This window comes from Alcaligenes nematophilus, assembly GCF_026344155.1.
Lineage (GTDB): Bacteria > Pseudomonadota > Gammaproteobacteria > Burkholderiales > Burkholderiaceae_B > Alcaligenes > Alcaligenes phenolicus.
Genome location: NZ_JAPKMZ010000008.1, coordinates 1 through 188,544 on the forward strand (window position 1 = coordinate 1; position 188,544 = coordinate 188,544).

Annotated in this window: 168 protein-coding genes, 4 tRNA genes, 1 rRNA gene and 1 riboswitch; of the genes, 89 read left to right on the forward strand and 84 right to left on the reverse strand. The window is 57.2% G+C overall.

Going from position 1 to position 188,544, the window contains the following annotated elements:
• The first annotated feature begins 160 nt into the window (after positions 1-160).
• The 3 genes from rrf to OSH04_RS18145 all read left to right on the forward strand — a co-directional run bounded on the left by rrf (position 161) and on the right by OSH04_RS18145 (position 2,645).
• Positions 161-273, forward strand: a 5S ribosomal RNA gene (gene rrf, locus OSH04_RS18135).
• 308 nt (positions 274-581) lie between these two features.
• Positions 582-782: a hypothetical protein gene (locus tag OSH04_RS18140; protein ID WP_266109000.1), complete on the forward strand. Its 201-nt coding sequence runs from the start codon at positions 582-584 to the stop codon at positions 780-782.
• A 282-nt stretch (positions 783-1,064) separates the two neighbouring features.
• A complete protein-coding gene (locus OSH04_RS18145) occupies positions 1,065-2,645 on the forward strand; it encodes a phytoene desaturase family protein (RefSeq protein ID WP_266109001.1) in 1,581 nt (526 codons plus the stop codon).
• 9 nt (positions 2,646-2,654) lie between these two features.
• Here the strand turns inward: OSH04_RS18145 and glcC are convergent, their stop codons facing one another.
• Entirely contained in the window at positions 2,655-3,419 is a 765-nt protein-coding gene (glcC, locus tag OSH04_RS18150; RefSeq protein ID WP_051316371.1) for a transcriptional regulator GlcC, read from the reverse strand.
• Positions 3,420-3,614: 195 nt separating this feature from the next.
• On the opposite strand from glcC, the gene glcD reads away from it, so the two are divergent.
• From glcD to glcF, 3 genes are read left to right on the forward strand one after another with little or no spacing between them, the layout of a single operon-like run.
• Positions 3,615-5,114, forward strand: a complete 1,500-nt coding sequence (gene glcD, locus OSH04_RS18155) for a glycolate oxidase subunit GlcD (RefSeq protein ID WP_266109002.1) — start codon at positions 3,615-3,617, stop codon at positions 5,112-5,114.
• Complete coding sequence (glcE, locus tag OSH04_RS18160) at positions 5,114-6,199, forward strand: glycolate oxidase subunit GlcE (RefSeq protein WP_266109003.1); 1,086 nt, start codon at positions 5,114-5,116, stop codon at positions 6,197-6,199. Before glcD ends, glcE begins: the two co-directional genes overlap by 1 nt.
• Positions 6,184-7,404, forward strand: coding sequence for a glycolate oxidase subunit GlcF (glcF, locus tag OSH04_RS18165; protein WP_266109004.1), 1,221 nt, complete (start codon positions 6,184-6,186; stop codon positions 7,402-7,404). Before glcE ends, glcF begins: the two co-directional genes overlap by 16 nt.
• A gap of 317 nt (positions 7,405-7,721) precedes the next feature.
• Here glcF and OSH04_RS18170 read toward each other — a convergent pair whose 3' ends face one another.
• Positions 7,722-8,156: a hypothetical protein gene (locus OSH04_RS18170; RefSeq protein ID WP_083053902.1), complete on the reverse strand. Its 435-nt coding sequence runs from the start codon at positions 8,154-8,156 to the stop codon at positions 7,722-7,724.
• A 305-nt stretch (positions 8,157-8,461) separates the two neighbouring features.
• Between OSH04_RS18170 and OSH04_RS18175 the strand changes: the two genes are divergently transcribed.
• The 3 genes from OSH04_RS18175 (at position 8,462) to OSH04_RS18185 (ending at position 11,953) form a co-directional block, all read left to right on the forward strand.
• Entirely contained in the window at positions 8,462-9,520 is a 1,059-nt protein-coding gene (locus OSH04_RS18175) for a DUF1176 domain-containing protein (RefSeq protein ID WP_266109005.1), read from the forward strand.
• A 541-nt stretch (positions 9,521-10,061) separates the two neighbouring features.
• Complete coding sequence (locus tag OSH04_RS18180; RefSeq protein WP_266109006.1) at positions 10,062-11,315, forward strand: integrase family protein; 1,254 nt, start codon at positions 10,062-10,064, stop codon at positions 11,313-11,315.
• 116 nt (positions 11,316-11,431) lie between these two features.
• On the forward strand, positions 11,432-11,953 hold the full coding sequence (locus OSH04_RS18185; protein ID WP_266109007.1) for a hypothetical protein: 522 nt from the start codon (positions 11,432-11,434) through the stop codon (positions 11,951-11,953).
• Between the two features lie 92 nt (positions 11,954-12,045).
• Here the strand turns inward: OSH04_RS18185 and OSH04_RS18190 are convergent, their stop codons facing one another.
• The 11 genes from OSH04_RS18190 to OSH04_RS18240 all read right to left on the reverse strand — a co-directional run bounded on the left by OSH04_RS18190 (position 12,046) and on the right by OSH04_RS18240 (position 21,101).
• On the reverse strand, positions 12,046-12,567 hold the full coding sequence (locus OSH04_RS18190; RefSeq protein WP_266109008.1) for a hypothetical protein: 522 nt from the start codon (positions 12,565-12,567) through the stop codon (positions 12,046-12,048).
• A 181-nt stretch (positions 12,568-12,748) separates the two neighbouring features.
• Positions 12,749-13,051, reverse strand: a complete 303-nt coding sequence (locus OSH04_RS18195; protein WP_266109009.1) for a hypothetical protein — start codon at positions 13,049-13,051, stop codon at positions 12,749-12,751.
• Positions 13,017-13,745, reverse strand: coding sequence for a hypothetical protein (locus OSH04_RS18200; RefSeq protein ID WP_266109010.1), 729 nt, complete (start codon positions 13,743-13,745; stop codon positions 13,017-13,019). Before OSH04_RS18200 ends, OSH04_RS18195 begins: the two co-directional genes overlap by 35 nt.
• A 219-nt stretch (positions 13,746-13,964) precedes the next feature.
• Positions 13,965-14,381 (reverse strand): hypothetical protein, encoded by a 417-nt coding sequence (locus OSH04_RS18205; protein WP_266109011.1) that lies wholly within the window; start codon positions 14,379-14,381, stop codon positions 13,965-13,967.
• The gene (locus OSH04_RS18210; protein ID WP_266109012.1) at positions 14,378-14,638 is read right to left on the reverse strand and encodes a hypothetical protein; all 261 of its coding nucleotides are present in this window, start codon (positions 14,636-14,638) and stop codon (positions 14,378-14,380) included. Before OSH04_RS18210 ends, OSH04_RS18205 begins: the two co-directional genes overlap by 4 nt.
• The gene (locus OSH04_RS18215; RefSeq protein WP_266109013.1) at positions 14,625-15,134 is read right to left on the reverse strand and encodes a hypothetical protein; all 510 of its coding nucleotides are present in this window, start codon (positions 15,132-15,134) and stop codon (positions 14,625-14,627) included. Before OSH04_RS18215 ends, OSH04_RS18210 begins: the two co-directional genes overlap by 14 nt.
• A gap of 493 nt (positions 15,135-15,627) precedes the next feature.
• Positions 15,628-16,959: an AAA family ATPase gene (locus OSH04_RS18220; RefSeq protein WP_266109071.1), complete on the reverse strand. Its 1,332-nt coding sequence runs from the start codon at positions 16,957-16,959 to the stop codon at positions 15,628-15,630.
• A gap of 32 nt (positions 16,960-16,991) precedes the next feature.
• Complete coding sequence (locus OSH04_RS18225; protein WP_266109014.1) at positions 16,992-17,660, reverse strand: bifunctional DNA primase/polymerase; 669 nt, start codon at positions 17,658-17,660, stop codon at positions 16,992-16,994.
• Between the two features lie 3 nt (positions 17,661-17,663).
• On the reverse strand, positions 17,664-17,963 hold the full coding sequence (locus OSH04_RS18230) for a helix-turn-helix domain-containing protein (protein WP_266109015.1): 300 nt from the start codon (positions 17,961-17,963) through the stop codon (positions 17,664-17,666).
• A 346-nt stretch (positions 17,964-18,309) separates the two neighbouring features.
• Positions 18,310-20,862 (reverse strand): HsdM family class I SAM-dependent methyltransferase, encoded by a 2,553-nt coding sequence (locus OSH04_RS18235; RefSeq protein ID WP_266109016.1) that lies wholly within the window; start codon positions 20,860-20,862, stop codon positions 18,310-18,312.
• Positions 20,863-21,025: 163 nt separating this feature from the next.
• Positions 21,026-21,101 (reverse strand) — tRNA-Thr (locus tag OSH04_RS18240).
• 265 nt (positions 21,102-21,366) lie between these two features.
• Here OSH04_RS18240 and OSH04_RS18245 point away from each other — a divergent pair.
• Positions 21,367-21,750 (forward strand): MAPEG family protein, encoded by a 384-nt coding sequence (locus OSH04_RS18245; protein ID WP_021446846.1) that lies wholly within the window; start codon positions 21,367-21,369, stop codon positions 21,748-21,750.
• A 104-nt stretch (positions 21,751-21,854) separates the two neighbouring features.
• Here OSH04_RS18245 and OSH04_RS18250 read toward each other — a convergent pair whose 3' ends face one another.
• Positions 21,855-22,943 carry an AI-2E family transporter gene (locus OSH04_RS18250; protein WP_035268966.1) on the reverse strand — a complete coding sequence of 363 codons (1,089 nt, stop codon included), beginning with the start codon at positions 22,941-22,943 and terminating at the stop codon, positions 21,855-21,857.
• A gap of 238 nt (positions 22,944-23,181) precedes the next feature.
• Positions 23,182-24,759 (reverse strand): Na/Pi cotransporter family protein, encoded by a 1,578-nt coding sequence (locus OSH04_RS18255; RefSeq protein ID WP_266109017.1) that lies wholly within the window; start codon positions 24,757-24,759, stop codon positions 23,182-23,184.
• A 217-nt stretch (positions 24,760-24,976) separates the two neighbouring features.
• On the opposite strand from OSH04_RS18255, the gene OSH04_RS18260 reads away from it, so the two are divergent.
• Positions 24,977-25,423, forward strand: coding sequence for an IrmA family protein (locus OSH04_RS18260; RefSeq protein WP_035268971.1), 447 nt, complete (start codon positions 24,977-24,979; stop codon positions 25,421-25,423).
• Between the two features lie 114 nt (positions 25,424-25,537).
• Here the strand turns inward: OSH04_RS18260 and OSH04_RS18265 are convergent.
• Positions 25,538-25,613: transfer RNA gene (locus OSH04_RS18265), tRNA-Asn, on the reverse strand.
• A 546-nt stretch (positions 25,614-26,159) separates the two neighbouring features.
• On the opposite strand from OSH04_RS18265, the gene OSH04_RS18270 reads away from it, so the two are divergent.
• The gene (locus tag OSH04_RS18270) at positions 26,160-27,302 is read left to right on the forward strand and encodes a porin (RefSeq protein ID WP_266109018.1); all 1,143 of its coding nucleotides are present in this window, start codon (positions 26,160-26,162) and stop codon (positions 27,300-27,302) included.
• Between the two features lie 262 nt (positions 27,303-27,564).
• On the opposite strand, the gene OSH04_RS18275 is transcribed toward OSH04_RS18270, so the two are convergent.
• Positions 27,565-27,640: transfer RNA gene (locus OSH04_RS18275), tRNA-Asn, on the reverse strand.
• Positions 27,641-27,972: 332 nt separating this feature from the next.
• Between OSH04_RS18275 and OSH04_RS18280 the strand changes: the two genes are divergently transcribed.
• Positions 27,973-28,893 carry a DMT family transporter gene (locus tag OSH04_RS18280; protein WP_266109019.1) on the forward strand — a complete coding sequence of 307 codons (921 nt, stop codon included), beginning with the start codon at positions 27,973-27,975 and terminating at the stop codon, positions 28,891-28,893.
• 18 nt (positions 28,894-28,911) lie between these two features.
• Here OSH04_RS18280 and OSH04_RS18285 read toward each other — a convergent pair whose 3' ends face one another.
• Entirely contained in the window at positions 28,912-30,135 is a 1,224-nt protein-coding gene (locus OSH04_RS18285; RefSeq protein WP_266109020.1) for a patatin-like phospholipase family protein, read from the reverse strand.
• A 122-nt stretch (positions 30,136-30,257) separates the two neighbouring features.
• On the reverse strand, positions 30,258-31,163 hold the full coding sequence (locus OSH04_RS18290) for a LysR family transcriptional regulator (protein ID WP_266109021.1): 906 nt from the start codon (positions 31,161-31,163) through the stop codon (positions 30,258-30,260).
• A gap of 100 nt (positions 31,164-31,263) precedes the next feature.
• Here OSH04_RS18290 and OSH04_RS18295 point away from each other — a divergent pair, with 100 nt between their 5' ends.
• Positions 31,264-32,319: a YeiH family protein gene (locus OSH04_RS18295; protein WP_026484582.1), complete on the forward strand. Its 1,056-nt coding sequence runs from the start codon at positions 31,264-31,266 to the stop codon at positions 32,317-32,319.
• Between the two features lie 232 nt (positions 32,320-32,551).
• Here OSH04_RS18295 and OSH04_RS18300 read toward each other — a convergent pair whose 3' ends face one another.
• Together OSH04_RS18300 and OSH04_RS18305 are read right to left on the reverse strand one after the other, a co-directional pair.
• A complete protein-coding gene (locus OSH04_RS18300; RefSeq protein WP_060186835.1) occupies positions 32,552-32,932 on the reverse strand; it encodes a SirB2 family protein in 381 nt (126 codons plus the stop codon).
• 117 nt (positions 32,933-33,049) lie between these two features.
• A complete protein-coding gene (locus OSH04_RS18305; protein ID WP_266109022.1) occupies positions 33,050-33,916 on the reverse strand; it encodes an MBL fold metallo-hydrolase in 867 nt (288 codons plus the stop codon).
• 74 nt (positions 33,917-33,990) lie between these two features.
• On the opposite strand from OSH04_RS18305, the gene OSH04_RS18310 reads away from it, so the two are divergent.
• The 3 genes from OSH04_RS18310 to OSH04_RS18320 are packed head-to-tail and all read left to right on the forward strand — an operon-like array spanning position 33,991 to position 35,156.
• Positions 33,991-34,317 carry an ArsR/SmtB family transcription factor gene (locus OSH04_RS18310; RefSeq protein ID WP_009456065.1) on the forward strand — a complete coding sequence of 109 codons (327 nt, stop codon included), beginning with the start codon at positions 33,991-33,993 and terminating at the stop codon, positions 34,315-34,317.
• The gene (locus OSH04_RS18315; RefSeq protein WP_083053963.1) at positions 34,307-34,735 is read left to right on the forward strand and encodes a YeeE/YedE family protein; all 429 of its coding nucleotides are present in this window, start codon (positions 34,307-34,309) and stop codon (positions 34,733-34,735) included. Before OSH04_RS18310 ends, OSH04_RS18315 begins: the two co-directional genes overlap by 11 nt.
• Before the next feature lie 10 nt (positions 34,736-34,745).
• On the forward strand, positions 34,746-35,156 hold the full coding sequence (locus OSH04_RS18320; RefSeq protein ID WP_009455401.1) for a DUF6691 family protein: 411 nt from the start codon (positions 34,746-34,748) through the stop codon (positions 35,154-35,156).
• A gap of 18 nt (positions 35,157-35,174) precedes the next feature.
• Here the strand turns inward: OSH04_RS18320 and cadR are convergent, their stop codons facing one another.
• Positions 35,175-35,606 carry a Cd(II)/Pb(II)-responsive transcriptional regulator gene (cadR, locus tag OSH04_RS18325; RefSeq protein WP_021446839.1) on the reverse strand — a complete coding sequence of 144 codons (432 nt, stop codon included), beginning with the start codon at positions 35,604-35,606 and terminating at the stop codon, positions 35,175-35,177.
• 78 nt (positions 35,607-35,684) lie between these two features.
• Here cadR and OSH04_RS18330 point away from each other — a divergent pair, with 78 nt between their 5' ends.
• Both OSH04_RS18330 and OSH04_RS18335 read left to right on the forward strand, forming a co-directional pair.
• Complete coding sequence (locus tag OSH04_RS18330; RefSeq protein WP_266109023.1) at positions 35,685-38,006, forward strand: heavy metal translocating P-type ATPase; 2,322 nt, start codon at positions 35,685-35,687, stop codon at positions 38,004-38,006.
• A gap of 355 nt (positions 38,007-38,361) precedes the next feature.
• A complete protein-coding gene (locus tag OSH04_RS18335; RefSeq protein ID WP_266109024.1) occupies positions 38,362-40,062 on the forward strand; it encodes a SulP family inorganic anion transporter in 1,701 nt (566 codons plus the stop codon).
• Between the two features lie 118 nt (positions 40,063-40,180).
• Here the strand turns inward: OSH04_RS18335 and OSH04_RS18340 are convergent, their stop codons facing one another.
• From OSH04_RS18340 to glpK, 4 genes are all read right to left on the reverse strand, one after another.
• Positions 40,181-41,290 (reverse strand): formylglycine-generating enzyme family protein, encoded by a 1,110-nt coding sequence (locus tag OSH04_RS18340; RefSeq protein WP_266109025.1) that lies wholly within the window; start codon positions 41,288-41,290, stop codon positions 40,181-40,183.
• Positions 41,277-42,998, reverse strand: coding sequence for an arylsulfatase (locus tag OSH04_RS18345; protein ID WP_266109026.1), 1,722 nt, complete (start codon positions 42,996-42,998; stop codon positions 41,277-41,279). The genes OSH04_RS18340 and OSH04_RS18345 overlap by 14 nt, the downstream gene beginning before the upstream one ends.
• Positions 42,999-43,503: 505 nt before the next feature.
• Positions 43,504-43,956, reverse strand: coding sequence for a TM2 domain-containing protein (locus OSH04_RS18350; protein WP_035269009.1), 453 nt, complete (start codon positions 43,954-43,956; stop codon positions 43,504-43,506).
• Between the two features lie 27 nt (positions 43,957-43,983).
• Positions 43,984-45,477 carry a glycerol kinase GlpK gene (gene glpK / locus OSH04_RS18355; RefSeq protein WP_266109027.1) on the reverse strand — a complete coding sequence of 498 codons (1,494 nt, stop codon included), beginning with the start codon at positions 45,475-45,477 and terminating at the stop codon, positions 43,984-43,986.
• Between the two features lie 200 nt (positions 45,478-45,677).
• Between glpK and OSH04_RS18360 the strand changes: the two genes are divergently transcribed.
• Positions 45,678-47,276, forward strand: a complete 1,599-nt coding sequence (locus OSH04_RS18360) for a glycerol-3-phosphate dehydrogenase/oxidase (RefSeq protein WP_060186842.1) — start codon at positions 45,678-45,680, stop codon at positions 47,274-47,276.
• Positions 47,277-47,400: 124 nt separating this feature from the next.
• Here OSH04_RS18360 and OSH04_RS18365 read toward each other — a convergent pair whose 3' ends face one another.
• Entirely contained in the window at positions 47,401-47,898 is a 498-nt protein-coding gene (locus OSH04_RS18365; RefSeq protein ID WP_009455189.1) for a C40 family peptidase, read from the reverse strand.
• A 437-nt stretch (positions 47,899-48,335) separates the two neighbouring features.
• Here OSH04_RS18365 and flhD point away from each other — a divergent pair, with 437 nt between their 5' ends.
• From flhD to flhF, 14 genes are all read left to right on the forward strand, one after another.
• Positions 48,336-48,662 carry a flagellar transcriptional regulator FlhD gene (gene flhD, locus OSH04_RS18370; RefSeq protein WP_009455187.1) on the forward strand — a complete coding sequence of 109 codons (327 nt, stop codon included), beginning with the start codon at positions 48,336-48,338 and terminating at the stop codon, positions 48,660-48,662.
• Between the two features lie 30 nt (positions 48,663-48,692).
• On the forward strand, positions 48,693-49,343 hold the full coding sequence (flhC, locus tag OSH04_RS18375) for a flagellar transcriptional regulator FlhC (RefSeq protein WP_035269018.1): 651 nt from the start codon (positions 48,693-48,695) through the stop codon (positions 49,341-49,343).
• 191 nt (positions 49,344-49,534) lie between these two features.
• Complete coding sequence (motA, locus tag OSH04_RS18380) at positions 49,535-50,410, forward strand: flagellar motor stator protein MotA (RefSeq protein WP_026484570.1); 876 nt, start codon at positions 49,535-49,537, stop codon at positions 50,408-50,410.
• Positions 50,411-50,422: 12 nt separating this feature from the next.
• Entirely contained in the window at positions 50,423-51,361 is a 939-nt protein-coding gene (gene motB, locus OSH04_RS18385) for a flagellar motor protein MotB (RefSeq protein ID WP_009455181.1), read from the forward strand.
• Between the two features lie 86 nt (positions 51,362-51,447).
• The gene (gene cheA, locus OSH04_RS18390) at positions 51,448-53,529 is read left to right on the forward strand and encodes a chemotaxis protein CheA (protein ID WP_266109028.1); all 2,082 of its coding nucleotides are present in this window, start codon (positions 51,448-51,450) and stop codon (positions 53,527-53,529) included.
• A 16-nt stretch (positions 53,530-53,545) separates the two neighbouring features.
• Positions 53,546-54,046 (forward strand): chemotaxis protein CheW, encoded by a 501-nt coding sequence (locus OSH04_RS18395; RefSeq protein WP_009455177.1) that lies wholly within the window; start codon positions 53,546-53,548, stop codon positions 54,044-54,046.
• Positions 54,047-54,173: 127 nt separating this feature from the next.
• Entirely contained in the window at positions 54,174-55,910 is a 1,737-nt protein-coding gene (locus OSH04_RS18400) for a methyl-accepting chemotaxis protein (RefSeq protein ID WP_035269028.1), read from the forward strand.
• A 4-nt stretch (positions 55,911-55,914) separates the two neighbouring features.
• On the forward strand, positions 55,915-56,757 hold the full coding sequence (locus tag OSH04_RS18405) for a CheR family methyltransferase (protein WP_026484567.1): 843 nt from the start codon (positions 55,915-55,917) through the stop codon (positions 56,755-56,757).
• Between the two features lie 62 nt (positions 56,758-56,819).
• Entirely contained in the window at positions 56,820-57,878 is a 1,059-nt protein-coding gene (locus OSH04_RS18410; protein WP_021446831.1) for a protein-glutamate methylesterase/protein-glutamine glutaminase, read from the forward strand.
• A 44-nt stretch (positions 57,879-57,922) separates the two neighbouring features.
• On the forward strand, positions 57,923-58,312 hold the full coding sequence (cheY, locus tag OSH04_RS18415; RefSeq protein ID WP_009458133.1) for a chemotaxis response regulator CheY: 390 nt from the start codon (positions 57,923-57,925) through the stop codon (positions 58,310-58,312).
• Positions 58,313-58,325: 13 nt separating this feature from the next.
• Complete coding sequence (cheZ, locus tag OSH04_RS18420; RefSeq protein ID WP_021446830.1) at positions 58,326-58,967, forward strand: protein phosphatase CheZ; 642 nt, start codon at positions 58,326-58,328, stop codon at positions 58,965-58,967.
• A 215-nt stretch (positions 58,968-59,182) separates the two neighbouring features.
• On the forward strand, positions 59,183-60,334 hold the full coding sequence (flhB, locus tag OSH04_RS18425) for a flagellar biosynthesis protein FlhB (protein ID WP_021446829.1): 1,152 nt from the start codon (positions 59,183-59,185) through the stop codon (positions 60,332-60,334).
• Between the two features lie 5 nt (positions 60,335-60,339).
• Complete coding sequence (flhA, locus tag OSH04_RS18430; RefSeq protein ID WP_266109029.1) at positions 60,340-62,451, forward strand: flagellar biosynthesis protein FlhA; 2,112 nt, start codon at positions 60,340-60,342, stop codon at positions 62,449-62,451.
• The gene (flhF, locus tag OSH04_RS18435) at positions 62,448-64,796 is read left to right on the forward strand and encodes a flagellar biosynthesis protein FlhF (protein ID WP_266109030.1); all 2,349 of its coding nucleotides are present in this window, start codon (positions 62,448-62,450) and stop codon (positions 64,794-64,796) included. The genes flhA and flhF overlap by 4 nt, the downstream gene beginning before the upstream one ends.
• Positions 64,797-65,099: 303 nt before the next feature.
• On the opposite strand, the gene flgN is transcribed toward flhF, so the two are convergent.
• The 3 genes from flgN to flgA all read right to left on the reverse strand — a co-directional run bounded on the left by flgN (position 65,100) and on the right by flgA (position 66,645).
• The gene (gene flgN / locus OSH04_RS18440; protein WP_060186847.1) at positions 65,100-65,549 is read right to left on the reverse strand and encodes a flagellar export chaperone FlgN; all 450 of its coding nucleotides are present in this window, start codon (positions 65,547-65,549) and stop codon (positions 65,100-65,102) included.
• A 16-nt stretch (positions 65,550-65,565) separates the two neighbouring features.
• Entirely contained in the window at positions 65,566-65,856 is a 291-nt protein-coding gene (flgM, locus tag OSH04_RS18445) for a flagellar biosynthesis anti-sigma factor FlgM (protein WP_035269036.1), read from the reverse strand.
• A gap of 84 nt (positions 65,857-65,940) precedes the next feature.
• Complete coding sequence (gene flgA / locus OSH04_RS18450; protein ID WP_266109031.1) at positions 65,941-66,645, reverse strand: flagellar basal body P-ring formation chaperone FlgA; 705 nt, start codon at positions 66,643-66,645, stop codon at positions 65,941-65,943.
• Between the two features lie 175 nt (positions 66,646-66,820).
• Between flgA and flgB the strand changes: the two genes are divergently transcribed.
• From flgB to OSH04_RS18530, 16 genes are all read left to right on the forward strand, one after another.
• Positions 66,821-67,237, forward strand: a complete 417-nt coding sequence (gene flgB, locus OSH04_RS18455; protein ID WP_115634908.1) for a flagellar basal body rod protein FlgB — start codon at positions 66,821-66,823, stop codon at positions 67,235-67,237.
• 12 nt (positions 67,238-67,249) lie between these two features.
• The gene (gene flgC / locus OSH04_RS18460; protein ID WP_009458120.1) at positions 67,250-67,654 is read left to right on the forward strand and encodes a flagellar basal body rod protein FlgC; all 405 of its coding nucleotides are present in this window, start codon (positions 67,250-67,252) and stop codon (positions 67,652-67,654) included.
• A 22-nt stretch (positions 67,655-67,676) separates the two neighbouring features.
• Positions 67,677-68,369 (forward strand): flagellar hook capping FlgD N-terminal domain-containing protein, encoded by a 693-nt coding sequence (locus OSH04_RS18465; RefSeq protein ID WP_035269042.1) that lies wholly within the window; start codon positions 67,677-67,679, stop codon positions 68,367-68,369.
• Positions 68,370-68,423: 54 nt separating this feature from the next.
• On the forward strand, positions 68,424-69,812 hold the full coding sequence (locus tag OSH04_RS18470; protein WP_083053889.1) for a flagellar hook protein FlgE: 1,389 nt from the start codon (positions 68,424-68,426) through the stop codon (positions 69,810-69,812).
• An 8-nt stretch (positions 69,813-69,820) separates the two neighbouring features.
• A complete protein-coding gene (gene flgF, locus OSH04_RS18475; RefSeq protein WP_009458114.1) occupies positions 69,821-70,570 on the forward strand; it encodes a flagellar basal-body rod protein FlgF in 750 nt (249 codons plus the stop codon).
• Between the two features lie 44 nt (positions 70,571-70,614).
• Positions 70,615-71,400 (forward strand): flagellar basal-body rod protein FlgG, encoded by a 786-nt coding sequence (gene flgG, locus OSH04_RS18480; RefSeq protein WP_035269048.1) that lies wholly within the window; start codon positions 70,615-70,617, stop codon positions 71,398-71,400.
• Positions 71,401-71,419: 19 nt separating this feature from the next.
• Positions 71,420-72,106: a flagellar basal body L-ring protein FlgH gene (locus OSH04_RS18485; protein ID WP_009458110.1), complete on the forward strand. Its 687-nt coding sequence runs from the start codon at positions 71,420-71,422 to the stop codon at positions 72,104-72,106.
• Positions 72,107-72,132: 26 nt separating this feature from the next.
• Positions 72,133-73,263, forward strand: coding sequence for a flagellar basal body P-ring protein FlgI (locus OSH04_RS18490; protein WP_026484556.1), 1,131 nt, complete (start codon positions 72,133-72,135; stop codon positions 73,261-73,263).
• Positions 73,263-74,228 (forward strand): flagellar assembly peptidoglycan hydrolase FlgJ, encoded by a 966-nt coding sequence (gene flgJ, locus OSH04_RS18495; protein WP_266109032.1) that lies wholly within the window; start codon positions 73,263-73,265, stop codon positions 74,226-74,228. The genes OSH04_RS18490 and flgJ overlap by 1 nt, the downstream gene beginning before the upstream one ends.
• Before the next feature lie 105 nt (positions 74,229-74,333).
• Entirely contained in the window at positions 74,334-76,049 is a 1,716-nt protein-coding gene (gene flgK / locus OSH04_RS18500; protein WP_009458104.1) for a flagellar hook-associated protein FlgK, read from the forward strand.
• Positions 76,050-76,084: 35 nt separating this feature from the next.
• Positions 76,085-77,302: a flagellar hook-associated protein FlgL gene (gene flgL / locus OSH04_RS18505; RefSeq protein ID WP_266109033.1), complete on the forward strand. Its 1,218-nt coding sequence runs from the start codon at positions 76,085-76,087 to the stop codon at positions 77,300-77,302.
• Between the two features lie 125 nt (positions 77,303-77,427).
• Positions 77,428-78,795, forward strand: a complete 1,368-nt coding sequence (locus OSH04_RS18510; RefSeq protein WP_338150074.1) for a methyl-accepting chemotaxis protein — start codon at positions 77,428-77,430, stop codon at positions 78,793-78,795.
• A complete protein-coding gene (locus OSH04_RS18515; protein ID WP_266109034.1) occupies positions 78,795-79,232 on the forward strand; it encodes a hypothetical protein in 438 nt (145 codons plus the stop codon). The genes OSH04_RS18510 and OSH04_RS18515 overlap by 1 nt, the downstream gene beginning before the upstream one ends.
• Before the next feature lie 21 nt (positions 79,233-79,253).
• A complete protein-coding gene (locus OSH04_RS18520) occupies positions 79,254-80,960 on the forward strand; it encodes a methyl-accepting chemotaxis protein (RefSeq protein ID WP_266109035.1) in 1,707 nt (568 codons plus the stop codon).
• Between the two features lie 119 nt (positions 80,961-81,079).
• Positions 81,080-82,990 (forward strand): DUF294 nucleotidyltransferase-like domain-containing protein, encoded by a 1,911-nt coding sequence (locus OSH04_RS18525; RefSeq protein WP_137431359.1) that lies wholly within the window; start codon positions 81,080-81,082, stop codon positions 82,988-82,990.
• On the forward strand, positions 82,987-83,676 hold the full coding sequence (locus OSH04_RS18530; RefSeq protein ID WP_266109036.1) for a 3'-5' exonuclease: 690 nt from the start codon (positions 82,987-82,989) through the stop codon (positions 83,674-83,676). The genes OSH04_RS18525 and OSH04_RS18530 overlap by 4 nt, the downstream gene beginning before the upstream one ends.
• Here OSH04_RS18530 and fliR read toward each other — a convergent pair.
• The 20 genes from fliR to OSH04_RS18630 form a co-directional block, all read right to left on the reverse strand.
• The gene (gene fliR / locus OSH04_RS18535) at positions 83,673-84,458 is read right to left on the reverse strand and encodes a flagellar biosynthetic protein FliR (protein WP_088452383.1); all 786 of its coding nucleotides are present in this window, start codon (positions 84,456-84,458) and stop codon (positions 83,673-83,675) included. The genes OSH04_RS18530 and fliR overlap by 4 nt on opposite strands.
• A gap of 95 nt (positions 84,459-84,553) precedes the next feature.
• Positions 84,554-84,823, reverse strand: coding sequence for a flagellar biosynthesis protein FliQ (fliQ, locus tag OSH04_RS18540; protein ID WP_003804652.1), 270 nt, complete (start codon positions 84,821-84,823; stop codon positions 84,554-84,556).
• A gap of 9 nt (positions 84,824-84,832) precedes the next feature.
• Complete coding sequence (gene fliP / locus OSH04_RS18545; protein WP_266109037.1) at positions 84,833-85,600, reverse strand: flagellar type III secretion system pore protein FliP; 768 nt, start codon at positions 85,598-85,600, stop codon at positions 84,833-84,835.
• Between the two features lie 7 nt (positions 85,601-85,607).
• The gene (gene fliO, locus OSH04_RS18550) at positions 85,608-85,910 is read right to left on the reverse strand and encodes a flagellar biosynthetic protein FliO (RefSeq protein ID WP_226349335.1); all 303 of its coding nucleotides are present in this window, start codon (positions 85,908-85,910) and stop codon (positions 85,608-85,610) included.
• 3 nt (positions 85,911-85,913) lie between these two features.
• On the reverse strand, positions 85,914-86,417 hold the full coding sequence (gene fliN / locus OSH04_RS18555; RefSeq protein ID WP_035269079.1) for a flagellar motor switch protein FliN: 504 nt from the start codon (positions 86,415-86,417) through the stop codon (positions 85,914-85,916).
• Positions 86,414-87,421: a flagellar motor switch protein FliM gene (fliM, locus tag OSH04_RS18560; protein ID WP_009458081.1), complete on the reverse strand. Its 1,008-nt coding sequence runs from the start codon at positions 87,419-87,421 to the stop codon at positions 86,414-86,416. Before fliM ends, fliN begins: the two co-directional genes overlap by 4 nt.
• Positions 87,422-87,907 (reverse strand): flagellar basal body-associated FliL family protein, encoded by a 486-nt coding sequence (locus OSH04_RS18565; RefSeq protein WP_226349333.1) that lies wholly within the window; start codon positions 87,905-87,907, stop codon positions 87,422-87,424.
• A gap of 212 nt (positions 87,908-88,119) precedes the next feature.
• Positions 88,120-89,466, reverse strand: coding sequence for a flagellar hook-length control protein FliK (locus OSH04_RS18570; RefSeq protein ID WP_266109038.1), 1,347 nt, complete (start codon positions 89,464-89,466; stop codon positions 88,120-88,122).
• A 12-nt stretch (positions 89,467-89,478) separates the two neighbouring features.
• On the reverse strand, positions 89,479-89,928 hold the full coding sequence (gene fliJ, locus OSH04_RS18575; protein ID WP_137431356.1) for a flagellar export protein FliJ: 450 nt from the start codon (positions 89,926-89,928) through the stop codon (positions 89,479-89,481).
• Positions 89,929-89,930: 2 nt separating this feature from the next.
• Positions 89,931-91,373 carry a flagellar protein export ATPase FliI gene (gene fliI / locus OSH04_RS18580; protein WP_021446820.1) on the reverse strand — a complete coding sequence of 481 codons (1,443 nt, stop codon included), beginning with the start codon at positions 91,371-91,373 and terminating at the stop codon, positions 89,931-89,933.
• On the reverse strand, positions 91,373-92,113 hold the full coding sequence (gene fliH / locus OSH04_RS18585; protein ID WP_021446819.1) for a flagellar assembly protein FliH: 741 nt from the start codon (positions 92,111-92,113) through the stop codon (positions 91,373-91,375). Before fliH ends, fliI begins: the two co-directional genes overlap by 1 nt.
• 85 nt (positions 92,114-92,198) lie before the next feature.
• Positions 92,199-93,209, reverse strand: a complete 1,011-nt coding sequence (fliG, locus tag OSH04_RS18590) for a flagellar motor switch protein FliG (RefSeq protein ID WP_026484542.1) — start codon at positions 93,207-93,209, stop codon at positions 92,199-92,201.
• On the reverse strand, positions 93,196-94,929 hold the full coding sequence (gene fliF / locus OSH04_RS18595) for a flagellar basal-body MS-ring/collar protein FliF (protein WP_137431355.1): 1,734 nt from the start codon (positions 94,927-94,929) through the stop codon (positions 93,196-93,198). Before fliF ends, fliG begins: the two co-directional genes overlap by 14 nt.
• Positions 94,930-95,033: 104 nt before the next feature.
• On the reverse strand, positions 95,034-95,369 hold the full coding sequence (gene fliE / locus OSH04_RS18600; protein ID WP_009458068.1) for a flagellar hook-basal body complex protein FliE: 336 nt from the start codon (positions 95,367-95,369) through the stop codon (positions 95,034-95,036).
• Between the two features lie 142 nt (positions 95,370-95,511).
• Positions 95,512-95,832 (reverse strand): EscU/YscU/HrcU family type III secretion system export apparatus switch protein, encoded by a 321-nt coding sequence (locus OSH04_RS18605; RefSeq protein WP_035269091.1) that lies wholly within the window; start codon positions 95,830-95,832, stop codon positions 95,512-95,514.
• A complete protein-coding gene (locus tag OSH04_RS18610) occupies positions 95,822-97,111 on the reverse strand; it encodes a flagellar hook-length control protein FliK (RefSeq protein ID WP_266109039.1) in 1,290 nt (429 codons plus the stop codon). Before OSH04_RS18610 ends, OSH04_RS18605 begins: the two co-directional genes overlap by 11 nt.
• A complete protein-coding gene (locus OSH04_RS18615) occupies positions 97,108-97,443 on the reverse strand; it encodes a flagellar protein FliT (protein ID WP_026484538.1) in 336 nt (111 codons plus the stop codon). The genes OSH04_RS18610 and OSH04_RS18615 overlap by 4 nt, the downstream gene beginning before the upstream one ends.
• A gap of 78 nt (positions 97,444-97,521) precedes the next feature.
• Positions 97,522-97,953 carry a flagellar export chaperone FliS gene (gene fliS / locus OSH04_RS18620; protein WP_266109040.1) on the reverse strand — a complete coding sequence of 144 codons (432 nt, stop codon included), beginning with the start codon at positions 97,951-97,953 and terminating at the stop codon, positions 97,522-97,524.
• A 6-nt stretch (positions 97,954-97,959) separates the two neighbouring features.
• Positions 97,960-99,348: a flagellar filament capping protein FliD gene (gene fliD / locus OSH04_RS18625; RefSeq protein ID WP_247965757.1), complete on the reverse strand. Its 1,389-nt coding sequence runs from the start codon at positions 99,346-99,348 to the stop codon at positions 97,960-97,962.
• Positions 99,349-99,437: 89 nt separating this feature from the next.
• The gene (locus OSH04_RS18630; protein WP_170978593.1) at positions 99,438-99,839 is read right to left on the reverse strand and encodes a flagellar protein FlaG; all 402 of its coding nucleotides are present in this window, start codon (positions 99,837-99,839) and stop codon (positions 99,438-99,440) included.
• Positions 99,840-100,074: 235 nt separating this feature from the next.
• On the opposite strand from OSH04_RS18630, the gene OSH04_RS18635 reads away from it, so the two are divergent.
• Positions 100,075-100,836, forward strand: a complete 762-nt coding sequence (locus OSH04_RS18635; RefSeq protein WP_083053875.1) for an RNA polymerase sigma factor FliA — start codon at positions 100,075-100,077, stop codon at positions 100,834-100,836.
• 121 nt (positions 100,837-100,957) lie between these two features.
• On the opposite strand, the gene OSH04_RS18640 is transcribed toward OSH04_RS18635, so the two are convergent.
• The 3 genes from OSH04_RS18640 to OSH04_RS18650 form a co-directional block, all read right to left on the reverse strand.
• Complete coding sequence (locus OSH04_RS18640) at positions 100,958-104,743, reverse strand: sulfotransferase (protein ID WP_266109041.1); 3,786 nt, start codon at positions 104,741-104,743, stop codon at positions 100,958-100,960.
• Between the two features lie 127 nt (positions 104,744-104,870).
• A complete protein-coding gene (locus tag OSH04_RS18645) occupies positions 104,871-105,971 on the reverse strand; it encodes a FliC/FljB family flagellin (RefSeq protein ID WP_266109042.1) in 1,101 nt (366 codons plus the stop codon).
• A gap of 460 nt (positions 105,972-106,431) precedes the next feature.
• Positions 106,432-108,525, reverse strand: coding sequence for a PhoX family protein (locus OSH04_RS18650; RefSeq protein WP_266109043.1), 2,094 nt, complete (start codon positions 108,523-108,525; stop codon positions 106,432-106,434).
• A 499-nt stretch (positions 108,526-109,024) separates the two neighbouring features.
• Here OSH04_RS18650 and OSH04_RS18655 point away from each other — a divergent pair, with 499 nt between their 5' ends.
• The 12 genes from OSH04_RS18655 to OSH04_RS18710 all read left to right on the forward strand — a co-directional run bounded on the left by OSH04_RS18655 (position 109,025) and on the right by OSH04_RS18710 (position 127,297).
• Positions 109,025-110,506 carry an SrfA family protein gene (locus OSH04_RS18655; RefSeq protein ID WP_266109044.1) on the forward strand — a complete coding sequence of 494 codons (1,482 nt, stop codon included), beginning with the start codon at positions 109,025-109,027 and terminating at the stop codon, positions 110,504-110,506.
• Positions 110,507-110,522: 16 nt separating this feature from the next.
• Positions 110,523-113,741, forward strand: coding sequence for a virulence factor SrfB (locus OSH04_RS18660; protein WP_035269121.1), 3,219 nt, complete (start codon positions 110,523-110,525; stop codon positions 113,739-113,741).
• Positions 113,742-113,746: 5 nt separating this feature from the next.
• Positions 113,747-116,317: a virulence factor SrfC family protein gene (locus OSH04_RS18665; protein ID WP_266109045.1), complete on the forward strand. Its 2,571-nt coding sequence runs from the start codon at positions 113,747-113,749 to the stop codon at positions 116,315-116,317.
• On the forward strand, positions 116,314-117,360 hold the full coding sequence (locus OSH04_RS18670; RefSeq protein WP_266109046.1) for a hypothetical protein: 1,047 nt from the start codon (positions 116,314-116,316) through the stop codon (positions 117,358-117,360). Before OSH04_RS18665 ends, OSH04_RS18670 begins: the two co-directional genes overlap by 4 nt.
• A complete protein-coding gene (locus tag OSH04_RS18675; protein WP_143241190.1) occupies positions 117,357-119,351 on the forward strand; it encodes a vWA domain-containing protein in 1,995 nt (664 codons plus the stop codon). Before OSH04_RS18670 ends, OSH04_RS18675 begins: the two co-directional genes overlap by 4 nt.
• Position 119,352: 1 nt before the next feature.
• The gene (locus OSH04_RS18680) at positions 119,353-120,066 is read left to right on the forward strand and encodes an ABC transporter ATP-binding protein (protein WP_083053868.1); all 714 of its coding nucleotides are present in this window, start codon (positions 119,353-119,355) and stop codon (positions 120,064-120,066) included.
• The gene (locus OSH04_RS18685) at positions 120,057-121,265 is read left to right on the forward strand and encodes an ABC transporter permease (protein WP_266109047.1); all 1,209 of its coding nucleotides are present in this window, start codon (positions 120,057-120,059) and stop codon (positions 121,263-121,265) included. The genes OSH04_RS18680 and OSH04_RS18685 overlap by 10 nt, the downstream gene beginning before the upstream one ends.
• Positions 121,255-122,811 carry a formylglycine-generating enzyme family protein gene (locus tag OSH04_RS18690; protein WP_083053866.1) on the forward strand — a complete coding sequence of 519 codons (1,557 nt, stop codon included), beginning with the start codon at positions 121,255-121,257 and terminating at the stop codon, positions 122,809-122,811. The genes OSH04_RS18685 and OSH04_RS18690 overlap by 11 nt, the downstream gene beginning before the upstream one ends.
• A 47-nt stretch (positions 122,812-122,858) precedes the next feature.
• Positions 122,859-123,590: a hypothetical protein gene (locus OSH04_RS18695; RefSeq protein WP_035269133.1), complete on the forward strand. Its 732-nt coding sequence runs from the start codon at positions 122,859-122,861 to the stop codon at positions 123,588-123,590.
• Between the two features lie 5 nt (positions 123,591-123,595).
• The gene (locus OSH04_RS18700; RefSeq protein WP_035269134.1) at positions 123,596-124,102 is read left to right on the forward strand and encodes a hypothetical protein; all 507 of its coding nucleotides are present in this window, start codon (positions 123,596-123,598) and stop codon (positions 124,100-124,102) included.
• A 6-nt stretch (positions 124,103-124,108) separates the two neighbouring features.
• Positions 124,109-125,695, forward strand: a complete 1,587-nt coding sequence (locus OSH04_RS18705; RefSeq protein ID WP_266109048.1) for a vWA domain-containing protein — start codon at positions 124,109-124,111, stop codon at positions 125,693-125,695.
• Between the two features lie 285 nt (positions 125,696-125,980).
• Positions 125,981-127,297, forward strand: coding sequence for a DUF445 domain-containing protein (locus OSH04_RS18710; protein ID WP_083053864.1), 1,317 nt, complete (start codon positions 125,981-125,983; stop codon positions 127,295-127,297).
• Positions 127,298-127,461: 164 nt separating this feature from the next.
• Here the strand turns inward: OSH04_RS18710 and OSH04_RS18715 are convergent, their stop codons facing one another.
• Positions 127,462-129,117: a methyl-accepting chemotaxis protein gene (locus OSH04_RS18715; protein ID WP_021446811.1), complete on the reverse strand. Its 1,656-nt coding sequence runs from the start codon at positions 129,115-129,117 to the stop codon at positions 127,462-127,464.
• Positions 129,118-129,403: 286 nt separating this feature from the next.
• Positions 129,404-131,134, reverse strand: coding sequence for a methyl-accepting chemotaxis protein (locus tag OSH04_RS18720; RefSeq protein ID WP_266109049.1), 1,731 nt, complete (start codon positions 131,132-131,134; stop codon positions 129,404-129,406).
• A 405-nt stretch (positions 131,135-131,539) separates the two neighbouring features.
• Between OSH04_RS18720 and OSH04_RS18725 the strand changes: the two genes are divergently transcribed.
• From OSH04_RS18725 to OSH04_RS18735, 3 genes are all read left to right on the forward strand, one after another.
• A complete protein-coding gene (locus tag OSH04_RS18725; protein WP_035269142.1) occupies positions 131,540-132,484 on the forward strand; it encodes an NUDIX hydrolase in 945 nt (314 codons plus the stop codon).
• 94 nt (positions 132,485-132,578) lie between these two features.
• A complete protein-coding gene (nadC, locus tag OSH04_RS18730) occupies positions 132,579-133,478 on the forward strand; it encodes a carboxylating nicotinate-nucleotide diphosphorylase (protein ID WP_088452421.1) in 900 nt (299 codons plus the stop codon).
• Between the two features lie 22 nt (positions 133,479-133,500).
• A complete protein-coding gene (locus OSH04_RS18735) occupies positions 133,501-134,520 on the forward strand; it encodes a tripartite tricarboxylate transporter substrate binding protein (protein ID WP_203145897.1) in 1,020 nt (339 codons plus the stop codon).
• 280 nt (positions 134,521-134,800) lie between these two features.
• Here OSH04_RS18735 and OSH04_RS18740 read toward each other — a convergent pair whose 3' ends face one another.
• The 4 genes from OSH04_RS18740 to OSH04_RS18755 all read right to left on the reverse strand — a co-directional run bounded on the left by OSH04_RS18740 (position 134,801) and on the right by OSH04_RS18755 (position 140,624).
• Positions 134,801-135,073: a hypothetical protein gene (locus tag OSH04_RS18740; protein WP_009458345.1), complete on the reverse strand. Its 273-nt coding sequence runs from the start codon at positions 135,071-135,073 to the stop codon at positions 134,801-134,803.
• A 272-nt stretch (positions 135,074-135,345) separates the two neighbouring features.
• Positions 135,346-135,888, reverse strand: coding sequence for a (2Fe-2S)-binding protein (locus OSH04_RS18745; RefSeq protein WP_009458347.1), 543 nt, complete (start codon positions 135,886-135,888; stop codon positions 135,346-135,348).
• A complete protein-coding gene (locus OSH04_RS18750; protein WP_407066166.1) occupies positions 135,885-138,704 on the reverse strand; it encodes a xanthine dehydrogenase family protein molybdopterin-binding subunit in 2,820 nt (939 codons plus the stop codon). The genes OSH04_RS18745 and OSH04_RS18750 overlap by 4 nt, the downstream gene beginning before the upstream one ends.
• A 516-nt stretch (positions 138,705-139,220) precedes the next feature.
• Positions 139,221-140,624 (reverse strand): GntP family permease, encoded by a 1,404-nt coding sequence (locus OSH04_RS18755; protein ID WP_035269147.1) that lies wholly within the window; start codon positions 140,622-140,624, stop codon positions 139,221-139,223.
• Positions 140,625-140,940: 316 nt separating this feature from the next.
• On the opposite strand from OSH04_RS18755, the gene OSH04_RS18760 reads away from it, so the two are divergent.
• From OSH04_RS18760 to tauC, 6 genes are all read left to right on the forward strand, one after another.
• Positions 140,941-141,017: transfer RNA gene (locus OSH04_RS18760), tRNA-Met, on the forward strand.
• Between the two features lie 91 nt (positions 141,018-141,108).
• Positions 141,109-141,618 carry a GNAT family N-acetyltransferase gene (locus tag OSH04_RS18765; protein ID WP_266109051.1) on the forward strand — a complete coding sequence of 170 codons (510 nt, stop codon included), beginning with the start codon at positions 141,109-141,111 and terminating at the stop codon, positions 141,616-141,618.
• 106 nt (positions 141,619-141,724) lie between these two features.
• Complete coding sequence (locus OSH04_RS18770) at positions 141,725-142,072, forward strand: hypothetical protein (protein ID WP_009458382.1); 348 nt, start codon at positions 141,725-141,727, stop codon at positions 142,070-142,072.
• A 233-nt stretch (positions 142,073-142,305) separates the two neighbouring features.
• A complete protein-coding gene (gene tauA / locus OSH04_RS18775; RefSeq protein WP_266109052.1) occupies positions 142,306-143,304 on the forward strand; it encodes a taurine ABC transporter substrate-binding protein in 999 nt (332 codons plus the stop codon).
• A gap of 5 nt (positions 143,305-143,309) precedes the next feature.
• Positions 143,310-144,095, forward strand: coding sequence for a taurine ABC transporter ATP-binding subunit (gene tauB, locus OSH04_RS18780; RefSeq protein WP_266109053.1), 786 nt, complete (start codon positions 143,310-143,312; stop codon positions 144,093-144,095).
• A gap of 16 nt (positions 144,096-144,111) precedes the next feature.
• Positions 144,112-145,002 (forward strand): taurine ABC transporter permease TauC, encoded by an 891-nt coding sequence (tauC, locus tag OSH04_RS18785; protein ID WP_266109054.1) that lies wholly within the window; start codon positions 144,112-144,114, stop codon positions 145,000-145,002.
• 258 nt (positions 145,003-145,260) lie between these two features.
• On the opposite strand, the gene OSH04_RS18790 is transcribed toward tauC, so the two are convergent.
• A complete protein-coding gene (locus OSH04_RS18790; protein ID WP_266109055.1) occupies positions 145,261-145,965 on the reverse strand; it encodes an SDR family oxidoreductase in 705 nt (234 codons plus the stop codon).
• A 104-nt stretch (positions 145,966-146,069) separates the two neighbouring features.
• Here OSH04_RS18790 and OSH04_RS18795 point away from each other — a divergent pair, with 104 nt between their 5' ends.
• Positions 146,070-146,966 (forward strand): LysR substrate-binding domain-containing protein, encoded by an 897-nt coding sequence (locus tag OSH04_RS18795; protein WP_266109056.1) that lies wholly within the window; start codon positions 146,070-146,072, stop codon positions 146,964-146,966.
• 171 nt (positions 146,967-147,137) lie between these two features.
• On the opposite strand, the gene OSH04_RS18800 is transcribed toward OSH04_RS18795, so the two are convergent.
• On the reverse strand, positions 147,138-147,842 hold the full coding sequence (locus OSH04_RS18800) for an IclR family transcriptional regulator (RefSeq protein ID WP_266109057.1): 705 nt from the start codon (positions 147,840-147,842) through the stop codon (positions 147,138-147,140).
• Between the two features lie 90 nt (positions 147,843-147,932).
• Between OSH04_RS18800 and OSH04_RS18805 the strand changes: the two genes are divergently transcribed.
• The 9 genes from OSH04_RS18805 to OSH04_RS18845 all read left to right on the forward strand — a co-directional run bounded on the left by OSH04_RS18805 (position 147,933) and on the right by OSH04_RS18845 (position 158,481).
• Positions 147,933-149,435 carry an amidase gene (locus OSH04_RS18805; RefSeq protein ID WP_257113212.1) on the forward strand — a complete coding sequence of 501 codons (1,503 nt, stop codon included), beginning with the start codon at positions 147,933-147,935 and terminating at the stop codon, positions 149,433-149,435.
• Between the two features lie 44 nt (positions 149,436-149,479).
• Positions 149,480-150,511 (forward strand): TRAP transporter substrate-binding protein DctP, encoded by a 1,032-nt coding sequence (dctP, locus tag OSH04_RS18810; RefSeq protein ID WP_266109058.1) that lies wholly within the window; start codon positions 149,480-149,482, stop codon positions 150,509-150,511.
• Between the two features lie 18 nt (positions 150,512-150,529).
• Entirely contained in the window at positions 150,530-151,069 is a 540-nt protein-coding gene (locus OSH04_RS18815; RefSeq protein ID WP_060186940.1) for a TRAP transporter small permease, read from the forward strand.
• A complete protein-coding gene (locus OSH04_RS18820; RefSeq protein WP_060186941.1) occupies positions 151,066-152,346 on the forward strand; it encodes a TRAP transporter large permease in 1,281 nt (426 codons plus the stop codon). The genes OSH04_RS18815 and OSH04_RS18820 overlap by 4 nt, the downstream gene beginning before the upstream one ends.
• A 125-nt stretch (positions 152,347-152,471) precedes the next feature.
• Positions 152,472-152,816, forward strand: a complete 345-nt coding sequence (locus OSH04_RS18825; RefSeq protein ID WP_009458410.1) for a zinc ribbon domain-containing protein YjdM — start codon at positions 152,472-152,474, stop codon at positions 152,814-152,816.
• A 196-nt stretch (positions 152,817-153,012) separates the two neighbouring features.
• Entirely contained in the window at positions 153,013-153,507 is a 495-nt protein-coding gene (locus tag OSH04_RS18830; protein ID WP_009458412.1) for an RNA polymerase sigma factor, read from the forward strand.
• On the forward strand, positions 153,504-154,448 hold the full coding sequence (locus tag OSH04_RS18835; RefSeq protein WP_266109059.1) for a FecR family protein: 945 nt from the start codon (positions 153,504-153,506) through the stop codon (positions 154,446-154,448). Before OSH04_RS18830 ends, OSH04_RS18835 begins: the two co-directional genes overlap by 4 nt.
• Positions 154,449-154,549: 101 nt before the next feature.
• Complete coding sequence (locus OSH04_RS18840; protein ID WP_266109060.1) at positions 154,550-157,267, forward strand: TonB-dependent receptor; 2,718 nt, start codon at positions 154,550-154,552, stop codon at positions 157,265-157,267.
• Between the two features lie 191 nt (positions 157,268-157,458).
• On the forward strand, positions 157,459-158,481 hold the full coding sequence (locus OSH04_RS18845; RefSeq protein ID WP_266109061.1) for a cytochrome-c peroxidase: 1,023 nt from the start codon (positions 157,459-157,461) through the stop codon (positions 158,479-158,481).
• A 95-nt stretch (positions 158,482-158,576) separates the two neighbouring features.
• On the opposite strand, the gene dctP (OSH04_RS18850) is transcribed toward OSH04_RS18845, so the two are convergent.
• From dctP (OSH04_RS18850) to OSH04_RS18865, 4 genes are all read right to left on the reverse strand, one after another.
• Complete coding sequence (dctP, locus tag OSH04_RS18850) at positions 158,577-159,674, reverse strand: TRAP transporter substrate-binding protein DctP (RefSeq protein ID WP_266109062.1); 1,098 nt, start codon at positions 159,672-159,674, stop codon at positions 158,577-158,579.
• A gap of 18 nt (positions 159,675-159,692) precedes the next feature.
• Entirely contained in the window at positions 159,693-161,015 is a 1,323-nt protein-coding gene (locus OSH04_RS18855) for a TRAP transporter large permease (RefSeq protein ID WP_266109063.1), read from the reverse strand.
• Positions 161,005-161,505 (reverse strand): TRAP transporter small permease subunit, encoded by a 501-nt coding sequence (locus OSH04_RS18860; RefSeq protein ID WP_266109064.1) that lies wholly within the window; start codon positions 161,503-161,505, stop codon positions 161,005-161,007. Before OSH04_RS18860 ends, OSH04_RS18855 begins: the two co-directional genes overlap by 11 nt.
• Positions 161,506-161,890: 385 nt before the next feature.
• On the reverse strand, positions 161,891-163,297 hold the full coding sequence (locus OSH04_RS18865) for an amino acid permease (RefSeq protein WP_031232286.1): 1,407 nt from the start codon (positions 163,295-163,297) through the stop codon (positions 161,891-161,893).
• A gap of 378 nt (positions 163,298-163,675) precedes the next feature.
• Positions 163,676-163,765, reverse strand: a riboswitch (glycine riboswitch).
• Positions 163,766-164,055: 290 nt separating this feature from the next.
• On the opposite strand from OSH04_RS18865, the gene OSH04_RS18870 reads away from it, so the two are divergent.
• On the forward strand, positions 164,056-165,000 hold the full coding sequence (locus tag OSH04_RS18870) for a rhodanese-like domain-containing protein (RefSeq protein ID WP_266109065.1): 945 nt from the start codon (positions 164,056-164,058) through the stop codon (positions 164,998-165,000).
• Positions 165,001-165,063: 63 nt separating this feature from the next.
• Here OSH04_RS18870 and OSH04_RS18875 read toward each other — a convergent pair whose 3' ends face one another.
• From OSH04_RS18875 to aqpZ, 5 genes are all read right to left on the reverse strand, one after another.
• A complete protein-coding gene (locus OSH04_RS18875; protein WP_035269171.1) occupies positions 165,064-165,480 on the reverse strand; it encodes a DoxX family protein in 417 nt (138 codons plus the stop codon).
• A gap of 25 nt (positions 165,481-165,505) precedes the next feature.
• On the reverse strand, positions 165,506-166,381 hold the full coding sequence (locus tag OSH04_RS18880; RefSeq protein WP_080747965.1) for a DMT family transporter: 876 nt from the start codon (positions 166,379-166,381) through the stop codon (positions 165,506-165,508).
• Between the two features lie 145 nt (positions 166,382-166,526).
• Complete coding sequence (locus OSH04_RS18885; protein WP_035269174.1) at positions 166,527-167,465, reverse strand: LysR substrate-binding domain-containing protein; 939 nt, start codon at positions 167,463-167,465, stop codon at positions 166,527-166,529.
• 4 nt (positions 167,466-167,469) lie between these two features.
• Positions 167,470-167,889, reverse strand: coding sequence for a lysozyme inhibitor LprI family protein (locus OSH04_RS18890; protein WP_257113220.1), 420 nt, complete (start codon positions 167,887-167,889; stop codon positions 167,470-167,472).
• 246 nt (positions 167,890-168,135) lie between these two features.
• A complete protein-coding gene (aqpZ, locus tag OSH04_RS18895; RefSeq protein ID WP_060186952.1) occupies positions 168,136-168,834 on the reverse strand; it encodes an aquaporin Z in 699 nt (232 codons plus the stop codon).
• Between the two features lie 243 nt (positions 168,835-169,077).
• Between aqpZ and OSH04_RS18900 the strand changes: the two genes are divergently transcribed.
• The gene (locus OSH04_RS18900) at positions 169,078-169,443 is read left to right on the forward strand and encodes a nuclear transport factor 2 family protein (RefSeq protein ID WP_266109066.1); all 366 of its coding nucleotides are present in this window, start codon (positions 169,078-169,080) and stop codon (positions 169,441-169,443) included.
• A gap of 95 nt (positions 169,444-169,538) precedes the next feature.
• Here OSH04_RS18900 and OSH04_RS18905 read toward each other — a convergent pair whose 3' ends face one another.
• The 11 genes from OSH04_RS18905 to OSH04_RS18955 all read right to left on the reverse strand — a co-directional run bounded on the left by OSH04_RS18905 (position 169,539) and on the right by OSH04_RS18955 (position 180,280).
• Positions 169,539-170,504: a DUF3325 domain-containing protein gene (locus OSH04_RS18905; protein ID WP_083053838.1), complete on the reverse strand. Its 966-nt coding sequence runs from the start codon at positions 170,502-170,504 to the stop codon at positions 169,539-169,541.
• A complete protein-coding gene (locus OSH04_RS18910) occupies positions 170,501-170,797 on the reverse strand; it encodes a DUF3649 domain-containing protein (RefSeq protein ID WP_060186954.1) in 297 nt (98 codons plus the stop codon). Before OSH04_RS18910 ends, OSH04_RS18905 begins: the two co-directional genes overlap by 4 nt.
• Entirely contained in the window at positions 170,794-172,455 is a 1,662-nt protein-coding gene (locus OSH04_RS18915; RefSeq protein WP_266109067.1) for a PepSY-associated TM helix domain-containing protein, read from the reverse strand. The genes OSH04_RS18910 and OSH04_RS18915 overlap by 4 nt, the downstream gene beginning before the upstream one ends.
• Before the next feature lie 581 nt (positions 172,456-173,036).
• Positions 173,037-174,398 (reverse strand): SLC13 family permease, encoded by a 1,362-nt coding sequence (locus tag OSH04_RS18920; RefSeq protein ID WP_266109068.1) that lies wholly within the window; start codon positions 174,396-174,398, stop codon positions 173,037-173,039.
• Between the two features lie 285 nt (positions 174,399-174,683).
• Entirely contained in the window at positions 174,684-175,166 is a 483-nt protein-coding gene (locus OSH04_RS18925; RefSeq protein ID WP_035269181.1) for an isochorismatase family protein, read from the reverse strand.
• Positions 175,167-175,263: 97 nt separating this feature from the next.
• A complete protein-coding gene (locus tag OSH04_RS18930; protein WP_266109069.1) occupies positions 175,264-176,271 on the reverse strand; it encodes a YeeE/YedE family protein in 1,008 nt (335 codons plus the stop codon).
• Between the two features lie 33 nt (positions 176,272-176,304).
• Positions 176,305-177,600 carry an NAD(P)/FAD-dependent oxidoreductase gene (locus OSH04_RS18935; RefSeq protein WP_026484494.1) on the reverse strand — a complete coding sequence of 432 codons (1,296 nt, stop codon included), beginning with the start codon at positions 177,598-177,600 and terminating at the stop codon, positions 176,305-176,307.
• Between the two features lie 2 nt (positions 177,601-177,602).
• Positions 177,603-177,956, reverse strand: coding sequence for a c-type cytochrome (locus OSH04_RS18940; RefSeq protein ID WP_052159242.1), 354 nt, complete (start codon positions 177,954-177,956; stop codon positions 177,603-177,605).
• Between the two features lie 165 nt (positions 177,957-178,121).
• A complete protein-coding gene (gene soxZ, locus OSH04_RS18945; RefSeq protein ID WP_009461038.1) occupies positions 178,122-178,448 on the reverse strand; it encodes a thiosulfate oxidation carrier complex protein SoxZ in 327 nt (108 codons plus the stop codon).
• Between the two features lie 13 nt (positions 178,449-178,461).
• On the reverse strand, positions 178,462-178,965 hold the full coding sequence (locus OSH04_RS18950) for a thiosulfate oxidation carrier protein SoxY (protein WP_009461036.1): 504 nt from the start codon (positions 178,963-178,965) through the stop codon (positions 178,462-178,464).
• The gene (locus OSH04_RS18955; protein WP_035269189.1) at positions 178,952-180,280 is read right to left on the reverse strand and encodes an FAD-dependent oxidoreductase; all 1,329 of its coding nucleotides are present in this window, start codon (positions 180,278-180,280) and stop codon (positions 178,952-178,954) included. The genes OSH04_RS18950 and OSH04_RS18955 overlap by 14 nt, the downstream gene beginning before the upstream one ends.
• 404 nt (positions 180,281-180,684) lie before the next feature.
• Here OSH04_RS18955 and OSH04_RS18960 point away from each other — a divergent pair, with 404 nt between their 5' ends.
• Positions 180,685-180,894, forward strand: coding sequence for a cold-shock protein (locus OSH04_RS18960; RefSeq protein WP_009461028.1), 210 nt, complete (start codon positions 180,685-180,687; stop codon positions 180,892-180,894).
• A 92-nt stretch (positions 180,895-180,986) separates the two neighbouring features.
• Here the strand turns inward: OSH04_RS18960 and OSH04_RS18965 are convergent, their stop codons facing one another.
• Positions 180,987-182,339 (reverse strand): ATP-binding protein, encoded by a 1,353-nt coding sequence (locus OSH04_RS18965; protein WP_060186959.1) that lies wholly within the window; start codon positions 182,337-182,339, stop codon positions 180,987-180,989.
• 12 nt (positions 182,340-182,351) lie between these two features.
• Positions 182,352-183,014: a response regulator gene (locus OSH04_RS18970; protein WP_021446792.1), complete on the reverse strand. Its 663-nt coding sequence runs from the start codon at positions 183,012-183,014 to the stop codon at positions 182,352-182,354.
• Between the two features lie 252 nt (positions 183,015-183,266).
• Between OSH04_RS18970 and OSH04_RS18975 the strand changes: the two genes are divergently transcribed.
• The 4 genes from OSH04_RS18975 to OSH04_RS18990 are packed head-to-tail and all read left to right on the forward strand — an operon-like array spanning position 183,267 to position 187,443.
• Positions 183,267-184,862, forward strand: coding sequence for a cbb3-type cytochrome c oxidase subunit I (locus tag OSH04_RS18975; RefSeq protein ID WP_031232271.1), 1,596 nt, complete (start codon positions 183,267-183,269; stop codon positions 184,860-184,862).
• Positions 184,859-185,509 carry a cbb3-type cytochrome c oxidase subunit II gene (locus OSH04_RS18980; protein WP_009461016.1) on the forward strand — a complete coding sequence of 217 codons (651 nt, stop codon included), beginning with the start codon at positions 184,859-184,861 and terminating at the stop codon, positions 185,507-185,509. Before OSH04_RS18975 ends, OSH04_RS18980 begins: the two co-directional genes overlap by 4 nt.
• 8 nt (positions 185,510-185,517) lie before the next feature.
• Positions 185,518-186,333, forward strand: coding sequence for a c-type cytochrome (locus OSH04_RS18985; RefSeq protein WP_035269192.1), 816 nt, complete (start codon positions 185,518-185,520; stop codon positions 186,331-186,333).
• Between the two features lie 21 nt (positions 186,334-186,354).
• Positions 186,355-187,443 (forward strand): c-type cytochrome, encoded by a 1,089-nt coding sequence (locus OSH04_RS18990; protein ID WP_247965659.1) that lies wholly within the window; start codon positions 186,355-186,357, stop codon positions 187,441-187,443.
• Between the two features lie 41 nt (positions 187,444-187,484).
• Here the strand turns inward: OSH04_RS18990 and OSH04_RS18995 are convergent, their stop codons facing one another.
• A complete protein-coding gene (locus OSH04_RS18995) occupies positions 187,485-187,658 on the reverse strand; it encodes a hypothetical protein (protein ID WP_266109070.1) in 174 nt (57 codons plus the stop codon).
• Positions 187,659-188,544: the final 886 nt, after the last annotated feature.

Consider the following 188,544-nt stretch of genomic DNA (forward strand, 5'->3'; position numbering starts at 1 on the left):
GAGTTAAGTTGTTGACCACAGAACGTAATATTGAAGTGCAGCGCAACCCGCGCTCGACACCTTCGTAACCGCTGCTAGTTGATCCGTACTGATCGCTAGTGGTGTGCTTCTTCCAATTGGCTGGGGCGTCCCTTGAAAGACGACTCGGCAACCAGTTACGCTTGACGACCATAGCAAGGTGGTCCCACACCTTCCCATCCCGAACAGGACTGTGAAACGCCTTTGCGCCGATGATAGTGGACGGACGTCTGTGAAAGTAGGTCATCGTCAAGCTCTTATTCCTCAAAACCCCCGCAAGCATCCCTTGCGGGGGTTTTGTTTTAGGCGGCGACAAAAACGCAGGCTACCGGCCTGTCTCGGATTGCTCGAAGGCCTGACCCTGGACCGCCCGGTTCAGGTGTGCCGCCACCCCTCCTGGCCCGTTCCGGGCTGCGTGTATTCCTTATTCTTACCGACGCCGTTTGGCCTAAGCCTAGTAGGTCGGCCATGGCATTCTGTCCCGGCACCAGAGGGTTGACGGACAATGCGTCGCTGCTTACCTGTAGGCTGGTCGGTCGTTCTACTCTTGCTGTGCCGATTGTTTGTTGTTGAGACGCGGCGACAGACCACTTCTTCTTCTTCTTCTTCTTCTTCTTCTTCTTCTTCTGCTGCTGCTGCTGCTGCTGCTGCTGCTGCTGCTGCTGCTGCTGCTGCTGCTGCTGCTGCTGTTTATGCTGCCGATTGCCAGGGGTAGTGACTCTAATCGGCGTGCGCGGTGCCTGCTCTATGATTGGTGCGCATAGCGTTTAATGCTTTAGTTGCAGACAGCGTGGCTGGATCATCGCTGCAGAGTGGTTGCTCTACTCTTCGCGCTCGTAGCATTAGCAGCTGAGCTTTTCGCACCAATCAGCTTTGATGACCAAGATGGCGGCTGCAACTGCCGGCATCTGTCTCCTTAGCTTAGGGCTGTAGCGTACTTAGTCACTGCCTGTATTCGTCCTCCCTGATCCTCCTGAAATTCCTACTCAGTTTTCTCTTTGCGCCGTAGAATACGGGTAAATACTTTAGAGCTAAAGGAGTTGCCCGTGGGTGCAGAGACAGTAGTAGACGCGATTGTGGTTGGGGCAGGGCACAACGGCTTGGCAGCAGCAGTTGAACTGGCCAGTAAGGGTTGGAAAGTTCAGGTTGTGGAAGCCAAAAGCTCGGCCGGTGGTGCGGTCAGCACTCAGGAGTTGACCGTGCCAGGCTTCAAGCATGATGTGTGCGCCATGAACCTGTCCTCCTTCGCAGGCTCTGCGTTCTTCCAGCGCCATAAAGAAGCTTTGGCTCGCCATGGCTTGGCATTCGTCCCCGCAGAGCATTGCTTTGTCAGCGTGTTCCGGGATCAAAGTTATTTGGGCGTCAGTATAGACCTGGAAACGACCTTAAAGCGTATTCGAGCTGTTTCTGAGAAGGACGCTCAGGCTTGGCAAGTCATGCTAGATGACTTCCAGAGCAAGGCTCCCCATCTGTTTGCTGTGCTCGGTAGCCCTATGCCTTCTTGGGGCCTGATGAAAAGCGCCTGGAAGAGCTGGCGGGAGCTGGGCAAGGATGGCGTTGCAGAGCTGATGCAATTGCTGCTGGCGACGCCTCGTGACTTTCTGGACCGCCATTTCGAGAGCGACTCAGTGAAAGCCATGATGGCAGCCTGGGGGCTGCATGTGGATTTCACACCAGACACAGCCGGCGGTGCCTTGTTTCCTTATCTGGAGTCCATGGCCAATCAAGCCTTCGGTATGGTGATCGGGCAGGGCGGTGCTGACACGATTATCCGTGCCATGACGAGCTTGCTGCAGGAGCTGGGCGGTGAACTGCTGTTGAATGCTCCCGTGCAGACAATTGAACAAGAGAATGGTCGCGCCAGTGGTGTTGTTTTGGCCGACGGTCGCCGCTTGAAGGCACGCAAGGCGGTCATCGCGAATCTGAATCCTCAGCTCGTCTTTGGGCGCCTGGTGCAGTCTGCTACCGTCCCCAAGGATTATCAGAAGAAAGTCGATGCCTTCCGCCCCGGATTGGGCACCATGATGATCCATTTGGCTCTGGATGGTTTGCCTGATTGGACAGCTGGCACCGAGCTGCAGCGTTTCTCCTACGTCCATCTGGCACCCGATATGGCCATGATGAGCCGCGTCTATGCCGAAGCAGCTGCAGGTTTATTGCCTGCCGAGCCAGTTCTTGTGGTTGGACAAGGTACAGCACTGGATCCTTCGCGCGCCCCGGAGGGGAAACATACTTTGTGGATTCAAGTGCGTGTGCTGCCCGCCCAAGTCAAAGGCGACGCTTCTGGCAAGATTGCCGCTGGCGATTGGTCGCAGCTTAAGGATGCATATGCAGAGCGCGTCCTGGATCTGCTTGAAAGTTATGCGCCGGGCCTGCGTAGCAAGATCCTGGCCCGCCATATCATGTCGCCCCAGGATCTGGAGCAGTTCAATGCGAACTTGATTGGCGGTGATAACCTCTCGGGCAGCCACCATCTGGATCAGAACTTCTTCTTCCGTCCAGTGGCCGGTTACTCCAAATACAAAACGCCGATCAAGGATCTGTATTTGTGCGGCGCCTCGACCTGGCCCGGTGCAGGGACGGGGGCCGGATCAGGTTATATGCTGGCCAATCTGTTGGCGAAGTAAGTCAAAGAACTAAAGGCCATTCAGACGTTGCCGGGCATGTTCCAGGCGCAGCTGTTTGGCCTCCATCTCCTGTAGTTGTCGTCGTATCCCATCGATATGTTCTTTGGCGGCGCGTCGGGCCAAGTCAGCTTGGCCTTGCGTGACGGCATTGCATAAACGCGCATGTTGTCTGTCCAGCCTGCGTTTGGAGTCATGGTCGGGATACAGGTGCTGCACGGACACACGCACCGTAGATAACATCAAATCGTTGAACAGGCTGATCATATGTACCAGCACCGGGTTGTGCGAGGCCTCACAGATTGCCGCATGAAAAGCATGATCTGCCCGCGCAACCTGTTCAGGCGCTGCATCCTGCATTTGCAGATCCTCCAGTTCCTGAAAGCGTCGTCGTATCATGATGTGATCGGCTTCCGTCCCCCTGGAGGCGGCTAGTTGAGCCGCCTCGCTTTCCAGCAGTTCACGCACTTCCAGCAAGTCATATAGAGTGCGCCCTTGCGCTTGAAGCAGGTGCTCCAGCGGCTTGCTGACGGCTGAATCAATCAGGTTGGCGACGAAGGAGCCTTTGCCATGCCGGGTTTCAATCAAGCCGCGCACGCGCAGGATTTGTAGCCCTTCGCGCAGGGCAGATCGGGACACCGCCAGTCTTTGCGTCAGTTGCCGCTCGGAGGGCAGGACTTGTCCCGGTTTCAGGACGCCATCCATAATAAAAGTTTCGATGCGTTGGGCGACCAGTTCGGCGGTGACTTCCAAACGCTTGGGTTCCTGCATTTTCATTCGTGGTCAGACCAGTTGTATACCTGTGGAAATGATAACAAGCTGATTATCTATCTGTCTGATTTATAAGTATAAAGATAAACCCTAATACACTCTTAGGGTAAAAACTGGTCGGACCAGTAGCCTGACGGCTGGACAAGCCAGCCCGCATCAAAGACCATCCGTTTCAGGAGACTTTAAAAGACAGGAGGCGTCATGAGCTTGCGCTACGACGAAAAACTGGACGGTGTGCTGCCCCGCGTGGACAGGATGCAGCTGCTTAGCCGTTTGCGTGATGATATTCCCGGCCTGGATGTGCTGCACACTGATGAGCAACTGCATCCTTACGAGTGCGATGGACTGAGTGTTTATCGCGCCAAACCCTTGCTGGTCGTTTTGCCCCGTAATGTGGAGCAGGTACAGGCCGTGATGCGCTTGGCTCACGAAGTCGGCGTGCCGGTGGTGGCCCGTGGTGCGGGTACCGGCTTGTCGGGCGGTGCCATGCCTTTGGAGCAGGGTATTTTGCTGGTGATGGCGCGCTTGAACCAGATTCTGGATCTGGACCCCGTAGCCGGGATTGCTCGCGTTCAGCCCGGCGTGCGTAATATCGCGATCTCTCAGGCGGCCCAACCCTTTGGCTTGTATTACGCACCGGACCCGTCTTCGCAGATTGCCTGTTCAATTGGTGGCAACGTAGCGGAAAACGCGGGTGGTGTGCACTGCCTGAAATATGGTCTGACCGTACACAATATCCTGCGCCTGGAAGTGATTACCGTCACAGGCGAACGATTGATTTTGGGCTCCGAAGCTCTGGATACGCCCGGCTTTGATTTGATGGCGCTGTTTACGGGTTCCGAAGGAATGCTGGGGGTAGTCACGGAAATTACCGTCAAGTTGCTGGCACGTCCCCCCTGTACGGTAGTGCTGCTGGCCAGCTTTGACGAAGTGGAAAAAGCAGCTGATGCCGTGGCGCAGATTATTGCCCAAGGCATTGTGCCGGCAGGGCTGGAAATGATGGATCAAATGTCCATCCGCGCAGCCGAGGACTTTATCCACGCTGGCTATCCCGTTGATGCACAAGCGATCTTGCTCTGCGAGATTGATGGCGCTTTGGAAGACGTGCAGGACGATGTGGCTCGTGTTGAGCAGGTTCTTTTCAAGGCCGGCGCGCAAGAAGTGCGGGTTGCGCGGGACGAGCAGGAGCGACAACGCTTCTGGGCCGGTCGTAAAAACGCCTTTCCCGCTGTAGGCCGGATTTCTCCCGACTATTACTGCATGGACGGCACCATTCCGCGTCGTCAGTTGGCTTATGTGCTGAAGAAAACCGCCGAGCTTTCCGAAGAGTACGGCCTGCGCGTCGCCAACGTGTTTCATGCGGGCGATGGCAATATGCACCCGCTGATTCTGTTCGATGCCAATCAACCTGGCGAGCTGGAGCGAGCCGAAGTCTTGGGCGGCAAAATTCTGGAATTGTGTGTGGAAGTCGGCGGCACAATTACCGGCGAGCACGGTGTAGGCCGAGAGAAAATCAATCAGATGTGTGTGCAGTTCAATGAAGATGAGCTGCAGTTTTTCCATGCGATCAAAGCTGCCTTTGATCCCAAAACCATGCTGAATCCCGGCAAGAACATTCCCACTTTGCATCGCTGTGCAGAAATGGGCGGCATGCACATCCATCACGGGCAATTGCCTTTCCCAGAGTTGGAGCGTTTCTGATGAGTACCGTAGAACACAAAAATCAGGATCGCAGCGCTGAATTGCTGGAGCAGGTCCAGCAAGCCCTGGCCACTAAAACCCCCTTGCGTTTGCAAGGCGGCAATACCAAAGCTTTTTTAGGCAAAGCCGTGCAGGGGCAAGAGCTGAGCCTGGCAGGCCATGAAGGGGTGGTCGATTACGATCCGGCGGAACTGGTCGTCACGGTGCGTGCCGGGACTTCCGTGCAGGCGCTGGAAACGATCTTGAACGAGCAAGGTCAATGCCTGCCTTTTGAGCCACCTCTGTTTGATAGCCGCGCCACTGTTGGTGGAGCCACCGCCTGTGGTCTGTCGGGACCGCGTCGTCCTTGGGTAGGCTCATTACGAGATTATGTACTGGGCTGCCGTTTGATCAGTGGCATGGGCACACATATGCGTTTTGGTGGCCAGGTCATGAAGAACGTCGCCGGTTATGACGTGTCGCGCTTGATGGTCGGTGCACAGGGTTCTTTGGGAGTGATTACCGAGGTGTCCTTCAAAGTCTTGCCTCGCCCACGTAGTCGCGCCAGCCTGGTTCTGGAGGTAGCCCAGCAGGAAATCGCTGGTTTATTGCGTAGCTGGCGCGATCAAAGCCGTCCCATTACGGGCGCAGCTTGGCAGGACGGACGTTTGCATTTGCGTCTGGAAGGTGGTGATAGCTCGGTGCAATTGGCTCAAGAGCAAATCGGTGGAGAAGCCTTGGACTTGTCCTATTGGGATGATTTGTGCGAGCAGCGTCTGGAGTTTTTCAAGCAGCCCGGCACCTTGTGGCGAATCGCCTTGCCAGTCGATGCTCCCGTGCAAACATGGCCCGGCCAGATTCTGGTCGATTGGGGCGGGACACAGCTGTGGCTGAAATCCGATGCCGCTGCCGAGCAGATTCACGCGCAGGCTCAAGCCTTGAAAGGGCATGCCCGTTGCTGGTCCGGATCAGGTGCAGGGCAGGATGTCTTGCCTGAGTCCTTGTTGATATGGCATCAGCGTTTGAAACAGCAGCTGGACCCTGCCGCCATTTTTAATCCAGGTCGTCTCTTTCCTTCGGCGGAGTCCACATGCAAACACAACTGACACCATGGGCTCAGCAACTACCACAAGCCGAGCAAGCTGAAGCTATTTTGCGCTCCTGCGTGCATTGTGGGTTTTGCAATGCCACCTGTCCGACTTATCTGGACCAGGGTAACGAGCTGGACGGCCCCCGTGGCCGGATATACCTGATCAAGATGTTCCTGGAAGGCAAAGCGACTTCGGAGCTGACCCAGCATCACCTGGATCGCTGCCTGAGCTGCCGCAATTGTGAAACGACCTGCCCATCGGGCGTGAAGTATCACAACTTGCTGGATATAGGCCGGGCTGCGTTGGAGCCCAAAGTAAAGCGTCCCTTGAAGGACCGTGCCATGCGAGTCGCACTGACGCAGATTTTGCCAGAGCCCGGTCGAGTCAGCGCCTTGCTGGGGGTAGCGCGAACCATGCGTCCCTTGCTGCCATCTTCTTTACAGGAAAAAATCCCGCCCAAGCAAAATGCGGATTTGACACGACCTGCACAGCGGCACAGCAAGCGTGTCCTGATGCTGGAAGGCTGTGTTCAGCCAGCCATGGCGCCTTCCATTAATGCTGCGACGGCCCGGGTCCTGGACCGCTTGGGCATCAGCGTGACGCCCATCGCTCAGGCAGGCTGCTGTGGCGCTTCGTCTTTTCACTTGGGTGCGCAAGAACAGGGCCTGGAGCAGGCGCGTCGCAATATCGACGCCTGGTGGCCTCAGATTGAACAGGGAGCTGTGGCGATTGTGCAGACCTCCAGCGGTTGCGGAGCTTTTGTGAAAGAGTACGTGGACCTGTTCAGGAACGATCCGGCCTATGCCGAGCGCGCTCGCCGCGTCAGTGAACTGGCCAAGGATCTGGTCGAAGTGTTGGAAGAGCAGCCTTTGGAGGAGTGCCTGAACACGCAAACTCGCCCACGCCTGGCTTTCCATTGTCCGTGTACTTTGCAGCATGCGCAAAAACTGGGAGGGCGGGTTGAGGCCGTTCTGACTCGCCTGGGTTTTGATCTGGGCGCTGTGCCGGATAGCCATTTGTGCTGCGGTTCGGCGGGCACCTATTCCTTGACTCAACCCGAGATCGCAGGACGCCTGCGGGATCGCAAGATGGACGCGCTGGAAAGCAGCAAGCCTGACCTGATTGTCACGGCCAATATGGCTTGCGGGAATCATTTGAATGGAGCGGGTCGGACTGCGGTCAAGCATTGGATTGAGTTGGTGGATGAGTTTTTGAACTGAGTTCGTTGATCCGTCAGTGCTTATGTTCGTACGGGCTTCCAGTCAGACCAAACAGCATAGAGGGGGCGAATGCCCCCTCTGTTCGTTTGAATCCAAGATTCAGGAAAACCATGGCATAGACACGCTGTTCTGACCTGTAATGGTCTTCAGCTCTACGTGCTTATATTCGGCACGAGCGCGATAGCGGATGAGCTTGTTGTCACTGCTCTGGATGCGTATCTAGGCTTATACCTCTGGCTAGTCTATCAACCATGACAAGCAATCAAGGCTTGCCCCTGAAAGTAGCGCGTGAATTACAGGCTTGGACTGGGGGGGGGCTACTTCAGCTCACGTACCTTGCAACGAGTCTTTCCTAGCTCGTCCTCTCGGCAAGAGGTAGCTGCGGTGCCGTCGGCATCAAAATAAATCCCCATATTTTCTTTCTTGTTATTGGGCGGGCCGAAGCGATTTGCCGGGTTTCTGTTCTGTTCAAGCTGGGGCAGGCGGTTGCGCTCCAGTTGCTGTTCTCGTGCCGCTTGGCGTGCCTTTTCCTCATTGTTCATCGCCTTCTGGAAGTTTCTGCTGAACTCCGAGTCCTTGGCCGGATCTTTGGGTGTGGCTGCCGAGGGACTCGCTTCGCGTGGCATGACGGAGGTCGAGCGCAGCTTTTTAAGATCTTCAGTCGTGACGGAAAAGTCCGGAGAAGCCGCATGGCTGGTAACGGCGAGGAAACTGAGCAAGCCAACTGCAATAGGGTTCAGATATTTGCGCATCAGAATTTACTCGACGTGGATGAGGTTTGATTATCTATCGTTTAATGGACATTGCATGTTTTTTCGTCTGCATTCTATACAACGGATTTGCACGAGCACAAACGGAAACAGGCGGAGCCAGGTGCCTGTGGCTTAGCCAGATAGCACCAAGCCTTGCAAGAGGCGATTGAACAGAATAATGTCACGAACGCACGTGGTCAGTCGTTTAATGTGGTTTTCTGGCATGGGTTTGGGAGAGCGCATTTAGTGTTGCCGCGACGTAATATGTGCTGTGTATTTAGATAACAGCTTAGGGAGGAGAGAAAATGAGCGGGCAAAAGCAAGATCACAGTGCGTTTTTTTCAGTACGAACAGCCGCCATATCGCTAGTGTTTTGTATGGGAGGTGCAGCGGCTAATGCGGCGCCAGTGACGTTTTCTCATAAAGACTGGGATCTACGTTGCGATAACACGCTAACCTGCCGCGCCGCCGGTTATGCGGCTGATGGTGAGGAGCTGGGTTCAACGGTGTTATTGACGCGTAAAGCGGGCAGTGGAGAGCCGGTGGCAAATAGAGTCATGCTTGCACACTACGACGATCCCGAGTGGCCAAAAGACTCATTACCAGAACTTGTTATTGCGGGCCGTAAAGCCGGTTCACTGAGTGTTGCGGGTGACGAGTCTTGGCAAATGAGTGAGGCGCAGTTAGCCCAGTTTTTGGCAGCCTTGAAAAAAGACGCCGCAATTTCCTTTCGTGGGAATGGCAGCACTTATGCATTCTCGGGGGCAGGCTCAAGTGCCGTCTTGTTGAAAATGGATGACGTTCAAGGACGTGTCAATACGCTAGGGGCTATTCTGCGTAAAGGGAAGGGCAGCGAGGCTACGGTCAAGGCACCTATTGCTGCGCCAGTTATCAACCGTGCCCCGGTAGTGGATAAAAGCCTGCGCCCCATGACAGCGCAAGAGGACGCCTTGATAAGGCCTGTGCTGTTGAAGGTACTTGCCGCTGATGAAGAGCAATCCTGTAGTGCTGACATGCTGTCCGAGCCATGGGAAATCGCACGATTGAATCAGCAGTTCTCCCTGGTTGGCGCGCCTTGCTGGTTAGCCGCTTATAACGGTGGGGCAGCCTATTTTGTGATCAATAACAATATGCAGTCTGCTCCGGTGTTAGTGAGTACCAGCGCCACTGATTACGATAATGGAATGATCTCGTCCAGCATGAAGGGGCGGGGTTTGGGCGATTGCTGGAGTTACGAGGCATCGGTCTGGGATGGAACCGACTTTGTTGAAAGTGAACGCGGCGACACCGGGCGCTGTGCTCTGATTCGCGCTGGGGGTGCCTGGAATATTCCGGAGCATGTCAGCCAAGTGGTCGGGCCGTGAAGTTATAAAAACGTCACCGATGTGGCCTTGGAGTACTGATCCCCCCAGCTTTCGAGCCTGGGGGTTTGTTTTTTTGGTTCTCAGCTCGGCAATGGTGTGTGGGTGAGCGGAGAAACCTAACGGTTTCTGGGCTGGCTTGCTATGGCCGCTGCATGTTTGGCATTGCTTGCTATATGCCCATTTTCATGAGGCCAGTCGTGGGGCTTTTTGGGGCCGTCTATGTGGAATAGCTGAAAGCGGGCGATTAATTGCTTCGGATGTCAGGAAGCTAAACCATTGATTCGATTAAATTATTGATTATTTTATTTCAATGGTTTTAGATTAGCTGGTGCCGATGAAAGGAATCGAACCCTCGACCTTCTCATTACGAATCGGCAAGCGCGCATCTTGCCATGATTTGGAATCAGACGCTACGGGGCCGCTTACAACAAGGGAAATACACGACTTAATGGCTCTTACCGGGTCTGCACGGCACGACTGAACACAGCACCTTGTGGTGCGAAAGCGTGTTCGCGCCGTGGCCCACCAACAAGGAGCCAGCATGAAGTCGAAGATCACCCAGGCGCTCGTCGAGCGCAGCCCCACGCCCGACAAGGGCAAGTCCACCCTGTACGCCGACACCGAGATGCGCGGGTTCTACCTGATCGTCACCCCGACGAAGCGCAGCTTCTACGTACAGTCCCTCGTCAACGGCAAGCAGGTCCGCACGAAGCTCGGCGACCACCCGGCGCTCGACGCCAAGCAGGCCCGCGACCTCGCCCGCTCCGTCCTCGTCGGGATGCGCGGCGGCACCAACCCGAATGAGGAGCGGCGCAAGGCCAGGGCTCGGGGCATCACCCTGCGCGACGCCCTCGACCTGCACCTCGCCGCCAAGCCGCTGTCCGAGAGGACCAAGGAGGACTACCGCTACAACTGCGAGCAGTACCTCGCCGACTGGCTCGACCGGACGCTGGACGAGCTCGGCTCGGACCGTTCGGCGGTGCGCGAGCGCCACCGCCGGATCACCGAGAAGCACGGCGCCCCGTCGGCGGACAACGTCTTCCGCATCTTCCGCGCCGTCTACAACCGGGGCCGCCGGGAGCACCCGGACCTGCCGCCCAACCCGTGCGAGAACGTGGACTACCACGGGCTGCGCAGGCGCAAGGTGGATGCCAACGCCGAGCGGCTGCGGGCGTGGGGTGAGGCGGTGCTCAAGCTGCACCCCGTCAGGCGCGATCTGCACCTGTTCATGGTGCTGACGGGGATGCGCCGCACGTCTACCTGCGAGGCACGGGCCGTCGAGCTTCACCTCGACGCGAGGAAGCTGCACGTCCCCAAGCCCAAGGGCGGTTCCGCCCGCGCATTCGACCTGCCGCTGTCGGGGCCGCTCGCGGACCTGCTCGGCCACCGCCTGAAGGAGAACCCCAAGGTGCAGCGCAAGACGCAGTGGCTATTTCCGGCCGACAGCGAGAGCGGGCACATCGCCGAGGTCGCGCAGCACGAGCTGGGCGGCCTCACCGGCCACGCCCTGCGGCACACCTTCGCCACCCTCGCCGTGCAGTCCGGCGTGCCGCTGCTGGAGCTGAAGTATCTGCTCAACCACGCGGCGAGCAACGTCACGATGGGCTACATCCACGTCGGGCATGAGCACCTGCTCAAGCACCAGGAGACGGCATCGCGGTACATCCTCGCCGCGCTCGGGCTGGAGTGGACCGAGGGCCAGTGGCCGCCGCGCCCCGCAGGCTCGGCAGCCGACGAGGCACCCGAGTCAATAAACGAATTGCCCCTGATGCAGGAAGCCCACACCTGCATTTGATGATATTTTTTGATGGACACCGCGTCCAAACTTCTCTCCAGCGCGCTACCCATCCGAGCGCCTGACGAGGTAGGCCACCTCGTTCGGGCGTCTCACCAACTTTTAGAGAGAGAAGTATGAACACCCCCAACACCATCACCGAAGCCATCCGCAATCACATCGTCACCGTCGGTAATGAACTCGAGTTCGCCACCGGCATCCGTGCCATTGCCGCCGAGCGGCTCATGGCTGAGAGCGGTATCGCCGACCCGGATATGCTGTTCCAGGCTTGCGAGGAGCTGATCGGTACGGTCAACCTGTTCGAGTCCTACGATGACCCGCTCAACAGTGAGCCCGGGGAGCTCGTGCTCGGCGAAGGCTTGCCGTTCCGCTCGCTGGAGGCGTACATCGCCCTGTGTGAGCACTTCGGCCCGCAGTGGCTCGGGTGGTCGATGGCGTTTTACGCCCAGCACCACGCGAGCCTTAAGCTCGGCAAGGACGCAAAGAGCAGCGCACGCAAGCTGCTGGACCGCGCCCGCTGCTGCTTCAGTTTTGACTACGCGTGGCACCAGCCCAAGGTGGCGTCCGACGGCCTCGGGCGCTACCAGCGGGCCGAGCGGATCGCCAACATGAACGCCTACCTCGCGTCGGCCGCCTGATCCATCATCGGGGCGTCACGGCGTCCAAGGGCATGAAACGAAAGGGCCACCGCGACGGTGGCCCTTTTCCATGCACGGCAGGAAAACACCCATCAATCATCGGCGGCAGGTTCGACCACCCGCACGGTCTTCATCGCTTCGATCGATTGTTCTTCGTCCATGTCGGCGGGATGAGCCTTCTGCCGTGGCGGAACCTCAATGCCCTTCTTGCGCATATCGTTGGCGTACCACCGTACCGATTTATCGGTGGCCTGCGCGCCGTCGAGTTGGGCATTGACCATCGCGGCAATCAGCCGATGGGGATAGCCTGCGGGGTCCATGAGGAGCTGCCATGCAAGCGCGCCGATGCCCTTGCCACGCGGCGGCGTCACTGTCTCCGGTTGAGCGTCAGGGCTCTCGGTGGCCTCGGCCTGCGGCTGTGCGCTCGGCACAGCCGCCTCGGGCGTCTGCGGCCGCCCGAACGAGGCGAGGTCGAGGTTCTTGTCGGCCGCGATCGACTCGATCCGCGCGACCAGCTTGCCTCGGGTTGCGAAGGTCTTGGGTCCCGCCGGTTTGTCGGCGATCTTGTTGTGAAGGACCATCAGGTCCTTCATGCTCATTTCGTCCAGCTTCATGGCGCGCTCCTATGTGTTGGGTACGTAGGAGCTATTAGGTCGCGTTCGTGGGGTTTCGGGAGCCGGGCCCCCTCGAAAACTTGCCCTCTAACTGCCAGTCAGCGCACCGGAGTCCATAAGCCCTAGAAACGCAAAGGGGCGACCCATCACGGATCGCCCCTCGGACACGGCGGGGACAGCTTCAGTGCGTCAGCGCCATGTGGGCAAGGTGGAACGGCAGGGAGTCAGCCTCACGCTGGGTCTGCCGGTCGAGATAGAGGTCGAGGGAGCGGCTGTACGGGATGCCCGCCATCGCGGCGGCCTCATCGAAGTGCTCCGAGCCGAAGGGAACGCCCACGCGCTCGGCGGTGTCGGCCAGGGCGTCGATCAGTTCGCGGTCGCTGGTCACGGCGCTGCATATCGCATGCAGTGCCATCACCATCGGGTGGTCTGCCGGATAGACGGGGAGCTTATGCGCCGCCATCGTCGTCACCGATGAGGGCATGGTCGATTTCCTGCTCGCGCATGGCCAGCGACACAGTGTTGAGCGGGTTGGAGCGACCCGACTGCCAGGTGCGGACGGCGACCAGGATGCCCTGGAGGCGAGCATCGCCCAGCTTGATGTACTCGCGGACCTTCTCGTAGTCCTCCAGCTTCATTGCGACCGCGAGTTCGGCAGGGCCGACCGGACGGTCCTTGCTGGGCATCTTGTCCAGCAGCGACAGGACGGCGGATGCAAGCTGGACGTTCTTGGTGCCGGCCGCGACCTGGGCCATGTGGCCGAGTTCGGCGGGTCCGGCGTGCTGGAGCTGCTGGAGGTACTCGGTGCGCTTCGGGTCGCCGAGGGCGGCGCGGGACAGAACCTTGGCGGGGCTGTCGTAGAACGGGCGCTGCGCTACGAGCTGGGCGTGCGGTGCCCCCGCCTGCTTAAGCAGGCCGTCGAGCTCGGCGCGGCTGTTGTCCTTGATCTGCCCGATGGCTGCCAGGGTCTCGGTCTGCTCGAAGCGTGCCACGTCGGCGCCGGAAAAGCCGGAAGAATTCTTCCAGCGGGAAGCAATCTCGGCCTTCTTGGCGGCCACGTCCTTGTTCAGGCGCTCGATGGCCGTGATGACGCGGGTGTGGAGGGCATCCAGGCTGGACGCCAGTTCGCCGATCTGCTGGGTGTTCAGCAGGGGCGTGTCGGTGAGGGTAATCTTCATGCTGCGGCTCCTGGGAGTTTGGGGTCTCCGGCCGCATGTGCGATCACCCCGAGCCATTCGGGAAGGCCGCACGCCAGTGCGCGGCCGGAATGCTCTCAATGTGTCGTGGCGCGCTGGTCGGCGATACCAACGTTTGTCAGGCCGTGTTCCGTCGGAGCGCTACTGCGCGGACTGGCAAGCGGATCAATGGCTTGGATGGGCTGACCGACTGATACCCAATCAGGGGGTCTCGTCGTCGAAGTCCGAGATGCGCCCGATGGGGACGCTGCCGCCCCCTCCACACTCAAAGCAGATACGGATGCCGACGACATCCTCCGAGAAGTGGGGACGGCTGCACAGCATGCAGCGAAGCCAGCCGACACGACGCACGAGACGGGGTGGTGTGATGTTGGGATCGAAGACAGGCGCACGGCGTGACAGGTCGCCATCGAACGGCCAGCGCTCAGGTTCGACAACCAAGCGACCGACGAGGTTGTCGCCTGCGGGGCGCCGAATGACAGGCAGGCGCTTGTGGTCGGGGTAGGCATCAGAGTCGATACGCCACTCCATCCCATGCTGACTGATGCCGTGGGCACGCGCTGCCGCGCTGATGCTGGAATAGACGACGCACGCCACTTCGACGGGTTGGCCGCTCATGAATGGCCTCCAGACTCACCACGCGCCTCCCACTCGCGGCGCTCCTGGAACTCCCTGGACATGCTCGCCCAGGTAGCAACGTCGAGACGAGGCATAGGACCGATGCACGTCATCTCCGAGCACGCAGCGAGTGCATCACGGCCGCCCAGGGCCTCGACAGCCTCAGGCGCTGTCTGCTCGAATCGGTCGAGCGTGCCTTCGATCAGCTCGGCTTGCGCCAATGCTTCGGCCACGCTCAGTTTCTTAGCTTCCGCCATCTTCGCGCTCCTTGTTGGCTTCGTACTTCGCCAGCAGTTCGGTCAGAGCCTTGCGGTCCTCGCTTGGCATCTTCAGCAGGGCTGCCGCATCCAGGCCGCTGCTTTCCTCGACCTTGACGCGCAGACGGTCCGCTATCTGATCGCCATAGCGGAACTTGAGCAGGACCTCCAGCAAGCGGTCGCTGTGCTTGCGCACCGTCAGTGGCTTCTGTTCGCCGGTCTCCTCGTCGGTGACGGTGGAGAGTTGCCCGCCGTGGATGACGGGCTCCTCGTAGCCGATGGCTGCACGGCGGTATGCTTCATCGAGTAGGGCGTCGAGCGCGACCTCAATGGCCTTCTCCCAGCGGGCGCGGAACTCGGGGTCATTGGCCTTGTGATAGAAGGCGGTCGCCCTGCTGACGCCCGCCGCTGCGGCCGCCTGCTTCGGCGAGCAGGTGTCCTCCAGAACCTGGAAGAACACCTCGCGCCGCTCTGGCGTGAAGGTGTTGGGATACATGCGTGCGCTCCTCAAAACTGGTGTACGACGTGATCCTGTCGTGTTTACCGCGCGCGAGGAGCCAGCGTTATTCCATGTGGATCAAAGACTTGGGATGAGGTGGCGTGCTGCCTGTTGATTGGAGGGCGCAGTGACCGAGGATTCGGCCTCGCGCGCGAGGGCCAGGATGGACGAGGTTTGGCGCCGACATCGCAGTGGCCCAGCAATGATGACCACGCTCGACCACCCGCTATCGGTGCAGGGCTGATCTCGATTTTTCGATAGTCAGTCCGATTGTCACGGTCGTCGTCTATAGACTGACGACCGCCGTGACAATCAAATCCTCCAGTGATTTTCGCAATGACAATCGGGTGGCCGAAATTGGCCTAAGTCCTTGATCTGGTTAGATTGTCGCGCTGACAATTGAAACTGACTTTCGGTGACTTTCTGATTGTCAGGGGCGGTGACAATCGAAGTTCGAAAATCGCGCCCCTTGACAATCGAAATTCGGCTGTCACCCCTCCGTCCTGACCAAGATTCCAAGCTTCGGATTGCGCGTGTCCATGGGTTCAAGCCATACTAGGATCCCATCAACCGACACCCTGGCGTTGCCGCGTCCGTCGGGGATTGCGCTCTTGATCTTCCGCCGTGCCGTCGCATCGGCCCCACCGTCACGCTTGCAGACGATCTCTGCAAGCTCCTTCAACGCAATGCTGCCACCGCGCTCTTGTGCAGCCTGGCGTGCCAGCTCCAAGATCGGGTCCATCACTCCATCAAAGTCACCCGGCGCGTCAATCATTACGGTGGGACGCAGCACCAGAGAGTCGGCCATCTTTTCCATGTTGAAGCGTAGCGGGGGATCGCGCTCGGTGTCCTTCTGCTTCTTCACGGTGACGACCAGTGAGCGCCCATCGGTTGCCCGCTCCACTTCGACCGTGGTGTCCATCGCACCCAGCAGCGCAGTGCTGCCGCGCATCCCCTTGCTCAGGTCCTTGCCTGAGTGGTGAACAACGACCACGGCGGCGCCTGTCGCATCACGCAACCGCTTCATGCTCGCGATGTACCGCCCCATGTCCTTCGCCGAGTTCTCGTCAGCACCTGCGGCCGTCTGGTTCAGGGTGTCGATGACGATCAGGCGAAGCGGCCCCAATTCGTCGGTCACGGCTTGGACGAAGTTGCGCACGCCGCCATCCTTCTCCGCCGCGAGGTTCAGGTCGTCGCGCATCAGGTGGAACGCGAACTCACGCCCCTGCGCGCAGTGTTCGACCTTCCAGGCACGGACGCGCTTGCCAAGACCTGGTGCACCTTCGGCCGCGATGTAAAGAACGGCTCCACGCTCCACAGGGCGGCCGTGCCAGTCCAGGCCACTGGCGACGGCCATCGACATATCCACCGCGAGGAACGACTTGCCGGACTCCGGCGCGCCGTAGATGGCCGCGAGGCTGCCCTCGACCAGAACGCCGGGCACAAGCCACCGAGGCGGCGGCAAGGCTTCCAGTTCGTCAATACTCAGGAAACGCCACCGCTGCGTCGGCTGGGCAGGTTCTTCCACCTCGTCCCACACCTCGAAGTCGTCTTCGGGTTCAGGTGGCGCGATACCACCGCCAACGTCGTTCAGAAACATCTGCAGGGTGGCGGTCGTGATTTCCTCGCCCCGGTCGCTGTGGAGCGAGTCCCAGCGGCGGCCGACGACCCACTCCATGTCGTCGTAGGTGGGGTCGCCCATGCACCAGTCGATGAACTCCTGCCGCCCCTCGCCGTCGGTGGCGAAGTGGCAGGCCATCATCAAGTCCTTCCAGCGGTCGTGCTCGCCCTTGCCGAAGTCGCACGGGTCGAGCTGCTCCAGGGTCTTGGCGAGCTGGTCGGGCGTGAGCTCTCCTACACCTGCCGCACTTCCCTTGGGACGGTCGGGGCGACATGCCTGACCAGCCGCACGGGCAGGTCAGGCATGTCGTGCAGCGGCGGCGAGTCGGGAGCCCACCGGTACATGCCGCCTGTCGGGTGCACCGATCCGGCCGCGACCACCTGACGGCCTGCGGATTTGAGTTCGACGCCCTCGAATCCTTCCACGCTCTCCAACAGCACGACGCCCGCAGGCTTGCGGAAATAGTAGTGGTGGCCGGGGTGCTCCAGATTGCCGGTGAGCACATGCGGGGCGGAGCGCAGATCAAGGCCCGACGCCTGGGCGAGTTCGGCGAGGCTGTCGCGGTCGGCGGGGAAGTTGCGCGGATCGACGTCCACCACGACCACATCGGGTGGCAGGCGAACGCCGAGGTTCAGGCCATCGCGCTTCGCGCGAGCCAGGGTCTCGCCGTGGTCGTAGGCGCGATCCTGCCAGCGGCGGTCGGCTGGCATCTTCTCGCGGCGGCGCAAGGGGATCAGTTCCAGACGCACACGGCGGTAGTCATCGGCGGATTCGAACGATGGCGTATTGCGGAGGGTCGCGGCGGCAAGATTGACCTGCTGTTCATACTTGCGCCCACTCTCCAGGGGCAACTCCTTGCGCCCACGGTCTTGTCCGCCGTGGGCGTTTTCTTTTGCGGACATGGTTCAGCCCTCCGCGTTAGCGGTGCGGGTGGCAAGCATCGCGGCGCCAGCCTTGCGGACGCCTTCGCCCATCGGCTGGCCCTTGGCGTACTCGCGCAGGTCGCCCATGCGGTAGCGGATCAGCTTCGGGCCGATGCGGGTGAACTTCGGGCCGCCGCCCTGGCAGCGATACCAAGCAAGCGTGCCGTACTTCAGACGGAGGAACGCTGCGGCCTCTTGGGCGGTGGCAAGCGCATCATCGGGAAGGGCGTGCAACTCGGCGAGCTGCTCGGGGGAGAGTTGGGGGGATTCGTAGGCTGGCATCTCTGCGCTCCAGGTCAGTCGTTCCCGCCGCAGCGAATGCCGCGAGGGGACTGCCTGCTGTGCGTCGCAGAGATGGACCCGTTATCCCGTCAGTCAGTCGGGGCGGGCCTCGGCTGTTTGGGCCGCCGAAAGCCGAGCGTCGGTGGCTGGTGGCGCCGACAGATCAAATATTGCCTGAGATTACCGCGCGCAGATACCAACGAATCTGCGTTCGTTTAGGTGAGTCCCGGAGGTCGTTCTCGGCCCTGGTGCTCAGCATCAGGGCCGACGTACCCTAACGCGGCACGGGCCGCCTGGTGAGATCGTGCGGCCTATCTCGGGTCAGAGTGGGATACTCAGCCAGCCGTCAAACTTGGACTACGTGGGCTGACCTAGGCTGAATGCTAGCTGCCGGCATATGGGCTTCTAGTTCGTTCTTAACAACTCGAGCAAGAACCATTTGTCCAGCCATAACCTCTTTGATGCGTTCTTCAATCGCAGTTCTGACGCCAGCTGTACTGATTTTCGGTAGCACAATTTTCCCAATATCTTCAGTCGCAACAGATGACAGTCCATCTGATCCGGTAGCACGAGCACGCATTTGAACTCTGAAAGCCTCGGAAGATAGGCCAAAAATCAAGTCAGGCAGCAACGCTTCTTGTCCAGGGATAACCTCGAAATGCGTGCACCCTGTTGTAACAAGCAACTTGCCGTCTTTCGCCTCATCCCCAGCCATCATCCATTTTCCGGCGCTTGACCAGATGTTTGCAATGAAAACATCACCTGGAGCTGCTGCCAATTTGGCACGATCGGGCAATGCCCAGCCATAGTAGTTCTCCGATATATAGGCCCCGAAGTTTTCGTAAATCTTCTCAATCTCTACATACCTATATACGGTGCTGGAGGATCGTTTCGGACGCCGATTCACTGGTCGTAAGACATTTTCTATCTTGAAGTGCGCTCCGCCAAGAATGGCATCGCACACAGCTACGTGCTTAGGACTCCAGAACTTTGGGTCAAGGCAGAGATCTTCTCGCGCTAGAACCTCTGACGCTTGCACTGTCCAGCCACCAGAGGAGTTAGCCTCGGGAACCCCAGCGGCCAGCCATGGGAACGCATCAACAACTGTTGAGGAATACAAATCGTTTAGAACCCGATTGAAGTCAGCATCCAGAACGGGCTGATTGGATTCGTCCAATATGACTGACCCATCATTTGGATCGCGCTTATATATGCGACCAGATCGCTTGCTTTGTAGATCCCAGCCGACTTTCTCAACCAAGTTAAAGTGAATTGGAAAATCAGCACTAGCCTTGGCATCGGTCAACGGGGTTTCTCGTTTCTCCAAAACGACAACTGATGCAGAAACGTCGGCACCAGATTTTTTGAACGTAAATCGAGGAAACCCTATCACTGCTGCAATGCGAGCGTGGCGCAGGAGCCATTTCCGAAACTCTGTATAGCGCGGGCTTCGATTTCCTAGATAGCCATTGGGCAAAATGATGCCAACACGGCCTCCTGGGGCAATCGACTTCAGACAAACTTCGACGAACAGAACACCGGTTTCTTGGGAGGCGAGAGGAATGCGTTTTCCACCACTATCCTCCGTGCCCATCTCGTACAGTGCTAGAACGTCCTTTCTTTTCTCAACAATTCGGGTTCCAAAGGGAGGGTTGCAAAGTGCAACCGTGTAGTTACCTTCGTGCTTTCTCACCTCTTTCAGACTATCACCGGTCGTGATATTGGATCGGCCATCTCCGTTGAGAATCATGTTAAAGACAGAGAGGTTGACTGCCATATCTGCAATGTCAACACCATACAGTTGGGCCGACACATCTGCCTTATGTCGTTCTGCTGCAATTCTCTTTGCACCCACCAGGAAGTCAGAAGTACCACAAGCAGGGTCTTTAATCAGATCTCCAAATTTTGGATTGACTATACGCACAACCAAGTCGATCACTTCGTATGGAGTGAAATATTGACCTAGATCGACCTTGTAGAGGAATCGGCCAAAGTACATGAAAAAATCTTGCAGTACTTGGGGAGACGAACCGAGGATATTGATTGGGCACAGGATTTTGGCTACATCCTTCAATGTTGAGCCTGTGCTTGCAATTTTTTTCGATGGCTTTTTGGGCAGCAGAGGACCATAAATCGCCAGAGATTGGGAGAGCCCGGACTCAAAAATACCTACCACGTCTGTGTCCGAGTGCTTTTGCATGCTGAAGTCTTGCAGAAGCATTCGCCCATTTGCTGCCTTGCTGCTTTGCTCGTCAAAAATCTTGACGAGCAGTACTTGAAAAAGAATCTGGTAACGATCATCTTTGGTATGCCCCGCTTGATGCAGAACGTCATCAAGTTTGGCAAACCTCGTGACTAGATCGAAAGCAGGCTTCAGATCGTTGTAGTGAATATCTTTCGCACCAAACGCCGAACCGAAGGCCGGCAGCATGGCAATGGAAACTTCTTTGATTTCTTGATGGGTCCCTTTGTCTTCTTTGAAAAAAACAGATTGCTCGACGTCATCCCAATACATGCCGAGAGCATCTTTGGAGACAGCAAGTTCTAGGGCTGGCTTGAGCTGATTGGTTTTGGCGGACTCGGCGTCAGCAGAGTCGCGTTTGATTTCGGCCACCACTTTCATATATTCCCGGCGCTTTCCTTCTGGCTGCAGTTTCACGGCAGCCACAGGCCTGTCGTAGACCACGACATCAGCGCGCAAAGAGTTCTTTCCTTTGTGCCCGAACCTGAGAACCACCGTCTCGGATTCAATCCGCTCTTTCGGGTATCCCTTTGACAATAAAAAGTTGATGCAATCAATGCGCCGCTTTTCTTCCGTGAACGTCAAACCGTCCTTGGCTTTCAGCTTGGCCTTGAGAGCACCCCGAATCGGGCAAAAGAGTTGAGGATTGGTGGTCATTATTTTACCTTACACTGTGGTGTAATGGAATTCTCGCACACCTCCGCAGGGACAGCAAGAGAAACCCTACACCGTAGTGTAGGGCTGTACTTTCCTGGATTTGAGTGTTGGTGACGGGGAAGTAAAAAGGCCACCCGGTGAGGGGTGGCCTTTTTACTTCAAGTGGTGCCGGCAAGAGGAGTCGAACCCCCGACCTTCGCATTACGAATGCGCTGCTCTACCAACTGAGCTATGCCGGCTGAAACCGAAACTTGTTTAAATCGTGTCTGAACTACCGAGGCGGTAACCTGGCGGCAGTCCTAAGTCTTTGCCGTATATAGCTTTTTCCTCATAAGTCAAAGCAGCCGCGTCGCGATTACGAATGAGCTGCTCTACCGACTGAGCTACATCGGCTAACCTAAGACGATAAGTATATCCTGTTTTTTTCGGGTTTGTAAATTCTGCGCACGCATTTGGGCTGCGGCGTGCTATGTTGGGCGTTTTCAGCCTGTGAAGGGGACGACGATGCTGGGGATCAAGATCAGTTTGGTGGTAGCGGCTTTCTTGCCTTGGTTGGCGGCGATTTGTGCCAAAGCCGGTGGGGCGGGCTTTACGAATCATGAGCCTCGTCCGTGGCTGGCCAGCCTGTCGGGCTGGCGTGGTCGGGCCAATGCGGCGCAGGCCAATGCATTTGAGGCTTTACCGTTCTTTTACGCGGCTGTCTTGTTGGCCTTGTGGTCGGGGGCGGACGCCTTGCGCGTGCAAAACCTGATGATTTCCTGGATTGTGCTGCGCGTGCTGTATTTGCTGATGTACATAATGGACAAGGCCACCTTGCGTTCGCTGGTGTGGTTCCTGGCCTTGGCCGTCAATATCTGGATTGTGTTCCTGCCCGTGCTGCGGACTTGATGAAATGAAGAAGGGCCTGTTCTGTGCTTTTGATCAAGCATGGAACAGGCCCTGGGATTGTTTGCTTGGACTATTGGCAGGCCAGCCGCAAAGCTGGCCTGTTTTTATTTGCCGTTGCTTTCTTGCTCTTCCGCTTCCACGCGGGCGCTGACGGCTGAAGGGAACAGGTCCCAGCAGGCAATGAACATGGCGGCGATCAGCGGGCCAATCACAAAGCCGTTCAGGCCGAAAATCGACAAGCCGCCCAGGGTGGAGATCAGGATCACGTAGTCCGGGATCTTGGTGTCTTTACCCACCAGCAGGGGGCGCAGCAGGTTGTCTACCAGGCCGATTACCAAAATACCAAAGGCGGTCAGGATGATGCCGGGAACGTAGTGGCCCGAGACAAAGAAGTAGATGGCAACCGGAGCCCAGATCAGCGAGGCGCCCACGGCAGGCAGTAAGGACAGCACGGCCATCAGCACACCCCAGAACAGTGCGCCTTGAATGTCCAGGAACCAGAACATGACCCCGCCCAGCGCACCTTGGGTGGCTGCCACAGCGATATTGCCTTTGACGGTAGCGCGTACCACAGTGGTGAATTTGCGGAACAGATGAGTTTTCTGGCCCTCGCTCAGAGGGATCAACTGGCGGTAATGACGACCCAGCTCCACGCCATCGCGCAGCAGGAAGAACAGCATGTACAGCATGATGCCCAGGCTGACCAGGAACTGGAAGGTGTTCTGGCCAACGTTCAGGGCTTGTTTCGTCAGGAACTGGCCGCCTTGCACGGCAAACTCAGAGAACTTCTCTTGCAGGGATGCAAAGTCATGCAGACCAAAACGAGCGGCAAAATCCGTCACGCTAGGGGGCAGGGCATTCAGTATTTTTTGCAGGTAGGCGCCCGGATTGAGCTGACCGCTATTCATCAAATCGTACAAAGAGGCGATTTGTTGAACCAGGGAAATGGAAATCAGGATGACCGGAATAATGACGATCAAAATGATGACCAGCAAACTGATCAGGGCAGATAGAGACCGCCGGCCTTTGGTTTTAGCCAGCAGTTTGCGTTGTAAAGGGGTAAACAAGATAGCCAGAACGGCACCCCAGAATACGGCTCCATAAAAGGGAAGAAGTATCCAGACAAAGGCAGCGGATACAGCGGCCAGCAAAAGCAAAAAGGTATGGAATTGTAGATTTGGCCGGGTGGACATGGAGTTTTTCCATTAGCGTGAATTTGAGCCGATTGTAAGGGGGAATCCTTACTATGAGCGCTTGGTATCTGTTTATTGGGTTTCTGTGGGCTTTAAAACACGCTTGTTTTGCATATTCTTGTCATATGAGTTTTGCGCGGCAGGAGAGCCCCAAAAGCTGCTTTAAGTATGAAGGGTAAGCTGGGGGCGCCTGCTTGCGGGTAGCGGCGCCAGCCGGGTTGATGCATGGGCTTGGGGCTTATTGCTCCGGTTGGCGAGCCCGCTGCAAGTAATAGCTGCTGCGCCAGACATGCTGGCTGCTGCGTTCGAACCAGCGATGGGTGTCTGTGATGCGCAAGGTGCGTGAGACATCATCATGGCTTTGTGGCGCGGCTAGAAGCTGACTGCGAACGGCGCTTAACAAATCAGCCAGGGCCTGGGCTCTGGCTTGTACTTGCTCTAGCCAATCACCAGGAGCTTGTCCGTGCAGGCCCTGCTGCGCCAGGGTATTTAGCGCTGTGGCCAGGGTTTGGGCTTGCTGGTAACGATTGTCCTGCAGGTCCGTGCTGGGCGGATGTTGCAGCCGGCTGCGCAGGCGCTGCATATGGTCAATGGTGTGCAAGAGCGCGCTGATACGGGCGGCAACGGCGGGATCATCGGCAGCGCTGGGGATGCGCAATACAAATTCGTAGGCTTGATCCAGGACTGTCTCGATTTGCTGCAGGTCGGCAGTGGCGGTGCTGGGGCGGCTCATGTTCAGACTGTGCTGATACAGGTTCAGCAGGCGCTGGGCCAACTCTTCCAGGGTGCGTTGTGTGGTTTCCAGGGCCAGGGCCGGTACTTGCAGCAAGCTGTCGTCCAGATGGTGCTGGGGGCGGGCAGCCCGATCGGGTACCAGGCCTTGTACCCAGCGAGCAAACTGCTGGGTAAAGGGCAGGCACAAGGCGGCCCCCAGGCCAATGAACAGGCTATGGAAGGCCGCCAGTCCCAATGCACCGGGAGGAACGTTGATGTAGGAGCCTGTGGCGTACATGGCTTTCAGGAACAAGGGCAGGATCAGCAGCCCCAATAGACCGGCAATAACGTTGAACAGAATGTAGGCGATGGCCGTGCGTTTGGCGTAAATGGTGCCACCGATCGCAACCAGTACGCCGGTCAGGGTGGTGCCTATGGAGGCACCCACGACAATGGCGGCGGCCTGGTCAAAGCTGACGGCACCGGCATCCAATGCGGTCAAGGTCATGGCGATTGCGGCGGTCGAGGATTGCAGCACGGCGGTTAGAGCCAGGCCAGTCAGCATGATCAACAGGTGTGCGCCATAGCCTCCTGTCGGCATATGGGCCAGGCTGAAGCTGGCTGCCAGCCCTTGCATGCCGTCTTGCAGCATGCCCAATCCTAGAAATAGAGTGCCAAAGCCCGCCAGTGCCCGACCCAGCTCCTTATAGCGACCGGGGGCCAGTAGTTTGAGCAGGGCACCCAAGCCGATCAACGGCAGGGTGTAAAAGCCCAGATTCACTTTCAGGCCCAGACCGGAGATGATCCAGCCGGTGGCGGTATTGCCCAGACTGGCACCGATGACTACGCCTATGGCTTGTGTAAAGGAGATCAGGCCCGCACTGACAAAACCAATCAGTGTGACGGTGGTGGCGGTAGAGGATTGGGCCAGTGCGGTAATCAGGGCACCGGAAGCAAAGGCCTTGATGGGCCTGCCGGTAAACGCCAGCAGGATCTGCTTGAGAGAGCCACCCGCAAAAGCCACCAGTCCTTCGGACAGCAGCATCATGCCAATCAGGAAAAGGCCAAGCCCCCCTAAAAAGGGGAAAAGAGTATCAAGCATAAAAGAGTGCAAGCAGCGAAATAATCGGCAGGTTCCGGCGCGACAGACCGGGATAGGAATCAGGATGCTGCATTATCGCCAGTTACGCAGCCTATGGAGTGAAATACTTCAGTGTTGCAAACTGGACGTTTCTGGAAGCGTATGTTGCAAACACAGCGGTCATTCTCTTTTTTGTGTATAAGAGCGCTTGGGCTTCTATTGCAAAAGAGAGGGCAATGTGGATTTTCGTAAAAGTGTGAAGCTGGCTGCAGGGGCCATGCTGCTGGGTAGTTTGATGGCTGGCCAGGCACAGGCGGTGCAGATGTGGCATTCCGATACGGTCTTTGCGAATCAGGGAATGTGCGCTGCGAACTTTACTTTTGATTCCCAAATGGAGCCGGTGCAGCAGCTGAGGGTTCATATTCAGGTGCTAAGCAAGAAGAACAATAAGCTGGTGGCCGAGGATGTGATCGAGGTGGACGATTTTGGAAGTTCCAGTGCCGATCGCTATGCCACTGGTTATTGGTATAACGAAATCGCTTGCGATCAGAATTTGCGGGTGGTGGTGACGGGAGCGACTGCAGTGATGAATGGCGAGCGTGTTGATTTGTTGGCCAAGGATCTGCTGGAGGTGGAGAACTTCGTGCCGTATGAGATCAGCATCACACCCGCAGGAGCCAAGTAAGCGATTCTGGATAGTGATCTTGCAGACAAGGCCTCTTGAGCAATCAAGAGGCTTTTTTCATGAGGCCAGACGTAGAAAAGCCCAGCTACTTACGTAGCTGGGCTTTTGTATTTTTGGCTCCCCGACCAGGGCTCGAACCTGGGACCTGCGGATTAACAGTCCGTCGCTCTACCGACTGAGCTATCGGGGACCAGCAAAGAAAATAATTATAGGGTAAAGCTATCGAGATTGTAAAGAGGTATTTTATGGGAAATGTATTTTCATATACGCAAAACTGGATGTGGCCTTGGCAATAGGCGTAAATCCTGATTTTTCCGTTGGGAACATACCGTCTGGTCAATAAGGCTTATAAGCCCGCTTTGTAGCAAATGGTTGCAAGCCTTTTGTTTATTGGCTTTGCGCCTGTTTAGCCCATTTTTTGCTGAATTCTCTGTAGGTGAAAAACTAGGGAAAATGCGTATGAAACCCAGTAACCACGCTGGATTCAGTTTATTGACATCAATATTGTTTATGTCTGAAATATAAATACTTGCAGTATATGTGTCTCAACTATCAAGCCCCTTTCATCCCTGCTTCAGGGCTGATCTGTTGAGCAGTTTTGCTTCAAGAAATAGGAGGTGGTGCAGGGGTTTGGCGTCGAAAAATCAGCTTTTCAGGCGGCAGTGCCCAGCACTTGATCAAGAGTCGGACAACGATAAGAAATCCGGCATTCAGACGTTTACAGAGAACAGAGAACATGAAAAAAACTATCTTGGCAGCCTTGTTGATGCCTGTATTGGCGGTTCCCGCCTACGCCGCATCGAACGTGACCTTGTACGGCGTGGTGGATACAGGCCTGGGCTACGAGCAGTGGAAGGGGAGCGACCTGAAAGGCGGCGCAGAAAAACAAAGCCGTTTTGGTCTGTACGATCAGGGTTGGATGGGTAACCGCTGGGGCCTGATGGGCAGCGAAGATCTGGGTGGCGGTCTGAAAGCCAACTTCATGCTGGAAAGTGGCTTTGATCTGAGCGATGGCAATATGCGCCAGAACCGCTTGTTTGGTCGTCAAGCCACCTTGGGCCTGAGCGGCGAATCCTGGGGCCGTGTGGATCTGGGCCGTCAAACTACCGTGACTTCCCTGTACGTTGCCGGTGTAGCCAGTCCCTTTGGTGGCAACGGCTACCAGTACGGCGTGGGTGCTGCATTTGATGCGGCCAACACGGTTCGTTACGACAATATGGTCGCCTACCAGAGCCCCGAGTTCTCCGGCTTCCAGTTCGGTGCTGGCTACTCTTTCAACACCAACGGCGCACAAAAGTGGGATCGTAGCGGTTTGACTGGCAATGCCATCAACAGCGACGACGCTAACGTGAAAGCCTTTAGCGTGGCCATGCGTTACACCAATGGTCCTTTGAAAGCGGCCTTGAGCTTTGACCAGGCCCGTTATGGTTCGGCTCGTGAGCAAGGCGGTAATCTGGTCGCGGCTCAAAGCGGTAATGTCAGCTCCTGGAACCTGGCTGCCAGCTACAAATTCAGCTTTGCCACGCTGCATGCTGCCTTTGGCCAAAGCCGCAATGGTTACATCGGTGGCTCGCTGCAAACCGAACAGTTTGGTCCTGGCCTGCATAAAGACCTGAAGGTCAACTCCTACGCGTTGGGCGTGACAGTTCCTACAGGCAAGGCCGGCTCGGTTCTGGCTTCCTGGACCATGGCTGATCCACGCTCGACTCCACGCAGTACCGATGATGCCAAGACCCAGCACGTATTTAGCGCTGGCTACCTGCACAACCTGTCCAAGCGCACCAATCTGTACGCGATTGGCTCTTACGCTCGCAACATCGGCTACTACAGCGATCTGAAGAGCACGGTTGCCACGGTCGGTATTACGCACCGTTTCTGATCTTTCTGACTGATTCTGCCAGTTCCGGGTCGACGTAGTGCGTTAGCAGCGGCGGCATCGTCCCGGGCAGGGGCTAGGTCAGGGGAAAAGAGCCACAGCGGGGCTGCATCAACATGCAGTCCCGCTGTCTTTTTTGGGCTGAGGGATTTTGTTTGTCCAAATGTTAATGGCGCCGTTGCTTCGTGATGGGATAGACGCGTTTTGCAGGGACAAAAAAAATCAGCCCAAAGCAAATGCTATGGGCTGATTTCAATGGTTTTCTTGGCTCCCCGACCAGGGCTCGAACCTGGGACCTGCGGATTAACAGTCCGTCGCTCTACCGACTGAGCTATCGGGGACCAGAGAAAAAGAATATAGCATGTATTTTGCGAAGTGTGCAAGTTTTCATAGAGGGACAGCACAAAAGTTTTGGCATGTTGGCGCTGCTTTCAGGGGTGGGCAGGCTAAGTCTTTGTCTTTATTGAGGTAGTCGGCTCGCTGTCGTTTTATTCGCGATATTTCGGTTTTGGAGGCTTGCACGCTCTAGTGTGCCATTGGCTGCAATATTGGCAGGGTCAACGTGGCCGCTGCCAGAAGCAAAGAGTAGAATCGACGGCTTGTTGACTCTTTTTTTCGCTGGGGCCAGCAGCTCTTGTGCTGACAGTGTCGCCCTGCAAAGTGATGAATTCCCATGCAAGCTAGTCAAAGCCCCAGTGCGCAGCGCAGTTCCTTTTTAATTGGACTGGCCCTGTCGGGGGGCGGCTCTATTCTTTTCTCCGCCAAAGCGGTGGTTGCCAAGCTGACCTACCAATACGATGTCAACGCCTTGACTGTGATTGGCTTTCGAATGCTTTTGTCGCTGCCTTTCTTTCTGGCTATTGCCCTCTGGCAGGTGAAGAAAGTACGGCAGGGCAAGCTGGCCGCACTGACTGGCCGCCAGAAGCTGGAGCTGGTGGTGCTGGGCTTTCTGGGCTATTACCTGGCCAGTTTGCTGGACTTTATCGGCCTTGAATATATTTCGGCAGGACTGGAGCGGCTGATTCTGTTTTTGTCGCCCACCTTTGTGCTGATGTTCTCCGCCATCTTTCTGAAACGACGGATTCTGCCTAAACAATGGCTGGCTCTGGCGCTGGCCTATCTAGGGGTAGGCTTGGTCTTTGTGCAGGACTTGAGCCTGACCGGCGATGATGTGCTGCTGGGCGCGCTCTGCGTGTTGGGTTCGGCCATTTCCTATGCCATTTACCTGATTGGCTCGGGCGAGCTGCTCAAGGCCATTGGTTCTACACGGCTGGTGGCTTATGCCATGTCTTTCTCGGCGGTCTACACCCTGATTCACTTTTTCGCTGTGCTGGGGTGGCAGGGGCTGGTGCAGCCTGCACCGGTCTATGGCTTGTCCATGATTCACGCCGTTTGCAATACGGTTCTGCCGACCTTTATGACTATGTGGGCGGTGGAGCGGATAGGCGCGCCCATGAGTGCTCAAATGGGGCTGATTGGCCCAGTCTCGGTTCTATTTCTGGCGAACTGGTTCCTGGGGGAACCGATTACGCTCATGCAATTGCTGGGTACGGCCTTTGTACTTAGCGGCGCGATGGTCTTGAGCCGCCGCTAAGTCCCGGCACAGGCTGGCTTACTTGCCGTTGTTGGCCAGCCGTTTTTCGATTTCGTCGCGGTGCACGTCGTAGGTAGTGAAGCCGGCCAGGTTCTCTGGCATATTCAGCTTGTCCCTGTGTATCAGCGTCTGGCGAATATCATCCAGACCGCTACGCCAGTGCTCGCGCATGGTCATGCGACCAAACTGATAGTCCTTGTAGTGTTGCTCGTAGGGCTGGTTGCGATAAATCAGGTGCACCACGTTGTAGCGCTTGTTACTGGCCAGTTCTTCGGCCAGACGGCAAGGCAGCAGGTCTTTGCGTTGATCTTCGGGGATCAGCGCTAGCAGCTCTGACAGGATATGGCGCATGTACTGCGAATGGCGCATGTCCTCGGTCACCATACGGGTACGACTGGAGTAGCGGATCTCGTTCAAGCGGTCGCTGACTTCGCCCATATTGTTGGGCACCGGACCACGCGCACTCCACAAGTCCACTTGAAAGACCAGAGTGTCCCGGCGGGGCGACTGGTCCAGTACATAAGACAGTGGTGTATTGGAAACCAGACCACCGTCCCAGTAATACTGACCATCAATTTCCACGGGGGCGAAAGCCGGGGGCAGGGCACCCGAGGCCATGAAGTGCTCGGCTCGCAAGGTGGTGCGATGATTGTCAAAATAAACAAAGTTGCCCGTGCCCACGTTGACCGCACCTACCGAAATGCGCTGACGCTTGTCATTGATACGATCAAAGTCACATAAACGCTCCAGCGTGTCTTTCAGGGCGCTGGTGTCGTAATAGCTGGCTCCTTCGGGCACGCCCGGTGTGGCTTGCATCGGAGGGGGGAAGCGGGGGCGGAAAAAGCCGCGCTGTCCCAAGACCAGGGCGTTGCTGGCATTGAAGGCGCTGATGGCCTCGCGCATCACATCGTTGATACCAAAGAGCGCACGTTCCAGGCAGGCCGGGCTGGACCAGCCATAGTAGGGCTCGCAAATGGTATTCCAGAATTCCCGCAGGCGTTCTACCTGCCGCTCGGGGGGATTACCCGCAATAATCGCGGTGTTCAAGGCCCCGATCGAGATGCCGGATAAACAGTCTGGCTCGATTCCTGCTTCCAGCAAGCCTTCATACACACCGGCTTGATAGGCCCCCAAAGCACCGCCACCTTGCAACACCAGGGCTACCGTTTCGTAGGGGGGCAAATAAGAGGGGCGGGCAAAAGCGGGGACATCTTGCGCTTGTGGCGTAGGAACAGTGTTCATGGCATCACTCGGTTCAAGAGGTGGGCAGGAGAGCGGGACTTATGGTCCCTTCTATTTGTGCTGCACTGCAGCAAGAATAACATTGCTGCGGGTGTCAACCATCATCAGAATGCAAACTTGCGTCAATTTTCAGGCCTGGGTGAACCGGACTCCGGGCTGTGTAAATGCTCCGCAAAGGCGCTTAACACCTGGCTGCGGTAGCGTTCCTTGTGCAGGACCAGGGATAGACGACGTTTTAAATCCAAAAAGGGAGTATCCAGGATACGTAGTCGCTGATTGGCAACAGCATCCAGGGTGGCCGCCTGTGGCAGACAGGCCAGACCCAGCCCGGCGATGACGGCCTGTTTGATGGCTTCCACCTGGCCCAGCTCCATCAGCACATGTCCACCGGGCAGCACATTCAAGGCTTGTTCGGTCAGCGCTCGGGAGGCCGAACCACGTTCGCGCATGATCCAGCTCATGCCCGCAAAGTCCTGTTTTTCCAAAATGGCCTTGGTGGCGAGCGGGTGATCGGGGGCGGCGCAGACGACCAGCGCATCTTCGCGCCAGATCCAGGTTTCCAACTGAGGGTGATTGACCGGACCTTCCACGCAGGCAATGTCGCAGCTGTGTTCCAGCAACTGATTGATGATGTTGGCTGTGTTGTCCACCGACACGTGCAGGGACACGCGCGGGTGCTGGCGCACAAACTGCCCCACCAGATCCCCGATCAGATAGTTGCCGACGGTATTGCTGGCTCCGATGCGGATTTCACCACGCAACTCGCTTTCTTCCTGCTGGCTTTGCATCTCCCGCAGGCGCTCCAGAATTTCGCGAGCGTGCGGCAGCAATTGCTTGCCGCGGCTGGTCAGCTGCATGCGCCCCGGCGTGCGCTCAAACAGGGGGCAATCCAGCTGCTTTTCCAATTCGGCCAAAGCCATGCTGGCGGCGGGTTGGGACAAGTGAATCTGGGCTGCGCAAGCGCGCACGGTGCCCAAGGTGGCAATGCCTACAAACACTTCCAGTTGTCTGATGCTGATCGCATTCATGATAAATAAAATTGATACTTACGATAAGTAATAATGAATTTTTTAATACTCCGGGTCAACCTAAAATTACTTTTACTTATTACATATCTGGAATGACGAGATGAGCAGTGTGACCGATTTACCAGCAGGAAGCACGACCCTGAAGGCACAGGGCAAATCGGGTTTCTCTCTGAAGCCGTCGCGTTGGTGGGGCTTTTTACTGGCGGTGGCCGTAGGTGTGGCCGCTATGGGCCTGGGCAAAGTGTGGCCTTTGATTGGCGGTCCGGTTTTTGCGATTGTCTTGGGCATGGTACTGCGTAACAGCATGGGCGTGGCTACGGTGTTTCAGCCCGGTTTGCGCTTTTCGTCCAAGGTGTTGTTGCAGTGGTCAATTATTGGTCTGGGCTTTGGTTTGAGCCTGCCACAAGTAATGCGTACCGGCATGGATTCGCTGGCGGTGACCCTGGTGACCTTGACGGTGGCGTTTGTGACGGCGCTGGTGCTGGGCCGAGCCTTGGGGATTCCTTCCAAGCTGCGTACCTTGATTGGAGTGGGGACAGCGATTTGTGGTGGCTCGGCCATTGCAGCGGTCACGCCTATTCTGAAGCCTGAGGAACATGAGACTGCACTGGCGATTTCCACCATCTTTATCTTCAATATCGTGGCCGTGCTGATTTTCCCCTTGGCCGGTCACATGATGAATATGTCGGACGCAGGTTTTGGGGTGTGGGCGGGAACCGCCATCAACGATACGTCTTCGGTAGTGGCAGCCGGCTATAGCTATAGCCGTCAGGCTGGTGACCACGCCACTATCGTCAAGCTGACTCGGGCAACCTTGATTATCCCCATTTGCCTGATTCTGGCGGGTCTGGAAGTGTGGCGTTCGCGTCAGGCTGGCCGGGACTTTGACTTGATGCGAGTGTTCCCCTGGTTCATCGTCTGGTTCATGGTGGCCTCGGCTCTGCGCTCGCTGGGTTGGGTGCCGGTGGAGTGGCTGGAACCCCTGCGTTTTCTGGCTGAGTTCCTGATGGTGTTGGCCCTGGCAGCTATTGGTTTGTGTTCGGACTTGCGTGTGATGGCCCGAGCCGGTGTGCGGCCTGCCTTGCTGGGGCTGGGAGTCTGGATCGCGGTGGCGGTCAGCAGTTTGCTGGTACAGCGCTGGATAGGTGTCTGGTAAGACAGGCATGTAAAAAGCCCCTGTCAGTGGAAGATAACTTTCACTGACAGGGGCTTTTTTGTCGCCGGGCCGTCCCAAGACAAAAAACTCCTCCTTTGGGGAGGCAGCAAGCCGAAGGCGTAGCGTGGGGGCTTTTTTTGTCGCCGGGCCGTCCCATGACAAAAACTCCCCCTCGGGGGGCAGCAAGCCGAAGGCGTAGCGTCGGGGCTTTTTTTGTATGTGGGCTACTGGTTTAGACGAACCAGGACGCTGGGCTGCGGTTCAGTGCCACGCCTACGATATAGGCAAAGATGGCAATCGCAATCAGCGCCGCCACGCCGCGGCTAAAGGCGGTTTTACCGCGCTTGATGGCATAGCTGCCCACCACAATGTAGACCACCAGCAACACAATCTTGGTCAGCAGCCAGGGCTGGTTGGCGGCTGCGCCCAACATGCCGGCCAGCGCCAGACCACAGACCAGCAAGACGGTATCGATGACATGCGGAGCAATGCGCACAAAGCGATTCTGCAAACAGGATGATCCGCTGACTGACCAGAAGGCCCGAATAATGAAAAACAAAATGCTCAGCCCGGCGGCTGTCATGTGCAAGTGTTTGATGGCCACGTAAGTCATGCCTGTTATTTCCTTCTGAAGTTCAGGGTGCAGAAAAGGGCAGTATACGCAGGCTGAGCCTTAAAAGTTTTTCTACGTCCGAGCCAGTGTCTGTTCGGACGCAAAAAACAGTTGTATTTAAAGTTGATTGACGGGCAGTTTCAGATAGACCTGACCATTGCTTTCAGGCTCGGGAAAGTGTCCGGCGCGGATATTGACTTGAATGGAGGGCAGGATCAGGCGTGGCATGCTCAGGGTTTTATCGCGTGCGTGGCGGCGCTCGCAAAACTGTTTCTGGCTGATGCCGTCGTGTACGTGGATGTTGCTGTCCTTCTGCTCCTGAACCGTGCAGTGGAACTGGGGCTCCCGTCCTTCAGGCGGATAGTCGTGGCACATGAACAAGACCGTATCTGCGGGCAGGGCCAGCAGGCGCTGGATGGATTCATAAAGCTGGCTGGCGCTGCCGCCCGGAAAGTCGCAACGGGCGGTACCGACATCGGGCAGGAACAAGGTGTCGCCCACAAATACGCCCAGACCTTGAACGTGATAGGCCATATCTGCCGGTGTATGACCGGGCACGTGCAGAGCCTGCACCTGAATGGCGCCGATCTGGAACGGTTCCTGATCCTTGAACAGCGTATCGAAGGGTGTGCCGTTGGCCTGAATTTCGGCCTCTATATTAAAGATGCGGCTGAACGTGGACTGCACTTGCTTGATGTGTTCGCCAATGGCTATTTTCCCGCCCACCTGTTCTTGCAGCCAGACCGCAGCGGACAGGTGGTCGGCATGGGCATGGGTTTCCAGAATCCATTGCACCTCCAGCTGATGCTGGCGCACAAAGTCCACGACCTTCTGGGCAGACACGGTGCTGCTGCGGCCGGAGGCGGCGTCGTAGTCCAGCACCGAGTCAATGATGGCGCATTCGCGTTGATCTTCGGCATAAACCACGTAGGTGAACGTGGACGTGTCCGTATGAAAGAAGCTGGCGACCTGGGCTTGGAGCATGGCAGACCTCTTGTTGCTTATAAAATATGAAAAGATATTATATAATAATATATATTGTATTTTTGTAGAACGTTATGAATCAAACCGAACTGGAAGCCCTGCGACAGGTAGCGGGCCGAGCCAGCAGCTTGCTGGGCAGCTTGGCCAACCCCGACCGCCTGATGATTCTGTGCACGTTGGTGCAGGGCGAATGCAATGTGGGGGAGCTGGCGCAGCGCAGTGGAATTTCACAACCTACTTTATCCCAGCAATTGACGGTTTTGCGGCGCGAAGAGCTGATTGCCAGCCGCAAAGAGGGCAAGTACGTCTATTACCGCCTGGAAAACCCGGCGGTGTTGGCTGTCATGCAAACTTTATATGGAATTTTTTGTGCCCCAGGAGGCATTGATGATCGCAATTGACTGGAGTTCCTTTACCCCGTGGAGCGCCTTGTTTGGCGGCGCCTTGATTGGTTTGGCGGCCGCTGTGCTGGTGCTGTTCAATGGTCGGGTGTTTGGCATATCCGGCCTGCTGTCGGGCACCTGGAGCGGGGAGGCGGGTGACAAGGGCTGGCGCTGGATGGCCTTGTTGGGCCTGGCGGCGGCACCCTGGCTGTACCGCCTGGCCGGGGAAACCGTACCTGTCGTGCAGCCGCAGCCCTGGATGTGGGTGGTGGTAGCCGGTTTGCTGGTGGGGTTCGGAACCCGTTTGGGTTCGGGGTGCACCAGTGGTCATGGTGTGTGTGGTCTGTCGCGTTTGTCGCCCCGTTCTTTGGTGGCAACGCTGACGTTTATGGCCAGCGGCTTTCTGACCGTGTTTGTCTTGCGTCATTTGGTCTAAGGAGCCCGCCATGCACTATTTCATCGCTTTAGTTTCCGGCCTGATTTTTGGCTTGGGTTTATTGATTTCCGGCTTGGCCAACCCCAGCAAGGTGCTGGCGTTTCTGGATCTGGCCGGAGCCTGGGACCCGTCTTTGGCCTTGGTAATGGCCGCGGCAATTGCGGTGGCGATTGTGCCGTTCAGTCTGGCACGCCGTCGTCCTTGTGCTTTTGTGACTGGCCAGCCCATGAATCTGCCCAAGCAGCGTCAAATAGACCGTCCTTTGGTGTTGGGTGCTTTGATTTTCGGCGCTGGTTGGGGTGTGGCAGGTTTCTGCCCTGGACCGGCCATTGTGCTGGCTGCGTCGGGCGCACCGTTGGCTATTTTGTTTCTGGTCGCGATGCTGATCGGAATGTGGGCGGCAGGGCGGGTGCGTGGCTAAGGACCACGTCACACCGCCTTAGCCCAAATGGGTTGTGGGAGCCGGGACTTGATCCGGCTCCATATTCACCAATCCCTGCAAAATGCCGCAATGCTCCAGGCCGCCGGCCTGTCCGCAGCGGTGACGCAGTTCAATCAGTTGTTTTTGCAGGTGTTCCAGCTCGGCAATGCGTACGGCCACATGCTCGATGTGTTCATCCAGCAAATCGTTGACCGGGGCGCAGTCTTGCGCTGGGCCGTCCATGAATGCCAGCAGGCCGCGAATTTCTTCGTGCGTCATATCCAGGCTGCGGCAGTTGCGAATAAAACGTAGCCGTTCCAGGTGGATACTGCGGTACAGGCGGTAGTTGCCCTCGCTGCGCTCCGGCTCGGGCAGCAGCCCAACTTTCTCGTAATAGCGGATGGTTTCCGTGTTGCAGTGGCTTTTTTCCGCCAACTCACCAATTTTCATTGCTTGGCCTCCAAAGGGCTTGACCTTGTAGTTACTTTAGGCTTTCTACTGGTCCCATGCAAGAAGCGAGGAACTGCTATGACATCAGCTAACAACACATCAAAGTTCGGCGTGGGGCAGTGCACAACATCAGCCTGCCAGACCGAGCACGTACATGACCATAGTCATGATCACGACCATGCGGCGGGCGATCACAGCCACGAGCATAGCCATGATCACGATCACAGCCATGCAGAACAAGCGTCGCACTCCCACGAGGGGGCGTGCTGCTCGGCACCCGCATTTGGCCCATCGGTGACCTTGGCGGCCAGTACCTCCACTCGTCTGGTTGTGCATATTGCTGATATGGACTGCCCGGCGGAAGAGAACATGATTCGCTCCGGCCTGAAAAAGCTGGATCAGGTGCAGAACCTGGGTTTTGACCTGATGCAGCGTGTTTTGACCGTGGACCACGTGGATGGTGCCCGTGACAAGGTGCTGGGCGCGTTGCGCGGCCTGGGCTTTGAACCCCGCATGGCTGATGAAGAGCCTGTGAAGCAGGTATCGCCCAAGCAAGGCCTGATTCGCATTGCTGGTGCCGTGGTGCTGGCTTTGGCCGCCGAGATCAGCCACTGGCTGGCGGCCCCCGAGTGGCTGGTGATTGTTCTGGCTCTGGCCGCGATTCTGTCTGGCGGCGTGCAGGTCTACAAGAAGGGCTGGATTGCGCTGCGTAATGGTCAGCTCAATATCAATGCCTTGATGAGTATTGCCGTTACCGGCGCGGTGCTACTGGCCCAATGGCCTGAAGCCGCCATGGTGATGTCCTTGTTCAGCCTGGCTGAGTGGATTGAGGCTCGTTCCCTGGACCGCGCCCGGAATGCGGTGGACAGCCTGCTCAAGCTGGTTCCGGATGAAGTGCTGGTCAGTGCCGATGGCAAGGATTGGCGGCGTGTACCGGCCAATCAGGTGCAGGCAGGCTGGCAAGTACGGGTGGCCCCCGGCGAGCGTTTTGGCCTGGATGGCAAAGTTCTGCAAGGGCTAAGCACGGTTAACCAGGCTCCTATCACGGGTGAAAGTGCCCCCGTGGACAAAGCGCCCGGTGACGAGGTTTTTGCAGGCACCATCAATGGCATGGGCGAACTGGTGTATCAGGTCCAGGCCGCGCATGATGAAACCTTGCTGGCCCGTATCACACGTTCGGTTCAGGAGGCCCAAGCCAACAAGGCTCCGATTCAGCGCTTTGTCGACCAGTTCTCCCGCATCTACACCCCGCTGGTTGTGGTGGCAGCGGCCTTGATGGCTGTGGCCTTGCCCTTGATCTGGGGTGTGAGCTGGTCGGAGTCCGTGTACCGTGCTCTGGTTCTGCTGGTGATTGCTTGCCCTTGCGCCCTGGTGATTTCCACGCCTGTGGCCGTAGTCAGTGCCCTGGCCAGTGCCGCACGTGCCGGTATTTTGATTAAAGGTGGCGTGTATCTGGAGCGGGCTCGTCAGTTGCGGTACTTGGCCGTGGACAAGACCGGCACCCTGACCTTGGGCGAGCCTTCCTTGAGCGAATATGGCAGCCTGCGTCCAAGCCTGTCGGATAGTGAAGTGCTGGACATGGCCGTTGCTCTGGCCGAGCGTTCGGATCATCCTGCCTCGCAAGCGATTGCCCGTGGCCGTGTGGCATCGGGTCTGGTGCGCCTGGATCAATTCGAAGCTTTGGCGGGTAATGGTGTGCAGGCACAAGGCACGACTGGCCAATTGCGTCTGGGCAAGCGTAGCTGGGTGCTGGGGCAGAACAAGGCTGAGTCCAGCCAGGCCGAGCAGCAAGCGGTAGAGAGCGGTGCCACCATGGTGTATCTGGGTGACGAGCACGGTCTGCTGGCCTGGTTCGCCATGATGGATACGCTGCGTCCCACCACCAGCCAGGCGATTCGCGATCTGCAAGCGCAGGGTGTTCAGGTGGAAGTGCTTTCGGGCGACCACGAGCAAGCCGTGCGTCATGTCGCCCAGCAAGCCGGAATCAAGGATTTCCGAGGTGGTTTGCTACCACAGGACAAGCTGGACCGTATCGAGGAAAAACTGGGTAACGGTTTGGTGGCGATGGTGGGTGATGGCATCAATGATGCACCCGCCCTGGCTCGTGCCGATGTGGGTATCGCGATGGGAGCTTTGGGTTCGGACATTGCGATCGAGACCGCTGACGTGGCCTTGATGGACGATGATCTGGGCAAGATTGCCTTGCTGATGCGTCAGTCCCGAGCCTTGCATGCCGTGTTGTGGCAGAACATCAGCCTGGCTTTGGGTATCAAGGCCGTGTTCCTGGTGATGGCCCTGACTGGCCAGGCTACCATGTGGATGGCCGTGTTTGCCGACGTGGGTGCAAGCTTGCTGGTGGTGCTGAACAGTTTGCGTTTGCTGCGCGCCCGCAACCCTTGAATTCCGTGTTCGTTGTCACTGAGCCCCACCTCTTTGAGGTGGGGCTTTTTTTATCGCTGGGCCGTCCCAAGGCTCGGCGCCCCCGGTAAAAAGCGCCCCCTCGGGGATGAGCCTGGACACACAGTAGTCCATTGCGGACTGCTGTGTGCCTGGCGAATCCGAGCGGCATGCAGGCCGCGAGGTGGAGCGCAAGCCGCAGGCGCAGCGTGGGGGCCTTTTTATGCCGCATCAAATAAGCCCATCACTAACGTGAAGTTTTTTTGACACGCAGTAGTATCATTAAGGCTTCATTTGGGTTGAGGCCCTGCTTGTTTCTCATCTGTGTCGAGCAGGCTGGGCATGACAAGGACGCGCGATGATTGCACTGCTGGAAGCGGGTCGAGCCGGACTCCTGGGGCGAAAACACTGGCTGAATAACCTGTTGGCTGGTTTGGTGGTGGGGGTGGTGGCCTTGCCGTTGGCCATGGCCTTCGCCATTGCCTCCGGGGTCAAGCCCGAGCAGGGTTTGTATACCGCCATTATTGCTGGTTTGGCGGTGTCTTTATTTGGCGGCAGCCGGGTGCAGATTGCCGGGCCGACGGGGGCCTTCATTGTCATCCTGTCCGGGGTGGTGGCCCAACATGGGGTGGCGGGCCTGCAAATTGCCACGCTGATGGCCGGGGTGATCTTGCTGCTGCTGGGCCTACTGCGCCTGGGAGCCGTGATCCGCTTTATTCCCGATCCGGTCATCGTGGGTTTTACCGCCGGTATCGGGGTGATCATCTGGGTGGGTCAATGGCGGGACTTTTTTGGCCTTCCCGCCGTCGAGGGCCAGCACTTTCACGAGAAACTCTGGTTCTTGCTGCAGAACCTGCCGTCCCTGGATTGGGCAACCACACTGCTGGGGATTTTGTCTCTGGCGATTCTGATTGTCGTGCCCAAGATCCCAAGTCTGGCGCGTTTGCCCGGACCGCTGGTGGCCCTGGTGGTCATTACGCTTATCCAGGCGATTTTCCGTTTTGAGTCGGTGGCCACTATCGGCTCCAGCTTCGGTGCCTTGCCCAGCGGCTTGCCGTCGTTTCAATGGCCGGAAATTACGCTGACTCGCGTGGTGGAGCTGATCGGGCCTGCGTTTGCAATTGCCATGCTGGGTGCGATCGAGTCCTTGCTGTCCGCTGTCGTGGCCGACTCCATGACAGGGACCCGTCACGACTCCAATCAGGAATTGGTGGGCCAAGGGATTGCCAACGTGCTCTCGCCCTTGTTTGGCGGGATTGCGGCTACCGGGGCCATTGCCCGTACCGCTACCAATATCCGTAATGGCGGTGACAGCCCCATTGCCGGCGTGGTGCATGTCATTTTCCTGGTACTGGTTCTGCTGTTGCTGGCCCCGCTGGCGGCTTATATCCCGCTGACGGTGTTGGCGGCCATTCTGTTCATGGTGGCCTGGAATATGAGTCAGGCCAAGCTGGTCCTTCGCCTGCAGCGCCGTATGCCTACCGCTGACTTGTTCATTCTGTGGGTGACTTTCGCCCTGACGGTATTTGCGGATCTGGTCGTGGCCGTCAATATTGGGGTGATTCTGGCCATGCTGTATGTGCTCAAACGCACCTCGGATGGGGTGCAAGTGCGGGCCTTGGAAGGCCGCCGTTTACAGCGGGCACTGGATTTGTCCTTCAGCCAGGAGTTGCGGCAGGATATTTCGGTGCTGACTCTGGAAGGACCGTACTTCTTTGCCAGTGTGGAAGCGGTAAATCGTTCCTTGCTGACGGTGCCGGAGCAGGTTCGGGCCGTGGTCTTGCGCCTGAATTACGTGCCTTTTGTGGATGCGACGGCCATGCAGGCTTTGGAGACTGCCTTGGCGGAGCTGGAACAGCGCAATGTCATGGTGGCGCTGTGCGAGGCGAACGAGAAAGTGGGTCGCAAGCTGATTCGCATGGGTCTGTTCAAGCAGATTCACGCGCATCGCGTTTTTGATAGCTTGCAGAATGCGTGGGAAAGCGTCAGCGAGACCCTGGACCATCAGGCCGTCAAGCAAAAAGAAACGGCCACGCCTGAAACGGGAATGGCATCGTAGGCCTTGATGCCTTGCTTGTCTGCCCTGAAAGAACTTGATAGTGAACAATCCCCTCGTCAAAAGCGAGGGGATTGTTGTTTGGTGCCGGGCTTGGCAAGGGTGAGCCCGGCTTTTGAGCTTAGTTTTTTATTTCATTAAGCACCGTACGAAAGCCCACATGCTGGGTAGACATGGTGGTTTCCTGGGGTTGCCGTGAAGCTGGGCGATAGCGTACGCAGAAGTTCGCCGCACACAGAAACGAGCCGCCCTTGATGACGCCTGTTGCCGGATTTCCTTTGGCATCCTTTATTGCCGCGAGAAGGGGTTTGGGCACCAGGGGGCGATGCTGGGGCTGCCATGCACTGCGTGTCCATTCCCAGACATTGCCGACCGAATCCCACAGGCCATAGTTATTGGCCGGGAAGCAACCTACGGGGGCGGTGCCTTCGTAGCCATCGCGCAGCAGGTTCTGGGCGGGGAAATTACCTTGCCAGGTGTTGGCCATCAAGCGGCCGCGCACTTCAGGCGTATTGCCCCAAGGGTAGGTAGCGCCTTCCAGTCCGCCGCGCGCAGCAAACTCCCATTGCTCTTCGGTGGGCAGATCGCGTCCCAACCAGCGGGCGTAAGCCAGCGCATCCTCGTAGGCGATATGGACGACGGGATGATTGTCACGGCCGTTCAGATTGGTATCGGGACCACCGGGATGCCGCCAGTTGGCACCCGGCACCCATACCCACCAGTTGTAATTGCTGGGAGGGGCATGTTGATCGTGCCCATCGTGGTGATCGTGATCATGCGTTGCTGCCGGTGGCGTGAAGACGGCGGATCCGGGCTGACGATACTGCTCGGGAACCTGAACATGCGGCGGAAATTCCGGCACCCGTTCCGCCTGGGTGACATAGCCTGTGGCCGCCACAAATTGTGCGAATTGGGCATTGGTGACTTCGTGCTGGTCTATCTGAAAAGCCTGGACCTCCACGGGATGTACCGGCTTTTCTTCCGGATAGCCTTCGTCGGACCCCATCAGAAAGCGCCCCCCCGGAATGGTGACCAAACCAGCCTGATTGGCGGCTCCTTGCCTGGCCGGGCCGAAGCCTGTTGGTATGCCGTTATAGGCTTGGCAATCGTGGGCCGGAACCGGAGGAGGGAGGGTATCGGAGCCGTCTGCCGCTGCAGGCAGCGGGGCTGCTGTCAGCAGCCCGCATACCGTCAGCAGTGCCTTGGCTCGGGAGAGCTTAAAGGACTTCATCCAGATCCTTGTAGTAGTTCAGGCTGTTGCTGTAGCCAGGGCGCGAAGCCAGACCTTCAAAATCCTCCACCCCGTTGCGCTTGGCATATTGCTCGTACTCGGCAATCAGCTCTTTCAGCTTTTCAGGATGTTTTTCGGACAGGTCATTCAGCTCGGAGCGGTCTTCGACCACATTGAACAGTTCCCAGCGGTCTTTGCCCCACGGTGCATTGGCGTACACGATTTTCCAGTCACCCACGCGCATGGCGCGGCGGCCATTCAGCTCCCAGCCTTGGCGGAAGGTTTCATGGACCTGATCGCTGCGACCGGTCAGCACATCGACCATGGAGTTGCCTTGCATGGGGATGACTTGGCGGCCACGGTATTCGCCCTTGGGCTGTTCGATCTGGGCCAAGGCCAGAATGGTGGGGGCGATGTCGGTTACATGGGCCGGAGCGCGCACAAATTCGCCCTGACGCTTGCCACCGGGTACGCGCATGATGCTGGGTACCGAGATACCGCCTTCATACATGAAGGCTTTGTACAGATTGAAGGGCGTGGAGCCAACTTGCGCCCAGCCTGGGCCGTATTCCACAAAGGAGCCGGGACGGCCCGTGTTTTCATAGCTGTTATCGCGATGCTTGTGGGCCCAGGCGCGGGTTTCACCTTCATCGAGCACGGTATTGCCGTCGGCACCGTTATCGGACATGAAGATGACGACGGTGTTGTCGTACTGGCCGGTTTGTTTCAGGTGCTCGATGACACGGCCAATCTGTGCATCCATGGCTTCCACCATCGCGGCGTAGACCGCCATACGTTTGCTTTCAACACGTTGCTGTTCAGGACTCAGGTCTTTCCAGCGTGGCCAGGCCGGATTGCCCACATAGCCTTGCATATCCTGGGGCACCAGACCCAGCTTCTTCATGCGCTCCAGACGCTCCTCACGCAGCACGTCATAGCCTGCGTCATAGCGGCCTTCATATTTGCGTATGTATTCCTCGGGTGCGTGCAAGGGCCAATGGGGAGCCGTAAAGGCCAGGTAGGCGAAGAAAGGCTGATCCTTGCGCGTGTCTGCGTCTATGTAGGACATCAGGCGCGAGGCAAAAAACTCGCTGGAGTAGAAGTCTTTGGGCAGTTGCACTTCCTTGCCGTTCTCGCGGTACAGGGCGACTGGTGCTTTATTGGCGTCAAAGGTGATGATGCCGCTTTGGTCAAAGTGGCTGGCGCCACCGTGCATCAAGGCGTAAGACTGGTCGAAGCCCCTATTGGGCGGGGCGACTTCCTCTTTCACACCCAAATGCCACTTGCCAGCCATATAAGTACGGTAGCCATGGTCTTGCAGGACCAAGGGAAAGGGCAGGGCCTGGTCGCTCAGAAAGCCTTCGTAGCCCGGCAGGGCGCGCTGCTGGGGCGTCATCAGTTCGGCCATGCCACCAAAGCCCACCTGATGGTTGTCCGCGCCGGACATCAGCATGGCGCGGGTCGGGGAACAGAAAGGGGAAGCGTAAAAGTCAGTCAGGGCTACGCCGTCTTTGACCAGGGCATCCAGGTTAGGGGTGGAAATTTCCCCGCCAAATGCGCCAATGTCTGAATACCCCAGATCATCGGCCACGATCAGCAAAATATTGGGGCGTTGTGTCTCTGTGGCTGCGTGGCTGCTTAGCGTGCAGGCGGCCAAAGCCAGGCCCAGCAAGCTGCGCAGTAAATAGCTATTTTTAGTGCGTCGCATTTTCTTGTGTCTCAATCTAGTTATGTTTGTAGTGACCCTCGTCGTCTGCAGGCCTCCGATGCAAGTCGGAGATGTGTCTCTACATAAAGCCGTGGACGCGAGTGCCATAGGGCGTATTAATGGGTTTTTATACGTAAAACCATCGGGTAACGGATGTGTAGACAGAGCCAGCAACAATGGCCTCACACTTTTGATCTGAGCCGCCGCTGCCAGTCTTTTAGAGGCTGGCGTGTCTCCCCCAATTCGATTGAACACGAAGCCGCTTGGGGATTTCCAAGACTAAAAAGGTTTGCTTGCATACCTGGAAGGTATGGTGGCTAATATAAGCATTGGAAATCAAGGAACTAGGCTTGCAAGCGGCATGGGCTGTGGTTTTCCCTGATAAGTCCACAAAACGCCCTGAGTGGAGCCTGTTTATTTGACGTAGCCAGGCTTCTGGCATGCGTGAAGGCGGCAGCCATAAAAAAAGCCCCAGCAAGTGGGGCTTGGGTGAGCAGTCTGGAAATTAACGGGCCAGCTTGAACTCGTCGTCGCCCATGAAGGCGTAACGCAAGGCGTCGATCAAGGCCAGGAAGTAGGCCAGCGGCGACCAGATGGCAAACAGCACCAGGAATAACAAGCCCATGCCGATCTGGCCCAGGTAAAAGCGGTGCACGCCCAGCCAGCCCAGGAATATCGCCAGCACAATCGCGATCTTGCGGTGGCTGTTGGGCTTGGACATTTCGTCTTTCTTGTTCTTGGAAATCCAGATCACCAGCGGGATGGTAATGATCAAGGCGATCAGTGCCTTGCCCCAATGCACGGTCAGGTAGCGCTGAACTTGCTGCATCAATTCGATGAAGTCATGGAACAGGAATCCCAGGTACGAGGAAATGTAGTGGAAAATGGCCTCGCCAAAGGTCAGGCCCAACATCACGATCAGGAAGATGGCAATGCCCAGAATGATTTTTTGCAGCATGGTGTTTCCGTCAAAAAAACAGCAAGTTCAATAAGTGCGTGCCTGACGCACGGCTTGTTCCCAACTGAGCATCAGGTTTTGGGCTTCATCGCGCGACATGATGGGCTCGAAAACCCGGTCGCATTGCCATAGCGCCGCAATCTCAGGCAGACCTGAATACAGACCGCTGCCCAGGCCCGCCAGATAGGCGGCGCCCAGCGCGGTCGTCTCAATAGTAACGGGACGCACGACAGGCAGGCCCAACAAGTCTGCTTGAAATTGCATCAGAAGATTATTGGCGCAGGCCCCACCGTCCACACGCAGCCCGTGCAAGGCCGGGCCGCCGTTGGCCTGTACATCCCGATTCATGGCTTGCAGCACGGCGGCGCTTTGGTAGGCAATGCTGTCCAGAGCAGCGCGGGCGATGTGGGCCATGGTGGAGGCGCGTGTCAGGCCGGTAATGGTGCCGCGGGCTTGGGCATCCCAATAGGGGGCGCCCAGGCCGGTGAAGGCAGGGACCAGTCGTACGCCTTGTGCATCCGGCACGCTACGAGCCAGCTCTTCGACTTGCGCGCTATGTTCCAGTGCGCCCAGACCATCGCGCAGCCATTGGACCACCGCCCCCCCAATAAAGACGCTGCCTTCCAGCGCATAGGCGGGGGCATCGCCATGATGGGCGGCGCTGGTTGCGATCAGGCCGTTATGGGATTGGGGGACTTGCGAGCCACAGTGCATCAACAGGAAGCAGCCTGTGCCATAGGTATTCTTGGCCATGCCGGGTGTTGTGCAAGCCTGGCCGAACAGGGCGCTCTGTTGGTCGCCCGCCACACCACAAATGGGAATGGGGCTACCCAGAATTTCGGGGCTGCAATGGCCAAACTCGGAGGCGGAGCTCTGTACCTGGGGCAAGACGCTGGCCGGGATGTTGAACAGGGTCAGCAATTCATCGTCCCATTGCTGGCTATGAATGTTGTAGAGCAGAGTGCGCGAGGCATTGCTGACATCGGTGGCATGGACTTTGCCGCCACTTAAATGCCAGATCAGCCAGCTATCAATGGTGCCGAAAGCCAGTTCACCACGCGCTGCACGTTCACGGGCGCCGGGTACGGAGTCCAGCAGCCAACGCAGCTTGGAGGCCGAAAAATAGGCATCAATAGGCAGGCCGGTCTTGCCGGTAATGGTGGCTTCGTGCCCTTGTTCGCGCAACTGGGCGCAGAAGTCCTCGGCGCGTCTGTCTTGCCAGACGATGGCCTTGTGCAGAGCCTGCCCGGTTTGCCGATCCCATAGCACTGTGGTTTCACGCTGATTGGTAATGCCAATGGCGTGTATGTCCTGAGGGCGTAGCCCTGCCTGCTCAATCGCTTGCCGGGCAGTCCGGAACTGGGTGTCCAGGATTTCCTGGGGATCATGCTCTACCCAGTCTGTACGCGGGTAGTATTGCTGAGTTTCCTGCTGCGCCTTGGCCAGAATGCGGCCGTCTGCCGCTACCACAAGGCTGCGCGAGCTGGAGGTTCCCTGATCAAGAGCAAGTATGAATGTCATGCGAATGAGGCAGTAAAAGCGGAGCAGACCACAGTGTACTGGCTCTGTGTGCTCTGTGTCCGGTCGCAGAAGGGGACTTGATACGCGAGCAAACAAGTTTCACTGGACGGTAAAAGTTCAGGGGCTAAAATCAGGGTAAATCCCGAGCCAGTCAGTGTTTTTTTCGGGTGTCTGCTAATTTCAGGTCCAAAGCTCATCTTATGACTACATTAAGTTCCCCCTTATTGACCGACAGAGCCCAGATGCTGGGCGCCTTGGCGCGCACCACGCAGGTGGATATGGTCGTGGTGGGTGGTGGCGCTACCGGCTTGGGCGTGGCTCTGGACGCGGCCTTGCGGGGCTTGAGTGTGGTTGTGCTGGAAGCCTGGGACTTTGCCAAAGGCACGTCCTCGCGGGCGACCAAGCTGGTACACGGCGGGGTGCGATACCTGGCCCAGGGCAATGTCAGTCTGGTGCGTGAAGCCTTGCGCGAGCGTATGCATTTGCTTAGCAATGCGCCTCATCTGGCGCAGCGCCTGCCTTTTGTCATGCCCAGCTACAAGTGCTGGGAGACTCCGTTTTACGGGGTGGGCCTGATGGCCTATGACGGTTTGGCGGGGCGCGAGGGGTTGGGTCATACCCAATTTTTGAGTGCTTCCAAGATCCGGCAGCTTCTGCCCGGTGCGCGGCAAAGTGGCCTGAAAGGTGGTGTGAAATATTGGGACGGCCAGTTTGATGATGCCCGTCTGGCCTTGGCCCTGGCCCGTACGGCGGCTCTGAATGGGGCCTTGCTCATCAATTACTGTCCGGTTGTGGATGTGATGCACAGCGAGGGCAAGGTCTGCGGGGTGCGCTGCCAGGACAAGGAAAGCGGTCAGACCTACGAGATCCAGAGCACATGCGTGGTCAATGCCACGGGCGTGTGGGTGGATCAGGTGCGACAACTGGATGCGCAGGAAGCCGGGCGTGAGCTGCGCCCTATGGTTTCGCCCAGCCAGGGTGTGCACTTGGTGGTTGATCAGGAATTCCTGCCCGGTGAACACGCCTTGCTTGTGCCACGGACCAAGGATGGCCGGGTCTTGTTTGCCGTGCCTTGGTTGGGCAAGCTGATTTTGGGCACGACGGATACTCCCCGAGACGATATTCCGCTGGAGCCGCGCCCCTTGGCCCAGGAAGTGGATTTCATTCTGAAAGAGTCCGCGAATTATCTGCAAAAAGCGCCCACGGTGCAGGATGTGCGCAGTATCTGGGTGGGGCTGCGACCGCTGGTGCGCCCTGCAGCCGAGTCGGCCGCGGGGCAGACGCAATCCATCAGCCGGGAACATAGCATTACGGTTAGTGCGAATGGTTTGCTGACAGTCACTGGCGGCAAATGGACGACGTATCGTGCCATGGCCGAGGATGTGCTGGAACGCTGCCAGCAGTCCGGCTTGCTGAGGCCTTTGCCAGCCTGTCGGACTCAGGAGCAACGTTTGGTCGGTGCTTCTTATGTAGGTGACCGGCGTTCTTTGGGGCGTACAGCCGGCCTGGATGCGTATGGCAGCGAGGCCGATTGGGTGCAGACCTTGCCGGGAGCGGATCAGGAATTGGCGCCGGGCTTGAGTGTGGCTATGGTGCGCTTTGCTTGCCGCTTTGAATATGCCCGTACCGTTGAAGACATGCTGGCCCGTCGTTCGCGCCTTTTGTTCCTTGATGCGCGTCTGGCGCAATCGCTTGCCCCAGCGGTGGCGGCAATTATGGAAGAAGAAACCGGGCGCTCGCCCGAGCTGGAGGCCTTTCTGGAACTGGCCGAGCAATACGCCACCGTGCCTACGCGTTAAACGTATGGCAATAAGAAAGGGCCCGTTCATTACGGGCCCTTTTGCTTTCTGCGCCCAATGAAATTGGGCCTGGTGAAAGATCAGGCCTGCTTTCTTTCAATGCCCGCGCTGGCTTGCCGATGAGTCAATCAAAGAAAGTGCGAGCTGTTTCAAAGCGTTTGGCGAAATAGGGATTGTCCAGTGAATCAATCCGCACGCGTCCACCACTGGAGGGAGCGTTGATGAATTGTTGCTTGCCTATATAGATGCCCACATGCGAGTTCGGGGTACCCAGCGTATTGAAAAACACCAGATCACCCGGGCGCAGCTGTGAACGACTGACACGCCGGGCCGCGCTGGCCTGGTCGCCGGTGCGGCGTGGAATGGGGGAACTGGATTCCTGGCTGAATACATAGTGCACCAGGCCGCTGCAATCAAAGCCGGTAGACGGTTCGCGTCCGCCGTAGCGGTAAGGCGTATCCAGCAAGGTCAGGGCAGACAGGACTACGGCTGAACGGCGTTGTTCATCCACACCAATGGGTTTGCCGGCGGGTAGGCGGGAGGAGGGCGTGTGCGCACAAGCCGCCAGGATCAGTGTCAGGCACAAGGCAAACAGACGTTGCGTAAAAGCAGCAGGAACCATGGGCTGTTACAAAACGGATGTGGGGGCGGCGGGGAAAGCTGTCACCAGAAGATTATCCGATATTTCGACGCTTTTTAGGCAGCGCGTGAGATGGATCGTCGAAATATGCATTAATTAATGGCTAATGTATGCAACAAAACATAATTTTGATACAGACGCTTTGATCTTTGTCATGTTACATCTCGTTTATAACTACAACATTAAGTGAGCATCTGATAATATTCTGCTGTGTCTTGATACGTTTATTGCATATATTTGATGTTTTCCATGTTTTTAGGGCATTAAAAGAGGGTGTGTGTCGGAAACATCGAGAATGTAAAAATTATATTCATGCAATAGATTGCAAGGCATGATACATATTTATGTAACTTTATATATTTTAAATGTGTTTTGTTACAAGAAACTGGCTGATTAACAGATTTACAAGGATGGCTGACATGCCCGTATCGGAAAATTCGCTGCTGAATGATATTCAGGAAGTCAATTTGTCGTACTTGTTACTCGCGCAGCGCCTGCTGCGGGAGAATTTTTCGGCAGGTATGTTCCGTTTGGGCTTCGATACCGATGTGGCAGAGACCTTGTTGCGTCTGTCGCCGGCCCAATTGGTCAAGCTGGCCAGCTCCAGCTCGTTGATTTGCGGCTTTCGCTTCAATGACTACGACCTGCTCACCACCTTGACGCAGGATGTGCTGGGAGGGGTATTGCAGCAGGCCCACTCCACCATTCTTCTGTCACAGCGCGCGACGGCAGAACAAGCCGGTTAAACCGGCTGCGAACTTATTACATCAAGAACTATGGCTATAAAAAGCGTCGCCAAAGAAGCCCAGGAAATTGGGCTTGCTTCCGACATGATTGAGCTGGGGGCGCGTTTGCAGGTCCTGCAAGCAGAAACATCATTAAGCTACGACCGGCTGGCCCGTTTGTATCGTGAAGTCAAAGGCTGCTCGCCACCCAAAGGGATGCTGCCTTTTTCTGTCGACTGGTTCATGACCTGGCTGCCCAATATTCATTCCAGCCTGTTCTACAGCATTTACCAGTTCATGGCCGTGCATACGCCGTGCGATAAAAGCCGTGCACTGGTCGAGGCTTATCGCCTTTACCTGGAGCAATCGTCGGCCGGGCGTCTGGACGTGGGGCCGGATGAAGAGCCCGTGCTGAGTTTTACTCGTGCCTGGATGCTGCTGCGCTTTTTTGATAGCGGTTTGTTGCAGCTGTCCCAGTGCGAGCGCTGCAAGGGGGGCTTTGTGGCCCATGCGCACGATCCTGAATCAGGCTTTATTTGTGCCATTTGCCGTCCGCCACCACGGGCTGGCAAGACCCGTGCCAGCAAGGCACGCAGTACACCTAAATCTCCGGGCGGCAAAAGTCGAAAATCAGAGCCGGTCAAGGAGCCGCAAGCCAGGGTCACGGGGCACGTCAACGCACAGGTAGACGTGCCCATCTAGCAATAGCTTTTGTCGTCAGTGTGCAGCAAAGCCGGATAGATGCTGGTTTTTGATGTGGATCTGATAAGAATCTGAAAGTGTCAAGGCAACTGGAAGCGTCGATCTAGGCTGGAAAAAGGCCATTAACGCGTCGTTTTAGCCCGGTTGCTTGCCGCCATCATTAGCAGCGTGTATTTGAAGAAGGCGTATCCGTGCTTATTATCCTTGGATATATCATTGTTTTCGTCTCCGTTTTCGGGAGCTTTGTGGGGCTGGGCGGGCACTTGGGTGCGCTATACCAGCCTTTTGAATTACTGCTGATTGGTGGCGCGGCCCTGGGGGCCTATTTTGCGTCCAACAGCGGCAAGTCCATCAAGCTGCTGGCCAAAGCGTTGCCGATTGCATTTCGCAGCAGCCCCTACAACAAGCAGTTATACATGCAGTTGATGGGCATGTTGTCTGTGCTGCTGAACAAGGCTCGACGCGATGGCATGATGTCCATCGAAGCGGATATCGAAAACCCCGAACAAAGTCCCATCTTTGCCGATTACCCCAATGTGGTGAAAGATCCGGCTTTGATGAACTTTGTGTCCGACTACCTGCGTTTGATGATCAGCGGCAATATGAGCTCGTTTGAAATCGAAACGCTGATGGACCAGGACATTGAAACCCACCAGCACGAACGCAACGTGCCGGCACGCGCCTTGCGTGAGGTGGCTGACGCCTTGCCCGCTTTCGGGATTGTGGCGGCGGTGCTGGGTGTGGTGAAAGCGCTGGCCTCCGTAGACCAGCCGCCTGCCGTGCTGGCAGACCTGATTTCCAAGGCCATGGTTGGTACCTTCCTGGGTATCTTGCTGGCCTACGGCTTTGTCGCTCCCTTGGCCGCTACCATCGAACGCCGTACCTCGGATTCGGTCAAGGTGCTGGAGTGCATCAAGGTCACTTTGCTGGCCAATCTGAATGGTTACCCGCCCCAGCTTGCCGTGGAATTTGGCCGTAAAGTGCTGTTTTCCTCCGATCGCCCTTCGTTCCAGGAGCTGGAAGAGCATGTACGTCAGGCCCGCTCGGGTGCTGGTCGCAAAGCCTAAGCGGATGCGTTCATGAGCAATCATAAAGATCGCGTGGTCATCCGTCGCAAGAAGACGGCCCATGCCGAGCATCATGGTGGTAGCTGGAAAATTGCCTACGCTGACTTCATGACGGCGATGATGGCTTTTTTCCTGGTGATGTGGATTCTTTCCCTGGTTCCCAAGCAGGACTTGAAGGAAATTGCCGATTACTTCCGCATGCCCTTGATGGACGCCGTTTCGGGCGGCTATCAGGCCGACTATTCGCGCAGCGTCATTCCCGGTGGCCAGCCCAGCCTGGTTCCCAATCCCCATCCCGGCACGAACAGCAGCCAGGCGGCCGATGATCGTCAGGATGTGGAGCGTCTGGAAGATTTGAAATCGGCTCTGGAAGAACTGATCCGCATCGATCCCGTGCTGAAAGAATTCCGTCCGCAACTACTGCTGGACATGACTCAAGACGGTTTGCGCATCCAGATTATCGACCGTCAAAGCCGCCCCATGTTCTCCACGGGCAGCGCACAGGTGCAGATTTACATGCGGGCCATTTTGCGCTCGCTAAGCGCTCCCTTGAACGAGATGCCTAACCGTATTCTGATTTCCGGTCATACCGACTCGCTGCAGTACGCCAGTGGCGAGCGTTTGTACAGTAACTGGGAGCTGTCGGCCGACCGTGCCAATGCGGCTCGACAGGAGCTGGTGGCTGGTGGTCTGGCCGAGGCCAAGGTCAAGCAGGTCGTGGGTTTGGCCGATAGTGTCAGCCTGGTTAAAGATAACCCCGCCGCAGCCGTAAATCGACGTATCAGCCTGCTCGTGCTCAATAGCCGGGCCGAACGACGCATGGACGAGCAAGCCGCAAGCGGTTCGGAAGAGTTTGATTTGCGCGAAGCCATGCAGGAGACCGAGGGGCCAATCAGTATTCATATTCCCGGTCTGCCTGAAATGCCTTCTGCCTTGCCAGTGGTGCCCTAGGGCTTGTTAACAGGCCCAACGGCCCAGGTGTTTGGGCTGTGCTTTTTGTTTTGTTGTTCTAAGCCATAACCAGGAAGGAAGTGTTCATGAGCTCCGGCGTAGATCTGAGTCAGTTTTACGAAACCTTTTTCGATGAAGCCGATGAGTTGCTGGCGGACATGGAGCGCTTGCTGCTGGAGCTGGATCTGGACGAGCCTGATCGCGATCAGCTCAATGCCATCTTCCGGGCCGCGCACTCGATCAAGGGCGGTGCAGGCACGTTTGGTTGCTTCGGTCAGCTGGCTGAAACTACCCACTTACTCGAAAATCTGCTCGATCTGGTCCGTAATGGCGAGATGCAATTGCGCAAGGACATGATTGACCTCTTTCTGGAAACCAAGGACGTGCTAACCGGACAAGTCAATGCCTACCGCGAGGAACAGGAGCCTGACGAGGAAGCCTATACCCGTATCTGCGCGCAATTGAGGCAACTGGCCCTGGAGCAAAAGGGCATTCTGGCAACGGACGCCAAAGGAACCGAAGCGATTCTGCAAGCCGAAGCGGAACCCGAGCCGGAACCGGCCGCCAATACGGATGGCTTGCCACTGTGGGTGTCCATGGGACCGGTATCGGATAAAGATGCGGAGGCGCTGCAACAAGAAATGGAGTTGATGGGCACCATCGTCCATCAAACCCGTGAAGGCGATCGCCTGGATATCTGGGTGGAAACCACAGGTTCAGCGGACGACATCCTGGCCGTTTGCTGCTTTATTCTGAATGCCGATCAGGTGTCGGTAAAACCGGCTGCTGCTCCTGGGCAAGCGGCGGCTCCAGCATCCGCCGCAGCTTCTGCTCCTGCCGCCGCCGTGGTTGTCGAACCCGTCGCTGTCGCTCCGGCCGCTCCAGCACCAGCCCCTGTTGCGGCTGAACCTGAAAAAACCGAAACGCCTGCTTCTGCTGCTGCCCCTAAAGCTGCCGACAAACCCGCTAAGGCCGCGGCTCCCAAAGAGTCCGGCACGATCCGTGTGGGCGTGGAAAAAGTCGACCAGATCATCAACCTGGTGGGCGAGCTGGTGATTACACAAGCCATGCTGGTGCAAACTGCCTCGACACTGGACCCGGTCGTGCATGATCGCCTGTTAAATGGCATCGAACAGTTGGAGCGCAATGCGCGCGACCTGCAAGAGTCCGTGATGTCCATTCGCATGATGCCGATGGATTACGTGTTCAGCCGCTTTCCGCGTGTGGTGCGTGAAAGCGCGGCCCGCATGAACAAGAAGATTCGTCTGGTCACCAAAGGGCAGGCCACCGAGCTGGACAAGAGCCTGATCGAACGCATTATTGATCCGCTCACGCACCTGGTGCGTAACAGTATCGATCACGGCATTGAAATGCCCGAGGATCGTCTGGCTGCGGGCAAGGAAGAAGAGGGCGTGCTGACCTTGTCGGCCCAGCACCAGGGCGGCCATATCATCATTGAAGTGGTGGACGATGGCGCTGGTCTGAACCGCGAACGTATTTTGAAGAAAGCCATGTCTTCGGGCCTGCCGGTCACCGAGACCATGCCGGACGACGAAGTGTGGCAACTGATTTTTGCCCCCGGCTTTTCCACCGCCGACAAAGTCACGGAAATTTCCGGACGTGGTGTGGGCATGGACGTGGTGCGACGCAATATCCAAAGCATGGGCGGCCATGTGCAGCTGTACTCGCGTGCAGGCAAGGGAACGACCACCCGTATTGTTCTGCCGCTGACGCTGGCGATTCTGGACGGCATGTCGGTACAGGTAGGCAATGAAGTGTTCATCCTGCCGCTGGCTCACGTAACCGAATCCATGCAGCCCACTGAAGAACAGTTGCGCAGCGTCACCGATACCGATCACGTCATGTTTGTACGTGGCGAGTATCTGCCCCTGATTTCCCTGCGTGACATCTTCTCGGTTGAAGGGGCCGAGACCGATGTGACGCGCGCGATTGCCGTTATCTTGCAGGCCGAAGACATGCGCTTTGCTTTGTTGGTCGATCACCTGATTGGTCAGCATCAAGTCGTGGTCAAGAACCTGGAAGCCAACTATAGAAAAATTCCGGGTATTTCCGCTGCCACCATTTTGGGCGATGGCAGCGTAGCCCTGATTGTTGATGTTTTTGCCTTGCAACGTCTGGCGCGGGACCCCGCCTCGACGTGGGCCTGATTATTCGGAGATCTTTATGTCCAACGACTTTACTTCCCACTCCGAAGCTGCCGAGGCTGGCGGCAAGGAGTATCTGGTATTTACTCTGGGCGACCAGGAATACGGCATCGATATTCTGAAAGTTCAGGAGATCCGGGGCTACGACTCCCAGACCGTCACTCGTATCGCCAACGTGCCCAATTTCATCAAGGGCGTTACCAATCTGCGTGGCGTGATTGTTCCTATCGCAGACTTGCGGGTGCGTTTCAACATGGAACGGGTGGAGTACGACCACCAGACCGTCGTGGTGATTCTGAACTTGCACGACCGCGTAGTGGGTGTGGTGGTGGATGGTGTCTCGGATGTACTGGTGCTGCAATCGTCCCAGATCAGCGCTGCCCCCAGCTTCGGCACCGCCTTCTCGACCGAGTACCTGACCGGTATCGGTACGCTGGGCGAACGTATGCTGATTTTGGTGGATATTGAAAAACTGATGACCAGTGAAGAGATGGCTCTGGTTGACAGCGCAGTGGCCTGATCGCCCGAGTCTGCAAAGACTTGCCAGGCGGGGACTTGTTTAACGGGTCCTTCAAGGAATGTTCGGGCCGGGGGAGGCGTCACAAGCGCCTCTGATGTTCGGATCTACTCTAGACAAGGTGCTTGCAATGCTGGATGGATTACGTTTAGCCAATCTGAAGGTGCGGACCAGTCTGATTCTGGTACTGGTGTTTTTTTTAGCAATGCTGGTGGCAGGCGCCGCTCTGGGGATTTTGTCCTTGCGCGCCAATAACGGTGCGCTGCAAAGCATCGTGGTCAATCAGCGTGTAGGCTCGGCCATGTATCAGGCCATCGAGCGCTACAAAGAGACTCAAACCCTGATTGGACGAGCGGCCATCAGCTATGTGGTCAGCAATGATCTGCAAAACCAGGACTTGATGGCCGAGTGGAGCGATGTGGCTCCCAAAACCTCGGCGATCAGCTCGGCAACCCGGGATGCCCTGGATGCCACGCGCAAGCAGTTTGAACTGGCCCAGGAAGCCTTCTTTGAATACCAGGGTGTTGCCACCCAGCTGGAAGGCACCAACGATTACTACCAGCGTGTCGATGCGGCGTTCATGTCCCTGATGCAAGGTGGCGTGCTGCCCTTGATCGCCTATCTGGAGCAAGGTGATATTGCGGGTTTCCGCAGCTATGTGGCGACTACCACCAAGTTCCTGGAAGAGGATCTGTACAGCGCCTTGAACACCTTGCAGGAAGCTCAGCAGCGTTCTATCGACTCGCAATACCAGAAAGAAAACGACCAGTACAACATGGTGATCCGCTTGGTGGGTCTGGCCATGGTGCTTTGTCTGTTTATCTCCTTGGCCGTGTATGTGTTCTTGAATCGCATGGTGTTGCGCCCCTTGCGTCAGGCCGGTGCGCACTTTGATCGCATCGCCAGCGGGGATCTGACCCAGCGCGTGGAAGTGAAGTCCACCAATGAAATTGGTGTGCTGTATGACGCCGTGCGTCGCATGCAGGGCAGCTTGCAGTCCATGGTGCAGACCGTGCGCCAGGGCGTGGAAGAGATCACTTTTGGCTCGCATGAAATCTATGTGGGCAATACGGACTTGAGCAGTCGCACGGAAGAGCAGGCCGCCTCCTTGCAGCAGACTGCGGCCAGCATGGAGCAGTTGGCCAGTACGGTTCGTCAGAACTCGGACAATGCCCAGCAAGCGGATCAGGTTGCCAAGAATGCTTCCGAAGTGGCTCTGCGCGGTGGCCAGGCGGTCTCTACCGTGGTGCAAACCATGGAAGATTTGTCGGCCAGTTCGGGACAGATTGCCCAGATCGTGAACGTGATCGACGGCATTGCCTTCCAGACCAATATTCTGGCCTTGAACGCCGCGGTGGAAGCCGCCCGTGCAGGCGAGCAGGGCAAGGGTTTTGCGGTGGTGGCCGGTGAAGTACGCAGTCTGGCCCAGCGCAGTGCGCAAGCGGCGCGCGAGATCAAGGGCTTGATCGAGCAGTCGCTGGCCAAAGTGAAAGAAGGGACTCGACAGGTGGATGAGGCGGGCAAGGTGGTCATGGAAGTGGTCAGCTCGGTACAGAGCGTAACGACCATCATGGCGGAAATCTCCTCGGCTTCAAACGAGCAGTCGGAAGGAATTGAGCAGGTGAACCGGGCGGTTGCGCAAATGGATGTGGTTGTGCAGCAGAACGCGGCCCTGGTCGAGCAGGCTACCGCTGCGGCGGGCTCCTTGCAGGATCAGGCAACCCGTTTGTCCGATGCGGTGTCGGCGTTCAAAGTCAGTGCGCAAGACATTATTGATGATCCGTTTGAAGCGCCCGAGCCGGAACGATTACGTTCTACCGAGCGTCTGTCGGCGGGGCCTTTTAGCGGGACCTTGGCCAGCCTGTAGTTATATGAGCACATCTGTGGAACCTTTTGTTTATACATTGCCCTCGATCCCGCAAGCCTCGAGGGCCGACTGTGAGCGAGCCGCGCGCTTGCTCAAGTCGTATGCGGGCATCATCTTAGGTACCCACAAAGAAGATATGGTGGCCCGCACGCTGGGTATGCGCAGTCAGAACGCGGGCATGCGCGAGGTACGCCAGTACCTGGATATTCTGGAACAGGACACACATAGCCAGGAGTGGCAGGACTTCGTCAACGCCTTCACCATCAATCACACCGCGTTTTTTCGGGAGCAGCATCACTTCGATATTCTGGGCAAGTTTGTCAGTACACGCGGCAAACCCCTGGATATCTGGTGCAGCGCCGCCTCTACGGGCGAGGAAGCGTATTCCATTGCCATGACGGTGCGCGAACACTGCCCTTCACCGGATGTGAACGTATCCATTCTGGCTAGCGATATTGACTCGGCGGCCTTGGACAAGGCCCGCCAGGGCGTGTATACCCTGGAGCGCATTCAGCCCGTGCCCGATTTGTGGCTGCCGCGTTACTTTCAGCGTGGCGTGGGCGCTCGCAAGGGGCTGGCACGCGTCAAGCCCGTGTTGCGCAATATGGTGGAGTTTGAGGAGTTCAATCTGGTGGGGCCGGCCTGGCCGTCTTCCAGCCGTTTTGATGTGATCTTCTGTAGAAACACCATGATTTATTTTGATCGTGATGATCAGACACGCATTCTGGAGCGCTTTGCCGCCGTCACCAAGCCTGGCGGACTGCTGTTTGTGGGGCATTCCGAGAACTTCTCCTATCTGACCAAGGCCTTTCGTTTGCTGGGTCAGACGGTGTATGTCCGGAACTAGGGCCCATTAGTTTCACCCCGCCCCAAGCTCTGTTGGCGTTTGAAATCGGGATTATGAGTAGCATGAAGAAAATTCGAGTTTTGTGTGTAGACGATTCCGCCCTGGTGCGCAGCCTGATGGTGGAAATTATCAACAGTCATGCGGATATGGAAGTGGTGGCCGTGGCCCCCGATCCGCTGGTGGCGCGCGAGCTGATCAAAGAACACAATCCGGATGTGCTGACGCTGGACGTCGAGATGCCGCGTATGGACGGGCTGGACTTTCTGGAGCGCCTGATGCGCTTGCGTCCCATGCCCGTGGTGATGGTGTCCTCACTGACCGAGCGCAATTCGGACGTGACCTTGCGTGCCCTGGAGCTGGGCGCGGTGGACTTTGTGACCAAGCCCAAGCTGGGCCTGCGTGATGGCTTGCTGGATTACTCGGACCTGATTGCCGACAAGATCCGCGCCGCTTCCATTGCCCGTCCACGTCGTGCGACCCCGGCCCCGGCAGGGTCGGCCCCGGCTCGTCGCCTGACGCACAACTTTTCGACTACTGAAAAACTGATCATGATCGGTGCATCCACTGGCGGCACCGAGGCCATTCGCCAGGTGCTGGAGCCTTTGCCGGCCAATTGTCCGGCCATCATGATTACCCAACATATGCCAGCCGGTTTCACGCGCTCGTTCGTGAACCGTCTGGATGGTCTGTGTTCCATGCAGGTGCACGAGGCCGAAGATGGTCAGCGCGTGTTGCCCGGCCATGTGTATCTGGCTCCCGGTGGCGTGGCGCACATGAAGCTGGCCCGCTCGGGTGCCAACTATGTGGTCAAGCTGGTGGACAGTGAGCCTGTCAACCGCCACCGACCCTCGGTAGATGTGTTGTTTCACTCTGCCGCCGAGCTGGCCGGACGCAATGCCGTGGGTGTCATTCTGACCGGCATGGGCAAGGACGGCGCGCAAGGTTTGCTGGCCATGAAACAGGCCGGTGCCATGACTTTTGCCCAGGACGAAGCCACCAGCGTGGTCTTTGGCATGCCGCGTGAAGCCCTGCAAATTGGCGCGGCGGACATCGCCTTGCCCCTGGGGCAGATCAGCGAACGAATTCTGGCCAGTGTGGGGGCCTTTGGGCACCGTGTATAAACGGTCCTGAACGCACTGGCATGCTACTCATTTGGAGAATGTAAATGGTACAAAAAAATATAAAAATTCTCGTCGTCGATGACTTTCCCACCATGCGCCGGATCATCAAGAACCTGCTCAAGGATCTGGGATACGAGAATGTAGACGAAGCAGAAGATGGTCAGATGGGCCTGGAAAAACTGCGCAACGGCAATTTCGAGTTTGTGGTCTCTGACTGGAATATGCCGAATCTGGATGGGCTGGAAATGCTCAAGCAGATTCGTGCCGATGCCAACCTGTCCTCTTTGCCTGTGCTGATGGTGACCGCCGAAGCCAAGAAAGAGAACATTATTGCCGCCGCCCAGGCGGGCGCCAATGGCTACGTCGTCAAACCCTTTACCGCCGCAACTCTGGAAGAGAAGCTGAACAAGATCTTCGAGAAAATGGCCGGTTAATACGGAGTACGTCATGGATCCACAGCAAACCCCGAATCATCCTGACCCCCAAAGCGTACCGGTTGATCTGGTCTACCGCATCGCCAATCTGACCCGCCTGCTGCGGGAAAGCATGCGCGAACTGGGTCTGGATCAGGCCATTAAAGATGCCGCGCACGCGATTCCGGATGCCCGTGATCGTCTGCACTATGTGGCTCGCATGACTGAGCAGGCCGCCAACCGGGTACTGAACGCAGCCGAGCAGGTGCGTCCTTTGCAGGAGTCCTTGCAAGAGGACGCCCAGGCCCTGGATGCCGAATGGGAACAGTGGTTTGAACAGCCTCTGGACCAGGACCAGGCCCGCGAACTGGTCAAGCGTACCCGCGGCTTCTTGCGCGATGTGCCCGTCAAGGCCCAGCAGACACAGGACAATCTGCTGGAAATCATCATGGCCCAGGACTTTCAGGATCTGACCGGGCAGGTGATCACGCGCATGCTGGGTGTGGTTGGCACCATCGAGACCGAACTGGTCCAGGTGCTGGTCGATAATGTCCCCACAGAAAAACGCGAAGAAACTCAAAGCCTTATCAACGGCCCAGTGGTCTCGCCGGTAGCCTCGGAAGTGGTCACCAGCCAGGACCAGGTGGACGACTTGCTGGCGAATCTGGGCTTTTAATCCTCACCCAAATTCGATCATCGCGTTCGCTTCAGAAAGGCGCTGCACCTTGCAGCGCCTTTTTACTTGTGGGGAACAGCCTGCTTTTATCGGGCTTTCTCCGCGCTATCAGAGCCGCGGTGCTCTTTTAGAATGACCCCGCGGCCTGCAGTGCGAACGCGACATTCGTGCTGGGCGCGTGATTCATTCTTTCAATTCCTGCGTCTTGGCAGTCCATGGCAGAAGACAGCGATCTCGAAAAAACAGAACCGGCCTCACCCCGGCGCCTGGAAAAGGCGCGGGAAGAAGGGCAGGTGGCGCGTTCCAGAGAGCTGACGACATTCCTGATGCTGCTGGCCGGGATTGGCGGAATCTGGGCCGGTGCCAGCTATTTGTACGAGACTTTTGGCGGCATTGTGCGTCGCAGCGTCTGGTTTGATCCGCGCGTAGCGCACGATCCCAGCGCCATGGTGGTACAGGCGGCCGGTCTGGCAGGCGAAGCATTAAAAGGTCTGGCACCGCTGTTCCTGCTGCTGGTTGTGGTCGCGATCTTTGCCTCGATCGCGCTGGGCGGCATGAGCTTTAGCGGCAAGGCCTTGCAGCCCAAGTTCGAGCGCATGAATCCGGCCAAGGGCATCAAGCGCATGTTTTCCATGCAGACCGTGATCGAGCTGATCAAGACCCTGGCCAAAGCCGGTCTGGTGGGTTCGGTGGCGGTGTATGTGATCTGGACCGAGCGCGAGCAGATGACGGCCCTGATGTATGTGCATCCCACGGCGGCCATTGCCACGGGAATGACACTGATCATCAAGTGTTGTGCCCTGATCGCCGCCAGCTTGCTGGTGATTGTCTTGATTGATGCGCCCTGGCAGTTGTGGAGCTTTTACAAAAAGCTGCGCATGTCGCGCCAGGATGTGAAAGAAGAACATAAGGAAAGCGAGGGTGACCCGCATGTGAAAGGGCGCATTCGGCAGCAGCAACGGTCCATGGCCCGTTCGCGCATGATGTCCCAGGTGCCGGGGGCCGATGTGGTGGTTACCAACCCTACGCATTATGCGGTGGCCTTGAAGTATCAGGACGGCAAGGGCGGTGCCCCCCGTGTGGTTGCCAAAGGCACGGGGCTGATTGCTGCCAAGATTCGCGGGCTGGCCGCCGAGCACAAGGTGGCCATGCTGGAGGCGCCTGCGCTGGCACGGGCCTTGTACTTCAACGTGGAGCTGGAGCGCGAGATTCCTGTGGATTTGTACTCGGCCGTGGCCGAAGTGCTGGCCTGGGTTTATCAGCTTCGTAACTGGAACAAGGGGCAGGGCGAGCGCCCGATCATGCCCACCCGATTGAAAGTGCCAACTGGCATGGATGAAGGGCCACTGCGTTCGCGCAAACACTAAAAGCAATGAACAATTTTTTTGCCTTACTGAAACAAAACGGTGGTCAACACGCCCGGCTTTTAGCTGGTCCGGTGCTGATCCTCATGGTCATGGCCATGATGATTCTGCCCTTGCCACCGTTTCTGCTGGACCTGCTGTTTACCTTTAACATCGCCCTGGCCGTCATGATTCTGCTGGTGGCCATGTTCACCAAAAAGCCGCTGGACTTTGCCGCTTTCCCGGCAGTGCTGCTGTTTGCGACCTTGTTGCGCCTGGCTTTGAACGTGGCCTCGACGCGAGTGGTGCTGATGAACGGCCACAAAGGCCCGGACGCTGCCGGTCAGGTGATTGAGGCTTTTGGTCACTTTCTGGTGGGCGGTAACTTTGCCGTTGGTCTGATCGTGTTCGTGATTCTGGTCATCATCAACTTTGTGGTGATTACCAAGGGTGCAGGTCGTATTGCGGAAGTGGGGGCACGCTTTACCCTGGACGCCTTGCCGGGCAAGCAGATGGCGATTGACGCCGACTTGAACGCCGGCCTGATTGGCGAAGACGATGCCCGTCGTCGCCGTACCGAGGTTTCGCAGGAAGCCGAGTTCTACGGCTCCATGGACGGTGCCAGCAAGTTCGTGCGCGGGGACGCGGTGGCGGGCTTGTTGATCATGGTCATCAACGTGATTGGTGGTCTGATTATTGGTGTCCTGCAGCATGACTTGTCTTTCTCGGAAGCCGGTCGCGTTTACACCTTGTTGACCATTGGTGACGGCCTGGTCGCCCAGATTCCTGCCCTGATCATTTCCACCGCCGCCGGTGTGGTGGTGTCGCGTGTGGCGACGGATGAAGACGTGGGCCAGCAAATGGTCAGCCAGCTTTTCCGTAATCCCATGGTGCTGTATATCACCGCCGGGATTCTGGGTTTGATGGGTTTGATTCCCGGCATGCCCAATCTGGTGTTCCTGCTGCTGGCCGCGATATTGGGTGCTGGAGCCTGGATGATGCAAAAGCATCAGCTCGAACAGCAGCAGCAAGCCAGCGAACCCAATGATGAAGTGCTGGCCGCAGCCGATTCTGCCGCCAGTGAAGCCAGCTGGAATGATGTGTCCATGGTGGACCCGCTGGGTCTGGAAGTGGGTTATCGCCTGATCTCTTTGGTGGACCATGCGCAAAACGGCGAGCTGCTGCATCGTATCCGCAGCTTGCGTAAAAAGTTCGCACAGGAAGTGGGCTTTTTGCCGCCTGTGGTTCATATTCGGGACAATCTGGAGCTCAAGCCCAACGACTATCGCATCCTGTTGGCCGGGGTGGAAATTGGCCGGGGCACCGCCACGCCAGGGCAGTGGCTGGCCATTGATCCCGGTGGCGTCACCATGAAGCTGCCCGGCACACCTACTACGGACCCAGCCTTTGGCCTGCCCGCCGTCTGGGTGGATGTCAGCATGCGCGAGCAGGCCCAGATTGCGGGCTACACCGTGGTGGATGCCAGCACGGTAATTGCCACGCATATCAACCACTTGCTGCATCGCCACGGGGCCGATTTGCTGGGCCGTCAGGAAGTGCAGCAATTGCTGGATCACGTGGGCCGCGAAGCGCCCAAGCTGGTCGAAGATTTCGTACCGCAAACCTTGTCCCTCAGCCTCTTGCTCAAGGTCTTGCGTGGTCTGCTGGCTGAAGATGTGCCGATTCGCGATATGCGCAGCATTGTGGAAACGCTGGCTGAACACGCACCGCGCATTCTGGCTCCCGGCGCAGTTCAACCCGGCCAGGAGGCAGGCGAATTGCTTGCGGTTCTGCGCGTGGCCTTGGGGCGCGCTATTGTGCAGCAGTGGTTCCCTGGCGAGGGCGAGTTGCATGTGATTGGTCTGGATGCCCGTCTGGAGCGGGTCATGACGCAGGCGCTGACCAGCAGTGGTGCACTGGAACCAGGACTGGCCGAGTCGGTACTGACTGATGCCATGCGTGCGGCCCAGTTCCAGGAGGAACATGGGGATCCGCCCGTGCTGGTTGTGCCGCCTGTTTTGCGGGCCACCTTGTCGCGTTTCTTGCGTCACCACATCCCACAACTGGGAGTCTTGTCCAACGCTGAAATTCCTGAAGAACGCATCCTTCGGGTCACCACCATTATTGGTCAGTCTGAATGAATATAAGTCGCTTTTTTGGTAGTACCAGCCGGGAGGCCATGCGCCAGGTGCGCATCGCTTTGGGCCCCGATGCCTTGATTGTGTCCAACCGTCGCGTGAATGGCGGGGTGGAGATTCTCGCTACCGATTCCAGCTCGGTACCGGGTGGCGCTACCGAACGTGCGCCCATGCCCAGCAGTGCACCGCATCAAGCCGCGGGGATACGTCAGCAGGAAATGGCACCACCGCCCGCTGCCGACAATGTGATGGGTGCGATTGGGGCATTGCGTGGTGCCCTGGAAGGCCGCATGGACGATCTGGTCTGGAGTCACCAGATGCGGCGCTCGCCTGTAGCGGTCAATCTGTTTCAGAGTCTTTTATCGCAAGGCTTCAGTACTGCCTTGTTGCGTGCCATGCTCAAGCGCCTGCCTGAAGAGCTGGGCGCGCGGGCGGCCTTGCAATGGGTGCGGACCGAGCTGGAAACCCATTTGCCGGTGCTGCGTTCCGAGGATTCCTTGTGGCAGCCCGGCTTGGCCTTGGCTCTGGTGGGCCCTACGGGTGTGGGCAAGACCACCACGCTGGCCAAACTGGCTGCGCGTGCTGTGCGCCGTTTTGGTCCCGATAAGGTCGTTCTGCTGACGACTGACACCTATCGGATCGGTGCGCACGAGCAACTGAAAATTTATGGCGACCTGATGCGGGTAGCCGTGCATATTGTTCAGGACGTGGCGCAACTGCGTAGCGTGATGCTGGGTGTGCGGCCAGATCAGGTGATCCTGATCGACAATATGGGCATCAGTCAGCGCGACCGTTATGTGCGAGAACAGGCTGCATTGCTGGCCAGTGCCGGACGCCGGGTGCAACGCTTGCTGGTCCTGAACGCCGCCAGCCAGGGCGATACCTTGGATGAGGTCGCCCGCAGCTATACGCAAGATGGTGGCACACCGCTAAGTGGCTGCATCATCTCCAAAGTGGACGAGGCGATCAAGCTGGGTGGGCCGCTGGATACGGCCATTCGCTTCAAGCTGCCTATTCATTATGTGTCCAACGGCCAGAAAGTGCCCGAGGATTTGCGTTTCATGAGTGCCGCCGAACTGGTCGACTCTGCCTTGCAGGTGCGCGAGAGCCAGCGCCCCTTGTACGCGCCCAGTTCCGGTGATCTGGCTGCCTTGCTGGAAAGCGGTGGCCAGTCCGCCCAGGAGCAACAGGCTGAAGAAGAACGCCGTGCGCGTGTCTTGCCGCGTTTGTTGTCGGCTGCCTCTGCGGGTGGCCCTATCGCCCTGGAGCAGGCCCGTCGTGCAGCCGCCGACCTGGACGAGCGTCTGGCCTGCGCGGAAGCCTACGATTTCTGGCGCGATCTGCATGCCCACAATGCCCCTGTTCAGGATGGGGCGGCGGCACAGCGTGCCGAAGGCCTGATGCGTGCCGCGTGTCAGGAAGTCAGTGAGGGCAATGTGTCCCGCTTGCTGGTGATCCATGCCGATCATCAGCTTGCCGGTAGTCAGGAGCAATGCTCGTTCAGTTTCCTGTTCAGTCCTAAGGGGCAGGCCTTGAGCGTGCCGTATTATCAACGCCAAACGCCCTCCCAATGGTCGGATGTACGGGGCGTGCGCAGCATGGAACGGCCGGGCCCGACACAGGCACTGAACCAGGCCATGCAGGTCTTGAATGTCCAGGCCCAACCGGTAAACTTGCTGCATATTTTTGAAGGTGGTTCGCCCACCATGTGGCGTCAATGGGCCGATATGGAAGCCGACTGGCTGGCCCTGATTCCGGGTGCGACTTCCTTGTGGCACAAGGACGGCAAGACCACGCCTAATGCCCTTGGCAAACAGCTGGCATTCCACGCGATTCCCGATCTGGCAGCACGCTTGCATCTGGAAACGTTGGGCCGCGCCAAGCAGGGTGAAATCGCCCTGTGGTACGCCGTCGAGCCGGTGCAGTTGCGACAACGCAATGCCGAGCCTGTGCATCTGGACCTGATCATCCTGCGCACCGTGCGTCGTCACGACGGCAAAGTGTTGAAAACCCGTTTTGCCTTGATGCACCAACGCGCAGGCTCCGACGCCATCGCCCCGGCCAGTCTGGCCTGCTACATGATGCTGCGTAGCGAAGTGCAGGAAATGGCGCGCTTGCTAAGCACTGTGCGTGGCATTTTGCCTACCAGCAATTCCGAGTTTGAAGAAGAACTCAACTTGCTGGCCGCCGCCCAATTGACGCTGGCCGCCTGGGATTTGCTGCAGGCACCGGACAATTTGGGTGTGCGACAACTCAGCGCACGCTTGCTGGGCAAACCGGGGCTGAAGTCCAGCCACGCGGTTGATGCGCTGGTGAAGATGCTGGTGTTGAAGGAAGCGATGAGCTAAATTCAGCAAGATTGAAAAAGCCCGCCGTGTGGCAGGCTTTTTTTATATCTGTCAGAGCGGGATTTGGTTTGTGGTTTTGTCAGTTTCTGAATGGCAGGGCATCCCGAATTGGAGATTACAAAAAATATCGTGTATTCGCCAAATACATCGTATTTGTTGTGAGTTTCTCGCTGTGAGCGGCTCAGGTTTGTGGTTCGGTTCTGCAGACGAATTATCAATAGCCTTTGATCAGACAAAAAAAGCGCCACCTAAATAGTTGGCGCTTTCAATCTCCAGCATAACGCTACTGGCGTCTGCTCGGTTCTAAACCTTCAAACTCAAGGACGACTGCGTATTCTGTGTTTTCCCGGACGCGTCGTAAAAGGTATTTCGGCCAGTGAAGGCTTCCAGGGCGTCCAGGTTTTGCTGGGTGTCGACCAAAAAGGTATCCACCAGAATGCGGTTGTTGTCGCTGGCGTTGCGTACTTTTTCGCTCAGTTCGATCAGTTGGTCCAGCTCGTGTTCCAGTTCGTCTTCTTCGGCGGCGTAGCGCAGGCCCTGGATGTTGTTTTCCAGTTCGCGCTCTTGCAGGAGCTGGGCGCGAGCCTGGTCCTGTTGCTCGATACGTTCAACCAGCTGATATTTGCGCAGGGTGATCTGGGCCAGTTCTTGTGGCTCGAAGCTGCGCAGCAGCAGGGTGTTTTCTTCTGCCAGTAGCTGCTCGAAGTCCAGCAGGGTTTGGCGTTGATCGGCAAGACAGGTTTGCAAAGACATGGCCGTTTCAGGTGAGTTACTTGAGAAGATCGCGCACAGAGGCAATCAGGGAGTCGGCGATCCGACTGGTGTCAATTTTGAGCTCGCCGGCTGCAATGGCCTCGCGCAAGGCCTCGACTTTTTTCATGTCGACATCGGCACTGCTGTCTTGCAGGGAATTGAGCTGGCGGGCTGCAGCGCTGAAGTCCACTTCGTTGGTGCTGCTGCTGTTGTTGTACGCGTGGCGCGCACGAGGGGATGCCGTGCTGCGTTCTGCGGCAGACGTTTCAGCAAGGGGTGTCTTGAGGGGGGAGGGGCTGATCTTCACGTGTTTCTCCGTGCGGCCTGTTCTTTGCGTTGATCTTGTAACGGCGCTCTGGACGCAAACTTTAGCATGCTCATCCGATTTAGTTTAGAGAACGACCTGAACCGTGGATGCATCCAGTACCGTGGCGGAAATCACTTGCCCCGAACTGGCCTTGATCTGAATCTGGGTGCCTGGTGAGCCGCTTTGCAGCGCCTGGCCCTCGCCGGTCGCTACAAAACCCATACCGCGCGCAATGGTGCGCACCATCTGGCCGCGTGTTACCGACTGCGGGTCGCGCAGAGCCGAAGCCCGTATCGCATTGCCCAAAGGAATACGCTGGCTGGCGACATACCCAATGATCTGATTGGGATCAAGGACCACGCCATTGGCCAGAGCCAGCAAATCCCCCTCGCGCTCGAGCAGATCGTCCTGATGAATGGTCTCGCCCGGATTGATGCGGCGGTTGGTGACGTAATAGTGTCCCTGAATAGACAAGGTGGCGCTGATGGAGGTGCTCCAGCTTTGTGGGCTCAGGCAGCGCACGCCAACACTCATGCGCGATCGCAGGCGTTGACCGCTGGGCAGAAATATCTGGTTCTGGGTGCAGGCAGGCATGGCGTTCAGACGCGCGCTATCCAGGGTGATCGTGGCGATACCGGGATACATCTGCGCCAGCTTGAGCAGATAGTCCTGCGCCTGGTCCTGCATGGCTTGCACGCTCAGCGCCTGAACGCTCTCTTGAGCGCGCACGTTCGCTGTTGCACCCAGGGCGAACAGGCATACGCAGATCAGGAGTCTATATAAGGTCATGACTGAATTTTACGGACTCAGTCGCCAGGTCAAGAGCTGAACTGGCCGATAAATTGCGTTTTGTTCCCTGATTTGTGAAGCAGTGCCTCTGGCTACCATTCTGTTATGGCGGTGAAAAGGCGTGCGCGCGTTCACCTGGATCTCAAACTTGAACACAGAATATTGGCTTGACTCCATGATTGATCGCATCGGTGAGCACCTGAAGTTTTACCAGACGGCCCTGGCTGTGCGCCAGGAGCGCCAGGAGGTGCTGGCCTCCAATATTGCCAATGCCGACACGCCTAACTACAAGGCCAGGGATATGGACTTTACGGCCACCTTGAAGGCCGCTTTAGGGGGGCAGGGCCAGATGGCATTGCCCAATACCAGTTTGTCCTTGACCTCGACCCGTCATATTCCCGCCCAGGCAACCCGTCCACCCAGCACGGACGAGTTGCTCTATCGCGTTCCTGTACAACCTTCTCTGGACGGCAACACGGTCGAGATGGATGTGGAGCGCATGCAATTTGCCGATAACACCTTGCACTATCAAAGCACGATCAACCTGGCTTCCCAGCGCTTGAAAGGCTTGATGGCGGCCTTGCAACAGTAATAGCGAGTCTTCATGTCCAGTTTCAGTATTTTCCAGATTGCCGGTTCTGCTCTGACGGCACAATCGCAGCGCTTGAACGTGTCGGCCAGCAACCTGGCTAACGCCGATAGCGTGGTTGGACCCGATGGCCAGCCCTACAAGGCCCGCCAAGTGGTGTTTCAAATGACTCCTCAGGGCAACAGCCCCGTGGGTGGCGTGCAAGTGGTGGGTGTGCAGGAAAGTGATGCGCCCGGCCGTCTGCAATATGACCCCGGCAATCCCTACGCCGACGAACAAGGCTATGTGACTCTGCCCAATGTGGATGTGGTGGCCGAGACCGTCAATATGCTGGCTGCGTCGCGCTCCTATCAGGCCAATGTGGAAGTGGTGAACACCTCCAAGAATCTGATGTTGCGCACCTTGACCATTGGTCAGTAAGCCGGTTTACGGAAGATAGAACATGAGCACAGTCAATAATGATCGCACCGCCCTGGACCCCACTGCAGGGACCATGGCTGGTGTGGATGCCCGCAACAAAAGCGCCATGGCGGAAACGGAAGATCGCTTTCTGACCATGCTGATTACGCAGCTGCGTAATCAGGACCCGCTCAACCCCATGGATAACGCCCAGGTCACGACCCAGATGGCGCAAATGTCCACGGTGGCGGGGATTCAGCAATTGAATAACACCTTGCTGGCTGTGGCCGGGCAAATGGACGTCAGCCAGTCCATGCAGGCCGCCAATCTGATTGGCAAGCAAGTGCTGGTGCCGGGCTCGAAAGTGTCTCTGGGGACCAGCCAGGATGGCGAAAAAGTGGCCATGCCCTACGGCATTGATCTGGTCAGCGGAGCGACTTCGACCGTGGTTCAGATCAAGGACAGCAGCGGCAAAGTGGTTCGTGAATACGATCTGGGCGCCAAAGACGCGGGCGTGTACTCGCTGGAGTGGGACGGCCTGGATAACGATGGTTCACCGCTGGCCGACGGTTCGTACACCGTCAGTGTCTTGGCCAGTAATGACGGCACGGCCGTCACAGCCAGCCCATTGACGCATGGCAAGGTCGATAGCGTGGCTTACACCTCCAGCGGTTTGATGCTGGACCTTGGCCTGGCGGGTTCGTTCTCCCTGCTGGATATACGCAAAATCATGTAAGCGCCGCTTGCCCCAACAGCGGGCTGGGCCAACACGACATTAAAAGGAAAGTTCATGAGCTTCGGACAAGGATTGAGTGGCTTGAACGCCGCCTCCCAAAACCTGGATTCTATTGGTAATAACATCGCCAACTCGGGCACGGTGGGCTACAAGGCCTCGACCGTGCAGTTTGCGGACGTGTATGCCAACTCGCGCATCGGTCTGGGTGTGCAGGTATCGCGGGTCAGCCAGCGTTTCTCGGTGGGTAACGTCAGCAACTCGGGTAACCAGTTCGACATGGCGATTGACGGTGCAAACGGTTTGTTCCGCCTGGAGCAAAGTAACGGCGCTGTCCTGTTCTCGCGCAATGGCCAGTTCTATCCGGACAAGGCGGGCTATCTGGTTAATGCCCAAGGTCATTACCTGACCGGTTACGGCCCAGGTGGTAGCCAGCTGGAGCGCTTGCAAGTGCCTTCGGCCAACGTGCCTCCCAAAGCCACGACAGCCCTGGATTTCAAGCCCAACCTGCCCGGCGGTGCCGAAGCAATTCCAACGACCAAAACACAGCAAAAAGTTGATGCCAACGGTGATCTGGTATTCAAGCCCAAACTGGATGCCAACGGTAATCCTGAAATGACTCCCAAGCTGGACGCCAACGGTGATCCTGTTCTGGACGGAAGCGGTAACCCCGTCATGGAACCCGTGATGGAACCAGACATGGAAACCGTTGCGGTCAATGTGTTTGATCCCAAAGATCCCACGACTTACAGCAACGCATTCAGCTACTCCGTCTACGATTCGCTGGGTAACAGCCATGAGGTTTCCCAATACTTCGTCAAGCGCCCCGCCAATGCGGCCGGTGAGAGTGTGTGGGACGTGTATTACATGGAAGGCAGCACGCCCTTGTCGCCTGCCAGCGCGACCTTGACCTTTAATGGTTCAGGCGTGATGACCAGCCCCAATCCGGCTACCGTCAATCTGACCCTGGCCAATCCGGGCGGCAATGCGTCGCCAGCGGATGATCTGGTGTTTGATGTGCGTTACACCGGCACCACCCAGTTCGGTGGCGAGTTTGCCAAGGGCAAGCCTTACCAGGATGGTTACGCCACGGGTGAGTACGCTGGCATGAGCATCGACAAGGACGGCACCATGATTGCCTCCTACACCAACGGTGTAACGCAGCGTCTGGGTTCCCTTGTTCTGGCTGACTTCAGCAACCTGCAAGGTCTGAGCCCTGTAGGCGGTAACGCCTGGGCTGAAACCGGCGCATCGGGCCAGCCTATCCTGGGTCGTCCCGGCGAGAACGGCTTGGCCACGATCAAGGGTCAGGCGGTGGAAGATTCCAACGTGGATATGGGTCAGGAACTGGTCAATATGATTATTGCCCAGCGTACCTACCAGGCGAATGCCCAGACCATCAAGACGCAGGATCAGGTTCTGCAAACCCTGGTCAACCTGCGTTAAGAGCTGTCATGGATCGCCTGATTTACACCGCCATGAATGGCGCCCAGCGCACGCTGGAGCAACAAGACGTCATTACCAACAACCTGGCCAACGTGAACACGTCCGGTTTTCGCCAGCAGCTGGCGTATTACCGTTCCGTGCCCGTCACAAGCGATGTGGGTTCGCAAACCCGCGTAGGCACGGCCACAGTGACGCCAGGCAGCCGTTTTCAACCTGGCGCCATGGCCGAGACCGGCAATGCGCTGGATGTGGCCATTGCGGGCGAGGGCTGGTTTGCCGTTCGTGCGCTGGATGGTCAGGAAGCCTATACGCGGGCAGGCGATCTGGTGGTCAATGCCCAGAACCAGCTGGTGACACAAGGTGGCTTGCCCGTGCTCAGCGCCGATGGGCAGGTCATTGAAATCCCGGATCGCGGATCGATCACGTTCTCCAGCGACGGTCAGTTGACCGCGCTGGGTGCGGGTGACAACCCACGCGATATCCAGGTGATGGGGCAATTGAAGATGGTCAATCCCCCTTCTGCTGATTTGTTGCGGGGGCAGGATGGTTTGTTTCGCATGAGCAATGGCGCGCCGGCCCCGGCTGATCCGTCGGTCCGCATGGTTTCGGGCTTTATCGAGAAAAGCAATGTGAACCCGGCTGAAGCGATGGTGGCCATGATTGCCAATGCGCGCCGCTTTGAAACCCAGATGAAGGTCATCCAGGACGCCAGCGCACGCGAAGATCGGGCCAACTCCCTACTTTCTTTTAATGGCTAAGCCGCGCTGATTGCGCAGGCGCTAGCTGCAAGGATTACACACACATGATTCGCTCTCTGTGGATTGCCAAGACCGGTCTGGAAGCCCAGCAGACCAATATGGACGTTATCTCCAATAACTTGGCCAACGTGAATACCACCGGCTTCAAACGTACCCGCGCTATGTTTGAAGACTTGATGTACCAAACCATTCGTCAGCCTGGCGCTCAGGTGGGAGCTGCCAACCAACTGCCCACTGGCCTGCAGGTAGGGACCGGTGTGCGTACTGTGGCAACCGCGCGTATCCATACCCAAGGTGATATGAAACACACTGGCCACAACATGGATATAGCTATTCGGGGCAGCGGTTTCCTGCAAGTGGAAATGCCCGATGGCACCTTTGCCTATACGCGTGATGGTAGTTTGCAACGCGACCAGAATGGGCAGTTAACGACCGCTGGTGGTTACCCTATTCAGCCACCTATCAATATCCCGGATAACGCGTTGGAGTTGACGATTGCCCCGGATGGTACGGTGTCGGTGACTCAGCCTGGGGCTGCTGGCACTAGCGTAGAGGTGGGACAGCTGCAACTGAGCACCTTTGTTAATCCAGCTGGTTTGCAAAGCATGGGTGAGAACTTGTACATCGAAACCGATGCCTCGGGTGCCGCCAATTTCCTGCAGCCTGGCATGGACGGTGCTGGTCTGGTCATGCACAAGTACAACGAAACCTCCAACGTCAACGTGGCCGAGGAGCTGGTCAATATGATCACTGCTCAGCGTGCTTACGAAATCAACAGCAAGGCCGTTTCCACGGCTGACCAGATGCTGGCTCGCCTGACACAGCTGTAAATCTAAAGAGATCGTGACAATGTTCCAAGCTCTGATGAGCCGTCTTGCCTTGTGTGCGCTTGTAGCCCTGTCCGGTTGTGCGCTGGTGCCCCCTGAAGATGTGGTAACCGGCCCCCTGACGGCGGCCCCGCCACCGGCGGTGCCTGCCGCCGTGGTGGCTAATGGCTCCATCTACCAGCCCTCAGCTTACGGTAACTATCCGCTATTTGAAGACAGACGGCCACGTAATGTGGGCGACATTGTCACGATCATGATCCAGGAGCGGACCAACGCGGCCAAGAATGTTTCGACCAATACGGATCGGACCGGAAGCGGTGGCCTGGACTTTACCGGCGTTCCAGCCTTCCTGCCTAACGAGGTGGGCAGCAAGCAGAACTTTGAAGTCAGTGGCTCGAACAAGGCTCAGGGCAAAGGTTCCAGCCGTGCCGACAATACCTTTAGCGGCACCTTGACGACGACCGTGGTCGGCGTTTTGCCTAACGGCAATTTGCAGGTGGCCGGTGAGAAGCAGATCGCCATTAACCGTGGCAGCGAGCACATCCGCTTTTCTGGTGTGGTGGACCCACGCTCCATTACTGGCAGTAATACGGTGTCTTCCACCCAGGTGGCCGATGCCCGTATCGAGTTTCGTAGCAAAGGGGTTATGGACGAAGTCCAGACCATGGGTTGGCTACAGCGTTTTTTCCTGAATATTTCTCCGTTCTGAGCCTTTTGCTTGCTATGGCGTTTTCCATGAGTCGTACTCGTTTTTCTTCTTGTCGCCAAGTGCTGCAAGCCGCCATGTTGGCTGCGGGCCTGTTGCTGGCTCCGGTCAGCCAGGCCGAGCGTATCAAGGATCTGGCATCCATTCAGGGCGTGCGAGACAACCCGCTGATCGGCTACGGTCTGGTCGTGGGCCTGGATGGCAGCGGTGACCAGGTGCGTCAGGCTCCCTTCACTCAGCAAAGCTTGACCAATATGCTGTCCCAGTTGGGGGTGACCATTCCCCAGGGCAGCAATATGCAGCTCAAGAACGTGGCGGCTGTCATGGTGACGGCTCGTCTGCCAGCCTTTGCCCGTCCTGGTCAGGCCGTGGATGTGGTCGTGTCCTCCATGGGTAATGCCAAGAGTTTGCGTGGCGGGACCTTGTTGATGACGCCCTTGAAAGGTGCGAACGGTCAGGTCTATGCCATTGCCCAAGGCAACTTGCTGGTGGGTGGGGCAGGGGCCGAAGCAGGTGGTTCCAGCGTACAGGTCAACCAGCTCAATGGCGGCACCATTCCAGGCGGCGCAACGGTCGAGCAAAGCGTACCCACGACTTACGCTCGGGATGGCGTGATCAATCTGGAAATGAATTCCTCGGATTTCGGTACAGCCCAGAACGTGGTGGCGGCCCTGAACAAGCAGTTTGGTCCTTCGACCGCAACAGCGCTGGATGGTCGCTTGATTCAGGTGCGCGGTCCCTTGGACCCCCAGGCTCAAACCGCCTTTATTTCGCATGTTGAAAACCTGCAAGTGAATCTGCCACCGGCACGTGCCCGCGTGGTGATCAATGCTCGTACGGGTTCGGTGGTCATGAACCGCACGGTCACGATTGATGAAGCCGCCATTGCCTACGGCAATCTGTCCGTGGTCATCAGCCGTCAACCGCAGGTCAGCCAGCCGGATACTCCTTTTGGTGGTGGTCAGACCGTAGTGGCTGACAGCACCCAGATTGAAATGCGCAGTGATAGCGGCTCCCTGCAACGCGTAAAGACCAGTGCCAATCTGGCCGATGTGGTGCGCGCTTTGAACGCTTTGGGTGCCACCCCTCAAGACTTGTTGTCCATCTTGCAGAACCTGAAAAGCGCGGGCGCTTTGCGGGCCGATTTGGAGATCATCTAATGACGGTGCAGTACTTCCCACGTCCGGGCACGGGAACGCAGGTTTCGATGTTTGACCCCCAGCAGCTGGCCCAGCTGCGTCGGCAAGCCGGGCAGGACGGTCAGAATCAGGCCACCCAGCTGCAAGTGGCGCGTCAGTTCGAGTCCCTGTTCATTCAAAATATTTTGAAGCAGGCACGGGCTGCCAATCCCGAAGGCGGCCTGTTTGATACGCAGTCGGTGCGCATGGCGCAAAGTCTGGGTGATGAGCAATTGGCCATGCAGTTGGCTGACCCCGGCATTGGTTTGGCCAAAGCCTTGCAGGCCCAGATGAGCGGGCAGAACAGCGAGCCATTTGGTGTCGCGTCCCATGATCCGGAAGCGGCCCCTTCGCGTCGGGCGGATTTGCGTTCGCGCATGCCTAATGACCGTTCCATTGATGCAGCATCGATTGCCGAGCTGATCGACAAGCTCAGCAATAACAATACGGTGCAGCGTGTGTACTCGTCGATTCAGGGCGCGCCCAATCATATTCGCCAGTTTGTGGACCGCATGAACACGGCCGCCAAAGTGGCTGCCGAGGACAGTGGCGTCCCGGCCCAACTGATCTTGAGCCAGGCAGCGCTGGAGTCGGGCTGGGGCAAGCGTGAAATCATGCACGCAGATGGCTCCACCAGCCATAACCTGTTTGGTATCAAGGCTACGCCGTCCTGGAAGGGCAAAACGGTGGACGTCATGACGACGGAGTATCAGAACGGCGTGGCGCGCAAAATGACGCAGACCTTCCGTGCGTATGACTCCTATGCCGAGTCGTTTGCGGACTACGCGCGCCTGATCGGTAATAACAAACGCTATGAAAGCGTAAAACAAGCGGCTTCGCCTCAAGAAGCGGCGCAACGCATTCAGGAAGCGGGCTACGCCACCGACCCCTCCTACGCCAAAAAGCTGATCTCCATCATGGCCTACTTTGATGGCGGCAAGTCTTAATTATTGATACAGGTCTAAATATTGCACCAAGGTGGTCGTTAAAAAGCAGCATGTTCATTTTTCGCCTTGGACACTACGGGCCGGGCAGGACAGAAAGGATTTGATATGAATCTCGCCAACCTTGGTATTACCGGCTTGTTTGCCGCTCAAAAGCGCATGCAGGTGACGGGCCACAATATTAATAATATCGATACCGCTGGCTATAACCGCCAATCGGTCCTGGTTGAGACGGCTGGCTCGGTAGGAAGCGGCAATGGCTATTACGGCCGTGGCGTGCAGGTGGTTACCGTTCAGCGCTCCTACGACAACTTTCTGTATCAGCAGTTGGTGCGCTCGCAAACTACCGGTGCGGCTCTGGTTAGCTACGGTACGGAAATTGCCCAGCTGGACAATCTGTTTTCGGACCGCACGGTCGGCGTCAGCCCCGCCTTGCAAAACTTTTTCAATGGTCTGGAAGCCGTGGCATCGCAACCTGCGGATCCTTCGGCTCGCCAGGAACTGCTGGGCCGTGCAGAAAGCCTGGCTACCCAGATTCGTGACGCGACATCCTACATGAACCGCGTCAACGAGAACATCAATACCCAGGTCGGTACCACCGTTACCCAGATCAACAGCTATCTGGAACGGATTGATAACGTCAACAAACAGATCGTTGCTGCCAAAGGCACCACGCCCGGTCACGAACCCAATGATTTGCTGGACCAGCGCGAACAGCTGGTGTCCGAGCTGGGTCAGCTGATTGATGTGCGTACCGTCGAGCAGGATGGACGGATGAGCATCACCACCGCTGGCGGCCAGATGCTGCTGGGTGGCGAGAGTATTTACCCCTTGCACGCCGTGCGTTCGGCTGAAAACCCCGAGCGTATGGTGGTCGGCTTTACCTCCGCACTGAATGTGGACGGCAAGATGGTGGTGTCCGAGTTCCGCGAGGGCACCATTAAAGGCGGCACCTTGGGGGGCTTGTTGCAGTTCCGTCAGGAAAGCCTGGAACCGGCTATCAATGCGCTGGGTCGCTTGGCTGTGGGTCTGGCTCACACGGTGAACGATATTCACCGTCAAGGTGTGGACCTGAAGGGTGAGGCGGGCAAAGACATGTTCAGCGTCAGCGGCCCGAAAGTGATTGCCAATGGCAATAACCCGGTCAGCAGCGGTGTGCCTGGTGTGTCTTTCTACAAAGACCCTGTTGATCCGGCTGATCCCAGCAAGGGCTACACCCAGCCAGTCGACAAGCTGACGGGCGACAACTACCGCATCGAGCGCGTGGATGGTCGTTTCCAGCTGCGTAACTTGAGCAGCAACGACGTTACCCCCTTGAACGGTCCGGACAAGAACGGTGGCATTACCCGGGTGGATGGTCTGGAAATTGATGTCTCCGGCTTGAAGACCCAATCTCAGGATGGCGACTCCTGGTTGCTGCAGCCCACCGTCAATGCAGGCAGCAGCTTGCAGGTGGAGATCAAGCGCCCACAGGATATTGCTGCCGCTGATAAAGACACCGGCTCGGCTAACGGTGCCATCGCCCAGAAACTGGCGGACTTGCGCAATAGCAAGGTGCTGGCCGACGGCTCCTTGAGCCTGAACGATTCTTTTGGTCAGATCGTGAACCGTATTGCGGTGCAAACGCAGCAAAACGGCACGGCGGCCAAAGCCCAGTTAAAGCTGATCGAGCAAAACTATGCCGCTCAGCAAACCTTGTCCGGCGTGAACAAGGACGAGGAATACATCATGCTCCAGCGTTATCAGGAGCAGTATCAGGCCGCTGCCCGTCTGATTGACGTCAGCTCCCAGATGTTTGACACCCTTTTAGGCCTGCGTAGTTGAGTACGGCTCTTTAGTCTTGAAATTGGAACCTTGCTATGCGTATCAGTTCTTCTCTTTTCTTTCAGACGGGCCTGACTTCGATCAACAAGCAGCAGTCCGATCTGATGCGGGTTTTTCAGCAAATGGGCTCGCAAAAGCGCATGATCACCCCATCGGATGATCCGCTGGCCTCGGCCCAGACCATTAATCTGGCCCAGTCCCAGGCCATGGACAAGCGTTACGGTGAAAACCGTGAAGTGGCCATGCGTGCCCTGGGGGAGGAAGAAAACCTGCTCAATGCCGTCAACCTGCAGTTGCAAGGCGTGCAGACCCGTCTGGTGGAAGCCTCTACCGGCACCATGTCCGACGCGGATCGCAGCACCTTGGCCACGGTGGTGGAAAGTGCGCTGGATACTCTGTTTGGCTTTGCCAATACCAAGGATGGTTCGGGGCAATACCTGTTCTCCGGTGCCAAGGGCACGACACAGGCCTTCGAGCGTACGGGCAATACCTTCAGCTACACGGGCGACACCAACAGCCGCAATATTCAGGTGGAGCAAACCCGTCAAATGGATTCGGCCGATCATGGCCGCACCATTTTCGAGCGCGCCAATCCCGGCTCGACCGCCTATTTCACCCAGGCCAATGCCAATACGGGCTCGGCTGTAGTCAGTGCGCCTAATGGCAACTCCTCGCTGGCTGGTGCCGAAGCCAATTACACCATCCGCTTTACTTCGGAAACCGAGTACGACATCGAAGTGAATGGCGCGGTTGTCAGCCAAGGCGTACTGGACGAGAACGAGCGTCAACGCATTAATTTGCCCGGTGGCGTCAGCGTCCAGATCGAAGGCAAGCCTGCCGTCGGTGACAGCTTCGAGGTCAGCTCGGTAGACAGCACCAGCTCGGCAGACATGAACATGTTCAACACCTTGCAATCGGTGGTTGAGGCCCTGCGCAAGCCGGTCAGTGGCGATCCCGCTGGGCAGGCAGAGTTCCGCAACGCGATGAACTCGGCCATGCAACGTATCGGGGAAAACTTCGATAACGTGCAGACCGTGATTTCCTCGGTGGGTACGCGCATGAACGAGATTGATGCCTTGAGCGCCAACAGCGCGGCTCGTGCTTTGAACTACACCAATGAACTCTCGCGTCTGGAGGATCTGAATATTTTTCAGGCTTCCACCGATCTGGAGTTGCGTAAGGCCGCGCTGGAAATGTCGGCCATGGCGTTCCAGACGATTCAGAGCATGAGCTTGTTCAATATGAATCGCTAAGCCTGCGTTCCTTTTTTGGGTGGTTTTTCCTTAAACCGGCAGTCAAGCACCACGTGCGGGAATCTTCTATGCTTTTTAAGAATTTGAGTCTAAAGGTCGGTATGACCTTTTGTATTGCTGCTCTGATGGCATTGACAGTGGCCATGGCAGGTTGGGCGCTGTATTACTTTCATGGCCTGCTGGCCCTGGGTTCGGGCGACAAAGTCTTGCGCACCCTGCAAGAGCAGCAGAGCACGTTCAATATCGTCCTGACCGTTGTGCTGGTGCTGGCCGTGCTGCTGGGCCTGGCCGCGATCAGCTACTTCTTCCGCCGTGTGGTGCGTCCCTTGGGCGACTTTGCTGCGTACTTTGATGCAATTGCCAAAGGCGATCTGACTCAACGTATTCGCGTGCTGACCGCCAATGAAATCGGTGATCTGTTCGAGTCGCTGGGCCGCATGCAGGAATCCCTGGTCAAGACCACCACGACGGTACGTCTGGGCCTGGAAGAGATCCATGCCGGTGCGCAGGAAATTGCCCAGGGCAATACCAATATCAGCAGCCGTACCGAAGAGCAGGCTGCTTCCTTGCAGCAGACCGCTGCCAGCATGGAGCAGTTGGCCGGCACTGTTCGTCAGAACGCGGACAACGCCCAGCAAGCCAACCAGTTGGCCGCCACGGCATCGGATGTGGCTCATCGTGGTGGTAGTGCCGTCAATGAAGTGGTTGCAACCATGCAAGGCATTTCGGCCAGCTCCAACAAGATTTCCGACATTGTGGGCGTGATCGACAGCATTGCGTTCCAGACCAATATTCTGGCTTTGAACGCGGCTGTGGAAGCCGCTCGCGCAGGGGAACAGGGCAAGGGTTTTGCGGTGGTGGCCGCTGAGGTGCGAGCCCTGGCTCAGCGCAGTGCCCAGGCCGCGCGTGAAATTACCGCCTTGATCGAAGACTCGGTGCGCAAAGTGACGGAAGGTTCCTCGCAAGTGGAGCGTGCCGGCGCCACCATGCAGGAAATTGTGGATTCCGTGCGTCGCGTGACCGACATCATGGGTGAGATTACCGCTGCCACGATTGAACAGTCCTCCGGGATTGATCAGGTGAATCGCGCAGTCTCGCAAATGGATGAAACAACGCAGTACAACGCCCGTCTGGTGGAGCAGGCCGCTCTGGCATCCTCTGGCCTGAGCGAGCAGGTGACCAAGGTCAACCAGGCCATCGCGTTCTTCCGTTCGCCCGGTACGGAAGTCATTGACGTCAGCGCGCGCCGTGTGGCCAACCGTCGCAGTGTGGCCGCTGCCTCCTCTGAAACAGAACACCGGCGCAGCTCCGCCTTGAATGGCAGTGCCGCGGCCACCAAAGCCAGCCCCGCCACCAAAGGCTTGTCGGCGCCTGCCAAGGCTGCACCGGCCGCCAAGGCTACCGCTGCCCAGGACGATAGCCAGCGCCTGCTGCGCCCGGACCTGAGCAAAAGCAGCAGCGCTGCTTCGGATGATGATTGGGAGGAGTTTTAATGTCTTGCACCCGACTGAGTACCTGGGTCGGGCTGGGACGTAAGACGCTGATAGGCTTGTGCTTGCTTACCCTGGCTGCGTGTGCCACCCAGGGTTCCTCCTTCAAGGCCTCGGGGTTGAATGATCTGATCCTGGGCCAAAGTACTCGTGCCGATGCCGAGCTGTCCTTGCAAGGTCGTCCTCATCAGGTCTACCGACAGCTCGATGGCAGTGAAATGGCCGTGTGGTTCCAGGGCACAACCCTGGCAACGGATGCGGTCTATTTTCGACAGGAACTGTGGCTTCAATTTGATGCCCAGGGGCGTTTCCAGCAAGTGATCAAACGCAGTCATATTCCTTCCATGTATCGCGAGCAAGCGCGTAGTACCACGACAGGCTCGGTCACGATTGAGCACCCTGGCACGGACATGATCACCATCTTGCCGGTCAGCCACTAGAGTTTTCTTTGGATTTAGCAAATGCTGGGTATTGAAAGCAGTCTTCCGTCCGCGTCCCGCGCTTCTAAACGTCGTTCCTCAAAATCATTTCGCCCCAGTCTGAAGTCCGCTTCGGGCCTGAAGATCAGCAGCATGCTGATGATCTGCATGGGCTTGTTCATGGTCCTGATTGTGGCCGTGGGCGGCCTGGCGGCTTACTACCTGCAGCAAAGCGGCGATGCGCTGCGTACCATCAATCGTCAGGCAGATCGTTCCGTACAGATTCTGCAGCTCAATAACAATATGATGGAAGCGCGCCTTAGCTTGATGAGCGCAGCGCGCTTTTATCAGGAAGCTGGCATCGATAACGACGCCAATATGCTGCAAAGTGCAGACAATCTGGTGATTATGGCCAACCAGAAGCTGGATGAGGTACGCAAGGCCTTTGCGGATATCCGTGCCAATATGCCTACCGAACCGGAGCTGCGCCGACTGGCCATGGGTTTGGTGGCTTCCTACCAGGCGTATCTGGACGATGGCATTGAGCCTATGGTTCAGGCCCTGGAGACACGCGATTACAGCACTTTTTACTTCGTCAGCGAAGGTTTTGGTGTGCTGCGTGCGGCCACTTTCCAGTTCCGTATTGAAGAGTTGAGCAAGTTCTACAACGATCAGACGGATTTGCTGCTGGAACAAGCTCAATTGCAAACCCGCGTTGCCAATAGCGCGATTGGTTTGGGCTTGCTGATTGGCTTGGCCATTATTGTGGCGCTGCGCCTGGTGCTGGGTCGTACCGCTTTGGCTCCCCTGCGTGAAGCCGGTGTGCATTTTGACCATATTGCCAATGGCGATCTGACCAAGAAGATTACCTATCGTTCGGCCAATGAAGTCGGTGTTTTGTATGATGCCATGCGCCGCATGCAGCAAAGCTTGCAAGGCATTGTGCTGACCGTTCGCCAAGGTGTGGACGAAATTGCTTCAGGTTCCTCGCAGATTTTTGCAGGCAATACCGACTTGAGTTCCCGTACCGAACAACAAGCCGCCGCCTTGCAGGAAACGGCGGCCAGTCTGGAAGAATTGGCCAGCACGGTGCGCCAGAACGCAGACAATGCTCATCAGGCAGACCAGCTGGCTCATAACGCCGCCAAGGTTGCTCGCCAGGGTGGGGAGTCGGTCGGTGCCGTGGTCAATACCATGAACCAGATCTCTGCGCGTTCCGGCCAAGTGGCAGACATCGTTAACGTGATTGACGGTATTGCTTTCCAAACCAATATTCTGGCTTTGAACGCCGCCGTGGAAGCCGCCCGTGCCGGTGAGCAGGGCAAGGGCTTTGCGGTGGTAGCGGGCGAAGTACGCAGCCTGGCGCAGCGCAGCGCGCAAGCGGCCAAGGAAATCAAGGGCCTGATTGAAGCCTCGCAAAATGAAGTCCAGACCGGCACACAGCAAGTGGCCAGCGCGGGCGACATTATTCAGGAAGTGGTGCGCGCGGTAAATAGCGTGACCACCTTGATGAGCGAGATTTCCTCGGCCTCTCAAGAGCAAACGGCGGGTATCGAACAGATCAATACTGCCGTGGCACAAATGGATGCTGTGGTGCAGCAAAATGCCTCGCTGGTGGAAGAGGCGGCTGCAGCAGCAGGCTCTTTGCAGTCTCAATCCGAGACCCTGGCCGAGGCGGTCTCCCAATTCAAGGTCCAGGAAGGCGATGTCATCGATATGGCCGAGCGCGACTACGATCGTTTGCGTTAAGCGCTTTGAGGGGAAAAAAAGGCGCATGCCTATAGTTGAAATCCCCTAGAAAAACAGGGTCCGCGAGGGCCATGCTGCATGGCACAATAATTCTTTGCCTATAGCCAGCAGAGACGCCCATGTCCTTCGCGATTCCCGGTGAATCCGTGGCCAAGACGGCGGTGCGCCAAAAGGCGCCCGGCATCTTGGCCTGGTTGATTGCTTACCCGCCTTTCGATCAGATGCAGGCGCAGCATTGCGATTACCTGATCGAGCATAGCGAGCTACGGTTTTTTTCAGCCGGACAGGTGCTGTTGGAAGAAGGCGCACGTGTTGACCAGCTCTACCTTGTTCGCCAAGGTCAGATCTCCAGCCAGGAACACGGTGAAACTCACGAGTATGTGGAAGGGGATCTTCTGCCCGTGCGTGAACTGGTCTCGGGTCAGGCTCTGGACAGTGATTACCTGGTGCAGGAAGACTGCTTTACCTTGTGCGTGGCTGGTGAAGCCGTTGCCCATCTGCTGACCATCAGCGAGCCTTTTCGGGATTACTGCTTGCGTGGTGCCAGCAGCCTGCTGGCCTCGGTCTGGCGCAGTGCCCAGAAAAGTGCCAGCGCCGACCTGGGTGCCAGCTACACGCTGGACATGAGTCTGCAAGCCCTGACAGAACGCGGTTTGCTCAGCTGTTTGCCGGATTGTCCGGTCGAGCAGGCGGTCAAGGATATGCACGAGCGTCAGGTCAGCAGCATGGTGGTGGTCAATCCGGACCAGCATTTGTTGGGCATCTTCACCTTGCGAGACTTGCGCCGTTTGGTAGCTGGTGGTCAATACGATCCGACCCAGGCCATGTCTCAAGTCATGACACCGGACCCGGTCTGGCTGGCTCCCCAATCCTCGGCCTTTGATGCGGCTTTGCTGATGGTAGAGCATCAGATCGGCCATATCTGCCTGGTTCAAGACCATAAAGTCGTGGGCATGGTGTCCGAGCGTGATGTGTTCTCCTTGCAGCGCGTGGATCTGGTGCATTTGTCGCGTGCCTTGCGCTGTGCCCAGGACGTGTCCGTGCTGGTACGTCTGCAGTCCGATATTGGTCGGCTGGTGGATGCCATGCTGGCTCACGGTGCGCGTTCTGAACAGCTGACTGCGGTGATTACGCGTTTGAATGATCACACGGTTCAGCGCACGATTGAATTAAGCTTGCCCGGCTCCGGGCTGGATGGCATCGAGTTCTGCTGGCTGGCTTTTGGTAGTCAGGCCCGTGGCGAGCAAACCCGTCATACCGATCAGGACAACGGCATTTTGTTTGCCGCCCATTCGCCCGAACAGGCCCAAGCCCATCGCGCCTTGCTCCTGCCTTTTGCGCGTCGGGTGAACGAGGCCCTGGACCGTTGCGGGATGGCCTGGTGCACTGGCAATATCATGGCCAGCAATCCTGACCTCTGCCTGTCTGAAGCCGAATGGCTGCATCGTTTCCAGATCATGATTGAACGGCCTGCGCCCGAGCAATTGCTGGAGTCCACGATTTACTTTGACTGCCGCGCCATCTGGGGCCAGAGCAGTATGCTGCAACGCATGCAGCGCCGGGTACTGGGCATGGTGAACGATAACCCTGTGTTCCAGCGCATGCTGGCTCAAAGTACCTGTCAGACCCGTATTCCCAGCGGTAAAAAGCGCAGTCGTCTGGAAGCGCTGATGGGGCAGGGCGATGACAAGCTGGACATCAAGAAACAGGCCTTGGCACCGATGGTGGATGTGCTGCGGGTGCTGGCCCTGGCGCATGGTTGCGAACTGGCCTCGTCCATGGACAGGCTGGCCGTGCTGACTCAGCGCGGTGTCTTCACAGACGAGGAGTCGGAGGGCCTGTGCGAGGCCTACCGCTATTTGCAATTGCTGCGCTTGCAACATCACCAAACCCAGTTGCAGCAGGGGCAGGAGCCCAACAATCTGGTGCGTTTGAGTACTTTAGGTGCACTGGATGCACGTGTCTTGCGTGAAGCCTTGTCGCAAGTGCGCCGTGCCCAACGTATTCTGGCTTTCCGGTATCGCTTATGAAACTGCTTTCCTGGCTACCTTGGCGTAAATCTTCTTTTGCCGCACGCAGTCCGTCCTTGTCCTGGAGTGGGGTGGACGAACTGGCTTTGGACGAAGCGGCCTTTACGGTGCTGGATCTGGAAACCAGTGGTCTGGAGCCCAAGCGCCACCATATCGTTCAGATGGGTGCGGTCCGCCTGGAAAACGGTTCGATTGCCTTGGGCAATATCTGGTCCGGTCTGGTTCGCACTCAGGGCGAGCGCAGCCCTGATAGCTTATTGATTCATGAGATCAGCCCGCAACAACAGGAAGAAGGCGAGCCACTACCCCAGCTGATGCGGGACTTTGCCCGCTATTCCGAAAACACGGTATGGGTCGCCTGGGATGCCGACTTTGATCTGGCGTTTCTGGACCGTGCCTGGCCGAAGGCGGGCCTGGAGCAGGCCCGGCCTTTGGCTCTGGATTTGGCTGAACTGGCTGCGTGTGTATTGCCCGACTGGCGTGGTCGTCGTATGGGCCTGGACGATTGCCTGAAATATTGTGGCCTGCCGGTAAGTGACCGCCATGATGCCTTGGGAGATGCCCTGGTCAGTGCACAGTTGATGCAATTACTGATTGGGCGCGCCAAGCAAAAAGGCATCCTGACCATAGGCCAGGCTCGGCGCTTGATGCAATCGCACAAGCAGCGGCAGGCGCACGCGTTTTAAGAGCCTGCCAGCCCCAGCGCGACCCGCATCATGGCTTCGTAGCCGGAGTTGAATAGCTGGGTCAGGAAGGGCGTAGTCTGAGGAATGACCACGGTCAGCAAGGTCAGGCCGATTGTCAGCGTAATTGGGAAACCCACAGCAAAAATCGTCAATTGCTGGGCGGTACGGTTCAAGATCCCGAAAGCCAGGTTAATGGTCAGCAGCACAATAATCAGTGGCAGGGCCAGCAACATGCCTGACACCCACAATTCGCTGCTCCAATCGAGCAAGGCACCCCAGCCATTGATGTTCAGGTCCGCGCCGATGGGCAGCACATGGAAGGTGCGCACCAGCACACCCAGCAAGAGCAGGTGGCCGTTCAGGGCCAGAAAGGTCAGCACCGCAATCACGTTCAACAGCCGCGACAGCACGGCCGTATTCGCGCCGGTAGCGGGGTCAAAGAATGAGGCAAAAGACAGGCCCATTTGCAGGCCGATAAACTCGCCCGCTGTCTGTACCGCTGCAAACACGATGCGCATGGTCAAACCCAGCGCGACACCGATGAACACTTGCTGCGCGGCAATCAGCAGGGCCTCGTAAGAGGCTGTGGGCAGATCGGGTAGAGGCGGTAGCGAGGGCGCGACAATCAGGGTCAGGATAAAGCCCAGGCCTATTTTGGCCCGCTTGGGGATGGCGGATTCGCTAAAAAAGGGAACGGTAGCCAGGGTGGCCAGAATACGGATGAAGGGCCACAGAAAGGCGTTGAGCCAGGCATAGAGCTGGGCGGAGTTCAGGTCGAGCACGGCACGCCTAGGGCCTGTTCAGTGGGCAAGGCATGGCACTTTGCCCGTCACGGATTTGCGTACTCACGGAAGGCTCCTTGTCGCGCTGGTCAGTCTTAGTTGACCAGCCCGGGAATGCCACGCAACAGGCCCTGCATGTAGTCGACCATATTGTTGATCAACCAGGGGCCCAGCAGCACCACCGTAATGCCCATGGCCAACAGCTTGGGGATGAAAGACAGCGTCATCTCGTTGATCTGGGTGGCTGCCTGGAAAATACTGATGCCCAGACCCACCACCAGCACCACGATCAACATGGGACCGGCCATGGACAGGGCCAGTTTCAAGGCGGTGTAGGTCATGGACATGACGGTTTCGGGAGTCATCACAGTCCTTTATTGGTAGAAGCTGCGGGCCAGGGAACCCAGCAGCAGATGCCAGCCATCGGCCAGCACAAACAGCATGAGCTTGAAGGGCAGCGAGATGGTCACGGGTGGGACCATCATCATCCCCAGGGACATCAGGACGCTGGCAATCACCAGGTCAATGATCAGAAAGGGGATAAAAATCGTAAAGCCGATCTGGAAGGCGGTTTTCAGCTCGCTGGTTACAAAAGCCGGCACCAGTACGCGCAAGGGGACATCTTCCGGGGATTCCAGTTCTGCCACGCCCGCCATATCGCCAAACAGCTTCAAGTCCGCTTCGCGGGTCTGGTGCAGCATGAAGGTTTTCAGGGGCTGGGCACCTTGCTCCAGCGCGGTTTCAAAGCTGATCTTGTTTTCTGACAAGGGCTTGTAGGCGTCCTGATACACCTGATCAAACACCGGTGACATCACAAAGAAAGTCAGAAACAGGGCCAGGCCCACCAGCACGGTGTTGGGCGGCGCCGTACCTGTTCCCATTGCATTGCGCAGCAGACCCAGCACAATGATGACGCGGGTAAAGCCGGTCATCATCAGCAAGGCCGCAGGCAGGAAGGACATCATGGTCAGCATGGCCAGCGTCTGGATGCTGAGTGACCAGGTTTGCGAGCCGTTCGGGCCTGCTGTGCTGGTAATGGCCGGAACAGCCTGGGCCCAGGCCTCGGAAGGCAGGAGCAGGCTGATCAGGGCCAGAAGCAGCATCAGGCCGATGCGCTGGGTGGGAGAGAGGAGTGCGGTCATGATGCGGTCAGCGGGGCGCACGGTGCTGGTCCAGATGGGCCTGGAAGTCCGGCTCGGAGCCAGCGGGCGTTGTGGTGTGCAGCAGGCTGATCTGCTGAGGGGTGATGCCTATCAGAATTTCGCGGTCATCAATCTGGACCAAGGCCACGCTGCTGCGCGGCCCCAGGCGTTGATTGTCCAGAATCTTGATGCGTTGCTGGTTTTTATTTTTCAGCAGCCCGCCTCGGCGGGCAACCCAGGCTGCCGCCAGAATCAGGCCTACAACCAGCAGCAGGCTGAGCATGATTCTGACGAGCTGGGCTTGTTCCATGTTCTAGCGGCGGCCGTTCAGGCGTTGGATACGATCCGATGGAGTCACGATGTCGGTGACGCGAATACCGTATTTATCGTCCACCACGACCACTTCGCCTTGGGCGATCAGGTAGCCGTTCACGTAAATATCCAGCGGTTCGCCCGCCAGACCGTCCAGCTCCACCACGGAGCCCTGGCCCAGTTGCAGAATGTTCTTGATGGTCAGACGTGTGCGACCCAGCTCCACCGACAGCTGGACCGGGATGTCCATAATCATGTCGATATCGGTGGTGGCGTTCGCCTCGGCGTGCTCCATGGGCGGGAACAGATTGCTGGCCGGGCTGGGTTCGTGCACAGGCGCGGCTGCGCTTTGCTCGGCCAGTGCCGAGGCCCAGTCATCCTCCAGGGGCTGTTCCAGTCCTTGGGCTTGGGTGCTGCTTTGGCTGCCAGCCTGTTGCTCAGCCATCGCGGCTGCCCAGTCGTCCTCGGGCGCAGACCGGTCGTTAGGGTTGTGAGGGTCGCTCATAGGGACTTACCTTTAGTCAAATCGCTGTCGTTGGTGGCCAAGATGTTTTCTACCCGCAAGGAGTAGCGGCCACCGGAGGTGCCGTAGCGGCATTCCAGAACCGGCACGCCATCCACGTGGGCTTCAATAAGAGTGGGGATTTCAATCGGCAAGACATCATTGGCCTTTAACTGGGTCAGCTCGGCAATGGTCATGTCTATATTGACGAAGTTGGCAATCAGTTCAACTTCGGCGCTGCGCACTTGTCGTGACAATTGCTGGGTCCAGCGCTGGTCAATATCGTTGGTGCCTTTGTCCTGCAAGGGGCGGGTCAGCAGATCGCGCAGCGGCTCGATCATGGAGTAGGGCAGGCAGATATTCAGATTGCCGCCCTGGGCACCAAATTCAATATTGAAAGAGGTCACCACCACGATGTCATTGCTGCTGCTGATGCTGGCAAACTTGGTATGCATCTCCGAGCGCATGTACTCCGCTTCCAGCGGGTAGATGGACTCCCAGGCACCGCAGTAGCTCTCCAGCGTCAGGGTCAGCAAACGCTGGATGATGCGCTGCTCGGTCGTGGTGAAATCCCGGCCTTCGACGCGGGTGTTGTAGCGGCCATGGCCACCAAACAGGCTGTCGATAATCAGGAAGACCAGGTTCGGGTCGAAGGTAAACAGCGACACGCCCCGCAAGGGCTTTAAGGCAACCATGTTCAGGTTGCTGGGCACGGGCAGGTTGCGCTCGAAGTCCGAGTACTTCTGAATACGAATGGAACCGACGGTGATGTCTGCGTTGCGGCGCATGAAGCTGAGCATGGTCGAGCGCAAACGACGGGCAAAGCGCTCGTTGATCAGCTCCAGGGTCTGCATGCGGTGACGCACTACCCGGTCTGGCGAGGTCAGGTCATAGGCCCGTACGCCAGTCAGGTTTTCGTTCAAGGGCTTGGTGTCAGCGCCTTCGCCGGTAACACCGGCCAGCAGTGCATCGACTTCGTCTTGGGATAGGAAGCTCTGATACGACATTTATTGGATGACAAAGGCGGTGAACAGGACATCATTGATGTTCGGTACAGCGGTGTTGGGCGCGTAGGGCTCTTTCAGGCCGGCGCTCAGCTGTGCAACCAGGGCTTGACGCCCTTCGGAGGTCTGGATGTAGGTGGGGCGCTGTTCAGCCAGAATCTTGAGCACGCGATCACGCACCATGGGCATGTACTCCACCAGCATGGAGCGCGAACCATCGTCCTGGACACGCAAGGTGATGCCTACGTACAAGATGCGCGAGCGGCCATTCTCGTTCAGGGTGACGGTAAAGGGGTCCAGCGGCGCAAAAATAGGTTTGGCATTGACCTTGACCACCGGCGGTTCGTCCGGGGCAGGGGCCGCTTCAACTGATTGGCCTTTTTCCGCCCAGGCCAACCAGGCAGGCGTGCTGCTTTGTTGCAGGGAGTAGTACAGCGTTGCGCCCACGCTAGCGGCGATAATAAACAGAACCAGCAGACCGGTTTTCATCAGGCGTGCAAGTTTGGTGGGTGCTTTTCGGGCCATGTGATGTGAGCGATGTATTTTCTAGCGTATTACAAACAGACAAACGCATGTCGGGCCTGAGCCTGACTGCATGCCTGAGCTATTGTGCCGGAGGTCAGACAGGACAGGCCCGGCGAATAGACGCTGCTTTTCGAGCTTAATCATGCTTTTTGCCGGGCTGTCTGTGGGACTGTGAATCAGGCGAAGGTATCAACCAGCGCGTCGGGGTTCAGCGAGCGTGTGGCGCTGCTGTTCACCAAGGGGCTGCTTTCGTCGGCGGAAGCCACGCCGTTCAGGCTGAAGGCGGGTTGATCGCCTTGATTGCCCCTGGCGGCCAGTTGCTCGTGAAAGGCCTGGTGCGAGGCGTGCTGGTCGCCTACGTCAGCCTGTCCCAAGGTCAGCCCGTTTTCTGCAAACTGCTGTTGCAGCTGCTGCAAGGATTGTTCCAGGGCGTGGCGGACTTGAGCATGGGGCGAGGTGATCATGGCGTGGGCCATCCCATCCTGCATTTGCAAGGTAATGCGCAAGGGGCCCAGTTCGGGTGGGTCCAGACGAATGTCGGCGCTTTGAACGCCGCCTTGAGCCTGTTGGGCCAAGGTAATCATTTGACGACCCATGGCCGCCCCCCATTCGGGGGACTGGACCGGCGTGGCAATGGCCAGCGTCAGGGGGCTGGGCAAGGCGGCCGGGCTGTTGGCCTGGACTGCGCTGGGTGCGGCGCTAAGTTGCGCTAGCAGGGAAGCATCCAGAGCGGGCAGGTTCAGATTCACGCCGGCACGGGCATCGTCAGCAATTTGTCGGCCAAAGCTAGCCAAGGAAGCCGACGCTTCATCCATCAAACGTGTCTGGGATGAGGGCACATTAGCGGCGATGCCAGTGCCTGGCGGGTTGTTGTTCAGTACTTGTGCTGTGTTCACCGCTGGTTTGCGAGCAGTGGTGGCAGCCAGCGGATTGCTGGTTTCAACGGCTTTAGGCAAGACCAGTTCGGCGCTCAGATCAAGCTCGGCTTCTGCTTCAACAGCGGTCAATGGCGCGGTCTGAGCTTGACGGCTACTTGGCTCGGCGGCCAGATTCTGGCGTGTGTTGAGAGCGCTCAGTGGCAGTTTGCTATCGGTTTGGGCACTTTTGGGGTCGACCTTGCTGCTCTTGATGGCCTGTACTTGCGAAAGAATCGACAAGGCCATGGCAGGCAGGCCGCTATCGGCCGGGGCATCCGTGTCAAGTTCCAGATCGCTCTGATCGGCAATCAGCAGGGCCGGGTCTTTGATCAAGGGGTCCAGCTCGCTGGCACCAGCCTGTTCGGCCACGGCGTCAGCCAGCTTGGGGCTATCGGCGGGAACCTGGGTTTTGGTGCTGTCCTGCTTGGCGGCTGCCGGTGTCTTGCCAGCCCCTTTGTGTTGCACCTGCTGTTGTTGGGTTTGCAGATGCTGGGCAAAGCCTTCGTCTTTGGGCGCATGCGCAGCCGCAGGCCCGGCCGTGTTGGTAACGGGGGCCGAGGGTGCGGCAGGGGCCGCAGGTAAAACCGAAAGAGTGGGCGAAGTCATGGCGGCGCTTGTTTAATAGGCGGTCTGGCTACGGGTAAAGAGACGAGCAGCGATTTCATCGCTGTTACGTTGTTCCATTCTTTGTTGCTGGATTTGCTGGGTCTGGAGACGGCGGTCGATCAAGGTTTCATACGCTTTCAGGCGCTGCTGATGGCCATACCAGACCTGGCGTCCCTGTTCCATTTTCTCTTCCAGCGCTTGGATGACACTATTTTGCTGGGAAATGGCCTGGTCCAATGTCACGATAAAGCGCCGGAAATTGTGGTAGTTCGCCATGGTTACCCCAGTTTGGCCCACATCCAGCAGGCGCTGGGCGTAGTCCTGGCGATAGGTCTGCAACATTTCCAGCTGCGACTGGGCCGCATCGCGTTCTGTTCGCAGCTCCTGCAGATGGCGGGCCGCGTCGTCCACATTGTTCTGACTGAGATCGACCAGCGTATGTAAAGAGGCGTTGGCTTTCATGGCTATTGCTCGCTATTGAGAACGGCGTTCAATTCATCGAAGGCGCGTGGCACGTCCACACGTTGCTGCATGCCCTGGCGCAAATAGGCCTCCAGCCAGGGGAAACGATCAATGGCCTGATCAATGGCAGGATCATTGCCACGGGTATAGGCGCCCACGGCAATCAGGTCGCGGTTGCGTTGATAGCTGGAGAGCAGGCCCTTGAAGCGGTGCACCATCTTGATCTGTTCTGGCTCCACAATGCTGGGCATGACCCGCGAGATGGACGCTTCGATATCAATGGCCGGGTAATGGCCGGTTTCCGCCAGACTGCGCGACAGCACAATGTGGCCGTCCAGAATCGCTCGGGCCGAGTCGGCAATCGGGTCTTGCTGGTCGTCGCCCTCGGTCAGCACGGTGTAGAACGCGGTGATCGAGCCGCAACGGCCTTGTGCATTGGGTTCGCCATTGCCGGCGCGCTCCACCAGGGCCGGCAGCTTGGCAAAAACGGAAGGAGGGTAGCCCTTGGTGGCGGGCGGCTCGCCAATTGCCAAGGCGATTTCGCGCTGAGCCATGGCATAACGCGTCAGCGAATCCATGATCAGCAAGACGTTCTTGCCTTCATCGCGGAAAAACTCGGCCAGTCGAGTGGCGTACACCGCGCCTTGTAGGCGCAGCAAGGGCGAGACGTCAGCCGGAGCAGCGACAACAACCGAGCGTTGCAGGCCCTCTTCGCCCAGGTTGTGCTCAATAAATTCTTTAACTTCTCGGCCCCGTTCACCGATCAGGCCTACGACAATGATGTCGGCCTGGGTGTAGCGGGCCATCATGCCCAGCAGCACACTTTTACCCACACCGGAACCGGCAAACAAACCCATGCGCTGACCACGGCCTACGGTCAGCAAACCGTTGATGGCACGTACTCCTACGTCCAGAACCGTGTCGATGGGACTGCGCTTCAGTGGGTTGGGTGTGGTGTGGCTGAGCGAGACGCACGCTTGCGCGTCGATCGGGCCCAAACCGTCCAGCGGATTGCCGCTGCCATCGACCACGCGACCCAGCAGGCCGGGGCCGACCGGAACATGGCGCGAACGCGCCTGGGCGGGCAGGCTGTCCGGTTGATCGGAGTCGGGCAGCGGAACCGGCGGCTGCAATTGAGCTTCAACCGGTACAACACGTGCACCGGGAGGCAGGCCGGAAATTTCGCTCAAGGGCATCAAATACAAGGATCTGCCTTCAAAACCTACAACCTCGGCTTCGGCCCAGATGTTTTGCGCGGCAGACAGCTCCACTTTGCAAGCGGCTCCTACAGCCAGCTTCAAGCCTGTAGCTTCCAGCACCAAACCCGTGGCGCGGACAACGCGGCCACTGCGCAAGCAGGGCTCAATGGCCTGGACCCGTTGCTGTGCCGACAGCATCTGGGCGCGCCAGCGTTCGGGGGAGGAGGCCAAAAGGGGCGTTGCCATCAGGGCTCCGAAGAGACGGGCAAGCCCAGGCTGGCCAGGGCGCGTTTCCAGCGAGTGGCAAAGGTGGCGTCAATATCGCCGTAACTGGAGCGCACACGACATTCACCGCGTTGCAGCTGGGGGTCTTCTTGCAGACGCCAGGCGCGGGGCTCGCCTTGTTCAATCAGAAACTCACGCACCAGGCTGATGTCGTCCGGGTGCAAGCTCAGTTCCAGGGCGCTGGTATCGCCTGGATCACTACGCAGTACTTCGGCAACCAGATCGCGGATGCGGCTGGGTTCGGCCTTGATGGTGCTTTGCAATACATGCTCGGCAATACGTGTCGCCAGCTGAATCAGGGATTGGCCCATTTCCTGATCCATCAGTTCAATGGACTGGGCGCAGTTCTGGTTCAAGGCGACAAATTCCTTGATGTACTGGTCAATCTGTTCTTGTGCCTTGGCCATTCCAGCCGCCATTCCGGCTTCATAGCCCTGGGCATGACCACTTTCCTGGCCTGCTGCCAGACCAGCAGCGTGGCCTTGGTTGTAACCGGCCTGATAGCCCTGGGTATGGCCTTCTTCCTGCGCCTGGCTGCGCTGGTTTTCCAGATCGCGCTGCAGTTCTTCCGGGGTAGGAGGGACGAACTCGGGCTCTTCCGGTTCCGGGGCGACGACAGGATCATCCAGCCCCTGCATTTGCCAGCGGCTCCAGCTTTCCTGAAGCTCCGAGTAGGCCGAGGCTTTACGGTGGCTGGACATTTACAGGCTCCTGCGCAGGCGGTTCGTGCCTGGGCACAAGCGAATAACGGCTTGGACGGGCAGGAGCTGCCCAAACGAGGCCGTCTTAGACATATTCGTCCCCACTCAGGCCACCCAGCGTAATCTGACCGGCTTCGGCCAGGCGACGGGCCACCTGCACAATGGCTTTCTGTTCCTGTTCCACCTTGGACATGCGGATCGGGCCTTGGGCGTCGATGTCTTCGCGCAGCATTTCGGCAGCACGGTTGGACATATTGCGGAAGAACTTGTCGCGCAACTCTTCGGGCGCGCCTTTCAGGGCAATCGTCAATGCAGAGGTCTCGATTTCCTTGAGCAGCAGCTGAATGGCAATGTCTTCCACATCGGCCAGGTTCTCGAACACGAACATCTCGTCCACGATGCGCTGGGTCAGGTCGGCGTCCATGCCGCGCAGACTGGTCAGGACGGACTCTTCCAGGCTGGCGTTCATGTAGTTCAGCATCTCGGCTGCCGTGCGTGGACCACCCATCTTGCTGCGTTTGGCACCCTGGCCCGATAGCATGCCGTTCAACACTTCGGTCAGCTCGTTCAGGGCCGTGGGCTGCACGCCACCAAAAGTAGCAATACGCAGGACCACATCATCGCGCAAACGATCCGGAATGTAGCCCAGAATGTCGGCGGCGCGATCACGCTCCAGATGCACCAGAATGGTGGCAATAATTTGGGGGTGTTCGTCGGCAATCAGCTCGGCCACGCTGGAGGCATCCAGCCAGTTCAGGGCATCAATACCGCTGCTGGAGCCTTCGCTGTTTTCCAGCAAGTCTTCGATCAGGCCAGCGGCTCGGTCCGAGCCCAGCGCCTTGTTCAGTACGGAGCGGATGTAGGCGTTCGAGTCCAGTGCCACCGCCATGAACTGGTCGGCCTCCTGGCGAAAGCTCTCCAGAGCCTCGTCCATATCGGCACGGGTCAGTTGCTTCAGGGACGCCATGGCGGTACTGAGCTGCTGCACCTCACGAGGCGAGAGGTGGCGAAACACCTCGGCGGCGGCATCTTCCCCCAAGGACATCATCAAAATCGCACTGCGTTCGATGGAATCGTCCGGTTTAGCCGTTTTCATTTTTTTCATCTTTGTTCAACCAGGAGCGCAACACCATAGCCACGGCACGTGGGTCATCGTGAGCCATCGTGCGGGCGGTGTTCAGATTCTCTTCGTAGCGGCTCATTTCGGCGGCACGTTGTTCAGCAGCCTGTTCGCGAGCAGATTCTTCTTTCTGGCGCTCGACGCGGGCGTCAGCCACCGCCTTGGCCTGGATCAGGCCCTGGATGATGGGGTTGATGACGATGCGCCATGCCATGAACAGAATGAATGCAAAGACCAGATACTTGACCAGTTCCATAGCGAGCTCGCGGTACTCCGGATTTTTCCAGAAGGGGGTATCAATATCGCCTTGCTCGTTGAACTGTCCGTTCACCACGCTCAGGCTATCGCCTCGATCAGCCGAGTAACCCACGGCTTGTTTGACCAGATCGCGGATCTTGTCCAGTTCTTCCTGCTCCAGCGGCTGTTGGTCCTTGTCCGTATTGCGATAGTTCACCACCACGGCTACCGACAGGCGGCTTAGCTGACCCAAAGGACCTTTGACGTGGCTGATGGTGCGATCCACTTCGTAGTTCACGGTGGAGTCGTTACGCGCATTGCCGGTGTTTTGCAGCAAGCGGGCCTGTTCGGCCAGGGACACCAGTGAAGGGTCTGTACCGGCCGCTGCAGCGTTCGCAGCGTTGGCGGTTTGTGCGGCGGCATTGGCCGGCTCAGTTGCCGGAGCAGCCGGGGCTTGGGGCTGATTCGGTGCAGCAGGCGGGTTCACCAGATTGGCGGTGGCATTGTTGGGAGCCTGATTGCTCAAGGCACCGGGCACGCCCTGGGGCTGCTGCGGGTTGCGCTGCAAGGAAGAACTGGTCTGCTGGCTGCGTACCGCGGCCTGACCGGGTTGCTGATTGGGCTTGTAGACCTCGGACGTCTGCTCGCGGCGCGAGAAGTCCACCTCGGCCGTCACCTGGGCGCGGACGTTGCCAGCACCGACCAAGGGGTTCAGCAAGGTCAGGATGCGCTGGACGGCTCGGTATTCAATATCGTTTACAAAATTGCGCTGCTGATTATCAGCGCCCATCTCGCCAGTGGGCGCGGTCAGCAAGCGGCCATTCTGGTCAATGATGGACACCTTGTCGGCATGCAGATTGGGCACGCTGGAGGAGATCAGCCAGCTGATGGCGGAAACCTGGCCTTCGCTCAGGTCGCGGCCCGGATACAGCGACAGCACTACCGAAGCGGTCGGAGACTGGCGGTCACGTACAAACAAGGTTTCACGCGGCATGGCCAGGTGAACGCGCGCTTCCTTGACGGCATGCACGGCCTTGATGGAATTGGCCAGCTCGCCCTCCAGGGCGCGCTGATAGGTGACTTGCTCGGTGAACTGGCTGGCGCCAAAGCGACTTTGATCCAGCAGCTCGAAACCGGCATTGCCACTGCGCGGCAAGCCTTGCGAGGCCATTTGCATGCGCACATCATGCACACGATCTTGCGGCACCAGAATGGCGGTACCGTTGCTGTTGAACTGGTAGGGCACGTTCATCTGGCCCAGGGCCGAGACAATCGCACCGCCATCGCGGTCGTCCAGATTGGAGAACAGTACCTGGTAGGTAGGGCCGCGGCTCCACAGCAAGAGGGCGACAATCAGAGCAATCAGTGCGGCACCCAGCCCGATCAGCGCTACCTTGGGCAAGGCGCGCAGTGTGTCGTAGCCAGGAAGTTTGTTCAGCAACTGTGCTGTCTGACTCATGGGTGAGGCAGAGGCAGGGTTCTGCATGGAATCAGGGGAGTTCAAATCAGGACGTGCTCAGGCAGCATTAAGGAAAGGGCGGCGGGCATGAAAGAATCAGGCGCTTATACCGGCATACTGGCAATTTCTTGGTAGGCGGCCACTAGGCGGTTGCGTACCTGGACGGTGGCCTGAAAGCCAACGCTGGCTTTTTGCAGGTCAATCATCACGTCGTTCAAGGAAATTCCGGGCTCGCCCATTTCAAAGGCCTGAGCCTGGGCATTGGCCTCGTTCTGCGCCTGGGAAACCCGGTTCAAAGAGCGGGCCAGCTCGGCGGCAAAACCACCGGGAGCGGCGCTGCTGGCCGAGGAGGACACAGAACTGGAAGCCCCGGCCGCTTGCGCAACTGCGCGCATCTGGGCCAAAAGGTTTTCAATGCTGGAGAGATTGGAAATCGACATATTCGCTTGCCAGAAAGTCAGGATGGGCCACGCGCACAGGTGCGGGCAGCTTGCCGTGCTTAATGTAACGTTTAGAACGCGAGGCTAAGCAGGGTATCTAAGCCCAAAAACAGGGGCTTTTCAGCCCTTATAAATAGCAGGCTCAAGTTTTTGGGGCGTCGTGCAAAGCCTGCAAGGCTTGTGTGGCCTGGGGATGGCCTTGTTCCAGGGCGTAGAGCCAGGCCAGCAATTCAGCCACGGCTTGATAGAGCTGAGGGGGGATATGACGGTCCAGATCCACCTGCATCAGCAGGCCGACCAGTTCGGGGGACTCGTGTACGTACAGACCGTGCTCGCGGGCGGTCTCGACAATTTTTTCGGCCAAGGTGCCGTAGCCTTTGGCAACGACACGCGGGGCCCCGTCTTTGGGCTCGTAGCGCAAGGCCAGGGCCTGCGGGCGATGGGAGGGGGAATCATGACTCATCGGGCAGGTCCTGCGGCAGGGTCGGGTCGGCTTCAATCTGCAATTGGCTCAGGATCAGGCCCTGGTCTTGCAGACGTTCGCGCAAGGGCAGGCTGTTCTCGTCCAGATAAGGGGCGGATTGATCGGCCTGAATATGGACCAGCAATTGCTGGTTCAGGAGGTTGAGCCGTAGGGTGATCGGCCCCAACGTGGGCAGGTCCAGTTGCAGGGTACTGGACCAATGTTCGGTTTCGTCCTCTGACTGGGCCTGGTGACGTTGCACGCTCCAGCTCATGTCGGCATCCGGCCAGGCCTGACCTTGCCATTGCAGGTTCTGATGGGCCAGCGTATCCAGTTGCTGACGCACCAGCAGGCTATTGGCCGGGTCCTGGGTGCCGGCCTGGGCCTGAGGATTCTGGCTTGTGCTGGTATGTGTTTCGGCCGCGGGGCGATTCAGGTTTTGCGGCTCTTGCTGTAATTCGCCAACGCTGCGTTGCCCAAAGTGCAGATCACTAAGATGAGACTCGTAGAATAGCCCGCTTTGTTGCAAGGCCTGGGGCAAAGCCTGGCTGAAATGCTGGACCAGAGCAGCCGTGCTGCCTGTAGGCAGGGGGCTTGGGGTTGCGGCGCCGGTGGTCGTAGTGCCCGTGCTGGGCGTGCCTGCGGCAGTGCCTGTTCCCACAGCACTGCTGCCTGTTGTCATTGCACTGGCAGAGCCCGCGTTTGCACCGCTTGTTGCTGTGCTACCGGGCAAGGGCAGCCGCTGCTGAGCCACGGTGGCGATTGTGCTGGCGGTGCTCTGTGCTGTGTTTGCGCGTCCCGCCGTCTGGGTATCACTGCCGGGGCGCGTGGGTTCCTTGCCGTCTGCCTGCATCGTGGGGCGGCCAGGTAACAAGGCCTGTCGTCCCTGGATAGCAGGGGCACGATCCGGAAAGCGCTCCAGCAAGGACAGGATCAATTGGGCAGTGCGCCCCAGGGTTGTGGGGGCCGAGCTCGTGGTGGCCCTATTGGGGCCACGTGCATTCAGAGCCGGGTCGGTCGAGGTTTGACCGCTTTGTGTGCGGATATTCCGGCTATCGCGACCCTGGGTGTGGGCGCGGGCTTGATCTACGCTTTGGCGTTGATCACGAGCCGTTTGGTTTTCGGCGCGCTCGGGGCGTTGGCTGCCCGGTGTCTGGCTGATGGCGTCCGGTCGGGCGCCCGTGGCGATATTGCTTTGCTGTCCAGTGCTGATACCCAGAACGGCATCGAGCCGTTGAATAAGCAGCGTCCCCAAGGGGGAGGGGCCGCCTATGCTCATGGATGAACGCTAGGGCTGTAATACGCTTGCAACACGGTTTGCTGGCGCTTCATATTGCCTAGCAGTGCACCCAGACGCCCCAGTTCGGGGGTGGCCAGATGGCGGATCTGGGCGTCGTCTTCCAGAATTTGGGTCAGCAACTGACGGCGTGCCTGTTTTTCAGTAATAGACAGGTCTTCCATGTTCTTGAGCTTTTCCACGGCGAGTTGATAGTGTTCGGATTGTTCAAACACATCCTCCCAGCGAGCCGTTTGGGCAAGCTCCAGCATGTGACGGGTGATGCTGGCGATAATTTGATATTGATCGACGATCGGGTTAGAGGTATCGCTCATGTTCGTACCAGGCGCTAAAGGCGCAAAGGAGGTTGGAGGTGCAGGTCAGGAACAGAACCTGTCCCGCGAGCCCCGGAGTCAAGCTGGCTGCTTGGCACGTTGGGTATCAACATTGCTGCGCCAGGCATCGGCAATATCGGTCAGCAAACGCTCGGCCAGCGTCAGCTTTTCCGCGTCATTGCGAAGGTTGGCCAGCATCAGATTGTGCAAAATCAGGTCATAGGTAGCGACCAGATTGCGGGCCAGCTCTCCGCCCTTTTCGGTATCGACCGCCATTTTCAGGCCGCTATCGACAATATCAATAGCCTTCGATAAAGACAGCCCCCGCCCGGCAATATTGCCCTGTTCCATATGCAAGCGCGCTTGCAGCATGGCGGTGCGAGCACCGTTAAATAACAGGGTAATCAGATGTTCGGGACTCGCGCTCAGGACCTCGGTTTCCAGACCTACTTGAGCGTAGGCGCGAACCGATTGTTGGCCAAAGCGACGGGAAGGGGCAGGATAGCTCATAGGGGTTTATTTATTGCTGTTCATATTGCCCAGCATGGACAGTTGCTGGCTTAGGTAATTGCTGGTGCCTTGCATGCGGTTGATCATGACGTCCAGTTGGACGAACTGCTTGCGATAGGCTTCCATCTTGTTCTCGATGCGCTGGTCAGCGGCTTCGAACTGATCTTGCAGTTTTTTGCCGACTTTCTCTGCGCCTTCCTGGGCATTATCAATACGGCCACCCTTCTTGATAAATTCCTCTGCTGCGGCCTCAACGCGACCGGCAACGCTGTGTTCGCCCACAAACATGTTCTTGACGTCGACCATATTGGTCTTCAAGACTTCGTTCAGCTTTTTCTCGTCCAGCTGCAGATCACCTGTCTTGGGATCGATATTGATGCCCAGACCTACCATGGAGCGGATCTCGCCTTCGCTGGGAACGTGCCCCAGAGTGGCGTCACGCATGGCATTTTGAGCCTCACGTGCCATGGAGTCGCCTGTCAGGGCGGCTCCTTTTTTCAGCTCGACGTTATAGGCTGTCAAGGAACGAATCGACTTGTTGAACTTGTTGTACGCCTCGACATAGTCCTTGATTGCCTTGGCGGCCACGCTGTCGTCTTTGGCAACTTCTACATTGACCGGGTCACCGCCAGCCTTGTTCAGCGTGATCTCCAGGCCCTCAATAGTGTCTTTGAGGGTGTTGCTCTGGCTTGTGATGGCAATGCCGTTCACTGTCAACTTGGCGTTGAGGGCCTTGGTTTGCTCAAAGCCGCTGGCAGCCGGGTCGGCAGCATCAAAGGTAAGCACCTCGGCCAGTTCATCATTGCCACTGACGCTGATGGAGCTGATCGACGCTGCTTCACCCGTTGCACCGGCTGACAGTTGCAGGCGGTATGGCTCGTCCGGATCGCCAGTGTTGATAATGGTCGCTTTCATGCCCAACTCAGTGTCGGCATTGATCGCGTTCATCACGCCTTGCAAGGACGTGTCCTTGCCCTTCATGTTCAGGACGTGTTCTGTGCCATTGGCCAGGCGAACGGTAATTTCCCCGCCTTCGCCCATGGCCTCATCACGGGAGCTTTGAGAGGCCGCCGTCAAGGTCTGGCGGGTAGCCAGATTATCAACCTTGATCACGTACTGACCGGGCGCTGCTTTGGAATTGCCGGTCACCTTGATGTTTTCGCTATTGGCGGTGACTTTGACCGCGCCAAACGAGTCTTCCGAGTTCAGGGCCTTGGCGGCGGTTTGCAGCTCTGCCAGACTGCTTTTGAGCTGACCGTAGGCCGAGATCTTGTTGGTATTGGCCACCTGGCGGTTCTGGATGACAGCAAGACTCTTCTTTTCCGTCTTGCGCAAATCTTCCAGCAGCTCGTCCAGCTTCAGACCTGAGCCCACGCCAATTGAAGAAATAGCCATATCAAATACTCCTGTAGTGTCCTATTTTGTCGCGAATGTGTCGCGCGCAAAGCCCATGTCAATGGGAAGTTTCGATGCCAGTTTGGTTTTTAAACCTTTACGCTGACCGCGTTGCCCTGCAATTGCACGATCATCTTGGCAATCTGGATCACCGCGTCAGATGGGACGGTGCGCAGAACCTCGCCGGTCGAGTTGTCCACAATCGAGACCACCAGACGCTGGGCCTCGTCGTCCATATTGAAGCGAATGCCGGTGGACCAGGCCTGCAAGGAGTTGTTGATCTGGTCCAGGGTGTCGTCCAGCGTGTTGACCATGCCGGGCACGGGTTCGCGTTTGTCGGGCCAGCGTTGCTGCAACTGGGTATCGGTACTGCTTTCCTTGATGGGGGTCACCGTGGTGGCCGCCGAAGGCGTAGGGGTGCCGGGATTTTGCTCCACTGGGGAGGCTAGGGGCACCAAGGCCGTCGTTTGAGATGAAACTGAGTTGATCATGACATCACTCCAGAAGGGGCTTGGTGGCAGGCCTGCTCAATGGGGGGCTTGGCACCTGTAACGATCCAATTACGGCACCTGCGCCTGTATCTTTAGGAGATATTTTGGTTTTTGGCCGCGTCAGACCCGTTTAAAGCCTGAATAAGATGGCGAAAGACTGTTTGATTTGGGGACTGTCGGGCAGGGCGGGCAGGCAAAATAGCTCAATCTTTATTGTCCGGATTCTTGCCTGTCCATGCCTCGTTCAGAAGACGTCCTGGTTGAGCAGTACGCCCCATTGGTGCGCCGCCAAGCGCTCCAGCTTGTGTCGCGCCTGCCTCCCAGCGTTGAACTGGATGATCTGATGCAGGCGGGCATGATGGGCCTGCTGGACGCCGTGCGTCGTTACCAGGTGGTGGCCGAGGCTCAGTTTGACACCTACGCGGTCACCCGAATTCGTGGCGCCATGCTGGATGAGTTGCGCAGCCAGGACTGGCTGCCGCGTAGTGTGCGCAGCAAAGCGCGCCAGATCGAAGTGGCCGTCAGTACCTTGCGTCAGGAACTGCTGCGCGAGCCCACCGAGCCGGAAATCGCTGAAGCCTTGTCCATGAGCATGGACGATTACTACGAACTGCTGGATGAGGCGGTCGGCGTGCAGGTGATTCATTACGAAGACCTGAAACGTCATGCCGATCCTTCCGCTGATGCGCTGGAGTTTCTGGAAGACAGCACGCGCGAGCAGGCGTACTTCGATAATCCCCTGAACCTGCTGACTTCCCAGGGGCTTCGGCAAGCCTTGATTACCGCCATCGACCAACTGCCTGAACGTGAGAAATTGCTGTTCGCCTTGCAGTTTGAGCAAGATTTGAATCAGAAAGAAATTGCTCTGGTGCTGGGTGTGACAGAAGGGCGCGTATCCCAACTGCGTAGCCAGGCCGTGGCCCGTATCCGCGCCAGTCTTGCCAAAGACCAATGGGATGCCATTTCCGATAGCGCGGAATTTCAGGTTCTTTTGTAGCTTTTTGAGCTCGCGGTTTATCTTCTCTGGGCTGAGTTCACTCGGCCTATGTTTGTGGAGTATTCTTTAGGAAGTAAAAAGCCAGCCCTAGGGCTGGCTTTTTTGCTGCAGAGGATGCTGCTTACTTCTTGCGCTGCAAAATCCAGAACTCCCGGTAGTTAATGCCGTCATCGCACAGGCTGCCTTTGCGAATGACGGTGAATCCGGCACTGGCCATGGTGGTGGCTTTGGCCTCGAAATCCACTTCCGTACGAGTGGTCTCGCGTGTGCCCTGACTTTCCAGCAGGACCAGGCCGCCGGGTTTGCAGAAGTTGAACAGCTTGGTGCCGAATTCTGACAAAGGCACGCCAATCCAGTGATGCACCGCGCAGGCAATGACCAGGTCAAAGCGCTGTTTGGATTTGAAGTCATCAAAGGGCTGGCTGCTCAGTTCAATGTGCTTGTGCCCCAAATGTTCTGCCACCGCCTTGCCAACGTCAATGCAGCTTTGGCTGATATCAAACCCCAAGCCATGGGATAGATGTGGAGCCAGGCCCATCAGCAAGAAGCCATGGTTGCAGCCAATATCCAGGGCGCTGGCATTGGCGGGCAGCAGTTCTTGCAGGCCGTAGGTTTCAAGTCGCTGCATGGCCGGTCGTGAACCTGCCAGTTTCAGCGGCTCAAAGCCTTGATAGGGCAGGCCGAAGTCGCCGAAGGCGTACTGCAGATTATCTTGTTTGTAACCTGCCCAGATTTGCTCGATTTTCTGGTGCAGGGCGGCAATGCTCTGCAGATCTGCCTGCGTGCTTTCGGGCAGGCGCGCATTGAGCTTGCGGTAGGCGTGGACGGTGTAGGGCGAATAGCGGTAGGTCGCGCAGGCTTGCCACAGGTGCTCGCAGCTTTCATTGATCTGGCCTGCTTCGTACAGGCTATCGGCCTTGGCAATCAAGGGGCGGGCCAGTTCGGGACCCTGGCTGTTCTGCGCCAGAAGCAAGGCTTGTTCGTGCTCTAGCCAAGCCTGCTCCCATTGCTGGCTGTGCGCGAGCAAGCGGCCACGGGTGGCATGGTGCTGTATCTGCTCCGCTGTTGTCATGTGTGGCTTGGCAGACTGGCTGCGGGACAGGGCCTCGTTCAGTTCTTCCGTGTCGGGCTTGACCTGTGCAGCCAGTGTGTCCCACCACTGAGCCTGAACGTCTTGTTGATCCGGGTAGCGAGCATACAGCGCGCGGGCGAGGTCTGTGGCCTCCCACCACATGCCGGCGCGATTCATGATGTCTATATAGGTTTGGCGCAGGATCAGTTCGTCTGGAGCTTTGGAGATGGCTTCCTGAATCGTCACAATGGCTGAACGATGATGCCCTGACCAGGACAGGCATTCGGCGTACAGACTCTGAACGAGTGGGTCGGCTGGATATTGCTCGATCCACTTGCGTGTCTGATGGCGGGGGACAGGCAAGTCGCTAGTGTGCAGCATTTGACGGATATGCTGAATTTCGCGCAGATCCGGCCCATTACGTTTGAGCTCAAAGTAGCCTCGGGCTTTCAGGTAGCCTTCGGCTAGTGTCGGGTCGATTTGCAGCAGTAGCTCGTAACTGAAATCATGGATGTCGTGCACCGTATCCAGCAGGAAAGCCTGCTTGAGGATTTGTGTGGGGCTCAACTGGGCCTGGCGTTGATAGCTGGGGACCAGCAAGGCAGAGGCTCGGCGCAGTTGGTTGCCGGCAGGTTGCACAGCCAGATCCTGGCGTGCGGGCATGTGTTGTTCGAACTGCTCATCGATCAGACGCAAAAGACGGAAACCATGTTGCTCGGCCCATTGCAGCAAGGCGGCCAGATCCGTTTGTCCCTCTTGTGTTGTGACCAGGGCGACGCTGACCTGGATCAGCAAGGCATTGGCCAGGCGCTCAGTGCCATGTTCCAGGATCTTGGCATGGTCGTAGACGCCGTCCAGGATCAGATAGTCCAGCCAGTCCAATCCCTCAATGGCGTCCAGCGCATAGGTGGTGACGGGCAACTGAGCCAGCGCCATGGTTTTTTGGGCCAGATAGGCCGGGCCTTGTTGCTTGGCGACAGGAGGCAGGGTGCTGTTATAGGCCGCGTCCAGCGCCAAATGCAAGGTGCCGGGCTGACCATCTCCCAGCAGCGCCTGGGAAATGTAATGCAGGGATGGCTTGCTCAGTGCTTGCGCCAATGGGGCAAGTTCGCCGGAGGGATCGAAGCTGAGCAAGGTGCAGGCACCAGACTCGACCAGGTCCTGCGCTTTTTGTTGACGCAGCAGATACGAGGTGTTGTCCGCTACGGTGATCACCTGTGACAGCTGCCAGCTGAAGTCGGCTTCTGCCGGGCTGTTGTCGGGCTTGGTGTTGCGGACCTTCAGTTGGGCGGGCAAGTCGGCCATGTTGGCCTGCTGCTCCTGGGCCAGTTCCTGACAGGTGGACTGATAGCGCTGAACCATAGGTGCCAATTGTTCGCGGAAGCGCTCGCCAAAGCCGATGAAGCGGTCGGTCATGGGCATGGCAACGTCAAAGGAGCTGATCGGGCCAATCTCGGCAGCCATGCTGGCGTTGGCTGCAACGGCATCTGTATAGGACTGCTGGCGCTCCAGGCCCAGCTGCTCAAACAGATTGTCCATGACAGTCTGGGGATCACGGACCAGGGCTTCATAATCAACCAGAAAGACGGGGTTGGGCAGGACCTGTGCCCAATGCGCCATCATGTGCTCGTAAAGTGCGATATGTTCGCCCAAGGTCGGCAGGTCGTAGCTGTAGTGGTTGCCCTCGAAGGATTTGTATTGCTGGCAGTACACCGTGGCACCCAGATCCAGCAGGCCGCGTACACAAAAAACAATAGGGGCTTTGGGTAACCACAGGCCGATAAAACCCAGGTTCCACAAGTCTGAAGGCAGGGTTGAGATGCTGACTTCTTCTTCATTTCCCAAGCTGCTCAGGTAGGTGTGCGCATCGTGCTGAATAGAACTGGGAGTCTGAGCGGTCAGATAGTTTTCAAGATTGTTTTGAAAGCGGGCCAGGACGTTTTGTCTATATTGGTCCAGTTGCAGGCTCTCGCCTGTCAGGCGCACCTTGGCGGCACTGCGGAACAGGGATTCGACCAGGCTTTTTCCTGAGCGAGAAAAGCCCGTGATGAAAATCTGTGGGGCGGACTGCACGCCAAACGGGGACAGAGCGTTGAACAGCTCCGCCGTAAAGTTCACTCGCAGCCCGTTAACTTGAGGGATCAAGCTTTTGTGAGGGCTGGCAAATGCCCCTTTTATGAGATTATTCGCTTTTTGATAATACTCGAATGCCTTGTCGGTCTCTTGCGCATCCAGCCAGATCTTGCCCAGGGTGGCCAGTACATTGGCACGGTCATTAATGGGCTGCTCTGCATCGTTCGTAAACGCTTCCAGGGCTTGCAGAATGCCCGGTTCGGGCGCCAGTTGAGTGAAAGGGGCCAGCTTGACATAGAGCAGCGCATCCAAGGGAGCGACGGCGTGCTTGAGCGCTTCCAGATAGGCATCGCGGGCCTGTGCCAGCAGCTCCTTATCTTTATAGATATCCCCTTGCAAAGCCCAGGCGCCTGCGTAGTTGGGGCGCACCTGAAGAACCTGACTGGACAAGTGCAAGGCCTCATCCAGTTGGCCCTCTTTGCGCAAACACATGGCCAGGCTCAATGTCAGGCTTTCATTGTTCTGTGGCTCCAGCGCCAGTGCCTGGCGATAAAGCCCAATTGCTTCTGGGAAACGCTCCAGGCCTCGCAGCGCATCGCCATGCCAGACCAGCAAGCGAAAATCGTCACCGTGTTTTTGGCGCAGTTTGATCAGCAGGGGCTCGACCTGGTCCCATTGATTGCGATCAAGCAGATTCAGGATGGTTTGTGCCGTCTGGGGAGAAATACCGCTTGCGGAGCGGTGCTGCTTGGGGCGCGTCATGGGGCTGAGTTCCTGCGGGATAAAAAGGCTCATTACATCAAAAAAAAACGCTCCCTTATCCGTGGATAAAGGAGCGTAATACCTGCTTGATCAAGCAGGACTAGCCAAGGCTAGACTATCGAGCGGCTTAGCGCAGCAGCGACAGAACAGTTTGTGGAACCTGGTTGGCTTGAGCCAGAACCGAGGTGCCAGCCTGTTGCAGGATCTGAGCACGAGTCATGTTGGAGACTTCGACTGCGTAGTCGGCGTCTTCAATACGCGAACGCGAAGCGGACAGGTTGGTAACCGTGTTGTTCAGGTTGGCGATGGTGGACTCGAAACGGTTTTGCACCGCACCCAGGTCGGAACGCAGGTTGTCCACGTCCTGGATAGCCTTGTCGATGGCTGCCAGTGGGGTGACTTTGGCCAGAGTGGCTTCGTCGGTAACTTCAGCGCCAGCCGCAGCGGTAACGGTGTTGGCCGTTGCATCACCGGTAACGGTAGCAGAGTAGGCTTTGCCGTCTTTCACGATGTAGTGAGCGTCAGCAACAGCACCGGTACCACCAGCGGTGCCAGCAGTGCCCTTGATGGTCATCAAGGAGCCGCCGCCAGTAACGGTCACGGCAGTTTTGGAGTCGCCCATTTGAGCAGGAACGGCAGCGGTGCCAGTACCAGTAGCAGCAGCCAGTTCGAACGAAGTAGCGTCGAATTTCTTGGCCAGGCTGGACACGTCCAGACCTTCCAGATCCAAGGTGCCGGAGTCGATTTGCTTCAGGTTAACCGAGATGGTTTCGCCGTCGTTAGCACCAACTTGAATGGCCAGGGACTGGTCTTTGGCCAGAACTTTCACGCCGTTGAACTGAGTTTGCTCGGAAACGCGGTTGATTTCGGCCAGACGCTGGTTGATTTCAGCCTGGATCGAAGCCAAGTCGGTTTCGGAGTTGGTGCCGGTGGTAGCTTGCACGCTCAGAGTACGGATGCGCTGCAAGTTGTTGTTGATTTCGTTCAGCGAACCTTCGGTTGTCTGAGCGATAGAGATACCGTCGTTGGCGTTGCGGGAAGCTTGTGTCAGACCGTTCACGTTGGAGGTGAAACGGTTGGCAATAGCCTGACCGGCGGCGTCGTCTTTAGCGCTGTTGATGCGCAGGCCGGAGGACAGACGCTCAATGGCTTGACCCAGTGCGCCTTGCGATTTGCTCAGATTGCCTTGGGCAACGAGGGAAAGCGAGTTCGTATTGATAACAGACATGGTAACTCCCAATGTTGAGTAGAGCGGCGAAACGGTTTCGCCCTTTGCCCAGGAAAGCGTTGGCGTTCTGCTAGGCCCCAGGGGGCTGATCGCGCATTCGACACACTGCGTTCTTCCTGTACAGCACCATTAACGGATGGGGCAAAAAACTCTTTAGGGGCCTGTTGAGAAAATTTTCTCTACTTTGTCTTGAAGCCTTGAATTACGCGGCTTCAAACATGACGACCCAGTGTGCCCAGCGGCCTGTTTGCTTTCGTTTTCCGACTCTGAATTCTGATTTTTCCAGTTCGCTGCCTGGAAATGGAACAGATTGCGCTGTGCCGCAGCAGACAATCCAGAGGCCTTGTTTGAATTGCGTAGTCAAAAAAAGCAGCGGGGCCATCTATTGACGGCCCCGCATTGCAAAAACTTAATAAAAAACTGGCTTGGGCGGAATCAAATAGCGAACCCGCCCTTGCGCTTACACGGCAATAGGCTTGCCATCCGCACGTTGGATGACGACGGTCGAAGAACGCGGGCGTACCGTGTTCATGCTGACTACCGTGGCGTCATGGGTGTCGTAGGCGGGCCAGTTCACGGGGTGCTGAATGTTCAGGAACAGGCTGGTGTGGTCCGGCGTCATGGAAAAGCCCGTAATTTCGGCTTCGTTCGGGCCTACAAAGAAGCGACGCAGATCGGACTGATTGCTGGCGTTGATGGCCGGGCCGGTGCCTGAGCTGTCCGCCAAGGCACCTGGAATCACGGCCAGCATCTGGTCGTTGGTGGCACGTGCAACATTGTTCTTGCGTCCGCCGTCGATGCCGTTGTCGGTCTGAATCCACAGAATGCCGCGGCTGTCGAAGCCCAGGCCGTCGGGGCTGGCCAACTGGTTCAGGTCGGTCAGGCCGGAGCGGTTGGTATCTGCGTCCGCACCCGAGTCCGAGCCGAATACGAAGATATCCCACTTGAACTTGTTCGAGCCGGGTTCGTCGTGCCAGCGGATGATGTGACCGTTGACGTTGTTCAGGCGCGGGTTCGCGGGGTTGGTGCCAGTGGACGCGTTGCGGCTGGTGTTATTGGTCAGCGTCAGGTAGATGTCGCCATTGCTGGGGTGGGTGGCCGTCCACTCGGGGCGATCCATCGGGGTGGCACCGACAAAGTCAGCGGCGCCACGGGTATTGATCAGGATTTCTTCCAAAGTTTTGAACTTGTCAGCCAAGGTGCCGCCATCCTTGCCTTTGGTAGAGCCCGTCAGTGCCAGCCATTCGCCCGAACCGTCTTCGTTGAAGCGGGCGACATACAAGGTGCCTTTGTCCAGATACTTGGCGCCCACGGCCAGGCGATCCGTGCGCTGGGCGTCTTTCGGGTCCCAGTTGGCTTCGGACACGAAGCGGTACACGTATTCAAAGCGCGAATCGTCGCCACTATAGAAAGCCAGGGGTTTGCCGGCTTCGGGCTTGCTGTAGGCACAGCCTTCGTGAGCGAAGCGACCCATGGACGTGCGTTTGGTGGCAATGCTGCTGGGGTCGTAAGGGTCGATCTCGACCAGGTAACCAAAACCGTTGACTTCGTTGCGCCAGTCCTCGGTGGCGCTGGCGCCTGTTTCGGTCACGTTAAAGCGGGCGAATTCGCCCAGGACTTCCGAAGGATCCTTGGCAGCTGTTTCCCACTGGTAGCGGCCAACGGGACCAGCCGATACGCCCACACGCTGCTGGTGAGGCGGGCGGTTGCCGGTGTTGACAAAGCAGGCTGCCCAGTTCTCTTCAGCGGTGATGTAGGTGCCCCAGGGCGTGGTGCCGTTACCGCAGTTATTGTTGGTGCCGCGCACTTGCGTGCCGTTGGGCGAGAAGGGGGTCTTGACCCAGTCCGTGCCACCCACAGGGCCAGCCAGTTTCATGGCCGTGGCCGAGGTGAAGCGGCGGTTGTAGCGCGAGTTCTGAACGATGTCCCAGCGGCCATTGGTGCGACGAATATGGATGATGGCCACGCCGTGGGCGTTGATTTCCTTGCGTACTTCTTCTGCCGGCCGCTTGCCATTGACCAAGGTTGGCCCATTGGGGTGCAGGGCTTTTTCATCAATGTATTCGTGGTTGACGGCCAGCAAGCCCTCGGTAGAGCTTCCTTCCAGGGGGAAGAAGTGCATGCCGTCATGGTGCATGCCCATGGAGTTGAGCAGGTCGTTGGAGCTGTTATTGCCGTTCTTGTCCCAGGGCAGGGCATTGTCATTGATTGGCGTACCCCATGGGGCCAGTACATGGGCAATGTAGCCGGGAGGAACGACACAGCCGTCGGTCATGGAGGTGGGCAGGGATTCAAAACCCAGTTTGACGCTTGCTGGTGGTTCCGGATCAGGGCCGGGACCGGGGTTCGGGTTCTCGCCGCCGTTATCAGTGGAATTGCCTCCTGTGCTGCTGCTATCGCAACCAGCCAGACCAAAGCTGCTCATGGTGGCCAAGGCGGCTGCCAGGCCACCGCGCATCACGGCGCGGCGAGTCATGCTTCGTTCCAGGATTTCACTAAAAGGGGTGTTCTGACTAGCGTTACGAACAGTCTTGTCGGAGATATGTTTGCTCATAGTGATAAATAGCGCCAAGGCTGAGTTGTGGGGGTAGCGCTCATGCTAGTGGCCCAAGGTGAAAGGACTATGACAACAAGCTGAATAACCGGGATGGTGGTTTTTTGGCGGCTTGTCCGTATCTGGTGAGGCTCGTTGGCAAGCGGGCAGGGTCAGGCGTCGTTTTCGCGATGCAGGTTTGGACGCCGGATCAGGCCGGAATTGGACTTTTGTTTTAATTAAAAAAATCAGTGCCTTGGCTATTTGGCCAATAACAATTTTGTTTTATGTACAGAGTCGTACATTTGTTATGTTTTTTGCCGTAACCCTGTTTGCTTATTTCTCTATCTATTTAGAACACAAGGACTAAAGCGACCTTGAGTTCTTTTTGGTGTTCAGCAATCTTTAAGGTTCAAAGCCCGTTTTTTCCCTTGTGTACGCCCTATGAATGGGCATTTCCCACAGGCTTTGATACTTCCTATTTGTTGTACTATGTTTCTTTTTTTTCTTCGGGAACTCAATGAAGCAAGGGGTTTTACTGCGCAGTGGCCGTGCCGATGCTTTCATGGCTTTAGGTGAGGGCGGCCGACCGGTATTTCGCTCCGCTTTACAGTTGCGAGAAGCCTTGCGCCGTCGGGCAGGCAACTTTGCCGACCATCTGGCAATTCCGCAAAGCAATGAAACGGGTTCCACGCTGGATTGGTACAGCCCGGTCTCCGGCCAGGTCGTGCCCTGGACTGCAGCCACCGAGCAAGAACGCGAAGAAGGCTTGAAGCAATTAAGTGCTTTTCAGGCCCGGCTGAACGAGACGGCCCCAACGATGGATGCCCAAGAGCAAGAGGCTTTGGGCGACAAGGCTCTGTTTTCCAGCTTGCTGCGCCGCGTGCTTTATTTCCCGGACGATAACTTTGTGTATCTGGTCAACGGCAAGCCCGTGTTGACCTTCTGGGGTTTTCTGCATCACGGTGCAGATCAGAATCAGGACCCCTTGCTGCCTTTGATGCCTGCGCCTAAAGTCGCGCCTGTGGTGGCTCCACCTGTGGTGCCGCCCGTCGAGCCCGTGGTGGCCCCTGTCGTGGCCCCGGTTGCTGCCAGTTGGTGGTCCCGCTGGTGGTGGCGTTTGTTGGCTTTGCTCTTGCTGCTGGCCTTGCTCTTGTTTGGTTTGCGTTGGTGCACCACGCCTGTGGTGCCCGATACCCCCTTGGGTTCCTTCACCTCCAGCGTAGGCAGCTACTTACCCGAGAAAGTCCGTAATTGGCTGGGCTGGTCCTTGCCCAAACTGGATGCTGGCGCCTTGCTACCGAATGGTCGTGTGGATGCGACAGGCCTTGCTCCCATGGGCACCGTTCCAGTGGTTCCAGGCGCTACAGGTGCTGGCACTGCTCCCGGTGTTGAAGCACCAGGGGTTGCTGCTCCGGGGGCGGATGCTCCTGCCGCGCCGGGTGCTCCGGATGCGGGGCAAGCTCCCGATACCACGCCGCCTGCACCGCCAGCCGAGCCCGGCACGGACGCCAATCCTCAGCCGCCTGAATTGCCTCAAGACCCGGCAAGCCCGCCTGCTGATCCTGCCGCGCCCCCAACACCGGATGCCAACCCAGCTGCTCCGGCCACGCCTGCTGCCCCTGCCGGTTCCTTGGTGGTGCCGCCTGATGCCTTGCAGTCCGGCAAGATGGATTTCCTGAATGGCCAATGGGCCGCCCGCATGGGTGTGCAAGACAGCCAAACCGGCAAACCCGTGCAACTGCAATATCAGTTGAAAGACGGGGCAGGCAATGTGCAGATCAAGCGGGGTGACGGTGTTCAGTGCGAAGCCCCCGTGTCGGCTTCGTCTGAGCAGGGTCGCTTGATTTTGAATGCCAATTCCGCCGCAAAGTGCACGGACAATGCCGCTTACGATATGCCCAAGATTGTGTGCGACCCCGGTGCGGCAGGTGCTGCCGCCCAATGCGCGGGCATGTACGGCTCCAATGCCTTTCCTTTGATCTTGCAGCAATCCGAATGATGAGTGCTTGAATCTTATGTTGCCTGAATTACTCAAACACGATGGCTTGGTTACCTTGATTGAAAACACCGGAGTCCAGTTCATGGACTTTGGTTTTGACATCAATGCTCCCACTGTGGGCAGCAAGAAGCTGGGCACCTTGAACCATTCTTTCTTCAGCACGAACGGCCAGAACTGGCGCTTTCTGTTTGAAGGCTTGCAGTTTGGTCAGGAGCAAACCCTGTTCCATCAGCCCGAAGGCGAGGTTGGGGTGTACCAGGGCGGTGGCCGCAATGATCAGGAATGCGATGTCTCCCTGAGCCGTACTCTGGACCTGTTCGATGGCCTGTGGCTGCCTGTGCCCTATGTGCGCTTTGTGGCGCCGCATCGCTTTGACCATGGCCCGGCCAGTTGGAGCCGCCTGCGCGTGGTGCGCCTGGAAACGCCTGATCGCGACGGCAATACGCACCGTATTACGCTTGCCTGCGATACCAGTGTGGTGGACCTGACCGAGGGCGCGGCTTACCTGGCCCCCTTGCGTGAAGATATCAATGCCGGGGCCTTGTTCCGCATTGCCTGCGACAGCGCGCATATGGACTGGTTCCTGAACCGTGACTGGGTGCAGGAATGGTTGCTGGAAGTCTATAAAGACAACGTCAATAAAACACGCAACATCGATTTTGGTGAAGATGTCAGCGCCTTGCACTCGGCACAGCTGCATTTCCTGAATTTGCTCAGCCTGTTCGCCCCACCGCATGAGTGCGTGGATGGCCGCTCCGAGGCCTGGGTGCGTCTGCCGGACATCAAGGTGCTGGCCGCTAACTGGCAAAGTGAGCAGGTCATTCCTGTGGATCTGGTGCTGGACGTGGGGAATTCGCGCACTTGCGGGATTCTGATTGAAAACCACGGTCAGGACGATTCCGGCTTGCGGCAGAACTATGTGCTGCAACTGCGGGACTTGTCTCATCCGCATCAGGTGTACAGCAAGCCTTTTGAAAGTCGCGTGGAGTTTGCGCAGACGGATTTTGGCAAGAACCACTTGTCCCTGAAAAGCGGACGTCCCACCGCCTTTTCCTGGCCCACTTTGGTGCGTGTCGGGGATGAGGCCGCACGTCTGGCTGCCCGCCGTCGCGGCACCGAGGGCACGACCGGGCTGTCCAGCCCCAAGCGTTACTTGTGGGACGAAAACGAATACAAGCACGGCTGGCGGTTCAGCCAGCAGTACGACCGCTCCGATGCAGAACCGCGTGCCCTGGCGGCACCGTTCTCCCTGCATATCGACGAGCGTGGCGAAGCCCTGTACACCCTGGACGAAGACGATCGTCTGCCGGTGTTCGAGCCTTTCTATTCGCGCAGCTCGGTCATGACCTTCATGCTGACCGAGGTGCTGGCTCAGGCGCTGTTGCAAATCAACAGCCCGGCCCAACGGGTACGCCAAGGTCACTCCAACAAACCACGTCGCTTGAGCAATATCGTTCTGACCGTACCGCCCGGCATGCCGCTGGTAGAGCGCAGCCTGCTGGCCGAGCGTTTGCGTCAGGCCATTGGTTTGCTGTGGACCAGCATGGACTGGTATCAAGGCGAAGAAGACCCTTATGGTCTGGAGCCTTCCGAGTCGGGCCGCATGCCGGAGAACCTGCTTGTGCCTCTGCCCGAGTTCCGGGTGGAGTGGGACGAAGCCACCAGCTCTCAACTGGTCTACCTGTTTACCGAAATTACTCAGAACTTTGCAGGCCATGCTGACGAGTTCTTTGACGCGGTTGCCGCTCCCTACAAGGAAGATCGGGAAACCCTGACGCTGGGCATTATTGATATTGGTGGCGGTACCACCGATATCGTGATCAGCGACTACACCTTGCGTCGCCCGGCAGGGGCGGGCGGTGGCAGCAATCTGACCATCTCGCCCAAGCAGCGTTTCCGCGATAGTTTCCGCGTGGCTGGGGATGACATCTTGCTGGACGTCATTCAGCGTTATGTGCTGCCTGCTTTTGAAGACGCCTTGAGCCATGCCGGTGTGCAAGACACGGATGTGTTCTTGTCGCGACTGTGCGGCAATGAAAAGGCCGATGCTGATAAAGCCGTTTTGCGTCAGCAACTGGCCCTGCAGGTTTTTGTACCACTGGGCCTGGAGTTCCTGAAACGCTACGAAGCCTACGATCCGCATGAAGACCCGCGCGCCGTCCAGTCCTTGCCGTGGGGCGAACTGCTGGAGTTCGAGCACTTGCAGGGCGATCAGGCCAATGCACCGCTGTCCCATGCCTCGGCAGGTTCGGCGGATGCTTTGCCACGAGTCTCCAGCAAGGTCGTTCAGTACGTTCTGGACGAGCTGCACAAACATGCCGGTCAACGCGTCGACCTGGAGTTGGCCAAGGTTGAACAGCCTTTTGATCTGGCTCATTTGCATCAAGGTCTGGTCAGCGGTTCCTTGAATATCAACGACCCCTTGCGCGCCTTCAGTGAGGTGCTGAACTACTACGATTGCGACATTGTGCTGATGGCCGGACGTCCTTCGCGTCTGCCGGGTGTCCAGGCCTATATGCGCTCGCAAATGCCGGTATCGCCAGCGCGTCTGCTGCCTTTGCACAATTACCGCACGGGTAGCTGGTATCCCTTCCATACCAATGGTCGGATCGACGATCCCAAGAGCACGGCCTCGGTAGGCGCCATGTTGTGCCTGCTTTGCTACAACATGAATATCGACCAGTTCAATTTCAAAGTATCGAATCTGCGCCCGCGTTCTACCCTGCGCCACATCGGGATTATTGACTCCAACAATCAGATCAAGGATCAGGACATCGTCTACAAGGACGTGCTCCAGATGGACCCCGATACCCGCGAGGAAATGGTGACGCTGGAGAGCGTCAGCAGCGAAGACTCGGACGGTTATCACCTCTTGATGCAGGGCAGTTACCTGCGCCTGGGTTACCGACAGCTGGATGTGGAGCGCTGGCCCGCTTCGCCCTTGTACTACCTGCACTTGAACGAAAAGGTGCGTCGTCAGATGGCCGATGCGCCCGACGACGATGGCCAACTGCCATCCATGGAAGTGACCTTGATGGTGGATAAGGCTTCCCAAGGTGGGCAAGGCCGCCGTTTGATCAGCGATCGTCTGAAGATCAAGAACTCGGCACCCCGAGACTTCAAATTGAGTGGCGTGTCCAAAGGGGCCGTCCGTATCCAGCTCAACACCATGCTGGAAGCAGGCCTGGGTGATTCTCCATATTGGCTCGATAGCGGGAGCGTAGTGCTCAAATGATGGACATGACGACCTTACAGCAGGATTTGTGCCAGGACTGGCAGAACGTATATCAAGGTGCCGGAGAGGCGATTGACTGGGTGATGCAGGCGCGCGCTTCGTCGCAACGCCTGAACGCACAGGCCGATAGCCTGGTGCTGGAACTGCGCCGTGCCCGCAATACCGCCCGCAGTCTGGGTGTGGTCTCGGGCCGCCCCATGACGATTGGTTTCTTTGGCCTGTCGCAGGCGGGCAAGTCTTATCTGATTTCCAGCCTTGCTGCGGGTGGCAATGGCCGTCTGGAAACCAATTACGGCGGTGAAACCATCGACTTCCTGCGCCACGTGAACCCGCCAGGGGGCGGTAAGGAGGCTACGGGTCTGGTAACGCGCTTTAGTCGCAATGCCACCGCAGGCCCTGATGCCTATCCCGTCGAACTGCAGATTTTCTCTGAAGTCGATATGGTGAAAATCCTGGTCAACAGTTATTTCAATGACTTTGACAAGGAGCAGATCGGCTACACCTTTGCCGCAGACCGCATCAAGGCCCTGATCGAATCGCTCAAGAGCCGTGCCGGTGCCAATGATGCTGGTTTGAGCGCCGATGACGCCGTGTCCTTGTGGGACTACGTGCGCAGCAGCTTTGGCAATACCACTCGCTTGCTGGATAGCACCTACTGGCCAGAGGTCATCAATCTGGCCCCCGCCTTGCGTCTGGAAGACCGGGCACAGTTGTTTTCCATCTTGTGGGGCGAGCAGGCTGAGCTGAGCGAACTTTATATTGGCCTGGCTAAAGTGCTGCAGGCTTTGGGCCATCCCAGCAAGGTCTACGCACCACTGACGGCGCTGATCCGTCGCGAAGGCGATGGCTTTGTACAGCAAGACAGCATCATGAACGTGGATGTGCTCGAATCGCTGGGCAGCCCCACGGAGAAAAGCCTGAGCGTCTTGCCCGTGCGTGAACAGGATGGCCAGCCCGTCGTTGCCGCCCAAGCGGTGGAAGTGCCTTTGGCTCATCTGGCGGCGTTGACGGTGGAGCTGACTTTCCCCCTGATTGGTGAAACCCAAGGCGGCGGCGTGGACAAGGTCGATCTGCTGGATTTCCCCGGTTACCGTGGTCGCCTGAATATTCGCTCCGTGCAGGATGCCGGTGCGGCGTCGGAAAGCAGCGGTGGTAACCCCGCCTCGCAACTGATTCTGCGCGGCAAGGTGGCTTATCTGTTTGAGCGCTATACCGATCAGCAGGAAATGAACGGCCTGGTCATGTGTACCGCGTCGGACAAGCAAAGCGATGTGAAAGATGTAGAGCCCGTGCTGACACGCTGGGTCCATCGCACTCAGGGTGCCACGCCGCAGGAACGCCAGAACCGTAAAGTGGGTCTGATGTGGGCCATCACCATGTTCGACAAGCGTATCGGTGCCTCCCTGATTCAGGATGACGCCCAGGTACGTGACAGCTGGGACGGTCTGATGAAGATGAGCTTCAAAGAGCGTTTCGGCCACTGCGAATGGTTGCAGCAATGGCGTCCGGATCAGCCCTTCTCCAACACCTTCCTGGTGCGCAAGCCCGGCATGCCCACACCCTTTATTGATCTGGACACCGAAAGCCGGGAGCTATCCATTACGGCATCCGTGGCCGACAAAATGGATCGCATGCGTGGCAGCTTTATTGAAAACCCGCTACTGGCGCAGCAATTAAGCGATCCGGCCGAAGCCTGGGATGCCATGCTGGCCTTGAATGATGGCGGCATGCAGCGTTTGCGTGCGTATGTGGCTCAAATCGGTGGTCTGGACTTCAAGCTGATGCGCTTGCAGGAACAGTTCCGCAGCTTGCATGACAGCCTGGTCAAGAAGTCCCTGCATTCCTGGTATAGCCAGGACGGCGATCAGCAATCGGTGGTCAAGGAAGCCCTGGCCAAACAGTTCCGGGAGGAGCTGCCTGCTTACCGCGCCATTGTGGGCGAGCTGCTGGCTGCGCTGCACCTGCCGCAAGATACCTTGCGGGATCTGTTCCTGAGCCTGGGTTCCAGCAAGTCCGAGCCGGACGAGCCGGGCGTTCTGACCCAGGAGCAGCCCTTCGAGCAGCAGTACGCCGATCTGGTGTACCGCAGCTGGGTCAGCCAACTGCGCGAGCTGCCTGCCAGTCGTACCAATCAAAACGTGTTGCGCATGCCGGTGGACTTGCTCTCCAGCCTGGTTGAAGAGCTGATTGTGGCCTCGGACCGTTGGGCCTTGCGTGACAAATTGCTGGCTGTGTTGACCAAGCGCCGCCAAAGCGGTGTGCGTCGTGAGCGTCTGGCCGATCGCCAGGTTTGCAATGTGGCCATGACGATCAGCGAGGTTGTGACCTGGTTCTACCTGAAAGGCGGCAGCGACGACTTCTTCAAGAGTCCCAAAGCCTTTGCCCAGGATGGCATGCCGGTCCTGCCGGCAGAGCCCCAGGATCACGGCGCGATTTTCTTTGAACAATGGTTGGCCGCTTTGGCCCATACCACTTTGCATAACGCCGGTTATGAAGGTGGCCGCGAACTGAGTCTGGAACAGAATCAGGCTTTGGGACGCATTCTGGAACGATTTACCGATAAGAGCGTGGCATGAAATTAAGATTTAGTTTGCAGGCTTTGGAGCCCGCGGTCCCTGGCCGCGCTCGTCTGTATGTGCGGGATCTGGATGAAGAGCTGGACCTGGGCGAGTACTCGATCGCCATTCAGCGCAGTCAGAACAGCTATTACTTGCACTCGGCCCAAAGCTGGGATGCATCCTTGCGCTGGTTGCCGCAACAAGGCTGGACCGAGCATGAAGAAGGTATTGCCGTTCTGCTGAACGCAGACATTGTGGATTCGCTGCTGGCCAATGCCAGTGATGCGTATCAAATCACTCTGGCCGATAGCAGTGGCGAAGAGCTGGGCCGCAGCCCGCTGAAGCTGGACAAGGCGATCTTGCCTTCCACGGCCGGTGGCAATGCCCAGGCCATGGAATTGACCATGCCGGCAGCTGCTGCGCCCGAGCCTCCCGCTCCGGAGCCAGTTGTTGAAACACCGCCCGTGGTTGAGGTGGTGGAACCTGTACCCGAGCCCGAGCCGGTCAAGGTAGAAGCACCTGCTCCCAAAAAGGAGACGGTTGCTCCTGTCGCGCCTCCCGCCAAAAAAGGTGGCATGGCCAAATGGATCGTCTTGCTTGTTCTTTTGTTGATTCTGGCAGGCGCAGCAGGCTACTGGTTCTACAGCCAATCCGCCAAGGACGACAGCCCGGCCGTGCCCGATGCTCCAGAGTCCAGGCCTGCGGTGGTGGAAACAGACAATTGCACCATGGACAAGTTGGCAGACCGTCCTGGCCTGCAATTTGTGCAAGAGTGCGTCAAGGAAAACAAAACCTCCGAACAATGGCTGGCCGTGATTGAAGAAGCCAAAAAGGCGGAACAGTGTGACGTGGCCCAGCGTTTGTACGTGAACAAGGCACAGTCCGGTGATGTGAAAATCGCCATGGCTTACGCCCGTGAGTACGACCCCAAAGATCACCAGGCCAGCACCTGCTTTAGCAAACCCAATCCGGCTACGGCTGCGTACTGGTACGAAACCGTCTTGCTGTCCGAGCCTGATAACGCGCAAGCCAAGGCCCGCTTCCAGGAGTTGAGTCAATGATGATGCGTCCCCTTGTTCGATTCAGTTTGCTTGGTGCTCTCCTGTTGGGCGCAAGCCAGGCACAGGCCGCGGCTCCCTTGCTGCAAGAGGGCAAGAAGACGCTGTATCAACGTGTTCTGACCACACCGTCCTGCCGCCTGTTCTCTTCGGAAACGGATCAGCAGGGCAAGCCGGTTCCTGCGTTCAGCCGCTTTTACATTTATCAGCGTACCGAGCAGGGCGGGGCAGAGCGCGTGCAAGTTGGCCCGGATAGCCAGGGAAAGACCGTAGGTTGGCTGGACAAGGCCTGCACGGTGGACTGGAAAATGCAGTTGACCCTGGCCTTCACCAATCCGGCCAACCGCGATCGCATGCTGTTTTTCAAGGATCGCGCCTTGCTGGAAAAAGTGCTGGACACGCCAGACCCGGCCACCTTGGTGGCCCCTATGCGTCAGGCTTTGCGTAAAGACTCGCAAACAGAGGGCGTATTGGCGCAAGAGCCCGAGTACTTTGTGGATGTGCAGGAACAGTTCTACCTCTTGCCCGTCTTGAGCGGCGAAGAGGTCATGACTGAAAACGGCTTTCGTACCCGTTTGCTGAATGTGGCGTCCGTCACCAAGCACACCGCAGATCAGAAAGAGCCGGAAGCCGCTAAACAAGAATCTGAGCAAACCCAGGATCAGGACGCCGCCCAACGCACGTCCCAGATCAAGGGCTTTAGTGCGGCCGTGGTCTTTGTAATTGACTCCACCATTTCCATGGACCCCTACATTGATCGCACCCGCGAGGCCGTGCGCAAGGTCTATAGCAAGGTGGAAGAGCAGGGCTTGTCCGATCAGGTCAAGTTTGGTCTGATCGCGTTTCGCTCCAATATGGAAGCCGCGCCAGGGATCGAGTATTTGACGCATGTGTATGCGGACCCCAATACCGTAACCAGTAGCGAGGACTTCTTGTCCAAAGTGTCGGACTTGAAGCAGGCCAAGGTATCCACCGTTGCTTATGACGAAGATGCCTACGCAGGCGTGCTGGAAGCGCTGGACAAGGTGAACTGGAACAATTTCGGCGCACGTTATGTGGTGCTGATTACCGATGCCGGGGCGCTGGAAGGCAATAACAAGTACTCTTCGACCGGATTGGACGCACCGCAACTGCGTATTGAAGCGGCCAAGCCCGGTGTGGCGATTTACACCCTGCATTTGAAGACACCATCGGGCAAGAACAACCATGCCAAGGCCGAAGACCAGTACCGAGAGCTGTCCACTTACGGTGGCACACAGACCTCGCTGTACTACCCGGTTAATGCCGGTGACGTGAACCAGTTCGGCAAGATGGTCGATAATCTGGCGACCGCGCTGACCGAGCAGGTCAAAGTGGCTTACCAGGGAGGGGATGCGATTGGCAGTGCGGCGCGTGCCCAGGAGACCGGCGACTCCACCACCGACCAGATGCTGACCGACGCCGAGCTGATCGGCCATGCCATGCGCCTGGCGTATTTGGGCAAAACCACGGGCACCACCGCGCCTGAAGTGTTCCATGCCTGGATCAGCGACCGTGATCTGGTGCGCCAGAACATCCCGACAACCGACGTCCGTGTCTTGCTGACCAAAGCCCAGCTAAGTGACTTGAGCGATGTGGTCAAACAGATTCTGGATGCGGCTAATGAAGGCATGATCTCGCCCACTGATATGTTCAACCGCTTGCGTTCCGCAGCAGCGGCGATGGGGGCGGACCCCAGCACCCTGAAACAGGAAAAGGGCACCAAGCTGGCCGAACTGGGCCTGATGAGCGAGTACCTGGAAGATCTGCCTTACCAAAGCGCGGTGCTGACTTTGGATGAAGATACCTGGACCAGCTGGGATGCCTTGAGCCAGGAGAAATTCATTCGCGATCTGAGCACCAAGCTGCGCCACTACGAGCGCTATAACGCCGATGCGGATCGCTGGGTGTCCTTGGCTGAAGGCGCGGATGCACGTGATGACGTTTATCCCGTGCCTTTGGAGATGATGCCCTGACATGCTCCGCATTCAGCAGCTAGAGGTCTCCCGGGGGCAAGGCTCCCACGCTTTTCGTGTGCAACTGCCCGAGCTTGCTCTGGACGCAGGGCAGATTGTGGCCGTAACCGGCGTCAGCGGTTGCGGCAAAAGCACCTTGCTGGAAACCCTGGGGCTGCTCCTGCGGCCCGCTCAGGCCCAGGTTTTCACCTTGGGTCAAGAGGCCAGGGATATCAAGGCCTTGTATGCCAGCGGGCGCGAGTCTGAATTGGCCCAATGGCGGGCCAGAAACCTGGGCTTCGTGCTGCAAAACGGTGGTCTGCTGCCGTATCTTTCGGTTTGGGAAAACATGGTTTTGCCGCGCCGCTTGCTGGGCTTGCCGATCAAGGCGGACCATCTGGATGCGGCCATTGCTACCCTGAAACTGGAGCGGCTACTGAATCTGTACCCTTCAGCCTTGTCGATTGGGGAACGACAGCGGGTGGCCTTTTCTCGCGCTATTGCACATGCTCCCGGTCTGGTGCTGGCCGATGAACCTACTGCCGCTCTGGACCCTGAAACGGCTCACAATGTGTTCCAGCTGTTTTTCAGTCTGGCCAAGGAGCTGAACTTGGCGGTCTTGTTGGTCTCGCACGATTGGGACAGTTTGAGCCAGTTCGCTATTCCGCGTTTGCAAGCCAAGCTGGAACCGGGCTTGAGCATTTTTGTTCCCGAGGTTGCCGCCCCATGTTTGTAAACGTCTTTCGTCTGGCCTGGGCCGACTTGCGTTTTGACTGGCGTATCTCGTTTTGCATGGTTGCAGCCATGGTGGCCGTAGTGGCCCCTTTGCTGCTGCTTTTTGGCCTGAAGCACGGTGTGGTCACCCAGTTGCAGCAGGAGTTGCTGCAAGATCCGCGCAATTTGGAAGTGAAGATGTTGAGTAGCGGCAGCTTTGACCAAGCCTGGCTGAACACGCTGCGTGAAATGCCCGGCGTGGGCTATGCCATTGGCATGACGCGCTCCTTGAATACCCAGGCAGATCTGCGCCTGGACCGACGCCGCTTTCTGGAAAATGTAGAAGTACTGGCCAGCGCGCAGGGCGATCCCTTGTTGCAAACTCAGGCCCGTAACTTGTCTCCCAATGAAATCATCCTGACTCAGGAAGCCGCCCGTCGCTTGAATTGGACAGCGGGCGAGTCCGTACATTTGCGCCTGAGCCGCCGTCTGGATGGACAATTGGAGCAGGGCAATAAAGCCATGACCGTGGTGGATGTGCTGGCGGAACACCGCTATTCGCGTCCCGCCGTGTTCGTGGCTCCTGAAACCTTGCTGGCCCTGGAATACGCCCGCGATGGTTTTCAAATCCCCGATTTTTCCCTGCTGACTGGCAAGCCTTTGGCTGCCGATATGCCCGTGCTCTACGCCCGCGCCCGTGTCTATGCCAGCACGATTGATCAGGTTGGCGAGGTGGCACACGGACTGGAGCAGCAAGGCATTCCGGTCGCCAGCCGTTACGCCGATATTGAAAACGTGCGTGTTATCAACCGAGTACTTAGCCTGATTTTTGGTGTGATCGCTCTGACAGCCATTGTGGGCTGCGCCGCCTCCTTGGGTGGGGCCTTTTTGGCGAACGTGGATCGCAAGCGCAAAGATCTGGCGGTCCTGCGTTTGCTGGGTATTGATAGCGGTGGCGTCATCCGCTACGTGCTGATTCAGGCCATTTTGCTAAGCCTGATCGCCTATGCCTTGGGACTGGGCCTGTATGGCCTGGGCAGCACCTTATTCAATCAACTACTGGTGGGAGATGGCCTGCAGACGGACTTTGTGTGTCGCATTACCGTAGCCCATGCCCTGTACGCCTTATTGATGGTGGCAGGGTTGGCGTGTGTGGTGGCGGCGATCGGAGCCTGGCGGGCCGTTCGTGTTCAACCTGCGGAGAGTTTGCGTGAAATTTAAACCTTTGTTCAGTGCAGCCAGCTTGCTGCTGGGTTTCAGCGCTGTGGCGCAGGCAGCGCCCTGGGACGAGAAGTACTACAACCCCAAGCCAGCCGAAGGGGATGTGGTTCTGCCCATGCCTTGCGAAGGCGCCATGGTATTTCGTCGCGTGGCCGTGCCCGTGGCTGGACCTTTAGACGATATGCGAGTGGTGGTAGGACAGGAAGCCGAGGAATGGGGCTATATCGAACACAAGCGCCCCGAGTTCATTGCAGGCAGCTTTACCGATAGCAAGGCGGGATCGTCGCGCTACTACTTGATGGCCAAGTACGAACTGAACAAGTTGCAGTACCAGGCCTTGACCGAGGCCACTTGCCCTACGCCCAAGAACAACTTGGTGGTGCCGCAGACCGACATCAGCTGGATGGATGCGGTGCATTTCTCCGATCTGTACAACCAGTGGTTGCGCGAGAACGCCGCCGACAAGCTGCCCAAAGAGGATGGTTTGGCCGGTTTTGTACGTCTGCCTACCGAAATTGAATGGGAATATGCCGCCCGCGGCGGCTCAGCCCTGTCCTCGGCCGAGTTCCGTGATGTGCGTTACCCCATGCCTGAAGGCATGAATGACTACGAGTGGTATGCCGGTGCCCAGTCCTCCAATGGGGCGGTTCAGTTGATGGGACGGCTCAAGCCCAACCCGCTGGGCCTGCATGACATGCTGGGCAATGTAGACGAGATCATTCTGGAGTCTTTCCGCCTGAACAAGCTGGATCGTCAGCACGGACAGGCCGGTGGCTTTGTGGTGCGTGGCGGCAATTTCCTGTCCAAGCCCGAAGCACTGCGTTCTTCGGCTCGTAAAGAGCTGGCGTACTACGGACCTAAAGGACCAACAAAAGCCAAAACAACCGGCATGCGTCTGGCCCTGGTGTCGATTGCCCTGACTTCGCGCGAGCGTGTGCAGGCGATTGAAAAGAGCTGGCAAGCCCTGGGCACCGAGCAAGGCACGGTGAATCCGAATGAGCCAGCCGAAGAGTCCGCGGTGCAGCGCCTGGGCTCCTTGGCCAGTACGCTGGAAGACGACAAGCTCAAAGCCCAGTTGAAGCAGTTGGAAGGGGATTTGCGAGCGGCCAATCTGCGTCAGGAAGAGATGCGTGACCAAGCCATTCGCGCCAACCTGGAGCTGGGCTCTTTCCTGTGCACCAAGCTGAAGGACGACGTGCTGTTCGTGGAATTGCTGCACCGAAATTACGATGCCTTGTGTGAAGCCGATACAGACGACAAGCAATGTGCCAGCCGTAAGGTGAAGTTGGACGAACAGGAAGATCGTGTCGCCAAATTGGCCCGCTATTATGCGAGCAATTTGATTGACGCCTCGTCCTTGTATGGCCTGAATTTGCTGGAAAAACAGGTGCCGGTAGAGCGCCAGATGATGGAACAAAACAAGAGCCTCAGTGCCCTGAAACCCTACCTGGAAGTGCATTGGAAAAATCAGAAGGACTATCTGAAAACAGATGCCATTGATATCAATGCCTGGAAAAACAGTTGTAAATCCGTGCCCAACTCGTAAATCACGAGTCAATAAAAATAGACGTACTTCAATTGGAAGAGGAAGTTATGCAACACGTGCGCCGTTTTACCCCTAGAACTTTGCTGGGCAGCCTGATGCTGGGCGTGGCCTTGCTTTCGGGTTGTGCCAGTACTGGCAGTAGTTTGCTGGGCGGTACCCAGGCCGATGACCGTCTGACCAGTGGTCAGGATGCGAAATTCTTTAGCCGCTCGGGCTTTCAGGCGTGTGCTGGTGCTGCGGCAGTGGGTGTGCTGGCTTGCATGTTGTCCAACTCCAGCAATAAAGCGGCTTGCGCGATTATTGCGGGTGTGGCCGCTTGCGGTGTCGCCATGGGGACCAACTACTATCTGGACCAGCGTCGCACGGAATACGCCAATACCTCGGATCGTCTGGCCGCCATGCAGCGCGACGTAGAAGCCGATACGGCCAATATCATTGAGCGTACCAATACGGCTCAACAAGTGATTGCTGACGACAAGCGGCAGATTGCTGAAATCGAAAAGCACATGAAAGAAAAAACGATGGAGAAAAAACAGGCCGAGAAGCAATTGGCCCGTATCGATAAAAATATCGAAGTGCTCAATCGTGATCTGAAAAACATGAACGAAAAGGTCAGCCTGTACCGCGACGTGGCCGATGCTGAACGCAAGGACGGGGGCAAGAAGTCCGAAGTCCAGCGTCTGGATCGTCAAATTGATCAGATGAATGTGAAAGTGGCCGTGCTGCAGAAAGAAGTAGACGACCTGTATTCCATGCGTTCCGCCGTTACTTTGGGTTAAGGATTATGCGAGTATTTCTGCGTTGGACCCCTTTGGCAGCCAGCCTGTTGCTGGCCGGTTGTGCCACCACCATGAGCGAATGCGATCCTTCTGATCAGGACGCCGGCTTTTTTACCAAAATCAGTTGCGACACCTCGGGTGCGTATCGCCAGCATATTGATGCGCGCGAACAAAGCTTGCTGAGCGCGCAGGAAGCCAATGCGCTGTTCCATCAGGTTTACAAGGATATTCAGACCCAGCAAAGCCTGAGCAAGGCCAGTCTGGCCCAGCAGCGTCAGGCCCAAACGGCCCTGAACCGCTCCATGGGGCAACTGGTTCGCAGTTTGCAGGCCAGCAAAGGCAAGGAAGCCGGTTTGCAAAACCAGCTCAAGGACCTGGATAAAGGCCTGAAAGACGTGAACCGTTCTACCGAAGACAATAGTCCGGCCGCGATCGCCCAAAAGCAGCAGCAATTGCAGAAGCTGCAAAAAGACGTCAGCCGCCTGCAGTCCAGTTTGGGATACGACGAGTAAAAGCCTATGCAGCGCGTCATTCTTGATTCGGTTGGACCATCCTCGGCATATCAGCAGCATCAGCATGCGCTCAATGTACTGAAACGCCAGGACGAACCCTTAACGCATCTGTTTTCCACCTATCAGGCTGATGGTTCCGACACCACCGCCTGGTGGACGGGCATGCAGGGCCAGGCCGTGCCCAAAAGTAGCTTGTCTGCGGCACAGCAACAGGCTCTGGATGCGCGTTACCAGCAATCGCTGGACCGGATCGAGGTCCTGAGCCGCCAGCTGCAAGAGCAGGGGGCGACGCAGGACGCGCAAGCGCTGCAAGCTTTGCTGAAAGACGTGTCGGCCAAAGGCGCGGTTTACAGCGTAGGCGGCAAGCCTTTGCTGCTCATGAGCGAGAACCCGGCGCTGTCGCCCGAGCCCTTGTTCGAGTCCTATCAGAAGCGGGTGGCGCCTCCATTGCCTGTGCCACCTGTGGTGCCTGCGGCAGCAGCCGTGGGGGCAGGGGCTGCTGCGACGACGGTGGCCACCTCCAAAGGTCGTCCGTGGCTGTGGTTCTTGCTGGCTGCTTTGCTGGCTTTGTTGCTGGCGCTGTTCTTGTCCTGGTGGTTCAAGTGGCCCCCAGGTTGGTGGGATAAGGATGTGGTTCCGGTAGAGCCACCCGCTGTGGTCAAGCCTGATCCCGTAGTGGAAGAGCCTGTTGTGCCTCCTGCTCCACCGCCAGAAGAGCCGGTGACGCCTGTTCCCGAACCGGAGCCCGAACCAGTCAAAATAGAGCCTGCGCCCGAGCCCGTGGTGGAAGAGCCGCCTGCGCCGCCTCCTGCACCGGAGCCACCGCCCAAGCCCGAGCCACCACCCAAACCTAAGCCTGAACCCAAACCGGGTCCCAAGGTGTCGTCTGATCCTAACTTTGTGTGTGCTCAGGACGAAAAGGGGGAGGTACTCAAGCCCGAGGTCTACATCATTTTTGATTCCTCCATGTCCATGTTGCTAAGCGTCAATGCCAAGATTCAGGACGAGGAGTGGTTCTTCAGCCAGGATCTGGACGATATGGGCTCCTGGAGTGATTACGCTACCCAACGTGCTCGAACCTTGTTTCAGGGCACCTCGCGTATCGATGCGGCACGCAGTGCTTTCTCCAGTATGGTGGACAGTTTGCCGGCCGGGCAGGATCTGCACTTGGTGACCTTTGCGCAGCAGTGTGCAGCACCCAATTACCAGGGCCGCTTTACGACCGCACAGCGTGGACGCTTAAAGAGCTTGATCCAGAATATCGAGGCCAAGGACAGTACCAACCTGGTGCAGTCCCTGAATCTGGCGGCCAGCCGGGTCGATGGGGTGAACCGGGATGCCTTGATCGTCTTGTTTGTGGATGGCAATGACGGTTGCGATCAGGATATTTGTGCCGTGTCGCGCAGCATTGCGCGTGCCAAGCCACGTTTGCGTATCAATGTGGTGGATATCACCGGCCAGGGGCTGTCGGCCTGCGCGGCAACGGCAACCGGGGGAGTCACACTGGCTCCCAAGCAGTCTGGTCAGATTGCCAAAGCCCTGCGTGATGCCACAACGGACTTTGTGAAGCGCGCCGAACAGGCCTGCAAGTAAAGACTGTTTGACTTTGGGTCTTGATCAGCCTGGGTTCGCCCAGGCTGATTCGTTTCTGGACAGGCAGAAAAAGACAGGGTCACAATAAGGGCCTGGTGACTATGTGTGAACCTGCCAAGAGGGCTGAGGTCTGGCTCTGTCCGTGTTGACCGTCAGTGATGCCTAGCTTGTGATGAGATTTCTGTGGCAGAACGGGAGGTCTGAGGCTTGGAATTGTTTTCCCCGAGACTTGGCTCCGCACTATTCAATACCGCTTTTGCGCTGAACTACGCATAGACTGTGGAAATGTCTACATCGTCCTCTCGCCCTGACTCGCCCGAACGCCGCCTGCGTCGCATGAAGCGCAGCGCATTGGCTTTGCTGGCGCTGACTATCTGCCTGTTCCTGCTAAGCCACGCCATGATGCGGCAGGGGGCGGCGGCTCCTATCGCTGGATTCTGGCCCTGGCTGCGTGCCTTTAGCGAGGCCGCCACCGTCGGTGCGCTGGCAGACTGGTTTGCCGTCGTGGCCTTGTTCCGCCACCCGCTGGGCCTGCCGTTTCCACATACTGCGATTATTCCCAACAAGAAAAACAGCCTGGGTGAAAGCCTGGGCGTCTTTGTACGCGACCACTTTCTGGACTCCGCCATGTTGCTGGAAAAGCTGCGCAGCCTGGACCCGGCAGCGCGTTTGGGGCAGTGGCTGTCGCAACCTGAACAAAGCGAACGTGTCAGCCGTGCCTTGCAAACCGCCATGGGCGAGGCTCTGCGCTTGCTGGACGAGCGCAGCGTTAAACAAGCACTGACCGATGGCGTACGCGGTTACTTGATGCGGGTGGACATGGCCGGTTCCAGCTCCCAGATTCTGGGCTTGTTGACGCGCAATGCCCGACACCAGCGCCTGCTGGACGAAGTCTTGCAGCAATTGGGTGGCTATTTGTCCAACGAGGCAGTCAAACAGCGTGTGGCTGATGTATTGGTGCGCTACGCTCAGCGGGAGTGGCCCAAGCTGCTGGCCATGGTCGGGGTAGTGACCTCGGTAGACGAGTTGTCGGGCAAGATGGCCGACCGTCTGGCGCGGGCTCTGGTGGATGAAGTGCAAACCATTTTGAGCGAGCCCGAGCACCCCTTGCGCAAGGATTACGAGCAATGGGTACACGACTATATTCAGCGCCTGGGTCAGGACCCGGACTTGATGGAGCAGGTAGAGGCGATCAAGCAGCGCTTTTTGCACCATAAAGATGTGGGTGAGTACATTGATGGCGTCTGGACGGACGTCATGCGTGTTGTACGCAATGATCTGGCCAAAGAGGATTCGTCTGTGGCGGCCCATCTGCGTCAGGTGGCGCAGGATTTGGGGACACGCTTGAATACGGATGCGACGCTGCGTGAAACCTTGAATGAACACATGCTGTCCGCAGCAGCGGGCCTGGCCGAGCAACTACGTGAAGGGGCCAAAGACCATATCTCGCGCACCGTTCGTCAATGGGATGACAGGCAACTGGTGCGCGAGCTGGAACTGACCGTAGGCACGGATCTGCAATACATACGCTTTAATGGCACGGTGGTGGGCGGTTTGGTTGGCGTAGGCCTGCACGCGATTCTGTTACTGGGTTTGGTCTAAAAAGAGCCTGCCAGATCAGCGTCCTGTCAGCGCCTTGGCCGTGCTTGGAAAACTGGGCAGAGCATTTCTGACCCGAGTGGGCTGAATCCGCTGCCTTATCGAGGCAGGAGTAGGAAGGGGCGGGGCAGCGAGACGCTCAGCGCTTTGCCCCCACGGCTTTCTTATCAGGCAACTTTCAGCAAGGGAACCGGCTCCTGGGTGGCATTCGGGTCGGGGGCGTAGGTAGAACGGCCAGTCGACCCCGTATTCAGAAGCTGGATGGACAGTTTCAGCTCTTGTGCCTGACGGCTGAGCTCATGCACTGTCACTCCCAAATTTCGAGCCAGATCGGCGTTGTCATTGGTATCGCTGTCCATGGTGGAGACAGCGTCGTTAATCTGCGCCAAACCGCTGGCTTGCTCATTGGAGGCCGTGGAGATTTCGCTGATCAGATGCGTCACATCGGAGACGGACTGCATGATTTCATCCATGGTAGAACCGGCCCGTTTGGCATGATGGGCGCCGGTTGCCATGCGCTTCAAGGAGTCTTCCACCAGGTTCTTGATTTCCCCGGCGGCCTGCGCACTTTTCTGCGCCAGACTGCGTACTTCACCGGCCACGACCGCAAACCCTTTGCCGGCCTCGCCCGCACGGGCGGATTCCACGGCGGCGTTCAGTGCCAGAATATTCGTCTGAAACGCCAGCCCTTCAATAATCGACACAATATCGCCAATGCGCTCGGAGCTATTGTGGATGTCCTGCATGGTGCTGACCATGTCCTGCACCACTTCGCCCCCACGCCTTGCGGTAGACAGGCTCTGGTCGGCCAGTTGATTGGCCAGCCTGGCATTGTCCGCTGTCTGCTGCACATTCATGGTCAGCTGCTCCATATTCGCGGCCGTGCGCTGCAAGGAGCCGGATTGGGCGGCGGTACGGTGGGATAACTGGCGGTTGCCGTCCTCAATTTGTGTGGACACATCCAGCGAGGCCTGTATGCCCTGATGCACATCGCGGGCAAGGCTCAGCAGGCTCTTGCGCATCATGTCCATATAGAAATACAGCTGTGCAATTTCCTGGCTACGGGTGTGTTGCGGGTTCAGGTCGATCAGCAGATTGCCCGTCGCAATTTGTTGAGCAATATGGGTGGCACTGTGCAGGGGCTGCATCATGCGCTGGGTCACGATCCAGCCGTAGGCCAAGGTGGCCAGACTGAGCACCCCTAGCGAGGCCAGCCCGGCGGTCAGATAGGTGCCGGATGCACCACTGCCCAATAGCAAACCGACGCTCAAGGTTACCAGGCTGCCCGTCAGAATCCCGAAGCGTAGCAAGCTGGCGCGCAGGCTGCGGTTCAAGGGTTGGAGCAGGGTATTCAGGGCAGAGCGCCAACCTCTGGCTTGCAACTGGCCTTCATGCAGACGAAAGCCGCGCAACCCTTGCTGCTGGATGGAGTGGTACAAATATTCTGCTTCCTTGATCTCTTTGGGCTGGGCGCGTACCCGTACCGAGGCATAGCCATTGACGCGGCCATTTTCTATTAAAGGAATGACGCGGGCCTTCACCCAGTAAAAGCCGCCGTCTTTGCGGCGGTTCTTGATCAGCCCCGACCAGGATCGTTGTTGCTTGAGGGTCTGCCATAAATCCTGAAAAATCACGGCCGGCATGTGGGGGTGACGCACGATATTGTGGGGCGCCCCGATCAGCTCATCATGGCTGTAGCCGCTAACCTCGATAAAGACCGGATTGGCGTAGATGATGCGCCCCTTCAGGTCTGTTTTGGAGATTAAATAGGTTTTTTCGGGTACCTGTGTTTCATGAGACGTAATGGCTTGGTTTTCACGCATGATCTGGCCCTGTTAAAGACGTAGGCGGAAAAGGACAGATCATTATGTTGCATATTGACTCAATTTTGTTACCTGGTATTTGTATTAGAGTCTAAATGTGTCAATGTAATGACAAACAAAATCCAGGGTTTCAGAGCAAGGTTCCCGTGGTCTACTTCCTTGATTTTATTATTAATTATTATTTTCAAGTATTCCGGGTATCAAAACCGATCCCGGAATTATTGTTTTGTCTAGCTGTCAGTTTTATCAGGATCAGCAGAGCCGCTGCCGATCCTGATTTTATGGTTTAGCGGCGAATCGCTTCCAGGCGGGCATTCGCTGTTTTGGCACTTTGAGCCTGAAAGGGCTGCGTGTTCTGGTAGGACAGTACCTGCATGGTGGGAGCCTTGCTCAACTGAGCCAAAGCAGGAGCACTTTGGTTGGAATCGACAGAGCCGGTATTCAAGGCCTTGATGGCATCGGCCAGCTCGGAGGCTTCGGAGGCCAGGTCGCTCATGGTGTTGCCCAGATCCTGTACCAGGGCGGCATTCTGCTGGGTGACCACATCCATCTTGGCCATCGCTTCGTTGATCTGATCCAGACCGCTGGCCTGCTCGATCGACGCGGTGGAGATCTCGCCAATAATATCCGTGACACGTTTTACCGAGTCCACGACCTCACCCATGGTGGCGCCCGCGCGGGCAGCTTGTTCGGCACCCACGGCCATACGGCTTACCGAGGCATCAATCAGGTTCTTGATCTCGCCAGCAGCTTGGGAACTCTTCTGGGCCAGACTGCGCACTTCACCGGCCACCACCGCAAAACCACGGCCAGCCTCACCGGCGCGGGCCGATTCCACTGCCGCGTTCAGCGCCAGAATATTGGTCTGGAAGGCAATGCCTTCAATGACGGTGACGATATCGCCAATGCGGCGCGAGCTGTCGTGAATGCCTTGCATGGTCTGCACCACTTCATTGACCACTTCGCCGCCACGCTGAGCAATCTGCATACTTGCATCGGCCAACTGGCTGGCCTGATTGGCGTTATCGGCGTTCTGACGCACGGTTACCGTCAGCTCTTCCATACTGGCGGCGGTTTCCTGCAAGGACGCGGCCTGATCTTCGGTGCGCGATGCCAGATTGGTATTGTTGACTTCCAGAATGCGGGCCGCATGGATAGAGGCATCAATCCCGGTGCGAGCATCACTGGCAATTCCCACCAGACTCTTGCGCATCAAATCCAGACAGAAGTAGAGCTGGCCAATTTCCGAATTGCTTTCGCTGGAGTTGATGTCAATATCCAGCTGCAAGTTGCCGGTGGCAATTTGCTGGGCGATCAGGGAGGCCTGGTCCAGAGGGCGGATCACACGCTGGGCAATCAGCCAGCCGTAACCCATCATCACGGCACTGGCCAGGCACAAACCACCAGTCAGCCACAAACCCGAGCCTTGAGGTACGCCACCTGTCAGGGCGAAGTACAGGGCGGTGCCGGTCGTGGCCAAAGCCAGGGCACCCATACGGAACAGGCTGGCACGCAAGGAATTGCTGAAAGGGCGGCGCAACTGACTCAAGGCCTTGCGCCAGCCGGTAGGCACAGCACGGCCTTCATGCAGGCGCACACCTTTGGCGCGGCCTTCATTAATGGCGGCGTACAGGCTTTCGGCCTCGTCGATCTGTTCCTGGCTGGGTTTTACGCGCACCGAAGCATAGCCAGCGACGGTGCCATTTTCGTAAATAGGCACCGCCATGGCGTACACCCAGTAAAAACCACCGTCTTTGCGGCGATTCTTTACCACGCCCATCCAGGGGCGTTTATTTTGCAAGGTGTCCCAGAAGTCCTGGAAGGCCTCGGGCGGCATGTCGGGGTGACGGACCAGGTTATGGGCCTTGCCAACCAGCTCCTCACGGGTGAAGCCACTGATCGCAATAAAGGCTGCGTTCGCGTAGGTGATCCGACCTTTCAGGTCAGTTTTTGAAATAAGGTACTGATCGGCCCGGACGCGAACCTCGTCCTGGGTAATGGGGAAATTCTTACGCATTCATCATCCTGGAGGAGAACAACAAAGGGGACGCGGGGGGCCGTCAAGCCCGCATGGGCCATGCAAAAACGGGGCATAGGCTTCTGTCTGTCCGTGATCGACCTGAATTGTCAGAAACCTTCTATTTTTGCGAATGGCGGAGCAGAACAAAGCGTGAAACTGTTGTCTGATCCGGCCTCTGACTGAGCGCTTGCTTGTCATTTATGGCAAACACATACAGTTCGAACGCTTAACGGCAGGCAGGCGAATTTCTTTAGGCTTAGATGTTCATGGGTCATAATTTGATCATCTGAAAATAAGGTACCCACTGTATTTTCGGATAGCGCCCCTGCCGCCCGCCGGAGCAGGGCGGGCCTCGCTTATAATCCGCCAGATGCGCGCTGGCGCGATTCAGAAGGAGAATATGTGATCGATACGCAGGAACCTGTAGTCAGTGCTGAACTGGTGGCTGTTTTAGTAGCTGTCAGCGACGGCGAGCCCCGTGTCTTGACCACGGACGCCGGCCAAGCCTTGCCCGCCGGGCCGTTTCAGCACACGCACCGTTCTTTGCAAACGGGGCTGCGCGATTGGGTGGAAACCCAAACCCATCACCCGGTGGGGTATGTGGAGCAGCTGTATACCTTTGCAGACAGGGACCGTTTTGACGCGCAGGGCACGCGTATTGTGTCGGTCAGCTATGTCGGGCTGACGCGTGAAGTGGGCCAGCCGGATGTGGCCCAGGTGATCTGGCAGGACTGCTACCGTTACTTCCCTTGGGAAGATCGACGCGATGGTGCACCGGACATTATTCAGAAAACCATCGTGCCTGCCTTGCTGGACTGGTGCGAGCAGGACGAATCCTTGCGGGCCTTGCGCCGCCAGCGCGTCAATTACAGCTTTGGCCTGGAAGGGGCGATCTGGAACGAGGACTTTGTTTTGCAGCGTTACGAGCTGCTGTATGAAGCGGGCTTGTTGCCCGAGTCCTGTCGCCGTCGCCAGCGTGAACAGCAAGAGCTGGGCAAGCATTACGAGCTGGGCCTGGGCATGCGTCACGATCATCGCCGTATTCTGGCCACTGGCTTGGCACGTCTACGCGCCAAAATCAAATACCGTCCTGTTGTGTTTGAACTGATGCCGCCAGAATTCACCTTGCTGCAATTGCAGCAGGCCGTGGAAGCCCTGGCAGGGCGGGGACTGCATAAGCAGAACTTTCGCCGTTTGATTGAACAGCAAGCCCTGGTGGAAGAAACCGGCGCCATGAGTGTGGGTGGTTCAGGCCGACCCGCCAAATTGTTTCGCTTTCGTGGAGACGTTTTGTTTGAACGGGCGATCTCGGGCAGTAAATTGCCGCTGGCGAAACAAGCGCGTTAAAAAGCGGGCCTATGGCTTGACAGTGCTTATGCTCAGGAATAGCATAAATGCACCGTGCCATTAGGCCTTATTTTTAGCGATTTAAATACTCATAATGAGCATAATTAATGCCCCCGAGCCGACAGCGCAAGCTGCAGAGACACGAGCTCACCGTATTCCTTCCTTGCCCGACGTCATCCTGGAACCCTTGGTGCGCGCCACCTTGCAAGAAGACTTGGGTCGCGCTGGTGATCTGACGACGGACTCCATCGTTCCCGCAGCAACGCGCACGCAAATGCGCCTGGTGGCCCGCGAGGATGGTGTGTTGGCTGGCCTGGATCTGGCTCGTCTGGCCTTTACCTTGCTGGACCCTACGTTGCGCTTTGAGGCTCAACTGCAAGATGGCGATGTCCTGACTCCGGGGGCGCAGATTGCGGTCATTAGTGGCTCGGCCCGTTCCATGCTGACGGCAGAGCGCTGCGCCTTGAATTTCCTGGGGCATTTAAGTGGCGTGGCATCGGCTACTGCCTCCATTGCCCGCGCGATTGCGCCTTACGGCACTAAAGTCACTTGCACCCGTAAAACCATGCCCGGCCTGCGCGCTGTGCAGAAATACGCAGTTCGAGTCGGGGGCGGCAGCAACCATCGCTTTGGTCTGGATGACGCGGTACTGATTAAAGACAATCACATTGCCGTTGCCGGGGGCGTCAAAGCCGCCGTGGAAGCAGCTCGTGCTTATATTGGCCATCTGGTTTGCATTGAGGTGGAAGTCGATACCCTGGAGCAACTGGACGAAGTGCTGGAACTGGGTGTGGATAGTATTCTTCTGGACAATATGGACACCGCAACCTTGACCGAGGCCGTGGCCCGCGTCGCAGGCCGAGCCAAAACAGAAGCCTCTGGTCGTATCACTCCGGAAACAGCCGTAGAAATAGCCCGTTGCGGTGTAGACCGAATCGCAGTGGGCTGGATTACGCACAGTGCCCGTGTGCTGGATATTGGTCTGGACGCTTGAGTAGAGAAACGTGTTATCTGTAATGGCGGGTTTTCAGGTGGGGAAGCGGGCGGCAGCAGCCACCTTGCTGGGAATGGTGGCGCTAGGCTTGGGTAATCCAGCGGCGCAGGCAAGGGAGGTGGCAGTCGAGCAGGCTGTGAAATATCCCCTCAAGCCGATTACCGTGATCGTCACCTTTCCGCCTGGCGGCGGGACCGACTTGCTGGCCCGCAAACTGGGCCCCCGGCTGGAAAGAGCGCTGGGCCAACCCGTTATTATCGACAACCGACCTGGTGCCAGCGGCAATATTGGTGCGCGGGCGGTAGCTTATGCCCGCGCTGACGGCTACACCTTGCTGATGGCCAATAGCTCTTTTGCCATCAATCCTGGCGTATTTCGTAACCTGGGCTTCAAACCCAAAGAAGACTTTGCGCCGATTGCGAATATAGGATTTGTGCCCTCCGTGATCGTGACCGGACACGGGTCGGATATTCAGAATCTGGAACAAGTTCTGGAGCAGCAGTCCGAACCGGCCTTGGCTTATGCGTCCTGCGGAAATGGCACTCCTCAGCATCTGGCCGGAGAGATGCTCTATGACTTGCGAGGCACGGCCTTGCTGCATATCCCGTATCGCGGCTGCGGCCCCGCTTTGAACGATGTGGTCGCGGGCCAGGTGCCTTTAGGCATTGTGACCTTGTCCAGCGCGGCTACCTTGATCGAGTCCGGACACTTGCGCGCCTTGGCCGTCACCTCTGCCCAACGCAGCCCCGTTCTGCCTAAAGTGCCAACCGTGGCTGAAGTCAGTCATAGTGATTTCGAGCTGGACCAATGGCACGGCCTGTTGGCTCCGTCTCACACGCCTGAACACATTATCAATACGCTGAACCGCGTCGTGCAAAAAGCCCTGACGGACCCGGCCATGCAATCGCAATTGCTGGCATTGGGTTATACGCCGCAAGAAGGCAATGAATCAGCACAAGCCAGTGGCTTCAAGGCCATGATCTGGAACGACATCGACCGATTTGGGGCCTTGGCTTACAAGATTGGTTTGCAGGTGGATTAGGGCGGGTAGGGCCCTGCTTTGCGGACTCGTTGACTCCTGGAACGCAAGCGACGGGTTTTCCTCTGATGGTGTTCCGGCACCCGAATGCATCAGATCATGCGGCAATATGCCCAGTTTCTATATGAATCTTATTGGTCCCTCAGACAGTTTGAGGCCCAGGCAGCGGTTCGGGCTTACCTGGGCCAATATCTATAGAGAGACGAGGGGCCGATAGCTGAGCTTGTGTCTGTCTGACAGTTGGTCAGTCGATTGTGAACTCACAGACAAGCCCAGCTTCTATTTAGAAGAAGCTGTCTTCACTGGGCGCCTCAGGAACAGGCTGGGTCGCAAACCAGTGTTTTTCCAGTAACAGGGTATGCGTCAAACCATCCTTGCTGCAGTTGGAATCGATCTCGATCTGGCCGCGCTGGCTGCCGCCCGCATTGAAATTATCGGCCTCTACTTCGGCAGCGGCGATGTAAGCCTGCAGGTTCAGATCAGGCTGACCACGATCCAGAACAAACTGACGAATCGCTTCAGTGCCTAACTCATTAAGGGTGTAGGTGTAGTTCATGGTGTGCTCCTGATAGAGGGCCTTGAGAATATGCGGCCATAGATCCAAATCCTAGCACAGGGTGAAAGGAGCCGTGTGCCTCGTGGCACTGTGCTGCGCGATGTAAGCCTTCCCTCTAGCTAACCATGTGAGTGACAAGCAGACAGATGGCGTTGCAGCGGAAGGCGTACTGTCGAGTACTCGAACGCCACGATACCAGCGTGGCTAAGCCCAGAGTTTTGCCGTGCCGTTGCCAGGGGATCACCAGCTAGATCCCCCGCAGCCTTTAGGAGCTAACTGACCATGCCTGGAGTGGCGAGAATCAGGTCCCTCATTGCTTGGTGGTAACGGACATAGCCCGTACAGCGGCAGATATGGTTTTGTAAACCTTCCGATACTTTGGCTTCAACTTGTTCACGTGAAACCGGCTGCTTTTGCAGGGACTCGTACAGCACAATTCCCGCATTTACAAAGCCGGGGGTGCAGTAACCACACTGAAAGGCAAAGTGCTCCAAAAAGGCTTGTTGTACAGGGTGCAGTTGCGTGACCTTGTCCTGTGCATCCCGCTGGGCATGGGCCTCGATCGTGCGTATTTTTTTGCCCTCAAAATAACTGGCTGGCGTGATGCACGTTTGTATTTCTTCGCTACGCCCGTCCGGGTGATCCACGATGACAACGCAAGCATGGCAAATCCCCATTCCGCAGCCCAAATGCGTGCCGGTCAGCCCTGCATGCTCATGCAGAAAGTCGATCATGGGCAGATCTGGGCTGACGTCCATTGTTTGCAAGTCCACCCGATTAATGTTGAGGTGTAAGGTCTTAGTGGGGCTGCTCATGCCAAGCGCTCCTTGATTTTTTCTGCGGTCACAGGTAGTTCACGAAAGAACTGTCCTGTAGCGTGGTTAACACCGCTGACAGCGGCAGCAATGATGGGGATCATCACCACTTCGGCAATTCCCTTGGGAGAGTCCGTCTCGGAAATCTGGTCCAGTAGTTCGAAACTGGTGTTCCAGACGGCCACATCCTTGGCGCGAGGTAGACGATAGCGGTGAAAATTCCAGGAGCCATCGCCGGGGCCACCTTCGTGCAGCGGTAGATCCTCGAACCAGGCCTGACCCAATCCCATGGCTAGCCCCCCCTCGGCCTGACTCATGACTAGTTGGGGCACGATGGGCTTGCCGCAGTCGATCCACGTATGTGCTGACAATAAGGTCTGCTCACCACTTTTGCTGTCGATCTCCACTTCCGTTAACACGCCAACGGCGGAGTAATACAGGTAACCGCCTCGACGACGTGACACAGGCGGGTAGCTGATATTGCGACGCTCCAGTCGCTGGTAGCCATTACGCGCCTTGGCCTGTTCGGTCTTGGTTCCTGCTCCATGGCGCAGTGCCAGCCCATCCAGCGGCAGTCGCAAGGTTTGGCCAGCTACCTCAAAGTTGGCCTCGGCCCACTGGTAGCGGTTAAACGCATGCAGCACAACACCGGTAACCAGTTCCAGCTCGTGGGCGCGCTTGGCCAGTTGTGGCAGCGTGAGGGGTTCCAGACCTCCGGTGCTGAGCAGGCCATCGTCGGTCCAGCTGGCGTCTTCAGGGCGTACGGTCAAGGGGGCGATTTGACCACCACCGTAACCTTCCCCCCAGATGGACAGGGCGGCTGGCCATAGTCCATACAGAAACAGCAAGCGAGCCGCCTCCGAGGTGCCGTGAGAACCAAAGTAGGAGGAGCTGCTGGCGTAGGAGCCGGAGGATAGAACCGGTGTCCAGCGTGGATTGGTTTGATGTTTGTCTTGATCAGGCTGTTTTAAGGTGTAGGGGTTGTGAGTAGCCTGCATATCCAGCTCAGGCCAGTCAAGATGTGAAGCCTTTACCGTGTGTGCAGCGCGGCCAACCCACTTGGCACAGATCACTGCTTGGGACGTTGCCGAGCCCGTACCAATTTCTACCGTCGAGGTGCGAAGGTGGACTTGCCCTTGCTCATCAATTTCGATACCAGAATGGTCTCCTTGCGCGCCGGTGCCATAGTTTTTCATAACACAGGCAAAGCCCACGCCATACAGCTTGCCTGGGTTGCTGGCTTCAAACTCTTTCTTTTTCTTGTCCCTCCCGGTCCACAATGGATGTTGATGTGCTTTTTCTAAAATCTCCCGGGCACGCAGGGAGCCCGCCGGGATCCCTCCTTCCATATTTTTCTGACCGCTGCGCATGACGTTCTTGAGGCGTAATTCGATGGGGTCCATGTTCAGGCGAGCGGCTGCTTCGTCCAACATCAGTTCCATGGCCGTCATGGTCTGTCCCTTGCCATAACCACGCATGGAGCCGGCCTCCACCGCGCGCGAGGCCAGTGCAATTCCCCAGGAGTCGCTCTTGGGCAGATAGTAAATACCCTGTGCGCTTTGTGCCCCGCCTGTAGTGACCGCCCAGCTGCACGTAGCCCTGCCCCCACCGTCCGTGATGCTAAAGCTCTGGTACTGCATGATCTTGCCGCTCTTTTTGTCGATAGCAATGCGGTTGTTCATGCGGTTGGAGTGTCGTTTTTGACCAGCTTGAAACTGCTCAAAGCGGTCATTGGCTAGCCGTACGGGCATATTGTCTGCAAACAGGGCAGCAACAACGCCGTAGTGGTTGAAAGCGCTGTGCTCCTTGACCCCGTAACCTGTGGCCGTACAGGGGTGGACAATGATGTTCTCCAAACCAAATTGGGATGCGGCCACTATGCCCGCAGCTTCTGCACCATCCGCCCCCGGGGTTTGGGAGCCGACCACCATTTGCAGCTCTTTGTTTTTGTTGTCATACCAGCAATTGATGCACTCCGGTTCTAAAGGGGCGCCGTCGATCGATTGGGAGTAGTACTCACCATCGAACACGAGCCAATCATCAGGCGCTTGGTCGAAACGTTCTTGCATCGCTTCGCTCAAGGCGATGGCCTTCGCTGTATTGGTGTTTCCCTTGCTGGACGGCCATACAGGTGAGTTTCCCTGAATTTTTTCCGGAAAAACGACTCCGTCCTTCATGCTGGAGAATATATCGTCGGCCCCTGGAGTATCGCCCTCTACACGGATATAGCGTGCTCCACCATAGGCATCTATTTCCCTGAAGCCTGTCTTGTCTCCATACTTCAGCACGGCGGATCTCTTGCTGGCATTTTTAGCGCGGCGGTAGCGATCAAAGTCTTTGTAGATCAAGATGGCGACCGGGTGCCCTAAAAAGCGCGCCGTCTTACCGGTGGCCAATAGCATCTCGTCGTTGTAGTAGTCAGGCAGTTCCAGTTGTGCCTTGGCGAGGTCTTGGGCCTGGATCAATATATCGGGCTGTAGGTCGGCACCTAGTGCTTCCAGGTCCAAGCCGATGTAACGATGATCAGCCTGAGCGGCGCGCAGGATAAAGGCGTGAGCCTGATGCTCTGGCCAACCGGGCATATCTTTGGCGCGAATATCACGCACAAAAAATTTGCTGCCGGTGACTTGTCGCGTACCGTCAATCTTGAAGGGTACTTGTCGCTCTACGCTATTCCAGGGCGTAGGTCGGGAGTCTTGTTCTCCCAGAAGTGTGGCCTGTGCCGTTTTGGGTAAAAAAGGCGCCATATAAATGGATACGCCGGATACGACACTAAATTTTAGGAACTGTCGCCGATTAAAAGGCGCTGTGCTCATGCAGGACCTCCGGATAATAAAAGATACGTCGCGATATTGAGAGCAACACTCCGCTTTCAGATGCGTAGTCGTACAGCATCGTTGAGCGTGGCTGATGATAGGGACGTGTCAGAACCCGAAGTTGGGCTTTTGGCCAAATTTCATATGTGTGTCTCCGAATCTTCGCTATTAGGTAGGACCTCGCTTCGCTTTTTTGTAGATGGCGTAGCGGGACCTGATTATTTTTTAGTTAGCTGGCTAGCTTCATAGGCATGAAGCATTTCTGATAGTGGCGGAGAATATCTGAAAATAGCGTGATAATGGTTATATTGTTTATGTTATGTTGATTTTTATTGTTGTAAATCAGTTGCTTATGGAAGCGCTTGTTGTTGTTGGTGTTTCTACTTATGCAGGTTTAAATGGTTCTTGGGTGTGGTTTTAAAGTCCTGACTCTACGGTCCTGGTGTGTCGGCTGTCTCCATGTGGACTAAAAAGCCAGCCCAATGGGCTGGCTCGATGCACTGATAAGAAGAAAATCTAGAAGCTGCCAAAAATCGTACCCAACGTAATCACGGTGATCAGCGCAAAGATAGGGGCAGCCATTGTCACCATGGCGATATTGCCATAGGACTGACGGTGGTTCAGCTTGCAGATGGACAGCAAGGTAATGATCGCGCCGCAATGGGGCAGGGTATCCAGACCGCCCGCTGCCATCACCGCCACTCGGTGCAGCAGTTCAGGGCTGATGCCAGCTTGCTGAGCCATCGCCAAATAATCCGAACCCAACGTCTGCAAGGCAATACTCAAACCACCTGAAGACGAGCCTGTAATCCCGGCCAATGTCGTCATGGCGACTGCTTCCGAGATCAGGGGATTGCCAGGAGCCACGTTCAACACAAAGTCCCGAATAATCGCAAAGCCTGCCAGGCTGGCAATTACCGCGCCGTAACCAACTTCAGAGGCGGTATTGAACAACGGCAGCATGAAACCAAATACGCCTTTATTGATGCTCTCGCGCAGACTCTTCCAGTGACCCAAGCGGCTGATGATCAGCACCAGGTTCGCGGTAATCAAGGCAATAATCAGCGCCCACAGACCCGTAATCTTGGCGGGATCAACCTGAGGGAAGCGCTCGGCCATGAACTCGAAGTTCGTGCCGGGGAAAATCCCATAAGTGAACAAGGCATTGACGCCAATCACCAGAATCAGCGGCAAGATAGCCAGGAAGATAGGCATGGGTTTCTGACCATGCGTACTGTGATCGTCGCTGGCATCAAAATGATCCTGACCGTGGTCGCCATAGCCTTCGCCATTCGCAATAGCTTTGCGCGCACGCGACTGCAGCCACCACAAGCCACCCAAAGCCATGATCAAACCACCAATAATCCCCAGCCCCGGTGCAGCAAACACGTTAGTGCCGTAATAAGGAATAGGAATCGCGTTCTGAATGGCAGGCGTGCCAGGCAGAGCCGTCATGGTGAAGGTAAAGGAGCCCAAAGCAATCGACGCGGGAATCAGACGCTTGGGGATGCCTGCGGCGCGAAACAGATCCTTGGCGATCGGATAGATGGCAAAGGCCACCACGAACAAGGACACACCACCATAAGTCAGTACGCCGCACACCATCACAATGGTGGCAATAGCATGACGATGCCCCAGCTTGCGCGTGATCCACTGAGCAATCGCCTGAGCCGCTCCGGAGTCTGCCATCAACTGACCAAACAAGGCACCTAACAAGAAGATGGGCAAGAACTGAAGCACATAGCCGCTAAGCGCGCTCATGAAGGTGGAAGTATAGATGGGCAACAAAAACCCGGAGTCCCCCGAAAGCAGCACAGCCAGGGCGGCCATCAAGGGGGCCAGCAACAGAACCGTCACCCCCCGATAAGCGAAGAACATCAGCAGCAAAAGCGAGACAACAATAGCAAGCGTACTGGCCATAAACAAAGTTCCTGTGGAAAGTCCGGATCACGGACGTCAGTCAATTAACAAGGACGGATCAAACGCCAAGCAGGCAGTGTAGCAATAGGGGATGACAAACAGGCTTGATAGGGCGCAAGGAGGAGGAGTAGCAGGGAATGGCTGGTCTGTTTACTTTTTGTATCATTTGGTTGAGTGGCCGAAGCAGACGTTGAAGAAGGGAAGCTCAATGAATACAAGGGCTTAGCGTTTTCATAGGAGAGAATCATCAAAAAGATGAAAAAAGATCGAGATAAGTGCTTGCTAAAAGACGAAACCTTGCTATAATTTCTTCTTCGGCGCATTAGCTCAGCAGGTTAGAGCGACGGAATCATAATCCGCAGGTCCCCTGTTCGAATCAGGGATGCGCCACCAAGATAAAGAAAACGGCCCACAGCAATGTGGGCCGTTTTTTATTGCTCGTCGGGATGATGGAAAGCCGTCGGTGTTTACTTATACTGGGCTCATGACAAAACTCATCATCCGCCCCGAGACTTTGGCTGATTTTGCTGCCATCGAGACCGTTACAGAGGCTGCGTTTCGTGATGCGCCTCATACGAGCCACAACGAACAGTTTATTCTTGCTGCCTTGCGCGATGCGGGAGCATTAAGCGTTTCCCTGGTTGCGGAGCAGGGTGGCTCCCTTCTTGGGCATGTCGCCGTGTCACCCGTTTCCATCTCCGATGGCACCTCAGGGTGGTTTGGGATTGGCCCTGTCTCTGTGATCCCAAGGCTTCAGGGCCGTGGTATCGGGTCGCAGTTGATGCGTGAGGCCTTGGGGAGGCTTGCCGAGCAGGGTGCAGCGGGCTGCGTTGTTCTGGGTGACCCATCCTACTATCAACGATTCGGATTCAAACCTGAAGCCAGGCTTGTGTTGCCGGGCGTCCCTCCTGAGTACTTCATGGCCATGTCCTTCGGGCAAGTTGTGCCAGCCGGTACGGTTACTTACCACCCGGCATTTAGCACGCCGGTTTGATGTTGGCGATTAGGCCGAGCAAGGCGTTCAGGATGGTTTAGTTTTATTAAAGACGGTAGCCTTGCCATAGTCTGCTGTGTTTCTTGCCCAACTCAAGGTTAGGCTCATGAACTTATTCAAACGTGCTGGAGCCCTTGCGCTGTTCGTACCCGTCCCGGCTTTGGCGTCCGATGGTTTGCTGACCCTGGTTGCTGGAATTCCTGTTCTGCTTGTAGCGACCATTGTTTTTGCCGTGCTGCTGGCAATACGGTCTCGCAATCTCATCAAGACGCTGGCGACGATCTTGTTTGTCCCAACCTTGCTATTCGGCCTTTACAGCGCCTTGGATGCGGTCACCCTGTTGCGCGATTTTGGGACGGAGAACTTCAGCATTGGCCTTGCTTTCTTTGCGCTATTGGTGCTGGTTTGCGTGTTGTTCTTCCTGATCGTTCGTGGGCAGTCAAAGACACGCTAGCGGCTAGATGATGGGCTTTGTTTTGACCTTGTCCTTGCATATAAGGGGGGCAATTCTGTTGAGGCAGAGTTAGACGCTTTTGAGCCGGTTTATCGCCCGTTCATCTTTACACCTCATAAATTCGCGCACTAACAATAAGCGAAATCGGTCTTTTGACCCTCAAGTTCTTTTGTCTATTCTGATTCCTCGACCTAAGGGCTTATCAAGCCGCCACCATCATCGAGGAATGCTTCATGTCGTTGACGAAAACTCTGCAGCATCTGGGCCTGGCCTTGGCGGCCAGCGTCGTATCTCTAAGCGCGCAGGCCACCAGCCTGACCGTTGCTTATCAGACCATTCCCACTCCATCCAATGTGCCTCAGGCCGATGGCGTTTATGAAAAAGAAACGGGCGCGAAAATCGACTGGCGTAAGTTTGATGGTGGCGCTGAAGTCATTAATGCCGTCGCTTCCGGCGATGTGCAGATTGCCTATTTAGGCTCCAGCCCCTTGGCCGCTGCGGCCAGCCGTAAGTTACCTATCGAGACATTCCTGATTGCTGCTGAGCTGGGCACCAGCGAAGAGCTGGTGGTGCGTAACGGTTCGGGTATTCAGGCTCCGCAAGATCTTGTTGGCAAGACGATTGCCACGCCTTTTGTGTCGACCAGTCACTACAGTCTGCTGGCTGCGCTCAAGCATTGGAAGATCGACCCCAAGCAGCTCAATATCATTAATCTGACTCCGGCCAATATCGTAGCAGCCTGGGCTCGCGGTGATATTGATGGTGCCTACACGTGGGACCCGGCCTTGAGCAAGGCCAAGGAAAGCGGCAAGGTGCTGATCAGTTCTGGGGAACTGGCCAAGTTGGGTGCTCCGACTTTCGATGTGTGGTTAGTGCGCAAGGATTTTGCGGAAAAACATCCGGATATTGTGTCGGCTTTTGCGCGTGTCACCTTGGCTGCGTACGAGGGCTATACGCATGATCCTGCTGCCTGGGTAGCCAATGCAGATCACATCAACAAGCTGTCCCGCTTGACTGGTGCGACGCCTCAAGAAATTCCCAATGTTCTGGCTGGCAGCGGCTTTTTATCTGCGGCTGATCAAATCAAAACTTTAGGTCAGCCCACTGCCAAGGCCTTGGCCGATACCTCTGCCTTTCTGAAAGAGCAGGGCCGCATCGACGAGGTTTTGCCTGATTACGCTGGTTACACCACCGGCAAATATGTCGAGGCGGCTGCCTCGCTGGCCAAGTAATTCTGATGGCGCAGTTAACACTGAATCACGTCAGCGCACGCTATCCCGGTGCCGATCATTTGGCGCTGCGAGATGTGTCGCTGCAATTGGGGCCGGGGCAGTTGGTGGTGGTGCTGGGGCCTTCGGGTAGTGGCAAGACTACTTTGTTGAACCTGATTGCAGGCTTCACCTTGCCCAGTGCTGGAACGATTATCTTGGATGGCGAACCCGTGTGCGGCCCAGGGGCTGATCGCGGTGTGGTGTTCCAGGACGACGCCTTGCTGCCTTGGCAGACGGTTCTGGAAAATGTGGCTTTTGGTTTGACGCTGCGGGGTGACTCCAAGGAGCAGCGTCAGGCGGTAGCTCGTCATCAATTGGCCCTGGTGGGGCTGGAGGGCTTGGAGCAGCGCCGTATCTGGCAATTGTCTGGTGGTCAAAAGCAGCGGGTGGGTATTGCTCGTGCTCTGGCTGCGGACCCGCGTGTGCTCTTGCTGGATGAGCCGTTTGGGGCGCTGGATGCCTTCACCCGCGAGCAGGCCCAGACGCTGCTGTTGAATGTCTGGCAGCGTAGCGCCAAGCCTGTTTTTCTGATTACTCACGATATTGAAGAAGCTGTGTTTCTGGCTACCGATCTGATCATTTTGGGTGGTACGCCTGGGCATGTGGTGGAGCGTTTAGTGCTGGATTTTGGGCGACGTTACACCGATGGGCAGCCGGTGCGTCAGGTGAAGTCCTCGCCGGAGTTCATCGCGGCGCGAGAGCGCGTGCTGGAGCATGTGTTCTCGGCGCATCCTGTTGCCGCTTCGGCCTGAACTTAGGAGATTGTTTATGAAATCCTCTGTCGCTGGCGAGGTTCTGCAAGCAGGCGATATCGCTGGTTTGTCGGGTGCTTCGTCTTTAAGCGTAGGCAGCGATTCCAAGCCTCATCAATCAACGTCCACTAAGCCTCGGCAAACGTCTATTGCCGTGATCAGTTTGCTTACCCTAAGTGGAGTGCTGTTCTTGTGGTGGGCCGTTACTGAGTGGGGCTATGTGGACCCGCTGTTTCTACCATCACCCCAGGCTGTGCTGAGCCGTGTTTTTCGTCTGTTCTCTGTGGGCTATATGGATGCCACCGTGCAGCAGCATTTGGTGGCCAGTTTGTGGCGGATTAGCTTGGCATTGTTTGCCGCTGTCTTATTAGCAATTCCTACAGGTATCGCCATTGGTCGTAATCGCATTGCCCAAGGCATTCTGGACCCTTTGATTGAATTCTATCGCCCGATTCCTCCGCTGGCGTATTTGCCTTTGATCGTAATCTGGTTTGGTATTGGTGAGTTGTCCAAAGTGCTGCTGATTTATCTGGCAATTTTTGCGCCGATCACGATTGCGACGGCGGGCGGAGTGCGTAATGTGGATCCGGTGAAACTGCGTGCGGCTCAATCTCTGGGGGCGACGCGTGCTCAGTTGCTGCGTTACATCATTATCCCCAGTGCCTTGCCTGATATTTTGACGGGCTTGCGCATCGGTTTGGGAGTGGGGTGGTCAACCCTTGTGGCTTCGGAGCTGGTTGCTGCCACGCGTGGTTTGGGATTTATGGTTCAGTCAGCAGGGCAGTTTCTGGCAACTGACGTGGTGATGGCGGGGATTCTGCTTATCGCCTTGGTGGCGTTTGCGCTTGAAATCGGTTTGCGTCGATTGCAGGCCAAGCTTGTTCCGTGGCACGGACAAGCGCGTTAGCAGCTGGGATGTGATTGTTCGCCTGGAGTTTTTGGTGCAGAGGTTCAGAGTTGATGTTGTGCGGTGTGAGTAGGTCGGCTCTCGTTCGAGCCGACCTGTACGTCCAGGCACCGTAGCATTGCGTCAAGACATGATTACTGCTTTGCTGGTTTATGCCTCAGCTGCTGGATTGAACTCATGGATCCCATAAGGCCCTTGGTTAGTGTGCGCACAGCGGCCTTAGTGTGAACACAGCCAGTCAGCTCAGCGCTTGGCAGCTCACACTGACCGAGTCAGCCCACCATCCACCTTGATGTTCTGTCCCGTAATGTAGCCGGCTCCATCCGACAACAAAAACGCAATTGTCGCGGCAATTTCCTCGGCTTTTCCATAACGTCCCATAGGCACACTATCGCGACGTTCTTCGGTCGCCGGCAGGCTATCAATCCAGCCAGGCAGCACGTTGTTCATGCGTACATTCTTGGCTGCATAGCTGTCCGCAAAAATCTTGGTGAAGCAGGCTAGCCCGGCGCGGAATACCGCCGAAGTGGGGAACATCTCCGCAGGCTCAAACGCCCAGGCTGTAGAAATATTCACAATAGCCCCACCACCTTGCGCGGCCATGATGGGCGCTACCAGTCGTGCTGGACGCACGGCATTCAGAAAGTAGACATCCATGCCCTTATGCCAGTCTTCATCGCTGATCTCCAGAACCGGGCCGCGTGGACCGTGTCCGGCGGAGCTGACCAGGGCGTCGATACGCCCCCAGCGCTGCATGGCCAGGTCAACCAGGCGCTGTAGATCTTCGTTAGATTGATTCGAGCCAGTCAGGCCCACCCCGCCCAGTTCTTTAGCCAGTGCCTCGCCCTTGCCGGACGAGGACAGGATGGCGACGCGATAACCATCTTGAGCCAGCCTGCGGGCCGCAGCGGCGCCCATGCCCGAGCCGCCTGCGCTAATAAGTGCTACTTTTTCTACAGTCATGAGAGCCTCCATATGTTGAGATTAATATTATTATTTCAGTCTGGAATGGAAAAATCATGCGATAAATAAACCCTCCAGGATGTAGAAAAACTACTGTCAAAAAAATGATGAAATCTCGCCGTTCATTGCCTCCGCTCAATGCCTTGCGTGCTTTTGAAGTGTCTGGCCGTCGTTTGAGTTTTCGTGCCGCAGCGGATGAGCTGGGCGTGACTCAAGGTGCTGTCGCCCAGCAAGTCCGGGCTTTGGAAGAGCATCTGGGGCTGGCGCTGTTTCAGCGTCATCCGCGTGGTTTGCAGCTGACTTTAGCGGGCGCGGCCTATTTGGCCGAGGTGACTCGTGCTTTTGACACTTTGGCTGATGCAACAGGGCGCTTGTTGGTGCGCCCCGATACAGTCACGATCAGCGTCACGCCCACGGTGGCGGCCAAATTGCTGATTCCCCGCCTGGGGGATTTGCAGGCGGTCTTGCCCGATGTGGAGCTGCGTACCGTGGCAACCGAGGCCTTGTCGGATTTTGAGCGCGATCAGGTTGATATTGCCGTGCGCCTGACTCGCCCGCCATTTTCTACGGATCTGGAGGCCCGGCTATTGTTTCGTCAGGATCTGGTGGCCGTGGCCAGTCCTCGTTTGATAGGGAACATGACACTTCCTTTGCCGATTGAGCAACTGCGTGTTTTGCCCTTATTGCATGATGCCCACGATCATTGGGCTACGTTTTTGAAAACCAGTGGCAAATTGTCGGGTGCGGTGTTCAACCAGACAACGCTGGCATTGGACGCAGCTATGGCGGGCCAAGGTGTAGCGTTGGCGTGCAAGGCTTTTGTGGCAGCAGATCTGGCCGCTGGGCGTTTGGTTCAGGTGGCGGAAGCAGGGGCTTTAGGGCCGGACTTCTATCTGGTACGCAAGCGATCAGCTCCGGTCAGACAGTCGGTGGCGGCAGTATGGGATTGGTGCTTGCATAGATTGTTATTGCCTCAACTGCTTGACGAGCTGCCTGCCTGATCCGCCCAGAGTGCCGTAATGGGGAGTTGAACGAAGCGATTTTTTGATTAGTGTTTTCAGGCTGGCGCGTTGGGGCAACACGCAGCCAAGATGTGCTGCTCGCCATCTCTGGTGCCTATTGCCCAATAATCGTCATTGCGAAGCTGGCATTTATTGGGAGCCTGAATTCGATCAAGGCACGGCGCTATGTATGCGTTTTAAAGAAGCGCCCAAGTGGGCACAGAGCTCCTGCCTGTAATCATCTTCTTGAAATCTGGTCCGGGTCCCCGACAGCCCCAAGGCTCCCAGCAATTTCCCGTCTCCACTGAACACAGGCACCGCCAAAGCAGCCAGTTCCGCAACGCGCTCGCCCAAAGACTGGAAAACCTTGAACTCATAGTCTTTGGGTTGGCCATCGCTAAAGGCAGTCAGCACATGCCCGCTGGCTCCTGTCATCGGCAGGGTATCCCCCGTGCACAAACGGTGCCCCACATCTCTCCATCCCATGGCGACTGCTACGCATAGGCGCTGCTCGCCACTGCAAGTGAAAAACGATGCCGTCTCCCCCGTTTGTTTCGCCAGCCAATCCAGTTCCGGTTGCATGCTGCTGGCCAGCCAGTTGTCCATGCTCAGGTTGCGGGTGATGACGGCCAGCGCATAGCCAAAATAATAAAGCTGCTTGCCGTCCCGCCACACAAAGCCTTGTTGCTCCAACGTTCGCAACAATCGCAGGGCGGTGGCCTTGTTCAGATCACTGCGTTGGGCGATTTCTGTCAGGCTCAAACCTTCTTGCTGCCCCAAGGTGCGCAAGATTGATAGACCGCGTTCCAAAGCCGCGACACCAGCCGGTGCAGACTGTTTTTGTACGGCTTGTTCAGGACTGTCCTTTCTTGACATCACCCAACTCCTCTGATAGATTTTTATGAAAATAATACACGAGTTTCATCTGATGAAACTGTGGCAAAAAACTGCCCAGGGGACAAAACAATGGCCAGCACAACGCAGGCGGACCTACGCTATACATTTGAGCAGTACGCAGGCTGGATTCAACAGCCTTTGACCAAGCCTTCCACCGCCGAGCAGTGGGTACAACGTTTAGCAATTAACGAAGCGGAAATCCAACATTTTCTGCAATTGCCTGCCACCAAGGCACAGCCTTTTCAGGCCCGCCCGGTGCAGATCAAAGACGCGCAGGGCACCGTGTCGCGTGCGCAGTTTAGCTTGCCTGTCATCCCGCCGAAGCCGGAACAGGCTTTGCAGCGCGCCAAGAGTTTAAATCCCGACTTGCACTTGTTTACCGCCTTGGCAGAGATGGTGCCAAATGGGCAGGCGGGGTATCTGCACAATCTGCCTATTGCGGTCAAAGACATGACAGCGGTTGCGGGATTTGCGGTTACGGCTGGTAGCGCCTCGGGGGATTTTGAGCCGGTGACACAGGACGCCTTGAGCGTGGCGCGTTTGCGCACCAAGGGGGCGGTGGTGATTGGCATGGCTAATCAGCACGAGATGGCTTTTGGGGCCAGCAGCAATAATCCTCGGTATGGTCGCGTGATCAATCCCGCTTCACCTGAGCACATTCCCGGCGGTTCCAGCGGAGGCTCTGCCGCGATTGTGGCTGCGGATGTGTGCCGCGTTACCTTGGGCACCGACACGGGCGGGTCTATCCGTTTGCCTGCTGCTTGCTGTGGCGTGGTGGGTTTCAAGCCCACTTACGATAGCGTGCCGCGTGACGGGTCTATTGATGTTGCCCCCAGTCTGGATCATCTGGGGCCCATTGCCAAGTACGTGCAGGATTGTGCTCTGGTGTATGCCGGGCTGCTGGATTTGCCGCAAGAGCCGGATTGGGCGGTGGGCAATCTGGCCGGTATTCGCGTGGGTCGCTTGGGGGGCTACTTCGCGGAGCCTTTGGAATCTCAAGTGCTGCAAGCATTGGATCAGGCTTGTCAGGGTTTGGAAAAGGACAAGGCCAGCGTGCAGGACATTCTCTTGCCCGAAGCACATATGGCGGCCGCCTTGCAGTTCATGATCATCACTTCCGAGGCCACTGCGTCCTACACCGACCGCCTGCAGGAAAAGTCCGAGCAGATCAGCGAAGAAATCCGTATCCGGCTGGAGATTGGCCATTTTCTGCCCGCTCCCTGGTATCTGCGAGCGCAAAAACTGCGTACTGAATTGAATGCCCGCATCGAGGCCCTGTTTGATCAGGTCGACATTCTGATTTGCCCCACCATGCGTTGCCCGGCTCCCAAAGTCGGCGCTACCGAAGTGCAGATCGGTCATAAAACCTACCCTCTGCACACCGCCGTTACGCAATTGACCATGCCCTTTAGCTTGTCGGGTTCGCCTGCCATCTCCATTCCTTGGGGCGTGGCGCAGGACGGCGCGCCCATTGGGCTGCAATTGATTGCCAGGCAGGGGGATGACTGGCGTTTGCTGGCGGTTGCCCAACGTCTGGAAGCCGCAGGGCATGCCTTGTTCGGCAAAAACTAAAACGATTCGCTGCAGAAACTACCTCTACCACCAGGAAAAAAACCATGTCTTCACATCGCATCTCTCCTTTGCGTTGCGCGGGGCTGTTCGCCTTTGCCCTGACGCTTGCGCCTGCTGCTCATGCAGCGGATAAATTCCGGATCTCTCTGGATACCAACCCCAACCACGTGCGCAATAAAGGCGTGGAAGTTTTTGTGGCCGAGCTGCAAAAAAGAGTAGGGGACCAGTTGGCGGTTGAGGTCTACCCCAGCGCCCAGCTTTTCCGTGACCGTGATGTGCCTAAGGCCCTGCGCCAAGGCGCGATTGAAATGGGTTTGCCCGGCACTTGGCAACTGGAAGGTAGTGAACCTAGCGCCGCGGTTACCGCTCTGCCCATGTTTTACGGCGTGGACCCGGAGATCACCCATCGCCTGATGGATGACAAGCTGGGAGCCTTGGTCAACCAGAAAATTGAAGACCGCTTGAAGGTGAAAGTCTTGGGTAACTGGGCAGATGCCGGTTCCATCCACTTCTACACCACGGGTAAAGAAGTTCGCTCCTACGACCAGCTACAAGGCATGAAAATCCAATACTCGGGTGGCACGACCTTCTCGGCCCGTATCGAAGCGCTGGGCGGTGTGCCGGTGATGATTCCCTTCTCCGACTTGCCCATGGCCATGAGCCAAGGTGCCATCGACGCTATTGCCAGCAGTCGCGAGGGTGTGCGTACCGCCAAGCTGTGGGACTCGGGTCTGAAGTACAGCTTTGATGACTACCAGATGATGGCGCAATACGTGCCCCTGGTCAGTGAGCGCTTCTGGAAAAAGCAAAGCCCCGACGTTCAGGCTGCGATTACCGAAGCCTGGCAAGTTGCGGTGAAACAGCAGCGCGATATGGTCAAGCAGGTGGAGCTGGACGCGGCCAAGACCTTGCAGGAAAACGGGATTCAGGCATTCAGCCCAGACGAAGCCGCTCGTACTGAAGCACGCAAGAAGTTGAGCCAGTCTCAGGACGCTTTGGTCAAAGCCATGAAAATTGATGTTGAAGCCGAGCAACTGGCCAAACAGGAACTCCAAGCAGCAAACGTGGAATTCTAAAAACGTAAAGGCGTGAGCATGTCCAATACCTGTACCAATAAGGACACGCCAGCCTTGGGGGAGGCCACGCCTCCCTCTGCGCTGCAGCGAGTCGAAGATGTGATCGTAGGTTTACTGGGACTACTGGCTGTACTGGTCTGTTTGTATAACGTCATCCTGCGCAACACCAGCAGCAGTCACGCCATCACGGCCAGTGATGAAATTCAGGTGTATCTGATTATCTGGGCCGTGTTCTTGTCCCTGGGCGTAATCACGGCACAAGGGCGGCACATCAAGGCCGATATTGTGCTGAATTACTTGTCACCCGGCTTGAAGCACAAGGCGTTCCTATTCTCCTATGTGCTGGGCCTGCTGTTTTCCATGTTGATGAGCTATCTTGGTGTGCAGATCACCATGGAGGCCTATGAGTTCGGTGACGTGTCCTCGACCAGCTTGCGCTTTCCGTTGTGGATTTACACGGCAGCCTTGCCGGTAGGCATGAGCCTGATGAGCCTGCGCTATCTGCTCCTCTTGTTCCGCTGCCTGCGCACGCCGGCAGGCCAGGAGAGGCAATCATGATCGGGATTGTGTTTCTGGGTTTTCTGGCCTTGCTGGCTATCGGCGCCCCTATCTTTTTGGCGCTGGGTACGACGGGTGTGGTGCTGTTCTATCAGGACGATGCCTTGCTGTCTTTTGCCCAACGGCTAATTGATGAACTGAACTCTGTACCTCTATTGGCTGTTCCATACTTCGTCATTGCCGCCACCTTCATGGAGCGCGGGGGGATTGCACGAGCTTTGGTCGATGCGGCCCAGGCCTGGGTGGGGCAGATTCGTGGGGGAGTGGGTCTGGTCGGGATTACCGCTTGTGCCTTGTTTGCCACCATGTGCGGATCGTCGGTGGCCACGGCCATTGCCATGGGCACCATCCTGATTCCTGCCATGCTGCGTAGTGGCTACTCCGGTGGTTTTGCTTCTGGTGTGGTGGCATCGGCGGGGACTTTGGGCATTCTGATTCCGCCGTCCCTGGCCTTTGTGATTTATGGTGTGCTGGCGGATGTGTCGATTCCGAGGTTGTTCCTGGCCGGTGTTATCCCGGCGATTTTGCAGATTGTGATGATCTCGGGCTACATCATCTGGTTCAGCCGCAAAAACAATTACGCCATTGATAGCAGTGCCATTCCACGAAGCGAAAAGCTGCACAAAACCTTGCTGGCTTTGCCGACCTTGCTAATCCCTTTGATTGTTCTGGGTGGCTTGTACGGTGGTTTCATGACGCTGTCCGAGTCCGCTGCGGTCTCGGCGGTCGTGGCTTACTTTCTGGCGCTGTTTGTCTACAAAGGCATTACCGTCAAAGAGACTTTTGCGGTGCTGGCGGTGGGGGTGCGTAACGCCGCGGTGATCATGATTATTGTGGCGGTGGCCTTGCCGTTCGGTCACTGGATTACCGAAAGCGGTTTGGGTGCCAAGCTGGTGGGGCAACTGCACGACTGGGATATCAAGGGCTGGCAGTTCCTGCTGTTTCTGAACCTGGTTCTGCTGTTCCTGGGCATGTTCCTGGAAGTGCTGTCGGTCTTGATGATCATGATGCCGCTGGTGCTGCCTTTGCTGGAGCCGCTGCAAATCGACCCTATTCACTTTGGTGTGCTGGTGGTGGTGAACATGGAAATTGCGCTGCTTAGTCCGCCATTAGGTTTGAATTTGTTTGTGGTGTCGGACATAGGCAAAGTGCCTTTGTCGCAAGTGATACGCGGCACGACACCGTTCTTCCTGATCCTTTTGGTGTTGCTGGGTATGGTCACGTACATTCCCATTCTGTCCACCTGGCTACCAGAGTTGCTGATGCCTACGATGTAATTCAGCGCCCATCACAGGCCCTGCCTAAACAGCAGGGCCTGTGCGTTTTTGGTCTTCCGGATGCAAAAGGCTAAACTGGCCGCACTTCTGGTGCAGCAGCACCCAGCTTTTTACAGGAAAAAAATATGAGCACACCGCTTCCCTGTCCTCAGTGCACCTTGGAAAATACCTACCATGACACGGAGCAATGGGTATGTGCCGATTGCGGCTATGAATGGCAAGACGCGGACCCGGCTGCCGAATCAGACACCGATGACGATGAGCTGATCGTTAAAGACAGCAACGGTAACTTGCTGGCCGCGGGTGACGATGTGATTCTGATCCGCGACTTGAAGGTCAAAGGCTCCAGCACCTTGAAGAAAGGTGCCAAGGCCAAAGGCATACGTCTGGTTCGTGGTGACCACGAAGTCGATTGCAAGATTGATGGCATCAGCTACTTGTTGAAGGCCATGTATTTGAAGAAAGCCTAAGTACCCAAACTTGGTTTTTTTGCAGGCGCAGCGTATAGACACGCTGCGCTTTTTTTATGTCTGCAGACAGAATAAGGCATCCAGGCGACAGCAACTATCAGCTAGCGTATTGATGGCAGGTAGTAGCAAACAAGGCGCTGGACGTGTATATAATAATGAGAATGATTATTAATTAGATGTTAACCTGATTGTCTCTATGTCCAAGCTGACGGCGGCGTTCCTGACCCATTACCCGGATTTGATCCGCTATCTGCGCAGGCGTACTCACTGCTCTGAACTGGCGCAAGATTGCGCGCATGACACCTGGCTGCGTTTGCTGGAGAAGGGCAAGCAGGTCACGGCAGACAACCACCGGGCTTATGTGTTCAGAGTGGCTGCCAATATTGTGGCGGACTGGTATCGGCGTCAAACACGTGAGCAGGCTGCTTTCGATGGCTACGCCTTGAGTGTTGCCCATCACCATGCCCCGGATACGTATGAGGAAGTGCTGGCCAAGGAAACCTTGCAGCGTTTAGAGCAGGCCTTGATGGCCCAGTCCCAGCGCAGTGTGCGGATTTTCATGATGCATCGCTGTGAAGAGATGAGCTACGCGCAGATCGCCCAGAAGTTGTCAGTGTCCGAGAGCACGATTGAGAAACACATGATGCGCATTTTGCTGGTGGCGCACCAAGTCTTTAATTCCGCAGTATGAACGCGCAGCCAGATTCGGCCTGGAGCCGAGTAGATGAAGACGCCGCCCGCTGGGTGGTGCGCAAAGAAGGCGCCAAGCTGGAGCCGGATACCCTGGCCCAGTTCGACGCCTGGTATGAAGCTGATCCGTTGCATGCCCAAACCTATGATGCCTTGGCGGCCAGTTGGCGGCGGCTGGATCAGGTTTCGGTGCTGCCCATCGCCCGTAAAAAGAGAAAGTCCCGCGTTAAAACGCTGGCCAGTGCCTGTGTCTTGATGGGAGCGTCTTTTTACGCCTGGCAGATGTTTGAGCTGCAAGGCTCGATCCGCAGCGGGGTGGAAATCACTCAGTTGAGTTTGCCTGATGGCTCGGTGGCGATTCTGGATGCACAGACTCGTGTGCGTCTGAATTTTGAAAATGGCCAACGACAAGTCAGCGTGGAGTCGGGGCGTGCCTTCTTCCAGGTGGTGCCTGCTTCGCCCCAGACAGGTCCGTTCATCGTGCAGGCCGGTCCGGCACAAGCGACGGCTTTGGGAACGCGCTACGAGGTCAGCCTTAAAGATCAGATCAGCGCCGTGGCGGTATACGAACATACCGTGCAGGTGCAGTGCCAGTCTTGCGAGAGCTCGCAGCCAGTGATCTTGCAGCCGGGAGACAGTGCCACGGTAGCGGGCGGGCAACTGCGGGCGCAGTTGGCTCAGCCTGCAACGTCCACGTATGCGGAAGCGGCACCTGCCTGGGTGAACGGCTTGCTGAGCTTTGATGATGTCAGCTTGAAAGAAGTTGCCCGTCAGTTGGGGGAATACACCCAACGAGTGATCTGGATTGGCAGCGAGCAGGCGGGCTCAATGCGAGTGTCCGGTGTGGTGCAAGCGGCTCGCCCAGCCGCTGCCCTGAACTTGCTGACCCTGGGCCAAGGCTTGCAAATCAAGGAGCTACCAGGGCTTATAGTTATTTACTAATGATAATTGTTATCAATTAAAAAATACGATGGCAATCATGGGTGAGGGGAGAGGGGTAGCACAGCGTCCTGAGGGTAGTTGTTTACATAGGATGCTCAATCATGAAGTGCGCTTTGCAGGACACGCCGTCTCTTTTTGCCTTGCGCAGGCAAGCTCGCCCCGGCGTGACAACCAAGTCTCTTTCTTCTTCCCAAGGCTCGCGCTTCAAGCAGGGGCAACTGGCTTTCTTGATGGCCAGTGTTTTGTTCGTGATGCAGCCCATGCCGGCACACGCTGCCGGGCCTATTGTGCTGGATATGGCCTCTCAGCCTTTGGCGGATGCACTTTTGCAAATTGGCCGTCTGGCCCAGGTGGAGATCGCGTTTTCACCGGGACAGGTTCGGGAAAAGCGAGCCGTGGCCTTGCAGGGCGAACTGACGGTTGAGCAGGCCTTGGATACCTTACTGGCCCCTTGGGGACTGGCGGCCAGAGCCCAAGGCGATCAGCGCTATACGATCGTGACGGCTACTGTTGCCAAAGGTTTGTCCGTGCTGGAGCCCGTCCGTGTACAAGGCCAGCGTGTTGGTGAACGCAACTATTCCCGCGAGGAACTGGATCAACGTGCTGCAGGTAACCGCGACCTGTCCAGTCTTCTGGCCGATAACCCGGCCGTGCGTCAGAACGAGGCCGCGAAAACCAGTGCCAACCGTGGTTCTCTGGCGCTGGAAGATATCAGCTTCTATGGGGCCAGTCCGTTCCAGAATCAGTTCCAGATTGATGGCATCAGCTCCACCAATCAGATTGATCCAGCCAGCCGCAATTTGAATTTGCAGGTAGGCAATGTGCCCGCCTACTCCCAGGCCTACAACCTGGACACGAATATGCTGGAAAGCGTGACGGTGCTCGATAGCAGCATTCCCGTGGAATACGGCCGCTTCACTGGGGGCGTGGTCGATGCCAAGGTGCGTGATCCCAAGGGCAATAACAGCTTCCGTGCGGACTTCAGCTACAACTCCTCCGGGCTGACCTCGCAGACCGTGCCAGAAGAGCAGAAGAAAAAGTTCGGGGCAGGTGAACCCGGTTTCACCCCTGCCTGGACCAAGCGTTTTTCGTCCGCCATGCTGGATGTGGGTATTACGGACAATACCTCGGCCTTGATCAATGTGTCCCGGCGTGAATCCAGCATTGATCGCACCATGCGGGTCTTGCACGAGAAGGAGTTCAGTGATGTGAATACGAACTCCAAAGACCGTGTCGATAATGTGTTTGCCAAAGTCCATACCCGTTGGAGCGCCAGCACGGACTCCGCCTTGACCTTCAAGTACGCGGATCGACGCGAGGATCTGGTCGATTCCGGCATGATGGCCAATCGTGTTCAGTGGCAGCATCAACAAAAAGCCTATGGTCTGGGTTTCGACCTGAATCATGACTTTGGTTGGGGGCAAGGGCGGGTTCAGCTGGGTTATGACCAGATGAACAGCTACCGTAATTCCGACGGCACGGAATATATGGTCAATATGGTGTTTCTGCCCAATGGCCGCCCCGACTACACCTATATCAGCGGTGGTTTCGGGCAGGAGTCTACCGAGCAACGCAATCTGACCATGAAGACCCGACTGGAGTTCAAGCCGTTTCAGACCGGGGCAATCGAACATACGCCCTACGTAGGTTTTGAGCTGGCCCATACCAAGGGAGAGTTTGTCCGAGATCGGGATGCCTACGGGGGGCAGAGACGCCATTACAGCGATGGGCAGCCCAGCAAGGTGCAGGTCTTGAATTATTACCGCGCTGGAGAGGTGGGCGTCAGCTATACCAATGCGTCCGTTTATGTATCGGATCGCATGTCCTGGCAGCGTCTGGCCCTGACAACGGGCTTGCGCATGGATAAGGACAACTACTTTAGCAACACCAATCTGGCCCCCCGTACCTTGCTGGAATGGGATGTGCTGGGAACGGGTGAAACCCGTCTGTCGGGTGGCTGGTCGCGCTATTACGGCATGGATATTCTTGGAATTGCCATGCGCGAGCGCAAGAGCCAACTGCACACCTTGCTGGTGACGGGCGGCAATCCGGTAGACCGTCCTTCGCATACGGCCTACAAGCTGGATGGCCTGAAAACCCCGTATGACGACGAGTGGGCCTTGCGTTTGCAGCAACAGCTGACGAACAAAGTGGCCGCCGAACTGGCCTATGTGCGCCGCTATGGCCGTCAACAAGTCTCTATCGAAGGGCTGGCGAAGACAGGCTACACCTACACCAATAATGGCAAGTCCAAAACCGATGCCGTTACCTTGAGTTTGATGAACACGGCCCCTTGGACCTTGGGCGAGAGCTTGTGGACGGGGCGTGTGGATGTGACCTATCAGCACAGTAAGCGTAATAACAAGCTGGCCGACGGTTATGACGGTGAAGCCGAGGCACAGGAGGAGAACATCTATTACAACGGCGACCTGATACGCCGTGGTGATCGTCCGGTGGGGGACTACAACCTGCCTTGGCGAGTCAGCGCTGGCGTAACCGGCATGTGGGCGCGGTATGGCTTGCAGATGAACAACCGGATCAATTGGAACAGCGCCCGCATGGATGTGCACTATGTGGGTCTGAATCGGGGTGATGGGCTGGAGAAGTATGAATCCGGTCGGGTCGGTTCTTATTGGACCTGGGATATGCGTCTGGATTGGGAGCCGGCCATGCTTAAAGGTCTGGGCCTGGGGCTGGATGTGCTGAACGTGCTGGACAAGCAAGCACCCGTGGTGGTCTCGACACCAACCTCGGTGCTGAACCCGAACCTATATCGCACAGGACGAGAGTTGTGGCTGCGTGCTTCCTATCGATATTAAAAGGGGGGCGAACTGGCGCAAGCTTGCTGATGGCGGCACTGGCAATCGTGCTGTCAGGGGCAGCTTGCGCTGCGGGGGGAGTGGAGACAGGAGCGGACCAGAAGCTTGGCTCAGGTTTAGCTTCTGCTCCTGTGGTCACTACGGGGCCTTCCGCTTTGGAGACAACAGAGCAATCCTGTGGAGCTAAGGACATGCTTGAGGCCAGGTGTCTACGCGCCCTCTATAAAAATGTCCCCGTCCAATGGCCAGCGCCCACCATTGATCCGGGGCAGCCCTGGCAAGAGTGGGGGCCCGTGCCTGGGCCTGGCTCCAGCGCCCAGCCCGAGGCGGCAGAGGATGCCAAGAACAGGCAGATCGTCTCCTTGGGGGCACGCCTGTTTTTTGACAAGCAGCTGTCCCGTAAAAAGCAGATTTCCTGTGCCTCCTGTCATCAGCCCGACAAGTCCTTTACCGATGGCAAGGCATCAGCCGTAGGGGAGGATGGCTTGATGGGAAAACGCCGTACTCCACCCTTGTTTGCTGCGCCTTTTGCTGACGCTCTGTTCTGGGATGGCCGTGCTCGAACCTTGCAGGAGCAAGTTGTCGGCCCCATAGAAAACCCGGTAGAATTGAACCATGCCTTGAGTGACTTGATCCCACGTTTGCAGGACTCAGAAGACTATAGACAGGCATTTCAACAGGCCTATGGCGCATCCTCATCTAATCCCATCGACGCCGAGCGATTGGCCCGTGCCTTGGCCGCCTATGTAGTTACCATTCGCCCGGCAGCAACGCGCTTTGATGATTTTATCGCCGGGGATACGGCTACCTTGAATGATCAGGAACTGATCGGCCTGCACTTGTTTCGTACCAAGGCACGCTGCATGAATTGCCATAACGGCCCCATGCTGACAGACAACGGTTTTCACAATATCGGTCTGTCTTTTTATGGGCGTCGCTTGCAGGATCTGGGACGATTTGAATGGACCCGAGACCCTGCGGATCTGGGGCTGTTCCGAACACCCAGCCTGCGCAATGTTGCCAAGGCAGGTCCCTGGATGCATAACGGTTTGTTCCCCAGCCTGGATGGCTTGTTGCGTATGTATGACGTGGCAATGGGGCCGGACCCCAAAGAAACCGGGCTTTTGGTGCCGCGTAAATCGGAACGGATACAGGTCTTGAACTTGAGCGATGAGGAACTTCAGGCTTTGCTGGCCTTTCTGCAGGTCCTGTAGCGATCAAAGTGATTCGGACTTGATTGCGGGGCGCATAAAAAAACGATAGTGGCGGAACCACTATCGTTTTTAATCTTAACGGAGTGAGTGCCGCTTTACTTCAGGCAGGCTTTGATTTTTTCCAGATCTGGGCCCTCAATAGGACGTCCCAGGTTAAAGGGCATGGAGGTCTCGCGCCAGTCCTTGTAGTCGTGCAGATACTCCATCTGGCTGGCATATACCTTGGCCGCATCAGGGTTGCTGCAGGCCATGGAAATCATCACCTCGTTGGTGACTTGCTGAATGGTTTTCAGGCTTTCATCATCCATGCGGTGGATTTCCACGCCAGCTTTCTGGAAGGTGCGCAGACCTTCCGTCGCTTTTTTCTCTGTAAAAGCAATGGACCACATCATGGTGGCGTCTGCGGCAATTTGCAGTTTCTCCTTGGCCGAATCACTGAGCGCATCCCAGGCGGTTTTATTGATCATGACGCCAAACACGGAAGCGGACTGGTGCCAACCCGGCGTGGTCCAGTGCTTGGTGACCTGATGCAGCCCGGCAGAAACGTCCACGTTCGGAGTGGAGAACTCGGCTCCCTCGATCACGCCACGCTCAAGCGATTGATACAGTTCCTGGCCAGCCATGGACACCTGCGTACCACCAATTTTTTCAAGCACCTTGCCTTGTTCCAGACCAGACAGACGCAGGCGCTTGCCCTTGATTTCTTCCAGGTTGCGAATCGGCACATTGGTATGGAAGCCGGATTCGTTATTGGTGATGGCGTAGGGGAGGTACACCATGCCGTACTTGCCGTAGATCTCGTTATAAAGCTCGGCGCCACCCCATTCCTTGATCCAGTTTGCGTAATCAACCGCGTTGAACAGGCTGGAGTGTGTCCCTAAAGGGGAGAAAGCGGGGTTGCGGCCGGCCCAATAGCCTGGCCAGTCGGCTCCGGCTTGTATGGTGCCGGACTCCACCGCGCTGAAGACCTCGCCGGTTGGAACCAGTGCGCCGCCTTCAAAGAATTCGATCTTCAACTCATCACCGACCAGCTTGTTAGCCAGCTCTACCCATTTCTTGTCCAGCTCCACCAGCTCGATCGAAGCGGGCCAGGTACTGGTCATGGTCCACTTCTGTGCCGCCTGGCTCAGGCTGGTCATGCCCAGCAGGGCAAAACCCGTCAAGGCGAAGAGTGCCTTCTTTGTCAGCTTCATGGTGTCTCCTTGTTTTATTTAAGTTCCGTACAGGACGGTAGGTAGCCAAGTGGCCAGGCCAGGGAAAATGGCCAGCAAGATGCACATCAAAATAATCAGGCCAATGAATGGAATGACCCCGGTAATGATCTCCATGGTTTTGACGGATTTGGGCGTAATGGCCCGCAAATAAAACAGTGCATAACCAAAGGGAGGGGTCAGGAAAGAGGTCTGCAAAACAACGGCGACCAGAATCACAAACCACAGCAGGCTGATGCCCATCTCTTGCACAATGGGCAACAGAATCGGGAAGGAAAGCAGGACAATACCGGTCCAGTCCAGAAAGCAGCCCAGCATAAAAATAATCAGCAGCATCACCACGATAAGTAGCCAGGGCTCCATATCCAGGCCACGCATCAGATCCTGTGCGGCGCCCAAACCGCCGGTGATATTAAAGACGCCGGTAAAGGCGGTGGCACCCACCACGATAAATAAAATCATGGAGGAAGTACGGCCCGTTTCGTAAAGCGCATTCAGGAAAATGGACCATTTGAATTTGCCCCGGAAAATAACAATCAGCAGGGACAGCAATACCCCAATGGCCGAGGCTTCGGTGGCCGTTGCAATACCGGCCAGCATGGAACCCAGAATGCCCAGAATAAGAAAGATGGGTGGCACGGCTTCCACCAGCAGCATGCGGATCAAGGCGGGCTTGGAGATCTTTTCATCAGGCTCCACCGAGGGGGCACGTTCCGGGTGACGCCAGGCTACGAACACCACCCAGACGGCATACAGCAGGCCCAGCAGGACACCCGGTATCAATGCGCCGGCGAACAATTCACCGATGGACAGGGGAGAGTAGCTGGCCATCAGGATCAACATGATGGACGGTGGAATCAGAATGCCCAGACAGCCGGAGGCCGCGATAACACCGGTGGTCAGCTTGGGGCAGTAGCCGTAGCGCAGCATGGGGCGCAAGGCCATCATGCCGGTGACGGTAATGGAGGCGCCAATAATGCCCGTGGTAGCGGCCAGCAAAATGGAGATGAACACCACCGCCAGCGCCAGCCCGCCACGAACGCGCGACATCAGCAGGCGCAAGGCCTCGAACATTTTGTCGGTTACTTCGGAGTCAGACAAAAAGCGTGCCATCAGGATGAACAAGGGAATGGCGATCAGCGTGTAGTTGTCCAGGACATCGCCGTAAATGCGGTTGACGACAATGCCCAGAACCATGGGCTTGCCAGCCACCAGCGCACCGATAACGGCTGTGCTGCCCAGAACAAAGGCCAAGGGATGGCCCATGAATAGCCCAAGCAGGAGCAGGCCACCCATGACAAGTGCAATCAGTTCAGGCGTCATGGTGAGCGGCTTCCTTCTGGGTCAACAAACGAATAACTTCAGCAATGCCCTGGAGAAGCAAAAGCGCGGCGGCCAGGACCATGGACATCTTCAAGGGATAGACGGGCAACTGTACTGCGCCGTACGTGGTTTCGCCTTGCGCCAGCGAGCGCATGGCGAAGTCGTAGCTGCGTGTCAGAAATACCCAGGCAAAAGGGAAGAAGAAAATCAGATATCCCGCAATCTCGGTCCATTTGCGAACGGTGGGGGAAAAGCGGTTGATCAGCAAATCCACCCGGACATGGGCCTGATGTTTAAGTGCGTAGGCGCCCAGCATCAGAAAGTAGAACCCATATAGCTGCTTGGTGACGTCAAAAGTCCAGCGAGTGGGCTGATTCATCACGTAGCGCATGAACACTTCGTAAATAATGATGGTGGAAAAAATAATGGCGATAAAGGAGATGAGCCTCCCTATCCATTCATTCGTTGAGTCGATTAGACGCAAAACCATGCTTGTCCCTTTTGTACGTTTTTATTGGCCACACACCGGGTTTAGTCTATGAGTAAGCTCTAAAGCGCCACAACTTGGGTTTACCCTTACGTAAACTTGAGTTTAATAATTAAGGGTAATAAGGCGTAAATAAGGGTGATTTTCTTGGGAAATCGTGCTGGGCCTGAAGGTGAAAGCCAGACTTTCGGGGCGACAATGAGCGTGAAAAAAGCCACCCGTTTGGGTGGCTTTTTGCTGCCGGGCTCCAGCCTCGTTCCAGTTCTGCTGCCCAAGGACAGCGAGTTGGAGTGTTGCCAGTGTGTGCCAGCCAGGTTTTGTAGAACGAGGCCAGACCCGACTGCATCAGCACGGCTCCGGGTAGAGCCGTGCCGTGTACTTCAACAACTTAGCGCATGTTTTGCGCGGCCAGACCCAGGGCCAGATCTTGCTTCATGCGTTTCTTGTAGAAAGGCAGGCAGATGAACAAGGCCAGGAACCAGAATGGCGTAGCCATCAGGCCGATCAGGGTTTCTTCTTCTTGGCTGAACAGGTACAGCGCAAAGGCAAAGAACGCCAGGGTCAGGTAGCACATGGGAATCGCAAAGGGCATTTTGTAGCTCGATGCGGCATGGGCCTCAGGACGAATGCGACGGTACTTCAGGTAGGTGATCAGAATCACGGCCCAGACAAAGATAAAGCAGATGCTGGCCACGGTGGTCACAATGGTGAACACACGCATTACGTCGCCTTCTGCGTAAAGCAGGAACAGGCTGGACAGCAATAGGGCGCAAGAATAGATCAGACCATTGCGAGGGGTACCGTTACGCGACAACTGGCTGAAGGCTTCAGGAGCCAGCTTGTTCTTGGACAGACCGTACAACATGCGACCAGTCGAGAACATGCCGCTGTTGGCGGACGACAGGGCCGAGGTCAGCACCACAAAGTTGATGATGGCTGCTGCTGCACCCACGCCAATCAGCAAGAACATGTTTACAAACGGGCTCTTGTTGGGCGCCACAATATCCCAGGGGGTGACGGTCATGATGGCGGTCAGGGCCAGCACGTAAAACACAATCACGCGAACGGGAATCTTGTTGATGGCTTTGGGCAGGTTCTTGGCAGGGTCAGCCGTTTCAGCCGAGGCCGTACCCACCAGCTCAATCCCCACGAAAGCAAAGATGGCGATCTGGAAGGCCGCAAAGAAACCATGCAGGCCATTGGGGAACATGCCGCCGCGATCCCACAAGTGGGTCAGGCTGGCTTTTTCGCCGGTCGGACCAACAAAGCCGGTGAACAGCAGGTAAGCACCCACACCAATCAGGGCCACAATAGCGATGATCTTGACCAAGGCGAACCAGAACTCCAGCTCGCCAAACAATTTGGCCGACAGCAGGTTGAAGATCAGCAAGAAGGCAATGCATGCCAGGCCGGGTAACCAGAGCGGAATGTCCGGCCACCAGAACTGGGTATAGCCGGTAATGGCGACAATATCCGCAATACCAATCACCACCCAGCAGAACCAATAACTCCAGCCCAAAAAGTAACCCATGGTGGGCCCGAGAATATCGGCGGAGAAATCCACAAAAGATTTGTATTCCAGGTTATGCAGGAGCAATTCCCCCATCGCCCGCATAACAAAGAATAAAAAGAACCCAATGATCATGTAGGTAAACAAGACCGAGGGTCCGGCCAGGCTAATGGTGCGGCCTGATCCCATAAATAGCCCTGTACCGATAGCGCCTCCAATTGCTATCAGTTGCAGGTGCCGGTTTTTCAACGAGCGCTGCAGTCCAGATGAATGTTGCTGAGACACACTGTTCTCCTAATTTTTTTTCGTTCAAATGCGTAATTATGACTGTGCTGCGAGAAAACAAAGGGCACAACCCGTCCTCAAGGACGGTTTTCTTGATGCCGATCTAAATAAGCTGAGGAGCGCACAGCAGTCCTCCTTGTTCTGACGACATGAAATGTCAAAACAGACCTGTGTGCGATTAAAAATGGGAATAGGGATGTGGTATGCCAGGCGGCCAGAAAAGGCGCCTGACTATCTGCTCATAAATAGGCTCCGGACGAATAGGTGAACACAGGCCATATGGCCTCTGTACCCCCTCTGTCCGTTTACCTGAGAGCTTATCCATCGGTTCGCGATGGTCCCCTTCGGTGGGCACGGGTGTGCCTCTCTCCAGATGGTCAAAGGTTCAGGATTCTTTTGCCTGAGAGATTCCGGGGTCGTTGCTCCGTCGGCGCTTCATCAAAGTGAAGACTCTCACCTGAACCGTTATTGACGCCGCTATTGTATAGACAGGTAAAAAGCGATGACTACTAGCGTTAACCTGTAGGCTTTTAATGAGAATAGTTCTTGTTTGTTGAGCGGTTTTGTGGCTGCAGAGCCAGCCTCGGGGATAGTGCAGGGGCGTGATGAAAGTGGCGGCGTCGAGTCTGGCCAGATGCCCTTGAAAGGGACCGTGTTTTTTGCATGGAAGCTATGCCGTAATGCTTTAGCGTTGAAACAGAAATCGGCCGACACCAGCCTACAATATCGGCTGTCTGGCAATTTTTGTACCTCGCAATATGGTCGAATCGATTCTGCAACTTATCGAGCAACACGGTCTGTTGATCGTGTTTTTCAATGTCCTGGTGGAGCAGGCAGGAGCGCCGGTGCCGGCCTATCCGGTGTTGGTGGTAACGGGTGCCTTGCACGAGTCCGGTGGGTACAGCATGTGGGGCTTGCTGGGTTTTGCCGTGCTGGGCGCGATGATTGCGGATTACGGCTGGTACCTGGCTGGGCGACGCTATGGTGGCAAATTGCTGGCTTTGCTGTGCAAAATTTCACTGTCGCCGGACTCCTGTATTCGGCAGACCGAATCCATTTATATGCGTTGGGGGGCACCGTCCTTGATGGTGGCCAAGTTCATACCCGGCTTTGCTTCCATTGCCAGTGTGTTGGCCGGTACAGTGGGGACGCCCAGAAGAAGCTTCCTGCTTTACGACATCATCGGGGCTACGGTCTGGGCCGGCTCTGCCGTGTTCCTGGGCTCCTTGTTCAGCTCGGCGGTGGATGAGCTGCTGAATGTGCTGATCAGTCTGGGGGTGGTGGGTGGAATCCTGTTGGCGCTGGCTTTGGCGGTATTCATTGCCAGAAAGTGGTGGCAGCGCCATCGCTTCATGAAATCCTTGTGCATGGAGCGTGTCAGCGTGCAAGAGTTGCACCAGATGCTGTCCTCGGATACGCCCCCCACGATTGTGGATGTACGTTCGACTCTGATGCAGGCGCAAGGACGTATTCCGGGGGCCATCAGCCTGGCCTTGGGTGAGGCCACATTGAACCTGATTACCGACGGGGAAATTATTGTGTATTGCGATTGCCCCAATGAAGTGTCAGCGGCCTTGGTGTCCAAACGCTTGCTGCAAAGTGGCTATAGCCGGGTACGTCCTTTGGAAGGCGGATTGGAAGCCTGGCGAGCCGCTGGTTTTGATATACAGCGTGACCCTGATCAGCCCGAACCGGCCCTGTAAAAGAAAACGGCAGACATCAAACCATGTCTGCCGTTTTTGCAAGAAGAACGCTTGATACCGCGCTTACTGGCGCGCCTGCCGGTAAGCATGGGCCAAAGCGGCGGCCACCGCCAGCCCGCCGATCACACTGATATGGTCCTGCACCAGAGCTTGTTCCAGAAAGGCTTCCAAGCCCTGCATTTCCCAAAACCGATGTGCCAGGGGAATCGTGGACAAAGTAAAGACACTCAGCATCAGCGCTCCCATCCAGGCCAGGCGACTTGCGCTGATAATCAGCCAGCTGCCCAGCAATTGAACGGTGATAGTCAGCACGGCGAATAAAGCCTGGGGCTCCAGTCCGAAGTGGGCCATTTCCTTTTTTGCAGCGCTGAAGTCCCAAACCTTGTTCACACCGCTCCACCAGAAAATGTAGGTCAGGAGCAGAGTAGCCAGTACAAAATACACTCGTGAACGCAGTAATTCTTGTATGACGTGGTTCATGATGCCTCCTCCTTGGGTGGGGCGTTCAGGGCTTGTGGACAGATGCTTCCAGCGTGGAGCGTGCGACGGCCAGTGTTTGCTGGCTCAAGACCAGTCCACCCATGACCAGTGCCACTCCCACCAGTTGCAGCGTGGTGGGCCAGATGCCCTTGATCAGCGCGTCCAGAATAAAAGCGGTCACAGGCACCAGCAGCATGAAGGGGGCAACAGTGACGGCGCCCAGTTGCTTGATGGCACTGAACCACAGCGCGAAGGGACCAGCCGTCAGTACAGTTGCCAGCAGGAACAGGCCCAGCCAATGCACAGGGATAAGCTGGCTTGGAATGTCCTGCGTCAGCAGCACAACCACACTCAGTTCCACACCGGCAATCAAGAGCTGCCAGCCGGTAAAGCCCAGCAAAGGGATAGGTGGCGCACCCCATTTGTTCATCAAGACCCCGCCCGTCGCAATGGACAACATGCTGCCCAAAGCGGCGGCAATGCCGATCAGATCCAGAGTGGCATTGCTGGACAGGACAACCAGCGACACGCCCAGCGCACCCAAGAGAACGGCTCCAATCCGCGTCAGGGCAGGGCGAGCACGCAAAATGCCCCAGGCGATAAAGATAGTGGCCAGTGGTGTCAGCGCCTGGAAGATGGCGGCCACGCCACCGGGCAGACGGGTGGCAGCGATAAAGAACAGACCAAAGAACAGGCCGGTGTTCAGGGTGCCCAGCACGGCCAGGCGCCCCCACCAGGCACGGGGCGGCAGGCTGCGTACCAATGCCAGCAGGACGATGGCGCCTCCCAAAGCCCGGACAGCAGCCAGGAACAAGGGATTAGGTGGCAACCAGGTTGTGGTCAGAATGTAGGTAAAGCCCCAGAGAATAGCGGCGGTGGCCGCAGCCATTTTGGCGTTCATGTTGATGTACTCCCCATCATGAATAGTGTGATGAAGAGACTATAGGAGTGCAACGATGGCTTGAATAGATAAGAATATGGCCATCAGCGTTCCATAATTAGAACGACTGCTTGGCGGCTGGCTTTGGGTTATTTGCAGCAGGGATTCAGGGGGCGGGCGTATGCAAAATAGTGACGAACTCCTGGCCCAGAAAATCCAGCAGAGCGCGTACCGCAGGCACCAGGCCTCGGCGTGAAGGAAAGACCGCATGTACCACGCCGGAGCGGGGGTTCCAGCCGGGGGCCACATCCACCAGTCTGCCGTCCTGCATGTACGGAGCGATCAGCATGGCCGGCATCTGAACGACGCCAATTCCCTGCAAGGCTGATTGCAGCAAAGTCATGCGGTCGTCGCAGACCAGACGGGGGTGGTAGGGCACTTCCATCAGGGTGTTTTCTGCGGTTTGCAGTTGCCAGGTGGGATTGCGCTGCAGATGCTCGTCGCTCAAGGCGGGCCAGTTCCCTAATTGGTCCAGCTTGGGCAGCCCACCCATGCGTTCGATCAGGGCCGGGCTGGCAACCAGATACTGTGTACTCTCGCCCAGGACTTTCATCACCAGACCGCTGTCTTCCAAAGGAGGGAAGCGGACGCGCAAGGCCACATCAAAGCCTTCGCGAATCACGTCCACGCGGCGGTTGGTGCTTTCCACTTCCAGCTTGACCTGCGGATAGGCCGCCATATAGCGGGCCAGCAATTCATTGACGCCGTAGTCCAGCAAAGCCAGGGGGCAACTGATGCGTACTGAACCTTGCGGTTCGCTGCGATGGCGCTCGATGATGTCCTGAGCGGAGTCGGCCTCCACCAGCATGGCTACACAGCGCTGGTAGTACATCTGGCCAATTTCCGTGACGCTGAAATGGCGGCTGGAGCGCTGAATCAAACGCACACCCAGGGATTCTTCCAGAAAGGTGATGCGTCGGCTTAGCTTGGATTTCGGGATGCCCAAAGCCCGTCCGGCCGGTGCAAATCCTCCGTGGTCCACGACCTGTACAAAGTAGTAAAGGTCGTTCAAATCGCGCGTGGATGGGTGTTTGGTGTCGGGCATGTCATTACATGGCCGGTGGAACCGGGCAGCTCATATCGCCTTCTTCGCAGGACAGGTAGGTGTTGAAGTTCTTGATACGGGCCTGGGTCAATTCGTTCCGGCAAGTGGTGATCAGCATGGAGTGAATGCTGCCGCCTTCGGTGTTGATCGCAGCAAAGTCGCATTCTGCATCCCTGAAGCTGATCCAGGCCCGTTGGGCGTTGCGCAAGGCTTTGAGGGTGTCGGCATCATCTTTCAGACGATGGCTGATTTCCTTGTAGAGCTTGTTCAGTTCGGCGTCCGAGTTCTTGTACTCGTTGCTAAAGCACTGATTCATGGCATTTTGATTGGTCAGGCTGTCGCAGTCGGCCGCCTGAGCGGAAGAGGCGCCTGCCATCAAGCTCAGTCCTAAAGCGATCAGGCCGGTATTCAATGCTTTTTTCATGGGGTTCTCCGGTTTTGTGGGCGTTGATAAACGTATGAGGCTCAGTTGAATCGCCAGATGCAGTGCGTACTGCCCATTTGCTCGGGGCAGGGTGTAAATCCTACTACAAAGGGCGGCAAGCCTGATGCTTTGCCGGGTGATAACAGGGTTCCATAAATAGCATTGAGCCGCATTGTCTTGAACGGGCCATATGCTCGATTCAAGCCAATGCGGCTCAAGGGTCCTGCCAGCAGGAGTCAGTGCAGCTTACTCGTCGTTGGCGTGCAGAAAGCGATACACCAGCGCGCCGATCACCCCACCAATCAAGGGAGCCACCCAGAACAGCCACAGCTGCTCCATGGCCCAGGTGCCCTGGAAGAAGGCCACGCCAGTAGAACGCGCAGGGTTCACGGAAGTGTTGGTGATAGGGATGCTGATCAGGTGAATCAAAGTCAGTGCCAGACCAATCGCTACGCCTGCCAGGCCAGCGTGACCACGCTTGTGGGTTGCGCCCATGATGATGAACAGGAAGAAGGCGGTCAGCACAATTTCTGCGATCAGGGCTGCGTTGCGGCTGTAGTTGTCGGGCGAGTGCTCGCCAAAGCCGTTGGAGGCAAAACCTGCCACGGGATCAAAGCCGGTTTTGCCGCTGGCGATCAGGTACAGAACACCGCCGGCCAGCAGACCGCCGAGAACCTGGGCAATGATGTAGGGAATGGCATCACGAGCGGGGAAGCGTCCCCCAGCGACCAGGCCCAGCGTGACAGCCGGGTTGATGTGACAACCAGAGATATTGCCGATGGCATAGCACATGGTCAGCAAAGTCAGACCAAAGGCCAGGGCTACCCCGGCAAAACCAATCCCCAGTTCAGGGTAGGCAGCGGCAAAGATCGCACTCCCGCAGCCCCCAAAGACCAGCCAGAAAGTGCCCAGCGTTTCTGCGGTGCATCGTTTTAATAAAGACATGATATTGCCCTGTTAGTCATTTAACACGGCTGGATTCTAGCGATAAGCGGGAAGCGCTAAGTGCTTGAAAGGAAAACAACTGTCAAAAATTTTCCTTTGTTTAGGGTGGTGTTTTTTTATAGTAAATGTGAGAAATATCGGTGGCGTGGCGGCTTGTGTCAGGTGTAGGATTTTGTCTGGTTTATGAAGAATTGTGTTGACGATTCTGACGCTGAACATCACTCCCAATTCCCTCACATCCACATGCCTCACTCCCTTGAATCCTTGATCCTGTCTCTTGAAGAGCGCCTGTTTGAGCGTGCCACTCGTCAGGATGTGGCGGCGCTTGGCGCTTTACTGGCCGACGAGTTTGTAGAGTTCGGAGCCAGAGGCGCGGCGTGGGGTAGAGCAGAAGTGCTAGGCGATCTGCCTGAACAGGATTTTGTGCAGCGCCGCCTCAGCAACTTCAAGCTGACCATCCTGTCAGAGGATGTCGTCCTGGCGACTTATGTGTGTGAGGTATCAGGTGATGAAAAGCCGCAGAAATCCTTGCGCAGCTCCATCTGGAAGCAGAGTCAGGGGCGTTGGCAGATGGTGTTTCATCAAGGAACCCGCGTTGCCCAGGAATAAAAAAGGGCCGGAATTTGAAGGGCCCACCAAAGCGTGAATTGTTGTTCAACACTCGGGGGGCGGTTCAATCTTGGCCCTTTCTATTCGGGTCGCGCTTACGGCTGTTGCTGGATGAACGCCGCCGTCATGGGGGATACCTGGTGGAAATCAAAAGCCTGATGGTAGATCTCTCCACTCTTGGCTTCCACGGTTAGCCATAGTTGATGTTCCAGTTCGCTATCGGGCGGAATGACGATTTCTACCGCTCGTGTCCAGCGCGTGTTGCTGAAAGCTTGACGGGGCGCAGGCATAGGCTCGGGCTTGCTCACTTGCAGATAGGCGCGGCGTATATGTGGGTCGCAGGCCTGGCAAAAGCGAATCTGAAATGCTTTGCGATGAGCGCCGGTGGGCCCGCTGATGGGGGCTTTGTTATTCGTCTCAGCCAGAGCAAACGACCAGGGGCCAATCTGGCCTTGCAGGGCATGGTTGCCAAACACAGGCTCGGGGCCTTGTTGCGCCAGATAAATCATGAAGGCGGCAGGGATGGCCAAAAGGCCGCTGGCAAAAACCAGGCTGCGTGTGGAAAACCGTGATGCTGTAGGCGCCACTCCAGCGTGAGTTGGCTCTGTACGTGTAGCCCCAGCGCTAGTTGAAGCAGCGCTTGAATTTGCCGCCGCCACTCCATTTTTCCCAGCTATAGCGTCACTTGATGTCGATGCAGTGTTGCCCGCTCCAACCGCTTTAGGCGCTGCCTTCGCAACTGGTGCAGGTTTGGCCCGCACAGGTTTCTTTTCCTGCCAAGGCCACCAGGGCAAGTAAAAGGTCAACCCGGCACCGGCCATGGTCAGCCAACCCAGCCAGGCAACGGTGCCCATGCTCCAGCCCCAGCCTTGCCAGCATAGAGCTAAAGCCACAGCCAGCAAGGGCCAGCCGAGCAGACGAAAGATCCGTCTTTCCTTCTCGCTGGGCGTGCGATGCAGCAGGAATTCCCCCTGGCGATCACTGGCCAAAGCCAGGCAGATAAAGCCCGCCAGGCTGATGATAAAAACGGCCAGATTCAGCCACAGACTGGTATTAATCATGGCAGCACTCCTGCTGGCATCAACAGAACGCTCAGCAAGGCGATCAAAGCCGTCGGTAGAACCATGCCCACCCAAGCGCGAGTGGCACTTTTGGTGCTGAACACCCACATGACGGCGATGGTGTACCAGACAAAGCTCAACATATTCGCTGCCAGAACGGCCTGGGCTTTGGGCAGAGGCCAGAGCAAAGTCAGCAACACCGTGGCAGCGGCTGCCAGGGCGTAGCCGCCGACAGTGGCCGCCACAATGCGCGAGAGCACTTGCAGGCGGTAGCGGGAAGTCAGTCCACTCATCCGTTCACTCCCGCAGTTTGCAAGCTGGTTGGGGCGGCTGCTTTTTTAGGCAGGCTGGCAATGTGCCATTTGCGTTTCATTTTTACGGTGATATAGACAAAGATAGCGGCCAGGCCAAACATGGTCAGGTCAAAGCCTGCCAGGCCCCAGTCACCATGGATGATGGTGACACCCAGGTGACGGTCGGTCGTCAGCAGGTTCAGGACAGGAATCAAGGCGTAGGCGGCGGCTGTCAGGTACAACAGTTCCAGCCAGGCGCGTTTTAATGGTCGCCAGGAGGCATACAGGAAGGACCAGCCCCAGACCAGGAACAGAGCATGAAACTCCCAGGCGGCGCGGTCGGCCATATTCACAGGCAAAAGGCGGTTGGCCCAGAAGTAGGCCGCCAGCCCCAAGGGCAAACCGGCCAGAGTTCCGGCATTCAGGATTTCTACTAAACGCAGGCCAGCGGCATCAAAACGCTCGGATGCGCTAAGCGGGGTGGCTTTGGCCATGCGCTTTTGATGCTGGGTGCGACGCTTTACCGTCCACAGCACCAGGCCTGTCCCAATGACGGCGCAGCCCAGCAAGCCTGAAATAAAGTACAGCCAGCGCAACCACCATTCGGCAAACACACCTTCATGTAGGGCCAGTAGCACGCGGTGAGTGTCTCCGGTGACATTGCTATTGTCCTCCGGCTCCATGAGGCTGCCATCAGAGGCGTTAAAGCGCAGGGTCTCGGCACGGGTCCAGTACACGCCCGTGACGCCGGTGCGACGCAGTTCTACATAGGCTTGGCTATCTGCCGGATGGGTAATCTGCACCGAGGCAATGTTGTTCTTGCCCCAGGCTTGTTCTGCGCTGTGCATCATCTCGCCCAGGGGAGCCTGCGGCATGCTCACGGGCAGGAAGTCGCGTTTTTGCTGACGAATATCCTGGAAGTAAGCCTGCCGTCCTTCTTCTGTCGCGCCATACATGACTTCTCGCCCGGTCGGCATGTAGATGGACATGAAAAAAATCAGGCCCGTGTAGGTAATCATCAGGAAAAAGGGCAGGGACATGACGCTGACGATATTGTGTGCGTCCAGCCAGGAGCGCTGGCCCTTGCCGGGTCTGAAGGTGAAGAAGTCGGTAAAGATTTTCTTGTGAGTCACCACGCCCGTAATCACGGCCAACAGCATCAGCATGGTGCAGATACCGACCAGCCAGATGGCGACTGGGTAGGGGAGGTAGTGCAGCGCGTAGTGCATGCGGTACAGGCCGGTGCCACCGGCGGTTGCACGGGGTTCCACTTCTGGCTGAATCTGGCCGGTGACAGGGTCAAGTTGTTCGCCCCCGCGACGGCCACGTTGACCGGGCTGGGGCATTTCTTCCCAGGCAATGGACAGCCCTTGCCTGGCACGCGGGTTCAGGGCTTGATGCGGCAGGGTAATGGTCCAGGCTTTGGACTCTGCCGGGGCATGCGCTTGCAACTGCGCCAGGGCCTTATCCAGCATCTGGCTGGATTGCTCGGGCAGGACTTGCATGGGCAAGGGGCGCTCCGGCTCCATCCAGCGAGTGATTTCATCGTCCACATAGCCAGCCGTGCCAGTGACGAAGACGAAAAACAGGATCCAGCCCACCACCAGACCGACCCAGGTATGCAGCCATGCCATACATTGGCGAAATGACTCTTTCACGCTGACGCGCCTCCTACTACAACACCGTCTCCGGATGCTGGATTGATGATCATTAAACCGAGAAAAGCCGTGCTTGCTTGGCAACGATGGGTGACGGATTGAGTCCGCCATTCTTGTACGCTGCGCTCATCACGCAAGCTTCGCTTTTCAGTAAGCAAGTTCTTGGTGACAGAGAGGGGAAGAGGGCATCAGGCTTGAAACAACGGCAGAATAATAGCAATCATTCTCATTTCGGTGTTGGGAATTTCTAGCTTTCAAGGCTTTATTCAGAAATTAATGCGGCGCCATAGCTGTTTTGGCGTTTTCCATAGGGAAAAACGCGGTTGAGAGGGAGGCGGGGCGATGAGCTGGTGAGACTCGGGCGGGAATAAGTCTTGTCGGTTCCGGGCTGAGGGCTGAACGCCGGGATGAGGCAGAAGGGAATATGCCTTGCAGGCATTCCACGCCACTAGCAAATCTTATGGTCTATGGAGTTGGACCAGAGAGTGTTAACTGCCGGTTGATGAGGTCAGAATCCCCATCAAAAAGGCCCCGGCTAGCAAAGTGCCGGGGCCAGCTGAATTTCTGCTTCGCTGGGAGTTTTAGAGCACCACAAACAGCAGCCAGACGACGACTGGGGCAATAACCGTGACGGCAGCACCGTATAGCAATAGCTGACGGAAGAAGGCATCACGCGACACTCCCTGGGCATTGGCCAGTACCAGTGCGCCATTGGTGGAAAAGGGGCTGACGTCCACAATGGTGGAGGACACGGCCATAGCCGCAATAAAGCCCACCGGCCCCACGCCGCCATCGCCTTGCAGAAAGGGCACCGCCAGCGGAATCAGCGAACCCAGCACGGCGGTGGAGGAGGCAAACGCCGACACGACCGCACCCACAAAAAGCAGCAGCAAGGCCGCCATCAAGGGAGAGGTCAGTTGGGCAACACTATGGCCGACAAAATCAATCGTACCCATGGATTCCATCACGCCCACATAGGTGCTGACACCCACAATCAGCATGATTTCAGGCCAGGACACTTGGCCCAGCGCGCGTTTTTGCAGATTGGGGGCCATCAAGGTCAGTACCAGGCCGATGGTGATCGAGGTAAAGCCAATATCCTGTTTGAAAAACAAAGTCAGCACGGCCAGGATGAACAGGCCGACCAAGGTAAGAACGCGATACCAGTGGGGGGCCTCGTTGGCACCATTACCGGCTTCGACCAGGGCATCGGGGCTTTTCCGGGCGGTCTTGCGCTCTTCACCAAAGGCTTCGGCTTCAGCGTCGCCAAACACTTGTGGACCACCCGAGCCATGGGCCACGCGGGCAACGTTTACGTCTGCCGAACTTAAGTCCACTTTCTGGCGCATCAGCTTCAAACCGCCCATCCATACGAACAGCAAAATGGACACGGCCAGGTTGATGCCAAGGCTGGCCATCATGGTGGCCATTTCATTCAAGGGCAAACCGGCGGCGCTGACCACACGGTTGGTGATGCCACCGTAAATACTGATGGGGGAGAAGCCGCCCCCTTGGGCGCCATGAATCACCAGCAAACCCATCAAGAGCGGGTTGATGCCGTACTGGCGGGCAAAGCCCAGCGCAATCGGGGCAATGATGGCAACGGCGGCCGGGCTGACGGCACCTACAGCGGTCAATGCGGCCGTGATCAGAAACATGATCCAGGGAATGGCGGCGATGCGGCCACGCACGGCTCGCACGGCCATGCTGACCAGCCAGTTGATCGTGCCATTGTTCTGAGCCAGAGCGAACAAATAGGTAATACCGGCCAGTGTTAGAAACAGGTCAGCCGGAAAGCCGCCCATGATTTCCTTGGCGCCCATGCCCGCCACCAGCGTGCCCACCAGAAAAGCGCCTACAAAAGCAATCAGCCCCATATTGATGGGTAGGGCGGTCGCCAGTACGAACATGCCTCCTAATACGGCAATGGATAGCCAATGCATATGTCTCGTCTCCTTGTAATTGAACCTTTTGCAGGTTTCTGGAAACGACCATATCAGTGGCGGTATAGGGCTATCAATAAAGCTTATGGGTGAATGATTACGCTAAACGTAATGATTAATCAGGGGCGCGATGGTTGAATGTTCAATCAGCATTTGTCTGGTGCGGCAGAGAGAACAGGGGGGCGGATTTGATGAGCGGTTCGCTGCAGCGTAGTGGCTTGACGCGTGTGGGCGCTACCTTTGGGTTGCTGGGCCAAGTCAGGCTTTACCCGCCCATGCGCGTGATTACTGCCGGTCCAGTTCAGCCAGTAGTTCGCTGCTGTGGATCGTGCTCCCGAAGTGATGTTTCCACAATTTGATACCCAGCTCGCCGGAGCGATCCAGGGATGAGCCAACCGTCAGATCCGTAATCAGGGTGGGGTGCAGCCCGGCATCAAACAAGGCAAACCCGGCAGCCAGCACGCAGGTATCGGTTTGAATGCCGCAGACCAGAATGCGATCAGCCTGACATTGCTGCAAATATTCCATTGCAGCGGGGCTGGGGGCGTAGCCGTGCTTGATGAAGATTTGTTTGGCATCGACCAGACAGCGATCGCTGCGCGGCGGACACCAGCCTAGCTGACTGGAAAAAGGGGTTTGAGACTCGTCGTGCAGTTCAATCAAGGCCGCGCAAGGCAGGCGGGTGCTCAGGGCGTTAATGCCGTCGATCAGCCAGGGGGGCGGTGAAAAGCAGCTTTGCACATCGACAACAAGGAGGATCTGTCGCATTGCAGTGGGCTCGGTAAGAGTGCTTCAGCGAATGTCAGGCGGAGCTCGCCTGGGCCTTCTGAAGCACCGTCAATCAAGCCCTTATTGAAACACGGAGTCAGGCGCTTGGGCGGGTCCAGGTCAGACGTGCACCGACGATAATGCCCAGCACCGCCAGCAAGGAGGTGGCCGACAAGGTGGACAAGCCGGTTAAGCCCTGGCCTATGGTGCAGCCCAGGGCCAGCACGCCACCTACGCCCATCAAGGTACCGCCTGCCATGGAGCGCAGCATGTGGCGGGGCGACTCAAAACCTTCCAGCTTCCAGCGGCGACGCAGCAGGGCGCTCAGCAAGGAGCCGGCCACCACACCCACCACAATCATGATGGTAAAGCGCGGGCTCATGCCGGTGGAGATCATGGCGTATTGAATGCTTTCCCCAATCGGGGCGACAAAGCTCAGCGAGCTGACGGGTAAAGGCTCGAAGGGATCATCGCCCAGCCAGCCGGTAGTCAGCCAGCCTGCCACAATCAGCAGCCCTACAAATGCTCCGGCCAGCAGGTCATTCAGGCGTTGGCCGTCCTGGCGACGCAGTAAGGCAAAAGCGATCAGGGCGGCGACGAGGAGGGCAATCACCATAGAGCGGAGGGGACCCTCGGACAGGGTCGCTGCGGGCAAGGTGACACTGCTGGCTTGGGCGATGCTCATGCGCAGCGGCGCCAGCAGGCCCGTCAAGGTGACATAGGCGGCGATACCCAGACAAAGCACGACGACAAAGGAGCGCAGATTTCCCTGTCCCAACAGAACCAGAGCTCGGGCGCCGCAGCCATTAGCCAGGGTCATGCCTGCCCCAAAGAGCACACCGCCAAGCGGCACCAGCAGCCAGGAGAAAGTGGGGTTCAGGTACAGGACCTTGTCCAGACTGATCAGCCCGTAGCCCGCCGCCAGTTGTGTCCCGGCCAGGGCCACGGCCAGCGCCAGGGCAAAGCCCTGAAGCTTGTAGCCGCTACGCCCGGACCAGCGCTCGGTCAAGCCACGATAAAAGCAAAAACCACTGAGCTGGCCACTAATGCCAAAGAGCAGGCCAATGGCCAAGCTGACCCACAGTACAAGTTCTGTATTCATCATGTGCGCTGGATGTTAGGACCGGGTTGGAACCACTTAGCCTTTGGTGCCCCAGATGTCGCGACTGATCGCGGCATACCAGGCCTCGCCATACTGGGCTTCCTGCTTGCGAAAGGCCGGGCTGGCTTCTTTAGGGCTGACCCCGCCGGACGCTTCAGCCAGCTTGTCATCGGCAAAGGCGTACAAGTGCCCCACAGAAATGCCATAGTCGGGAGCGATCAAACTGTAACAGGTATTGCTCAGTGTGGCCTGTGGCGCAGGCTTGCCGCTCAAGGCATTAATGATGGCAGCCGCTGCCAGCTTGGCTTGCGTATTGGCAGAGAAACCGGACTTGGGCATGGGCGAGGCAATGGTGGCATCGCCCACCACGTAGATGTCCTTGACCTGCTCGGACTCGAAGGTATGCGGGTCAATTGGCACCCAGCCGCTGGCGTTGGTGACACCGGCCTGTTCGGCAATGGCTCCGGCTTTTTGTGGCGGGATCACGTTCAGCACATCGGCTTTGTGGATCTCGCCAAACTCGGTTTCCACGCTCAGCTTGGCGGCATCCACGCGCGTGACTTTGCCGTCTTTGGAGAAGGGCACCCATTCGATCATGTCGCCATAGACTTGTTTCCAGCCATCCTGGAACAGGCCCTGTTTGGAGAAGCTGTCTTTGGCATCCAGAATCAGGATCTTGGATTTGGGTTTGTTCTGCTTGAAGTAGTGAGCCACCATGCTGGCGCGCTCGTAAGGGCCGGGCGGGCAGCGGAAGGGGTTTTCGGGGGCTACCATAATGAAGGTGCCGCCGTCGGGCATGGCATCCAGCTGACTTTTCAGCAAGCGGGTTTGATCGCCCGCTTTCCAGGCGTGCGGGGCCAGCAAGGAAGCGGCTTCGTCATAGCCTTCCAGCGTGTTCCAGCGAAAATCAATCCCGGGTGAGAGCAGCAGCTTGTCGTAAGACAGCTTCTGGCCCTTGGCCAAGGTCAGGGTTTTGGCCTGGGAGTCGACCGCAGTGGCCAGGTCGTGAATGACATCGATACCGGCTGCGCGCAAATCATCAAAGCCGTGGCCCTGCTGTTCAAAACGGCGCAAACCGGCCAGATACAGATTGGTGAACGGGCAGGTGTAAAAGGTGGTGGCCGGTTCAATCAAGGTGACTTTCAGGGATGGATCACCGCGCTTCAAGTAACGGGCAGCGGTTGCACCGCCAAAGCCGCCACCGACCACAACGACATGGGCCGAGCTGCTGCGCGCGTACACAGGCAGGGTGCTCAAGGCCAGACCAGCCACACTGGTTTTACCGACACGGCTCAGCCACTGGCGACGGGAGGAGTTCAAGGGTGTGCTCATTCTTAACGTCCTTCCGCAACGCTGCGAGGGGTGGAGGAGACTGCAGAGAAATAACGTGCCAGGGCTTCCAGATCCGCATCCTGGTAGCCTTTGACCAGGCGACTCATGATGGTGGTGCCAGCCGGAGGCGTATCGGAGGCAAAGGCGCGCAGTTGCTCCAGCAACACCGCTTCGGGGCGGCCAGCTAGCGAGGGAATGATGGTCGTGGAACGCCCATCCGGGCCGTGACAGTTCGCACAGGAGCTGGCCACCGTTTTGATGTCCAGCGTGGAACTGGCCCAGGCCGGTGCGGTGGCACTGCTGGCCACGAGCAAGGCGGGGGCAAAAAGGAGACGACCTACCAGAGAGAGGGACATGGGCATTCTTCTTGTCAATGTGCATCGTTGTAGGAAAGGACGCTCAGCGTAGCATTCCCCTTACGCCCACCTTGTATGACTATATAGAACACTGTTATGAACTCAGCGCCCGTTAAGGGCGCTGAATGGGGCAGGTCAGGGGGCCGGGCTGGAACTGGTCCGCAATCAGTCGCTGATGCTCAGCTCCGTCTGGCCGGTAATGACAGCGCCTTGATCGTCCGTCCAGCTCATTTCCAGAGCGCCGGAACGTCGTGCGACAAAGGTAAATTCAATGTACGGGTTTTGGGAAATCGCGGTTTCCGGCTGCCAGTTGAACAAGGGCTCGCCGTTAAAGGTGGCCTTGAACTCGTGGATGATGTTGCGCGGCACAACCTGGCCTTCCTTGCTCAGGCGCAGACCGCTTTCCATACGGTGTTCGACCAGGGCGCGCACGCGCACAATGTCGCCCGCCTTGGGCTTGGCATTGCTGATCCAGATACGTGGTTTACTCATGAGTGCCCCTTGTTTACATGCCGCAGCCGCCAGCAGTCACCGTGATGTGATGCTGGGCGCTCAGGACGCGGCCATCGCTTAACCGTGCCAGGGCGCGGATGGTTTGGGTTTCAATCAGGCGCAGGCGAACTGCGACTTCTGTTGTTCCGGCCAGGGCGGTGAAGTTGAAGCGGCAGGCCAGCGGATGCGGGTTGCCCTGGGCCAGAATGATCAGCTCCTGGCAATACAGCTCGTCGCTTGCGGGCAAGTCCAGCACCACTTTGACGGGCACTGCGGCGGGGTTGTCGCCCAGAGCGGGCATATCCAGCTTCATGCCTTTTTCTTCTGGGCTGGCGCCTTTCAGGAACTCGTCCACAATGGCTTGGACCTGGGCCGCAGTGGCCGGTTTCAGCAATTGATCAAAGGCAACTTGCGCATGCAGATTGAGGGGCAGCCACGCGGCACCCAGTCCGGCGGCACTGCCCAGTACAAGCTGGCGGCGGCGGACAAAACGGGAGGGAAGTTTAGAGGAAGTCATTGAAACGGGTCTTGATCCACTGGAAGTCTTCTTGAACAAGGTCGGAGGTACGGACATCCATATCGATCTGGGTTTGCAGAACCTTGCCGCTTGCGTCCAGCTCGTATTCAAACTTGACCGAGATTTCTTCTTGCGGATCTCCGTTGACCATCATGTAGCAAAGATTATCCGGCAGCACGGGCACCACTTCCTTGCCCGCGATACGTTCGGCCAGGTTCTGGGAAACAATCTTGGCTACGGCGTGTGCCACGTGGGCGCTCTTGGGGTAGTGGCCGAACTGGTCGGAAATAAAGCCCATGGAGTCCCCCACCACGTAGACATTGTCGTCGTCGCGGGCAGTGAACAGGCGTGGGTCAATATTGGCCCAGCCCGTGGGTTTGCCATCGGGGCCTGTACCGACCAGGCCTGCGTTCCAGACCATATCGGCGGCCTGGTGCGGGGGCATCAGCACCGCGTCGTCAAAATCAAAATCGCCGGCGGTGGTCTTGATGTGCTTCTTGAAGGGATCGACCTCACGCACTCGGGCATTGGGGACGTGGGTGATGATGTCCGGGTACAGCTCCTGGAAGGCTGCGCGGTATCCCTCGCCAATCGGGGCAATGGTGGGCTTGGGGTCCAGAATGATGATCTTGCCTGGAATCTTGTTGGTCTTGATATGCCAGGCCATCAAACAGGCGCGCTCGTAGGGCGAGGGCGGGCAGCGATGCGGTGGCGGGGGCAGCGTCATCACAATGGTGCCGCCCTTGAAGGCTTTGAGCTTGTTCTTCAAGGCAAACATCTCGGCATTCGGGATGTAGGCGTTGGGAAAGTGCTGGCGGGTGTATTCCGCCGCGTAAGTGTCATTGCCAAACCAGGCATCGTAGGCGTTGCGTATGCCGCCCGACAGAATCAGGTAGTCGTACTCCAGCGCGCCTTGGGTCGTGCGCACGGTTTTCTTGTCGCGCTCGATGGCGGTGACTTCGGCATGAACCAGGCTGTAGCCGTATTTGATGGAGGGCGCCAGCATGTCGTGGTTCAGGAAATCCGTGTTGACGATGTCAATCAGCCACTTGTTGCTCATGGGGCCGGACCAGAACGTGGGGTTGCGTTCGATCAGCACCACTTGTGCCTGGGGCACCAGCTTGGACAGGTACTTGGCGGCCGTCATTCCGCCCCAGCCGCCCCCACAAATGACAATGCGCGGGCCCTTGGTGTGGCGCGGCAGGATCTGGCTGGTGTTGGTAATGATGGCGGGGGCCGAGAGGCTGGCAGAGGGCAGAACCAGGGTTCCAAATGCGGCAGCCGGCGTGGCCAGCAGGAAGTTTCTACGATTCATTGTATGTTCCTCGTGATCATGACATGACACACGTCAATCAGGATAAGTAGACCGCTAAGTGCGAGCCAGTATAGCCAAGAGTGCTTTGATTGCGTGGGGATTTTTTATAGGCTGAAGTGAGTTGTTCAGGCCTCAAATACCGTTTGGCGCTGAAAGGGCGGCGCTTTTCCCCAGGCGTTCTTGTGTTGGAGATGGCAGGGGCAGCTGGCCCGGACATGGTGCGCAGTGGCATCCCGGATGCAAGGGCGGGGCTAGACAAACAGGATGGACAGGCTCAGGAAACAACAGAATTTCCGGATTTTTACAATTAAAAAGTAACGGAGCTATCTTTGTGGACGCAATCGGAGGATAGTTCAGGGAGAGAAAATTTTTTTCTCTGATCGTTATTACATTTAGGACTTATTTTGAAGACAGAAATTGGTATTGTGAAGTGGTTCAACAGCGAAAAAGGCTTCGGATTCATCGTGCCGGAGAACGGCGGCAAGGATCTCTTCGCACACCACAGTGAAATTCAGGGAACCGGGTTCAAAACTCTGGAAGAGAACCAACGCGTTTCCTTCATCGAAGGTGCAGGCCAAAAAGGCCCATGCGCAACTAAAATCCAAATTCTTTGATGATGGGCTTGCCTGAAACAGGCAAGCACCGCGTCAAACAGAAAGGCCGGACCCTCATGGGCTCCGGCCTTTTTTTATTGCGTGGCTTGGTTTCAGTTGCCCTGGTCGGCAAGGGGCACGGTCAGACGCGCTTCCAGTCCGCCACTTTTGCGATTCAGCAGCTCCAGCGTTCCGCCATGCTGGGTGGCGATAGCGTTCACAATCGACAAGCCCAAGCCATAGCCCGCCTGTTGTTGCGAGCCGCGCCAAAAACGGTTCATGGCCAGATCCCGTTCGCTGTCGCTTAATCCGGGACCGTGGTCCAGCACCCTGAGACGCAGATAGCCCGGCTCTCCTGCTTCAATCCGCAGGCTGATCGGTTGCTGAGCTTTGGTATAGCGCAAGGCATTGTCGATCAGATTCTGTACGGCCACTGTCAGCAGGGATTTTTCAATCTGCACCGGGCCGGGTTTGCTGCGTATATCCAGCGTGATCTGGTCTATGGTGTCGCCGTAGATGGCTTTAAGGGCATGCAGGGCAGCGTATACCGCCTCGTCGGCCTGGCTACTTTCCATTCGGGCGCTTTGCCCGTCCAGCCGTGCCAACTCCAGCAGCCGCTGCAAAATGTTCTGTAGCTGTTGCACGCCCTGGTCTGCCTGGCTCAAGGCCGTATCCAGCGTGTTGCGTTCTCCAGGACGTTGGGCAGCCAGATGGGCAACTTGAATATGGGTTTTGATTCCCGTAAGGGGTGTACGCAGTTCGTGGGCAGCGCTATCGGTAAAGCGGCGTTCGCGCATGATGGCGGCTTGTTGCCGCTCCAGCAGTTCTTCAAGGGTTCGCAGCAAGGGTTGCAGCTCAACCGGGACGTTGACTTTGGGCAGTGGGCTGTCATCCCCGGGACGACGGCGCGACAGCATGTCCCGAATTCGCTCCAGGGGAGCCAGGCCGTGACCGATACCAACCCACAAAAGCAGCAGGCTGCCAAACAAGGCCACGACAAAGGGCAGGCCAGCCGAGAGCATGATTTCCCGTACCAGTGCTTCGCGTATTTCTATGCTGTCGGCGGCAGCAATCTGAATATGGCCTTCGCGCAGCACAAAGGTGCGCCAGCGCTTGCCACCATGCACGTGCGTGCCAAAGCCCAAAGCCACTTGTGACATATCCGGGCTACCCGCAGTTCGGCTGACCGCCTGAATTTCTACTTCGCTGCGCACCACACTGATTTCGCAAGCCACCCCATCGCGGGCAATGATGTCCAGGGGGCGCTCTGCGGATTGGGCCAGCTCCTGCAAGTTTGGAAATTGGGCAACCAGTCCGGCCACCATGCGGGCCGATGCTGCCAGTCGGCTATCCAGCGCTTCACGCAAGGAGTGGCGTGCATCCATCAGCATCCAGGTGGCGACCGCACTCCAGAGCACGGTCAGGGAAATGCCGATAACCAGCAGCAATCTAAGGCGTAGGCTCATGGTGTGAAATACCTAACCGGCAGGCCCCAGTTTGTAGCCCAGGCCCCGCACGGTCTCGACAATATTGCTGCCCAGCTTGCGGCGCAAATGGTAGATGTGCACATTGATAGCATTGCTTTCCAGATCCTGGTCGTAGCCGTAGACACTGTCGCACAGTTGTTCGGCACTCAGGATGGTGTGCGGTTTGCTGAGCAGGGCACGCAGCAAGGAGAGCTCGCGGCGCGCCAGACTGACCGGCTTGCCGTCCAGGGTGACATGGCCGGTGGAGGCACAGAAACTGAGCCGCCCATATTCAATGCAATCTGTTTCGTGGCCCGCTACACGTCGTGTCAATACATGCAGGCGTGCCAGTAGCTCGTCCAGGTCAAAAGGTTTGATGACATAGTCATCGCCCCCACCCAGCAGCCCTTCAACCCGGTGATGCAGGGCGTCGCGAGCCGTCAGAATCAGAATGGGCAGTTTACGGCCTTGTTCGCGCCAACGCCGCAGCAGCGTCAGCCCGTCCTGATCAGGCAAACCCAGATCCAGAATACAGACATCAAAGTGCGAAGACAGCAAGGCCGTGTCGGCCAGGCTGGCCGTGCCCACGTGGTCCACGGTCAGCCCATGCAGTCGCAAGCCCGCCACAATTCCGCTGGCGACGAGCGCATCATCTTCAACAAGTAAAACGTGCATTCTCCCCCCTGTGGTAAATGCGGCTTGTGCAGGCAAAGCCTGATGTTTATTACGTTTCGGCGTTCATGTTAGCAGTCTTGAGGGCAGGGGCGAGAGGGAAAGTTCTCTTAATTTGGCCTTAATCCTGATCCTCTACTGTGATGTAGATTGCATTGCATTTGTATCTCGGTACTTACTTTTTTAATAAAACCGGCTTGGGCAATGACGTTTCTTTAGGCTTAGCCGCATGACAGATATCGGGCATTTATTCACATGACTCCTATATTAGGAATATTACTGGCGACCAGTTTTGTCGCCTCTTTGGTGGCACTGGGCATTCTTGTCTGGGCCGTGGCAAACAAGCTGATCTTCGTTGGGAAGAACGAAGCTGAGACCATCTTCATGAAAGGTGAGCTTGGTCAGCCGGATGATAGTGCTTCCTTTGGGGGGGAGAACGAAGCACAGACGCATCGCTTTGACGTTTTGCGTGCCGGTATTGACCGCAGTGGTCGGGGGCCGGTTCTGCTTCTGGTCACGGTCGGGATTACCTGGCTGCTGATCGGTTCGGTGTTTGGCGTGATGGCCTCGCTGAAATTGCATTGGCCCGATTGGCTGGCCGACGTGGCACAAGTGACCTTTGGTCGTGCGCGTACCTTGCACCTGAACATCGTGGCTTACGGCTGGTTGTCGGTGACCGGGATTGGCGTGGCCCTGTGGTTGTTGCCGCGTATTTTTCATACGCCTTTGCGACGTCCCAATATGGTGTACTTCGGCGCCGCCTTGTGGACCCTGGGGGTATTGGGCGGCACGATTGCCGTGGCCAATGGCTGGTCCGACGGGATCGAGTGGCTGGAATTCCCCTGGCAGATCGACATTCTGTTGGCAGTAGGGGGCTTTTTCCTCGCCTGGCCTGCCATTGAAACCGCCGCCAACCGCAAATCGCGCCACATCTATGTGTCGGGCTGGTATTTCCTGGCCGGCATGGTCTGGTTTCCGTTCCTGTTCCTGGTCTCCAACATCCCTGGCCTGCACATTGGTGCTCAACAAGCGACCGTGAATTGGTGGTTTGCTCACAACGTGCTGGGGCTGTGGCTGACGCCGATGGGTGTGGGTGCGGCGTACTACATCATCCCCAAGATCATCGGCAAGCCCGTGTATTCCTACAACGTGTCCTTGCTGGGTTTCTGGAGTCTGGCGCTGTTCTACAGCCAGGTCGGTATTCACCACTTGATGGGCGGTCCGGTGCCAACCTGGGCCGTCACCTTGTCCGTGGTGCACAGCATCATGATGTTTGTGCCGGTGATTGCCGTGGCCATTAACCAGCACGTAACCGTTGCGCAGAACCTGTGGGCCTTCAAGCAATCCATGGCCCTGCGTTTCGTCTGGATTGGCGCGCTGATGTACACCTTGTCCTCCTTCCAGGGTTCGCTGGAAGCCATCCGCTCGGTGAACTCGGTTACGCACTTTACGCATTACACCGTCGGTCACGCTCACCTGGGGGCCTACGGCTTTGTGTCCATGGTGATGTTCGGCACGCTGTACTACATGATGCCGCACATTCTGGGACGTCGCTGGCCCTTCCCGGCTCTGATCAAAACCCATTTCTGGCTGGTGACGGCAGGCTTCACGATCTACGTGCTGGCTCTGAGCATTGCCGGTGTGGTGCAGGGCATGGGCTTGATGGACCCAGGTTCAAGTTTTGGCGAGATCACTCGCAAGATGGTTCCGTATCTGGAAGCCCGCTCCATTGGCGGCACCATGATGACACTGGGCCATTTTGTCTTTGCGGCTCACTTTGCCTTGCTCTTGCTGCGCAAAGGTTCCGCTGTTAATGCGACTCCTACACTTGCTCGGGCAGATGCGTCATGAATCGACTCTTACCTTTACTAATCGGGGCCATTGGCGTGTTGCTGCTGGCTACCTTGATGCTGGTGATTTTGCCAGCCTGGCAATTGCGTACCTCGGAACCGCCGGAGCAGTTGCAACCCTATACCGCCCAGCAACTGCTGGGGCGTGACGAGTACGTGGCCAACGGCTGTTTGTACTGTCACAGCCAGCAGCCACGCTCTACCGGTCAAACCCTGTTTGATACGGCACGTGGCTGGGGCCGTGCGTCCACACCGGGCGATTACTTTTACGATTCGCCCCACCTGCTGGGCACCATGCGTACCGGTCCGGACCTGTTTAACGTCGGTGCGCGCATGAAAAGCCGTGACTGGCATTTGACCCACCTGTATCAGCCCCGTGCGATTTTTGACTGGAGCCTGATGCCGTCCTATCCCTATATGTTCGAACTGAAGGACCAGGTTTCCGAAGGCGATGTAGTGGTGCGTTTGCCAGAGTCCCTGCAGCCTGCGGGCAAGCATGTGGTTGCTCGCAAGGAAGCGCTGGACTTGGTGGAGTACCTGCTGGCTCTGGATCGCACCTATGCGACCAGCGCGCAGGAACTGGATAAACGTGACCGTGGCTACGATCGTCGCCCCGCTGAAGCCTCGACGGATTCGGGCGCTAAATAGGACAAGTCATGACAATGGAAAAAGTTTCTAGTTCGCCCCAGGTCGAGAACATCGACCCCACCTTCGAGCCGTGGGAGCCGCCGCGTCCCATTCCAATCTTCCTGTTGGCTGTGTTGTTCGCGTTGGCCTTGGCCGGTGTGGGTCTTTACCTGCACGATCTGGCGCCACATGCCGCAGCGGACAAGCCGACCGCCGCTATTGTTGCTTCCAATGCAGGTGGCACCCCTGTGGTGCCAGCCATTCCCGCATTGAAGGATGCGCCCGTACTGGTGCATTCGGGGCAGGGCAGTGTGTGGAGCTGTGCTTCCTGCCACGGTGAGGCCGGTGAAGGCGCAGGCATCACTCCTCGTTTGGCCGGTATACCCGAGGCGTATCTGCTCAAGCAACTGGAGGATTTTGCTCAAGGTACACGCCTGAACGAGTCCATGCAGTACGTAGCTCGCGGTTTGAAGCCTGAGGATATGAAAGAGCTGGCTGCTTACTACGCCAAGCTGCCTGCTCCTGCCATTAATGTGCCCAGTTCGGAAGCGAACCTGGCCCGTGGCGAAGCCCTGTTTCATAAAGGGGACTGGAAGCAGAACGTGCCTGCATGTATCAGTTGCCACGGCAGTCAGGGTGAAGGCGTAGGTACGTCTTTCCCGCCGTTGGCTGCGCAACAGGCCGAGTACTTGTTCAGTCAGTTGTCGGCCTGGAAAGGCGGCCATCGTCACAACTCGCCGCAAAGCCTGATGGATGACATCGCATCGCGCTTGTCCTACGAGGACCTGTATGCGGTTTCCTATTACGCCGCCTCGCTGCCAGCCAATGGCAAGCAGGCGAAATAAGATCAGAACAGAGAGCTTTTTATGAAAGACACTCAAAAAAATGGTCGCAGCAAATCCACCATGTCGGGTGGACGCAGACTGGCCTGGGGGGCCGGTATTGGTGTGCTGCTTTTTGCGATTGGCTATGGCATGAACGCCAAGGGCTGGTTGTCCTTTTCCCTGGGTTCGCCCGACAAGGGCACTATCCAGGTTGGCGAGGCCACCTATAGTCGTGAGGCCATGGAAGCCGATCGCAAGGCACAGAGCAAGGACAAGCATTCGGTCACGGCTGGTATGCCGGTAGGCGCAGATGGTTACTACGTGCCACCGCCAGAGAGCAGCATTCCGGATACGCCGTATGGCGAGGCGGTTCGTCGCGGTCACAAGATCTTTATGGAAACCTCGACCACGGTGTCGGATCACGTGGGCAATACCTTGGCTTGTGTGAACTGCCACCTGGACGGTGGTCGTCGTGAACACTCTGCGCCTATGTGGGGAGCCTATGTCAGCTATCCCGCCTATCGTGCCAAGACCAAGGCGATCAGCACGCTGGAAGATCGCATCATTGGCTGTTTTACCTATTCCATGAATGCGCAGGCTTCGCCCTCGGGTGTTGCGCCGCCCGCTGGCAGCGACGTGTATCGTGACTTGATGACTTATATGTACTGGATGTCCGATGGGGCGCCTACGGGTCAGAAGTTGCCGGGTGCTGGTTTCCCCAAAGTTAAAAAGACTGAGCTGGGCTATGACGTAGCACGCGGTAAAGAGGTCTATACCAACAACTGTGTCTTGTGTCATGCGGTCGATGGCCAGGGGCAGAAGGATGCCGAAAGTGGCGTGGTGTTCCCGCCTTTGTGGGGCCCCAACTCGTATAACTGGGGTGCAGGGATGGCTCGTATTGATACGGCTGCTGGTTTCATCAAGGCCAATATGCCTTTGGGTAAACCGTTCTCCTTGTCCGATCAGGATGCCTGGGACGTAGCGGCTTACATCAACAGTCATGAGCGTCCCAAGGATGCTCGTCAGAAGGGGACGGTTGAGCAAGCGCGTGTGGAGTTCCATGATGGCGAGGAAAGTTACTACGGTAAGGAAGTGAACGGCGTGATTTTGGGTGGGGGCGTGGAGAAGTAAGCCTTTGGCCTGTTTGCTGTTTGTTTGAAGATGAGACCGCCTCAGTTTCTTTTGGGAACTGAGGCGGTTTTGTTTTGGGCTTCTTCTTCTTCTTCTTCTTCTTCTTCTTCTTCTTCTTCTTCTTCTTCTTCTTCTTCTTCGTTTTCCTGAGTGTTGAGGAGTGGGGGGGGGTGGAGCAGGAGGGTTGGGAGATAAGGAGTGCAGAGAGCCTGCATGTTTAGATAGTGACTCGTGAAAACGCCGGTCTGGGCCGGGGGGCCGTCCTCCGGGCTTGGCTCCTTGCCGGTGCTGCGCACCGGTGCCCTGGTCAGGCTTGCTATTCGGGCGCATCCTGAACTCGCGAAAGTGCCTTGTCCCCCGGACAAGGCACAAGCATTTCGCTCAAACAACAGGACGCTTGAACCCCGAATAGCAAGCCCGCCTGCGGCAAGAAGCCTGAATCGCCCAGAGGACGACCCCCCGGCCCAGACCGGCTCACAATGACTATAAAACTGAGACTTCCGTCCTTTTGGGGCCTGGCTGTATGTGGCTTCTTTCTGCTGCTCTAAGTGCGTTGGGAGCTGGAAGGGTGTCGAGGTTTGCTTGTTGACCGTCACTTTCAGCAGTTGGCGGGTAGAGGGTGTGGGGGATAGAAAAATAGGAGTCCACTACTAGCTATCGAGTGCCTGGTGTTTTTATGGGAGTATGAATCTTGCTGAGGATATCCTGGCCTAACAAGCAGTCGTGCGTAATCTTGAGCTTGTCGTTTGTTTTTGAAGCCGAAGCGCTCGTCATGATGGTTGTTCAGGTAGGCATAGATACCGCGAGAGACGAGGCCAGTACCGACATTGACGAAGACAGGTTTGTACGTCATCAGACGTAGTGTCATTGATTCCGTGTTCAAGGCGAGTCGAACATCAGCCATTAGCGATTAGCGATTAGCGATTAGCCATCAGCACTCAGTAAACAATAAGCAGCAATCAGTTGCCGCATAAGGATTGTCTTTGCAAATAATCGCTGAGAGCTGTTTCGGTCCTGCTGGGGTGTTGGGGCGATTCAGAGTACTGGCCGCAGGCGAGGGCTCGATCGGGGGTACAAGCGTCCTGCTGTTTGAGCCGGACG

Excerpts from the sequence above, each read along its gene's own strand:
- glcC (WP_051316371.1), bottom strand. The coding sequence starts at position 3,419 with ATGAAAATGCAGGAACCCAAGCGTTTGGAAGTCACCGCCGAACTGGTC.
- glcD (WP_266109002.1), top strand. The coding sequence starts at position 3,615 with ATGAGCTTGCGCTACGACGAAAAACTGGACGGTGTGCTGCCCCGCGTG.
- glcE (WP_266109003.1), top strand. The coding sequence starts at position 5,114 with ATGAGTACCGTAGAACACAAAAATCAGGATCGCAGCGCTGAATTGCTG.
- glcF (WP_266109004.1), top strand. The coding sequence starts at position 6,184 with ATGCAAACACAACTGACACCATGGGCTCAGCAACTACCACAAGCCGAG.
- OSH04_RS18170 (WP_083053902.1), bottom strand. The coding sequence starts at position 8,156 with ATGCGCAAATATCTGAACCCTATTGCAGTTGGCTTGCTCAGTTTCCTC.
- OSH04_RS18175 (WP_266109005.1), top strand. The coding sequence starts at position 8,462 with ATGAGCGGGCAAAAGCAAGATCACAGTGCGTTTTTTTCAGTACGAACA.
- OSH04_RS18180 (WP_266109006.1), top strand. The coding sequence starts at position 10,062 with ATGAAGTCGAAGATCACCCAGGCGCTCGTCGAGCGCAGCCCCACGCCC.
- OSH04_RS18185 (WP_266109007.1), top strand. The coding sequence starts at position 11,432 with ATGAACACCCCCAACACCATCACCGAAGCCATCCGCAATCACATCGTC.
- OSH04_RS18190 (WP_266109008.1), bottom strand. The coding sequence starts at position 12,567 with ATGAAGCTGGACGAAATGAGCATGAAGGACCTGATGGTCCTTCACAAC.
- OSH04_RS18195 (WP_266109009.1), bottom strand. The coding sequence starts at position 13,051 with ATGCCCTCATCGGTGACGACGATGGCGGCGCATAAGCTCCCCGTCTAT.
- OSH04_RS18200 (WP_266109010.1), bottom strand. The coding sequence starts at position 13,745 with ATGAAGATTACCCTCACCGACACGCCCCTGCTGAACACCCAGCAGATC.
- OSH04_RS18205 (WP_266109011.1), bottom strand. The coding sequence starts at position 14,381 with ATGAGCGGCCAACCCGTCGAAGTGGCGTGCGTCGTCTATTCCAGCATC.
- OSH04_RS18210 (WP_266109012.1), bottom strand. The coding sequence starts at position 14,638 with ATGGCGGAAGCTAAGAAACTGAGCGTGGCCGAAGCATTGGCGCAAGCC.
- OSH04_RS18215 (WP_266109013.1), bottom strand. The coding sequence starts at position 15,134 with ATGTATCCCAACACCTTCACGCCAGAGCGGCGCGAGGTGTTCTTCCAG.
- OSH04_RS18225 (WP_266109014.1), bottom strand. The coding sequence starts at position 17,660 with ATGTCCGCAAAAGAAAACGCCCACGGCGGACAAGACCGTGGGCGCAAG.
- OSH04_RS18230 (WP_266109015.1), bottom strand. The coding sequence starts at position 17,963 with ATGCCAGCCTACGAATCCCCCCAACTCTCCCCCGAGCAGCTCGCCGAG.
- OSH04_RS18235 (WP_266109016.1), bottom strand. The coding sequence starts at position 20,862 with ATGACCACCAATCCTCAACTCTTTTGCCCGATTCGGGGTGCTCTCAAG.
- OSH04_RS18245 (WP_021446846.1), top strand. The coding sequence starts at position 21,367 with ATGCTGGGGATCAAGATCAGTTTGGTGGTAGCGGCTTTCTTGCCTTGG.
- OSH04_RS18250 (WP_035268966.1), bottom strand. The coding sequence starts at position 22,943 with ATGTCCACCCGGCCAAATCTACAATTCCATACCTTTTTGCTTTTGCTG.
- OSH04_RS18255 (WP_266109017.1), bottom strand. The coding sequence starts at position 24,759 with ATGCTTGATACTCTTTTCCCCTTTTTAGGGGGGCTTGGCCTTTTCCTG.
- OSH04_RS18270 (WP_266109018.1), top strand. The coding sequence starts at position 26,160 with ATGAAAAAAACTATCTTGGCAGCCTTGTTGATGCCTGTATTGGCGGTT.
- OSH04_RS18280 (WP_266109019.1), top strand. The coding sequence starts at position 27,973 with ATGCAAGCTAGTCAAAGCCCCAGTGCGCAGCGCAGTTCCTTTTTAATT.
- OSH04_RS18285 (WP_266109020.1), bottom strand. The coding sequence starts at position 30,135 with ATGAACACTGTTCCTACGCCACAAGCGCAAGATGTCCCCGCTTTTGCC.
- OSH04_RS18290 (WP_266109021.1), bottom strand. The coding sequence starts at position 31,163 with ATGAATGCGATCAGCATCAGACAACTGGAAGTGTTTGTAGGCATTGCC.
- OSH04_RS18295 (WP_026484582.1), top strand. The coding sequence starts at position 31,264 with ATGAGCAGTGTGACCGATTTACCAGCAGGAAGCACGACCCTGAAGGCA.
- OSH04_RS18300 (WP_060186835.1), bottom strand. The coding sequence starts at position 32,932 with ATGACTTACGTGGCCATCAAACACTTGCACATGACAGCCGCCGGGCTG.
- OSH04_RS18305 (WP_266109022.1), bottom strand. The coding sequence starts at position 33,916 with ATGCTCCAAGCCCAGGTCGCCAGCTTCTTTCATACGGACACGTCCACG.
- OSH04_RS18310 (WP_009456065.1), top strand. The coding sequence starts at position 33,991 with ATGAATCAAACCGAACTGGAAGCCCTGCGACAGGTAGCGGGCCGAGCC.
- OSH04_RS18320 (WP_009455401.1), top strand. The coding sequence starts at position 34,746 with ATGCACTATTTCATCGCTTTAGTTTCCGGCCTGATTTTTGGCTTGGGT.
- cadR (WP_021446839.1), bottom strand. The coding sequence starts at position 35,606 with ATGAAAATTGGTGAGTTGGCGGAAAAAAGCCACTGCAACACGGAAACC.
- OSH04_RS18330 (WP_266109023.1), top strand. The coding sequence starts at position 35,685 with ATGACATCAGCTAACAACACATCAAAGTTCGGCGTGGGGCAGTGCACA.
- OSH04_RS18335 (WP_266109024.1), top strand. The coding sequence starts at position 38,362 with ATGATTGCACTGCTGGAAGCGGGTCGAGCCGGACTCCTGGGGCGAAAA.
- OSH04_RS18340 (WP_266109025.1), bottom strand. The coding sequence starts at position 41,290 with ATGAAGTCCTTTAAGCTCTCCCGAGCCAAGGCACTGCTGACGGTATGC.
- OSH04_RS18345 (WP_266109026.1), bottom strand. The coding sequence starts at position 42,998 with ATGCGACGCACTAAAAATAGCTATTTACTGCGCAGCTTGCTGGGCCTG.
- OSH04_RS18350 (WP_035269009.1), bottom strand. The coding sequence starts at position 43,956 with ATGCTGCAAAAAATCATTCTGGGCATTGCCATCTTCCTGATCGTGATG.
- glpK (WP_266109027.1), bottom strand. The coding sequence starts at position 45,477 with ATGACATTCATACTTGCTCTTGATCAGGGAACCTCCAGCTCGCGCAGC.
- OSH04_RS18360 (WP_060186842.1), top strand. The coding sequence starts at position 45,678 with ATGACTACATTAAGTTCCCCCTTATTGACCGACAGAGCCCAGATGCTG.
- OSH04_RS18365 (WP_009455189.1), bottom strand. The coding sequence starts at position 47,898 with ATGGTTCCTGCTGCTTTTACGCAACGTCTGTTTGCCTTGTGCCTGACA.
- flhD (WP_009455187.1), top strand. The coding sequence starts at position 48,336 with ATGCCCGTATCGGAAAATTCGCTGCTGAATGATATTCAGGAAGTCAAT.
- flhC (WP_035269018.1), top strand. The coding sequence starts at position 48,693 with ATGGCTATAAAAAGCGTCGCCAAAGAAGCCCAGGAAATTGGGCTTGCT.
- motB (WP_009455181.1), top strand. The coding sequence starts at position 50,423 with ATGAGCAATCATAAAGATCGCGTGGTCATCCGTCGCAAGAAGACGGCC.
- cheA (WP_266109028.1), top strand. The coding sequence starts at position 51,448 with ATGAGCTCCGGCGTAGATCTGAGTCAGTTTTACGAAACCTTTTTCGAT.
- OSH04_RS18395 (WP_009455177.1), top strand. The coding sequence starts at position 53,546 with ATGTCCAACGACTTTACTTCCCACTCCGAAGCTGCCGAGGCTGGCGGC.
- OSH04_RS18400 (WP_035269028.1), top strand. The coding sequence starts at position 54,174 with ATGCTGGATGGATTACGTTTAGCCAATCTGAAGGTGCGGACCAGTCTG.
- OSH04_RS18405 (WP_026484567.1), top strand. The coding sequence starts at position 55,915 with ATGAGCACATCTGTGGAACCTTTTGTTTATACATTGCCCTCGATCCCG.
- OSH04_RS18410 (WP_021446831.1), top strand. The coding sequence starts at position 56,820 with ATGAAGAAAATTCGAGTTTTGTGTGTAGACGATTCCGCCCTGGTGCGC.
- cheY (WP_009458133.1), top strand. The coding sequence starts at position 57,923 with ATGGTACAAAAAAATATAAAAATTCTCGTCGTCGATGACTTTCCCACC.
- cheZ (WP_021446830.1), top strand. The coding sequence starts at position 58,326 with ATGGATCCACAGCAAACCCCGAATCATCCTGACCCCCAAAGCGTACCG.
- flhB (WP_021446829.1), top strand. The coding sequence starts at position 59,183 with ATGGCAGAAGACAGCGATCTCGAAAAAACAGAACCGGCCTCACCCCGG.
- flhA (WP_266109029.1), top strand. The coding sequence starts at position 60,340 with ATGAACAATTTTTTTGCCTTACTGAAACAAAACGGTGGTCAACACGCC.
- flhF (WP_266109030.1), top strand. The coding sequence starts at position 62,448 with ATGAATATAAGTCGCTTTTTTGGTAGTACCAGCCGGGAGGCCATGCGC.
- flgN (WP_060186847.1), bottom strand. The coding sequence starts at position 65,549 with ATGTCTTTGCAAACCTGTCTTGCCGATCAACGCCAAACCCTGCTGGAC.
- flgA (WP_266109031.1), bottom strand. The coding sequence starts at position 66,645 with ATGACCTTATATAGACTCCTGATCTGCGTATGCCTGTTCGCCCTGGGT.
- flgB (WP_115634908.1), top strand. The coding sequence starts at position 66,821 with ATGATTGATCGCATCGGTGAGCACCTGAAGTTTTACCAGACGGCCCTG.
- flgC (WP_009458120.1), top strand. The coding sequence starts at position 67,250 with ATGTCCAGTTTCAGTATTTTCCAGATTGCCGGTTCTGCTCTGACGGCA.
- OSH04_RS18465 (WP_035269042.1), top strand. The coding sequence starts at position 67,677 with ATGAGCACAGTCAATAATGATCGCACCGCCCTGGACCCCACTGCAGGG.
- OSH04_RS18470 (WP_083053889.1), top strand. The coding sequence starts at position 68,424 with ATGAGCTTCGGACAAGGATTGAGTGGCTTGAACGCCGCCTCCCAAAAC.
- flgF (WP_009458114.1), top strand. The coding sequence starts at position 69,821 with ATGGATCGCCTGATTTACACCGCCATGAATGGCGCCCAGCGCACGCTG.
- flgG (WP_035269048.1), top strand. The coding sequence starts at position 70,615 with ATGATTCGCTCTCTGTGGATTGCCAAGACCGGTCTGGAAGCCCAGCAG.
- OSH04_RS18485 (WP_009458110.1), top strand. The coding sequence starts at position 71,420 with ATGTTCCAAGCTCTGATGAGCCGTCTTGCCTTGTGTGCGCTTGTAGCC.
- OSH04_RS18490 (WP_026484556.1), top strand. The coding sequence starts at position 72,133 with ATGAGTCGTACTCGTTTTTCTTCTTGTCGCCAAGTGCTGCAAGCCGCC.
- flgJ (WP_266109032.1), top strand. The coding sequence starts at position 73,263 with ATGACGGTGCAGTACTTCCCACGTCCGGGCACGGGAACGCAGGTTTCG.
- flgK (WP_009458104.1), top strand. The coding sequence starts at position 74,334 with ATGAATCTCGCCAACCTTGGTATTACCGGCTTGTTTGCCGCTCAAAAG.
- flgL (WP_266109033.1), top strand. The coding sequence starts at position 76,085 with ATGCGTATCAGTTCTTCTCTTTTCTTTCAGACGGGCCTGACTTCGATC.
- OSH04_RS18510 (WP_338150074.1), top strand. The coding sequence starts at position 77,428 with ATGGCATTGACAGTGGCCATGGCAGGTTGGGCGCTGTATTACTTTCAT.
- OSH04_RS18515 (WP_266109034.1), top strand. The coding sequence starts at position 78,795 with ATGTCTTGCACCCGACTGAGTACCTGGGTCGGGCTGGGACGTAAGACG.
- OSH04_RS18520 (WP_266109035.1), top strand. The coding sequence starts at position 79,254 with ATGCTGGGTATTGAAAGCAGTCTTCCGTCCGCGTCCCGCGCTTCTAAA.
- OSH04_RS18525 (WP_137431359.1), top strand. The coding sequence starts at position 81,080 with ATGTCCTTCGCGATTCCCGGTGAATCCGTGGCCAAGACGGCGGTGCGC.
- OSH04_RS18530 (WP_266109036.1), top strand. The coding sequence starts at position 82,987 with ATGAAACTGCTTTCCTGGCTACCTTGGCGTAAATCTTCTTTTGCCGCA.
- fliQ (WP_003804652.1), bottom strand. The coding sequence starts at position 84,823 with ATGACTCCCGAAACCGTCATGTCCATGACCTACACCGCCTTGAAACTG.
- fliP (WP_266109037.1), bottom strand. The coding sequence starts at position 85,600 with ATGACCGCACTCCTCTCTCCCACCCAGCGCATCGGCCTGATGCTGCTT.
- fliO (WP_226349335.1), bottom strand. The coding sequence starts at position 85,910 with ATGGAACAAGCCCAGCTCGTCAGAATCATGCTCAGCCTGCTGCTGGTT.
- fliN (WP_035269079.1), bottom strand. The coding sequence starts at position 86,417 with ATGAGCGACCCTCACAACCCTAACGACCGGTCTGCGCCCGAGGACGAC.
- fliM (WP_009458081.1), bottom strand. The coding sequence starts at position 87,421 with ATGTCGTATCAGAGCTTCCTATCCCAAGACGAAGTCGATGCACTGCTG.
- OSH04_RS18565 (WP_226349333.1), bottom strand. The coding sequence starts at position 87,907 with ATGAAAACCGGTCTGCTGGTTCTGTTTATTATCGCCGCTAGCGTGGGC.
- OSH04_RS18570 (WP_266109038.1), bottom strand. The coding sequence starts at position 89,466 with ATGACTTCGCCCACTCTTTCGGTTTTACCTGCGGCCCCTGCCGCACCC.
- fliJ (WP_137431356.1), bottom strand. The coding sequence starts at position 89,928 with ATGAAAGCCAACGCCTCTTTACATACGCTGGTCGATCTCAGTCAGAAC.
- fliI (WP_021446820.1), bottom strand. The coding sequence starts at position 91,373 with ATGGCAACGCCCCTTTTGGCCTCCTCCCCCGAACGCTGGCGCGCCCAG.
- fliH (WP_021446819.1), bottom strand. The coding sequence starts at position 92,113 with ATGTCCAGCCACCGTAAAGCCTCGGCCTACTCGGAGCTTCAGGAAAGC.
- fliG (WP_026484542.1), bottom strand. The coding sequence starts at position 93,209 with ATGAAAACGGCTAAACCGGACGATTCCATCGAACGCAGTGCGATTTTG.
- fliF (WP_137431355.1), bottom strand. The coding sequence starts at position 94,929 with ATGAGTCAGACAGCACAGTTGCTGAACAAACTTCCTGGCTACGACACA.
- fliE (WP_009458068.1), bottom strand. The coding sequence starts at position 95,369 with ATGTCGATTTCCAATCTCTCCAGCATTGAAAACCTTTTGGCCCAGATG.
- OSH04_RS18605 (WP_035269091.1), bottom strand. The coding sequence starts at position 95,832 with ATGAGTCATGATTCCCCCTCCCATCGCCCGCAGGCCCTGGCCTTGCGC.
- OSH04_RS18610 (WP_266109039.1), bottom strand. The coding sequence starts at position 97,111 with ATGAGCATAGGCGGCCCCTCCCCCTTGGGGACGCTGCTTATTCAACGG.
- OSH04_RS18615 (WP_026484538.1), bottom strand. The coding sequence starts at position 97,443 with ATGAGCGATACCTCTAACCCGATCGTCGATCAATATCAAATTATCGCC.
- fliS (WP_266109040.1), bottom strand. The coding sequence starts at position 97,953 with ATGAGCTATCCTGCCCCTTCCCGTCGCTTTGGCCAACAATCGGTTCGC.
- fliD (WP_247965757.1), bottom strand. The coding sequence starts at position 99,348 with ATGGCTATTTCTTCAATTGGCGTGGGCTCAGGTCTGAAGCTGGACGAG.
- OSH04_RS18630 (WP_170978593.1), bottom strand. The coding sequence starts at position 99,839 with ATGATCAACTCAGTTTCATCTCAAACGACGGCCTTGGTGCCCCTAGCC.
- OSH04_RS18635 (WP_083053875.1), top strand. The coding sequence starts at position 100,075 with ATGCCTCGTTCAGAAGACGTCCTGGTTGAGCAGTACGCCCCATTGGTG.
- OSH04_RS18640 (WP_266109041.1), bottom strand. The coding sequence starts at position 104,743 with ATGACGCGCCCCAAGCAGCACCGCTCCGCAAGCGGTATTTCTCCCCAG.
- OSH04_RS18645 (WP_266109042.1), bottom strand. The coding sequence starts at position 105,971 with ATGTCTGTTATCAATACGAACTCGCTTTCCCTCGTTGCCCAAGGCAAT.
- OSH04_RS18650 (WP_266109043.1), bottom strand. The coding sequence starts at position 108,525 with ATGAGCAAACATATCTCCGACAAGACTGTTCGTAACGCTAGTCAGAAC.
- OSH04_RS18655 (WP_266109044.1), top strand. The coding sequence starts at position 109,025 with ATGAAGCAAGGGGTTTTACTGCGCAGTGGCCGTGCCGATGCTTTCATG.
- OSH04_RS18660 (WP_035269121.1), top strand. The coding sequence starts at position 110,523 with ATGTTGCCTGAATTACTCAAACACGATGGCTTGGTTACCTTGATTGAA.
- OSH04_RS18665 (WP_266109045.1), top strand. The coding sequence starts at position 113,747 with ATGACGACCTTACAGCAGGATTTGTGCCAGGACTGGCAGAACGTATAT.
- OSH04_RS18670 (WP_266109046.1), top strand. The coding sequence starts at position 116,314 with ATGAAATTAAGATTTAGTTTGCAGGCTTTGGAGCCCGCGGTCCCTGGC.
- OSH04_RS18675 (WP_143241190.1), top strand. The coding sequence starts at position 117,357 with ATGATGATGCGTCCCCTTGTTCGATTCAGTTTGCTTGGTGCTCTCCTG.
- OSH04_RS18680 (WP_083053868.1), top strand. The coding sequence starts at position 119,353 with ATGCTCCGCATTCAGCAGCTAGAGGTCTCCCGGGGGCAAGGCTCCCAC.
- OSH04_RS18685 (WP_266109047.1), top strand. The coding sequence starts at position 120,057 with ATGTTTGTAAACGTCTTTCGTCTGGCCTGGGCCGACTTGCGTTTTGAC.
- OSH04_RS18695 (WP_035269133.1), top strand. The coding sequence starts at position 122,859 with ATGCAACACGTGCGCCGTTTTACCCCTAGAACTTTGCTGGGCAGCCTG.
- OSH04_RS18700 (WP_035269134.1), top strand. The coding sequence starts at position 123,596 with ATGCGAGTATTTCTGCGTTGGACCCCTTTGGCAGCCAGCCTGTTGCTG.
- OSH04_RS18705 (WP_266109048.1), top strand. The coding sequence starts at position 124,109 with ATGCAGCGCGTCATTCTTGATTCGGTTGGACCATCCTCGGCATATCAG.
- OSH04_RS18710 (WP_083053864.1), top strand. The coding sequence starts at position 125,981 with ATGTCTACATCGTCCTCTCGCCCTGACTCGCCCGAACGCCGCCTGCGT.
- OSH04_RS18715 (WP_021446811.1), bottom strand. The coding sequence starts at position 129,117 with ATGCGTGAAAACCAAGCCATTACGTCTCATGAAACACAGGTACCCGAA.
- OSH04_RS18720 (WP_266109049.1), bottom strand. The coding sequence starts at position 131,134 with ATGCGTAAGAATTTCCCCATTACCCAGGACGAGGTTCGCGTCCGGGCC.
- nadC (WP_088452421.1), top strand. The coding sequence starts at position 132,579 with ATGAGCATAATTAATGCCCCCGAGCCGACAGCGCAAGCTGCAGAGACA.
- OSH04_RS18735 (WP_203145897.1), top strand. The coding sequence starts at position 133,501 with ATGGCGGGTTTTCAGGTGGGGAAGCGGGCGGCAGCAGCCACCTTGCTG.
- OSH04_RS18740 (WP_009458345.1), bottom strand. The coding sequence starts at position 135,073 with ATGAACTACACCTACACCCTTAATGAGTTAGGCACTGAAGCGATTCGT.
- OSH04_RS18745 (WP_009458347.1), bottom strand. The coding sequence starts at position 135,888 with ATGAGCAGCCCCACTAAGACCTTACACCTCAACATTAATCGGGTGGAC.
- OSH04_RS18750 (WP_407066166.1), bottom strand. The coding sequence starts at position 138,704 with ATGAGCACAGCGCCTTTTAATCGGCGACAGTTCCTAAAATTTAGTGTC.
- OSH04_RS18755 (WP_035269147.1), bottom strand. The coding sequence starts at position 140,624 with ATGGCCAGTACGCTTGCTATTGTTGTCTCGCTTTTGCTGCTGATGTTC.
- OSH04_RS18765 (WP_266109051.1), top strand. The coding sequence starts at position 141,109 with ATGACAAAACTCATCATCCGCCCCGAGACTTTGGCTGATTTTGCTGCC.
- OSH04_RS18770 (WP_009458382.1), top strand. The coding sequence starts at position 141,725 with ATGAACTTATTCAAACGTGCTGGAGCCCTTGCGCTGTTCGTACCCGTC.
- tauA (WP_266109052.1), top strand. The coding sequence starts at position 142,306 with ATGTCGTTGACGAAAACTCTGCAGCATCTGGGCCTGGCCTTGGCGGCC.
- tauB (WP_266109053.1), top strand. The coding sequence starts at position 143,310 with ATGGCGCAGTTAACACTGAATCACGTCAGCGCACGCTATCCCGGTGCC.
- tauC (WP_266109054.1), top strand. The coding sequence starts at position 144,112 with ATGAAATCCTCTGTCGCTGGCGAGGTTCTGCAAGCAGGCGATATCGCT.
- OSH04_RS18790 (WP_266109055.1), bottom strand. The coding sequence starts at position 145,965 with ATGACTGTAGAAAAAGTAGCACTTATTAGCGCAGGCGGCTCGGGCATG.
- OSH04_RS18795 (WP_266109056.1), top strand. The coding sequence starts at position 146,070 with ATGATGAAATCTCGCCGTTCATTGCCTCCGCTCAATGCCTTGCGTGCT.
- OSH04_RS18800 (WP_266109057.1), bottom strand. The coding sequence starts at position 147,842 with ATGTCAAGAAAGGACAGTCCTGAACAAGCCGTACAAAAACAGTCTGCA.
- OSH04_RS18805 (WP_257113212.1), top strand. The coding sequence starts at position 147,933 with ATGGCCAGCACAACGCAGGCGGACCTACGCTATACATTTGAGCAGTAC.
- dctP (WP_266109058.1), top strand. The coding sequence starts at position 149,480 with ATGTCTTCACATCGCATCTCTCCTTTGCGTTGCGCGGGGCTGTTCGCC.
- OSH04_RS18815 (WP_060186940.1), top strand. The coding sequence starts at position 150,530 with ATGTCCAATACCTGTACCAATAAGGACACGCCAGCCTTGGGGGAGGCC.
- OSH04_RS18820 (WP_060186941.1), top strand. The coding sequence starts at position 151,066 with ATGATCGGGATTGTGTTTCTGGGTTTTCTGGCCTTGCTGGCTATCGGC.
- OSH04_RS18825 (WP_009458410.1), top strand. The coding sequence starts at position 152,472 with ATGAGCACACCGCTTCCCTGTCCTCAGTGCACCTTGGAAAATACCTAC.
- OSH04_RS18830 (WP_009458412.1), top strand. The coding sequence starts at position 153,013 with ATGTCCAAGCTGACGGCGGCGTTCCTGACCCATTACCCGGATTTGATC.
- OSH04_RS18835 (WP_266109059.1), top strand. The coding sequence starts at position 153,504 with ATGAACGCGCAGCCAGATTCGGCCTGGAGCCGAGTAGATGAAGACGCC.
- OSH04_RS18840 (WP_266109060.1), top strand. The coding sequence starts at position 154,550 with ATGAAGTGCGCTTTGCAGGACACGCCGTCTCTTTTTGCCTTGCGCAGG.
- OSH04_RS18845 (WP_266109061.1), top strand. The coding sequence starts at position 157,459 with ATGCTTGAGGCCAGGTGTCTACGCGCCCTCTATAAAAATGTCCCCGTC.
- dctP (WP_266109062.1), bottom strand. The coding sequence starts at position 159,674 with ATGAAGCTGACAAAGAAGGCACTCTTCGCCTTGACGGGTTTTGCCCTG.
- OSH04_RS18855 (WP_266109063.1), bottom strand. The coding sequence starts at position 161,015 with ATGACGCCTGAACTGATTGCACTTGTCATGGGTGGCCTGCTCCTGCTT.
- OSH04_RS18860 (WP_266109064.1), bottom strand. The coding sequence starts at position 161,505 with ATGGTTTTGCGTCTAATCGACTCAACGAATGAATGGATAGGGAGGCTC.
- OSH04_RS18870 (WP_266109065.1), top strand. The coding sequence starts at position 164,056 with ATGGTCGAATCGATTCTGCAACTTATCGAGCAACACGGTCTGTTGATC.
- OSH04_RS18875 (WP_035269171.1), bottom strand. The coding sequence starts at position 165,480 with ATGAACCACGTCATACAAGAATTACTGCGTTCACGAGTGTATTTTGTA.
- OSH04_RS18880 (WP_080747965.1), bottom strand. The coding sequence starts at position 166,381 with ATGAACGCCAAAATGGCTGCGGCCACCGCCGCTATTCTCTGGGGCTTT.
- OSH04_RS18885 (WP_035269174.1), bottom strand. The coding sequence starts at position 167,465 with ATGCCCGACACCAAACACCCATCCACGCGCGATTTGAACGACCTTTAC.
- OSH04_RS18890 (WP_257113220.1), bottom strand. The coding sequence starts at position 167,889 with ATGAAAAAAGCATTGAATACCGGCCTGATCGCTTTAGGACTGAGCTTG.
- aqpZ (WP_060186952.1), bottom strand. The coding sequence starts at position 168,834 with ATGTCTTTATTAAAACGATGCACCGCAGAAACGCTGGGCACTTTCTGG.
- OSH04_RS18900 (WP_266109066.1), top strand. The coding sequence starts at position 169,078 with ATGCCTCACTCCCTTGAATCCTTGATCCTGTCTCTTGAAGAGCGCCTG.
- OSH04_RS18905 (WP_083053838.1), bottom strand. The coding sequence starts at position 170,504 with ATGATTAATACCAGTCTGTGGCTGAATCTGGCCGTTTTTATCATCAGC.
- OSH04_RS18910 (WP_060186954.1), bottom strand. The coding sequence starts at position 170,797 with ATGAGTGGACTGACTTCCCGCTACCGCCTGCAAGTGCTCTCGCGCATT.
- OSH04_RS18920 (WP_266109068.1), bottom strand. The coding sequence starts at position 174,398 with ATGCATTGGCTATCCATTGCCGTATTAGGAGGCATGTTCGTACTGGCG.
- OSH04_RS18925 (WP_035269181.1), bottom strand. The coding sequence starts at position 175,166 with ATGCGACAGATCCTCCTTGTTGTCGATGTGCAAAGCTGCTTTTCACCG.
- OSH04_RS18930 (WP_266109069.1), bottom strand. The coding sequence starts at position 176,271 with ATGATGAATACAGAACTTGTACTGTGGGTCAGCTTGGCCATTGGCCTG.
- OSH04_RS18935 (WP_026484494.1), bottom strand. The coding sequence starts at position 177,600 with ATGAGCACACCCTTGAACTCCTCCCGTCGCCAGTGGCTGAGCCGTGTC.
- OSH04_RS18940 (WP_052159242.1), bottom strand. The coding sequence starts at position 177,956 with ATGTCCCTCTCTCTGGTAGGTCGTCTCCTTTTTGCCCCCGCCTTGCTC.
- soxZ (WP_009461038.1), bottom strand. The coding sequence starts at position 178,448 with ATGAGTAAACCACGTATCTGGATCAGCAATGCCAAGCCCAAGGCGGGC.
- OSH04_RS18950 (WP_009461036.1), bottom strand. The coding sequence starts at position 178,965 with ATGACTTCCTCTAAACTTCCCTCCCGTTTTGTCCGCCGCCGCCAGCTT.
- OSH04_RS18955 (WP_035269189.1), bottom strand. The coding sequence starts at position 180,280 with ATGAATCGTAGAAACTTCCTGCTGGCCACGCCGGCTGCCGCATTTGGA.
- OSH04_RS18965 (WP_060186959.1), bottom strand. The coding sequence starts at position 182,339 with ATGAGCCTACGCCTTAGATTGCTGCTGGTTATCGGCATTTCCCTGACC.
- OSH04_RS18970 (WP_021446792.1), bottom strand. The coding sequence starts at position 183,014 with ATGCACGTTTTACTTGTTGAAGATGATGCGCTCGTCGCCAGCGGAATT.
- OSH04_RS18975 (WP_031232271.1), top strand. The coding sequence starts at position 183,267 with ATGACTCCTATATTAGGAATATTACTGGCGACCAGTTTTGTCGCCTCT.
- OSH04_RS18980 (WP_009461016.1), top strand. The coding sequence starts at position 184,859 with ATGAATCGACTCTTACCTTTACTAATCGGGGCCATTGGCGTGTTGCTG.
- OSH04_RS18985 (WP_035269192.1), top strand. The coding sequence starts at position 185,518 with ATGACAATGGAAAAAGTTTCTAGTTCGCCCCAGGTCGAGAACATCGAC.
- OSH04_RS18990 (WP_247965659.1), top strand. The coding sequence starts at position 186,355 with ATGAAAGACACTCAAAAAAATGGTCGCAGCAAATCCACCATGTCGGGT.
- OSH04_RS18995 (WP_266109070.1), bottom strand. The coding sequence starts at position 187,658 with ATGCAGGCTCTCTGCACTCCTTATCTCCCAACCCTCCTGCTCCACCCC.